We start from the raw sequence: 227,277 nt of genomic DNA on the forward strand, positions 1-227,277 counted from the left end.
CGTCGTCACGGACGGTCGCCCCCCTCCTCGGCGGGAGAGGGAACCGGGGCCGCGCGTCACCGTCCTGAGCCCGTCGCCTCGGCACCGGCCCCGGGAGCGACCGGGAGGAGCGCGGAGGAGACCGTGAAACCGTCCAACGAGGCGCTGCTCAAAGAGATCATGGCCGATTTCGAGAAGACCCGGGACACCTTTCTGGACGTGCAGCGCCGGCTGAGTTCGCTGGAGTCCGCGGTCCAGTCCCCCGACCGGACTCTGACCGTCACGGTCGACGCCCGGGGTGAGCTGAGTTCGCTGGCCTTCCGCGGCACCGGCTACCGCGCGCTGCCGCCCGCTCGGCTGGCCGAGCTGATCGTGACCACCGTCCAGAAGGCCCAGCGGGAGCTGCGGGACAAGGCCCGCGGTGTGGCCGGGCACCTGACCGACGGGCCGGCGGCCACCTTCGACGGGTCGTCCTGGTGGGATCTGCTGCCGGGCGCCGACGATCCGGCGAACAAGGAGTTCTTCACGGCGGTACGCGGTGGCACCGGCGGACCGGGCCCGGGCCCGACCGGCGGCGCGACGGCCACGCGGAGCACCGCCGTGCTCGACGACAACGACGAAGACGAGCACCAGCACCAGCACCAGCACCAGCACCAGCACGAGAACGGGCGTGCAGCCGGGACGAGAGGGAGCCGGGACCCATGGCGGTGATCAAGAACAAGGAGAACGAGGAGATCGTCATCGTCCCCTCGCAGATGAGACCGATCATTCCCCGGCTCGACGACATCGCCCGCCGGGTGCGGGCCATCGGAGCCGATATCGAGTTCGTGGGGTCGACGCCCCTGGAGGGTGACCCGGCCAATGAGACGTACCAGGCGGTGATGGAGGTGCTCGGCAAGGCCCCCGAGGTGGTCGAGGGGTACGCCGCGGTGGCCGAGGGGATCACCAACATCGGCAAGGTGGTCGAGGGGATGGCCAAGGCCGGGGAACTGGCCGAGTCCACTGGTCAGGAGGTCGTGATCGGTCTGAGCAACAGGCTGCCGGAGTCCCCTCCCCCCGCACCCGGAGGGGCGGCGCCCGGCACGGGCACCGGCACCGGCGGCAGAAGGAGCTGACCCCGGACCGACCCGCGCCGCCGCCCCCGCCCCCGTCCCCGCCCGTCCGGAGGATCTCCATGCAGGGTGACATCGACCCGCCCAGGGAACTCGCCGAGATGCTGGCCATGGTGGCCGGTGAGAACTGGCCCTACGTCAGCGAGATGGACCTGCTGCGGCGCGGCCGGGCGCTGCTGGCGGCGGCCGCCGACATCGAACCGCTCGGGCCGGAGTTCGGGACGGAGGCACAGAACGTCCTCGATGTGACGAAGGGGGCGGGGGCGAGGGCTTTCCGGGACATGACCGAGCGGTTCGCCCGGGGCGAGGGGTCGAAGCCGGGGGCCTTTCCGGGGCTGGCCGACTCCTCCGACCTGGTGGGGGACTCGGTGGTCACGGCGTCCAACAATGTCGAGACGGCGAAGATCACCATTATCGGGATGGCCGCCCTGGTCTTCGCGGAGCTGGTGGCCGCCGCGATCTCCATGGTGATCACCTTCGGCGCGGCGGCGGCGGCCGGAGCCGCCCTCATCAAGACCACCATCCTGCTCATCCGCAGACTGATCACTCAGCTCATCAAGTCGATTCTCTCCGGCGCGCTGATGATGGGCGGAATGAACGTCATGGCCCAGCTCATTCAGGTGCTGCGGGGCCACCGGGACGGATTCGACTTCGGGGAGATCGGGAAGAGCGCGCTGATCGGCGCTGGAGCGGGCGCCATCGGTTTCGGGATCGGCAAGGGGCTGGGGAAGGTCTTCGGCAAGGGCTTCGGCGGGCAGATCCTCACCAATACGCTCACCGAGGGGCTGACGGAGCACGTCCTGGCGAAGGTGATGCCGCTCTTCGACCCGAACGCGAAGGAGGACGACCCGGGGCTGATGCCCTTCGTGGGCGGGTTCTTCGAGAGCGGCGCGGAGGGCCTCAACAACAAGGCCAAGGGCAGTAACGTCTTCAACAAGTTCAATGTGCCGGTGCCCGCGGTCAATATCGATGTGCCCAACTTCGATGTGCATGTCTACATGGAGAAGGGGACATCGACAGGGGCGCCGCTGCCGAGCCCGGGGGTGGGGCTGTTCAGCGGCAAGACCGGGATGATCGACCCGTCGACGGGTACGTTCATCGACCCGCCGGCCGACCCGGCTCCCGCTCCCGCTCCCGCTCCCGCTCCCGCTCCCGGGAAGCAGGACCCGTTGGCGGTCCCGGCGCCACCGGCCGACGGCTCAGCCCCGACGAGCGCACCGGCTCCGGATCTCTTCGTGGGGACGGACGGGGGTACGGGGCCCCAGCCGTCGGGCGCTCCGGACCCGGCGGGGCCGGTGAGCGCCGCACCGGCACCCGGACCGGCCCCGGAACCGACGCCGGCCCCCACCCCCGCCCCTGCGGCCACCCGGCCCCCGGGCCCTGACGCCGTACCGGCTCAGTCCCCCGGGCAACAGCCCACCACCGGACAGTCCGGCCGGGACCAGCCGCCTCCCGTGCCGTCGGAACCCGCTCCCGGCGCCCCGGCATCCGTCGGTCCGCCGTCGAACACCCCGCCCCCGCCCCCGCCCCCGAGCACCGCGCCGCCGCCCACGCCCACACCGGCACCAGCGCCCGCGCCCGCGCCGGAGATCTCCGTACCCTCCAGCGTCGCCACGGACGGCCCCGCGCCCCCGAGCGGACCCGCGCCGGACACCTCCGTACCGGACGGCCCCGTACCGGACGCCTCCGTACCCGACGGCCCGGTGCGGGACGACCCGCCGCTGACCGCCCCGGACAGGGCACCGGACGGCGCCCAGGGACCGGCGGCGTCCGAACCGGTACCCGCCGCCGGCGCCGGACAGCAGCCGGAGACCTCCCGTCCCCCGGCCGCTCCCCCCGCGCCGGACAGCCCGGACAGTCTGGACAGCATCCTCAACCCGCCCCAGGCCACGGCTCCCGCCGGGCAGGAGAGCGGTCCCGCTCCCCAGGCCCCTCCGGTTCCGCCGCCCCCGGCGGCCCCCGGCACACCGGGTGCCGCCCCGGGCCCCGGGACCTCTGACGGCGCCCCCGGGCCGGGCGCCGGACCCTCCAGCGCGCCCGGCCCGTCGGGCGCGTCCCTTCCGTCCGGCGCCTCATCGGGCACGGACGCGGAGACATCTCTGTCCGGGGCGGCGCCCCCGCCCGCGCCCGGCAGCGTTCCCGAGGCGGCGGCCCCACCAGCGTCCCCGGCGTCCAGGCCGCCGGAGCAGCAGTCGGCGCAGCCCGGCGCGGTGCCCGTCGGCGGGGCGTCCCCGGGGCCGGGGGGTGCCGGTGGCGCGGTGCCGACGGGCGGCCCCCAGGCACCGGCACCGGCACCAGCACCGGGGCCGGGGCCGGGCCCGGTCTCCCCCGCCCGGCCGGGCGGCATCCCCGCTCCCCCGCCGCCACCCCCCGTGAAGCCGGGAGTCGCGCCCCCGTCCGCCGGGCCGCGTCCGCCCCTGCCCGGTCCCCACAAGAAGGGCAAGAGCACGGGCGGAGCCGGGAGCGCCGGCAAGGCCCCGGCCATGGTCACCCCCGCGCCGAACCCGGTCGGAAAGGAAGCGATCAAGAACCTCGCGTCCCGGGCGACCCCCGTGCCGCTGCGCACCGAGCGGTTCGACCCCCGGGCCCGTCCGCAGGTGTCCACCCGGCCCGGTCTGCTGGACGGCAGAGCCACCCTGATCCGTGCGGACATCAGCCGCTTCCAGGGCCCGAACGGCGTCTGGATCAGGGATCTGACAGTCACACTGCCGGTGCGGACCGACCCGGCCCCCGGAGGGCTCCCCGCCTCGGCGCTGCCCGCCCTGGAGCAACAGATCCAGGACATCCTCGACGCCCAGGTGAACACCGGCTACCACCTGCCGAGGTCGGGGGATCAACTGCACATCGGCGTGGAGCTGACACCGGCGGCCCCCGGGGACGGCGAGGCCGTCACCGTGACGTACTCCCCCGCGCCGGGCCGCTCGGACCAGCTGAACCTCAAGCTCCACCCGCCGGGGGCGTCACCGGCCCAGCAGGCCAAGGACGCGGGCATGCTGCTGCACGAGATCCTGCACTACACGGGGTTGAGCGACACCTACCAGGACGGCAACTCGCTGTTCCGCGACACCCCGGACAAGAGCGCCACCGCCGGGATCATGGCGGCCACGACCGCCCTGCCGAACGGCAGCTTCCCGCTGGAGTATCTGTCCCGGATCGAGGACACCATCGACTCGGGTCCGGTCCTGCGCGACTCCCCGCTCCCCGGCGGAACCCCGCCCGGCCCCCCGGTCCCGTCCGCCGGCGAGACGCCCCTCTTCGACCCGAGCCAGGAGCCTCCGGCGTTCTACGAGTCGTCCCAGCAGCTCACCCAGGATCTGCTGGACTCGGCCAAGCCCGCGAACTCGGTGGATTTCACCCCGTCCCCGCAGACCAGCCTGCTCGGCCCCGACCTCTTCGGGCTCCGCCGGCCGGCCCCGCCCCCGCCGTTCATGGCGGGGCACGACTACTCCGGGCTGCTCGGGTCCCAGACCATCTCCTTCCTCGACGAGATCAACCTGGCGAACGAGGGCACCCCGTCCCACGCGAGCATGGCTCCCGCGTCCCTGGAGGCGGTGGACGACTGGGCGATCCGGCACGAACCGCCGCCGGACAAGCTCGGCGACTGGGCGCCCGGCCAGGTGCCGCCGCTGCCGGCCGTGATGATCACACCGTGGACCATCCACACCATCTGGGTCGGCGGGCCGCTGCGGGACGCCGGCACCATGGCCGCATTCCGGCAGAACCTGGCCCTCGCGGCGGACGGTTACAGCGGTTCGGCGCAGACGGTGCTCTGGACGGACGTGAGCCGCGCGTCCTTCGACCGGGCCAAGCAGGAGCCGTCCCCCGACGACAGCGCGGAGCTGATCGAGATCCGCTCCATGCTGACGTTCGCGCGGGACCACGGCATCGTCCTGGCCAATGTGGACGAGGTCTTCAACTCCGAGTCGCCGATGACGCTCCACGAGTTCTACAAGGCGGAGATGTCCAAGCAGGCCGGACCGGGCTACGCGGCGGCGAGCGACATCCTGCGGCTGGAGCTGATGAAACGATTCGGCGGGATGTACATCGACGGGGACAATCTGCTCAACACCCTGGAGAACTTCGAGGCGACGATCACATCGGAGCAGGCGTACGCGGTCCAGAACAGCGCCAACATCGTGGGGAACTCCTTCCTGGCCATGCCCAAGGGGCACCCCTTCGCCGATGTCTACCTCGCCGAGATCCTCTCCCGGTACGGCAAGACCCAGTTCCAGCTTCTCCCGTCCGCCACCACGGCCCTGCCTCCCGCCTTCTTCATCACCCCCATAGGGAAGGTGCACCGCAACTCGGTCATGGCGCGGACCGGTCCCGAGGTGATGCGCTCGGTGGCGGCGACGCTGGGGCTGCCCTCGGTGTTCGGGTTCCCGGGCATGCCGGGGGTGACCTTCATCAGCAACGCGAGCTGGGTCAAGCCGCCTCCGTCGACCACCGGCACCCCGGCTGTTCCGGACGGCGCCTCCACCCTCCTCTTCACCCAGAACGTGGTGCAGTCGCTGGTGCGGGATCTGTACAACCGTAACGGCGACCTCCATCTGACCCAGGCGGACCTCGCGGTCAAGAAGCACGTGCAGTCACAGCTGGTCCTGGAGAGCGCGGTCTCCTTCATCGCGGCCCGCCCGGAACTGGCCGGGCTGGTCGACCGGCTCACCGACCGCCGGCTGGAGTCGGAGGGCGAGGTGAGGACCGAGCTGTCCGAGCTGATCAGAAATCTGTTCGACTTCGACGGTCCGCGGATGGAGGGCAGCACCGAGAGCTCCTGGCTCGGGGAGTTCGCCACCCCGGTGCGGTTCCAGCCGGCCGGTCAGGGTCAGACAACCCAGGCCGACGACATCACCGGCGCCTTGGGGGAGGTCTCGCTCAACCCGAACAACACCTGAACCACTCATCGCCCGGCCCCTCCGTCGTCGGGGCCGGGCGATGGGTCCCCTCCGTCCAGCAGTTCCGCCTCGCTGAGCCCGGCGAGCAGCATCGGCATCTCCGCCATGACCAGATACTCGTCCCGGCAGCCGTCGCAGCGCTGCACATGACAGGCGACCAGCGCGTTCTCCTCCGGGCTGAGCGCGTCGAGCACATAGGCCCCGAGCAGCAGCCGTACATGGGCGTCCGCCCCGTGCTCTTCGGTCACGCGGGCCCCCGCTTCGTGTTCTCCGGCGCCTCGGAGGAATCCCCGCCCGCTCGGAGGCCATTCTGCGGACAGTTGCCGGGCGGCAACAAGGTTCGGTACGGGGCGGATCGGCTCGGGTCCCCGGTCACGCCCCGTCCGCCGGAGCGCCCTCCCGCGCGGTGAACCGCCAGGCCGCCGGGGTCGCCGGCTCGCCGAGGACGACGGGGACGAAGGGGGCGGCGGGGGCGGCGGGGGCGGCGCGGAGCCGGGCGAGAGCCGTCTCGTCCTCCGGGGTGTCCAGGGCGCAGAACACGACAGTGAGGCGCGGATCGGTGCGGTCGGCCCACCGGGAGACCAGTTCCGGCAGGGACGGGAGGCGTTCGGCCGCCTCCGCCCCCTCCTCGGCGGCGACCCGGCCCACGGCGACCGTGTGGACCGGGGCGGGTCCGGCGGAGAGCTGGAGCACCAGGGTCTCCAGGAGGCGCCGGGCCGCGTCGGGGTCCCCGGTCACGGCGACGGGGCCGGGGGCGCGGGCGAGGTCGAGGAAGAGGCAGCCCGCCGGTTCGGCGGAGCCGACACAGACGAACGCGCCGTCCCCGGCGGGGGTCTCGTACGGGACGGGGAGCCAGACGACCGCCTCGTCCCCCGGGGCCGGGCCGCCGGCGCCGAAGTCGATGTCCACGGTGTCGTCGCCGAAGTGCACCCGCAGGGGCGGGGCGAGACTCCGCCGCACCTCCACGCGCCGTCCCCGGGTACGCCGCCCGGGGGCGGCGGGAGGGGCCGCCGGGGCGCTCGCCTCGGGGTCGGCGGCGCCCGGCGGGAGGGGCTGGGAGGGAGCCGGCGCACCTCCCGCGGGTGGGGCCGCCGGGGTCCCGGAGGGGGGAGTGCCGGCCCCGGGAAGGCCGACGGGCATCACGGATGCAGCGGACACGGCGGTCGGGTGGGTCACGGTGCCGGCCACTCCGGCCAGAGCCCCGATGGGCGCCGAGGACCGGGCCCCGTCGGGGGCGTCAGGCCCGGAGTGGATCGCGCCTCGGGCGGCGGGCGTGGTTTGCGCGGTGGGCACGACCGGAGTGGCGGGCACGGCCTGCGCGGCGGGCACCACCGGACCGGCGGACGCGGCCCGTACCGCAGGCACCAGCCGAGCGGCGGGCACAGCCACCCCGGAGTCCGCCACCCGCCCGACGGGCACCACCGGCGGGGCCGGCGCCGCAGGCGAAGTCACCCCGGAGTCCGCCACCTGTGCGGCGGGCACCACCGGTGGGGCCGGTGCCGCAGGCGAGGCCACCCCGGGGTCCACCACCGGACCGGCGGGCACAGCCCGCGCGGCGGGCACCACCGGACCGGCGGGCACGGCCCGTACCGCAGGCACCACCCGAGCGGCCGGCGCGGCCACCCCGGAGTCCGCCACCGAAACGGCGGGCGCAGCCACCCCGGAGTCCGCCACCGAAACGGCGGGCACGGCCTGCGCGGCGGGCACGAACGCGCCGGCGGACGCGGCCCTTACCGCAGGCACCACCGGACCGGCAGGCGTGGGCGCCCCCGATTCCGCCATCGGATCAGCAGACACCACCGGTGGGGCCGGTGGGGCAATCCGTGCGGAGGGGGCCGAGGCCGCCGGCCCGGAGACGGCGGGTGGGCGGCGGCGGCGCAGCACCAGCGTCGCCCCGGCCGCGCCGGTGGCGAGGGAACCGCCGATGGCCAGGGCCAGGGGCAGCGGCCCCGACCCCTCGGACGGCGGGGCGGCGGCCCGGGCCGCCGGCCCCTCCCCCGGGGCGCCGGGCGTCGGCGTCGCGGGCGCGGTTCCGGGCAGGGCGCCGAACCGCACCCCGGCGCCCCGGGCGTCCGGCGGCAGCCGGAGAACCCAGCCCGCCGGAACGGCGGTGGCGCTCTCCATCACCTTCCCGTCCGGCTGTCTGCGCCCCTTGTTCAGCTCGAAGATCTCCTGGAACCGGTTGCCGTCCCCGAGGGTGCGCTCGGCGATGGCGAAGACGAACTCCGGTTCACCGCCGGGCTGCTCGCTGACGATGTAGTACTTCACCTTCGCTCCGTCGTCCGCGCTCGCTCTCGTACCGACCGCTCCCGGGAGGGACACGGCCAGAGCGAGCGCGGCCACCACCACGGCGCGCCGCGCCCGATCCGGCAGTACATACGGTGCGTACCGTGACATGCGACATCCTCATCGGTCGCCGGGACAGGGCTCTCCCCGGTGCACGGCACGGCTCCCGCGCGGGTTCAGGGCGCTTCCCGGGCGGGTGGCCGGTGGGCGGTGCCCTCGGCGGCGCTGCGGGCGACCTCGGTGCGGGAGCGGACCCCGAGCTTGCCGAGGATGCTCGACACATGGCTCTGGACGGTGCGCGGGGAGAGGAACAGCTCCCCGGCGATCTGCGGGTTGGAGTGCCCGGCGGCGACCAGCCGGGCGACTCTCAGCTCGGCGGGGGTGAGCGCCGCCCAGCCGGTGCGCGGGCGTTTGCGCCGTACGGTCCGGGGGCCGGTGCGCACACCGAGGGTGCGCAGCCGGGCGGTGGCCCGTCTGATGTCCCAGGCGGCGCCGAGTTCGCGGTAGCGCTCCAGGGCCTGTTCCAGCAGTCCCCGGGCGGCGGTGGGATCACCGAGGGCGGCGGTGACGGACGCGGTGTCCTCCAGGGCGCGGCCGAGGTGGAGCGGGCGCTGGGTCTCACGGTAGTGGTCCACGGCGGCGAGGAGGGGGCCGATGTCCTGGTCGACGAGGCCCCGGCAGCGCCGGGCGGCGGCCGTCCGCCCGGCGTGCGGCTCCCGTTCGGCCTCGCTGCGGCAGAGCGCGGTGGCGGCGCGGGCGGTCGGGCGGTCACCGGTCTCCAGGGCGAGCCGCACGATGTCGGGCAGCCACTGGTGGCGCTGGTCCAGGTCGTGGGCGTACGCGGGGTCGAGGGTGGGCCGCAGGATGGCGAGGGCGTCACGGGGGCGGCCGTCGCGCTCGGCGAGGAGCGCCCCGGCCATCAGCCGGTAGCCGCAGGGGTCGCGCCGGGGGCCCGTGGGTCCGGGACCGTCGTGGAGGGCTCCGTAGTGGGCCCGCGCGCCGGGGCCGTGGTCGCGGTGGCCGTGGATGAGCGCGGCGACGCCGTGGCCGAGCGCGGGCAGGGACGGGGCGGCCGGCGAGCCGGTGGGCCGCTCCAGTTCGGCCAGGGCGGTGTCCCAGTGGCCCTGCCAGTAGTTGAGTACGGCGGCGATGGCGGCGATCTGGCCGAGCTGTCCGGTCATCCGCTGCTCGGAGGCGTCCTCGCGGGCCTCGTCCAGGGCGCGCAGGGCGTCCTGGGGCCGGTCGGCGAGGTCGAGCAGTACGGCCTGGTGGGTCAGGATGCCGATGCCGACATCGGTGTGGTTGCGGGCCATCCAGCGGGTGGAGGTCCGCCGGGCGCCGATCCGGCCGAGGGTGTGCAGCGCCCGGGTGTTCTCGGCCAGGGCCGCCCGGGTGTGGCGGGCGCGCAGGAGGACGCAGGCGAGGGTGTGCCGGCCGTACACCTCGCCGAGCGCGGGCGCTGTCCTGCCGGGTCCGGAGAGGAGTTGGCGGGCGAGTGCGGCGGCCCGGTCGTGGTGGCCCGCGCGGTGGTGGGCGAGGGCGCGCAGGCCCCGCAGTGTCTCGGCCCACTCGGGGGCCATGGGGGCCGGGTCCGGGTCCTGGGGCCGGTCGAGTGCGGTGAGTGCCGCGTCCCAGTCGCCCGCCCGCAGGAGTTCCTGCACCAGGTGGACGAGGAGTTGGGCGCGGGTGTCCGGGTCGGTGGTCTCGGTCAGCAGTTCGCGCAGGACTCCGGTGTGGCGGGCGCCGCGCAGCAGGAGGACCGCGTCGGTGAGGTGCCGCCGCAGGGGAGCCCGGCGGGTGTCCTCGGGCGGGAGGGCGGCGAGGCAGCGGCGGAGCAGTTCGACGGCCGCCTCGGGGTCGCTCCCGGCGAGTTCCGCGGCGGCGGCGGTGGTCCAGCCGATGGCCCAGCCGTCGGTGCGGGGCCCGGCGGGGAGCAGTTGTCCGGCGACGCGTGCGACGGGGGCGCCGGCGGCGGCCAGGGCGCGGGCCGCGGCGCCGTGGCGGCGGGCGAGGAGGGGGCCGGGGACACGGGCGTTGAGGCCGAGGCGGACGATCTCCTGCTGGAAGCGGAGCCGTTCGCCGGCGTCGGTGAGGGTGCCGTCGGCGATCGTGTCGTCGACGGTCTCCAGCAGGGCGAACGGGTCGGTGCCGGTGACGGCGGCGAGTTCGGCGCCGGTGCAGCCGGCGGGGAAGAGCGCGACGGCGTGGAGGATGTCCAGGGTGGTCGCGGGGAGGGTGTCGAGGCGGCGGGCGACGGCGCGGGGAATCGGCGGCGGGCCGGGGTCCTGGGCGGTGCCGGTGCTGTCGGGCCGCCAGGAGTCGAGGAGTTCGCGGGCGTAGCCGGGGTGGCCGCCCGCCAGGGCCAGCCGCCGGCGCAGGGCGGGTCCGGGGGCGGCGCCGGTGACCTCGGTGGCGAGGTCGGTGATGTCCCCGGCGGACAGCGGGCCGAGGGCGAGCAGGGTGGTGCCCCGGTCCAGCAGATCGCGCCGGAGCCGGTGGGGCCGGTGGTGACGCGGGGTGTGCCGGACGGTGGCGGTGAGCAGCAGGGGGATGCGGCCGGTCGCCCGGCTGAGCCGCTGCCAGAGCAGCAGTGTCGCGCCGTCGGCGTGGTGCAGGTCGTCGAGGAGGAGGGCGAGCGGGGCGTCGCCGGTGATGCGGTGGATCAGTGCGGTGAGGCGGTCGACGAGCGCCGGGGGCGAGGGGGTGTCGGGGCCGAGGGGGGCGGGGTGGCGCAGGAGTGCGGCGAGTGCGGCGATCCGGGCGCAGTGCGCGGGGTGGGCGGGCCGGTGCCGGGCGAGCCCGTCGAGCACGGGCCCGAGCGGGACGCGCGGTCCGCGCCCCCCGGTGGCGGCGACGGTCAGGGCCCGGCAGCCGGCGCGTTCGGCGTCACGGGCCGCCCGGTGGAGGAGGGCGGTCTTCCCGATGCCCGGTTCGCCCTCGATCAGTATCGAGCCGCCCCTCCCGCCGGCCAGAGCCCTGAGGTGCTCGGTGAGCTGCCGGGTCTCGGATGTCCTGCCGGTCCACGGGCCGCCTGCGCTGTCCGTCTCCACGGTGTCCGGTCTCCTTCCCTGTGTCGTCGTGGTCCGGTGCCGGGCCGCGGGCCGGGCCGCCGCCGAGTGCTCTGCGGCGGCCGGCCTCGCTGCCGATGGCGGTGCGCGAGTGTGCGCCCAGCTTGGTGAGGATGTGTGAGACATGGGTCTGTACGGTGCGGGGGGAGAGCAGCAGTTCGGTGGCGACCTGGGGGTTGGTGCGGCCCTCGGCGACGAGCAGGGCGACCTTCAGCTCTGCGGGGGTGAGGGCGTCCCAGCCGGTCTTGGGGCGGTCGGCGGCTCCGCGCCCTCCGCGCCGGACGCCGAGGGCGCGGAGCCGGGCGTCGGCGCGCGCGGTGTACCAGCGGGCGCCGAGCTGCTGGTGGATGTCGACGGCGCGGGCGAGTGCGGTGCGGGCGCCGTCGGTGTCGCCCCGGAGGGCCAGTACGGCGGCGAGGTCCTCGTGGGTGGCGCCGAGGCCGGTCGGCGCGCCGTGGCGGCGGTAGTGGGCGGCGGCGGTGCGCAGGGGCGCGGGGTCGGTGTGGAGCAGTCCCCGGCAGCGGAGGGCGACCGCGCGCCGGCCGAGGTCGGCGGGGGCTGCGGCGGCTTCGGCGTCGGCGGTCTCGGTGGCGGCGCGGGCCCGCGCGGTGTCCTGGAGGGCGAGGGCGAGGCGTACGGTCTCCGGCAGCCAGGCGCCCCGGTGGGTCCACTCCTCGGCGGAGCCGGGGGCGAGGGTCTCCCCGAGGAGGGCGAGTGCCGCTTCGGGGTCGCCGTCGCGTTCGGCGAGCAGGGCACGGGCCAGGGGCAGGAACGCGGGGGCGCGGCCCGCGGTGTTCTCGTCGGCGGCGAGCCGGGAGCGGGCTTCGTCGCGCTGGTCGCGGCCGGTGAGGATCACGGTGGCGAGGCCGTGCGGGGTGACGGGCAGCCAGGGTTCGGGGTGGTGGTGGGCGAGGTCGAGTCCGGCGAGGGCCTCGTCCCAGCGGCCGGCCCGGTAGTGGAACCAGGCGGAGACGGTGTGCGCCCAGGAGCGGCGGACGCCCGAGCCGGTGCCGTCGGCGAGGGCCTCCGCCTCGGCGAGCCAGGTGCGGGCCTCGGTGGTGTGGCCGAGGGCGTCGAGCAGCCGGGCGCCGTGCAGGGTGCGGGTGAGGACGAGATCCCGGGTGACATCGCGGCGGCGGGCGGCCTCCCGGGCCCGTACCGTCTCGGCGATGGCGCCCTCCCGGTCGCCGGCGCGGTCGAGCAGCCGGGCGCGCACGGAGCGCGCGTACGCCTCGGGGACGGGGGCCCGGAGGCGCAGGGCCTGTTCCAGGACCTGGTCGGCGAGGGTGCCCGCTTCCTCGAAGCGGTGTCCGGAGCTGAGCAGCAGGGCGCGGAGCGCGAGGGAGCGGGTGGTCCACCGGGGGTGGCCCGCGCCGGCGGCGAGGGTTTCGTCGACGGTGGCGTGGGCCTCCTTGAGCCGGCCCTCCTGGAGGAGGGCGAGGGTGGTGAGATGGCTCAGCCGGGCCCGGCGCACGGGGTCGGTGGTCCGGTCGTGCAGGTCCCGGGCCTGGTCGGCGGCGTCGGGGCGGCGCAGCAGATAGGCCCCGGCGGCGGCTGTCTCCAGGAGGCCGGGGCGGTCCGGGGGTATCCGGTCCCGGACGCGCGCGACGAGGTCGGCGGCGGCCCGGGGGTCGTGGCGCAGCACTTCGGCGGCGTGGCTCTCCAGCCAGCGCGCGGTCCAGTCGTCGTCGGCGCGGAGTCCGGTGGCGGGGAGCAGTTGGGCGGCGACGAGGGGCGCCGGGGCGCGGGCGGCGGCGAGGGTGCGCGCGGCGCGGGTGTGGAGGGCGGCGCGCAGGGGTCCGGGGATGCCGGCGCGGAGGGCGGCGTGGGTGGTCCCGTGGCGGAAGCGGAGTGTTCCGCCGGCGGTCTCGGCGAGGACTCCGTCGGCGAGCGCCTCGTCGACGGCGGGGCGCAGGGAGGCCCCGGGGCGTTCCATGACGGCGGCGAGGTCGCGGAGGCGGAAGGCGGGGCCGAGCAGGGCGGCGGTCCGCAGGGCGGTGAGGGTGGGCGGGGCGAGGTGGGCGAGCCGGTCGGTGAGGGCGGCGGCGAGCGCGGGCGGCAGCCATGCCCCGGTGCCGGTTTCGTTGCCGGTTTCGGTGGGGCCGGTGGTGAGTTCGGCGGTGTCGCCGGTGATCCGCAGGGTGTCGCCCGTGGCCGTGGCGGCGAGGAGTTCGCGCAGGTGGCGGGGGTTGCCGCCGGCGTGGCCGAGATGGCGCAGCAGCCGGGGGCCCGGGGGGACGCCGAGAATCCGTTCGGCGAGCCGGGCGGTCTCCCGGAGGCCGAGCGGCAGCAGGGGCAGATGGGTCGCGCCGCTGTCGAGAAGGTCCCGTGCGGATGGGGGCGGGGTGCCGCCCGGGGCGTTCCGGATCGCGGCGGCCAGCAGCAGGGGGCGCTGCCCAGCGGTGTCGGTCAGCCGCCGCCAGGCGCGCAGACTGGGCCCGTCGGCCCACTGGAGGTCGTCCAGGACGAGGACGACGGGGGCGGCGCGGCAGAGCCGGTCGACGAGGGCGAGCAGCGGCGCGGCCGGGTCGGTGCCGCCGTCCGGGGGTTCGGCGCCCGCGGGACCGGGGCCCGAAGGGCCGGGGCGGGCGTCGGCCAGACAGTTCCGCAGGGCGCCCAGCGGGACGGAGCGGCCGAGTTCATCGGCGGCTCCGGTGAACACCCGGAGGCGGAGCCGGCGGGCCTCCTCCGCGATCTGGGAGAGCAGCGAGGTCTTGCCGGAGCCGCGTTCGCCCTCGGCGATCAGGCTGCCGCCCCGGCCGGCGGCGGCGTCCCGGAGCAGTCGGCGGACGCGTCTCATCCGTGTCTCCCGGCCGTCCGTCGCGCTCTCCGGTGTCTGCTGTGCCACGAACACGCTCCTCACCGCGCGGAGCTGATGCTGCGTCGCTGTGGCCGGCCGGTGGCGGCCGGAGGACGAGGGCGCCCGGGCAGCCGCTCCATGTGATCCGGATGATCCGGGTGATCCGGTGGGGTTCTCCCCCGTCTTCCATCGATCACGTGTTCGCCTCTGGTGGCGTTCAGGGTTGTCGTGAAGTGACCGGCCGGTCCGGCCCGGCCGGGTGGGGGGCGGGGGACCCGGGAGAGGTGGCGCGGGGGTGAGGGGGCACGGGCCGGGCGCCCGGGCGGGGGGAGCCGCCGTTCCGTGCTGCGGCCGTGTCTCAAAGACTCCGCCGGCGCGGGCCCGGGAAGCGCGGGCGGGGACGGGGCCGGTTCAGCTCAGGACGCTGTAGCCCTTGAGGGCCCCGCGCAGCGCGCGCAGCGCGTAGTACGTACGGGACTTGACCGTGCCGGCCGGGATGCCGAGGACCTCGGCGGCCTCGCTCACCGACAGCCCGCGGAAGTAGACCTGCTGGAGCACGGCCCGGTGCTCCCTGGTGAGCCCGTCCAGCGCGGCGCGCACATCGAGCGCCTCGACCGCGGGCTCGATCGGGTCCTCGGTCTGCATCAGGGAGCTCTCCAGGCCGTGCGCCGCCTCCTTCGCCCGTGACATCCGGGCGCGGCGGGCGTCGATGGCGAGCCTCCGGGCGACGGTGAAGAGCCAGGGCCGCATGGAGTCGTGGTCGGAGCGCAGGGCCTCGGGGTGGCGCCAGGCCCGGATCATCGTCTCCTGGAGCAGGTCCTCGGCGCGCTGGGTGTCGCCGTAGGTCAGCCCCAGCAGAAAGCCGAACAGGGCGCGGCCGTGTTCGCGCTGGAGCTGTGCCAGCTCGCCCTCGCTGGTGTGCGCGGGGGTGGGTAACGCGGACTGGCAGAGAGCCGATGCGGTCACGGCTGTACTCCTTGTCTGGCGTGCGGACCCGTGGTCCTGCGGGGAGGTGGCACCGCCAGAGTGCTGCCGCCGCGCGGGTGCGGGTATCCGCCGACTGGCGGAGGTGACGGAGCGCGTCGGCCGACGGTCGAGTGGCTCCCGGCGACCGCTCGGCGCAGGGACGAGTGGTCGAGCGGCGGCGGGTGAACTCCGGGAGCCGCGCGGTACGTGTCACAACCGGGCCGGCCCCTCGCTCCGGGGCCGGGAGAGCTTCAGCGGCGGCGACGGGCTCCGGGCCCGGGCGCCGGGACGGCGGACGCGGCGGCCCCGGCGAAGCGCCCGGTGGGCGGGGGTGCGGTGCGCGCCCCCCGAGAGGAGCGGGACCGCCGGAGGCCGTACCCCGCGCTCCAACGGCGCCGAACGGTCGAACGGTCGGGCCCGGCGGCTCCCCCGGGCGGGAAGCCCCGCCCGCACCCGGACCGGCGCGGGGGCGCGGGGTGCGCCCGTGGCAGACGGGGCGATGGGTGTGCCCGCACCGCCGGAACCGCCGTGCGGGGCGGGCCCGTCGACGCACCGGGACGCACCGTTACCACCGGCGCGGACAGAGCCGCGGGGACAGACCGAACCGCCGGGACAGACCGAACCGCCGGATCACCAGTACCACCAGAACCACCGGGACAGACCGAACCGCCGGATCACCAGTACCACCAGAACCACCGGGACAGACCGAACCGCCGGATCACCAGTACCACCGGAACCACCCGAGCCACCGGGACAGACCGAGCCACTGGCCCCCGGGCCAGGCGGAACTGGCCGGGGCTCCAGGGCCGCCGCCCCCCTGAAGGCGGGCAGGGCCCGTCGATACCCTGCGGCGACCCGAACCGCCGGGGCGGAAGGAGCAGAGCCACCCCAGCCACCGTGCCCCCTGTGGCAGGCGCGGCCGTTGGTGTGCCCGCACCGCCGGAACCCCCGGGGCGTACAGGACCATCGGCGCGCCGGGGCCGCGCGAACCCTCCGGGACCACCCGAGCCGCGCGAACCGTCGGGACCACCCGGGCAGGCCGGGCCGCCGGAACCCCCGGGCAGGCCCGCCCCGCAGGGCGGCGGGACCTCCGAGCCCCCGGCCCAGTGAAAAATCCGCTGTACCCGGATCGCGCACCTTGCGATCATCACGGGATGGGTTCACTCAGGATGCACGCGGGCCAGACCGAGACGGACACGGCGCTGGTGCGCCGGCTGCTCGCCGCCCAGTTCCCCCGGTGGGCCGGTCTGCCGGTCGAGCCGGTCGACTCCTACGGCACCGATCACGACATCTACCGGCTCGGCGACCGGCTCTCGGTGCGCCTCCCCTGCATCGGGTGGGCCACCGGTCAGGCGGCGAAGGAGGCCCGCTGGCTCCCGAGGCTCGCGCCGCGTCTGCCGCTCGCCGTGCCGGTGCCCCTGGCACTGGGCCGCCCCGCCGAGGGCTACCCCTATGACTGGTCGGTGTACGAGTGGCTGCCGGGCCACAACGCCAACAGCGGCCTCCACGACCTGGAGCGGGCCGCCGTCGACCTGGCGGCCTTCATCACCGCGCTGCGCGGCGCGGACACCGAGGGAGCGCATCCGAGGGCGGCCGGCGGCCGGGGCGCGCCCCTCCAGGAGCTGGACGAGCAGGTGCGCCGGGCGATCGGGCGGCTGGGCGACCGCGTCGACGGCGCCGCCGCGCTGCGCTCCTGGAACGCCTCGCTGGCCGCGCCCGCCCCGTCCGCCGGGGAGGTCTGGGTGCACGGCGATCTGCTGGCCGGCAATCTGCTGGTCACCGGCGGCCGGCTGTCGGCGGTCATCGACTTCGGCGGCCTCAACGTCGGCGACCCGGCGTGCGATCTCCAGCCCGCCTGGAATGTCTTCGCGGGCCGGAGCCGCGAGCGGTTCCTCGCCGAGCTCCGGGTGGACGACGCCTCCCGGCTGCGCGGGCGCGGCTGGGTGCTCTGTCAGACGGTGACCGCTCTGGCGTACTACTGGGACACCAACCCCTCGATGGTGCGCCAGGCCTCGCACGCCCTGGCGGAGGTCCTCGCGGAGTCCGCCCCCGGGTGACCCGGCCCGTGCGCCTCAGCGGCGGACGCGGGGCATCCCGAGGCCGATCCAGGAGATGATCTCGCGCTGGATCTCGTTGTTCCCGCCGCCGAAGGTGAAGATGACGGCCGACCGGTAGCCGCGCTCCAGTTCGCCGTGGAGGACGGCCGAGGCCGACCCCTCCTTGAGCGGGCCGGCCGCGCCGACGGTCTCCATCAGCCAGGCGTAGGCGTCGCGGCGGGCCTCGGAGCCGTACACCTTGACGGCGGAGGCTTCCTGGGGGGTGAGGGTGCCGTCCTGGACGGCGTTGACCATCTGCCAGTTCATCAGCTTCATCGCGTCGAGGCGGGCGTGGGTGCGGGCGAGCCGGCCGCGCACCCAGCCGAGGTCGATGACCCGGCGCCCGTCGGCGAGCAGGGTCTCGGCGGCCCAGCGCCGGACATCGCTCAGGGCGCGGATGGCGGTGGTCCCGTGGGCGGCGAGGGTGACGCGCTCGTGGTTGAGCTGATTGGTGATCAGCCGCCAGCCCCTGTTCTCGGCGCCGACCCGGCGGGTGGCCGGAACCCTGATGTTGTCGTAGTGGCTGGCGGTGGTGGAGTGCGAGGCGAGGGTGTTGATGAGGGTGCAGGAGTAGCCGGGGTCGGATGTCGGCACCAGCAGCATGGTGATGCCCTGGTGGGGCGGTGCCCCGGGGTCGGTGCGCACCGCGAGCCAGACCCATTCGGCGGTGTCGCCGTTGGTGGTCCAGATCTTCTGTCCGGTGACGGTGTAGTGGCCGCTCTCCTCGTCGCCCTCGCGGACGGCGCGGGTTCTGAGGGCGGCCAGATCGGTGCCGGCGCCGGGCTCGCTGTAGCCGATGGCGAAGTCGATCTCACCGGAGAGGATCTTCGGCAGAAAGTACGTCCGCTGCTCGTCGGTGCCGTAGCGCATGATCGTGGGGCCGACGGTGTTGAGCGCCATCAGCGGCAGCGGTACGCCCGCCTGGGCCGCCTCGTCGAAGAAGATGAACTGCTCCATGGGGCTGAGCCCCCGGCCGCCGTACCGGGTGGGCCAGCCGACGCCGAGCCAGCCGTCGGAGCCGAGCCGGCGGATGGTCCGGCGGTAGAAGCGCTTCTGCTCGGCGAGGTCGCCGTGGCGGGCGCGGACGCTCCCCGGCACCAGTCCGGCGAAGTAGGCGCGCAGTTCCGCGCGCAACCGCTGCTGCTCGGGTGTGTATGCGAGGTGCACGGCCCCTCCAGAGTCCCGTGGGCGTTCCCAGGCGCGGCGCACACAGTAGAACGTGTTGCAGGAATCCGGAAGGGCCATGGCTCCCGCGCCTGTCAGGCCCCGGTGCCCAGCGACGCGTACACGGCCTCGATCAGGGCCCTCTTGCGCGGGTCGTCGGCGAGGTCGGGGCCCATCCGGTTCATGACATAGCCGATGCTGATCCCGGCGTCCGGGTCGGCCAGGCCGAAGGAGCCGCCGAAGCCGTCGTGGCCGTAGGCGCGGGGGTTGGGGCCGAACGATCCGTGCTCGCCGCTCAGCCAGACACCGAGCCCCAGCTCCGTCTCGAAGGGGGTGCCGATGCCGAGGACCAGGTCGTGGCAGCGGCCCTGGCCCTCGCGGACGCGTTCGGCCGCGCCGGGCGAGAGCACTCCGCGGTCGCCCGCCAGGACGCCGTAGAGCGCGGCGACGGCACGGGCGGTGCCGTGGCCGTTGGCCGCGGGGAGGTGGGCCGCGCGCCACTCGGGGGTGTTGGCGTCCGCGCCGTCGATCGGCGGGTTGCCCAGTGCCGCCAGGACGAGCGGGGGCATCCGGGCCCGGAGCGCGCCGTGGTCGCTCGCGGCGGGCGGCGGGGGCTGCACCAGTTCGGCGGCGCGGCCCGCCTGGTCCTCGGGGAGGCCGATGGTGAAGTCGATCCCCAGCGGCCCGGTCACCTCCCGGGCCAGGAACTCCCCCGGGAGCAGGCCGGTGATCCGCCGCACCACCTCGCCGACGAGATGCCCGTAGGTCAGCGTGTGGTAGCCGGAGCGGGTCCCCGGCTCCCACCAGGGCGCGGTGGCGGCGAGCCGGGAGCAGGTCAGCTCCCAGTCATAGGCCTGTTCGAGGGAGTGGGGCTCGCGCAGCCCGGCGAGTCCGGCGCGGTGCGCGAGCAGATGACGTACCAGGACGCCGTCCTTCCCCGCGGCGGCGAACTCCGGCCAGTACGCGGCGACGGGGGCGTCCAGGTCGAGCAGGCCCCGGTCGGCGAGGAGATGGGCGCAGAGGGCGGTGGGCCCCTTCCCGGTCGACCAGACGTTGACGAGCGTCTCCCGCTCCCAGCGGCGGGTACGGGCCGCGTCGGCCCAGCCGCCCCAGAGGTCGACGGCGGTCCGGCCGCCCACGAGCACGGTCACGGCGGCGCCCAGTTCGCCGCGTTCGCGGAAGTTCTCCTCGAACGCGGTCCGCACCGCTCGCATGCGGTCGTCGCATATGCCGTCGACGCCAGGGACAGGGGGTGCGCTCGGGGACACGGTCGGCCCTCCCGGTTGAGGGCGGGCACGAGAGGCCCGCCGGTGTACGAGACGACGCGTAACCGTAGCCACTGGCCCGGCCGGCGAGAAGGGAGCGGCGCGGGCCTGACCCGCTCCGGCGGGAAACGGCCCACCGGCCGCCCCCCTCGCGCGGGCCGGTCCCCCCGAACGGCGAGGATGGGTTCACGAAGATCCTCCAAGCCCCTCCCCCGGAAGGACCCACGATGGCACCGGACCCGGCCGACCCCGTACTTCTGCGCACCGAGGGCCGCGCCGCCCACCTCGTCCTCAACCGCCCCCGCGCCCTCAACGCGCTCACCCGCCCCATGGTCCGCGCCCTGGCCGCCGCGCTCGACGCGTGGGAGGGGGACGCGGATGTCCGGACGGTGGTGATCTCGGGGGCGGGTGAGCGGGGGCTGTGCGCGGGCGGCGACATCCGGGCGATCCACGCGGACGCCGTCGCCGGCGGCCGGGAGTCGGTGGACTTCTGGCGGGACGAGTACCGGCTCAACGCCCGTGTCGCCCGCTTCCCCAAGCCCTACGCGGCGCTGATGGACGGCATTGTCATGGGCGGCGGAGTGGGTGTCTCGGCGCATGGGAGCGTACGGATCGTCACCGAGCGCTCGGTGGTGGCGATGCCGGAGACCGGGATCGGCTTCGTGCCCGATGTCGGCGGTACGCATCTGCTGGCGCGGGCGCCGGGTGAGCTGGGCACCCATCTGGCCCTGACGGGGCTCCCGGTGGGGGCGGCGGACGCGATGCTCTGCGGACTCGCCGACCGCTTCGTGCCGTCGGCGCTGCTGCCGGAGCTGTCGGCGGCCCTCGCCTCGGTGGAGCCCGAGGAGGCTCTGGAGCGGTACGCGCGCACCCCCGGCGCGGGTGAACTGGCCCGGCACCGGGCCTGGATCGACAGCTGCTACCGGGGGGACTCGGTGGAGCGGATCGTGGAGCGGCTGCTCGGGCACGGTGACCCGGCGGCCGGGGAGGCGGCGGCGACGATCCTCACCAGGTCGCCCACCTCGCTGAAGGTCACCCTCGCGGCGCTGCGCCGGGCTCGGGCGCTGGGAGCGCTGGAGCCGGTGCTGGAGCAGGAGTTCAGGGTGTCGTGCGCCGCGTTCGCGGCGCCCGATCTGGTCGAGGGCGTACGGGCCCAGGTCATCGACAAGGACCGCAGGCCGCGCTGGTCGCCCGCGGAGCTGTCGGGGGTGACGGAGGCGGCGGTGGAGCGGTTCTTCGCTCCGCTGCCCGAGGGGGAGCCCGGCCTCTTCGGCGGGCCCGGGGCGGTGAACTGACGGCGGGGGAGGCCCGCTGCGGGCCTCCCCCGCCGTCAGGCGGTGCGGTCAGACGGAGACGACGTGCCCGCCGTCCACCCGGAGGACGGTTCCGTTGATGAAGTCCGCGAAGGAGCCCGCGAGATACGCGATCGCCCCGGCGACCTCCTCGACCGTGCCGAATCGGCCGATGTCATTGGGCGCCCAGCTCTCGCTGGCCTTCGCCTCGATCTCGGACAGCTCACTGCCCCATCCCTGGGCGGGCCCCACTTCGAGCAGCCACTCCCGGACGTGTTCGACGAGAATCGGCCCGGGTGACACCACATTGGAGGTGACACCGGTCCCCTTGAGGTCGCGCGCGAGCGACACCGCGAGGTTGTGCCGGGCCGCGAGGGTGGCGGAGTACTGCGGCTGAATCGGCATGGGCTGCATGGCCACTCCCCCGCCGACCTGGATGACCCGCCCCCACTTCCGTTCGCGCATGCCGGGCACGAACGCGCGGATCATCCGGACCGCCGAGATCACATTGATCTGGTACGCCTTCGCCCACAGCTCCGGAGTGGTCTCGCTCCACGGCACGAGATCCGTGCCACCGGCGTTGTTGACCAGGATGTCGACAGGGCCGCCGGCCGCGGCCGCGCGGATGACCTCCGCCGCGCCCTCGTCGGTCGAGAGGTCGCCGATGGCGACATCGACCCGGTGGTTGTGGCCGCGTATCTTGTCGGCCACGGTCTCGGCCCGGTCGCGGTCGCGGCCGTGGACGACGACATCGGCTCCCTCGGCGGCCAGCAGTTCCGCCGCGGCCGCTCCGATGCCCGAGGTGGAGCCGGTCACTAACGCGCGCTTGCCTGCAAGGTTCAAGTCCACAGTAATCCTCAGTGAATATGACTGGATAAAGGTCGATCGGTGGGCCCCGGCAGGGGCCCCGGGCCGCTCACCGGGTGGCGAAGGCCCGCAGAAAGGTCTCCACGCCGCTGGTCACGGTCTCGTCGACGACGGACTGCGCCAGCGGACGGGTTCCCATGGCCGCCAGCACGGCCAGCCGGTCGGAGACCAGCGCCATGAACTGACTCGCGGCGCGCGTCGGATCGGGGAGATCCAGCAGCCCGCCGTTGGCCACCAGCGCCAGGCGCCCCGCCAGGGTGTCGAGCACCTCGGCGGAGCCGCGCAGCTGCACCTCTTCGTACAGCTCCGGGAAGCGCGCGACCTCGGAGTCGAGCAGCCGGCGCATCATCCAGGCGCGGTCGCTGCGCATGCACTCCACCAGCTGGTAGCCGACGCGCAGCAGTTCGTCCCGGAGGTTTCCGGGCTCCGCCGGCAGGGAGCGGACCGCCGCCAGTGGTCTGGCGTGCCAGTCGCCCGCCGCGTCGAGCATGACGGCGCGGAACAGGTTCTCCTTGCCGCCCAGATGGTTGTAGATCGTCGGTTTGGCGACACCCGCCTCGGCGGCGATCGCGTCGACGGTCGCGCCGGGGTAGCCGACTTCGCCGAAGACGCGGAGTGCCGCGTCCAGGATGGCCCGACGCTTGTCGAGCCTGCCACGCGATGACGTGACCTGAGTCTCCGTGAAGGCCATGTTGCGATGCTACCATCACGATGCTTAAAGTGAACTGGTTGGTTCAATCCAGTTAATGGAATTGGAAGTTAGACATGGCTCGTCAGTCAGAACCTCTTGACCCCGCGTTGCGCAAATTACTTGCCACCATGACCCTCGGCGCGTTCCTCGCGCTGCTGGACACGACCATCACCGGTGTCGGCATCCACACCCTGGTCGACGAGTTCGGCTCGACACTGGCGGCGATCCAGTGGGTCAGTACGGGATATCTCCTCGCCGTTGCCGTCTCCGCGCCGCTCTCCGGCTGGGCCATCGACCGCTTCGGCGCCCGCCGCATGTGGCTGGCCGGCCTGTCGGTCTTCGTCATCGGCTCCGTGGCCTCCAGCCTCGCCTGGGACGTGCCGAGCCTGATCGTCACCCGGATGATCACCGGTCTCGGTGGCGGCATGCTTGAGCCGATCATGCTCGCGACGCTCGCCCGCTCGGCCGGGCAGGAGCGGGTCGGCCGGGTGCTGGGGCTCGCCGCGATCCCGATGACGATGGGCCCGGTGGTGGGCCCGGTCGTCGGCGGACTGCTCCTGGAGACCCTGCCGTGGCAGTGGGTCTTCCTGATCAAGGTGCCGCTCGGTGTGCTGGCGATCGCGCTCGCCGTGCGGCTGATGCCGGCGGACGCACCGGACCCCGGCCAGGAGTCCCCGCGGCTCGATGTCCTCGGCGTCGTTCTGCTGCCGCCCGGCTTCGCCGCCCTGATGTACGCCCTGACCCAGGCTGTCGAGGGATTCACCACCCCGGTGATGCTCTCGGCCGCGCTCGGTCTCGTGCTCTTCGCCGGCTACGCCGTCCACGCGCTCAGGACCCGGCACGAGCCCCTGATCGATCTGCGGCTCTTCCGCAGCGGCGGGTTCTCCGCGAGCGTGGCCGTGCTCTTTCTCGTGGGCGCGGTGATGTTCGGCACGACGGTGCTGCTGCCGCTGTACTTCCAGCGGCTCGACGGACAGGGCGTGATGATGGCGGGGCTGCTGCTCGCCCCGTTCGGTCTCGGCGCCCTGGTCGGACAGCCGCTGTCGGGACGGCTCTCCGACCGGATCGGCGCCCGGCCGCTCGTCGGCGCCGGCGGTCTGCTGGTCGTTCCCGGCTATCTGCCCTACGCGCTCGGCATCGAGGGCGTTCTCGCGGTCGCCGGGCTGGTCGTCGTCGGGTTCGGGCTCGGGATCGCCGCCGCGGCCACCATGGGCGCGGTCTACCGCACCGTCCCGCCCACCGCGACCTCGCGCGCCACCGGGGTGCTCTTCATCGTCCACCAGATCGGCGGCGCGCTCGGAATCGCCCTGCTCACCCTCGTCCTCCAGACGAGGGAGGAATCGGTGCCGCTGGGCTCCGCGTTCCAGGGCGCGTTCTGGTGGCTGGTGGGGGCGGGGCTGGTCATCGCCATCGCCTCCAGGGTGCTGCCCGCGCGGCCCGCGCCGACCGAGCCGGCACCACCCGGAGAGAAGGCCGGGGCCGCACCCGTTCCCGAGCAGGCGTGACCAGGTCGCGCACGGCACATCCGACGGTCTCGCGCCCACGGGCGTCCGAGGCATGACCGAGGAACCGAGGAAGAGGACAACGTGACGAAGACCTTTGTGATCACCGGTGGCACCGACGGCATCGGCGCCGCCCTCGCCCGGGCGCTGTTCGCCCGGGGTGACCACGCCGTGGTGCTGGGAAGGGACCGGGAGAAGGGGGAGGCGCTGCTCAAGGAGGCGGCGGACTCGCCGGGGAGCGCCGACTTCGTCGCCGCGGACCTCGGTCTCGTGTCGGAGACCCGGCGCACCGTCCAGGAGCTGGCCGAGGCCCATCCCAGGATCGACGGCCTCGTCTTCTGCGCCCGCTTCTTCCGGAGCGAGCGGCATGTGACCTCCGAGGGGTTCGAGCACAACTTCGCGCTGTTCTACCTCAGCCGTCTGCTCTTCGGCTCGGGACTGCGCGAGGCGCTGGAGCGGGGCCGGCAGCCGGTCATCGTCAATGTCGCGGGACCGGGTCACGACACCCCCATCGACTGGGACGATCTCCAGACCGCCCGTGACTACGACGGCGTGCGGGCGATGTTCGTGACCGGACGGTTCAACGATCTGCTCGGTGTCCGGTTCGCCCAGCTCCACGGCGAGGGACCGGTGAAGTACGTGCTCTTCCACCCGGGGACGACCTCGACGAGCTTCGCCGGCGCGTTCGACCCCCGGACCGCCGAGTTCATCGAGAGCCAGAAGGCGCGGGCGAAGCCCGCCGTCGACGTGGTCCCGCCGCTCCTCAGGGTCCTCGACGGCCCGCCGCCGGGGCCGCTGAGCGCGTTCAACATGTATCAGAGGCTCCATGTGCAGAACGAGCTGTTCTCGCCCGCGTCGGCGGAGCGGCTCGCGACGATGACCGAGGAGCTGCTCCGTCCCCACCGGTGACGACGGCGGAGGGGACGGGCCCCCGGGCCCGCCCCCTCCGCTCCGGCTCCGCTCCCCGCCGGGCTCAGCCCGGTCGCACCGGCTCGCGATGGCGGCCCTCGCGCGGCCCGGTGCACGCGGTCACGACACCGAGCGCGCCGACGAGCGCGATGACCGCCAGCGCGGGCCGGTAGCCGTCGGTGGTGCTCAGCACGGCGGCGACCAGCGGCAGCATCACCACGCTGCCGAGCTGGACACCCGTCTGATAGAGCGGCACGGCCACCGCGCGCAGGGCGGGTTCGACACTCGACGCCGCCTGCATGTTGAGCGCCGCGAAGGAGAACACGAAAGCGGCCCCGACCAGCGCCAGCACCGGCAGCAGCCCGGTGGCGTACGGGACCGGGTCCGGGCGCAGCAGGGCGAGGAGCTGTCCCGCGAGGGCGACCGCCGCCCCGGCGGTGATCAGCCGTCCCGTGCCGAACCGCTGGACCAGACGGCCGGCGAAGGGGACGGAGACGGCCAGCGGCACACAGGCGGGGAGCAGCGCGAGGGCGATCTGCCAGGGCCGCCAGCCGAGTTCGCCGCTCGCCCGGAAGGTGACCAGCAGCAGCAGGCCGATGTAGGTGCCGTTGAGCGAGGCGGCGCCCAGGGCCGAGCGCATCAGCGGGCCGTTGCGCAGCAGGGACGCGGGGAGCCGGGGCGGCGCCTGCCGCCCGGTGCGCGGGATGACCCGGATTCCCCAGACGAGCAGGATCAGGGCGACCGGTGCGGGGAACAGAAAGGTCCAGCGCCAGCTGTCGGTGACGAACCACCCGGAGAGCAGCAGCCCGAGCGTGAAGCCGGCCGCGCCGAAGAGGGAGTAGACCGACACCGCCCGGCGCTGCCTGGGGCCCTGGGGGAAGGTGGTGCCGATCAGGGCCAGGCCGGCGGGGGCGGTCAGCGCGGCGCACGCCCCCTTGACCACCCGGGACGCGATGAGGAGCGCGGTGTCATCGCTCACCCCGCCGACGACCGAGGCCGCGGCGAACACCAGCATCGCGGTGAGACAGAGGCGGCGCAGGCCCCAGCGGGCGGAGAGGACCGGCCCGAGCATCAGCATGGCGGCGAACCCGAGGGCGAAGCCGCTCATCAGCCACTGGACCGCCCACAGACCGAGCCCCAGATCGGCGCTGATCGCGGGCAGCGCCACCAGCACCACCGAGACCTCGACGGCGTCGAGAAGCATGTTCCCCGAGAGGACGAAGAGCAGGGCCCAGTGGCCGCGCCCGGCCCCGGTGACGGCCCCCCGCACGGCCGGCGCGTCACTCACCGGCCGGCGCCGTCGTCCCCGGCCCGGCTCCGGCGGCCTTCGCCAGGTGCGCCGGCAGCTCCTCGCTGATCAGTTCGATGTTCCTGACCACCAGATCGTCCGGCATTCCGGCGACGCTCGCCCAGAAGATGAGGTGCTCGACCGGAAGTCCCGCCGTCCGCTCGTGGATGCGCGCCGCGGCCTCCTCCGGGGTGAGGATCTCCAGGGTGCCCCACGATCCGTCGGCCGGCCGGTCGGGGAAGTCCCCGGGAGTGAGCAGCGGGGGCCTCGGGCGGTCGGTGCCCTCCACCGAGCCCTGCCGGTAGGTGTTCATCTGGTGCGCGAGATGGGGGGCGACGCGCGGCCAGGCGGCCTCGGGATCGTCCGCGAGGATCACCGGCAGCAGATCCGACACCCGGGCGATCGACGGATCGTGGCCGCCCTCGACCAGTCCGGCGCGGTAGTGCGGGAACATCTCGGGCGATATGTGCAGCAGACCGATGCCGAGCCTCCCCGCGATCCGCGCGCCGCGGGGCCCGTAGAACCCGCCCCACAGGGGCAGCGGGCGCTGCGCGGGCACGGGGCTGATACCGCCCTCCTCCCAGAGCCTGCGGACCTCCCGGATGTTCTCCTCGACCCGGGTGAAGCGGCGGCCGAAGTCGGCGTCGAAGAGCGCGTACTCCGGGACGCGGTACCCGGCGCCGAAGCCGATCTCCAGCCTGCCGCCGCTGATCAGATCGACGATCGCGGCCTCCTCGGCGAGCTGGGCGGGCTTGCGCAGATTGGGCAGCAGTACGGCGGTGCCGATCCGGACGTCACGCGTCCGGGCCGCCGCCGCGGCCGCGAAGGTCAGCGGCTGCGGCAGATAGCCGTCCTCGAAGAGGTGGTGCTCGGTGAACCAGATCCCGCCCGCGCCGCGCCGGTCCGCCTCTTCGCAGTACTCCAGCGAGCGGGCGTAGTGGTCGGTCCACGGCCGGTGCCACGCATCCGGATTGCGCAGGTCGAAGAGAAGTCCGACGTTCATGCTCTGGTCTCCGTCTCGTCTAGGAAGTGGTCAACGGGGTCTGCCGCGCCGGCTCCGCCGGGTCGCCGGCCGGGGCCCGGGGGGTGTCGAGTCCGCTGATGGCGCGCGCCAGACGGCGGCGGACCGCCGGGAACTCCAGGAGGTCGGCGAAGGTCTCCCGGAGCCCCTCCACCTCGGGCCCGCCGAGCAGCAGGAGGGACTGCGCCTGGATATGGGTGAGCGCGCGGGCCCCGACGGGGTGGCGCTCCTCGTGGTATCCGTCGAGCCGGGCGCCGTCCGCCCCGCCGGCGAGCCGTGCGGCGAGGTGCGAGCCGAGCGCGGCGGCGTCCTGGAGACCGAGGTTGAGCGCCTGTCCCCCGACCGGCATCTGGACATGGGCGGCGTCGCCCGCGAGCAGTACCCGGCCGCGGCGGTACCGCGTCACCTGGCGGAGGGTGTTGTCGAAGGCGTTGAGCCACAGCGGCACACCGCCCCCGATGTCCTCGCCCGTCACCCGCGCCCAGGCCGCGCGGACCTCGTCGAACCCGGGCGGTCCGGAGCGGTTCCCGGGAGCGGTGCCGAACACATGCACCATCACGCGGGTGCTGCCGTCCGGCCAGCGGTGCGCGGTGGCGAGCCCTTCGGGCAGGCGCTCGAACCGGCGGTCCGGGATGTCGATGCCGGCGACATCGGCCCGCAGCATCTCCCGGGTGGCCGCCGCTCCGGCGAAGTCGAAGCCGGCGAGCCGCCGCACGGTGGACCGCCAGCCGTCGCAGCCGACGGCGTGGAGGGCGGTCAGCCGCTCCACGGAGCCGTCGGCCGCGACGGTCTCGGCCCGCACATGGTCCCCGCGGTCCTCCAGCGCGACCAGCCGCCGGCCGCGCCGCACGGGGGTGCCGAGCGCGGTGGCCCGCTCGTGGAGGACCGCTTCGAGGCGGGTCTGGGGGCACTTCCACTGTCCGGCGTACGGATGGCCGGGGTCGGCCCCGGTCAGGTCGAGGCGGATGCCGCCGAAGTGTCCGGGACCGCCGTCCGGGAGTTCTCCGAGCCGGTCGAGAACGCCCCGCTCGGCGAGCACCTCCATGGTGCGGGCGTGGAGGGTGGAGGCCCGCGACTCCGTCATCGGCGCCGTGAGCTGTTCCACCACGACGGCGCGCACTCCCCGGGCGCGCAGATCCCCGGCGAGCAGGAGTCCCACCGGCCCGGCGCCGACGACGACCACCTCGGCGTCGACGGCCGGGCCGTCGGCGTCCCGGGCCCGGGACGGCGGTTCGGGCATCGGTCAGCGCCGCCCTTCCGCGTACCGCGTGGCGTGGGCGAGGGTGGCGCGGCTGTTGGTCCCGAGGGCGTTGCGGATGAAGTCCCGGGCCTCGGGGACGCCCGCGCCGGGGCCGAGGATGTCGGTGATCCGCTCGGGATTGATCACCACGGTGTGCTGCGACGAGGCGGTGGTGGAGCCGTCGGAGTCCTCCTCGAACTGCCAGTACCCGGTGTGCAGGGTCATCAGCGGCGGCAGCGTGGTCTGTTTGTAGGCGATCCGCCGGTGGGGGAAGCAGACCCGGACCGACTCCGTGGTGTGCGCGGCGCCGTCCTTGGTGAGCGTCTCCATCCGCAGCACCTGGAGTCCCGGCGCGTCCTCGGTGAGCTTCACCTCCCGGACGTGGGGGAGCCGCTCCGTCCACCGGTCGGCCTCGTTGACGAAGTCGTAGAGGTCCTCGGCGGAGCCGGCGACCCGGACGGAGTCGACGAAGGACAGGGTCAGCTCCTCGGTTCTGGTGGCCTGTTCGAGCCCGGCCTTGAGGGAGGGGAGTTCGGACCGGCTGTTCTCGTCGACGGCCCGGTCGATCCAGGCGAGCTTGTCGGGGTCGTCGTCCACGGCCCGGTAGGTGTGCAGCAGACGCAGCAGGGTCTCGTCCTCGCCGCGCGGCTCGATGACCCAGGTGCCGCTCATCGACGCCACCGGAGGGGCGGAGACCTCCTGCCGGAATTCGATTCTCAGCTCGCCGGGGTGGAGCCGGCGGATCGAGGTCCAGTTCTTGGCCTCGCCGTTGGCGGTGGCCCAGATCCGTATCCGCTCCTGGTCCACGTCGCGCTCCAGGACCTCGACATGGACGGACGGCGGGAACAGCCTGGGCCAGTTCTCCACTTCGGCGAGCAGCCGGTAGACCTCCCGGGCGTTCGCCCGGACGGTGATCTCGTGTTCGACCTCACGGCCGCTTTGGGGCGACACGGACTTCTCCTCACATCGTTGCGGTGGACCGGAACGGAACCGGGTGGGCCGGGGAGGGCCCGGGTGGGCCGGGAAGGGCCCGGGTGGGCCGGGAAGGGCCCGGGTGGGCCGGGAAGGGCCCGGGTGGGCCGGGAAGGGCCCGGGTCAGAAATTGCCGAGCCCTCCGCAGACATTGAGCGCCTGCGCGGTGATCGGGGCCGCGAGATCCGAGGCGAGATAGCCCACCAGCCCGGCGACCTCCTCCGGTGTGGAGTACCGGCCGAGGGGGATCTTGGCCTGGAACTTCTCCAGGATGGCGTCCTCGGTGCTGTCGTACGCCGCCGCGTAGCCCTGGCGGACGCGCTGTGCCATGGGCGTCTCGACATACCCGGGGCAGACGGCGTTGACGGTGACACCGGTCGGGGCCAGTTCATTGCCCAGGGCCTTGGTGAAGCCGACGACTCCGTGCTTGGAGGCCGAGTAGGGGGCGCCCAGCACCACCCCCTGTTTGCCCGCGGTGGAGGCGATGTTGATGATCCGCCCCCGGTCCTTCCGCCGCATGCCGCCGGCGTTGAGCACTTCCCGGGTCACCGTGAAGACACTGGTGAGATTGGTCGCGATGACGTCCTCCCACAGCTCGTCGGAGAGGTCGGCGGTCACCCCTCCCCCGCTGCGCCCCGCGTTGTTGACCAGGACGTCGATCGTCCCGAAACGGGTGACCGCGGCCCGGACCAGCGCGGTGACGTCGGCCGGCGACCGCACATCGGCGGCGGTGCCGTCCACATCGAGCCCCTCGGCCCGGAGCGTCTTGACCGTGGCGGCCACCGCGGCTCCGTCCCGGGCGCAGAGGAAGACGCGGTGCTGCCGCTCGGCGAGCAGCCGGGCGCTGGCGAGTCCGATACCGCTGGTCGCGCCGGTGACCAGGGCGACCCTGCGCGTGTTCTCCGTCATGGTCCTGCTCCTTCTCGGTTCAGACGGCCCGCGCGGCCGGCAGCTGGGTGTTGACGAGGCCGACCAGCTCCCGGGGCGTGCGCGCCCGGCCGAAGGCCTCCTCGTCGAGGCTGATGCCGTACGTCCGCTCGATCCGGCCGGCGGTCTCCAGCAGCGCGAGGGACTCGTATCCGAGGTCGTCGAAGGGGATGTCGTTGATGTCGGCGGAGAGGTCGACGCCCTCGTCCGCGCCGGCGCCCTCCAGAAGGATGGTCCTGAGGTCACCGAGGGTGAATTCCGTGTCCGGCATGGTGTTTCCTTTCCTCACGGCTGAGCGGGACGGGCGGCGCGGACGACCATGGCGGAGTTGAATCCGCCCTGGCCGCGCGCGAGCACCAGGGCACTGCGCAGGGCGGCGGGGCGCGGGGCGCCGGTCACCAGGTCGATGTCGTGGCCGGCGGCGGGCGTGGTGCCCGTCGTCGGCGGGATGACGCCGTCGCGGATCGACAGGAACGCGGCGGCGAGGTCGAGGGGACCGGCTCCGGAGTAGAGGCGTCCGGTCATGGTCTTCGGTGCGGTGACCGGTACCCCGCGCGGTCCGAAGACCTTGGCGATCGCCTCGGACTCGATCCGGTCCAGCTCCGGGACCGCCGCGGCGTCCGCGAAGACGACATCGATGTCGCCGGGCTCGGCCGAGGCGTCCTCCAGGGCCCCTTCGATCGCGGTCTGGAGGGTCGGGCCCCGGCCGCCGCCCGGGCGGGGGTCCACGGTGGAGGCGTGACCGGCGATCTCGCCGTAGACGCGCGGGGCGTCGCGCCCGATGGCGTGTTCGGCGCTCTCCAGCACCAGCAGCGCGCCGCCCTCGCCGGGGACATGGCCCGCGGCCCGGTCGTCGAAGGGGAGATAGGCCCGTTCGGGATCGTCGGCGGTGCTGAGCCGGCCGCCGCTGAGCTGGGCGACCCAGCCCCAGGGGCAGATCGAGGCGTCGACCGCGCCGGAGATCACCATCCCGGTGCCCTTGCGGATCTGCCGGCGGGCCTGGGCGATGGCGTCGATGCCTCCGGCCTGGTCGCTGACGACCACGCTGCTCGGTCCGCGCAGGCCGCTGCGGATCGAGATCTGCCCGCTGTTCACCGCGTAGAACCAGGCGAAGGACTGGTACGCGCTGACGTACTGCCCGCCCTTGCTCCACAGCGCCCGCAGCTCGTTCTGGCCGAATTCGAAGCCGCCGGAGTGGCTCGCGGTGATGACACCGACGTCGTAGTCGGGCTCCCGGGCCGGGTCGACGCCCGCGTCCTCGAACGCCCAGTCCGCGCTGACCAGGGCGAGGCGGGTCATCCGGTCGGTCTGGGGCAGCAGCCGGCCGGGCAGATGGTCCTCCGCGGTGAATCCGGTGATCTCGCCGGCCAGCCGCGACGGGTAGGAGGAGGGGTCGAACCGGGTGATCCGGCCGATGGCACCGCGACCGGCGAGGGTCGCCGACCAGTGGGCCTCGATGCCCAGTCCCGTCGGCGCGGCCACACCGAGTCCGGTGACCCAGGTCCTGGTGGTCATCGCGGGCTCCGATCGGGGTTCGCCAGCACCACGGCGCTCTGGAAGCCGCCGAATCCGCTGCCTACCGAGAGAACCGCGTCGGTCCGGTGGTCGCGGGCGGTCAGCGGGACGTAGTCCAGGTCGCACTCCGGGTCGGGGGTGTGCAGATTCGCGGTCGGCGGGACGACGTCATGGGTCATCGCCAGCACGGAGGCCGCGATCTCGATCGACCCGATGGCGCCGAGCGAGTGTCCGACCATGGACTTGATGGAGCTGACCGGGGTCCGGTGGGCGTGGTCGCCGAGGCTCCTCTTGAACGCGGCGGTCTCGTGCCGGTCGTTCTGCTTGGTGCCGGAGCCATGGGCGTTGATGTAGTCGATGTCCTGCGGGTTGAGCCGGGCCTCGTCGAGCGCGACCCGGATGGCCTCGGCCATCTCCCGGCCGTCGGGGCGCAGACCGGTCATGTGGAAGGCGTTCGACCGGGTGGCGAAGCCGGCGATCTCGGCGTGGACGCGGGCGCCGCGCGCCCGGGCGCTCTCCAGGTCCTCCAGGACGAAGACGGCGGCGCCCTCGCCCATGACGAAGCCGTTGCGGCTGGCGTCGAAGGGCCGCGAGGCGTGCTCGGGATCGTCGTTGCGGGGGGTGGTCGCCCTGATGGCGTCGAAGCACGCCACGGTGATGGGGGAGATGGGCGCGTCGGTGGCGCCCGCGATCATCACATCGGCCGAGCCCTCGCGGATCAGGTCCGCCGCGTAGCCGACGGCGTCCAGCCCGGAGGTGCAGCCGGTGGAGACGACCGTGGCGGGCCCCTCGGCCCCCACCGCCCAGGCGACCTCGGTGGCGAAGGAGCTGGGGACCAGATAGTTGTAGAGATGCGGCACGGCGTAGGTGTGGTCGACCAGTTCCAGCCGTCCGCCGTCGCTGACGGTGCGGTACTCCTGGTCCAGGCCGGTGGTCGCGCCGACCGCGCTGCCGATCGTCACACCGGTGCGGTGCGGGACGAGCGCGTCGAACCCGAGCCCGCTGTCGGCGACCGCTTCCCGCGCGGTGACCACGGCGAACTGGGCGGCCCGGTCCATCCGCCGGATCTCCTGGGGCGTCAGCCCGGACAGTTCGGCGTCGAAGTCGACCTCGGCGGCGATCTGCGAGCGGAAGGGCGCCGGGTCGAAGAAGGAGATGCGCCGCGTGGCGGTGCGTCCGTCGGTGAGCAGCTTCCAGAAGTTCTTGACCCCCTGTCCGCCCGGGGCGGTCACCCCCATGCCGGTGATCACGACCCGGCGGCCCTGCCCGGTGCTCATGACGCCTGCCAGTGGTAGAAGCGCTGTGCCATCGCGTCCGCCGGGGAGCGCCAGGTCGCGGGGTCGTAGGCCTCGATGTACGGCTTGAGGTCCTCGCTGACGCGGAGGAAGCGGGGGTCGGTCTTCGCCCCCTCGATCGCTCCGGCGCCGCTGTCCTCGTCGAAGTCCTGGAGGTGGAAGTAGAGGCCCCGGTAGCTGAAGAGCTCCCGGCGCCGGGTGCCCATCCGGCCGGGCATGTCGCTCCGGTCGAAGGCGTCGAACAGTCCGGCGACCCGGTCGGCGGAGGTGGGGGCCATACGGGCCACTATCAGCGTGCTGTACATCGTTCCCCTTCGTGTTCTCATGGCCGGCCGTCTCGGCGGGCCGGTCCGAACCAGCGGTTCAGGGCCATCGGGAGGTCGGCGTGGGTGCCGGGGGCGGCCCAGGCGACATGTCCGTCGGGGCGGATCAGCAGCGCCGCGGTTCCGGCGGGTACGCCGCTGTCCGGCAGGTGGTGCGGTTGCCCCGTCACCACGTCGATCCGGTCGGTCCATCCGTGCGCGCGCCGGCGCAGGGTGGCGTTGTCGTCGAGATCCAGGAGCACTCCCCGGGCGGGCCGGAGCAGTTCCGCGCTGCTGGTGCGCCTCCCGTCGCGGGTGAGCGCGAGGTCCGGCATGCGCGCGCCCAGCAGGGGGTGCTCGCCGCCGCCCATGTCGTAGCGGATGTCCAGGCCGCTGACGCGGGCGGCGAGATGCCGCTGGACCTCGGTCTGGTCGAGGAGTTCGGCGAGGACCTCGCGCACGGGGGCCGCGTCGGCGCCGCCGAGCATGAGCATGCTCTGGGCCCGGGTGTTCGCCAGCAGCCTGCGCCCGATCTCGTGCCGCTCCCCGTGGTAGCTGTCCAGCAGGTCCCGGGGGCCCGTGCCGCGTACCGCGGCGGCGAGCTTCCAGCCGAGGTTGACCGCGTCCTGGATGCTGGTGTTCATGCCCTGCCCGCCGGCGGGCAGATGGATGTGCGCGGCGTCGCCGGCCAGCAGCACCCGGCCGCGCCGGTACTCGGTTACCTGGCGCGCCGCGTCGCCGAAGGCGCTGACCCACACCGGCTCCGCGTGGGAGATGTCGATGCCGGTCAGACGCTTCCAGACATCGGCCACCTCGCTGAAGTCGGGCGGTCCGGTCCGCTTCTTCGGCGGCGCCCCGCGCTCGCCGACGATGATCCGGTGGATGTCCCCGGGCAGCCGGGCCACCATCACCATGCCGTCGCCGGTCTGTTCACCGGTCATGCGCGGCTGGAGCTCCACTCCCCTGATGTCGGCGAGGAAGAGTTCGGTGGAGGCGGGGGTGCCGGGGAAGTCGAAGCCCGCAGCCTTGCGCGTGGTGCTGCGCCCGCCGTCGCAGCCGACCAGATACCGGGCACGGAGTGCCCGGCCGGTACCGCCGACGAGGACATTGACCCCGTCCGCGTCCTCCGCGAATCCGGTGAACTCCTGTCCGCGCCGGATGTCGGCGCCGAGTTGCCGTGCCCAGCTCTCCAGGACGGCCTCGGTCGTCGACTGGGGTACGGTCCGGGCCGCGCCGTGGCCCGCGCCCAGCAGGCCGAGGTCGAGCGGAAGGCCGCCGAAGTGCCCCGCCGTGCTGGTCCGGATCTCACCGAAGCGGGGGAGCAGACCCCGCTGGTCGAAGACCTCCATCGTACGGATGGTGAACCCGATGCCGCGCGACTCCCCGGTGGGGCGGGGCAGTTGGTCGAGCACGATGACATCGACGCCCGCCAGGCGGAGTTCCCCCGCCAGCATGAGCCCCGCGGGCCCGGCACCGACGACAATGACTGAAGCGTCCATGGTGTTCTCCAGAAGAGGGCGGCGTCGGCGTGAGCGGCTCGCCCGGCCCGGCTGTGCGCCGCGGTCCGGTCGCGGGTGCCCGGTCACGCCTTTTCGATGTTGTGGGCGATCCGGGCGAGCACGTCGTTGGCGGCCAGGAACTCGGTCTCGGATATTCCCGTCAGTGACGCGGCGGCGTGGGCGTTCACCAGTGACTCGGCGCGGTCGTGTGCCGCGACACCGGACTCGGTGAGCGTGATGCCGTCGTCGGTGACCCTGACCCAGCCCCGGACATCGAACTCGTCGATGATCCACTGATAGGAGTCGACATCGTCGACCGCGAGAAAGGGGGCGAACGCGGCGTCGATGGCGGCGATGGTGTCCACATGGATTCTCAGTGCGTGGATCACCTGCCATCTCCGGCGGTCCAGCGCCTCTCCGGAGAGTGCCCGCGCAGTGGACTCGTCGAACAGCTGGTGCAGATGGAGAAGCCAGTAGCCGATGCGCTTCGTCGTGTTCTGCTGGAGCATGGAGAGCACCTGCCTCTGCACTGGGCGGTCACGGAGATCCCGGACTCCGGCGAATCCGGGGTCACGCGGAAGTAAGGGGCACAGGGGATGTCGGCCGATGGCTGGACGTACGGTCCCGGATTCCGGAGAGGGACGCGGTGGATTTCACCGACGAGGGTTACCGGCGGGAGGGAATCGGGTTGATGCATTCACGGGGAATGACCCGACAACATGACTCTGGCACGGGGTGCCGCGGAGATACAAGGGCGGCCGGGAGAACCTACGGTGCGGCCCCAGGGACGGCCCACGGGATTCCCGCTGAACTCGGGGGGCAATCAGCGGGAATCCCGTATCGGTCCGGTCTCTACATCGCGGCGGCGCTCAGGGCGGTGACCAGTTCCCGGCGACCCGATATGGCGAGCTTGCGGTAGACGTTGGAGAGGTGGAACTCGACGGTCCGAACCGTCAGGAAAAGCGTTTCCGCGATGCGCCGGTTGCTGTATCCGGCGCGGGCCAGCTGCGCCACCTTGGTCTCCTGACGGGTGAGCGTCTGAGTACTGCCGGGCAGGTCCAGCCGGTCCAGGGCCGCTTCCGCCCGGTCCGCCCAGAAGCCGTTGCGGCACTCGCGCGCCACCTCGCCGGCCGCCCGGAACCGGCTCCGGCCCCCGGTCGGGTCGTCGCGCTCGACCAGCAGGGCGCCCAGGTCGTGGAGCGCCTGCATCTGCTCGGTGCGGGCGGAGCCCAGATCGAGGAGCTGGACCGCCTCCTCCAGCAGCGCCACCGATGTCTCGTCCCGGCGGGCCAGCGCCACGGCGTGCAGCGCCGTCCCGAGAGCGCGGGGTGAGCACCACTTCCGCGCCGCGGCCAGTTCGTCCTCGGCCAGTACGAGGGCCAGATCGTAGCGGCGCGCGCCCAGCGCGCCGAAGGCCGCCTTCGAACGCCAGGGAATCACGGCGGGATTGCCGACATTCATCGAGGCCAGCATCCGTCCGCAGGCCGTGAAGTCGTCGATGGCACTGGGGAAGCGGCCGGTGGCCAGGTACAGCCCGCCCCGGGCGGCCAGCAGATGGGCCCGGTCGCGCGGACCCTCGTCCAGCTCGCCGGTCAGCTCGTGTTCGAGCAGCAGCTCATCGGCCGACTCGAACTCGCCGAGATGGACGAGTGCCTCGATCTGCCAGGCCACGACGAGGGAGACCGGTGCGGCCGACGCCGCCCGGGCGAGCAGGATTCCCAGGATCTCGGACGCGCGGTGCACATCGCCGGCGAAGAGGGAACTGCGGGCGCGCAGCAGCATGAGCAGATCGTGGTGGCGGGGCGAACGGGTCCAGCGGGGGTCGCGGGCGAGCCGCTCGCACTGCGCGTTCGTGACCGAGAGGTCACCGGTGTAGAGCGAGGCCAGGACCGCCAGCCAGGCGCACCGGGCGTTCATCCGGACCGCGTCGGAGGTGAGGGCCCGTGTCGCATCGTCGGTCACCGATCTGCGGCCCGCCGCCAGATGGGCCGGTTCGGTGGTGTGGGGCGCGGCACAGCTCTCGCGGACGCCGCCGTGCTGGCCGGCGTCGGCGGAACCGGCTCCCGGTAAGGAGCCGGTGGGGTCCTGTCCCGGCTCCGCCGGGTAGCGGTAGGTGGCGCCGGCCGCCGACGCCGAGTCCGTCATGTACCGCACGGATGACGATGCCTGACAGATGCAGCTCTGCCCGGATTCGTGCCTTCTGTAGTTTCCCGTCATTTTCATTTGGTTCTCTCCATGCCTGGTGTGGCGTCCCCCGCGCGCTGTGAACCTACCCTCGGCCTCAGCTGCTCGATCATCGATCAATGCGTTTTCCGATATGTCGCACCGAAGCCTGGATTCTGACCTCCGAGACACTTCGGCGCTGTCCGTCAACCGGTTTTTTTCGGTCCCGTTGAATCAGCGATCGAGCCAGCACCGCTGAAAAGGGAATCCCATCGCCCGTGGCGAATGCGGGGAAACACGGAAGGGCGCCGAACGCCGAGTGGGTGTCTGTTGCATGTTGCACCACTCGGGCGTTCGGCGCCCTTTGAAGGTCATGGCCGGGAATACGCGTGCCCGGCCGGAATCAGTTCTCGCTCGGGCGGCCGGCGTTCACCAGGCGACCGGGAGGCTCCTCACCCCGAACACCAGCGCGTCGGTGCGGTATTCGAGCTGCTCGAACGGGACCGCGAGCCGCAGCGCGGGGAATCTGCGCAACAGCGCCGGCAGCACCGTCCGCAGTTCCAGGCGGGCGAGCTGCTGGCCCAGGCACTGGTGCGGACCGTACCCGAACGCCAGATGCCGGACCGGCCTGCGCCGGACATCGAGGTCGTGCGGCGCGCCCGGGGCGACGTCCGCGCCGTGGTTGGCCATCAGTCCCGAGATGATCACCCGCTCGCCCGCGCGGATCTCCTGGCCGTTCAGCGTCAGATCGCAGCTCGCCTGACGGACCAGCGGCGGCGCCACCGAGAGCAGCCGGAGCAGCTCCTCGACGGCGTTGGCGGCCACGGACTCCTCGTCGCGCACCAGGGCGAGCTGGTCGGGATGGCGCAGCAGGGTCAGCACACTCATCCCGATCGTCGAGGTGAGGGTCTCGTGCCCGGCCACGAGGATGTCGTTCCCCATGCCGACGAGTTCGTCGTCGGTGAGTTCGGCGCCGTGCCGGCGGACCAGGTCGCCGAGGATGTTGTCACCGGGCTCGCGCCGGTGTGCCGCGATCAGCCTCCCCATGTACTCGGTCATCGCGCCGAAGTTCTCCTGCTGCACCGCGAGGGTCGTCCCGACGCTGGTGGCGATGGAGCTGCGTGCCCGGATGCCCTCGTGGTCCTCCTCCGGGGCACCGAGCAGCTCACAGATCACCATCAGGGGCACGGGACCGGCGAACGTCTCGATCAGGTCCGCTCCCGGTCCCTCCCGCTCCACCGCGTCCAGGTGCGTCTCGACGATGCGCTCGATCGCCCCGGCCATGGCCCGGACACGTCGGACGGTGAACGCTCCCGCGTGCATGCGCCGGTAGCGGGTGTGCTCCTCGCCGTCGTAGTTGAGCAGGGTGCCGGGCTGGGTCATCATCGTCCGCGGTCCGGTCAGGTCCCGTTCGAAGGCGAATCCGGCCTCGTAGCGGATGTCGGACAGCACGGTGCGGGAGTCCTCGGCCCGGGCGACCAGGACCGCTTCGAACGCGCCGAGCTGGGCGCTGGGCACCCGTACCCGGTGCAGCTTCTCGTCCTGGTGCTGTCGCACCAGATCGGCGTCGGGGCGGTAGGGGCATCCGGCCGCGCGCCGGTTGTGCGGCATGCTGTTGTCCTGTGTCATGTGGCCTCCCTCTCGGCAGCGGTCCTCGGCTCGTCCCGGGCGCGCCGGGTCAGCGCGCGCCGTTCTCATGGAGCCGGATGGCGGCGGCGGGGCAGAGGTCCGCGGCCTCCCGCACCCCCTCGTGCTCCCCGGCCGGCGGCCGGTGGTCGAGCAGCACCACGACGCCGTCGTCGTCGCTCTGGTCGAACACCTCCGGGGCGACCGTCACACACTGCCCGGAGCCGATGCAGTCGTCCCGCTCCACGCTGACCGCCAGATACGGGCCGCTCATCGCAGCGCCCGCATGACCGGTGCGAACGATTCCATCTCGTGCTCCAGCACGGTGTAGTAGTTGAGACCCAGGCTCGCGCGCCGCCGGCGCAGCCGCTCCGCGCACTCCTCGGGGGTGCCGATGAGGATCGACGGCAGCTCGGCCAGCTCCTCCATGCCGAGGCCCAGATCGTTCTGCCAGACGTCCTTGACACCCCCGGCGGTACCGGGGGGCAGCACCCGGTGGATGGCCATGTTGAGGTCCACCTCGCCGGCCCGGTCTCCGAGCAGCTTCCGCACGAAACCGATCCGGTCCGTGACCTCGGCGAGACCGGCGAGCTTGAGTCCGTCGCCGTCGCGCACCGGGGCCGTCCCGGTGAACGCGACGATGTCGGCGTGGTGCGCGGCCAGCCCCAGCACCCGGTCGCCCCGGCCGGCGATCAGGAGCGGGGGCGCCGAGGGTCCGGCGTACCGGGCGTAGTGCTCCCGTTCGGCGGCGGGTTTCCTGAACTCCCGGACGATCGTCTCCAGATGTGACACCCGCTCGCCCGCGGGCGTCCACGGCAGGCCCGCCGCGTCGAACTGTGCCCGGTCGTACCCCGCGCCGAGACCGAGTTCGACCCGGCCGCCCGAGTACCGGTCCACGGTGGCGATGTCCCGCGCCAGCACCGCGGGGGTGTAGAACGACGTGTTGAGGACGAGGGTGCCGATCCGCACCCGCTCGGTGGCCTCGGCGGCGAGCAGGAGCGTCGGGATCGGTGCGGGCATGCCGAGATGGTCGGAGACGGACACGGCGTCGTAGCCGAGGTCCTCGGCCGCCCGGACCTTGGCGACCCACTCGGCCCGGGTGGTGGGGGTGTGGATGCCGACACCGAACCGGAACGGCCGCTCTGCCACGGAACTCACGGGTGATACCTCCATCGGGGAGACTGCTGGGGCGCCGGCCGGGGGCCGGAGCGGCCGGGCGGTCCATCCGGCCCGGACCGCCGGTTCCGGCGCGGTCAGCCGAGCAGGGTCCCACCGGTGGCGTCGACGAACGCACCCGTGATCCAGCGGGCCTCGTCCGTGGCCAGGAAGGTGATGACATCGGCGACGTCGACCGCCTCGCCGACCCGTTTGAACGCCGACACCTGTGCCATCTGCTCGACCGCCTCGGGGATGTCGAACAGAGCGCTGCCGTTGTTGGTGATACCGGGCGCCACACTGTTGACGGTGATGTTCCGCGCGGCCAGATGGCGGGCGAAGTGCAGGGTGATCTGCTCGATCGCGCCCTTGGTCATCGCGTACGCGATCTGCTCCGGGTTGGCGACCCGGGTCAGCCCGGAGGAGATGTTGACGATCCGGCCGCCGTCGGACATCAGCCCGATCGCCCGCTGGACGATGAAGAACGGGGCCTTCGCGTTCACCGCGAAGAGGTGGTCGAAGTCCTCGGGCGTGACGCTCTCCGGCGGCGCGCCCGCCGGGGTGGTGACACCGGCGTTGTTGACCAGGATGTCCAGCGCCGTCGCCCCGGTCCGCTCCTTGAGGCCCCGCTCCAGCCCGAGGAACAGCTCGTGCACATCGCCCGGCACCCCCAGTTCGGCGCGGACGGTGAACCCCCGGCCACCGTCCTTCTCGATCAGCGCCAGGGTCTCCCGCGCGGCCTCGTCATTGGTCGCGTAGTGCACGGCGACCAGGGCACCCTCCCCGGCGAGCCGCAGCGCGCTCGCGCGCCCTATGCCCCGGCTGGCCCCGGTGACCAGTGCGGTCCTGTTGGTCAACCTGCCCATGTGGTCGCTCTCCTCTGATCGTGTGATTGGCGCGTGTGGCGCACGCGGTGGAGCCGCGTGCCCCGGGTTCAGTTCTTCCAGCCCTGGTCCCAGGGAATGACCCAGAAAAGGTCGAGCTTGATATGGGAGAAGAGCCATCGGCCGTTCTCCCTGACATAGCTGTCGGTGAATTTCCCGGCCACCATGGCGCTCTCGGTGTCGAAGACCACCTTCTCCTCGAAGAAGGAGACACCGGTGGCCTCGTCACCCGATATCCGGACCTCGTGCCCGTGGCCGAACTGGGTGATCATGACCTGGGCCGCCGGGCTGTTCTCCTCGATCATCCGGGTCAGACCCGTGAAGTACCGCTGAATCTCCTCGCGGCCCGACGCCTGCCCGAGATGCGCGTAGTCCAGTCGGGCGTGCTCGCTGAACAGCTCCCCGACCCGGGAGAACGCGCCGTCGTTGACATGGCGGGGAAGGCTGTGGCGCAGGTCGTGGAGTTCACGGACGGCCTCCAGGCGTTCCACGCGTTCGGTGAGTCGCTTCATCTCTTCGAGCGGAACCAGGTCATCCGGCATCGCGGCAGCACCTTTCGTTCTTTCTGCGCGGCAGAGGGTTCGTGGAATTCCGGGGAGGGGCGGGCGGCCGGTGAATGCGGCGCAACCGGTTCTGTTCATCGGACCGTTCGACCTTCGCACGGGCGATCGGACAGGAACAAGGTTCGACGGCAGACCCTGAGGGGGACCCGTAGGTTCCCCCGTCACGGGCCCGCGGGACGGCGCCGCGCGATCGCGGACCCGGCCTGCGAGAATGATGCGTACGCATGCAATGAGGAGGTAGGGATTATGGCGAGGACAGGCTCCGGTGGGGTGTCCCGGCAGTTCAGGATCGGGGTCTGGAGGTCGTTCATGGAGGTGCACAACGAGGTGCTGCGCGAGATCGAGCGGGAGATCGCCGAGCGTCACCGGCTGTCGCTGAGCGAATTCGACGCACTGGTGAACATCCCCCTCGACGGCACCCGGCTGAAGGACCTCAAGGAGCGGATCGTGCTGACGCAGAGCGCGGTCAGCCGGATGTGCGACCGCCTGGCGGCACGCGGGCTGATCACCCGCACCCCCCTGGAGGAGGACCAGCGCGGGGCCACCATCCAGCTCACCGAGGAGGGCCGGAAGGTGCTCCGGGCCGCGGTGCGCACCAATGCCGAGGTGGTGGAGGCGATGTTCGCGGGCCGGCTCTCACCGGGGGAGCTGCTGGCCCTGGACGCCACCCTGGACCGGCTGAAGAGCGCCGGACCCTCGCCGGAGGACACCGCCACGGCGTGACCCGGATCACCCGACCCGGCCCCCCGGGGCCGGGAATGGAGTCCGCACAGCTGCGGTTAGGATGAATGCGCAAGCAACAAAAAGCCTGCGACTGACTCTCCAGCAACGGCCGTCACCGCGGCCCGACCCCAAGGAACCGCAGCAATGAGCAGCAACAGCTACCTCACCAACCGCCTCACCCCGGAGAACACCGGCATCCTGCTGGTCGACCACCAGACCGGCCTCCTCATGGGCGTGCAGGACCACGACCAGAACGAGGTCCGCCGCAACGCGCAGGCCCTGGCCCGTACCGCGAAGGTCTTCGGCCTCCCCCTCGTGGCCACCACCTCCGCCCCGCAGGGCCCCAACGGCCCGCTCCTTCCCGAGCTGGTCGCCGAGCTGCCCGCCGGCTCCCCCCTCATCCACCGCAGCGGCGAGGTGGACGCCTTCGACGACCCGCGCTTCGACGAGGCCGTGCGCGCCATGAACCGCCCCAACCTGGTGATCGCCGGTGTCATCACCGATGTCTGCCTGATGTTCGCCTCCCTCTCGGCCCTCGGCCGCGGCTACGAGGTGCACTCCGTCACCGACGCCTCGGGCACCACGAACAAGCTGGCCCGGGAGACCTCCCTGCTGCGCCTCCAGAACGCGGGCGCCACCCTCAACAGCACCGTCGGTGTCATCTCCGAGCTGCTGCGCGACTGGAAGAACCCCGGTGGCCCCGGCACCGCCGACATCTTCAGCAACCTGGCGATGCCCTTCTACGGAGCCGTGACGGCGAGCCACGCCTCCGCGAGCGGCAACAACGGCTGACCCGCCCCTCCCCCGGTGCCCTCCCGCCCCTCCCGGGCCGGAGGGCACCGGGCTGCGCGGAAAGAAGCGGAAAAAGGCAGAAAGAGGCAGCAAGGGGCGGAGAAAGGGCGGAGAGAGGGCGGGGAGGAGCGGGGGCGGTCAGCCGGTGGGCCGCAGCAGGAGCAGCGCCGTGTCGTCCCCGCCGCCCCCTCCCCCGGCCCCCGGCGGGCCGGTCAGGGCGTCGGCGACGGCCTCCAGGGAGCCGGTGGCGGCGGCGAGCCGGCGGGCCAGGGCCGCGAGGGCGTCGTCGATATCGGTCCCGGGCGCCTCGATCAGACCGTCGGTGTAGAGGGCGAGCACCGCCCCCGGGCGCAGCGGCACCGTGGTGGTGGGGAAGCGGGCCGCCGCGTCGACACCGAGCAGCGGGCCGCCGGCGATGTCCAGCACATGGACGGTGCCGTCCGGGTCGCGCAGCAGCGGCTGCGGATGGCCCGCCCGGGCCATCCGGGCGCGCTGGGCCCGCAGATCCAGGTGGAGATAGGCGCAGGAGGCCAGAAGATCCTGGTCGAGGTCGATCAGGAGCCGGTTGGTGGACTCCATGACCCGGCCGGGCTGCTGGCCGACCGCGGTGTAGGCGCGCACGGCCGTGCGGACCTGGCCCATGAGCCCCGCGGCGGTGACATTGTGGCCCTGGACGTCGCCGATGACGGCGGCGGCGGTACGGCCGGTGGGGATCAGGTCGTAGAAGTCGCCGCCGATGTCCATGCCCTGGGTTCCCGGCCGGTAGCGGGCGGCGACCTCCAGGCCGTCGAGCGCGGGCAGCGAGTGCGGCAGCAGGGCGGACTGGAGACCCTGGGCGAGCCGGTGCTTGGTGTCGTACAGCCGGGCCCGCTCCAGGGCCTGGGCGATCAGCCCGCCGAGGCCGGTGAGCACGGCCCGTTCGTCGGTGGAGAAGCGGTGCTCCTCGGAGAAGCCGAGGACACAGGTGCCGACCGGCCGGCCGGAGGCGATCAGCGGGAGATAGGCCCAGGCCGCCATGCCGTCGGGGGTGGTGAACCGCTCGGGGTAGACCCGCTCCAGCTGCTCCCGGGACTCGAAGAACGACGGCACCCCGGTGACCAGGGACTGGGCGCCCGGGATCGGCGCGGTCAGCGGTGTCCCGTCCCAGCGCTCGACCGTCTCGGGGTCCGGGTAGCCCCGGTGGCCCAGGACCCTGAGCCGGCCGCTCTCGGCGGCCAGGATCACCAGGGCGCTGCCGCCGAGGGAGGGCATGATCTCGTCGGCGACCAGGCCGATCACATCGGAGACGCTCACGGCCTCGGTCAGCGCGATCGCCAGATTGGCGATGTGGGAGATGGTGACGAGCCGGTGCGGGTGCCCGGACGGCGTCTGTCCGGGAGTGTCGCCCACTCCCGCCCGGGCGGGGGTGATGTGGACGCTCACCCCGTCGCGGCCGGGGTGCAGCCGGAAGGTGAGCCAGTCGCGCGGTGGCCGCAGTGCCGTGAAGGCGGTGGTGTGCTGGCTCAGCATCGCGGCGCGGTAGCGGTCCTCGTACACCGGGTCGTTGAGCCACGGCAGCGCGGTCCACAGCTGGCTGCCGGTCAGCCGGGAGACCGTGATGCCGAGGAGTTCGCCGGTGGCGGGGTTGGCGTAGACGACGCGGCCGTTGACATCCAGACCGCACATGCCGTCCGGCATCCGGTTGAGCATCTGGATGGCCTCGATGGCGCCGACACCGGTGGCCATGGCCCGGGAGCCGAGGAAGTGGGTCTCGGGGACGACGGGCCGGCCGCGCTCGGCGGCGCGCCGCAGCCTCAGCGCCAGCCGGTCGCAGGCAGTGGTGATCAGGGCGCACTCGGCGTCGGACAGCTCGGGCGGGTGGGAGGCGGGCCAGGTGACGTACAGGGCGCCGTAGGCGGTGCCGTCGCTGAGGAGGGGGGCGGCGGCGAGACAGTACGGGTACGGCAGGACGACGGCGATCCGGGGGTAGCGGCGGGCCATGTCCTCCTCGCCGGAGATCCAGACCACCCGCTGTTCGCGCACCGCCTCGGCGACCGGGATGGGGGCCGTGAGGGCGATCCGCTCCCAGGGGGCGGAGAAGGAGCGGGGCAGCCCGGCCTTGACGGCCATGTCGAGCGTCCCGCCGCTGTCGCCCCGGCTGAGCAGGTAGAGAGCGCCGGAGTGGGCGTGGACATCCTCCATCAGCCCCGCCAGGGCGAGCGACAGCAGCGGCTGGGAATCCCCGGTCCCCTCGGGGGACCCGCTTCCGCGGCCCGACGCTGCGGCCCCGGAGGCACGCGGCCCGGTCACCCTGACCACCTCCTCCGCACCACTCATCACCAAGGCTGCCGGGTGATGCGGTTTCCCGCACGGCGAGGGCGCGCCGCGCCGGGGGCGGCCGGGAGGGGGCCGCCGTCCCGGCCGGGCCCACCGCGACGGGCCCCCGGGGCGGTGCCCCGGGATCACCCGGGCAGACGGACGAGCACGCCGCACGGACACCGGCGGCCCCGGCGGCGACCGGCGCGCCCGACCCCGGACGCCCCGGCTCCGCCCCTCCGGACCACCCGACGCGGCCCGGCCGCACCGCGCGAGCCGGACCACCGGGCCCGCCGAGCGCCCGACGGGCCCGGCGCGCACCCCCGCGCCCGCGAGCCGGCGTCGCGGTGATCGCCGCGGCGGCCCTGCTCCATCCGCCCGCGTCACCGCGGACCGGAGGACGGATCGACGGCTCATGGCCCACCCCCCTCCCGGCCCGGCGCTCAGGAGACCGGGGCACGGCGACCGGACGGTCCGGGCGCGGGAGGCGCCGGGGCCGGCCCGGGCAGCTCGACGGACCGGACGGCGGCCCCGGCCCCCTTCCCGGACGGGGTGGCGGTCCCCCGCCGCGCGTCCGGCTCGGGCGGTGTGCCGGTGGCGTCCCCTGCCGCCGGCATCACGATCCGGGCACGCTCCGTCACCCCCGAGACCCTGACCGAGAGGGTCACCTCCCCCGCCCGCAGCGCCGTCAGCAGGCCCGTCGCGGGGTCGAAGGCGGCCGTGTGGCGCGGGCGGGCGGTGCCCGCCGGACCGATGTGGAGCCGGGGGGAGCCCGTCCAGTCGACGCTCACGGGGTGGGCGGCCGGTACCTCGCGGGTGCCCTGGCCGACCGTCGCCGCCACCTCCGCGACGCTGCCCGGGGGGAGCCGCCCGGGGGCCCTCAGAGTGAGCCGGTCGGTGTGGGCGCGGGTCTGCGCGGAGATCCAGTCGGGGCGCGCGGTCCACGGCCGGAGACGGGCCGCGAGCCGCTCCGCGTGGCCGACGGGGTCGACCCCGACCAGCGACCAGCCGGTGAACCCGCCCTCGCCGGCCGGCCCCGCGGGCGATTTCCCGGAGTTGCCGTTGATCAGATACGGCACCCCGTCGACGTGCTCCGCGTGGAAGACACCCGCATGGGAGCCGATCAGACCCGCGCCCTTGCCGGTGGCGCGGCGGAACCCGGCCAGCCACCGTTCGAGCAGCGCGGCCTCCTTGCGGTCGCCGAGCCGGCTGCCCTGCTGCGGCGTCGGATCGCGCGGCGGCACATGCTGCACGACCAGCACGGAGCCGATCCCCGGGTCGCGGGCCGCCGCGTCCAGCTGCGCCCGCAGAGCGGTGATCTGCTCGAATCCGCCGCCGCGCAGGGTCAGCCGGGAGGTGTCCAGGGTCAGGAAGCGGGTGCCCCGGTGGTCGAAGACCCGGTGCGCGGGTCCGAACTCGGCGATGAAGTCGTCGATCCGGCCGCCCATGACCTCGTGGTTCCCCGGGACATAGATCCAGGGCAGGCCGGTGCCCAGCTCCTCGGTGAGGACCCGGCGGGCGAACGCCAGATCCGCCGGTGCGCCCTCGTCGACCAGATCGCCGTTGACCAGGAGGAAGTCGGGTCGGGCCGCCCTGATCTCGCGCAGGGTGCGCCGGGCCTGCCGGACGATGGCGCTGTCGGGGTCGCGGGCGACGAACTGCGCGTCCGACATCACCGCGAACCGCCACTCCCGGTCCGCCGTCACGGCGGCGGAGCCGATCAGCGGATCGGGGGCGCGCGGCTGCGGGGGCAGCTCCACCTCCGGCGGCAGCTGCGCGGTGAGTCCGTCGATGACCACCCGGCCGGTGTACTGCCGGGCCGCCGCGGTCTCGGCGAGGTAGAAGCGGCGCACCGACAGCGGGGTGGCGGCCCCCTGGGGCACGGTGAAGGTCACCCGCCGCCAGCCCGTCCAGGTGAGGTACGGGCCGCGCAGCAGCTGATCCGAGCCGGCCGCGTCCCTGAGGTGGAGGGTGGGCCAGGCGCCGTTCCCGTCGCCGTCGATCCACAGGGTGAGGGAGCGGGGCTGTCCGGGCAGGGCGATCGGCCGGGGCGGGGTGGCGTAGGCGGCACGGGTGGCGGTGGAGCGGGTGAAGTCGTAGGCCAGCGCCAGGCCCGTGCCGCTGTGGCCGGCCGGGGTGGCGGCGACCGAGCCGGCCGCGCGCGCGTGGCTGAAGGTCCACTCGGCGGCGTCGTCGAAGCCGGCGGCGGGCCGTTCGGTGAGGCCGGTGGTCACGGCGAGGGAGGTGGTGACGCCCCGGACCGTCGCGATGACCCGGCCGGCGCCGGAGCCCGTGCGGGCGGTGACGGCGAAGGAACCGGCGCCGTCGTCCCGGATGTCGAAGAGCTCCCGGTCGTGGACGAGACGGACATCGGCGGGTTCGACGGGGGCGCTGTTGCCCTGGGCGTCGAACCCGAGGATGCCGAAGCCGCCCGTCGCGCCGGTGTCCGCGAGCCCGAGGCGGCGGGTGGTGGGTTCGATGCGGGTGAGGTCGTCCAGGACCGTCAGCCCGATGGAGCCGTGGGCGCGGGCGCGTTCGGCCCGTACGGTCGCCGAGCCGCTGTGGCGGGCGTGGAAGACCCCCCGGGCGTCGACCCGGCCCACGGCGGGCCGCAGCGAACGCCAGTGGGGCGCACCGGCGGCGGGTCCGTAGGTCTCGTCGTGTCCTGCGGCGGTGAGCGCGCGGGTCAGCCCGGGGAAGACCCGTTCGGGGTGGCCGCCCCGGACCGGGTCGGCGGTCGGTGCGGCGACGGCGGGGGTGCGGGTGGTGACGTGGTAGCCGCGCAGTCGTCCGGAGCCGTCGGGGGCGGTGAGCGCGAGCCCGTTGGGGACGGTGCGCTCGCTGCCGTCGGAGGGGCTGTTCTCCACCTGGAGGGTGTCGCTGCCCGGTGTGCGGGCGAGGAGGGTGGAGGAGCCGCCGCCGTCGAGGTTGAGGGCGCTGTGGGAGCCGGCCCGCCGCATCATGAGCCCCAGTTCGGTGAGGGTGACCCCGCCGCTGTCGGCCTGCCGTCCGTCGACGGTGAGGATCTGCATGGCGCTGCCGTCGCGGGAGAAGCCGACGGCGGTGCGGGGGGCCGCGGTGTTGTTGCCCTGGCCTTCGTGGTTCTGCGGTACGCCGTCCACCACCAGCAGCTCCCGGCCGCCGACGGCGGTGTGCGGTACGGCTCCGCCGTCGGTGCGCGGCCGGTACTCCAGGGCCACCGGGTCCCCGGGGCGCAGCGCGGCGAGCACCGCAGCCCCGGCCTCCCGGCCGATCAGCGCGGTGGTGCCGGCCGCGACCGGGCCGGTGCCGGGGCGCGCGGCGACGGAGACGACGCGTCCGTCCCGTACCAGCGCTTCGGCGACCGGGGCGGCCGTGTCCACGGTCAGGGCGCGGTCGGCGGCGCCCCAGGCGGGGGTGTAGACGCCGATGCCCCCGGCGGGGACGTTGGCCGCGTTGAAGGCGGCCAGGGGGTGGTCGCCGGACGGGAGGGTGAGGGTGCCGTCGAAGTAGAGCTGGAGGACCCGGCCCGCTCCCCGGGGGCCGATGCCGACGGCGCGGTGGGCGCCGGGCGCGGGCGAGTGGGTCGGCTCGCCGTCCCTGATGCCGGGGCCGAGCGGTGCGCCCGTCTGGTTGATGTCGAAGAAGTCGGCGTTGACGGCGGCGACGGTACGGCGGCCGGGGCCGGGGTCGTACCGGGCGGCGAGGGCGGAGACGGTGTCCCGCTCGGCGACCCGTCCGGTGGAGAGATATCCGGCCGCCACGCCCGTGCCGGCGAGGTCGACGGAGAGGGAGTCGACCCGCAGCCACTTGTCGGATGCGAGCCGGTCCCAGGAGGTCAGCTCGATGCCCGGGGCGACCGGGCGCGAGGTGCGGGCCGTCTCGATGCCGTCGCCGTCGGCGACGGCGCGCGCGGCGGAGTCCGCCGGCGCGCTCGCGGGCGGCGGTGCGACGGGCCGCAGCACGTCCGCGGCGTTCCCCGGCCGCGCGTCGGGGCCCGGGTCCGCCGCGGCCGGCGCGACGGCTCCGGCGGCCAGCGCGGCGGCGGTCACGAGGGGGATGAGGGTGCGTCGGATGCTGCCTGGTCCGCTCCGGCCCACAACGTCTCCTGTGTCATGGCTGGTTGAGCACGGGGAAAGCGCTGTCAGCGACAGCATCCCGGGGCTCGCCCGGCCGCGCCAGAGGGGCGGGGGCAGTTCCCGGCCGCCGGGCGGTCAGGGGCCGGGCCGGCTCCCGGCGGCGGTGTCGTCGCGCTCGGGGTGGCGGGCGCGCAGCAGCACCGGGAGCACGTACCAGCAGAGCGCGAACCAGCAGACCATGCCGGCGACCAGCCAGAGCGCGGAGGAGTCGTGGAGCACCACCCGCAGGATGAGGAGGAGCGCGGACGCCATGGTGCAGAGGAGCAACAGCAGTCCGGCGACCGTGAGGCGGGAGGCCCAGACGACGGTCTGGGGTTTGAGCCGCCGGCCGGTGAGGAGCCGGTGGAAGGAGACCGGGCCGATGAGGGCGCCGGTCGCCGCGGCACCGAGCATGACGGTGGCCAGATAGATGTCCCGGTCGGTCTCGGACAGGGTGGTGAAGCGGGGCTGGAACACCACGGTGAGCAGGAATCCGAAGAGGATCTGCACCCCCGTCTGGGCCACCCGCAATTCCTGGAGGAGATCGGTCCAGCGCCGGTCGGCCCGTTCCTCCGGGGTCTCCTCACGGCCGTGCCGGGGAATTCCACCGCTGCTGCTCACCACCGGCGCACCTCGCAGTGTGGGGGACGGGTACGGTCTCCTGTCGCAGCCTAGGCGGCATCCTTCATGATTTCTCGGCGCAACCGGTCGCAGGAATTGCTGATCAGCCGTGACACATGCATCTGGGAGATTCCGAGGTCCTCGGCGATCCGGCTCTGGGTCATATCGCGGAAGAACCTCATGTAGAGGATGCGCCGTTCCCGTTCGGGGAGTTTGCGGAGCCGGGGTTTGACCGCCTCCCGGTCGATGACGACATCAAGGGCGGGGTCGGGGCCGCCCAGGGCGTCGACCATGGTGTGGCCGTGGTCGCCGCCGGCGATCTCGGCGTCCAGGGAGAGGGCGCTGAAGGACCCGATGGCCTCCAGGCCCGCTCTGGTCTCGTCGAGGGTCAGCCCGGCCTTCCGGGCGATCTCGGCCTCGGTCGGCGCGCGCCCGGACAGGGTCTGGGCCAGTTCGCGGCGGGCCAACCGGACCCGGTTGCGCTGGTCCTGGACGCGGCGCGGCACGTGCAGGACCCACATGTGGTCCCGGAAGTGCCGTTTGACCTCGCCGGTGATGGTGGGCACGGCGAAGCTGACGAAGGCGCTGCCGTGTTCGGGGTCGTAGCGGTCGACGGCCTTGACCAGGCCCAGGGCGGCCACCTGGCAGAGGTCCTCCAGGGTCTCGCCGCGGTTCCTGAAGCGGCCGGCGAGCCGCTCCGCCATGGGCAGCCAGGCGTTCACCAGCTCCTGGCGCAGGGCCTCGCGCTCGGGCCCGTCCGGCAGGGCGGCCAGTTCGGCGAAGGCGGCCCGGGTGTCGGGGGCGTCGTCATGGGGATGCCCGGTCCTCGCGCCGCGTGGGTCCCTGGGGACATCCCCGTGGACGTCCCCTGTGGTGTCTGCGGTGCTCGCGGTGTCTGCGGTGCTCGTCTGTGAGCGCATGGTGCGCGCCACTCCCTCAGCCGTGCGGACGGAATCCTTGCGACCGCGGGGGAAAGGGCCGGGTGAATTCACCCGCGCATCCGGTTCAGCCGGTGACCCGGATGCGGTTCCGCTCCGCGGGCGTGCCTCCGGTCCGAAGCACACAGGGCGGCTGCCCCTGAAACGGGGTCACAAACGCGGTGTCGCGGGAGGTTCGGAAAACTTTCCCGGAAGTTCCCGCCAAGGCGTATGAGGGTTCATCCCGGGAAGGCGTGCCCCCGGAGGTACAAAAACTATGGCTCTCATCCTGTTGGTTCTTCTGCTGGCACTGATTCTTTTCGGCGCGGGTTTTGCCGTACAGGCACTGTGGTACATCGCGGTGGCTGTCCTGGTCGTCTGGCTGCTCGGCTTCGTGCTGCGGAGCGCGCAGAGCGGTGGCGGGAGGTCGCGCTGGTATCGCTGGTGATCCGCGCGATTCGGGGCGGCGGCGGTCCTCCGGGGCCGCCGCCGCCCCGTTTCCGTGCCCGGTCCCCCGCGGGCGGCCGGGCGGTCAGCCCACGACGGCCTGTTCCACCAGGAGCCGCACCGCCGCCGTGATGGAGGCGGCGTCGATGCCGGACAGATGGAGCTGCTCCTCGGGGGTGGCCGACGCGGGCATGTTCCGTACCGCGAGGCGGATCAGCCGGGGCAGCGGCCGTCCGTCGGCGAAGGCGGAGGCGACCGCGTCGCCGAGACCGCCCTCGGGGCGGTGGTCCTCCACGGTCATCAGACAGCCCGTGGCCTCGGCCGCCTCCTGGAGGGTGGCGGCATCGACCGGCTTCACCGAGTAGAGGTCGATGACGCGGACCCCGATCCCGGCGCCGCGGAGGGTGTCGGCCGCCCGCAGCGCCTCATGGACCGTCACCCCGGCGGCGACGACGGTGATCCGGTCGTCGGGCCCGGACCTCAGGACCTTGGAGCCGCCGACGGGGAAGCGCTCGCCGGGGCCGTACAGCACCGGGGTGGCGCCCCTGGTGGTGCGCAGATAGCCGATGCCCGACAGGTCCGCCATGGCATGGACCAGCTGGACGGTCTGCTGGGCGTCGCAGGGGTAGAGCACGGTGCTGCCATGGACCGAGCGGAACATCGCCAGGTCCTCCAGGCCCATCTGGGAGGGGCCGTCCTGGCCGATCGCCACACCGGCGTGCGAGCCCGCCAGCTGGACGGCCGCGCCGGTGACCGCGGCCATCCGGACGACGTCGTGGGCGCGGGTCAGAAACGCGGCGAAGGTGGAGGCGAAGGGGGTGTATCCACGGGCCCGCATGCCCACCGCGGCCGCCACCATCTGCTGTTCGGCGATGTAGCACTCGAAGTACCGGTCGGGGTGGGCCTCGGCGAAGGCGGCGCTGCGGGTGGAGTCGCCGACCTCCCCGTCCAGGGCCACGACCTCGGGCCGCTCCGAGCCGAGGGCGGCGAGCGCGGCCCCGAAGGCGTCGCGGGTGGCGACCTCGTCCCCGATCGCGTACCGGGGTGCCGGCGGGTCGCCGCCGACGGCGTCGCGGTGGACGGTCGCTCGGGGCGGGGCCGCCACATCCACGGTGACGGACCGCCGGCCGCCGAGTTCCTCGACGGCCCGCTCCGGGTGGGGCAGCGGTTTGCCGTGGAACCCCTCGCGGTCCTCCACCTCGGCGACGCCCCGGCCCTTGTGGGTGCGGGCGATGATCGCGACGGGCCTGCCGACCGTGCCGACGGCGCCCGTGAGGGCCGAGTCGATGGCGACGACATCGTGGCCGTCGATCTCGATGGTGTGCCAGCCGAAGGCGTGCAGCCGCCGGGCGTAGGCGTCCAGATCCCACTCCAGCCGGGTGGGTCCGCGCTGGCCGAGCCGGTTGACGTCGACGATGAGGGTCAGATTGTCGAGCTTCTCGAACGACGCCTGCTCGACGGCCTCCCAGACCGATCCCTCGGCCATCTCGCTGTCGCCGGAGAGCACCCAGACCCGGTAGGGGACTCGGTCGAGCCGTTGGCCCGCGAGCGCCATGCCGACCCCGGCGGGCAGACCCATCCCGAGTGAGCCGGTGGCGACGTCCACCCAGGGCAGCCGGGGTGTGGGGTGTCCTTCGAGCCGGCTGCCACGGCGGCGGAAGGTGAGCAGTTCCTCGTCGTCGATGACGCCCGCGGCGCGGTAGAGCGCGTACAGCAGGGGCGAGGCATGGCCCTTGGAGAGGACGAGCCGGTCGTTGCCGGGGGCGGCGGGATGGTGGAAGTCGTAGCGCAGATGGTTGGCGAGGAGGACGGCGGCGAGATCGGCGGCCGACATGGAGGAGGTCGGATGGCCCGACCCCGCCGCGTCGGCCGCGCGGACCGCGTCCACGCGCAGTTGCTGTGCCAGTTCGGTCAGTTCTTCGTTTCGCATCTCACTGCTCCTCGGGGAACCGTGGGGGCCGTCGTCGGCGGACCGGGCGGTGCCGCCCGGGCCGGTCGGGGGCCCCGGCCGTGAAGCGGCGGGGCCGGTGCCGTCCGGATACGCGTCGGGGGGACCGGGCCGTCACCGGTGGGGTGGCGGTCCGGTCCCCCCGGACGGGCGGACGGCGCGGGAACGTTTCACTGGCGGCTCCCGCCGGGGCGGCGGATACGGCGGCCCCTCGGTCATCCGTTACAGCCGCCGGTCCCGGCTCTCGTCGATCACCGGGGTCGCCTGCGGCACCACCACCCGGCGGCGCTTGGCGATGCTGGTGAAGGTGACCACTCCGATGAACCCCACGGCCATCAGGATCAGGCCGATCACATCGAGATTGGCCCCCTTCATCTCCCAGTCGGTGGCGAACGTGAGTATCGCGCCGACCGCGATCAGGACGATGCATCCTCCGAGGCCCATGGACTTCCGCCTTCCTGTACAGCCGGTTGATGCCTCCCGGGTACCCGCAGTGTTCGCGGTCATGCGGAGCGCATCGGTGCGCCGGCCCCCGCATGAGGCGGCCGGGCGGGGGTACTGCGGCCCCCAGGGGGTGATGGACGAGCCGGCCCCGGCCGGACGGAAGGAGTGAGCAGGCATGAGGATCGCGTTTCTGATGGCACCCGAGGGCATCGAGCAGATCGAGCTGACCGAGCCCTGGCAGGCGGTCACCGGCAGTGGTGACACCCCGTCGCTGGTCTCCACCGAGCCGGGCCGGGTCCAGGCGTTCCACCATCTGGACCGGGCGGACACCTTCGCCGTGGACGAGGTGGTGGGCGAGGTGTCGCCGGCCGACTACGGCGCGCTGGTCCTGCCCGGTGGCGTGGCCAACCCCGACGCGCTGCGGCTGGACGAGCGGGCCGTGGCCTTCGTACGGGGCTTCTTCGAGGCGGGGAAGCCGGTGGCGGCCATCTGCCACGCCCCCTGGACCCTGGTCGAGGCGGATGTCCTGACCGGGCGCACCCTCACCTCGTGGCCCAGTCTGCGCACCGACATCCGCAACGCGGGCGGGATCTGGGTCGACGAACAGGTACGGATCTGCGACCACGGTCCGAACACACTGGTCACCAGCCGCAAGCCGGACGATCTGAAGGCCTTCACGGCGGCCTTCACCGAGGTGTTCGCGAAGAGCGCCGACCGCTGAGCCGCGCGGGGCACGCGCCGGGACGCGCGCGGCGGTGCCGGGCGGGGGCCGCCCCGGGGCCGGCGGGCGGCGCTCACCCGGCCGGGTCATGCCGTCCGTCCCGCTCGGACCGCGACCGGGCGCGGGCGCCCGCCCGGGTGCGTCCCGCCGAGACGGGACGTTCCGGGTGGCGGCGCAAATACTCCTCCTCCAGCTCCGCCATCCGGGTGGTGTGCGAGGCGAGCGCGGCGGGCGAACCGTGCAGCAGGGTGTCGTGCCGGCTCCGGTGGATGTTCTCCAGCTCCCGGATCAGCTCCTGCTCACCGAGGCGGGCGGCCTCGATCCCCCTGCGCTGGTTCTCGGACTCCGTCATGGCAGCCGTTCTCCTTCCGTCCGGCAAACTGGCGGCGCGGTCCGTCCGGGGCCCGCGTACCGCCCGGTCCGGGTGTCCGGACGTCACTCCTGACTCTGCGGGCACCCCGGGAGTCCGCGCTATCCGGCCCCGGCCCTCTCCCGGCGTCCACCGCCGGTGCGTGACTCGCGGGGACCGGGGGCCGGGGGCAGGATGGGACCCGATCCGGTCCGGCGCCCCGTGGCGTGCCGGAGATCCCGCGCGTGATCCGCCGACACCCCTCCGGGCTGTCACCCCATCGGCACAGATCTCAGGACAATGAGAGCGATGAACGAGACGACGGACCCGGCCTCCGCGCCGGGCATGACATCGAGCACCGAGGTGGTCGGCGCGCCGTGCTGGGTCAGTCTCCTGGCCCGAGACCTCACGGCGTCCCAGGCCTTCTACGGCACTGTCCTGGGGTGGGAGTTCCGCAGGGCGAAACTGGGGGACGGCTTCAGCACCGCCTTCAAGGACGGAGCGCCGGTCGCCGGGATCGGGGCGCTCGCGGGCACGCTCCAGGTGGCGGTCGCCTGGACGCCGTACTTCGCCGTCGCCGATGTGGACGTGGCGGCGGCGCGCGTCCGGGAGCGCAGCGGCACGGTGGCGGTGGGCCCGCTCGCCTTCTCGCTGGGCAGGGCCGCGCTGGCGGCGGACCGCGACGGCGCCGTGTTCGGCATCTGGGAGGGGGCGCTGATCCCCGACTGGCAGTCCGGGCACAAGGACGCGCCCACCTGGCTGCTGCTGCGCTCCCGCAACGCCTTCGACGCGGCGATCTTCTACGGGGAGGTGCTGGACTGGGCCGCGGACCGGCCGGGTGCCTGCGATGTGGGGTACGAGAACGAGGAGGTCGTCCTCGTCAGCAACGGCCATGTGCTGGCCCGGCTCGCCTCGGGCGCCCGGGGCGCCGCCCCCGACCCGATGGCCCGGCCCCGCTGGGATGTCCACTTCCCCGTCTCCGATGTGGACGCCACCGTCCGGGCGGCGCAGGACCAGGGCGGCACCGTGCTCGCCCGGCGCACCACCGACGAGGGGGCCGAGGAGGCCGCGCTCAGCGATCCGGAGGGCGCGCTCTTCACCGTCACCGGGCACTGAGGGCCACCGGGCGCCGACGGCCCGGCCCGTCGGGTGTGTCCCGGCGCGGATCGCGGGCAGGAGCGCCGGGAGAGGCAGAGGAACGCGTCGCGCTCCCACCGGTCCCGTGGGGGCGCGCCCGGACGTTCGGAGGGAGCGCGAGCCATGGCCCCGACCCCGCCACCGGAGCACCGCGCGGAAGCGCCCGACGGCGCTGCGGCCGAGGCGGAAGCCCTGCGCCAGGAGGTGGCCGGGCTGCGCCGGGCCCTCTCCTCGCACCCGGTCATCGACATGGCGCGGGGCGTCGTGATGGCGACCGCGTCCTGCACGCCGGAGCAGGCGTGGCAGGTGCTGGTGACGGTCTCCCAGCACAGCAATCCGAAGTTGCGCGAGGTGGCCCGCCATCTGGTCGAGAGCACCCATGGGCCGCCTCCCCGCCGCCGGTCCGGGCGGCGATGCGCTCCGCCCGCGCCGCGCTGCCCGGCCGTGACCGGTGACGGCGCGCGGCCGGGCGCGTCAGGAGCGCCGGTCAACCGGGCGCGCGCCCGTCCACCCGGTCGAGGGGCGGTTTTTTCCCGCTCTCCCCGCCGGGCGACGCGCGCCGCCGTAGAATCCGGACCCGACGCGATCACCTGCTGTCTGTCGCACCCCCGCCCGGGATGGGAGCCCCAGTGATCAGCCCTGCGCCGGACCCCGCCGCCCCCGTGGACCGGGGGCCGGACCGGGAACCCCCGTCCACCGCGGTGACCGAGCTGTCCGCCACCGTGGCCGGTCTCGCCGCCGAGAACGCCGGGCTCCGGGCCGAACTGGCCCGCCGGCGTCTGCTGGATCTGGCGACCGGCGTCCTGGTCTCGCAGCTGAGGACCTCGCCCGCGGAGGCCGCCGGGCATCTGGCCCGGCTCACGGAGGAGACCCGTACCGGCGCCGAGGACCTCGCCGCCGACATCGTCAACGGGGTCGCGGGCACCATCGCCGTCACCGCGCCGCACCCCGCCCACGCCCCGTACGGCGCGGAGGCGCGCCGCACCCGCCGGGCCGCGACGGCGGCGGAGGCCCAGCACACGGTCAACGACGCGGCGGCGACCCTGCTGGAGGGCGCGCTCGCGCCGCTGGGCGTGAAGAGCCTGTGGCTGTGGCGGCGTACCGGCTCCGGCTGTCTCCAGCTCACCGGGCACGCCGGGGTCAGCGCCATGGAGGCGGCCCAGTGGCAGTGGATTCCGCCGTCGCCGCCCGCGCCCTTCCGGACCCTGCTGACGGAGGGCGTGCCGGTCTGGCTCGCCGCCGGGCCCCCGTCCGGTGAGGTGCTGCCGGGGCCGGGGCCCCGCGCCGCGCGGGCCCTGCTGCCGCTGCGGCTGCGGGGCGCGACCGTGGGGGTGGCGCTCGCGGTGTGGCCCGCCCGGGCCGAGCTGGAGGCCCCGGTGCGGCGGGCGCTGGTGGATCTGATGGAGGTGGCCGCGCGGGTGCTGACCGCCGTGGAGTCCGAGCCGCCCTCCCCCGCCCCGGCGCTCGACGATCTGCTCGACGCGATGGCGCACCCGGCGATGACGCTCCACCACGACCGGTCCGGCGGCCGGACGGCGCCGACCGTGGAGTATCTCAACCGGTCGGCGATCGAGGCGCTCGGCGTCGCGGACGGCACGGCGGGGGATTCGCTGACCCGGCTCTTCCCACTGCTGCACACGGAGATAGCGGAGCTGTCCGAACGGGCCCACGAGTCCACCTCGGTACGGCGGGCGGCCCGGCTGCCCGCGGAGCGCGACCAGCGTCTGCCCGCCCCGCTGCTCGATGTGCGGGCGCTGCCGCTGGGCGCGGAGCGCACGGTCGTGCTCTGGCACACCAGCAGCGACCGGGGCACATCGGCGGTACGGGCGGTGGCCAGGCTCCAGGGGGTCGCCCCGTTCGAGGACAGCCTGCTGACCGGCACCTCGGTCTGGGGCGAGCAGGCGTGGGCGATGTTCGGACTGCCCCGGGAGGCGGCGCCCGCGCCCCTGACCGAGCTGCGGAGGCGTGTCCACCCCGACGACCGGGACGATCTCGCGGGACTGCTGCGGACCCTGACCGGGCGGCGGAAGGGCGCGACCGGCGTGATCCGTTTCATCCGGGACGAGAGCCGTCCCCGGCATGTGCGGATCACCGCGGAGCCGCTGCTCTCCGAGGGGGTGCTGACCGGGATCACCGGCGTCTACCAGGACGTGTCCGCCGAGTACCACACGGAGATCGCCCTGTCGGCCACCTTCGACCAGCTCACCGCCGTGCAGGCGCGGGCGGCCGTGCGCCACCGGCTGGCGCTCCAGCTCCAGCAGGCGATCGTGCCGGAGGTGCCCGCGCTCCAGTTGCTGCCGGGCCTCCAGGCCACCGCGCGCTACCGGCCGGCGATGCAGGAGTACCGCGTGGGCGGCGACTGGTACGACGTACTGCCACTGCCCGGCGGCACGGTGCTGGTCGCGGTGGGCGACATCGCGGGCCACGGCATCGACTCCGCCACCGGGATGGTGGCGCTGCGGAACGCGCTGCGGGGTCTCGCCTTCACCGGGCACACCCCCGGCCGGCTGATGGAGTGGCTGAACGAGGTCACCCTGCACACCCCGGGCCATCCGACGGCGACCGCCGTCTGCGCGCTCTACGACCCGGACCGGCGCACCCTGCGGTGGGCGAGCGCCGGCCATCTGCCGCTGCTGTTGCTGCGCGGGGGCCGGGCGGAGCTGCTGGAACCGCCCCGGGACATCCTGCTGGGGGCCGTGCCCGGCGCGGTGTACCGGGAGACCACGACCCAGCTGGAGGCGGGCGACACCCTGCTGCTCTTCACCGACGGGCTGATCGAGCGGCGCCGGGACGCGCTGGACGAGGGGCTCTCCGCGCTGCTGCGGCGGGCGGAGGAGCTGAGCGGGCGCCCGGTGGACGAGCAGGTCGACGCGCTGCTGGGCGCGGCGACCGGGGACACCGACGACGACACCAGTCTGGTCGCGGTGCGGGTGAGCACGGGCGAGGACGACTGAGTCGCCCGGCGCGGGCCGTTGCGGCGCGCCGGGCGGCCTGATCAGCGGGGCGGCGGCCCCCCGGGGCCGGACGGGCGGCCGGCTCGGCACGACGGCGCGGCGGGCCGTCACGCGGCCGGACCGGGACGGCCCGCTCGGGAACGGCCGCTCGGCGACAGTCGTTCAGGGTCGGCCGCTCAGAGCCGGCCGCTCACCCCTGTCGTGCCCGTTCCGTACGGGGGCGGCTCAGGGCTGTCCGTCCTGCCGGCGGCGGCGGGCGGCCCGCAGTTCGGCCTCCTCGCTGCGTCCGCTCTCCTTCTCGCGCTGCCCCTCCGACCTGAGGCGCTCATTGTGCAGCGCGATGCCGTCGGCCTCCTTCTTCCGGCCCTTCACCTGCTTCAGTTTCGCCTTCATCCAGCTCATGCTTCCGGCCCTTCCAGGACACCGTGGGCGTGTCCGCACTTCCAGTGTGGCCCGTCCCCCTTCCGGGCGCCGCGCGCGCGGTGCCCGGAAGGGGTCAGGTCTCCTGCGGGTGCCCTTGCGGCGCCCCCTCACACCCGCGGAGGCAGTTCCGTCAGCGATCGGCGAGATGCGCCCGGATCTTGGTCAGCAGCTCATCCGTGTCGACCGGTTTGGCGACGTAGTCATGGGCCCCGGCGGCCAGGACCCGGGCCCGGTCGCCGGGCATCGCCTTGGCGGTGACCACGATGATCGGCACGGCGGCGAACCGGGGCAGCTCCCGGATCGCGGCCATGGTGGCGAGGCCGTCCATCCCGGCCATCATCACGTCCAGCACGATGAGGTCGACGCCGCCGTGGGAGTGGAGGAGGTCGATGCCCGCCTGGCCGCTGCCGGCCTGGAGGACCGTCATCCCCTGGTTCTCCAGCACCTCGGTCAGGGCGAACACATTGCGGATGTCGTCGTCGACGACCAGGACGGTACGGCCCCGGGGGGCCCGGTCCCCGGTGGCGGGGTGCCGCTCCGGGACGGTGGCCACGACGGACGGGCGGGGAGCGGTGAGACCGTGCACCGGCAGATGGAGGGTGAAGCTGCTGCCCTCGCCGGGGGCGCTCTCCGCGGTGATGGTGCCGCCGAGGAGATGCGCCACCTCGCGGCTGATGGAGAGCCCGAGGCCGGTTCCGCCGTACCGCCGGGAGGTGGTGCCGTCGCCCTGCTGGAAGGCGCCGAAGACGCTCTGGAGGCGGTCGGCGGGGATACCGATCCCGGTGTCGATGACCCGGAAGGCGAGCACCTGCCCGCTGCCGCGCAGCGCGGCGGGCAGCTCCTCGTCGTCCGCGTTCTCCACGCGCAGCTCGACCCGGCCGCGCTCGGTGAACTTCAGCGCGTTGGAGAGGAGGTTGCGCAGCACCTGCCGCAGCCGGGACTCGTCGGTGGTGACCCGCTCCGGGATGTCCGGGGCGGCGAACACCCCGAGTTCGAGATCGCGTTCGCCGGCCACGGGCCGGAAGGTCGCCTCCACGTAGTCCAGCAGCCCGTGCAGCGCGAAGGGCTCCGGGTGGACGTCCATCTTCCCGGCCTCGACCTTCGACAGATCGAGGATGTCGTTGATCAGCTGGAGCAGATCGGAGCCCGCCGAGTGGATGACCTCGGCGTAGTCGACCTGCTTGGGCGAGAGGTTGCCCTCCAGGTTCTGGGCGAGCAACTGGGCCAGGATGAGGAGGCTGTTGAGCGGGGTGCGCAGCTCATGGCTCATATTGGCGAGGAACTCGGATTTGTACATGGAGGTACGGGAGAGCTGCTGGGCCCGGTCCTCCAGTTGCTGGCGGGCCTGTTCGATCTCCAGGTTCTTGCGCTCGATGTCGCGGTTGCGGTCGGCGAGCAGCGCGGCCTTCTCGCGGAAGGCGGCGTTGGAGCGCTGGAGCTCCTCCTGCCGGGCCTGGAGTTCCTTGGAGCGGGCGCTGAGTTCGGCGGTGAGCCGCTGGGACTGCTCCAGCAGCTCGTCGGTGCGGAGATTGGCGATCAGGGAGCTGACATTGACACCGACCGTCTCGATGAACTGTTCGAGGAAGTCGCGGTGGATGGGGGTGAAGGGACGCAGGGCGGCGAGTTCGATCACGCCGAGGACCTGGTCCTCCACGACGATGGGGAGGATGACGAGCGCGGTGGGGTCCATCCCGCCCGCCCCGGAGGCGATGGTGGCGTAGCCGGGGGGCAGGTCGTCGACGGCGATGGTGCGCCGGCTGCGGGCGGCCTGGCCGACGAGGGACTGGCCGAGGAGAAAACGTCTGGGCCCCTCGTCGGGGTCGTCGGGCGAGCCGTAGGCGGCGGTCATCACCAGCTCCGGGCCGCGCTCGCCGTCCCGGGTGAGGAAGAAGCCGCCGTACAGGGCGCCGACCAGGGGCGGCACCTCGTCCATGATCAGCTCGGCGATGGCGGGCAGGCTGCGGGTGCCCTGCATCCGGCTGGAGACCCGGGCCAGATTGGTCTTGAGCCAGTCCTGTTCCTCATTGGCCCGGATGGTGACCCGCAGCGACTCCACCATGGCGTTGATGTGGTCCTTGAGGTCCCCGACCTCCCCTGGGGCCTCGACGGTGATGGAGCGGGTGAGGTCGCCCTCGGCGACCGCGCTGGTCACCTCGGCGATGGCGCGGACCTGGCGGGTGAGGTTGCCCGCGAGTTCGTTGACGTTCTCCGTGAGCCGCTTCCAGGTGCCGGAGACGCCCTCGACCTCCGCCTGGCCGCCGAGCCGGCCCTCGCTGCCGACCTCCCGGGCGACCCGGGTGACCTCGGCGGCGAAGGAGGAGAGCTGGTCGACCATGGTGTTGATGGTGGTCTTGAGTTCGAGGATCTCGCCGCGCGCGGACACATCGATCTTGCGGGTCAGATCGCCCCGGGCGACGGCGGTGGTGACCTGGGCGATGTTGCGGACCTGGTTGGTGAGGTTGTCCGCCATGAAGTTGACGTTGTCGGTGAGGTCCTTCCAGGTGCCGGAGACGCCCCGGACGGTGGCCTGGCCGCCGAGCTTCCCCTCCGTACCGACCTCGCGGGCGACCCGGGTCACCTCCTCCGCGAAGGAGGAGAGCCGGTCGACCATGGTGTTGATGGTCTCCTTCAGCTCCAGGATCTCGCCCCGGGCGTCCACTCTGATCTTCTGGGTGAGATCGCCGCGCGCGACCGCCGTGGCGACCTGGGCGATACTGCGGACCTGCGAGGTGAGGTTGTCCGCCATGGTGTTGACACCGGTGGTCAGTTCCTGCCAGACGCCCCGGACGCGCGGTTCGCGGGCGTGGCCGCCGAGCAGCCCCTGCCCGCCGACCTCGCGGGCGACCCTGGTCACCTCCGAGGTGACCAGGGAGAGCTGGTCCACCATCCCGTTGTAGACGGCGGCGATCTCGCCGAGGAGGCCCTCCGCCTCGTCGGGGAGGCGGGCGGAGAGATCACCGTCGCGCACGGCGGTGAGTCCGGCGAGCAGTTTGCGCAGGCCCTCCTCGCTGAGCCGGCCGGACGGGGGCGGGGCGGACTGCTGGGGGAACGGCGGTGACTGCGGAAGCGGCGACGCCGGCAGCGGTGCCCCGGGCAGGGGCTCACGCGGTTCCGGCGAGGAGGCAACCCCATCCATCGCTGACCTCACCTCTCATGAACGGGCGGCGCCCCGTCGGCGGCGCCGCTCTGCGAGATACCGGGAAAGGTGGTATGGCTCTGCGGGGGAGGGCGAAACCGACGGCTGCCCTCCACCGAATCCACTCTGTCACGCCGTATCACCGCGGACACCCTGAACAGCACAGGAGCGCCAACTCGCCGTGCTCAGGCGGGCGGTGGGAGCGGTGAGGACCGGCGGCGGGCCGGGCCGCGCGGCGGGCGGGGCGGGGCCGCCGGGCCGGTTCCCGGAGTGCCGTTCCGGCAGTTGGCCACCGGGATCGGCGGTACGGGGAAGGGCCGGCGGCGCGGGGTGTCACCGTCCGGCGGCGGAGGCGGACCGGAGGTGCCGTCGCACCACAGTTCGGAGGGTGTCCCACGGCGCCGGCCGGCGGGGGCGACCGGTTCGGGCCACCTGGGCGGTGGCCGGGGGCGGCCGAGGGCGCGGCCGGTGGGCGCGGCCGGGGCGCGGCCGGTGGGCGCGGCGCTCCGCCGGAGCCCCTCGGCCGCTGGGCCGCCGGGGCGCTGGGCCACCGGGCCGCCTGGTCACCGGGCCGCTGGGCCGCTGGGCCACCGGGCCGCCTGGTCACCGGGCCGCTGGGCCGCTGGGCCACCGGGCCGCCTGGTCACCGGGCCGCCGTCCAGCCGGGGCTCCTGGGCATGAGGCCGCCGGGCCGCCGGACCGTCTGGGCACCGGCACCCCGATTTCGGATATCCCGTTAGTTATCAAAGATGCCAATACGGGCATTTCTCCAGAGGAACGTCCGGACGGCGGGCCCGCCGCCCCCGGGCCGTGGCGTGGACCCGCCCCGCCGAAGGAGCCCTCCTGTGTCCAGCACCCTCCGCACTCCCCCGGCCGGCGCCCCCGTGCTCCCGGAGGCGGCGGGCGGGCGCGGGCGCGTCGGCGCGGCGGAGGCGCGGGCCCTGACCGCGGCGCTCTTCCGCAGGCTCGCGGGACTGGCGGAGGGCACCGCCGAGCACGCCCTGGTCCGCAACACCCTCGTCGAGCTGAATCTCCGTCTGGTGCGCTTCGCCGCCCGGCGCTTCGGGGGCCGGCCGGAGCCGATGGAGGACATCGTCCAGGCCGGCACCGTGGGTCTGATCAAGGCCGTGAACCGGTTCGACCCGGCTCTCGGGGTGGACTTCGCGGGCTTCGCCCTGCCGACGGTCACCGGTGAGATCAAGCGCTTCTTCCGGGACACCGGCTGGGCCGTCCATGTGCCGCGCCGGCTCCAGGAGCTGCGGATCGAGCTGGCCCGGGCCACCGAGGCGCTGGAGCAGGAGCGCGGGCACCGGCCGGGGACGGCGGAGCTGGCGGAGCGGCTCCGGCTTCCCGAGGCGGAGGTGACCGAGGGTGAGCGCGCCGCCAACGCCCATGCCGCGCGCTCCCTGGACGCCCCGCTCCGGGAGGAGGAGATCACCGGGCCGCTCGCCCGGCGTCTCGGCGCGGAGGAGGGCGCCTACGACACGGTGGAGTGCCTGGTCTCCCTGAAACCCCTCATCGCCGCGCTGGGCGAGCGGGACCGGCTGCTGCTGTCCCTGCGCTTCGGCCAGGAGCTGACCCAGTCCGAGATCGGCGCCCGGCTCGGGGTCTCCCAGATGCAGGTGTCCCGGCTGCTGGCACGGGTGCTGACCCGGCTGCGCGAGGGGCTGCTGTACGACCCTCCCGGCGCCGCGCGGCCCCCGGCCGGGAGCCGCGAGGGGTGACGGGCGGGCGCCCGCCGGCCGGGGTCAGTGCGCGGGACGGCGGGCCGGGGAGGTCACCGGGGCGACCTCGACCCAGACGACCTTGCCCTCCCCGGCGGGCTCCGATCCCCAGCCGCGCGCGAGCCGGTCCAGCACGATCAGTCCATGGCCCCCGGGCCGCGCGACATCGCGCGGCCGGGGCCTGGGTGGCTCGGGACTGAGGTCCGCGACCTCGATCCGGAGCGCGTCGGGGGTGTGGCGCAGTACGAGCTGGGTCGGCCCGCCCGCGTGCAGGCAGGCGTTGGTGACCAGCTCGGAGACGAGCAGCAGCACGTCCTCGACGCGCTCGGCCCGCTCGTCGCGCACACCCGGGGCGGGGGTCCAGCCCCAGTCCTCCAGTGCCCGCTCGGTGAAGTCGCGACAGCGCCCCACCACCCCCGCGGCTCCGAACAGCCCGAGCCGCCGTGTCTGTCCCTGCCCCCGGAGGCCCGTGCCCATCCGCTCCTCCGTTACGGCTGCGATTCGTCGGCCAGGGCAGCGCCCAGGCTCTCGTACACCCGGAACACCGTATGCGCCCCGGTTATGTCGAACATGCGTGCCACTGGTGGTCTGAGTGCCGCCAGCTCCAGCCCTATGCCGGACTCCAGTGCGTTGAGACGCGCTCTGAGCAGCACATTCAGCCCGGTGGAATCACAGAACCGCAGCTCCGCGCAGTCCACCAGTATCCGGGCGGGCCGCTCCTGGACGCCCGCGCTGAGCGCCTCGCGCAGCGGTTCGGCGGTGTCGTGGTCGAGTTCGCCCGTGAGGGCGAGGACCAGAGCACCGACGGCGCCTCTGCGCTCGACGCCGAAGCGTCCGCCGCCGGGCGCGCCATCGCCGGCCGGCTGTCCGGAAACTCCCGACACCATGGGGCTCGCCCGCCTTTCTGACCACTTCCGGCTCCCCCGCGCAGGGGGCGCTCCGTCGAGACTGGCAGGGTCCGCCCGGCGTCGCCAGTGGGCCCGTACTGCTCCGGCCTGCGCACCGGATGTCCCGACAGTGCCCGCCCTGACCTCCCTAAAACGCCCCGGCGCGAGCCCCGTCGTAAATCACCGCCTCGCGAGCCCCGCGCACAGGACACGTCCGCGCCCCCCGCGCGGTTCACCGCGCGGGGGTGATCTCGTCGGGATCACCCGGTTCGCGGGTGGCTCCCGGGGCGTCCGGAGTGCCGCCGGGAGCCGGCGGCACCACCGAGAGCGGGGTGGCGATGGACTCCAGGGATCTGCCCTCCGCCGCCACCGCGAAAAAGACCGCGACCAGTCCGGCGACGACCATCAGCGCGGCGCCGACGCAGAAGGCGAGCACGGCGTCGGAGACCTTGCCGCTCTCGGTGAGACCGGCGAAGACCAGTGGCCCGGAGATCCCTCCGGCCGCCGTGCCGATGGCGTAGAAGAACGCGATCGACATGGCCCGGGTCTCCATCGGGAAGATCTCGCTGACGGTGAGATAGGCGGAGCTGACCCCGGCCGACGCGAAGAAGAGCACCACCGCCCAGCAGGCCGTCATGGTGGTGGCGGTGAGCCAGCCCGCGCCGAAGAACCAGGAGGTGACGAAGAGCAGCGCTCCGGAGAGGAGATAGGTGCCGGCGATCATCGGCCGCCGGCCCCAGGTGTCGAAGAGGCGGCCGAGCAGGAGGGGCCCGAGGAAGTTCCCGAAGGCGATGACGGCGAAGTAGTAGCCGGTCGCACCGCTGGGCACGTCGAAGAACCGCACCAGGATGGAGCCGAAGCCGAAGGTGATGGCGTTGTAGAGAAAGGCGCCGCCGATGAAGAGCGCGAAGCCGAGTACCGCCCGCCGGGGATAGACACGGAAGACGGTCCGGCCGATCTCGGCGAAGCCGACGCTGTGCCGCTGCCGGATGGTCATCGCGGTCGTGGCGGCGGGCAGCGGACGGCCCCGTTCCCGTTCGATCCCCTCCTCCACCGTGTCGACCAGCCGCTCCGCTTCCCGGTCCCTGCCGTGGATCAGCATCCAGCGCGGGCTCTCCGGCACGTGGCGGCGCACCAGCAGGATGACCAGGCCGAGGACGACGCCGATGGCGAAGGTGAGCCGCCAGCCGAGGTCCTTGGGGAAGACCGAGGTGTTGAGAGCGACCACCGAGAGCAGGGCTCCGCCCATCGCGCCGAGCCAGTAGCTGCCGTTGATGATCAGATCGACGCGCCCCCGGTACTTGCTGGGGATCAATTCGTCGATGGCCGAGTTGATGGCCGCGTACTCCCCTCCGATGCCGAAGCCGGTGAGGAAACGGAAGAGGAAGAACCACCAGACGGAGAAGGAGACCGCGGTCAGCGCGGTGGCCGCCAGATAGACCGCCAGGGTGATCAGGAAGAGCTTCTTGCGGCCGTAGCGGTCCGTGAGCCGGCCGAAGAAGAGGGCGCCGAGGCAGGCGCCGGCCACATAGAGCGCCGCCGCCGTGCCGGTGACCTGGGCGTCGGTGATGGGCAGTCCGCTGCCGTCCTCCGAGAGACGGCTCGCGATACTGCCGACGACGGTCACCTCCAGGCCGTCGAGAATCCATACGGTCCCCAGCCCGATGACAATCATCCAGTGCCACCGCGACCACGGCAGCCGGTCGAGCCGGGCGGGGATTCTGGTGGTGACGATCCCCGGTTCGGCGGGGACGGATGGGCTCACAGGGTGCCTCCTGACGGACGCGCGGCCGCCCCGGGGGCCAGGGGCCACCCGCGCGGAACCGCTGGCGGGAAGTTCAGGGATCTCCCAGGATCAAACCGGATGGGAGATGACAAACACGGCATCAATGCAGCGCGCCGGGGTGAGGATCGGAGGGGCGGGGTGAGCGGGCCGGGCCGGCGGGTCAGCGGGCCGGGGCGCGGCGGCGTCTTCTGCGCTGGACCCACTGGCGCGCCGCGGCCACTCGGGGGTACTTCTCCCGCTGCTCGCGGGCGCTGCGGTCCAGCTCCTCCATCAGCCGCCGGGAGCGGTGCTCGGGGTCCAGCTCGTCCAGGATGCGATCGGTCTCGGCGAGGAGGGCGCCGTGCAGCTGCCAGTGGCGGGGATGGCCGGCGACCCCCTCCAGCAGCAGCCGGGCCACCTGCTCGCGGCTGTTCGCCGCCGCGGCCAGCTCGGCGGAGAGCCGCTGTTCGGCCGCCTCGGCGCTCGCGCTGACCTGACTGGTGACCAGGACGGCGAAGCTCACGAGCGCGTCGGCCACATGGGCGAGCAGCTCCTCGATCGCGCGCCCCGTCTCACGGGTGAAGAGATCGTCCCTCCCGCGCGCCTTCGCCAGGTCGGTCATGGTCCGGGCCATGACCCGCAGCACGACCGCGCAGATCTCCAGGGTGTCCAGCCCGGTGCGGAGCACGACCCGGTTCAGCAGCCCCTCCCTCACCCTCGGGTTGAGCCTGAGACTGTCCTCGGCCTGCCGCAGGGAGGCGTCCACCTCGGCGATGTCGTTGTCGAGCCGGCGCGCCTCGTGGAGCCGGGCGGCGGCGGTCTCGACGCTGGTGGGGGCGGTGAGTTCCTCGCCCATGACGAGCAGCAGCCGGCGCATCCGGCGCGAGAGATCCGTCAGGGACTCCCCCGCGCTGCCCACCCACACGGGCGGCAGCAGCACATTGAAGAGCAGCCCCACCACCGCGCCGATCAGGGTCTCCAGCACCCGGTCCCAGGCTGTGTCCGCCACCCGGGTGACACCGAGGACGAGCATCGCGCTGATGGCGACCTCGGGGACGAACTCGCCCACCCGGACGATGTATCCGACGATCAGCGAGGCCAGGATGATCAGCCCCAGGCTCCACCAGCTCAGTCCGACCAGCACGCTGAAGGCGCTGGCGATGAGCACCCCGGCGACCACCGAGTTCACCCGCCGGATGCCGGTGGTGAGCGTCGAGTAGAGCGTCACCTGGACCACGAGCAGAGCCGTCAGGGGGGCGGTGAGCGGGGCGGGTTCGCCGCTGAGCCAGAGGGCGGCGGCGTAGGCGATGGTCGCGGCGGCGGTCGAGCGCAGCGTCTGGACGACGGCGGGCTCGCGCCGGTGCCGCCGGATGAATTCGGCTGCCCGCTCCCGGGCCGGCTCTCGCGTCGTGGGCAATGCCGCCACCCGTGTGTGTCGAGGGCCCGTGCGCCGTTGGGTCGGGACCTCGGGCGGAGTGGTCCTGACGGCCCCGGGCAGACAGGGCGCTCGCCCGGCCCCGGCCCGGATTCCTCGCTCGGGACCCCTCTGCGGTCCTCCAGCAGGATCAGGGTAAGGCCCCCGGCCGCGATCCGCCCCCCGTCGGGAGCCCCGGTGCCGGAGCGGCGTGGCGCGGTGGGTCATGGGCGGGGCTCCTCGTCCGTGGTCGGCCGTGCTCCGTGCCCGTCGCCGTCATGGTTCGGTGCCCGGCTCCCGCTCGCCAGGGTCGCGCGGAGGTCACGGGGCCCGCGTCGCGCGGAACCGGGCGTGCGCGCCCGGCGCGCGGGCACGGCCCCGCCGGGGTACGGAGCGGAGGTCCTCGCACGGAGGGCGCGGCGGGCACGGCGGGCCGACCGGGAGCCGGGCCTGCCGGGCGTGTGCGCCCAGGGGCCCGCGCGGGGTCCGGCACGAACCGCCGCGGGGCCGGCGCCGTCGCCGGCCGGGCGGGGTGGGCGCCCGCGGAGGGGGTCGGTCCGCGCCCGTCCCGGTGAGCCCCCGGCGCACTCCGCCGCCGCCGGGTCCGGACGGCGCGCCGGGCGGTACCGGTCGCGCGGGGGCGGGTACGGAGGTGTCCGGCGCGGGCCGGGGGCGTGCGGGGTTCACCGTGCGGCCTCCGGGAGCACCGTGCGGACGGTCCCGTCGGGGGCGCTCCGGGGTGCCGCGCCGCGCGCGGCGGGCGAGAGTGGGAGTCAGGCCCCGGGAGCGCGCCCCGGGGTGCCGCACCCCGGCGCGGAGAGGGCCGGGGAGATGCCACGAGGAGCAGCCATGGACCCTCTGGACGCGCTGGACCGGGTGGCGTTCCTGCTGGAGCGCTCCCGGGCGCGGACCTACCGGGTCCGGGCGTTCCGCACCGCGTCGGCGGCCCTGGCGGAGCTGGGCCCCGGGGAGATCGCCGAGCGGGCCGCCGCGGGCACACTGGAGGCGGTCAGGGGCGTCGGCCCCAGGACGGCGGCCGTGGTGCGGGAGGCGCTGGCCGGAGAGGTGCCGGTCTATCTCCAGGGGCTGGAGGAGGAGGCGTCGGCGCCGCGGACGGAGGGCGGCGACGCGCTGCGGGCGCTGCTGCGCGGTGACTGCCATCTGCACTCGGACTGGTCGGACGGGGGCAGTCCGATCGAGGCGATGGGCCGGACGGCGCGGGCGCTGGGCCACGAGTGGGCGGTGCTCACCGATCACTCGCCCCGGCTGACCGTGGCGAACGGGCTCTCCGCCGAGCGGCTGCGCGAGCAACTGGAGGTGGTGGCCGACCTGAACGCGCGCTGGGCGCCGTTCCGGCTGCTCACGGGCATCGAGTGCGACATCCTGCCGGACGGCTCGCTGGACCAGGAGCCGGAGCTGCTGGAGCGCCTCGACCTGGTGGTCGCCTCGGTCCACTCCGAGCTGCGGATGGAGTCGGCGGGCATGACCCGGCGGCTGGTGCGGGCGGTGAGCGACCCCCGGGTGGATGTGCTGGGCCACTGCACCGGGCGGCTGCTGATCGGCCGTGAGCACATGGGCCGGGGGCGGCCGGGGAGCAGCGGCACCCGGCCCGAGTCGCGCTTCGACGCGGCGGAGGTCTTCGCGGCCTGCGCGGACCGGGGCACGGCGGTGGAGATCAACAGCAGACCGGAGCGGCTCGATCCGCCGATGCGGCTGCTGCGGCTCGCCGTGGAGGCGGATGTGTTCCTCGCCATCGACACGGACGCGCACGCCCCGGGGCAGCTCGACTGGCAGATCCTCGGCTGCGACCGGGCGGAGCGGGCCGGGGTGCGGCCCGACCGGGTGATCAACACCTGGAGCGCGGCGGAGCTTCTGCGGTGGACGGAGACGGGAGCGGGGCCGGGGCCGTGAACGGGAGGCGGGGGCGGGAGGCGGGGGCGGGAGGCGGGCGGTGATGGCCGATTCGGGCCCGTCTGCATCCGGCCCGAGGGGGTAGGCGGGCCGGTATGACGGTCACCAAGACAAGTGTGCTGGTACTGGACAGTGCCGAACCGGTCGAGCTGGCGGAGTTCTACGCCGCCCTCCTCGACGCGGAGATCCATATCGGGGACGACCCGGACCTGGTGGAGATCATCGGCCACAGAGGCGTCCATCTCGCGATCCGCAGAGACCGCGGTTACGCGCCCCCGAGCTGGCCCCGGCCGGAGGACTCGCAGCAGGCGCATCTGCGCATCCTGGTGGGCCGGGGCGACATGGACGAGGCCGAGCGCGAGGCCGTCGGCCTGGGCGCTCGGCCGGTGGACACCAAGGACAACAGCGGCCCGCGCGATGTCCGGGTCTACTCCGACCCGGCCGGGCACTCCTTCTCCCTGGCCGTCCACCCGCAGCGCCGGGAGGACTGACGGGCCGGCACCCCCGGAGGCCGTCACGCCGGGAGGGCCGGGAGGACCGGGAGGACCGGGCCGTCACTCTTCGCCGCACGGACCGCGCACATTCCCGGAGCCGGCCCCCCGCGGCCCCTTCCGCCCGCTCCACTCCTCTTGGACACTCCCCCGGCGTCACGACTCACGCTCGCTCTCCCACCTCCAAGGGGTTCCCGCTCCATGTCTGAACTCGACCGCCGCCGCTTTCTGCGGATCGCCGGGGCCACCGCCGGCCACGCCGCCCTCACCGGAAGCGTCAATCGCGCCGCCGCGATCCCGGCGAGCCGGCGTCACGGCTCCATCAGGGACGTGGAGCACATCGTCGTCCTGATGCAGGAGAACCGCTCCTTCGACCACTACTTCGGTGCGCTCAGGGGAGTACGCGGCTTCGGCGATCCGCGCCCCTACGTGCTGAACTCCGGTAAGCCGGTGTGGCACCAGCCGGACGGGACGAAGGAGGTGCTCCCCTACCACCCGGACGCCAAGGACCTCGGCATGCGGTTCATCGCAGGCCTGCCCCACTACTGGGAAGACGGCCACCGGGCCTGGAACGACGGCCGGTACGACACCTGGATTCCGGCCAAGTCCGCCGGGACGATGGCGTATCTGGAGCGGGAGGACATCCCGTTCCACTACGCGCTCGCCGACGCGTTCACCGTCTGCGACGCGTACCACTGCTCCTTCATCGGCGCGACCGACCCCAACCGCTACTACATGTGGACGGGCCACACCGGCAACGACGGCAGGGGCGGCGGGCCGGTGCTCGGCAATGAGCAGCTGGGGTACGACTGGACCACGTACCCCGAGCGGCTGGAGCGGGCCGGGATCTCCTGGAAGATCTACCAGGACATCGGCGACGGCCTGGACGCGGCCGGGCGGTGGGGGTGGCTCCAGGACGCCTACCGGGGCAACTACGGCGACAATTCGCTGTTGTACTTCAACCAGTACCGCGACGCCCGGCCGGGGAACCCGCTCTTCGACAGGGCCCGCACCGGTACGGACGTGGGGCGCGGGGACGGGTACTTCGATGTGCTGAGGGCCGATGTCGCCGCCGGCCGGCTGCCGCGGATCTCCTGGATCACCGCCCCCGAGGCGTTCTCCGAGCACCCGAACTGGCCGACGAACTACGGCGCCTGGTACATCTCCCGGGTGCTGGACGCCCTCACCTCCAACCCCGGCGTATGGGCGAGGACCGCGCTGTTCATCACCTACGACGAGAACGACGGCTACTTCGACCACGTGCCCCCGCCCTTCCCGCCGGCGTCGGCCGCGCAGGGGCTCTCCGGGGTGGACAGCTCGCTCGACCACTTCCCCGGGGACAGGAAGTACCGCGCCGGGCCCTACGGGCTCGGCCAGCGGGTGCCGATGCTGGTGGTGTCGCCCTGGAGCACCGGCGGGTACGTCTGCTCCGAGACCTTCGACCACACCTCGCTCGTCCGGTTCATGGAGCGGCGCTTCGGGGTGGCCGAGCCGGGTATCTCGCCCTGGCGGCGCGCCGTCTGCGGCGATCTGACCTCGGCGTTCGACTTCGCGCTGCGACAGGACCGGCCCGCGGAGCTGCCGGACACCGACGCCTGGGAACCGCCGGACAGGGAGCGCCACCCCAGCTATGTGCCGGTGCCGCCCGCCGACCCGTCGATGCCCGCGCAGGAGAGGGGCTCCCGGCCCACCCGGCCCCTTCCCTACGCGCCCCTGGTGGACGCGGAGCGGTCGCCGGAGGCCGGGCGGATCACCCTGACCTTCGGCGGGGGCGCACGGGCGGGCGCGTGCTTCCTGGTGACAGCGGCGAACCGGACGGACGGGCCGTGGACCTACACCGCCGCCGCCGGGAACACCGTCTCCGGCACCTGGAGCGCCTCCCGCTCCCAGGGCGCGCACGATCTGACGGTGTACGGTCCGAACGGCTTCCTCCGCGCCTTCCGGGGGCAGGCCGCCACGGCGGGGCCGGAGGTGACGGCCCGTCATATCGCCCGCGAGGGGGTCGAGCTGACCATGGTCAACCACGGCACCTCGGTCTGCCGGCTGACGCTCGCCAACGCCTACGGCGGCAGGAAGCGGACGTTCACGGTCCGTCCGGGCGGGCGGGTGCGGCACACCGTGGAGCTGCGGGGCCGCGAGCGCTGGTACGACCTGGAGGTGACCGCCTCCACGGACAGCGGCTTCCTGCGGCGGTTCGCCGGGCACGTGGAGAACGGGGCTCCGGGGGTGAGCGACCCGGCGATCCGTACGCGCTGATCCGCCGGGCCCCGGTGCGCGCCGGGGCGGGTGTCTCCCCCGGCTACTCCTCCCTGAGCACACCGATCTTGTCGATGCGGTGCTCCGGGTTGCCGTGGGCGTCGCGCCAGAAGTTGCCTGCGGCGTTGTCCTCCGGGGTCGCGCACGTCGAGAGCGTGATCATGGCCTCGGTGGGGCGCTCGCCGGGGTGGCCCGGGACCGGGGCGCGCTGTTCGGCGAGGGAGCGCTCGGAGCGGAAGGAGGTGCGGCGCGTCCCGGTGATCTCGTAGGTGTGGGTACGGCCGGCCGCCGTGACGGTGACCGTGTCGCCCTCGCCCAGGGACGGGAGGTCGCGCAGCGGGCCGCCCGCGGAGAGCCGGTGGGCGGTGACCAGGTAGTTGCCCTTCTCGCCCGGGCCGACGCCGCCGTGCTCGCCGTGGGGGCTGGCGGCGTCCCCCCGGTTCTGGATGCGGGTGCCCTCGGTGTCGTCCGTCGTGCCCTCGTAGGGGATGACGCGGAGGTCGCGCACGCCGATGGCGGGGATGGAGAGGGTCGCGGTCGCGGGGGCCGTCGCGGGGGCCGGTGGAGCGACGGGTTCGGCGGCGGTGGCCGTCGCGGTGGAGAGGGTCAGCAGGGCTGAGGCGAGCGCGAGGGCGAGGGTGCGGAGAGTGCGGGGTACGGCCATGGGCGCATCCGGACGCTGGGGCGGATGTACGGGTCTGGGGGGGCGCGGCGGGGCCTGGAGCATGCGCTCCGGCGCACCCGGTGGGGCCGGTGGGCTGGGCCCCGGCCGCGGGGGGACGGCCGCCCGGCCCGGGGGCCGAGGACGTGTTCCCGTCCTCCGTCCACCATGCCGAAGGCCATGGCATCCGGCAACGCGAAGGAGTTCTGAGTGGCGCGCGGCCCGGGAGACCCGGCGTACCGATCCCGCCGCCCGCGGGCACCCCGCCGACGGGGTCCGTCCTCAAACGCCGGACGGGCTGAGAAAGGGGAGCCCGCCGGGGAGCGGGAACGCAGCCCACCCGCCGACTGCGGGCACCCCGGCCGCGCGGCTTCCGCCCCCGAAGCAACAGGACGGGCTCAGGAAGGGGAGCCCGCAGGGGCCGAGAGGGCAACCACACCCATCAGCTCCGGGCACCCGGGGAACACGGTCCGTCCTCAAACGCCGGACGGGCTGGGGACAGCAACCCCGCCGGGGAGCGGGAACGCAGCCCACCCGCCGGCTGCGGGCACACCCCACCCCCAGGGGCCGCCCCCGAACACCGGACAGGCCGGAGAACACGGTCCGTCCCCGAACGCCGGACGCGACCCCCGCCGGGGAGCGGGAACGCAGCCCACCCGCCGGCTGCGGGCGAGGCGGGGTCAGGCGTCGGGAGGGAGGGGGACTCGCCATTCCAGGTGGGTGCCGGACTCCTCGCCCGGGCCGGCCGTGCTCGTGCCGCCGAGCCTGGCCGCGCGCTCCGCGAGGTTCCGCAGACCGCTGCGGCGGCCCTCCGGAGCCGTACCGATCCCCACGCCGTCGTCCGTGACCGTCACGGTCAGCTCCCCCGCGCGGACCCGGAGCGACACCTCGGTCCGGGTGGCGGCGGCGTGGCGGGCCACATTGCTCAGGGCCTCCGCGAGCACCGCCACCACCTCGTCCGCGACCGGGCGCGGCACATCCGTGTCGATCAGACCCTCCATCCGCAGGCCGGGGGCGAACCCGAGGGTGCGGGCCGCCTCCTCCAGGGCCCGGACGGTACGGACCCGCAGACCGGGCGAGGCGCCCGCCGTCTCGCGCTCGCGGAGGCCGAAGATCGTCGACCGAATGATCTTGATGGTGTCGTCCAGGTCGTCGATCGCCCGCACCAGCCGCTCGGTGGCCTCCGGGTGGTCGACGAATCTGCGGGCGCTCTGGAGCGTCATCCCGGTCGCGAAGAGCCGCTGGATCGCCAGATCGTGCAGATCGCGGGCGATCCGGTCGCGGTCGGCGAGCAGGGCCATCTGCTCGGAGTCGCGGCGCCGGTCCTCCAGTTCGAGGGCGAGCGCGGCCTGCCCCGCGAAACCCGACAGGGGCGCGGTCTCCGCGTCGGTGAACGGCGGTCGCCCCGACGCGCGGGCGAGCATCAGCACGCCCCTGACCCGGCCCGCCTTCCCCACGGGAACGGCGACCGCGGGCCCGAACCCCTCCCAGCGGCCCGCCCCCGCGCTCACCCGCGGATCGCCGGCGAGGTCCGGGGAGGTGGTCAGGGCGCCCTCGGCGAGCGCGGCGGCGGCCAGGGTGCCCCCGGCGGACGGCTGCGCCCCGGCCGGCTCGGCGGCTCCCTCCCCCAGCACCAGCGCCTCGCGCAGCTCCCCGCCCCGCCCGGCGAGATAGACGACGCCCACATCGGAGGTGGTGAGGTGCCTGGCCCGGTCCGTCATCATCTCCAGGACCTGGATCTCGGTGGCCCCGGAGAGCAGCGCGCTGGTGAAGTCGGCGCTGGCGGTCAGCCACCGCTCCCGGAGCCGTACCGTCTCGAAGAGCCGGGCGTTCTCGATCGCGATGCCGGCCGCGACCGCCAGGGTGGCGAGGACCGCCTCGTCCTCGGCGTCGAACTCGCCGCCGCCGCGCTTCTCCGTCAGATACAGATTGCCGAACACCTCGTCCCGCACCCGCACGGGCACCCCGAGGAAGGAGTGCATCGGCGGGTGGTGCGCGGGGAACCCCGATGAGGAGGGGTGGTCGGACAGCTCCGGGAGCCGGAGCGCCTCGGGGTGCCGGATCAGCTCCCCGAGCAGCCCGTGCCCCGACGGCGGGTCGCCGATGCGGGCGCTGGTCTCCTCGGGGACGCCGACCGTCAGGAACTGGTCGAGCCTCCGCTCGTCCCCGATGACGCCGAGCGCGCCGTACTCGGCGTCCACGAGCACCACCGCGGCCTCCACGATGCCGCGCAGCACCTGGGGAAGATCCAGCTCACGGCCCACCGACATCACGGCCTCCAGCAGACCGTTGAGCCGGTCGCGGCTGCCCCGCACCTCGTCGATCCGGGACTGGAGTTCGTCGAGCAGCTCGTCGAGCCGGAGGCGCGGAAGCCTGCCCGCGCCGCCTTCGTCCCCACTCATTGGCCCTCCGAGACCCTCCGTCCGATCCGGCCCACCAGGGCCCCCGCCACCGTATCGCCCGCGCCGGGCGCGCTCCCCGGCAGGGCCGTTCGGCCCGGTGGGTGTCCCCGCCCGGCCCCAGCGGTACGGGCGTCCCCCGGCGGATGCTCGACGGTGTCAGCCGGACGCCGAAGGGCCCGGGAAGCCCGGCCTCCCCGTGGCAGCGGGTGGGCGGGAGTCAGGACGGTGAGCACCTTGAGGACCACGATGAGCGCTCTGTCGACGGAGCACCGCGGACGGTTGATGGAGATCGGCCGGGAGGTCTCCTTCGGCCAGGGGGCCAGAATCTTCGACGAGGGCGACCGGCCGGACCGGTTCTGGATCGTACGGACCGGTCTGGTCACCCTGGACATCGCCGTGCCCGGCCGGCGTCCCGCGGTGATCGAGTCGCTCACCCACGGCGAGCTGGTCGGCTGGTCGTGGATGTTCCCGCCGTCGTCCTGGCAGATGGGCGCGGAGGCCATGACACCGGTACGGGCGCTGGAGTTCGACGCGGCCCGGGCCCGGCGGCTCTGCGACGCCGACCCCTGGTTCGGCTACGAGGTGGGCCGATGGGTGGGCGCGGTGCTGGCCCACCGGCTGCGGGCGGCGCGCACCCGGCTGCTGGATCTGTACGGCCCGCACGGGAGCGGCGTCCCCGGGGGCCGTGGGTGCCGCCCTGAGTGAGCGGGCGGCGACAGGGGCCGTTCGGCCCCTGTCGCCGGGGGTGCGCGAGGCTGCACTCTCGTAGGGAACAGCCAAGAACAGGGAGCCACCGACGTGACCGCGACACCCGCCTTCTCTCCGCAGCGCCCGATCCGGGTCTTCCTCCTCGACGACCACGAGGTCGTCCGGCGGGGTGTGCACGATCTGCTCGGCTCCGAGCCGGACATCGAGGTGGTCGGCGAGGCGGGCTCGGGCGAGGCGGCCCTGGTGCGGGCCCCGGCGCTGCGCCCGGACGTGGCGGTGCTCGACATCCGGCTGCCGGACGGCGACGGCATCTCGGTCTGCCGGGAGCTGCGGTCGCGGCTGCCGGGGACGGCCTGTCTGATGCTGACGTCGTTCGACGACGACGACGCCCTGCTGGACGCGATCATGGCGGGGGCGGCCGGGTATGTGCTGAAGCAGATCAAGGGGTCGGATCTGGTGGCGGCGGTGCGCACCGTGGCGGCCGGTCAGTCGATGCTCGACCCGGCGACCACGGCGCGGCTGATGAACACGCTCAGGGCGCCGGCGGAGCCGAGTGCGGAGGAGTCGCAGCTCGGCGAGTTGACGGACCGGGAGCGGGAGATTCTGGCGCTGATCGGGGAGGGGCTCACCAACCGTCAGATCGGGGCCCGGCTGTACCTCGCCGAGAAGACGGTGAAGAACCACATATCGCGGCTGCTGGCCAAACTGGGTGTCGAACGCCGTATCCAGGCGGCGGTGCTGGCCACCCAGTTCAACCGCCCCGCGTGAGCCGCCGGGCCCGGGTGCGCCGGCACGCGTGAGCCCGGCCCGGGTCACCGTCCCGCGTGAGCCCAGCCCGGGTCACCGACCCACGTGAGCAGCTCCACGTGAGCCCGGCCGAGCGCGGCCCGCGCGGGCGGGAGGCCGCGCGCCGGGCCCCGGCCGTCCGGGTCCGAGCGCCGGGCCCGGACGGCCGTCGAGGCCGCGGGAGACCCAGGGGCTCCCGTCCGGATCGGGCTGGATCAGTGAGCGGGGTCTGGTGCCGCGCGTCGCGAGACGGGGGTTCGAGCCACCGCGATGGGGGCACCTCCCGTGCCCGCCAGGGCACGGGAGGCCATGGGCGAAGGACGACAACGCGGCGAGGTGAGGTGCGGTGCCAGGGCACGCGAGCCGGCGAGATCCCAGCGGAAGACCCGAGGCCCGGTGGTGCGGGTCCCACCGGCCCGCCGCCGGGGCACGTTTCCGGCCATCCACCTCTCCGCTCCCCCCGGCCGGTGAGCCGGCGGGGGGCGCGGTCCGTGACACAGGGCACCCGTGTGCCGTCCCCCGCGCCACGGCTGGACGGCCGCCTCGCCTCCCCCGAGGAGAACCCGCATGTCCGGACCCCCCGTCCTCGAACTCCCCTCCGATGTCACCGGATCTGCCGCCGACCGGGCGCTCGGAACCGCCGTGATCGACGCCTGGCGCACCCATGGGATCTTCGCCGTCGCCCTCGGCGCCGCCCAGCGGCGGGCCGCGGCCGAGGCGATGAAAGCGAGCAGGCACTTCTTCGGCGCTCCGGCGCGGGAGAAGGCGCGGTGTGTCAGCGACACGACCTACAGCGGATACATCGCGCCGGGCGAGGAGCTGACGGCGGGCGTGCCCGACCGCCCGGAGGTCTTCACCGTGTGCAAGGACATCGGCCCCGGGGACCAGCGCGCCCTGTCGCGCTGGCCCTGCCACGGCCCGGTGCCCTGGCCCGACGCCGCCTACCGGCACGCGATGCTGGCCCTCATGGGCGAGCTGGGGTCGCTGGGCGACCGGCTGCTCGCCCTGACGGCACTCGGCCTGGGGCTGGAGCGGCCCTCGGCGCTCAAGGTGCTCACGGACGACGGCTGGCACCATATGCGGGTGCTGCGCTTCCCGTCCGCGCCGGCGCGGAGCGGCCGGGGCATCGGCGCGCACACCGACTACGGCCTGCTGGTGATCGCGGTCCAGGACGAGGTGGGCGGATTGTGGATACGGCCACCGGTACCCGGTGAGCACCGCAACCGCAACTGGCTGGAGCACGAGAGCACCGCGGGCGTGTACGAGGACGACGAGCCCTGGTCGGAGGTGCCGCCGGTGCCCGGCACCGTGACGGTCTTCCCGGGTGACATCCTCCAGTTGCTGACCGGCGGCCATCTGCTGTCGACCCCGCACAAGGTCCGCCTCGCCGACCGCCCGCGGTACGCCATCGCGTACTTCCACGAGCCCAATTTCCAGGCCCGGGTACGGCCTCTGCGCCATGCGCGCAGCGGCGCGGGACCGGACGCCGCGGAGCGGCAGGTGCTGCACTACGGCACCCACTTCACGAACATGTTCATGCGCTGCTACCCCGACCGGACCACCACCACCAGACTCCGCGAGGACGGGGGGCTGCTGCGGCTGGCGCGGCTGCGGGAGGGCTCCGGACTGGAGTGAGGCCGGAGCCCGTTCCCGGCGGCAGGTGCTCAGGGGGCGGCCCGGTGCCGGTCGCGCAGCCGGGCCCGCAGGGGCATGCAGAACCAGAAGCCGAAGAGCCAGCCGAGGATGACGGCGGCCAGCAGGGCGGCGAGGGCGCCGTGCATCACCACGGTGAGCACCAGCAGCACCGCGCAGGTGAGGGCGAGCATCAGCAGCACGAGCCCCCACAGGGCCAGTTGGCCCGACACCTTCACCAGCCGGTGTTTGCGTCGGGGGTCGGAGACCAGCCGGTGGAAGGGGGCGGGGGCGGTGAGCAGACCGAAGGAGCCCAGCGCGAGCACGAGCGCGGCGACATAGATCACCCGGTCGGTGGTGTCGAAGGCGGCGAAGCGGGGGGTGACGGAGACGGCCATCAGAAAGCCGAGCAGGAACTGGAGGGCGGTCTGGGCGACCCGTACCTCCTGGAGGATCTCGGCGTAGGCCTGGGTGCTGGTCTCGGTGGCCGCGGGCGGCGCCGGGGCTCCGGCCGCCCCGCCGGTCCCGGGTTGCGCCACGGTCCCGGGTTGCGCCACGCCCCCGGGTTCCGCCACGGCTCCGGGGGCCCCGGCGGCACCGGACGGCCTCGCGGCTCCGGCACCCCCGGCGACTCCGGACGTCCGCACCGGACGGGGCCCGGGCTGTGCCGGTGCCAGGGACTCCCCCGACACCCTCTGGTGCGGAATCACCGCCCTTCCCCGTGTGTCCCGGACGGTCTCCCAGCGGGCCAGGAGCCGGGGGTCCTTCCCGTCGGCCGAGGTCTTCTCCCACCGGGCCACCAGAGACCCCCGGTGGGTGGGTGGGAGGTTCGGAACCGTGTCCCACATCTCCTGTGACGATGCGAGGGTGTCGTCGCTGCCGGACATGCCAACCTCCGGATGCTGAGGGGCTGAGGCCGCTGTTGCCTCACCATGTCCATCAGCACGGGCGCGAGTTCACCAAAGGTTCATCTGCTGTCCACTCTGACCGAAAGCGCTTTCTACGGTGGTGGCCCGCCCGGACCCCATCCGGCCCCTGACCAGTCGGCGGACCCGCCCGACCGGAAGCGGACGTACCGCGTTTCCGGCCGACGGGCCCGCCGGCACCGGTCGGGCCGTCGGCGCCTACTGATGGGGGATCACCGCGACGGGGGCGGCGGCGTGGTGGAGCACCGCGTGCGCGACCGAGCCGATCCGTCCGCCGAAGGGGGTGGCGCGCCGGATACGGCGGCCGACGACCACCAGGGACGCCCGGCGCGACGCGTCCACCAGTTGGTCCACGGCCTTGCCCGGACGGGCTTCCTCGATCACATCGAGCGCGGGGTACTTCTGCCGCCAGGGGCGCAGCACCTCGGCGAGGGTGCGGGCCTCGCCATCGGCCAACTGGGCGTTCAGCTCGGGGTCCGGGGGGAGTCCGTAGGCGAAGTAGGGCGGCAGGTTCCAGCTGTGCACGACCCTCAGGGCCGTCTCCCGGCGGGCCGCCGCGTCGAAGGCGAAGGCCGTCAGCGCGTCGTCCGGGGCGTTGGCGTCGAGCCCCAGGACCACGGGGCCGTCCGTCTCGGGCAGCGCCCCCTCCTCATCGCCCTCCGGGGCGCGGACGAAGACCACCGGCCGTTCGGCGCGCGCGACCACCGACTGCCCCACCGACCCGAGGAGGAAGCCGCCGAGGCCGCCCAGGCCCCGGGAGCCGAGAACCAGCAGCTCCGACTCCTCGGCCGCCTCGGGCAGGACCTCGGCGGGGCGGCCGGTGAGCTGCCGCCAGGTGATGTCGAGCCCGGGGTGGCGGCGCCGCAGGGCCTGGGCGGTCTCGAAGGGAATCCGCTCGGACGGCTCGTCCCAGCGCTGCCGGGTCTCCCGGCCGAGGAAGGGCGCCTGCATCAGGGGCACGGCCTCCCAGACCTGGACCATCCGCAGCGCCAGACCGCGCAGCCGCGCTTCGCGGGCGGCCCACTCGGCGGCGGCCAGACTCTCTCGGGTGCCGTCGAGGCCGACAGTGACAGTGCGGGACATGGTGCACACCTCCTGGAGCGATGGGGATCGTCGACCGATCCCCTCTCCAGCATGAGCGTGCCCCCGCGTGCGCGCGAGGGGCCACAGGTCCCGGCGGTACGGGCCGCTTCTCCTCCCGCGCCGGTCCGGGCGGCCCCCGGCCCCGGCACGCCACCCGCCGCCGAAGGGCCGCCACCGCTCCGCACACGGCACCGAACAGAAAAACGGCCGCGGTTGCCTCCGGCGCACCTCCACCCGGCCCGGGGCCGCCACCCCGGCCCACGCTCCCCACCCGCCCACGGAGGCGGAACACACCCGCGCGACCGCCGGGTCGGGCCGGCCGAGCGAGGGTGGACCGGCACCGTGTTTCCCCACAACACGGCTGGTTGCCAAGGAAGATGACACACTCTCAGACCTGCCGAACCGGGCCCGCCCGGATGTCCGCTCCCACCCGGGGGCGGAGCCCTCCGGCCACCCCCGCACCCCCGCTCCGGGGCACCGGACCCCACCGTCACCGGCCCCGCCTCATCCGCGCCCCCGCGCGCACCGGTTGTGCGGATCGGGCGGGAGGGTGACGGAGACGGCCTCATGGTGAGTAGCATCCGGCAGCGACACACCAGGTACGAGGAGAGTGAGTTGCCGTGGCCAACGAGCCGGACAACGCCCCCATCCAGAGCAGGTACGCACAGCGGTTTGCCGCCGACCTGGAGGCGAACCGCACCGAACAGGAGAGTGTCTCCGCGCAGATCACGGAGCTTCAGGAGCGGCTGACGCGCCTGCGGGCCGACGAAAGCTGGCTCTCCGGCATCCAGGGGACCCTGCCCTCGGAGGAGGAGCGGAGCACACCCGCCGGCAAGGAGGCCGCACCGGCCGCCGGCGGGGAGAGCCCCGCGCCGGAGGCGCCCGCCGAAAACCCCGCCGAGGCCACCGCCTCCCGCCCGGTCCCGAAGCCGCGGCAGGGGAAGCCGGGTGCGAAGGACACCGCCGCCCCCGCCGCGCGCGCCAGGAAGGCACCGCGCGCCAAGGCTGGAGGCAAGGCGGCCCCGGCCGTGAAGAAGGCCGCCGCCAGGAAGACCGCGGCGGAGGAGAAGCCGGCCGCCACGGAGAAGCCCGCGGAGAAGCCCGCGGCGGAGCCGCCGCTGCACGAGGTCGTCCTCGGCCTTCTCCTCGCCCACGCCGGCGAGCCCCGCATGGCCCGCGAGGTCCACACCGACCTCCTCGCCCGGCACCCCCGGCGCAAGACCTCCATCCAGGTGGTGCGCAACAACCTGGAGACCCTGGTGAAGAAGGGGGTCATCGACAAGGAGCACAAGCAGGGGTCGGCGATGTACACGGCGCAGAAGCCCTCGGGCGACACCCCCGCGGCCGGGACCGCCGCGGACGACGGCGGCGCGAAGGCCCCGGCACAGGTCTGACCCCGGCGGCGCACCGGAGTACGGTCATCGTGCACCGGGCGCGGTGCGCCGCCGCCGGTTCAGACCTCGGTCATCACCTGATCCAGTGATTTGCGGATCAGATCCGGCACCTGGCAGTCGGGCGCCGGGTAGCCGACCGGGATGACGGCGAAGGCCTTCTCGTTCACCGGCCGGCCGAGGACCTCGGAGAGGAAGCGCATCGGGCTCGGGGTGTGGACGAGCGCGGCGAGACCGGACAGATGCAGCGCCGTGAGCAGCATGCCGACAGCGATACCGACGGACTCGTCGACGTAGTAGTGCTTGCGTCTGGTGCCGTCCTCGCCGAGCCAGTAACGCTGCTGGAAGACCACGATCAGGGCCGGGGCGTCCGTGAGATGCGGTTTGACCTCGTCGGTGCCGAGCGGGCGCAGGGCGGCGAGCCACTCGTCACCGAGGCGGCCGTCGTAGGAGACCCGCTCCTCCTCCTCGGCCGCCTCCCGGATGCGCCGCCGCACCCCGCCGTCCTGGACCAGTACGAAGGTCCAGGGCTGCTGGTGGGCGCCGGACGGAGCGGTGGCCGCGCAGGCGATCGCGTCCCTGACGGCCTGGACGGGCACCGGATCGGGGGCGAACTGCCGTACCGTGCGCCGCTCGTCCATGCGGGCGCGCAGCTCCGCGGCCCGGGTGAGGGACTCCGCCGGGGCCACCCGGGCGGGGCGGTAGGGGACGGGGCGGTAGGGATCGCCGTGGGTGGGGCTCCAGCGCTGTGTCGGTGTGGGCATGCAGGCGAGTGTGCCGGGTCCCTGGTCCCTGGTCGAGGGTGCCGGCGGCCCGCCGTGACCCCGGCGCGGCGCGCGCGGATCAGAGGAGTCCTCTGGCCTCGCCGGCCGTGGGGAGGGTTCCCAGGGTGCCCTCGTGGAGGTCGCCGAAGACCTCGATGCGCAGCGACTGGTCGATGCCCCCGACCCTCAGCGGGTCGAAGCCCGCCGCGCGGATGAGACCGGCCACCACGTCCCCGGCCTCGGTGTCGTCGGTGGCGTAGAAGCCGACCGCGCGGTCCGGGGTCCGGTTGGCGGCGGTGCGCAGGGAGTCGGCGACCAGGGTGCCGAAGGCCTTGACGGGGCGGGCGCCCGGGGGCAGCAGGCCCGCGATGACCGCTCCCGACGACTCGTTGTCCGGGAGCGTCCTGGTGAACCCGCCCTTCCCGTCGGGGGCGATCGGGTTGGAGGGGTCGACGACGATCGTGCCGTTGAGGCGGTCGCCGTACCGGGCGACGAGTTCCTTGATGGTGTCGAACCACACCGCGAGGATGAGGACGTCCGCGCGGTCCACCGCTTCGTCGACGCTCACGGCGGTGGCCCGGTCGCCGAGGCTGCCGGCCAGCTCCTCCGTCCTCCCGGGGTCACGTCCCGCGAGCAGGACGGTCTCACCGCCCTCGACCAGGTCCGCGGCCAGCCGCGATCCGATGTTGCCGAGGCCCACAATCGCTGTTGTCACGCTGGCGCTCCTGCCGGGAGGGTTGGGTGCCGTCTGTGGGTCAGTACACCGTCAGCGCGGCCGGCGGGCATACGGAGGGCAGCCGGCCGGGTGAGCGCGCCGTCCGCCGGAGTGCTTTCCCCGACCGGGCCCCGGAGAGACCGGAAGGGCGACGACACCCCGGCGCCCGGTGGACGGTCCGGTGGGAGCGCGGGGCGCGAGCCGGGCGGGGCGGCCCGGTTCAGCCCGGCCGGGGTGTCCTCCGGGGGCTCCGGGCGGGGTCGGGCGGGTCGTGTCCGGGCCGGCCCGCCGGCCGTACCGCTCGACGTCGATCCGTGCGAAGTCCAGGGGTCCGGCGGGGGGTTGCTAGCCTCACCCGATGAGCAGCGACGCATCGATCCGATCACAGTGGCCGCCGAGGTCTTCGGGGCGGGATCGCGGCCCGCCGGACGGGGCGGTCGCCCCGGTACCCCCGGCCGGCCCGTCCCCCGCGCACCCGACCTTCCCCGGAGGAGCCGACGCATGGCCGCACCGCACACCGCCGATTTCTGGTTCGACCCCGTCTGCCCGTACACCTGGATCACCTCACGCTGGCTGATCGAGGTGAGCCGGGTGCGGCCGGTGACCATCCGCTGGCGGGTGATGAGCCTCTCGGTGCTCAACGAACACCGGGACGACCATCCCGAGGGCGAGTGGGAGGAGTACATGTGGGCGCCGGTACGGGTGTGCGCCGCCGTGGAGGAACGGTTCGGCGAGCGGGCCCTCGGCGCCCTCTTCACCGCGATGGGCACCCGTTTCCACCTCAGGGGGGACTGGGGGAACCTCACCGGGGCCCTCTCCGACGCCGGACTGCCCGAGGAGCTGGCCGGGGCCGCCGGGTCCACCGCGTACGACGACGCGATCCGCTCCTCGCACGCGCGGGCCATCGACCTGGCCGGCGGCGATGTGGGGACCCCGGTGCTCTCGGTCGCCGGGGAGGGCGGTGCCCGGACCGGCTTCTTCGGCCCGGTCGTCTCCCCGGCACCCACCGGGGAGGCGGCCGGCCGGCTGTGGGACGGCTTTCTGCTGCTGGCAGGGGTTCCGGGGTTCCACGAACTCAAGCGCCCCCGCACCGGGGAGCCCCGGTTCGACCTGCCCGGGTGATACGCGCGGGGAGGGGCCCCTTCACCCGATACCCCGGGCGGGCGGGGCGGACCCCGGGGCCGCCGGTCGGCGACCGACGGCCCCGGGGCGCTGTCGGGACGACCTGGGGAGTTTCTTTCGGATCGGGCCGGATCGGTGAGCGGGGTCCGGTGCCGTGGATCGCGAGGCGGAGGAGGGAGCCCACGCGGAGCACAGGCGACCGACGACAACGCGGCGAGGCGCGGCACCAGGGCTCGCGAGCCCGGCACGATCCGAAAGAGACGACCTAGAGCGCCAGATGGGCGGCCACGCTCCGCAGGAGTTCCTCGGGAGCGGTGGATTCGGCCACTTCGGGGATGTCCACCTCGTGGAGCCGCTGCCCCTCCCCCGGCGCGATGACCGCGTACCCGCCGGACTTCCGGGCCTCGGAGGCGTGCCCTTCCTGCACGGCGACCACCTCACCGCTCTCCTCGGTGATGACGGTGTACTTCATGAGAGGCCCCCGCCCTGCAGGTTGTGGGTTCCCGCCTCACCGCCGACGTTCCTGATGGTCACGCCGTACTCGGTGTATCCGGCGCCGGTTCTCCGCTTGCTGTGGTTGAACGCGATGTGCGCGGGGCCGTTGCCCGACGGTTTGACGTCCGGCCAGGCCGCCTGGGCGCCCCGGTCCTCGCCGTTGCCGAAGATGAACCACCAGGTGGTCTGGGCACCCGCGGCCAGAGTGGTGACCGATCCGAAGTTATTGAATGCCACGACTTCTTCCTCTCGATATCGGAAGGTGAAGTTCGTCAGCCCGAAGGGCGCACACCTCATGGACGCAGCGGGCCCCAAGGCCCCTGCCAGGCGGCGGAATTCGAGTGGCGCGAATCCATCATGGCGGCTGCGCACAGGACCAGCCATCACCCGAAAGGAGGGATCTCCGCCGGGACCACCACGCGGGGCGGGCGGCTACGCGGCGCAGAACTCGTTGCCCTCGGGGTCCCGCATGAGCCACCAGTGCCCGGCGGGCCCGTGGTCGATCTCCTCGACGCGGACGGCCCCCAGCCCTTCGAGACGGGCCACCAGCGCGTCGAGGCCGCCGGGGTCACTGTGGATGTCGACGTGCAGACGGTTCTTGCCGGACTTGCCCTCGGGCACGTCCTGGAAGAGCAGCCGCCGGCCGTGCCCCACACCGCTGGTCTCGTCGAACGGGTCATCGGGGTGGCGGACCCCGGCATAGCCGCGGAAGATCCGGCGGCCCCGGTGCTCGATGACCGCGTCCTCGTCGATGTGACCGGCGGCCAGCAGTTGCTCGATGAGAGCGCTGGGGTCCTCCACCTCGTACTCCAGGGCCGCGGCCCAGAAGTCCGCGAGCGTCGCGGCGTTCCCGCTGTCGATGACCAACTTCCAACTCAGTGCCATGTAACTCGTTATATTGGTTACATGGCCTCCTCTGCAAGCAAGGGGCTGACGCTCCACTCGGGTGGCGGCGTCGCCCACCGGTTCGACCCCGGCGCGCTGTGCCTGGAGCTGCTGACCACCGGCGGCCCCGGCCCCTACCGCCGTTACGAGGTCCTGCACGAGCCCGCCGACCTGGCCGCCTGGGCGGACCGCTCCCGGCTGACGCCGACGCCCGTGCTCACCGTCTCCCGGCCCGAGGTGACCGAGGTGCGGAGGCTGCGCGACGCCCTGCTCCGGATGGTTGTCGCCCATATGCGCGGCGAGCCGTATCCGCCCGGCGATCTGGAGACCGTCAACGAGGCGGCGGCCCGGCCCGCCCTGGCACCCGCTGTCACACCGGCCGGGAAGCTGCGGTGGGCCGGCACACCCGACGGCACGCAACTGGCCGCCTCCGTCGCCCGGGACGCCATCGCCCTGCTGACCGGCCCCTTCGCACACCGTATCCGCGCCTGCGCCGCCGGGAACTGCGAGCTGGTCTATGTCGACACCTCACGCCCCGGCCGGCGCCGCTGGTGCTCCATGGAGCACTGCGGCAACCGCCACAAGGTGAGGGCGCTGCGCGCCCGCCGCGCCGATGAGGGGTGACCCCGCGCCCGTGCGCGGCGGTGTGCGCGGCACCCGGACCGGGCCGGGCGGGGGCGACCGCCGTCCCCATGGTCACCGCGGGGTGCCCCGGGCACCGAAAAGTGCGTTCTTCCACGTCGGCACGGGCTCTCCTACGGTTTCCCCGTAACCACGAGCGACCGGGAGGACCCCGGTTCGAGGCGAGCCGACGGCTCTCACCGCGAGGAGACGGACACACCATGGCCATTACCCTGATGAACCCCGAAGGGCTGCCGGAGATCGATGTCTACCGGCAGGTGTCCATCGCGACCGGGTCGAAGCTGATCCACACCGCGGGACAGGTGGCGTGGGACGCCGAGGGAACCACGGTCGGTGCGGGCGACCTCGCCGCTCAGGTCGAGCAGTGCTACCTCAACACCGCGACCGCGCTGGCCGCGGCGGGGGCGTCCTTCGACGACGTGGTGAAGCTGACCGTCCATGTCGTCGGCTGGACCCCCGACCAGATGCCCCGGCTCCTGGAGGGGATCTCCCGGGCGGCGGCGGCACTGGGTGTCACCCCGGCGGCGCCCGCCACGCTCATCGGGGTCGCGGCACTGGACGTACCCGACCATCTGGTCGAGGTCGAGGCCACCGCGGTGATCGACTGATCCGCGCTCCCGGGGCACCGGGAGGGCCGTCCGGTGTCCGCTGCCGGGGGCACCCGTTCGGCGGTGGCCGGGGCGCGACATCCCGGGGCGGGCGGCGTGGCTCGATCATGATGGGCGGGGTGTGGGGAGGCTGTGGCCCATGCGATCGAAGGAGGACGACATGCCCATGGACGCCGTCGCGCGGTTTCTGGAGGCGCTGAGCCCGGAGCACCGCGAGGAGGTCGTAAGGCGGCCGGAGGCCGAGCAGGAGCGGCTCGCCGCCGCCTGGGAGGCGGAGTTGGCGAAGGACGACTTCGACACGCTGGACGAGTTGTCGCCCCCCGCCGCCGAGAGCGAGGCGGCGCGGCGGGTCATCGGCGAAGGAGCGCCGGAACCGGAGTAGGCGGGCCGTTCCGCCGGCGCGGGCGCCCCGCCCGGAGCCGTTCCGGGCACGACGGCGGGCGGCGGGGTCCCCGGCGGTGCGACAGCGGCGCGACGGCGGCGCCCGGGCACCGCCGGGGTCAGGAGTCCGACAGGAGCGGGCCCAGCGGGCCGAGGTCCAGATTGAGGTCCCCCGGCTCCAGGCCGAACTCCTCGCGCAGGACCCCCATACGGTCCTCCAGCAGCATGAGCGTGAGGCCGATCCGCTCCTCCTGCGCCTCGCTGAGGTCGCCGGTCTCCACCCGCCGCAGGGCCTGCCGCTCCATCAGCTGGCGCAGCAGCTCCACGACGGTCAGCACGAGCTTGGCGAGGTCGCGCTCCACGGTGTCGGGCCGCATGTCGAGTGTGCGGCGCGGTTCGCTCACGGCGCTCCCCTTCCGGTGTCCCAGGGCGAGGGAACCTGTTCGGTGACCGAGCTGATGAGGGCGTTGAGATCGATCCGCACGAGATCGACGTCGGCGATGCGCAGGGTGAGGTCCCCGGTGATCACCACCCCGCCGGCCAGCAGCCGGTCCAGCAGATCGACCAGGGCGACCTGCCGGGCGGCGAGGGGGCCGGATTCGGGGGCGGTCACCGGAGGGCCTCCCCCGGGGCCGGGGCGGTGTCCGGACCCCGCGCGACACCGCCGGAGCCCGCGCCGCGGCCGTCGGCGGGGCCGTCGCGGTCCGGGCCGTCGGAGCGCGGTTCCTCGCTCTCCTCGCCGGTCGCGAAGGAGTACGGGGCCCAGGGGCCGGTCAGCTCCATCCGGACCCCGGGCTCGCCGGGGGTGAGCCGCCGGACCGTCTCGACGAAGGCCGCGCTCTCCTCGCGCGGGACGAGAAAGGCGGCGTTGAGGATGTTCTCCCCGGCCGCGCCGGACAGCTCGGCCCGCTGCGGCGGGTGCAAGCGCACACCCTCGGCGGACCGGCTCAGCTCCTCGTGGAGCCGGCGCGCGACACCGTCGGCGGACTGCCAGGAACTCTCCCGGGTGCGGCGCTCCCGCAGCCGCCTGCGCAGATAGTCCTGCCCGGTCTCCGGCCCGCCCCGGCCCGCGGGCGCGGGTCCGGCCGCGGCCTTCTCCGCGTACACCTTCACCCCCCACTCGACCCGGCCGTCGAGCCGCTCCAGGGTCCGGACGAAGCGGGAGCGTCCGGCGTCGAGCAGCCGGCGGACGCCGTCGTCGTCGTGGCAGACGGTGGCGAGCCGGAGCGGCAGCGGGCTGCCGACCGAGGCCACCGCGGCAACCACCGCCTCATGGGCGCGGGCGGTCTCGGCGAGCCAGTCGAGATCCTCCAGCCGCTTCCGCAGCGGGGCCTCGCCGAAGTCCTCGGCGGGCACGTCCGACACCACCGCCGTCAGACCGTCGTGGCCGAGCGGATAGGCCGGTGCCCCGGCCACGCCCCGCAGTTCCTCGGGCAGCGCGGCGCCGAAGGGGCGGGTCACGGCGTAGACGTAGCGCAGTCGGTTCATGGTGTGTCCTCGGTCGCGGTTCCCGGTGTCACGTCTTCTCCGTCCTCGTCAGCGCCTCCAGCTCCGCGACGCGCTGCTGGAGGCGTTCGTTCTCCGCGCCGAGTTCGTCGCGCCGCGTGCCGCCGGACGAGAGCTCACGGTCGTGCTCCCACCAGTCGATGCCCATCTCCTTCGCCTTGTCGACGGAGGCGACGATCAGCCGGAGTTTGATGGTGAGGAGTTCGATGTCCAGGAGGTTGATGCGGATGTCGCCGGCGATGACGATCCCCTTGTCGAGCACCCGTTCGAGGATGTCCGCCAGATTCGCGCCGCCGCCGGAGCCATAGGGGTCGGGGAGCCGGCCGGGCGTCGCCATGCTCACCTCCGGTCACGGCTCCCGGACGCGGCGTACTCCCGCTCGGCGGCCTCCTCGTCGAGGTCCTCGTCCGCGAACTCCCCCTCCTCGGCGGGGGCCTCCTCGTGCTCGTCCTCGTACACCTCCTCGTCGTCGTACTCCTCGCCCTCGGCGTCGTCGTGCTCGCCCTCGGGCTCGTGGTCCCCCTCCTCCTCGTACTCCTCGTCGGTCTCCTCGCCCGCCGGCTCGTCGTGGGACGACTCCTCGGCGGCTTCCTCCTCCTCCGCCATGGCGTCGTCATGGCTGAGCACCACTTCTCCGTCCCGGATCTCCCCGCGCCAGCCGTCCTCGGCCTCCCCGCGCAGGGTGATGTGGCGGGCGAAGTTCTTGAGGTCGAGCCGGACCCGGCGCCCCTGGGCGCGCCAGATGTTGCCGGTCTTCTCGAAGAGGCCCTTCGGGTAGTACTCGATGACCAGCAGCACCCGGGTGAGGCTCTCGCCCAGCTCGTGGAAGGTCACCACGCCCTTGGTGGTGCCCTTGCCGCCCTCGGACGTCCACTGGATGCGGCTGTCCGGTATCTGTTCGGTGGTACGGGCCTTCCAGCTCCGGCTGGACCAGAACACCTTCATCTGCCAGTCCGATGTGGTGTCGTCGGCGTGGCTCGCGCTCTTGACGCCGCGGGCGAAGGCGGCGAAGTCCTGGTACCGCGTCCACTGGTCGTACGCCTCGCGGACCGGCACCCCGACATCGACGGACTCGATGATGACCACCGGCTTGCTGCCGCCGCCGCCCTTCGACTTCCCGCCGCCGGCGTTCTTGAGCGCCCGGGTGACGTTCTCCTTGAGATGGGAGGCCCCGACCTCCAGGGCGCCGCGCAGCGGGCCCTTGCCCTCGGCGGCCTTGCGGCCACCCTCCAGCGCCAGTTTGGCCAGCCCGGGGCCGCGGCCCTCCGCGATGTCGTTGAGCCTGCCGGTGGTGCGGCCCAGCATCCGGCCCGCCGACATCAGCGTCTGCTGCGCCTGCGCCGCCAGATAGCCCTGGGCCTCTTCCTTGAGCCGCCGCACGGCGGGGTTGTCCGCGCTCAGCGGACCGTTCTTGTCAGCCACGGCCACGGCCTCCCTCGGCACCGGTGTTCCCGGTGGACTTGGCGGGGTTCCGGGCCGCCGTCTTCTTCGCCGTCCGCCGGGCGGGGCGCGCGGTCTTCTTCGTCTGGCCGGAGGGGGCGCGGCGGGTGGCGGGCTTCTTCGCCTGCCGCGACCCGGACCCGGACCCGGACTCGCGCTCGGACTCGCGCGTTTCCTCCGACCCCTCGGGCTCCTCCTCCGACTCCCCCGACTCCTCCGACTCCTCGGGCTCCTCGGCCTCCTCGTCGGCCCGCTCACCGCCGGGGACCACTCCGTCGATCCGGTCCTGGACGCCAAGGGTCCGCTCGTGCAGCCGGTCGGCGATGCCTTCGAGCTGCCGGTTGACCAGCGCTCCGGTGGCGGCCTTGCCGACTCCGCCGAGGTCCTGGCGCAACTGGTCGCCGAGCTGCTTGAACTGCGGGTTCTCCTTCAGCTGGCGCGTCACCAGCTCGCCGAGGGCCGCCGGGCTCAGATTGAGCCGTTTGCCCGCCACCATGGTCGCCACGGCGAACGCGAGCTTGCCCTTCTTGGTACGCCCGAGTACATACCCCGCGCCCATCGCGAGGCCGATCACCACTCGTGAGTTCATCGTCCCTGCTCCCTGTTGTGCAGTGTGTCCAGCCGGTCGAGGAGCTCGTCCTCCCGGCGGTCGAACTCGGTCTCGTCGATCTCGCCCGCTTCGAACTGCTCCGCGAGCCGGGCGAGTTCGTTCTGGATGACCGAGGGGTCGTAGTACTGCCGTTCCGCCTCGTCCACCACCCGGCGCAGCACCCACAGGGAGCCGCGCACGGGGGCGGCGGGCAGCTTCAGCAGCTCACCGATCAGCCCCATGCCCGCTCACTCCACAAAGCTGTAGGGCGGCAGCGGCCCGGTGAGGGTGAGCACCAGATGGGGTTGCTCGGTACGGAGGGTGTCCACGGCCTCCACCAGCGCGGCGGCGCCGTCCCGGTCCACCAGGTAGGAGATGTTCGTCAGCCAGCCCAGGCTCTGCGGACCGTCGTTGGACTCGCTGCACACCTGCTCCAGGGCACGCCTGAGAAGCTCGGCGTCCTGGACCTCCCTGGCCTGCACGGCCGCCGCGATGCGCTCCCCGAGCTGGACCTTCTGATCGTGGGAGCCGCCCTGGGCGCTCCGCGCGGCGTCGGCCATGCGGCGCAGCTCCGGGTCGTCGGCGATGACGCGGCGCAGCACCGACTCCTCGTCATGGGTGGCCTTGACGTTGTACTCCACCTTGTCGGCGAGGGCGGCGAGCCGCTCGACGTAGTACTCCTCGCGCTCGGCGAGCACGGCCGTCAGGGACTCCTCGTCGGGCGACACACCGCCGAACCGCAGCGGCAGGACCGAGCCGTGCTCGCCCGCCCGGGTCAGGATGTGCTGGTGGGCGACGAGATCGCGCCTCTTGGGCCTGATCCGGTCCGGTGCGTCGCTGACGAGCGCCGCGATCCGGCCGTGGCGGATGACACGGACGCGCTGGGGCGGGTCACCGATGCCGTCCGCCTCCTCCGGGAGCTTCGGATGGGAACTGCTCGCTATGCCGTAGACGTAGACGCTCACTCCGATTCCTCCTTCTGCTTGCGGGCGGCGGGCCGCCGGGTGCGCGGCCGGGACTCGCTCTGCTCCTCGCGCGGGGAGCCTTCGTCACGCCCCTGCTGGAAGGAGTCCGCTATGGTCTGGGCCGCGCCGGAGAGCGCTCCCTTGGTCTTGCCGCGCGCGCCGGACTCGGTCATCTCCCCGACCAGGTCGGGCAGGCCCGGGTCCTTGCGCGGTCCGGACTCCAGGTCGAGCCGGTTGCACGCCTCGGCGAACCGGAGATAGGTGTCGACGCTGGCGACCACCACCCGGATGTCGATCTTGAGGATCTCGATGCCCACCAGGGACACCCGGACGAACGCGTCGATGACGAGTCCCCGGTCGAGAATCAGTTCCAGGACGTCGTAGAGGCCGCTGGAACCGCCTCCTCCGCCACTCTGCTGCTGGGTCGGCACAACAGTCATCGCTGGTGCTCCCTCCTTGCTCGGTGTGGTGCGCGTCCGGCCCCCGTGCGGGGCCGTTCCGCCGGGCTCGGTCCCTAGCGGGGATCGGCCCGGCCGCGCTCGTAACGGCGGACACGCCGGTAGCCGCTCAGTTCGTGGTCGCGGTCGAGGCTCACCTCATAGGTGGCGAGGAGACTCGCGGTGCTGGGCACCCGCTCCAGTTCGACCACTTCCACCTCCAGCGACCAGCCGTCCTCCGTCCGTACGAATGAGGTGACCGATTCGGCCTGCTGACCGGTGAGTTCCGACAGCTGTGCGCACGCCTTGCGCAGCACTGCGGTCGGGCCCGGTGTGGCCTGCGCGCTCCGGTCGTTCTCCTGGTTGTCGCTCTCCGTTGAATCAGCTGAATCAGCCATGACGCCTCCCGAGTGCGTGTTGCACGGTTCGGGCCGTCCAAACCCCGGGACCTGCCGTGAGGGGACGATTCCGGTTCCCGGTGCGCCGGGGCGCGGGCGCCATCGCTCGCCGGGCTCCCGCCAACTCGCCCGGGCCCGGCGCCCGTTGGCCGTCCACCGGCCAACCCCGGCCAGATATGGAGAGGTGGAGACCTTTCTGAGTAAGAACCGTGTATCAAGTGTGGAGAGATGGCCCTTTCAGCTCGATCGTTTCCCGTACAGTGGCGCATCGCGTGGGGTTGCTGACTCCGAACGTCATCACCATGCGGGCTGGGGGGCCGGGACAGGTGTCAGGTTTTTTCGACGGAGTGTGGTCATGGATCGTCATGGCCGCGGGGGAAACATCGTGGCGTGAACTGATGCCGCTGGGCCTCGCCGGAGCGTTCGTCTGGGCGCTGTGGCTCTATCGGGCGGTGCTCTCGCGCTTCGCCCGGCCCGTGGTGAACGAGTTCCGCACCACGGTGTCGGTGGTGGTCCCGGCGTACCGCGAGGACCCGGAGATTCTGCTGGACTGCCTGGAGACCTGGCTGCGGCAGGACCCCACCGAGATCATCATCGTGCCCGACGTGGACGACACGGAGGTGCTGCGGCAGCTGTCCCTGGTGGAGGACCCACGGGTACGGGTGCTGGCCTTCGAGCACCACGGCAAGCGCTCGGCGCTGGGAGTGGGCATCAGGGCGGCGACCAGTGAGCTGATCGTGCTGGTCGACTCCGACACCCGCTGGCAGCCGGGGCTGCTCGCGGCGGTGCAGATGCCGTTCGCCGACCCGGAGGTGGGCGGGGTCGGGACCCAGCAGAACGTCTATCTGAGAAGCACCAGCGTCTGGCGGCGCCTCGCCGACTGGCTGGTCAATCTGCGCTACTACGACTACGTCCCCGCCATGGGCCGCGCCGGCGCCGTGGCGTGTCTCTCCGGCCGTACGGCCGCGTACCGGCGGGCGGCGGTGGCGCCGGTGCTGGAGAACCTGGAGAACGAGTTCTTCCTGGGCCGCCGGTGTGTCGCCGGGGACGACGGCAGGCTGACCTGGCTGGTGCTGGCCTCCGGCTACCGGACCGTGCACCAGTCCTCCGCACGGGCGCTGTCGATGTTCCCGGACTCGCTCTCCGCCTTTGTGAAGCAGCGGGTGCGCTGGAGCAGGAACTCCTACCGCTGCTATCTGACCGCCCTCTACAAGGGCTGGCTCTGGCGGGCACCCCTGGTCACCAAGATCACCGTTCTCCAGATCCTGCTGACACCGGTGACGATGGGCATGGCGCTGGGCTATCTGCTCTTCAGCCGGCTGGAGCTGAACGGCCGCGGGGTGGTGCTGGTGGTGATCTGGCTGGTCGTGGGGCGCGGCATCCGCGGCTACTCCCATCTGCGCCGGCATCCCCAGGACATCCTGCTGCTGCCGCTGCTCGCACTGGTGGTGATCATGATCTCGCTGCCGATCAAGCTGTACGCCTTCCTCACCATGAACAAGCAGGGCTGGCTGACCCGCACCAGCACCAGCGTGGGCGGTGAGGGGCAGAGCGCCGCCTCTCTCACCCACGGGACGCGGTCCGGAGTCTCTCCCGCGGGGGCGGTGCGGCGATGACACATCCATCCGGACAGAGCGCGCGGCGGGTGCTCCGCGCCGCACGGCTCCTGGTCGCCCTGCCCGTCGCGGCGGGTCTGCTCCTCGCGGCACCGGCGCCCGCGACGGGCGCGGCGCCGGCCGGGCGCGGCGACAGGGACCCGGCGCTCACCGCCGAGGACGCGGAGAACCAGACCGCCCTCGTCGCCGCGGAGGACCGCCGGCTGGACCAGGTCCGCGCGGTGGCCGCCGTCGCCCCGCTGAAGGGCCCGCAGTGGTCACGCCCGTACCGGCTGGACACCCAGGGCGGATACACCCTGGTCCTGACCCAGCGCACCAAGCCGTACGGCGTCTCCGACCTGCTCGAACTCGCTCCGCAGACCTTTGTCCGCAAGCGGGACGGCTCCTATCTGCTGACCGAGAACATCTATCTGAACACGGGGGCCAAGCTCAAGCTCTCCAGTCCCGGCGGGCTCCATCTGCGGCTGGCGAGCAGTACCAAGGGCTTTGTCTCCATCGTCTCCTTCGGTGGCCGGCTCACCCTGGAGGGCACCCCGCAGGCGCCGATGCGCATCAGCAGCTCGGACACCCGCACCAACGAGCCGGACACGGATGTACGGGACGGCCGGGCCTATGTGCGGGCCATCGGCGGCCAGTTCTCCATGACCCACACCCGGGTCTCCGATCTGGGGTTCTGGAGCGGGCGCACCGGCGGTCTCGGTCTCACCGGCACGGACCGGCCCGACACCGGCAACATCAAGTACTCCGGCGCCGACGAGAATCTCAACCAGCGGGAGCAGTCGGCCGCCGACGACAAGGCGGAGCGGCAGTCCGAGCAGACACCCCGCAGCAGTGGAGTGATCGCCGAGCCCGCCGGGGAGCTGAGGACACCGGACGGCCGGTTCTCGGTGCCCGATCTCTCCTATCTCTCCGCGGAGATCAGCAACTCCACCGTCTCGGGCAATCTGTACGGGGTGTTCGTCTCGGGCGCCAGCGGGGTCAACATCACCCGGACCACGGTGCGGAACAGTCTGGAGGACGGGGTGGTACTGCACCGCGGTGTCACCAATGTCGTGGTCGACCGCACGGTCTCCGAGGAGAACGGCGGCGACGGCTTCGTGCTCTCCCGCGCCACCCAGCAGGCCCGGGTCACCGGTTCCAAGGCGCTGTCCAACGGCGGAAACGGCTTCACGCTCAGCGGCAGGCCGCTGGCGGACGGCCCCTCCGCCGCCGGGGAGTCCATCGCCAGCTACGGCTCCAACTCGGTCTCCCACAGCACGGCCAGGGACAACGGCCGCTACGGCATCGAGATCTTCGGCGGGGTGAACGTCGGTGTGCAGGACAACCGGGTCGACGGTGGCGACATGGGTATCGTGGCCCGTGAGGACGCCAGCAAGGTCGCCATCACCGGCAACCATCTCAGCGGCCAGACCCGGCAGGGCATCTCGGTCAGGGACGGGGTGTCGGGGGCGAACATCAGCGGCAACCTCATCGAGGGCACGGACACCGGCGTCTATGTACGGGACTCGCGGGCCGAGGTGCGCGGGAACACCGTCCAGGACGCCACCGAGCACGGGATATCCCTGGTGGGCGGTGTCGGCAGATCCAAGGTCACCTACAACGTGGTCGCCGGGGTCGGGCCGAGCGCGCTGGACACCAGCCGGGCGCGCGGTGACATCACGCTCAAGAAGAACCAGACCTTCGCCTGGCACGACACCAGCAGCTTCTGGATCAAGTTCCGTCACTACGCCAGCCCGATGACCCTGCTCTGGGCGTCCATCCTGCTGCTCATCCTGATCTCGGCGGTGCTGGGCGCCCGGCGCACCAGCCGCCGGGGCGATGTGCCGCGCCTGGGCATCCATCCGTACGCCGACAAGAAGTCGCTGCCGAGCGCGCCCGCGAGCGAACTCCTCAAGGAGAACGCCCGGACGGGTACGTCCGGCCGCCATCGGATGCCGGCGATGACCGCCGGTCACGACCAGCGGTAGGCCGCGGTCCCCCGGGCGGTGGGCATCCGTCCCCGGTTCCACCGCACCGGTCCAAGACCCGTCACCACCATCCCGCGAAGCCGGAGTCACCGACGATGTCATCCGTTCCGCCGCAACCAGCGCAACCGCCCGGGCCGCCGGAGCCGCCGGGGCCGCCGCAGCCGCCCGACCGGCCCGGGGCCCGCCGGAGTCCGGCCGTGTGGCTCTCCGGGGCCGCACTCGCGGTCGCGCTGATCGCGCTCGTGGTGGCCGTGTCCGGGCGCGACGGCGGAGCGGGGACGGAGGTGCTGCCGGGAGCCACCGAGGCCGGGCCCGACTCCACCTGGTCCGTACGGCCGGGGGCCGTGCCCAGCGACCCGGACGAGCCGGGCGAGCCGGAACCGGTGGAGACGGACGGGCCGGCGGCCTCCCCCGGTGCCGGTGACCCGGTGCCGCCCGCGCCCTCCGCCGAGGTCGACTGCCCGCCCGCCTCGGTGACGGTGGGCGATGCCCGCTCCCTCAAGGACGCCCTCGCGAAGGCGCGCGCCGGGGACAGCATCCGGCTCGCCGACGGCGTCTACTCCGGGCGCTTCGTCGCCACGGCCGCCGGCACCGCCGAGAAACCCGTCTCGCTGTGCGGCGGCTCCGGCGCGGTCATCGACGGCGGCGGGATCAAGGGCGGATACGCCCTCCATCTCAAGGGCGCCACCCACTGGCGGGTGGTCGGCTTCACCGTGCGCAACGGCCAGAAGGGAGTGATGGCGGACCGGGTACGGGGCACGGTGATCCAGCGCCTGACCGTGGAGTCGATCGGCGACGAGGCCATCCATCTGCGCGACTTCAGCTCAGACAATGTGGTCCGGGACAATGTCGTCCGTGCCACCGGGCTGCGGAAGCCGAAGTTCGGCGAGGGTGTCTACATCGGTACCGCCAAGTCCAACTGGTGCACCGTCACCCAGTGCGCGCCGGACGAGAGCGACCGGAACGCGGTGATCGGCAACCGCATCAGCGACACCACGGGCGAGGCCGTCGACATCAAGGAGGGGACCACCGGCGGCAGGGTCGTCGGCAACACCTTCGACGGCGCGAAACTGGCCGGCTCCCACAACGACTCCTGGGTCGACGTCAAGGGCAACGACTGGCTGATCCAGGGCAACACCGGGCGCAACTCCCCCGAGGACGGCTTCCAGACCCATCAGATCGTCAAGGGCTGGGGCACCGGCAACACCTTCAGCGGCAACACCGCGCGCGTGGACGGACCCGGCTGGGGCTTCCGTCTCACCTCCGACGGCAACAAGGTCACCTGCGACAACAAGGTGACCGACGCCGCCAAGGGGCTCGCCAATGTCGACTGCGCCTCCTGACGGGGGCTGACCGGCCCGCTCCCACCCCACCGACCACCCCTTTCGCCCGATGGGCCCGGCCTCGTCCGGTCGACCGGTTCCCGCCCTCCCGGCCCGGTCCCGCAGGACCGGCGCCCGCTCCCACCGGACCCCGCCACGACGGGCGGTGCGGTGATCCGTCGCGCCCCGCCGAACCCCGCCGGGAGCGGCAGCACGAGTGCACGGGGCGCGTCAGGCGCCCACCCCACCGACAACCATCGCCCGGAGGTCACCATGACCGCTCCCGCTCCCCGTCTCACCGTGATCGGCACCGGATATCTCGGCGCCACCCACGCCGTCTGCATGGCCGCCCTCGGCTTCGAGGTGCTGGGCGTGGATGTGGACCCGGGGAAGATCGAGCGACTGAACGCCGGGGAGGTCCCCTTCTTCGAGCCGGGCCTCCCGGAACTCCTCGGCAAGGCGCTCGACTCCGGGCGGCTGCGTTTCACCACCGGCCCGGAGGAGGCCGGGGAGTTCGGGGATGTGCACTTCGTCTGTGTCGGGACACCGCAGCGGCAGGGCTCGCACGCGGCCGATCTGACCCATGTCGACGCCTCGGTCGAGGCGCTCGCGCGGCATCTGCGCCGGCCGTCGCTGGTGGTCGGCAAGTCCACCGTCCCGGTGGGCACCGCGGCCCGGCTGACCGGGCTGATCCAGCGGGTGGCCCCGGCCGGAGCGGATGTGCGGCTCGCCTGGAACCCGGAGTTCCTGCGCGAGGGTCATGCGGTGGAGGGCTCCCTGCGGCCCGACCGGCTGGTCTTCGGGGTCGCGTCGGAGTGGGCCGAGCAGCGGCTGCGGGCCGCCTTCGCCCCCGTCATCGCCCGGGGCACACCGGTCGTGGTCACCGATCTGCCGACCGCGGAGCTGGTGAAGGTGGCGGCCAACTCGTTCCTCGCCACCAAGATCTCGTACATCAACGCCATGGCGGAGGTCTGCGAGGCCACCGGTGCCGATGTGACCGCGCTCGCGACGGCCCTCTCCCACGACGACCGGATCGGCGGGCGGTTCCTCAAGCCCGGGCTCGGCTTCGGCGGCGGATGCCTGCCGAAGGACATCCGGGCCTTCACCCACCGCGCGGAGGAGCTGGGGGCGGGCCGGGCGGTCGCCTTCCTCCACGAGATGGACGGCATCAATCAGCGGTGCCGCACCCGCACCGTCGACCTGGTGCGCGAACTGACCGGAGGTGAGCCGGCGGGTGTGCGGGTGACCGTGCTCGGGGCCGCCTTCAAACCCGACTCCGACGACATACGCGACGCCCCGGCGCTGGATGTGGCGCGCACCCTCCACCGCGCGGGTGCCCGGGTGACGGTCGTCGACCCGGCCGCCACCGGGAACGCCCGGCGCGCCTTCCCCGAGCTGGAGTACGGCACCGACGCCATCAGCGGCGCCACCGGCGCGGAGGTGGTGCTGCTGCTCACCGAGTGGTCGCAGTTCCGTGAGATCGATCCGCACGCCATGGGCGCGGTGGTGGCCCGGCGGCGCGTTCTCGACGCCCGCCACGCCCTCGACCCGGCCCGGTGGCGCGCGGCGGGATGGGAGTACCGGGCACTGGGCCGCCCCTGAGGGGGCATGGGCGGCGGCCACGCCGTACCGCCGGCCGGTGACGGGTGCTCGGGGCCGGGGTTCGCCCTCCGGGCCCGCCGCCGGACGCCCGAACGCGCCGGTGCCGCCGGCCGGGGCGCCCCGCGTGCCGGGTGCGGGGCGGTCGCGGCACCGCCTGGAGGGCGAGGGGGCCGCGCGGCGCGCGCCGTCCGGCGGGCACGGTGGGCTCCCCGCGGGACACGGCCCACGGCCCGCGCCATGGACGGGAACGCCACGGCCCCGGGAACCCCCGCCGCGATCAACGATCTTGATGGCTGCCATCACCGCTCTGTATTGGACGCCCCGCCGCCCGTGGCCGGAAGCTGATGGCAGGGGCCCGGCCCCAGGGCTTCGGTGAGAGGCAGGGACAGATCGATGAGAGTGACCGTCGTGGGCGGGGGCATCGCCGGCTTGACCTGTGCCCTGAGTCTGCACGCCGCCGGCTTCGCACCCCGGGTGCACGAGGCCGCGCGGACCGTCGAGGCGGTCGGCGTGGGCATCAATCTGCTGCCGCACGCCGTCCGCGAATTAGCCGAACTCGGCCTGGCCGGTGAGCTGGCCGCCATCGCGCTCTCCCCGCGCAGGCTGAGCTACCGCGACCGGTCGGGCGAGCCGGTGTGGGAGGAACCGCTGGGGCTCGTGGCCGGTTACCACTGGCCGCAGCACTCCGTACACCGCGGAAGTCTCCAGATGCTGCTGCTGGCGGCGGTGCGCGAGCGCCTGGGGCCGGAGGCGGTCCGCACCGGTCTGCTGTTCCGGCGTTTCGAGCAGACCGGGGACGGTGTCCGGGCCCACTTCCTGGACCGGGCGAGCGGCCGGCCCGTGGTCGATGACGCCGATGTGCTGGTCGGCTGCGACGGCATCGACTCCGCGGTCCGCGCGCAACTCCACCCGGACGAGGGCCCCGTGAAGGGGAACGGCGTCCACATGTGGCGCGGGGTCGCCCGCCATCCGCACATTTTCGACGGCCGCACGATCGTGGTCGCGGGCGGCACGCCCGGCGCCAAGTTCGTCGCCTACCCGATCGAGGACCCGGTGACCGAGGGCGGCCGGGCCCTGATGAACTGGGTGCTGGAGGTACGGTACGGTCCGTCCGCCGCGCCTCCGGACGGCGCGGGCCGCCGCCTCACGGCGGCGGAGGCCCGCGCCGGGCTGGCGCTCTGGGATCTGCCGTGGATCGACCTCGGCTCACTGGCCGAGCACTCCTCGGCGATCTTCGAGTACCCCATGGCCGACCGCGATCCGCTGCCGTACTGGAGCGCCGGGCGGGTCACCCTGCTCGGTGACGCCGCGCACCCGATGTTCCCCATGGGCATGAACGGCGGGTCGCAGTCCATCGTCGACACCCGGGTACTGGCCTGGTGCCTGGCCCGGGAGAACGACCCCGGGGCCGCGCTCCGCCGCTACGACCGGATGCGCAGGCCGACGGTCAACGCGGTGGTGCTGGCCAACCGGCGCCTGGGGCCGGAGGAGATCATCTCGCGGGCGGCGGAACACGGCGGGGCGCTCCCCGCCGACCGGGCCCGGAAGATCGCGACCGGGTACCGGGAGGTGGCCCGGGCCACCGTGGACCAGGTGAACACCCACGCGTCATGGACCGTCCCGCGCCGGGCAGCGGGCCCGGCCGGCTGAACACTCCACCGGCCGGGAACGGGACCGGGACCGAGTGCGAGTGCGGGTGCGGTGAGCACCGGCCCGACGGACACCGGTCCGGCTCCCCCGGCCCGCCAGACACCCACCCGGTCCGGTGAGCACCCGTCCGGCCCGGCCCGCCCAGCACGACAGACACCCACCCGGCCCGGCTCCCCCGGCCCGGCGGACACCCGGCCACCGAGCACCCGGTCCGGTGAGCACCCACCACCATCACCCCTCTCCCCCGCGTGCCCCGGAGCACCGGGTCGCCGGCCCGCGGGCGAGGAACACCCCAAGGAGCTGACCCATCGTGAGCACCCCTGCGCACATCCGGAACATCGTCCTGGTCCACGGCGGATTCGTCGACGGGTCCGGCTGGAAGGGGGTCCACCGGCTGCTCAGCGCGGACGGCTACCGCGTGAGCGTCGTCCAGAACCCCACGCTCTCCCTCGCCGGCGATGTCGCCGCGACCCACCTCGTCCTCGACGCCCAGGACGGCCCGGCCGTCCTGGTCGGGCACTCCTACGGCGGCGCGGTGATCTCGGAGGCGGGCAACCACGGGAACGTCGCCGCGCTCGTCTACATCGCGGCGTTCGTACCCGACAGGGGCGAGTCCGTGAGCACCCTGATCGCCGATCCCCCGGCCGGTGCGCCGGTCCCGCCGATCCTGCCTCCGGTCGGCGGACACCTCCTCCTCGACCGGGAGAGGTTCGCCGCGTCCTTCGCGGGGGATCTGCCCGCCGACGAGGCCCGGTTCCTGGCCGACTCCCAGGTGCCCTGGGGTGTGGACGCCCTCGGCGGGGCGGTCGCCCGGCCCGCCTGGCAGAAGAGGCCGAGCTTCTATCTGGTCGCCACCGGCGACCGCATGATCCCTCCGCCGGCCCAGCGCGCCATGGCCGAGCGGGCCGGTTCGGCGATGGTGGAGACCGGCGGCAGCCACGCCGTGTACATGTCCAAGCCCGCCGCGGTCGCCGGGCTCATCATCACCGCCGCCTCCGGTTCCTATGTCGCGGGGGCGGGGACCACCGCCTGACCCCCGTACGGCGGCCCGCCGGCCGGCGAGGGGCCGCGCCGGCCGCCGGCGAGGACCGGTCGTCCGCGGCACGCGCCCCACCCCCGCGGCCCCTCCCCCGAGGTATCGACTCAGCGAGAGAGGACTCCTTCATGACGAGCGCACTCCCCCCGGAGGGCACGGTGGCCCACCCCTATGTCTTCGCCGGCTCGGGTTCGGCCGAACGCGACCGTCTGCTGCTGCTGGCGCGCCTGCTCGACCCCCTGCACCAACGGGCCCTGCGAGCGGCCGGGTTGCGCCCGGGACAGCGCTGCCTGGAACTCGGATCGGGCACCGGCACCATCGCCGGGTGGATGGCCGATCAGGTCGGCCCGGACGGGCATGTCCTGGCCACCGACATCAATCTGTCGTTCCTGAGGGACCTGCGGCGCCCCAACCTGTCCGTGCGCGAACTCGACGTCCTCACGGACGAACTGCCCCGCAACGCCTTCGATGTGATCACCTGCCGGGCCCTGCTGCACCATCTGCCGCGCTGGGAGTCGGTGGTGGAGCGCCTGGCGCGCGCCCTGAGGCCGGACGGTGCGCTGGTCCTGATCGAACCCGACGCCAGCGCCGCCGTGTTCGCCGGTCCCGAGCATCAGCGCTTCTGGTCGGCCTGGTGCCGCTGGGGACAGACCGAGGGAATCGACTTCCGGCTCGGCCGCAGGCTGCCCCGGGCCGTGGAGCGCAGCGGACTCGACCTCCGTGACGTGACGATGGAGGTGCCCTTCTACACCGGTGACTCCGCCTGGGGCCGGCTCTACCGCTCCACCGTCGAGGCGGCCCGGCCCTCGCGGACCTCGTGGTCCGGCCCCGGCCTCCTCGCCGACTTCGAGCGCCTCAGCGGGCGGACCACCCACCCGACGTGCTCCTTCGGCTGGGTGGCCGTCCGCGCCCGGGCCGGGCGCGAGGCGACGTCGGTGCGATCGCGGTGAAACCCGCCAAGGTCACGATCGTCGGTGCGGCGGGCGGGGTGGGGGCGTCCCTCGCCCATCTGCTCCTCACGGCCCGCGACCCCTACGAGATCGCGCTCATCGGCCGCAGCCCGGAGTCCATCGGCTGTCTGCTGATGGACGCCGAGTCGCTCGCGCCGCTGGGCCGCGCACCACGGGTCGGACACGGAACCACGGGGGATTTCCACGACTCGGACATCGTCGTCATCGCCGCGTCGGTCCCGCTGACCGCCTGGGCGCCGCGCGCGGAGTCGACGGCCGGCAACGCGGAGATCGTGCATCCCTACTTCCGCGAGATCGCCAAGATCTCCTCTGAGTGGCGTGGCCACGTCATTGTCGTGACGAACCCGATCGATGTGTTCAGCCAGTGGCTGCGGCGCCATGCGCAGATCGACCGCACCAGGATTCTCGGCTACTCCTGGAACGACAGCCTGCGCCTGCGGGTGGCCACGGCCCGGGTGCTCGGCGCGACGGCGGCGTCCACCACGGCCTGGGTCGTCGGCGAGCACGGGGACGCGTTCGTTCCGCTCTTCGGCCGCATCCGGGTGAACGGCCGGCGCGTACACCTCTCCGCCCCGCAGCGGCAGTCCGTCCTCACCAGCCTGCGCGGCTTCTACGCCGAGTGGAGCCGGCTCGACGTGCCCCGCACCACGGCGTGGACCACGGCCGAGGGAGTGGCCCGGATGATCCGGGACCTCACGCGCGGGCCGTCCCGGGAGGCTCACCGGGTCTCCGGAGGGCCGGTGGGGTGGACGGCCTCCATGGCCCTGGAGGGCGAGTACGGTCTGCGCGACGTCAGTGTGGGGGTTCCCGTCGCCATGGACGCGGAGGGAGCGCTGAGCGCGGTCGAGTGGGAGCTGGAGGAGACGGAGGCCGCCGCCCTCCGGCAGGCGGCGGCACTGGTCCGGGAGCGGGTGGCGGGCCTGGGCGGGCTGTGAGCGGTGCCGCCGCCGGCCGGGCCGCGCGGATGCGGCCCGGTGGGTCGTGTGCTGTGGTCGTCCTAGGGTTTCTTTCGGATCGGGCCGGATCGGTGAGCGGGGTCCGGTGCCGTGGATCGCGAGGCGGAGGAGGGAGCCCACGCGGAGCGTCGGCGACCGGCGACAACGCGGCGAGGCGCGGTGCCGGGGCTCGCGAGCCCGGCACGATCCGAAAGAGACGACCCAGGGGCCGGGGCGAAGGAGGAGAGTCATGGCCGACGACCAGGAGCCCGAAGGGGCCAGGGGCGACGATGTCTATCAGCCCGAGTCCCCGGACGACAACGAGGTCCCCGACGACGAGGGAGTCCTCGACCCGGAGGACACCCTCATCGACCGGGGCGCCGACCCCTACGACGAGGGCTGGTCCCCGCCGGAACGGCCGCTGGGCGTCGAGCACTGGGGCACCACCGCCCGGGAGCAGCGCGAGGGCGAGTCACTGGATCGACGGCTCGCGGAGGAGCAGCCGGAGGAGTGGGACGGCCCGCAGGACGGGGACGGCATCGGTGACACCTCCGACACGGACGGGGAACGCCGCGACGACGAGGTGGGCGACCGCCGCGCCGGGCGGCTGGTGGCCCCCGACGAAGGAGCCCACGAGGACGAGGAGAAGGATCTCGTGGCACGCGACGAGGGCATCTCCGGAGCGGCCGCGTCCGCCGAGGAGGCCGCCGTCCATGTGGTGCCGGACGACCCGGGCGACTGACTCCGGCGGGCCGGGTCGTCAGGGTCGTCCGGGTCGTTAGGGTCGTTAGGGTCATGGCCGGGGCGGGGCCAGGGCGTCCAGGGACTCCGGCAGCGTCTGGCCGCCGTCCACGGTGAGGGTCTGGCCGGTGATGAAGGCGGCCTCGTCGGAGGCGAGGAAGAGGACCGCGTGCGCGATGTCCGAGGTCTCGCCCAACCGGCCCAGCGGAATCGAGGCGGTCATGCCGCGGAGGTACTCCTCGCCCAGCTCGACGAGGCCCTCGGTGCGCACATTGCCCGGCAGGACGGCGTTGACGGTGATGCCGTGCGGCGCCAGTTCGAGGGCGGCGCCGCGCAGGAACCCCACCTGGCCCGCCTTGCTCGCCCCGTAGTGGGACCAGCCCGCGTAGCCGGTGGCGGGGCCGGTGATCGACGAGGTGAGGACGATCCGGCCCCGGCCGGCGCGCTCCATCGCCGGGAGACAGGCGCGGACGGCCAGGATGCCGCCCCGGAGGTTGACGTCCAGGACCTCGTCCACATCGTCGGCGGTCATGTCGCGCAGTGGTTTCTCCGGGAAGATCCCGGCGTTGGCGCAGAGCACATCGATGCCCCCGTGCAGACGCGCGGCCTCGGCGGCCATCCCCTCGATGGCCTCCGGGTCCCGCAGGTCCACGCCCATCCCCGCGACCCGTCCACCGGTGGCGCGGGACAGCTCACCGGCGACCGTCCGGGCGTTCGCACCGTCGCGGCCGGTGAGCAGCACGGCCGCCCCCTGCCGTGCGAACAGCTCGGCGATACCGTGCCCGATGCCGCGCGTCCCCCCGGTCACGATGACGGACCGGTCCTCCCAGCGTGTGAACGTCATGCGCCATGCTCCTCGTCCTCGTCCGCCGTGTGTACGGGCCCCTCAACCGTGCTCCCTCCCCCGCGCGGGCGGGAACGACACCACCGTCCCGACGGCAATCCGGTGCGGCCGGGGTCCGCGCCGGGGCGGACCTCCGGCGCCGGTCCCCGGGGCGGGCGATCGGGTCGTACGGGGAGCGGACTGGCCGCGCCCGGTCAGTCAGCTCCCCCGATGTCCCAGGCGCCACGGGCCCGTATCTGGTAGTAGCCCGGCCCCGGCCACTCGAAGGCGGCGGCGGTGTCCCCCTTGCCCCGGACGATCACCTCTCCCTCCCGCAGCCCGGCGTCGAGCGCCTGGAGGAGAACGGAGCCGCGTCCCCGGTGGCGCAGAATCGCGATCCGCCCCGCCGGGCCGGTGTAGCGCAGCAGGGCGTAGCCGCGCCCCTCGGCGGACACGTCGACATCGGCCACGGCGTCGAGCCCCTCGGAGCGGGCCCACCAGTCGGTGCGCTCGTGGTCGGGGAAGGTGACGGAGAACCGGATCACGCTCCTGTCGCCGGCCCGGACCAGCGGCAGCAGGGCGGTGGCCGGTTCGGAGCCGTCCCCCACGGTGTAGGTGCGGAGCGCGTCGGACGAGCGCGGCGGCTTGAAGACCACGGTGACCCGGACCGGGCGCTCGGTGCGGAAGAGGAGCACGGCGGGCTCGCCGACGACCGGGAGGACGACGCCGGGCGTTCCCGCGCGGCCCCGGCCGCCGCTGGTCTCGCGGCCGTGCGGCCGGTCCTCCCGGTCCGGTGCCACCGGCCCGGGCCGCCCGCTGCCGGACATCCGCAGGCGCGGACGCCGGCGCACGGCGTCCCACGGCGACGCCGGTACGGCTCCCCGCTCGCGCGTCCCCGGCGCGGCGGGCGGCGGGGTCGGCGGTGCGCCCATCGGGGCCAGGCCGTCCGCCAGCCGTGCGGCGTCGGCGGCGCAGACGGCTGTGGGCCGGGCGGCCCCGCCCTCCGGCGTCCAGAGCACCCGGGTCGTGGAGACGCCGTGCCGGGGGTCGAAGAAGCAGAGCGGCAGCCGCTCGGGGGGTTCCCGTCCGGCGAGGCGCGCGTCGAGGCAGGCGAGCGCGTGCCGCCCGGTGTCCAGGGCGCGCAGCGCGCCGAGTACGGCGTCCCGGCCGTGCTCGCCGGCCCCGGCGAACTCCCGCTTGGCCTCGTCGTACGCGTCGAGCGCCCGCCGCAGGTCGTCCCGCATCCCGTCCGTGGCGCCGGGCTGCCCCGGCGCGAACGTGTGCTCGTCCAGCTCGATCCCGAACGCCGTGATCGCGGCTTCGGTCCCGGCGTGCTCCGCGCGCCCGGGACTCCCGGAGCGCGTGATCCGTTCCCGTCGCCCGAAGAGCCGGCCGACTGTCCCCTCCCACATGGGTCCATCCTGCACCACGACCCTCCGCCGCGCCCCGCTCCACCCCGGCGGGACGGCCCGGACAGACCGTCAGCCGGCGCTCCGGCTGCCCCTCTTCCGTACCGTCCCGGGGCTGTGGGCCTCAGCCCCGTCCGGGCCGGTGTGCCCGGAGGAAGGTCCGCACCCCCGCCACGACCAGGGGCCGTACGCGGGTGTCCGCCGCGGCGTTCGCGGAGCCGAGCCGGTTGAGCGCGACGCCGAAGGTCAGCGCGATGAACTGGTCGGCCGCGAGCCGGGGATCGGGGATGTCGAGCAGCCCGGCCGCCGCGAAGGCGGCGAACCGCTCGGCGAGCGCCTCGTCGGGGGTGTCGGCCATGGAGTTGTAGCCCCGGTGGGGCAGATGGCCGGATTCCGCCCGGACCAGCCGTTGCAGCGCCGCGTACTCCGCCGAGCCGAGCATGTCGGTCGCGATCCGCATCGAGAACGCGACGAGGGCGTCTTCGAGGCCGGCGTCCTCGACGGGGTCGGCGAGGGTGTCGTCGAGAGTGCGCCGGATCGTGGTGATCAGTGACTGGCCGGCCGCGTCGACGACCGCCTTCAGCAGGGTCTGCTTGTCGCCGAAGTAGTCGTACACCGTCCGCTTGGACACCTCCGCCCGGGCGGCGACCGCGTCGACGCTGGAGCGGTCGAAGCCGTCGGAGAGGAACAGTTCCCGGGCCGCCGCGAGGATGGCGGCCCGCTTCGGCGTGGACCCCTCGCGCAGTGTCTTCGTGGTCGGCATGGGGTCATCCTAACCGAATTACACTGCACGGTGTAGTGTAATTCCGGTGGATGCGCACCCCATGGCTCCGCCCGCTCCACCGGGCGGAGCTGTGCGCGCCACCCCGGTCACGGCTGACCGGGTCCGCCCCGCCGGGCGGCCCGCGGCCGTGCCCGCCGAGGACCACGCACAGCCGTACGCACACCCGCACCGCGCGCTCCACACAGACCCGTACACCGCACCGCGTCCATCGCACCGCGCGGACCGCGCGGACCGCGCGGCACGGCCACCGCGCCGGCGCCGGGCGCGCGATGCCGACGGAAAGGACGTCCATGACCACCACCGCCCTCCCACCCCCACCGGTCCACATCGGCAGGCCGGCCGTCCGGGCCCTCGGCCTGCTGGCGGTCGCCACCGGCGCCCTGGAATCGGTGGTGACGCCGACGCTCCCGCTGCTCCAGCGCGAGCTGGACATGAGCCCCGCCGAAGGGGCGTTACTCAGCATCACGCTCCTCGTCACCGGCGCGCTCGTCACCCCGGTCGCGGGCAGGTTCGGCGACCGCTACGGCGGGAAACGGGTACTGATCCGGCTGATGGCGGTGGTCTGCGCCGGCGGTCTGGTGTCCTCGCTCGCGCCGAACCTGCCGGTGCTGCTGCTCGGCCAGGTCCTCCAGGGGGCGATGGTGGGCGCGCTCCCCCTGTCGTTCATCCTGGTGCGCCGGCACCTCCCCGCGCGCGAGGCGAAGGTGGCCATCGGGGTGGTCAGCGGGCTGTTCGTCGGGGGCGCGATGGCGGGAACGCTGTCGGCCGGGCCGGTGGCGGAGGAGCTGTCCCGGCACTGGATGTTCGCGCTGCCGACGATCGCGGTCGCCGGGGGCACCCTGCTGGTGAACAGGCTGATGCCACGGGACCCGCAGGACCGGCCGGACGATACGGGGTTCGACTGGCCCGGCCTGGTCCTGCTGAGCGGGACCCTGGTCACGCTGATGCTCGGACTCGCGCTGGCGGCCGGCATCGTCGCCCGGCCCCTGGTGCTCGGCGCCTTCCTGGTGGTTCTGGCCGCCTTCGCGACCGGATGGGTGGCCGTCGAGCGCCGCGCCGCCTCACCGATGGTGGATCTGCGGCTGCTGGCGCGGCCGGCGGTGTGGAGGTCGTGCCTGCTGACGTTCGTGCTGTGCGCCGGCACCGGGGTGGCCGTCCATCTCGTCCCGCAGCTCCTCGCGGTGTCCGGGGACGGGTACGGATTCGGGGCGGACGCCACCCGGATCGGCCTCGTCCTGCTGCCCGGCGCCGTGGCCGCTTCGCTCGCCGGGCCACTGAGCGGGATCGGGGCGCGGCGCCTCGGCTCGCGCGCCGTGGTGACCGCCGGGATCGTCGTCATGGTCACCGCGCTGACCGGTCTGGCGGCCGTGCACAGCGAACTCTGGCACCTCGCCGTCGGCAAGGCGCTGATCTCGCTGGCCAACGGCCTGTGCGTGACGGCGATGGTGGCCGGGACCGCCCTGTCCGTGGACCGGGGCGACACCGGCATCGCCACCAGTCTGGTCCTGGTGACGCGTGTGGTGGGTTACGCCGTGGGGGTGCAGCTCAGCGGCGCGATCCTCACCGCCGGGACCCCTCCCGGGTCGGAGGTGCCGGCCGAATCGGCCTTCACCGCCGGCCTCGTCACCGCCGCCGCCGTCACGGCGCTCTCCCTTCCGGTCGCCCGTGCCATGAGCCGAGGAGTCAGGGAATGAACCGCGCCGATCCGCCGGGGAACCGCCGCACCGCGCCGGGGCGCGAGGTCCTGATCTCCGGGGCGGGTATCGCGGGGCCCGCCCTCGCGTTCTGGCTGAACCGCCGCGGCTTCGCGGTCACGGTGGTCGAGAAGGCGGGCGCGCCGCGCCACGGCGGCTACCCCGTCGATGTGCGCGGCACCGCGCTGGAGGTCGTCCGGAGGATGGGCATCCTGCCGCGGCTGCGGGACGCGCACATCGACCTGCGCCGGATGACCTTCCTGGACCGGGACGGCGGCGAGGTGGCCTCGGTCGATCCGCACGCCCTCACCGGCGGTGTCGCGGGACACGACCTGGAGGTGCGGCGCGGGGATCTGACCGCAGCGCTCCACGCGGCGGTCCGCGACGATGTGGAGTTCCTGTTCGACGACTCCCTCGAAACCGTCGAGCACTCCGGCGACGGGGTCGATGTCACCTTCCGAGGGGGCGGTACGCGTACCTTCGGAATGGTGGTCGGCGCGGACGGAGCGCACTCGCGCACCCGCGCGTCCGTCTTCGGCCCGAAGGAGCGGTTCCACCGGTATCTCGGCTACCGCTTCGCCGGATTCACCCTGCCCAACACCTTCGGGCTCTCCCACGAGACGCTGATGTGGAACACCCCGGGCAGGGCGGCGGCGCTCTACGCCGTGGGGGGCGGCGACCCGGTGCACGCCCTCCTGGTCTTCGCCCACCCGGAGCCGCCGTCCGAGGCGCTCCGGAGCACGGCGGCCCAGCGGGAGCTGGTCGCCGGCGTCTTCGCCGGCGCGGGGTGGGAGGTCCCGGGGATGCTCGCCGCCCTGCGGGAGGCGGATGACCTGTTCTTCGACGGGGTCACCCAGATCCGTATGCCCCGCTGGTCCAGCGGCAGGGTCGCGCTGGTGGGCGACGCGGCGTACGCGCCCTCGTTCCTCACCGGCCAGGGCTCCAGCCTCGCGCTCGTCGGCGCGTACATGCTCGCCGCCTCCCTGGCCGGCCGGAACCACGACGCGGGCTTCGCCGCCTACGAGCGCGAGACCCGTGCGTTCGTGACCGCCCATCAGGACCGGGTGGGCGTGGGCGACTCCGTGCTCTTCCCGGCCACCGCCCGGGCTCTGGAGCGGCGCGACGACCTGCTGCGCCGTCTCTCCGCCGGGCCCTCCGCGCAGGAGCGGCCGGTCCATCCGTCCCTCACCCTGCCCGCACACGTCCCCCCGGGATGAGCAGGGCGCCCGCGAGCGGCGGCGTGCGCGCGTGGGCAGGGGCCGGGACCACCGCCCGATTGGCCTGATTCCACCGTTTGTCATCGCTTCGGCGGGCAACAGGCAGGGCCAGTCGGTACCCCGTCCGGCGGAGCGACGGCCCGCCGGACGGGGTCACAGCGCGGCAGCCGGCGCCACAGCGCCACGGCCGGGGTCGCAGCGCGGCAGCCGGGGTCGCAGCGCGGCAGCCGGGGCACGGGCGCCCGCCGCGATATCCCCGGAGCGCGTCGAAAGGACCGCAATCCATACGGGGCCGCATTTCCCGGCGGACGACACCGGCGATTCGCTCCCGGCGCGATCGGAGAAATCCAGGGGCCCGCATCAGTGCGCGTGATGGGTGCCATCAGCACGATCTATTGGCCTCGTCGCCGGTGGACGGGAAAACTTATGGCCAGCCGCTGAGAGAACGGGCGGACGGGGGCTCGGCGTTGACGCCGCACCAGGCCGGCTCACGAGCCCCGGCATCACGAAAGGGAGAAATGCCATGGCCATCAACCGCAAGCGCATCGCTCTGATGATCGCCAGTTCGGTCACCGCGGCGGGCGTCCTGCTGCCCGCCACCGCCTCCTACGCCGCCACGGCGCCCGCTCCGCAGCCCAAGCCGGTCGCGGCCCAGAAAGTGACGCCGGGCGAGGTGGGCGTGCGTGCCCCGCAGGTCGAGGTCATCAAGTCGATCGTCGACTCCACCGCGAAGATCATTACCATCGTCCGCAATGCCATCGAGAAGAACCAGAACCGTCCGGGATATGTGAAGTCCCTGATGGAGGGCCTCTTCTACGAGAACGGCCAGCACTACAACGTCATGGTCATCAACAACTCCAATGGATTCAGCTTTAATCTGCACGGTCTGGTCTATGACGCCAGGGTCAGCGGAATTCACGGCACCTACCGGGTGTTCGTCTTCGAATCCGGTGAATTCACGAACCACGGCGACGGCGGCTGGATCAACTGGGGCTTCCGTGGCTGGTTCACGCAGAACGGCAACCATGTGAACTTCCGCCGTCCCTGATGACCCCCGGTCCCGCGCACACCGATCCCCGGCGAACGCACATCCCTCACCCTCCGGCCCCGGCCCGGGCCCCGGCAGAACAGGAATCTCCCTCATGCGCCGCGATACCGCCCTCGCCTCGACCTTCCTGGCCGTCCTCGCGCTGACGGGGGCCGCCGCGCTCCCGGCGCAGGCGGCGGAGCGTCCCGCCGCCCCGGCCACGGCCACGACCGCACTCACCCCCTCAGCGACCACGGCGGCCCAGCCCCCCTCCACCCGGGCCGTGGCCGTGACGGTCTCCGTCTCCATGGACCATCTGGGCCGGGGCCAGGCGATCGCCGACGCCCTGCGCAACATCCAGACCAACAACCGCCAGACCTTCGTGCAGGAGGCGGTCAGCAAGGCGTTCCACAACGCCGGTGGCCGGCACAACGTCGTGCTGCACAACCTGAGCCAGAACTACACCGACCGCTTCCAGGGCACCGCCGTCTACGCCAATGTGCGCTGGGGCCATGTCTACTTCGGACTGTGGATCTTCGAGTCCGGGGAGTTCACGAACCACGGTGACGCGGGCTGGATCAACTGGGGCTTCCACGGCTGGTTCGAGCGCAATGGCAACCACCTGAGGTTCCACCGCTCCTGGTAGTGGCCCCGGGGGGACCCGGTCCCCGGCGGGCCTCCGCCGCCACCGGAACGCGGCTCCCCGTCCGCCCGACCGGCTCCCCGCCCCGGCCCCCCGCCGGGGCGGGGAGCCGGACCGCTGGGCGCCGGGCGGGACCCGGCTACTCTCGACGCCGACAGTCCACTTCGGGAGCGGGCGGGGCGATGGACCACGAGATTCAGCTGATCAGTGACGGTGATGGCCTGGCGGTCATCGGGAGTGCGGCGGATGTCGACCGCTTCCTCGTCTCGGAGGGGCTGCCGTCGAAGGACCTCGGACCGCGACGGTTCACGTCCGGCGTCGGTGCGGGGGCGGCCATCGCGGAGGCGGGTTCGGAGATGGCCGCCGAATCCGCCCGGTGGGTGAAGCTGACTCCGGATTCGGCCCGGCTCGTCAAGAAGTACGGGCTGCGGGAGAGTGCCGGGACGGGGCTCGGCACGGGGGTGGTGAAGGGGCCCAAGGGCCAGGTCAGGGGATTCGTCGAGTTCGTGAGGGGGAGCCGCGCGCTTCCGGCCGATCCGGCGATGCTCGCCGGCGCCGCGAGGATCATGGCGCAGGTCGCGATGCAGCAGGCCATGGACGAGATCACCGACTATCTCGCCACGATCGACGAGAAGGTCGACGATGTGCTGCGCGCCCAGAAGGACTCCGTGGTGGCCCGCGTGGTCGGAGTGGGCTTCGTCATCGAGGAGGCCATGACCATCCGGGAGAAGAGGGGTGGCAGGGTCGACGAGGTCACCTGGTCGAAGGTGCAGGCCGCGCCGGCGGCGGTCGCGGAGACCCAGGCGTACGCCCTGCGCCGGCTCGACGCGACGGCGGAGAAGCTGGAGCGGAAGACCAGGATCGGTGATCTCGCCGCGGCGGCCGGGGACGCCGAGTCCGCGGTCCGGGAGTGGCTCGCCGTTCTGGCCCGCTGCTTCCAGCTCCAGGACGCGATCGCCGTGCTCGAACTCGACCGGGTACGGGACGCGTCACCGGAGGAGCTGAACGGGCATCGCCTCGGGCTGAGGGCGGCCCGGCAGGACCGGCTGGATCACATCGCGCGGATCACCGGGCATCTGGTGGCCAGGATGGACGCGGCGGCCGGCACGGCCAACGCGAAGGTGCTGCTGCACCCGGCCAAGTCCCCGGCCGTGGTGCGGTCGAGCAACCATGTGGCGGCCGGCGTCCAGGAGTTCCGCGGACGGCTGGGGATCGAGTCCGGTCACCGGTCCCCGGAGGCGAGACGGTGGGTGGAGGCGGCCACGGAGGCCAGGGACAGGGCGCTGGAGACCGGGGCGAAGGGGGTCGGCGCCGCCAGGAACCTCGGCAGCGAGACGCTGGACCGGGCGGGCTCGGTGAAGGACAGGCTCGCCGGCGGGATCGCCGAGCGAGCCCGCCGGCGGCGCGGGAACGCACAGGGACGCGGCGGGGAAGCCTGAGAGGCCCACGGGCGGAGGTCGCCCCCGAGGGAGACACCGGGCGCGGAAGGTCCACCGGGGCGGGAGAGGCACCGGGAGCCGGAGGTCCACCGGGGGCGGCAGGAGGACCGGCCGGGTGGCGGGCCGGTCCTCGGGGGTGGCGGTCCACGGCCGGGCGCGGCCGTGTCACCGGCCCTGGGCGCGGCGAGGCCGGGCGGATCGATGCGACCGGAGGTCTTCCCCGATGCCTCTGTCGCACTCGGCATGGACACGCCGGTACGGACGACCGCCCGCACACCCCCGTCCGGAGCCGTGCACGGGCTCGCGGGCTCGCGCCGGAACACCTCGATGATCCGGTCGGCGGCCCCGGGAGCAGTCGACCGGGCGAGGCTCGGCGGCGTCCGCTCCCCCGGCGCCCCGGGGTCGTGGCGCACCGAGCGCCCCATCCCATTCCGGCCACTTCCCGCCGGGGTGTTCGGGAACCGTTTCGCGTCACCGCCAGACCGGCCGGCGGCTCCGCGCCACCGTGCCGAGCGGCTCCCGCGCGCCATCGGCGGACGGGGGCGACCACTCTGCCCACCCGGGCCCGGCGCCGCCGAGCCCCACCGGGGTCAGATGTCCCCGCTCGCCGCAGAAGGGAGAAGGGGCCGGTAAATCGGTTGCCACCGCTCCGGGAGGGGTGGTTAATCTGGCGGAGTTCCGTCGATCTGCTCTGGGCCCGCCGCGCCCTGGAAGAGGGATTTTTATGTTTCGGCCCGCGCCGAGCGCGCCTCGCCACACCGCGTAGCCGTCCGTCTTCCTGACGCCGTCCCTGCCGGACGGCGGACCGGACGTGAACCTCCGGTGCCCTGAACCAGCCCACACCTCTCAGCCCGCGCGCCTGTCGCGCCGAGCGGATGGGCCTCTCTGTCGAGCCGCTCGGCCTGCTCTTGCTGTCATGACGGATTCCTCAGCAAGGAGCACCGGGTGTCCAGTACCGCAAGGACCCTCCCACCCCTTCCGCCCACCTCCCCCACCGGCATGTCCATCCGCGCGCGGGCAACTCGCCGGGAGCTGCCATGCGCCCGATGACCAGGGAGGAGATACGCGGCTCGATCGTGAACCCGGACGGGACCGGCAGCAAGGTCCGGCTGCCCGCCTGGTTCGACGACGTCCGGTGGGACCGGATCGACTATCTCGGATGGCGGGACATGCGCTCCCCCCAACGCGCCTACCTCGTCACCGAGGCCGACGACCAGGCGCGGGGAGTGCTGCTGCGGCAGGCCCCGAACAACGCGGCGCACAGCTCGCGCGCGATGATGTGCGACCTGTGCCGGTTCACCCGCCGGTTCAACGAGGTCTCCCTCTTCACCGCTCGACGCCCGTCCCGGGACAAGCGCAAACGCCTCAACACGGTGGGCCTTCTCCTCTGCACCGATCTCGACTGCGCGGTGAAGCTGCACAGCAAACCGATCCGCGGGCCTTTCGACCCCCCGGTGGAGGAAATGATCGAGCGACGCCGTGTGGGTATGCGTTCCCGCACGATCAGCTTCATCCATTCGGTGCCCGAAAGGGAATGAACCACTCGGCGGAGAACGTGACGGGTCACCCGGCGAGAGACCCTGAGACCTCCGCCGCCGTCACGGTCGAGGACAGCCGTCCATCCGGACAGGGGCCGGGCTCAGCAGCGAGCCCGGCCCCTGTCCGGATATCGAGGTCACCTGGGGCCGGGGGTGGGTCGGTCCGGCGCCGTCACGGGGGTGGCGGGGTGAGTGACGGTCAGGCCCGTCCATCCGGTGCGCAGCCCCGCAGGATGAACGCGATCGCCTCGTCCAGCCCGCGCTCCGCGGCCTCCGGGGGGATCATGCCGGTCGCGGCCAGGTCGGCGAAGCCGTGCAGGGCCGCGAAGACCGGGACTCCGATCCACTCCAGGGGCCCCTCGCGCACCTCACCCTGGCGCTGCCCCTCCCGCATCAGACCCTCGATCAGCTCGGCCCAGCGCCGGCCGGCCTCCAGCAGGGCCGCCGAGGCTCGCGCGTCCTTCCTGACCGAGCACATCAGGTCGAGGAGCGCGGCGTTCTCCCTGCTGAAGCCCACATAGGCGCGGGCGACGGCCTCCAGCTTCTCGCGGCACGACTCCCCCGCGCCCCTCCGCGCCGCCAGCATGGTCTCGGTCATCCGCTCGTAACCGCCCAGCGCGAGCGCGTCGAGCAACGCCTCCTTGTCCTTGAAGTGGCGGCTGGGCGCGTTGTGGCTGACGCCGAGGTCGCGGGCGAGTTCGCGCAGCGACAAGGCGGCCGGCCCCCGGTCCCCGAGGGTCTCCTCGGCGCGGGCCAGCAGGGCCGCGCGCAGGTCTCCGTGGTGGTAGGGGCGGGTGCGGGACTGCATGGCGGCGAGTCTAACGGCCGTGTGCGCACCGACCACATGGTTGACCGAATCCACATTGTTGTCGTTGACAACAATGTGGACGCTGCCCACACTCGGGGGCATGACCACCACACCCCACGCCGCACCCGGCCCGTGGAACATCACCGACATCCCCGACCAGCGCGGTCGCACCGCCGTCGTCACCGGGGGCAACAGCGGGATCGGCCTCGCCACCGTCCGGGCGCTGGCCGGCGCGGGCGCCCATGTGGTGCTCGCGGTACGGAACCCCGAGAGCGGCGAGGCCGCGGCCGCGGACGTCGACGGCAGCGTGGAAGTACGCCGCGTCGACCTGGCCGACCTCGCCTCCGTGCGCGCGTTCGCCGCCGCCTGGCGGGGCACCCTGCACATACTCGTCAACAACGCGGGCGTGATGGGCACCCCGGAGTCCCGGACCAGGGACGGCTTCGAGACGCAGTTCGGAACCAACCACCTGGGCCACTTCGCCCTGACGAACCTGCTGTTGCCGCACATCACCGACCGGGTGGTGACCGTCTCCTCCGAGGCGCACAGGAAACCGGGCACACCGCGCATCCGCTTCGACAACCTCGGACTGACCGGGGAGTACCGGCCGAGGGCGGCGTACAGCCAGTCCAAACTGGCCAACCTGCTGTTCACCCTGGAACTCCAGCGGCGCCTCGCCGCCGCGCACTCACCCGTGCGGGCCCTGGCCGCGCACCCCGGCTGGGCCGCCACGAACCTGCAGCGCCGCCGCGGCAGCGCCCTGAGCCGCGCCGCGATGCGGATCGTCGCCCAGGACAGCCGGGCCGGCGCGCTGCCGACCCTGTACGCCGCCACCCAGGACCTCCCCGGCGCGAGCTACGCCGGCCCGGACGGCCGGGGCGAGATCCGGGGCCGTCCGACCCTCGTCGGCCGCTCCGCCGCGGCCAGCGACCCGGTGGCGGCCCGGCGCCTGTGGGCGGTCTCGGAGGAACTGACCGGCGTCACCTTCCCGGAACCCGCCCCGCCCGCCCCGCCCGCCGGAGCCTGACGCGCCTCGCGCGAGGCCCGGCGCCCCGGCGTTCCGCGCCCACGGGACGGGAGTACCCGAGTGGAGCGGAGCCGTTCGTCGCGGCGTCAGGACCGGTTGGCAGCCGCGATCTGGCCGACCAGGACGGCGAACGGCATGTCGAGCGCGGCGTAGACAGCACCCGCCTCGGGCGCGGCGTTGTCCCCGAGAGCCTCGACGATGAGGGTGGCGTAGTCGCTGGGGATGACGCCCGCCTGCTGCATGCGCGCCAGCCCGGCCTCCCTCTTGGCCGGGCTGAAGGTGCCGGAGGCGTCCACCGCCACGTAGGCGTCGTAGCCCGCGGCGGTGGCGGCGTACGCGGGCAGGGCCGCGCACACCTCCAGGGACACCCCGGCGAAGATCAGCTTCCGGCGGCCGGTGGCCTCGACGGCCTCGCGGACCCGGTCGTCGTGCCAGGCGTTGACGGAGCCGCGGTCGATGATCTCCTGCCCGGAGGGAAGGGCCTCGACCAGTTCGGGGGCGGTGGGCCCCCACATGCTGTCGGCCGCGGTGGTGGTCACCACCAGCGGGATGCCCAGCGCGGTCGCGGCCCGCGCCAGCGCCGCCACATTGTGCTTCAGCTCGGCCACCGGGATGTCCCGGACGCCCGAGAGCAGACCGACCTGATGGTCCACCAGAACGACAGCGGCGTTCTCGCGGGTGACCGGCTCCAGGTACCTGCCGCGCTCACTCATGATCTTCCCCTCACGTTTTAGTCACTAATCGTGATAGTCAATTTCAGTGACGACTTTGAATCTAGGCGACCATCACCCTTCTGGCAAGCGGGAGTTGGAGCGGCGCGGGGCGCGGGGCGGTCCGGCGGCTAAACTCGCCGGTCGGACCGCCGTGAAGGGGACGGCGGAGACAGGACGGAAGAGGGAGGGCGTGGGGCATGACCGGCGACCGGCAGACAGAACCGGGACCGGGACCGGATCTGGGGGTGCTCGCCGCCCGGGTGCTGTTCTCCGTCCAGCGTGAACTGTTCGCCACGCTCGCCGAGCGGGGCTTCGACGACATCCTGCCGCGCTCGGGGGCCGTTCTGGCCCATCTGCGCCCCGAGGGCATCCGCGCCAGTGAACTGGCCCGTCTGTCCGGCCGGCACAAGCAGGTGGTCGGAACACTCGTCGACGATCTGGAACGCCTCGGCTACGTCGAACGCGTCCCGGACCCCGCCGACCGCCGCGCCAAACTGGTCCGCCCCACCGAACGCGGTCTGCTCCAGATGGAGACGGCCGGCGCCATCATGCGCGCGATCGAGGAACGGCACGCGCAGTCGCTGGGCGAGGAAACCTACGCCGCCTTCAAGAGAGCACTCGGACAGGTGGCGCGGGCCCAGAGCGCGGCAGCCGAGAGGCCGGGCTGAGCGGGCACGCGAGCCGGGAGCACGACCGCGCGAACACGCGGGGCGAGGTCGAAGGACGGCGAGCTTCCCACTCCGTAGAAGCCGAGATCGTCCAGGTAGTCGATGCGGTCGCCGTCGATCCAGTGGCGGCCCCGGTAGGCGTGGGGGCGTCCGCCCCCGGTCTCGTCGTAGCGGCCGTCCGGCGTGAGTTCCTGGCGCGGGAAGCCGGCGCGGTCGGTCCAGACGCCGACGCGCGGATCGCCGGTGAGTTCCCGGGCGGCCGGGATGTCCGTCTCCGGTGCGGTGGCCCGTCCGGGGACCTCGGCACCGGACCACAGGACCGGACGCCCGGCAGCGACGAGCGCGCGGATCTGCTCGGGCCTCGTCAGGAGCGCGGTCAGCGCGCTCGGTGCGTCGGCGGCGAGTTCGTCGGACAGCACCAGGAGGTCGGCGGTGTTCCCCGGTGCCGGAGTCGCGGAGTACTCGGAACGCCGGCCACGGCCCGCGGTCAGTGCCACGGCGTCCACGACGGCGGGGGCGATCGTCAGTCCGGTGCAGTCGACGACGATGGCGTTGTCGTCGGCTGCGGCGGTGATGCCGGGGCCGACCCCCGCCAGCAGCCGGCCGACGAGCAGCAGATCGGCGCCGGTCACGGTCCCGATCAGCGGGTCCGTGGTCAGGACGCGGGCCTGGGCGAACAGAACGGGAAGCCCCTCGCCGTTCGAGAGGATCTGGTCAAGGGCCCCGGCGTTCCAGGTCGTGGTATCGGTGCGGCTGCTCATGGAGACTCCTCGGTGCGTCGTCGGCACGTCGGCACGTCACCCCGGCCGCAGCGCGCGGCGGGCGAGGCGGTGTGGCGGTGGAGCGGTGGAGCGGTGCGGGATCTGGGTACGCGGGGCCGGCCGCCCTCCGGCCACCAGGTTCGCCGCGACGGGGAACCGCAGCCAGGCCGCGCTGTCCCCAGGAGTCCGGCACACACCATCCGTCCGGCTCCGTACCCCGTACGGGGAATCGACGACGACGTCCGTGGCCGCTTGCGCGCGGAGCCATGCCCGCCACCGTGCTTGATCATGATCTGGCACCGCGCCGACCACCGGTTCTCCGCCGCCCAGCGTTCGCTGTGGACGCGCCGGCGGGCCGCTGTCCCCGCCCGCGCGATCCTCGCCACCCGGCGGCCGCGGCGGCATCCGCGTGATTCCCCCTCCCGGAGGGACCCCATCCACGTCGCCGCGCCCGCGCCGCCGAGCCCGAGGTTCCGCGGAACTGCCCGGAGAGAGTCCCTCCGTTGATGACGGGGAAGGCTTGGCTCCGACAGCCGTGCGGTCATGGCGCAGCCGTGGCGGGCCGCTCTCTCCTCCCGTCGGACGGGGGACCGCCTGCGCCCGTGCGGATCGACCAGCACGTCGTCGGCCGTGAACCGGCCCGCCCACCGCGTACGACGGAAGGACGCGACCATGTCCCGGACCAGCTCCGCTCCGGCTCCACCCCTCCCGCTGCCCACGGCCGCGTACTCCAACGGTCACATCGCCGCGCGGGACCGCTTCGGCCACTGGCGTGAGCTGCTGAGCAGTACCCACGCGCCCCTGGAGCTGCGCAGCGACCACTCCGACGACTTCCTGGTGCGGCAGCGCGTGATCAGGCTCGGGGAGGTGACGGTGTGGCCGGCCGCCTTCCCGCCCGTGGTCTTCCGCCGGCCCCAGAAGCTCATACGGCAGTCCGATCCCGAGAGCTGCCATCTGACCCTGATGCTCCGGGGTGTGGGAGTGGCCGAGTGGCGCGACAAGTCGTTACGGGCGGGCCCCGGACTCTTCCACACCTGCGACTCCTCACGGCCGGTCGAGATCCGCTCCTTCGCGGAGCGGGGCCGGATACTGATGATCGGGGTCGAGGTGCCCAAGGCCGTGCTGCCCCTGCCCCGGCGGCTCGCGGACCGCTCGGTGGGGCTGCCCATCCCGGACGACCAGGGTGTGGGCGGGCTGCTGGCGAGTCTGCTGCGGCGGCTCGTGCGCAACCTTCCCGAGTACGGGCTCGCGGACGGACCGGGGCTCGGGGCGGTGATCGCCCACCTCGCGGCGACCGCGCTGGCCCAGGCGGTGGAGAACGACAGCGCGCTGCCGCAGCACACCCGCCGGGTCACGACCGCGCTGCGGATCAGGGCTTTCATCCAGCGGAACCTGGGTGATCCCCGCCTCTCCCCCGCCACGATCGCCCGGGCACACCACATCTCCACCAGTTACATGCACCGCGTCTTCCGGCACGAGGGCGTCACCGTGGGGACCCTGATCCGGCGGCAGCGGCTGGAACGCGCCCGTGCCGACCTCGGCGACCCGCGCCGGGCCGGCGAACCCATCCAGGCGATCGCGGCTCGCTGGTGCCTCACGGCATCCGAGTTCAGCCGGAGCTTTCGAACCGCCCAGGGAATGACACCCGGCGAGTACCGCCGGCTGGCCCTGCGCGCCGAGTCCGGCGACCGACCGCGCCGGCATCTCGGGGCCGGTCACTGATGTGCGCGCGTGGTGGGGGGCGCCGGTCGTTCCTTCCCCTGGTGGAGCCGGGTTGTGTCCACAGCGCGGGGGCGGGGTGCCGGCCCCGTACCTCCCGCCGGAGGCCCCGGGGAAGGAGAGCCTGGCGTTCCGTCGACATCCGGAGCACCGACGGACTCATCCGCCACCGCCGCCGCCTCCCGCGCCGAACTCCCCCAGCCGGTGTCGCCCGGTTCCTCGCCGACTCCCGCGCCGTGGCCGACGCCGTGGTCGAATAGCCGGAGTCCGGGCCCGCACCCCGCTCCGGCAGGTGCGGGCCCGGCACCGCCACCGCCCGCGTGAGCCGACACAGCGGAGAGCACGGACATGAGCAGCACTCCAGGGGCGTCCGCCATCGGTGACATCGTCATCACGGCCCGTCCCGCCACCGACTGCGTCGCGCAGTTCGCCCTGAGCACCGATGACCTGCTCGCCGGTCCGGTTCTGGACTGCCCCGGCGGCGCGAGCGACTTCGCCGCCACGGTCCGTACCCTCGGCGGGACAGCCGTCAGCGCCGACCCCGTCTACAGCCACAGCCCCTCGGACCTCGCACGCGCGGTCGAGCGCGACCTCGCCCGGGTCCGCGCGTGGACGGCCTCACAGCCGGACCGGTTCCCCCTGGACGGGGCCGGCCAGTGGACCCACGCCCACCGCTGGAACACGGCCGCCACCACCTTCCTCGACGACTTCCGGCGCGACCGGGCCGCAACCAGCGGGGACTACCGCGCCCTGTCCCTGCCCCGCCTGCCCTTCCCGGACGACTCCTTCACCCTCGCGGTATCGGGCTTTCTCCTCTTCACCTATCCCCGGCACTTCGACGTCGCCTTCCACCTCACCGCGATCCGGGAACTCGTCCGCGTCGCCGCGGACGTGCGCGTCCACCCGCTCAACGACTCCGCGCGAAACCCCTACCCCGCCCTGCCCCGGCTCCTGCGCCACCTCGCCGAAGCCGGTATCACCAGCGAACTGCTCACCGTCCAGGGGCAGTCCGACAGCCGGGACAACCTCACACTCAAGCTCACCCGCCGGTGAGCACCCCGCCCGTGCCCCGCCCGTGCCCCGCCCGGAACGGCCGGAGCGCGGGATCGTACCCCGCGGGGCGCCCGGTGGCGGACGAGAATGCTGACCGGCGGGGGGCGTCCCGCCCCGAAGCCGCTACGCCACACGGCTGAGCCGAGGAGGGCCGAGCAGGAGGCTGCGGCTACGGTTCACGCATCGGCGTGGTGACGCGGAGAGACTGCCGGCGAGAGTCGGGACGGCACTCGCGCCACGGCGGCCTCAGCGCCGGCGCCACAGCACACTCAGCGCCCGAAAGGTATGGAGGACGACGCATGCGGTCGGTCATTCCCGATTATCTGGCCGAGGCCATCGGAGATGTCGAGGCGGACACCTCCGGACAGCCGGCGGACTACATCCCCGAACTCGCGACAGCGGACCCCGAGCGCCTCGGCGCGGTCTTCGCCACCGTGGACGGCGAGGTCTACGGTGCCGGCGACATCGATACCGAGTTCACGATCCAGTCGATCTCCAAGCCGTTCGCGTACGCGCTGGCACTGGCGGATCGCGGCTTCGGCCCCGTGCTCGCCAAAGTCGGTGTCGAGCCGTCGGGAGAAGCGTTCAACCAGATCTCCCTCGAAAGTGATACCGGGCGCCCTTTCAATCCCATGATCAACGCCGGTGCGATCACCGCCCACTCGCTGGCCGGTTCGGAGGGCATGAACCCGGCGGAGCGTGTGGAGCGCGTGGTCCGGGGCCTTTCGGCGTTCGCCGGTCGTGAGCTGAGGACTGATGAGGCGGTGTGCGTGTCGGAGATGGAGCACGCGCACCGCAACCTCGCCATCGCGTACATGCTGCGCGGCTACGGCATCCTCACCGAGGACCCCAGGGCCGTCGTCGAGGGCTACATCCGCCAGTGCTCTGTGCTCGTCACCGTGCGGGATCTGGGCATGATGGCCGCGACGCTGGCCAATCGCGGCGTCAATCCTCTCTCCGGTGAGCGAGTGATCCGCGAACCGGTCGTGCGTCAGGTGCTGAGCGTCATGTCCACCTGCGGAATGTACGACGCGGCCGGTGACTGGGCGACCCAGGTCGGCATTCCGGCGAAGAGCGGTGTGGCCGGGGGTCTGATCGGGGCGCTCCCCGGCCAGATCGGCATCGCCACGTTCTCACCACGGCTGGACGCCCACGGGAACAGCGTTCGCGGAGTGTCGCTGTTCGAGCGGTTCTCCTCCGACATGGGTCTGCATGTGATGGAGGTCCCGGCCGCCGCGCGTGCCATCGTGCGGTCGAACCACGTCGTCGGCGACGGACCGGCCGCGGTCCGGGTCCTCCAGCTGCAGGGCGGGATCGGGTTCGCCGGAGCCGAGCGAGTTGTCCGGGAAGCCGTGAACACCGCCCCCGCGGAAGCCCGGGTGGTGCTGGACCTCACCATGGTCCATTCGATCGACGACGTGGCACGGCGCATGCTGCTGGAGGTCGTGCGCCGGCTCACGCTGGACGGTCACGAGATCTATCTCGTCGACCCGGAATCGATCATGCCCGATCCCGACCCCGGCGATGGCGGCCGGGTCACCGTCGTGGGCGATGTGGAACAAGCCTTGATCTCGCCGCACGAGGTGGCCCGGCCGAGGAGCCGCCCGACGAGGAGAGAAACATGACGACCGGACAGGGGGCCGGTCGCCGGCGGTCGTAGCGCGGCGCGGGAAGGGAACAGGCCGTCCGGAACCGGCGGGTGGTGTCGGTGCGCCGGTCCGTGGATGTCGTTCAGGTGCACCCGGTCGTCGCCGAAGCTGCGGCCGCGCCACATCGCCGCCCCGTCCGGGGACCCGCCGAGGCACGCCCGCAGGGCCGGTACTCCGCGCGCTGTTCGCGTCCAGTAGGCGTCGGTGAGCTTCTGTGCCACCGTGAGGATCTGGCCGTCGCGCCGGCTAGAGCTCGGGCAGTCGGTCGGCCGGGGTGGGAGAGCGGCGGTCCTGCAGCCAGTAGAGATAGATCCGCAGGTCCGTCTCCAGGCATCCGGAGTCGGTGCCGCCGGCGATACAGGCCGCGAAATCCAGGGCACCCTCCCTTGCTCGTTGGTTCGGGAGCCACCGGTCGTACCGCTCCCACTCGTGCGCCTGGTCTCTCAGGTACTCCAGGATCCGCTCCCGGTCCCGCCACCACTCCCGGACCAACTCCGGTGTCCACCGCTGGTCCCCGTCCCAGGCATAGCCGTCCATGGGTTCCGCCTCGATGGCACCGAGTACGTCCCTCACCTCGTCCGGTGTGCGCGGCTGGCGGTACACGTACTCAGTGAAGTACTGACCGCCGTAGTGGATGTGCCGCGGGGCTTCGAGCCGACCTGTCGCGCAGTTGTCCGTCTCGGCGCCGTACACCGGACCCGGGACATTGAGCCACAGGCGGTCCTCCCAGCGACCGTTGCCGCTCGGGTACACCTGGAACAGCGCCGCCGCCGCGTCGAAGTAGAGCGTCATCAGGGCAGCGTACTTTTACCCGAAAAGCTGGGACCGGAACGCGCTCGGACGCACCACCATGAGCCGCCCAAGCCGCGGACGTGCCGCGGCATCCGCCCGCGTACCGGACGGCGGACTGTCCCCGTGTCCCCGCGTCACCCTCACCAGCCTTCGCGACTGGCGGGCTCCAGCACCCCCTCGCCCGCACCGAACCGCGGAACGAACCGGCGGTGATCTGCCCGTCCTCGGTGACGGTCTCCAGCGGGACTTCCAGATCCACCCCGTCCGGCCGGCCCCGCAGCCGCACGACCCCTTTCGCGGTCCGGGAACCGCGGCGTCCACGGATGCCACGCTTGCACCTGGACCGCACCGGCGTGTTCCAGCCGGTCCAGGCGCGGACCCCAGGGGCAGCCCGGGCCGCTGGAAAGCAATGTGCCTGGACGTCTGCTCCCTCTCCCGCACAGAGCCCGATAAGCAGCGCGGCGGTCGCCTCCAGCAGGCCCGCGCGTCACGATCGTCATCCTGCCGGGTCCGCCCCGGGCGGCTCCGGATCGGCAGGCTGTCAGGACGGCACGGCGGGGCAGCTGGTGCCCCGGGGTGGGACTGCCAGGTCGGTGAGGTAGCTGTCCACGGCCTCCTCCATGCACGGGCCGCTGGTGACGCTGCCGTGACCGTGGCCCTCGTAGGTGAGCAGTACGCCGCTGCGGCCGAGCTGCCGGGCCACCGAGACCGCCCACGGGTAGCCGGTGGCGGGGTCGTGCAGCGCGTTGGAGACCAGGATCGGCGGGGCACCATGTACGTCCAGGGGGTGCTGCGGGTTGGCGGTCGGCGCGCCCAGACACGCCGCTACCATGTGGATCGGCAGCAGGTAGGGCAGGTCGGGCGCGGTCGTGTTCATCATGGCGACGAGCGAGGTGTACTCCTGGTAGTCGCGCACCGGCAGGTGCCAGTCCGAGCAGAAGACCGGGGTGGCCGAAGGCAGCGGCGCGATCGAGGCGGGCGACGCGGGCAGCGGCTTGCTCGCGTCCATCCCCGCGATCGCCGTGGCCAGGCCCGCGTAGTCGGCCTGGTAGAACTTGCGGAACGCGATCTTGTTGACCAGGTCCGAGGAAGACAGCGAGGTGCCCGGCTTCGCCGGGTCCTCCAGCTCGCCGCGCCCGGCCCGGGCCAACAGGCCCCGCCAGACGGCGCGGACGTCGAGCGCACAGTCCGCGGCACGGTCGCACCACTTCACGAACTCCCGGAATGAATCCTCCGCGCCGGCCGCCTCGGACTGCAGGAAGTCACGGGTGGTCGCGACGCTGTGGTCCATGACGCTCTCCAGCACCAGCGCGCGCACGCGGCGCGGGTAGGTCTCGGCGTACTGCGCCCCGAGCAGCGTGCCGTACGAGCTGCCATGGAAGGTCAGCTTCCGCTCGCCGAGTGCGGCCCGGAGGGCGTCGAGGTCCCGGACCGTCTGGGCGGTGTCAAGGTGGTCGAACACCGGGCCGGTACGTGCCCGGCAGTCGGCACGGAGCCGCCTGTTGTACGCCAGGGTGGCGTCGAAGTCCGCCTGGCTCTTCAGCTCCGGTGACGGCCGCTCGGCAAGCAGGCCGCCGGAGCAGGTCACCGGGTTGCTGCCGCCCACGCCGCGCGGGTCGAAACTGACGATGTCGAAGCCGCGGCGGACCTCGGGGCTGAACCGGCTGATACGGCGCACCACCATCTCCACACCCGAGTCGCCCGGCCCGCCGGGACCGAACACCATCGAGCCGACGCGTGCGCCGGGGTCGGTGGCCTTGCGGCGGGCCACGGCCAGGTCGACTCTCGGCCCGTGCGGATGGGCCCAGTCGACCGGCACCGAGAGAGTGGCACACTCCGCTCCCGGCTTTGCCGGGTCGTCACACGGTAACCACCGCAGGGCCCCGGTGGCGGACGGCGACGCGTGGACTGCGGGAGCGGCGGCGATGCCCGTGATGACGGCCATGGCGAATCCCACCGCCATGGCCGTCCCCCGCACGGCGATGCGCCGCAGTGCGGATCTGCCCCTTAACGGCATGGAGCCTCCTCGTGAAAGAGCGGTTGCGTCAGACGTGCGGGCCCCGGCCGGGACAGGGTCGTCATGGTAGGTGCGCTGCCGCCCATATGGTGCCCCTGTCAGGGATTTTCCGGGTCAGGTCGGGGAGAACTCAGGGGCGATCGGGACGCAGCGCGGAAAAGGTCAGGGTCGGGTCAGGGGAAGAGATCAGTCGCGGTCTCCAACGGTCCGGCAGCCACGAGGCCGGCCTCCGCGAGGAGGGAGAAACCGTGGGACCGCTGACCAACAAACTCAAGGCCGCGGGATCGCCACCCGATACGACAAGACCCCCAGACAGCTACTTCGTCGCCAGGGGTCGGCGGGCAGCGGCCCGGTGACGGCGGGCGCCAGGCTGTGGAGGAGCTTGATCACAACGTCTCGCCGGGACGCCGATCCTCGTGACGGCGAGCCGGGATTTCCCGGAAGGCCGCCCGCGTGCTTCTCGCCACAGACCGCCGAAGGCCCGGCCCAGTCCACATACGGGCGCACACCGACGGGAGACTGCGCCGGAACAGCGGAGCGGCGATCCGCGCGGTGGGGTGGCGGTCAGCGGTCGTCGCCGATTTCCTCGTGCATCTGGGGCTGGTCGTCGCCCTGGCGGCTCAGCGCGTAATTCTCGACCCTGTTGAACTGCTTCGACGCGACCCCGATGATCTCGTCGTACGGGTTGACCCCCGTGGCCTTGCCCGCGGTGCCGCCCAGCAGCCCGCCGCCGATCCCGCTCATCATGCCGTGGCCGGCGGAGGCGAGTTTCGCGCCGGTGTCCAGGACCGCGTTACGCGGAATGCCCGCCATGTCGGCGTACTTGTCGGACAGTGCCGTGCGGATCATCGCGGCGAACGGGGAATACGCAGGCTCCGGCAGGTACTCCTCCCTGTAGAACTTCAGCGCCTGCGCGGTCATGAACCGGCCGTCTTCCGTCGGCTTCCACTCGTCGTCCCGTGCGGTGAGCCACAGGGCCGTCGCCTGGCCGACGTCCTTGGGTGCCAGCCACCGCTCCGGCGTGCCGAGGTAGTGGTTGATGTAGTGCCAGGCTCCCATGAACCCCTGCGCGTCGTTCCTGGAGACGGTGAGCCCGAGGTTCCGCATCGCTTCGAGGATCTGCACGCTGAAGACATAGGTGGCGCCGCAGGTGCACTTCTGGGAGACCGGCTCGCCCCACTTCGCGTAGTCCCACGCGCCGCTCTTCTTGTGGAGCTGGCGGACCGAGGCGTGCACCAGGCGCACCTTGGTCACGGTGGCGGCGAGCGTGCCGTCGCTCAGCGCGCCCCGGTCGCCCATGCCGATGAACAGCCGAGAGGACTGCGACAGGCGCCGGCCCGGTCCCTTGACCCCGCCCAGGCGGCCCGTGGTGCGCAGGGTGTACGCCCCCGTCGGCGCCAGGTAGGTGCCGATCAGGCCGACAGTGCCCTGGAGCATCGACGCCACGCCGTGATGGTGGTCGAAGAAGCTCTCGGCGGCCCGGACGTCGGCCCCGCTCCAGCCCGGCGGGTCGACGGTGGCCCCCTTGAGGAACGTGGCCAGCCGCGGTGGCAGGCCGGACAGATCCTGGCCGGGCCTCAGCGTGCCGATCGTCCTGAACAGGGCGTTGACCCCGTCGATCTCCCGGTTGTCGATCAGATCGGACACCAGATGATCGGCCTCCGGGTCACCCGCCTGGTTCGCCACTTCGAGTTCACTCGCGATATTGGCGGTCGTCAGTGCCACAAGTGGTTCCGTTCCTCGGAGACATCGGGATGGTGGTCGGGTCACGGAAGGCTGCCGCGACCGCGAACCCGATGCTGGCAACACCCAGACCACGCCGGGGCCTCCTTGACCCAGCGGAACGTTTCGTCCTCACCCGATCGAGGCCGAGCGTCCCCCTGCCCTGCGGACGAGTTGACGACGGCGCACACGAATGCGCGTCGGGGTTCTCACCCTCCGACCGCCACCAACGCCCAGCGCCTCCCCGGCACAGCTCCTCAACGCACCGCCCGGTGTTGCCGCAACGACAGCCCACGGGTGTTCACCACAGGCGGCGGGACCACCTTCGGTCCGGGGCCGCGGCGGGGCATTGGCGCGGGAGCCGATCGGGCCGTCGCCGGAGGCCGTCGCCGGGACGGGGGCCGGCTCCGGTGTGGGGGCATGCCCCGGTGTGGGGCCCGGAAGATCTTGGTGATGGAGAACAAGCGGAGTCCTGCTCAGGATGACGGACCGTAGCGGGCAGCGATCTCGGCGGCGCGGTCGCGCAGGGACGCGCGCAGCCACTGCGGGGCCAGAACCTCCGCGTGGGTGGCGAGCTGCCACAGGGCCCATTCGGCGTGTCGCGAATCCTGGAAGATGACGTTCAGCCGCAGCCAGCCGTCCGCGTCGGCTTCCTCGGAGCAGACGGCCAGGACAGTGCCCGCCAGAGGCTCCCGCCGCGCCGGGTCCACCCGTACGAGCACGGTGACCTGGTCACCGCCGGTCCGAAAGCTCGCGTTACGTTCCTGCCAGGCCCGGTCCAGGTCGACGGATTCCGGTCGTTGCGCGGGTTCGTCGAGTTCCACGGCGACCAGCACCCGGGACAGCCGGTAGGTGCGGTCCTCGCCTGCTCTCTTGGCCAGGAGGTAGCCCTGTCCGCGGACGGCGGCCAGGCCGATGGGGTCCACCGTGCGCCACTTCGGGGCTTGGTCCACCGCCGCGTAGTGGATGCGCAACTTGTGGCCGGCGAACACCGCGCGCCGGATCTCGGCCCCGATGGCGTCGGGCACTTCCTCGTCGGCCACACGGCGCGAGAGGAGGTCGGTTTCCGGGTCGATGAGTAAGCGCTGCGCCGCACCGGCCGCGGTGTACCGAAGGCTCTCGGGCAACGAGTCGACCACCTTGAGCATGGCTGAGGCAAGCGCCGAACCGAGGCCGAACAGCTGGGCGCCGCGCCGCGATCCGGCCACGAGCAAGGCGAGCGCCTCATCGTGATTCAGTCCGGTGAGAGCCATCTGGAAGTCGGGCAGAAGCGAGAAACCGCCGCGCCGGCCGCGCTCGGCATAGACCGGGACACCGGCCGCGGACAGCGCCTCTACGTCCCGCAGCACCGTACGGGTGGAAACCTCCAGCTCACGGGCCAGTGCCTCCGCGGTCATCCGACCGCGCTGACGGAGCAGGAGCACCAAGGCAACCAATCGGTCTGCGCGCATCCGGAAACTCTAACCAAATACATGACTGAAGATGTCATGTATTACTGGAAGGCTCTGTTGCACGACGTCAAAGTCCGGCAGCTGCCGAGTCGCTGAACGTCCGCAGTGTCAGCAAACCGAATGGAGCGAGTCGGTAATGGAACGTAACGCCGTCAACCCGGTCACGTGGTCGGCCGAGTTGGGCTTCAACCAGGGTGAGGTCGTCTCCGGGCACGCTCGGACCCTGTACATCTCGGGGCAGACCGCGATGAGCGAGGAAGGCGAACCCCAGCACGACGGTGACATGGCGGCGCAGCTCGCGCTGAGCATCGACAACATCGAGGCGGTGCTCACCGAGGCCGGCATGACCCTCGCGAACCTCGTCCGGCTCAACGTCTACACGACCGACGTCGACACGCTCTTCCAGCACTACGGTGTGCTGGCGGGTCGGCTGGGTGCCGCCCGGGTCTCGCCGACCACCACCATGCTCGGTGTGACGCGTCTGGCCGTCCCCGGCCAGCTGGTCGAGCTCGAGGGCACCGCCGTCGCGTGAGGCAGCCCCGTCTTCGTCTCCGCTGTTCGTGCCGGTTCACCGGCACGAGCAGCGGGCACGTGAACCGCGGCCTGCCGCTTGACGCAGGCCGGTGCCGCCGGCCCGCCCCGGGGATCGCGGGGGCGGGAGAGTCGCCCCCGACTCCGCGGGTGGTTGTCGACCATGCTGCTGCGCCATCGCTGCCGCTCCTTGTCTCCCCGGGAAAGGCTCCCAGCCTGCGCTTGACCAGCCCGGAGCCGCGCACGCGGACGCGGCGAGGGTGCTTCGACGGCCGGCCGGGGTTTCGCGGAGCCGGGCCGCCGCCCGGTCGCGGCACTCGGCGGAATCGCGGGCGGAACTCGCACCGGTGCAGGCGGATTTCCATGCCCGAAATCCCGGAGTGGGCCCTTTGATCGCATGCGAAATGTTCCGACGCATCCTCCCCTGGAATCAGATGTTCGTCCATGAGGCTCTGTCACATTGGAGTCGCAGGTCAAAGGGCTGGTGCGATCGATTCTCCGGTGGCCGTGCCGGTCGCGGGCGGAAGTTGTCCGGCGTACCGGAATCCGACGCAGAGCATGCGTTCCGGTGTGCCTGATGATGTTCACCGCTCCTGACGGTGCAGACCCGACTGGCGCGTTCCGCGGGTTCTCGATTCCCTGAGGCGATGGGTTCCGCGGAGGCTGTTCGTGTCCGGGGTACCGCGGGCCGGCGTGTCTGTTCGCCGGTACCTCGATTCGGTGAAAGGCGCCCGCTCTCTTTCCTGTACGGGGATCGGTCCTGTGATGATCCGGCCAGAGGCAGCGGAGCTTCATCGGATGGCATACGCCGGGCGGGCGGGATTGTTCTGTGTCCCGCAGGGCGTGGGTTGGTAAGGGAGTGGGTTATGGCGGGTAGGGCACGCAGGTTCGGAATGATGGTGCTCGGGCTGGTGACGGTGGTGGGAACAGCGCTTGCGGCAGGCCCGTCCGCGACAGCCGCGGCGGCTCCGGAGGAGTGCGGGAAGGGAGAGTTCTGTCTCTACGAGACGTCCGAGGGCGGACAGGTCCAGCGGCTCACCGGCCAGGTGGAGGGTGACTGCATCCCGACCAGCATGACCCTGGCGGACGGAACGGTCCAGCGAGCCAGGATGGTCACCAACCGCGGGGATCTGCGGGTGGTCCGCTTCAACAGCGACGACTGCTCGGGGAAGAGCGCCGGATCGCTGCCACTCTTCGGGACGTCCGTCGAGGACGGCGGGCCGAAGTCGTTCCGGCCCATCGCCTGCGCGATCGACAAGATCTGTTTCTGGGAGAACGAGAACTTCTCCGGAACGAAGGTGAAGCTGGACTACGCGGACTCCTGCTCGCCCATCGGGATCGAGGGCAGGGCCGTGTGGAACCTCGACCTCAGGACGGTCAGCACCTACGAAGGCTGGGTATGCGTGGGAGCCGGCTTCCGAGGAAATGTCGCCCTCGGCGGACTGGGATCACTGACGTATCCCGTCAACCGGATCAGCCGCGCCGCCTGACAGCCCCGAACCCCGCAGTGGCCTGCCCGGGACACGAACACCGGGCAGGCCATATCTCACCCCCACCACTCCCCCTCCCCGCATCCCCGTCCGCCGGCGCGCCCCCGATGAGAGAGGACCATCACGCCGGGACCGAACTGCCGGGCCCCGCCGTTCCCGGCAGTACCCCGGTGGCGGACCGACGTTGATCGTTTCGAGGGTGCCCCTCTCGGTCAGCACCTCGGGGGCGACGAAGTCCTGCATTCCTTCCCGAGTGAAGACCTGGCCGGCGGCGACGGGCGAGAGTCCGACGGGAATCACGCCGTCGGACAGCAGGCCGGGGTGGCCGCTCCGTCCGGTGTGCATGAGCTGGGCGAAGATCACACCGCCTTCGCGGTACTCACAAATGCACAAACATGCAACGCGTGCACACATTTTCCGGGATGTGACCGAGTCCCGTGGCGGGACGAGCCATCAGGATGGAAGAGCCGTAAACAACTCTGCGGGAGGCGCCCTGTGCGTGCCCAGAACCCTGCCGGCCAAGCCCATTGCCTTGGACACCGGAGAGCCCCGGGAACCCAACCTCCCTCGACCGGCGTGTTGCCGGAAGCGCCGGCGTGGCCGCTGTCCGGGGCGCTGGTATTGACCCTTCGGCCCAAGGGTCACCGGTGGGTGCTCGCCGTCTGGGCCGCTGCCTTTCGACGACACCGCTGAGGGCTCCTTCGCTCCTGCCCCGAGCGTCGCCCGAGCGGCTCCCGCACAGTGCAGTCTCGACCCGAGGACGCGTCATGACGCATGAGTTAACGACCTCATCGGCCATCCAGGTGATCGACAGCCCGCGGTCCGGTCCTTACCGCGGCAAGGCCGTCCGGACCTACGACGATCCTCCGTGGATGTGGCACAACGCGCTCGGCACGGAGCACCTGCTGTTCCAGTTCGGCCTGCTCGACGCCGGGGAACTCGCCGGCCCTCCCCGGGGATCGGTGGGCCCCTCCGAGATACGCCACTTCGACCGTCAGCTTCGGATCGCGGGCCTGACCGGACCCGGCCGGCCACGGGTCGACCACATCCTGGACCTGGGCCGGGGCTGGGGATTCCTCTCTCCCGCTACTTCGTCGAGCGTTTCCCCGAGGCCCGGCACGTGGACGTCGTCAGCATCAGTGTGCGGCAGCTGGAGTACTGCGCCGAGCAGCTCACCGGACACCGCGCGGCCGCCCGCATCCGGCTGTTCCTGTGCGACGGGCAGGACGTCGACCTGCTGCCCGAACCGGAGATTCCCTACGGCCCGGTGGTCGTGCGCGGGATGTACACACGCTTCCTCAACGACGTCCTCGAGACGTCCGTCAAAACCGTCCCCCAGATCCGGGAAGGCGGCCCCCTGGTCATCCCCGACACCCTCTACAAGCGCGACCTGATCCGGTACGAAACCGCCGTCCCCGACACCGTGGACCGCCTGGCCCGGGGCACCCGCAAGAGCCCCGCCTGCCTCGCCCGGGTCCTCGAAGAGCATGGCCTGATCCTCCAGGACATGCGGATCACGCCGTCCAACGCGGAGGTCATCCACTGGTTCCTGCCCGGACAACGGCCGACGACGTGGCCGCACACGGGCCGGCCGGCCACTCGGCCGAGTGGGTCCGGGCAGCACACCGGCCTCCTTCAAGTCCCGCCCCGGTGTGACGCTCGCCGGCTGTCCGACGACGGCCGGGGGCTACCGGGCTCGTTCGGCGCACCGGACCGCCGGCCGGGGCCGGGCGGCAGGGCCCGGCGCGATGGACGCTCCCGGGGGCGACCTTCCAGCCCGTCGATGATCTGCCGGACATCTGGGGAACCCCTGAGCGCACCACCCAACCCGCCGGCCCCGACCCTGCCGCCCACGGCGGCCCTCCCCACCCGAGTCGCCCGGCCCCGTCACCGCCCGGCCGGCGGGGAGAAACGCACCGTCTCACGGAAGGAGTACCCCCATGGATCACACCACCCCCTTGGACTCCCCCGCCATGTACTGCTCCTCCGTGTCCATGCACCCGCTGACCGATAAGGCCGACGCACGGAGATCGGCGCCGAGCAGCACCCAGCGCACCCCACCTCCCACAGCCGTGACCGCCTACGACAACAGGAAGCAGACACCGCGATGACCCACCGCTCCGCGCCTACCGGCGTCGGCACGATGTACGACCAGTTCAGCGACGTGTTCGCCCAGGCGATGGGCGGCAACATCCACGTCGGCTACTGGGACGGCGCCGACGACCCCTCCACCGTGGAACAGGCCACCGACCGGATGACCGACATGGTCGTCGACCGGCTCGCCGCCCAGCCCGGCCAGCACCTCCTGGACATCGGCTGCGGAACCGGGCGCCCCGCGACCCGCATCGCGACCCGGACCCAGGCACGCGTCACCGGCATCACCATCAGCGCCCACCAACTGGAACGCGCCCAACAGACGGCGCGGCCGGCCGGGAGCGGCACGCACGTCGACTACCGCTTCGCCGACGTCATGAAGCTCCCCTTCGGCGATACGACCTTCGACGCGGCTTACGCGATCGAGTCCCTCATGCACGTACCCGACCGGACCATCGCGCTCACCGAAGCCGCCCGCACCGTCCGTCCGGGCGGACACCTGGTGGTGACCGATTTCCTTCTGCGCCGCCCGGTCACCGGCGCGGCCCAAGTCGCGGTGGACACCGCCGCCGGAATCTTCCAGGTCGCCAATTTCGCGTCGCCTGACGAGTACCGCACTCACCTCGCATCCGCTCACTGGCAGTTGGAGGCGTTCGAGGACATCGGGGAGCAGGTCCGCCGCACGTACACCCATCTGACCGCCACGATGCACGCCCTGCGCGACAGCGTGCCGGCCGAACTCACCGACCTGATCGACCAGGGCATGGACGCCATCGGCGCGTTCGCCACCTTCCCTGAAGTGGGCTACGTGCTCATCACCGCCCGCCGCGTCTGATCGCCGCGCCCGAGCAGCACACGCTTCGCGGCCCGCACCGTACCGACAGCAAGGAGAGGAAAGGGCAATCGTGAGCACACACCTTGAGACAGTTCCCCTGGCTCCCGGCGCACTGCCCGGGATCGGGCACCTGGGCCGGCTGGCCAGGGATCCGCTGGGGTTCTTCGAACAGCTCCGCCCCCATGGCCCGCTGGTGCGCATCCGCCTGACCCACCGCACGGTCTACGTCGTGACCTCCGCCGAACTCGTCCACCAGGTCCTGGTGACCGACAGAGCGGACTACGACACGGGCGGCCTGGTCATGGACACCGCCCGGGAACATCTGGGAGCGAACCTGGCCGTGGCGCCCGGCGACCTCCACCACACCCACCGCCGCCTGATCCAGCCCGTGTTCCGTCGCGACCGGATGCCCGACTACGTGCGCCGCATCACCGCGCACGCCGAGAAGCGCATCGCGGGCTGGGAAGCCGGAAAGGTCCTGGACGTGTCCCCGGAGATGACCCGTCTCACCACCGGCGGCTTCACCCTGTCCCTGTTCACCGACCCCGTGTCCCCCCGGGTCCTGGCCCGTTTCAAGGACGACCTCCCCCTCGTCCTGTCCGGACTCGCGCTCAAAGCCTCCGTCCCGGCAGCCGCACGGCTACCGCTGCCCCGTAACCTCCGCTTCAACCGCGCCACACACCGCACTCACACGGCGATCGACACGATGCTCCGCCACCGGCGCGACGACCCCGGGCACCACGATGACCTGCTCACCGTACTGCTCGCAGCCCACAACGGCCTCGACGCCAGGGCCGCCGACGAACAGATACGGGGACACATCCTGAGCTTCATGATCGCCGGGATCGAGACCACCGCGTCCCTCCTGGCCTGGACACTGCACGAACTGACCACACGACCGGACCTCTACCGAAGCGTCCAGAACGAGATCGACACCGTCCTCGACGGCTCCACGCCCGCGTACCAGGACCTGCCCCGGCTGCCGCAAGTGACGCAGGTGCTCATGGAGGCACTGCGCCTTCACCCACCGGTATGGATGCTGAGCCGCACCACCCGACGCCCCACCGAACTCGGCGGCCACACCCTGCCCCCCAACGCGGGCATCGCCTTCAGCGTCCCCGCGCTCCACCACGACCCCGCGGTCTTCCCCGGCGCCGACCGCTTCGACCCCGACCGGTGGCAGCCGGGCCGCATCACGCCTGCCCAGAAGGCCGGCTTCCTGGCCTTCGGTACCGGTCCACACAAGTGCATCGGCGACGTGTTCGGGCTGGCCGAGGCCGCAGCCACCCTCACTGTCATCCTCCAGCACCACCGGATACACGCGGCACCGGGCAGCAAGGTCACCCCGCAGGCCCGCGCGACGCTGCGCCCCGCCGGACTGCGGCTGCTGGTCGAGCCGCGCACCGTGGGCACACGCGTGTGAGCAGCCGAGGTACAGGAATCCCTGTGGGCCAGCGGCATCGGGGGGCCCAGGGGGCGGCCTCGCCAGTGGCGCCGTTCAGCCCCTCGTAGTGGTACGGGTAGTTCATCCAGGACAGGTCGCCGTATCGCCGGCGCGGGCCGAGCGGTGCGGGCGGCCAGGGCGGCGGCGACCGCGTCGAGACCGCCTCTGCTGTGCCTGCTCAGAGGGCGTCAGGTCCGTTTCTGGCAGCGGCCCTTCAGATTGGGCGCGGAAGGCTTGGCGGGCGAGGCGTCCGAGCAGTGGGCCAGGTCGGTGACCTGCGGGGGTCTTGCGTGCGGTCGGTGACCTGGTCCACGGGTGACCAGTGGCCATCGGGTCCGACGGTCGTGAGCGGGTGTCCTGCGGGCTGTGTGCGGCCTGATGAGGCAAGCGGTGGCCGACTTCTGGGCGTGTGGTCAGCGATGCCAGCCTTCCATGGTGTAGCGCATGCTGTAGTACTCCCATGCCACGTTGCCCGCGACGGCGTCCTGGAGGACTTCGACCCAGCCAGGTCCATGGCGGGGATCCGCGACGCAGAGCGCCTCGGCACGGCGCACGAACTCTTCGACGTCCCGGTGGAACTCGTCCACCATTTGGTAGACGGCTTCCTGGAAGGTGCAGTGCTGGTGGTGGGCCAGGATGCTGGGGTAGATCATGGTGTCGTCACGGCTGAGGTCGCGTCGTAGTCCGATGACGTCGTTACTGATTCCTGACAGGATGCCGGCCAGGGCCGTCAGTTGCATGGTCTCGGGCCGCATCAGGGTTTCGAGAGGTGTGTGCAGGCCGCGAGCGATTTCGGAGAGCGTAAAGAAGGGCGCCATGCAGGCGGTCAGTTCTCTGATCCGCTTGTAGGCGGCGATCTCCGGGGTCAGGCCCTGGTTCGTATGGGCGGCCTCTGTGCTGGATGCCAGGAAGAACTGCATGAAGTGGTACTGGATGCGCAGAACCTGGTCGGGAGTGGCGATGTCGCGCAATTGTTGGTTGAGGTCGTGAACAATGGTTGGCAGAATTGCCTCGGAGGAGGAGTCGCGCTGCAACGTCCGGCCGATGCGCTCGCACGCCATGTACTCGGCCATCGCCGCAGCCAGGTTGCCCTGAGAAATGCCGTGCTGTTCGGCGATCCAGTCCTCAGAGATCGTGGCCAACGCCAGGAAACGTGAGCCGAGCAGCACCGTTGAATAGTCGCCGTAGGGCACCACGGCGGGGAACCAGCGGCTGATTTGGGTCTCGATGAGGTGTCGCTCCCGTTCGGGAGTGGGCACGAGACCGATATCGCGCATCCACTGATCGGTCTTGTCGCAGATCTCCTGAGCCTGTGGGTACTCCCTGGCCGGGAACGGCAGGATGAGCTGAGGAACGTCCAGTTCGGACAGATCCAGATATGGCATGGCTGGAGGGCTCCTTCGGATGGCTTTTGCGTCGATACCACAGGACAGTCGCCTGACAGTCCGGCAGGGAGCCGTCAGGCCGCGCTCACGCCTTGCTCCGGGGGGAGATCCAGGGCGTTTGCGCCAGCGCCTGCTGTGCCCGTGGCGGTAAGGGCTCACAGAGTGCGCGGGCCGGGCTGCAAATCGTGTACGCAGGGGTCGGCCAGAGCGAGTTCGGTACGTGCGTAGCGGGACATCTCCTGGATATCCCGGGCCAGGAGTCCACACCACGTCCAGCGTGCCGCCGTCGGGACTCTGGCTGGGAGTGACCGCTGCCCCTGGACGACCGCGGGTTCCCCCCGCGGCCCGACGACGACCCCTGCCACACCACGCCTGGCGCGACATCTCGCTGCGCATGGGCCGGCGGGTGGTCGGGCACGGGGGCCTTTCAGTTCTGGGCCAGGGCGTACCGGTAGCGGGTGAAGGGCTCGGCGCAGAAGGTGCGGGCGGGGCCGGGTGGCAGTGCGTCCACGTAGGCGGCTGCCGGGGTGAGCTCGGTGCGGACGTAGTTCAGCATGTCGTCGGCCTGCCAGCCGTCGGGCCAGAAGTCGATGCCGCGGGAGGCGTCGGTGGCCTGGTCGATGAGGATGTTGGCGGACTGCAGGGCCCGGCCGTAGGCGATACCGTGGGTGCGGTTGGTGCGGGTGTTGTCGTGCCAGGCCCACAGATCGGACAGCATCAGCACCAGGGTGCCGGACACGGCATAGGTGTAGCGGCTCAGATCGTTCTCGGTGTGGATGGCGAAGTCGGCGCGGGCCCAGTCGGCCATGCGCTCGGCCATCGCCGCGAAGGTCTCCAGCACTCTGGGGCCGATTTCGGGCGCCGCGAGCACGGACCACTCGCCCAGACGCAGGCTGACCTCCGGCAGAACGGCCGCGTGCTCACGGAAGACGGAGCTGAAGTCGGCCTGGGTATAGCGGGTCTGCCAGATCTGGGCGACGCCTTCCAGCAGCCGCGCCTTGGTGGTTCCGTCGAGGTCTGGGTGGTCCTCGATCTCGTCGATGCCGCGCATACACAGATACGCGCAGGTGGTGGCCTCGTTCAGGCCAGGAGGCATGGAGACAACCGGCTCGTACCAGGTGGTGCTGTAGGCGCGGACCATGGCGTGGGCATCACAGAGAAGGGACAACGCAATCTCCTTGACAGGTCGGTGGTGGGATTCGGAAGGGAATCTCTGGCAGGCGGCGGGCGCGCCGGTGTGACATGGTCACGGAATGCGAAAGGTGTGATCCGCCTCGGGCTCCAGGTCCTGGTGAAGCTCCCTGGGCAGGGCGAAACGCTGATTCTCGGTGGCGGCCGTGATGGTCTCCACGTCGCCGTACCCGCGCTGGGCCAGCCACTCCAGCACGCCGTCGACCAGGATCTCCGGCACCGACGCACCCGAGGTGAGGCCGACTGTGGAGACACCCTCCAGCCATGCCTCGTCGATCTCCGCCGCGCAGTCCACCAGGTACGAGACGCCCGCGCCGGCGCCGAGGGCCACCTCGACCAGGCGCCGGGAATTCGAGGAGTTGCGGGAGCCGACGACAATCACCAGGTCGGACTGGGCGCCGATCTGCTTGACCGCGATCTGGCGGTTCTGTGTCGCGTAGCAGATGTCGTCGCCCGGCGGGCCGACGAGCTGGGGGATTTTCTCCCGCAACGTGGCGACGGTCTCCATGGTCTCGTCGACCGAGAGCGTGGTCTGGGAGAGCCAGGCGACCCTGGACGGGTCGCGGACCTCGATACGGTCGATGTCGCCCGGGCCGTCGACGAGCGTGATGCGGTCGGGGGCCTCGCCCAGGGTGCCGATGACTTCTTCGTGACCTTCGTGGCCGATCAGAAGGATGTCGTATCCGTCACGGGCGTAGCGGGCGGCCTCCTTGTGGACCTTGGTGACCAGGGGGCAGGTGGCGTCGATGGCGGCGAGGTGGCGGCGAGCGGCTTCCGCGTGGACGGTGGGGGCGACGCCGTGCGCGGAGAAGATGACCACGCTGCCCTCGGGCACTTCGTCGGTCTCCTCGACGAACACGGCACCCTTGGCTTTGAGGGTGTCGATCACGTGGGTGTTGTGGACGATCTCGTGGCGTACGTAGACCGGGGCCCCGTGCAGTTCCAGGGCTTTCTCGACGGTGGCGATGGCGCGGTCGACCCCGGCGCAGCTCCCGCGGGGGGCGGCGAGCAGTACCCGCTTGCGGGGGTTCATGAGGTGCGCCCCACGGCTCGGGTGGCGATGTGCCACAGGGCGCCGGCGGCCGACACCGGATACGGGACGCTGTCGAGGGCGGTGAGGGCATGTGCGTGCCGGGTGGTGAGCATGTCTTCGGCGGTGGCGCGGGCGCCGGTGGTGTCCAGGACGGTGAGGAACCCCCCGATTCGCGCGGCCGGCTCGGGGAGTTCCCGGGCGAGTACGGGCCGCACCACCTCGGGACCGTCCGGACCGGCGAGGTCCGTGACGCCAGGGCCTTCACGCGGGGGAGCAGTCATCGGACACTTTCCTCTCATCGCGGACTCGAGGGGGTGCGGTCAACACCAACCCAGCTGTGTGCGCGGGCAGTTGTAGGGGCCCGGGAGCCGGGTACAACCAGTGCACCGCTCCGTCCCCTGGCAGCACAGAGGGACAAGGCGGCGAATGCGGTGCGAGCGATGCATCCTTGCGTGTTTGTGAAATGACCAGCGGATGAGGGCGGCCCGGCAACCGGACCGAGGAGGGACACCGTGCCCACATCGGCCAACACCCGCTTGCGAGCCTTGCCGGCGGAGGCAGCCGGCGGTTTCGTGGTCATCAGCGCGTCGAACCGCGTGAGTATGTCATCCACCGAGACCCGCTCCGGATGCCGCGTCGTTGACAGCATCGTCGCCGTCCGCCGCTACTCCGCCGGCCTGTGCGACGTCGGCGCGTGCGTACTCATCCCGACGCCCTCATACGGCGGCAGGGTGGTCTGCGTCGGCCGGCGGACTGGGCGATCCGGGGGCAGCCCACGAACTAGCACCGCCGCCCAAGCGGTGTTCCCCCGGGCGGCGCCTTCGAGGTCTGGCATGCCGAGATCGGTCAGTGGCGCCATGCTGGTGATCAGTCGACACAGTGCGGGTGCGCGCGGCGGGCCAGCGCCAGGGAGAGTCTCGGCTCAGCCGCGGTGCTGTGCGGCCCTGATGCCGGGCGCCGGGCCCCGTATCCGCCCCTGGAGGAGGCGGAGGTGAGCGGCGCCGTAAATCGGCCTCCAGCCGGATGGCCTTTTCATGGTCCGTTTTTCCGATCAGCTCCGCCGGCTCCGCACGGGGCCTGCGCCGGTGCAGACGATCACTCCGTCGTTACACGCCGCCTCGGCGTCGAAGGCGCGGCGAAAATGCTCGTGTGCCGTCACGGCTCACTGCCGCCGCCTCACGGAACGATCGGCCAGGCACCGCAGGGCATCGATGGCGGCAGGCTCCACGGGAGCCGACTTCAGGCTCTCCAAGGCCAGCCCGTACCGCTCAGTGATCATCTCTTCGACCATCCGGTCGGCGCCAGTGGCGGCGATGATGTCCCGGGCAGCGCCGGCCTGGTCCTCGGTGAGCGTGGGAGACCCCAGCAACTCGCGGAGCCGATCCGTCTGGGACGGGGAGGCATGGAGCAGGGCGAGGCAGACCAGCACGGTGTGTTTACCGTCGCGGAGGTCGTCCAGCGCTGGTTTGCCCATGGTCGCGGGATTCCCGAAGACACCCAGGAGGTCGTCGCGGAGCTGGAATGCCTCCCCCACCGGGATCGCGAACGCGGACAGGGCTTCCAGAAGAGCCGGTTCGGCGCCGGCGAGGGCGGCTCCTATGTGCAGGGGACGCTCAATGGTGTACTTGGCGGTCTTGTAGCGGCAGACAGCCAGCGCCCGTCCCACATCCGCGTCGGGTGTTCCGGTGGTGGTGACATCGAGGTACTGGCCGTAAATGACCTCGCTCCGCATGGCGTCGATGAGTGGCAGGACGTCTGACAGTTGCCGTTCACTCAGGCCGGCGGTGTGCAGGAGTTCGTCGGACCAGAACAGTGCGAGGTCGCCGACGAGAACGGCGGCACTGTTGCCCAGGTGATCGGCCGCCGGTCCGGTGCGGCCGTGAGTGTGCTGTGCGGCCAGGGTCCGGTGGACGGTGGGCTTACCGCGGCGGGTGTCGGACCGGTCCATGAGGTCATCGTGGATGAGGCAGAACGCGTGGAACATCTCCAGCGCCGCCGCGGTCTGGAGGACGGGCCGGGGGCGGTGCTGTCCTCCGGCGACATGCCAGCCGGTGAGACAGAGCAGGGGCCGGAGCCTTTTGCCGCCGGCGGCCAGGAAGTCCCGCAGGGCCGCGTTCACCTCGACGGGCATGCTCTGTGCCGCCGCGGCTCGGGCCTTCGCGGTGAGGAAGCCATCGAGCAGGCGGTCGACTTCCGCACGGACTCGATCCGGACGGAGGGCCTGAGCATCGGCCGGGGTGGTGGTGGCGGTCATGAGGTGTTCCCGGCTGTCGTGGTCACAGATGGGCCGTGGTCGCCGGGTCCCTGGCCGGGCGCGTCGGTGAGGCGGAGGGCTTCGTCCAGGAGTGCTTCCACGATCCTGTGTTCGGGGACCGTGCGGAGGACTTGCCCCTGGCGGAAGATCTGGCCCTTGCCGTTGCCGCAGGAGACGCCGAGGTCGGCCTCGCGTGCTTCGCCGGGGCCGTTGACGACGCACCCCATGACGGCGATCCGCAGGGGGTGGGGGAAACCGTCGAAGGCGGCCTCCACCTTGTTGGCCAGGGTGTGGATGTCGACCTGGAGGCGTCCGCAGCCGGGGCAGGAGACGATCTCCAGCTTGCGCGGGCGCAGACCCAGTGAGGACAGGATGTGGCAGCCCGCCTTGACCTGTTCGACGGGTGGCGCGGAGAGGGAGACGCGGATGGTGTCGCCGACGCCTTCGGAGAGGAGGACACCGAGGGCGACGGCGGATTTGATGGACCCCTGGAAGGCGGGTCCGGCTTCGGTGACGCCGAGGTGGAGGGGGTAGTCGCAAGCGTCGGCGAGGAGCCGGTTGGCGGCGATCATCGTGGCGGGATCGTGGTGCTTGACCGCGATCTTCAGGTCCTGGAAGCCGTGTTCCTCGAAGAGGGAGCACTCCCAGAGAGCGGACTCCACAAGAGCTTGAGGTGTGGCTCTGCCGTGCTTGGCCAGGAGCCGGGGGTCCAGGGAGCCGGCGTTGACTCCGATCCGGATGGGCACGCCCGCCGCCGAGGCCGCCTTCGCGATCTCGCCCACCCGGTCGTCGAACTTGCGGATGTTGCCGGGGTTGACCCGTACGGCGGCGCAGCCGGCGTCGATGGCGGCGAAGACGTAGCGGGGCTGGAAGTGGATGTCGGCGATCACCGGCAGCTTGGAGCGGGCGACGATCCTGGGGAGGGCGTCGGCGTCGTCCTGGGAGGGGACGGCGACCCGGACGATGTCGCAGCCCGCCGCGGTGATCTCGGCGATCTGCTGGAGGGTGGCGTCGACGTCGGCGGTGAGCGTGGTGGTCATGGTCTGCACGGAGACCGGTGCGCCGCCGCCGACGACCACGCTCCCCACCTGGATGGGGCGGGTACGGCGGCGCACCGGAGTCGTCGGGACTGCGGGCAGCCCCAGGTCAGTGGTGGTCATCACGCCCCCTGGACGTCATCGCGAGAGCGGTGGCCGACCGCGCGGACCGTGGCCGGCGGTCGGGGTGGGCGGCGAGAACTGCCGCGACGATGCCGGGCCCGTCGAGACCGGCCTCGGTGAGCAGCGCGGCGCGCGGCCCCTGGGGGACGAAGGAGGTGGGCAGGCCGAGGGTGATCACCGGGGTGGGGATGTCCATGTCCTGGCACGCCTGGGCCAGGGCAGTGCCCATTCCGCCGGTGCGGAGCGCGTCCTCGACGGTCACCACCAGCCGGTGGCGGGCGGCGTGTGCGGGCAGGGCCGCGTTCACGGGCAGGACCCAGCGGGGGTCGGCGACGGTGACCCCCAGGCCCTGGTCCTCCAGGAGGGCGGCTGCCTCCAGCGCCGCCGAGGCCAGTGGACCCGCCGGGACGAGCAGCACGTCGAGTGGGCCGGAGCGGGTGCGGTGCAGGATGTCCAGGCCGTCCATCCGGGCCAGTGACGGGATCGGAGGACCGGCGGTGGCCTTCGGCAGCCGCAGCGCCGTCGGCCCGTCGTTCATGGCGACCGCCTCGCGGAGCTGCTCGGCCAACTGCACGGTGTCACGTGGTGCGGCGATCCGCAGGCCCGGCACCGCGGAGAGCATGCTCAGATCCCATATACCGTGGTGGGAGGGCCCGTCCGGGCCGGTGATCCCGGCCCGGTCCAGAACGAAGGTCACCGGCAGCCGGTGCAGCGCCACATCCATCAGCACCTGGTCGAACGCCCGGTTCAGAAACGTCGCGTAGATCGCCACCACGGGGTGCAGACCGCCCATCGCCAGACCGGCGGCGGAGGTGACCGCCTGCTGCTCGGCTATCCCGACATCGAAGACCCGGTCCGGGAACTTGTCCCGCATGGGGTGCAGACCGGTCGGCCGCAGCATCGAGGCGGTAATGGCGACCACATCGTCACGCTCGGCGGCCAGCGTCGCCAGCTCGCCTCCGAACACACTCGTCCACGATGCCCCGCCCGGAGTGCCGGGCCGACCGGTGACCGGGTCCACCACACCGACCGCGTGCAGACAGTCCGCCTCGTCCTGCTCGGCCGGCTCGTATCCCTTGCCCTTGACCGTCACTGTGTGCACCACCACCGGACGGCCCAGGTCGCGGGCCTGCCGAAGGGCCTCCTCGACGGCGGTGACGTCGTGGCCGTCCACCGGACCGAGGTAGGCGAACCCCAGTCCGGTGAAGACGTTCCCGTGCGGTCGCGCGCCGTCGGCCTCCCCCCGGAGGTTGGCCAGGTGGACGGCGAGAGCCCCCGTGGTGGGCTCGTAGGAGCGGCCGTTGTCGTTGACGACCACGACCACCGGCCGTTCGGGGGCGGCGCCGAGGTTGTTCAGCGCCTCCCAGGCCAGGCCGCCGGTCAGGGCGCCGTCCCCGATGACCGCCACCACGGCCCGGTCGGCACCGGACGAGAGTGCGCGAGCCTTCGCCAGCCCGTCGGCGTAGGCGAGGGCGGTGGAGGCGTGTGAGTTCTCCACCAGGTCGTGCGGCGATTCGGTACGGGACGGATAGCCGGACAGACCGGCCCGCTGACGCAGTCCGTCGAAGTCCCGCAAGCGACCGGTCAGCAGCTTGTGCACATACGCCTGATGGCCGATGTCGAAGATGATCGCGTCCCTGGGCGAGTCGAACACCCGGTGCAGCGCGATGGTCAGCTCGACCATCCCCAGATTCGGCCCCAGATGACCGCCGGTGGCGCACACCTTCTCCACCAGGAATGCCCTTATCTCCACGGCCAGCTCGCCCATATGTTCGCCGGGTACGGCCCGCAGGGCCGCCGGGGTGCCGGACTTCGCCAGCAGCGGGAAACGGGTGGTGTACGTGCTGGTGTCACTCATCGGTTCTTCCTCACTGCGGCAGGCGGTTCGAAGCAGGTGTACTCGGTCATGGTGATCCGTTCCCGCACGGTGAGCGGCCCCGGCCCGGCCAGTGCCGAGAGGGTGTCCTGAACCAGTGCGGGCGGGGCGGACGCGCCGTCGCTGAGCCCGACCGTGGCGCGTCGCGCAGCCAGTCCGGCCGGGTGCGGGAGCAGTCCCCGATCAGGTGGGCCGGGGTGCCCGGCTTGCGGGTCAGTTCCACGAGCGGCACCGAGCTGGAGGAATGCTCCGAGCCCAGGACCGGAACGAGGTCCGCCTGCGCGGTGACGGCCCGCAGGGCGTGCCGGCGGTTGGTGGTGACGCAGCAGATGGCCTCGGAGAGCAGGCCGCGCGCCTGGGGAGGGAAACGTTCCTTCAGCGCGGCGAGCGAGGCCTGCGTCAGGTACGTGATCTTCGACGGGTCCGGCGGGTCCAGACCGACGATGTCCCGCGCACTGCCGACGACCGCGGTGGCGTCGGGGGCCTCGCACGCGAGTGCCCTCGACCTCCTCGTCGCCCGCGTGCCCGATGAGCACGAAGCTGTTGCCGCGCTCGGCGTAACGGCGCGCCTCCGCGTGGACCTTTGTCAGCAGCGGGCACGTCGCATCGACCACCGTCAGGCTCCTGCGGGCCGCCTCCGCACGGACCCGCGGGGAGACACCGTGGCCGGAGAACACCACCAGGGACCCCTCGGGAACCTCGTCCGGTTCCTCCACGAAGGCCGTCCCGCGCTCCGTCAGACCGGCGATGACATGGGTGTTGTGGACGATCTGCTTCCGCACGAACACCGGTCGGTCACCGGGTCCGTGCCGCTGTTCGAGGAGAGCCTCGACGACGTCGATCGCGCGCTCCACCCCGGCGCAGAACGATCGGGGGGAGGCCAGCAGCACTGTCCTGGGACCCATGACATCGGCCCATGAGGCCACGGCCGTCCCCGCGGCTGCCCGCGAGCCCGTGTCGGAAGCCATCACGGCAACGCCAGTGGAGCCTTCCGAACCGAGGACTCCCGCTGCCGGGTGATCGCCCGGGGCGGGGCGGGCGACAGCAGCCGGGAAGGCGCTGTCCGCTCCCTCCCCCAACAGGCGGACCGGACCGGTGACGACCGAGTGGGCGGCGGAGACGAGTGTCCCCGCGATCATCGGAGCGGCAGGGCAGGCCATGACGCGCCCGTCAGGCCAGAGCAGTTCTTCGGCCACCAGCACATGACCGGCGGGCAGTGGCACCGCCGGGGCGGCTGCGTACCAGCGTACGGACGACCATGGCACGCGTCTCCACCTCGCTTTCCTACGTGAGACCGGCATCGGAGGACCGCATCCGGAGGTGAGCGTTACGGGAACAGGGGCCGATCCAGCGGTGTACCGGGATTGGGCGACCTGTCCGGGCGGGTACCTCCCTTGCTAGTACATCCGTCGATAATCAGACCGCGTAGGGGTTTTGGGGTGCGGCTGTGTTGCGTGTGCCGCATCTCTGCGCCTTTGTGAACGTGGTGTGCAGCCGGATCATTTCTGTCCAGAGGGAACGGAGGAGTGATGCCCTCTCAGCAACCGAACGCACGGCTCGCGCGACTTCTCGAGGAGGCGGAGTGGAACGCGGCCCTGCTCGCCCACGCCGTCTCCTCGGTCGCCTCCGAACGTGGTCACGTCCTGACGGTGAACCGCTCGACAGCGACACGCTGGCTCATGGGGACCCGTCCCCGTCCGCCCGCGTCCACCTACATCCTGGAGGCACTCTCCCGGCGCCTGGGCAGACCGCTGGCCGCCGCCGACGCCGGTCTGACCCGAGCCCCTGGCCGTATACCGGACTGGTCCTGGACGTCAGATCCCGTGGACTATCTGACCAGGCTCGCCCACAGCCAACTCGACCCCGACCGCGGACTGCTCCTCGGCGCCGACGTCTACAGCCTCGGGGCACTGTCGATCCCGGACTGGGAAGATCTGCGCGCGCAGACCATAACCCGCCGTGCCCGAGTCCTGGCCGGACGCCGTGTGGGCCACGCCGAAGTCGACGCGCTGACGCGCATGACCATCTTCTTCGCGGCTTCGACCGGCACCTTCGGCGGCGGTCACGCCCGCACCGCGCTCACCACCTACCTTGCCAACGACGTTGCCCCCTGGCTCCTCTCCAGTGCCAGCGAACCCGTGCACCGCCAACTCCTCACCCACACCGCCCAGCTCACCATCCTCCTGGGCAACATGTGCGCCGACGACAACGACACCGTCCTGGCCCAGCACTACCACCGCACAGCCACCCATCTGGCCGCCCGGGCCGAAGACCCCCACACCTACACCATCGCCATCCGCGCCCTCGCCTCCCAAGCACTGGAAATCGGCCACCGGCGGCCTTCCCTCGCTCTGACCGAACAGGCGGCTGCCACCGCGAAGCGCCACGCCTCGCCCCTGACTCAGTCCTTCACTCAGTCCCAGCTGGCCCTCGCCCACGCACGGGCCAACGACCGCCCCCGAGCCCTCCTCGCGCTGCACGACGCGGAAGTCCTCCACAGCCACGCGGACCAGAATCTCACCGACCCCTTCGACAACTACCCGACCGCGGCCCTGCACTACCAGCGCGCCCGGACACTGACCGCACTCAAGGACCATCAGGCAGCCGCCCGCGCCTACAGCGCCTCCCTGCGCGCCCGCGCCCCACAGGCACGCCGCGCCAGGGCACTGACCACCGCGCTCCTGGCCGAATCACAACTGTTCCAAGGAAACCTCGAAGAATCCCTCACCACCTGGAAACGCTTCCTCATCGACTACCCCGGTCTGCGCTCAACCCGCGCCAAGGCCTCCCTCACCACCATGCGCCAGGTACTGCGCCCCTACAGCGCGCACCCCGACGTGGCACTACTGACAGAGGAAGCCGCAGCCCTGTGAGCCACACCTCGCACGGCCACCGACGCGTCGGCAGCACGGCACGACAACGAGCGCAGGACACCGGGCCGGGGTGCATGGTCGCGAAGCGCGCGGTGCCGCGTGCGCCTGCGCCTGCGCCTGCGCCTGCGCCTGCGCCTGCGGGCAGGGTGCCGCACTGGCGCAGCAGCACTTCCATCTGGTCGCGGTCGGCCGGGTGCTCGTCCGCGCAGGCGCGGCGCCGCTGACGGCCGGTGGTGTGGACCAGGGCCCGCAGGACCTCGCGCTCGCGGGACCAGGCCGCCATCCACGGCACCGTCGTGGGACGGGCCGGACCGGACGGACAGAGCCCGGCAGGGGCATTCATGGGGATGTCGCCTTTCGCATGAAGGTGTGAGGGATGGGGCGGGGCCGGCCGCCGTGGCACGGGGGCGGCGGCCGGGCTCCCGGCCCCCGGCACAGGGGTGGGAGCGCCTTCCCGCCCGTTCACGGGCGGCTCCGGACTGGGCCGTGGCCGATCGGGGAAGGGAAGGCCCCGGGGTGGCCGTCTCCGCGGTCCCGGACGGGGGATTCACGGGACACGGAGACGGCCGGTCTCAGGGGTTCGTCACAGATGGGGTCCGAGGGTGAACGCGAGCCAGAGCACGATGCCCAGGACCACCAGGACCACGGGGAGGAGCCCGCAGCCTCCGGCGTCGGCGAACGCGCGAAGCCGCCGGCGCGCGGTCACGTCCCGTACCGTCCCGTGGCGGCCGGGGCGCCGCGCCGCACGAGGACCATGTCGGGGAACGGTGCCCGTTCCTCCGGGGGCCGCGGAACGGGCACCGGCCGGACCGGGGGCGCCGGGCGTTCCCGCGCGGCCGGCTGCTCCCGGCCGTGCGGGACGGTGCGGAGGGTCTGCGAGGCGGTGAAGCGTCTCATGAGCGTGCTCCCGCGACGGCCGTGGTCTGCTGCGGCCGGCGTGCGTGGTGGTCCCAGCACGGGTCGAGCGTCACCGTCCGGTGCGGTGCGGTGCTGGGCATCGGCTGCTGGTCCATCCTGTGGTCCCTGCGTGAGTGCGAATGGGTCGGTTGAGGCCCTTCACCGGGGAGGGGAGGAACCGTCCCCGGTGGCGCGGGGTTTCAGACCCCGTGCCGCCCGGCACGGGGCGGGGGGAAGGGCCAGGCGGTGTGTTCGGGCTGGTCGCGCCAGAGGGTGTGGCCGCCGCCGGGGGTCACCGTGAGGCCGTAGGCGCCGTGATCGGGGCGCCCGGCCCGGACCCATCGGGCGGTCAGATCCGCCCGGGTGTCCCACAGTGCGTGCGGCCCGCCCTCGGTGACCCGTACCCGGTTGTCGTCGTCGGGCAGTATCCGGGCCCAGGAACCGCTGTGCGGGTCGGCCAGACCGTGCATCTCCAGGCCGCCGTCGCGGCCGTCGGCGAAGGTCCGGGCACAGATGCCGGGCCGGCACAGGGTGACTTCGAGCGGGGCGGCGAGCACGAGGTCGGTGAAGAACCGCTGCCGCCCGGCAGCGGGGACCGGGAGTTCGACCGTACGGGTGCGGCCGGGGCCGTTCACCACGTAGGCCGTCAGCTCCCACAGCCGGGAGGTGAGGGAGTCCGGCGCGGGGAGGGACCGGGCCGCTCCCGGCGCGGGAGGCCGCAGGCGCCCCGTCACCGACTGACCGTCACCGGCGGGGATCAGGGGCAGAGCGCGGGCGTTGGGGACGATCCACACGGACCGCAGCCCTCCGGAGCCGGTGACGAGGCCGGGGGCGAGTAAATCGGAGGCGTGCACGGTGTCCTTCGGAGGGTGACGGGGTGACGGAACCCGGGCGGAGCGGGGTGTGGGCTCAGGTGGTCCAGCGGCCGGGTGCGGGGCCTTCGCGATACAGGGTGTGGGTGCCGTCGTCGGTGACGGTGAGGCGGTAGTGGTCCGGGCCGGGGCTTCCCGAGCGGAGCCACCGGACTGTCAGGGGCGCCCGCTCGGCGTACAGGTCCCTCGGGCCGGCGATGGTGACCTGGGCGCGGCCCGGCCGCAGGGGCACGATGCGCGCCCAGGAGCCGGTGTCCGGGTGCCGCATGCAGTACGCGACGAGCCGGTCGGCATCCGGTTCGGCGAACTCCACCGTCTGCACGTCGTCCTGGTAGAGGGCGACCTCGGGCACCGGGCCGGTCATGAGCGCGTCGTAGAAGGCGTCCATCTGATGGGCGGCAACCGGCAGATCCACCTCCGCACTGTGCTGGCCTGCGCCGTTGAGGAGATGGCCGGAGTGGTCGGCGACGCGGGGCGTGCGGCTCCGTGCGCTGGACCTGGCGATCATGAAGGCGGCGGGCTCGGGCAGGAACCGGCCGGTCGCCGTACCCTCCGGGGTCACGGTCAGGTGCGCGATGCCGCCCAGGACGTTCGTGACGATCACCCCGCCGGGCCGGACCTGCCGTACCCACTCGGCGGGGACGCGGTGCACGCCGCAGGTCGCCAGAATGCCTCCGTAGGGAGCCCGGAGGCCGCACGCGTCCCTGCCGTCACCGGTGACGATGGTCGGCTTGTAGTCCAGGGTCCACAGCCGTTCGCGCGCCGTCCGGGTCAGGATGGGGTCGATGTCCATGCTCACCACGGCCTGTGCGCCGAAGCGGTGGCACAGCAGCGCGGTGTTGTATCCGGTGCCGGTCCCGATCTCCAGGACCGGGCCGGCCCCGGCGGTGAACGCCTCCAGCATCCGGGCCATCAGCGATGGCTGGCTGGAGCTGCTGATGGCGCTCCCGCCGGTGTCCCAGCGGGTGATCAGCGAGGTGTCGCTGTAGACCCTCTCGTAGAAGTCGGGCGATGTCTCGTCGACCGAGGCGAGCCCCTGGTCGGTGCGGATCTGGAAGGCGGGGACGAAGACTTCGCGGGGCACGCTGGCGAACGCCTCGACCCACGGGGGTGTGGACAGGGCCTCGGCGTGCCGGAGGTCACCGGTCAGGCGGGCGCGTGCCTGCTCGGATGTCAAGGTCACGGTGCTTTTCCTTCGAGGAGATCGGCCAGGGCGTGGGTGATGGGGGACAGCAGGTCCGGGACGAACGCGTACTGCCCGTTGGGGTTGACATCGACGAGGAACCAGGAGCCCCCGGCGTCGACGAGGAAGTCGAGCGCCACGTAGTTCAGGGCGAAGGTGTTCATCAGCGCGCGGACACCGGCCGCGACCGGCGCCGGCACCGGGCAGATGCGGTAGGTGAGGGAGCCGTAGTCGCGGCGGAAGTCGATCCGGGATTCCGGTGAGCCGGCGTGGATCTCGCTCGCGAAGACGCGGGACCCCACCGCGGTCAGCCGCACCTCGAAGGCTTTGTCGATCCACTCCTGGAACAGGTGCGCGGTCCGCGCCACAGCGTCGGTGATGTCATCGGGGGCCACCCGGCTGGTCCACACCGCGACCGTCTCGCCGTCCGCGCCGACGGGCCCGGCGTTTCCCAGGGGCTTGTACGCGGCCGTCCCCGTCGGCAGGGACCGCACGAACTCCCGCGCCGTCTCCGGCTCGTTGGTGACGACCGTCCGGGGGACGGCGAGCCCGCAGCGCCGCGCGGCGGCCAGCGCGAGCGGCTGGCAGTCGGCCGCCGCGTTGCGGAAGGGGTGGTTGACCCAGACACAGCGCAGCGAGGCGAGAATGCCCCCGAACCCGGCGCGCGCCTCGGCATCGGCCCACCGGGCGTCCGGCCCGGCGAGTCGGGGGTGCAGGCGGAACGGGCCGGGGCGGCGGTAGTAGACCGCCCTGACATCCTCCAGCCGCAGGTCCCGGTACTGGCCGCGGACGTCGCCCTGCCAGTCGTCCGCGCCGGCGCCGATGGCTGCGCTGAATCCCAGACTCTCCGGGAACGCGCCCGGATCGAGCCGGTGCACCGGTATCCGGCGACCGTTGAGTTCGTCGATCACCAGGTCGGCGGTCGCTTCCAGCTCCGGCCGGGTCAGCACCAGGACCGTCACAGCATCACAGCCTCTCCGCCCCGAAGGGCCCCTGCTAGTCCGTGTCCTTCGCGGTGTCCGTGGTCAGCTGCATGTCCTCGCGCGTCTGGGACCGGGACCAGATCTCGGACCCCATGGACGGGGCATGGATGAACGGCTCCCCGGTGCCATCCACCGTGATCTGCCGCACAGGGCACAACGACAGCCCGCCCTTCCCGGGCACCTTCTCCAGGGAGACCGGCACACGAAGGGCGGTCGTGAGGCCGAAAGGCCGCACCCGGCCGGCCGTGGCGGGCCCGGTGTGCTGCGCGGAGCCGGAAAGTACGGGTGGTGCGAGCGTGCTCATCTGCGATCTCCTGTCAGTCGATGGTGCTGCTCACCGCCCCGGTTCTGGGGCGGGGTCTTCACCGGGTGGTTCTGGCCCACGCGCGCGGGCGCGGGGGTTTGGGTGCTTCCCGGCGGAAGTCGGTGGGGCCGTGCCCGCCTGCGGGCGGGCACGGAGTCTCAGGCGGCCTCCCGGCTCAGCAGCGCGGGCATCGCGGTGCGCGGGGAGGGCACGGGCCGGTGGTGATGGAGGACGTGGCGGAGGTTCAGGGGCCCGACCCGCACGTCCGGAGTGAAGGGCCGCAGCCAGTACCGGCCCGGCCACCGAGGAGGCAGACGGTGACTCTGCGGCGGGACCGCGAGTCGGCCCGGAGCCCCCAGACACAGCGCGTAGGGGTGCGGCTCCCACCGCGCCCGCGTCCCCGGCGGGACGAGCCAGTACAGCCACGGCTCGGCCGTGTCCGCGATGACCGGCCCACAGGTGTGCGGAGCCAGCGCCTCGATCGCGCCCACCGCCGCGTGCCCCGCAGCCCCCGCCGCGGTGATCACCACATCGAACAGGCCACCGAGCCGGATCGCCCGGGGACGGACGACACGGTGGGAGGGCCGCCGGCGCGCGGTCAGCAGTGAGCGCAGACGCTCCACCGCCTCATCGCCGGTGGCCACACGGAGGAGCGCGGTGGAGGAGATCACTGGTCGTTCCCGGGCTTGGCCAGGACACACCAGACACCGGTCCGGTCAGCGGTCAGACCCCAGTGGGCCGCGATCGCCTCGACGATGCACAGGCCTCGGCCGCTCTCCGCGAGAACGTCGTCAGCCTCCGGCCTGTCCGCGGGGAGTGTCACCGCGGAGCCGTCTCCCACCTCGATCCGAAGACAGGGATCGCACCACCACATCCGCACCCCGACCGTATGTCCCCGGCCGTACCGGAAGGAGTTCGTGACCAGTTCGGTCACCGCCAATTGCGCCAAGGAGGTGAACGAGCCGAGGCCGCTGTGGACAAGACGTGCCCGCACGATCCTCCGTACCTGCCCGGCACGCCGTCCGTCCTTGTCGGAAAGAGGCTGGCCGGGCCCTGTGGTACGGACCATGCGGAGGGAACAGAGACGTTCACCCGGAAGGTCCGGCGGTTCGGCACTGTTGAACTGCACGCTGCTCGTCATCAGAAGGCCGGCCGTGACAGGTGGCATGGCGTCGTCTCCGCGAGTCCGTCGAGAAGTGGTTGGGTGTGCGCTGACGTGTACCGAGGCTCAGCCGTCGTGGCACGAGGCGCTCCGCCTAGTGGCATGGAAGAGCAAACCGCTGATGGACTCCCGGATGGAAGGTAAAAGTCCGCGCCGCCCGGTTCCGTGGGACCGGCAATTTTTACCCTCCCGCGAGCACACAGAGCTCAACGCGCGCTACCGTGAGTTCATGACGGACAACGTCCACCTGGCTGCTCACCTGAAGGCGGCCGGGATGAAGCAAGACGAGTTGGCCCGGCGTCTCAACGACAAGATCAAGGGGTTGACCGGCACGCCCGGCAACCTGACTGACCGGCACATTCGCAACTGGTTGACCGGAAAGACACGATGGCCGCAGGAGCGGCAGAGGCGTGCTCTTGAAGCAGAATTTCAGGTCCCTGCCCAGGAGCTGGGGTTTGTGCCACGGTCAGGGGCATCAGAAGGGGGTGGTGGTCCCAGCAGCCGCACACCCTCAGCGCCACCGTCATCGGAGGAATCCGTGAAACGCCGCACCTTCGCCGCCGCGTCTGTCACTCTCACCACTGCGACGCTGATCCCCGGCTCGGGAACGTCCGCCCGGCCCCGCGCAGGCATGCGGGACGTGGATGAGTTGGAAACCGCCTTCGCCGACCTGGTCACAGCCGACAATGCCCATGGTGGCACGGTGAAACTGGAGGTCAGGGCTCTCGCCTTCGCCCGACACTCCCTGGAACGCCAGGCCGTCGGCAGCACTACCGAACGAGTGAGATCCCGCCTTTACCAGCTTGCCGCAGCCTTCACTGGCACAGCCCTGTGGGCGGCAGTTGACGACCGCCGACCGGACCGCGCACAGCGTCACCTGGAGCGTGCCCTCACCCTCGCCGGACTCTCCGGAAGCGCCGAGATCCAGCTACGCCTGTGGAGTCACGCCTCCCTCCTGGCATCTCAGCGGCCCGGCGGAATCAACGAAGCGATCGCAGCAGCCCAGGCCGCACGGAGCTCCTACGCCTGCCGCCGAGACCCCCTGTACGCCTCCCTGGCCACCGCCCGCCTCGCCGGTGTGCACGCCCAAGCCGGGGACGCCGCGACGGCCCTGCGATCCCTGGATCAAGCACGGGCTGCCTTCGACCGTGCTGATCCCGCAATTCCCCGTCCGGCATGGATCACGTTCTATGACAGAGCCGAGCTGATGGGACTTTCGGCACTCGTTATGGCGCTCGTCGGCCGCCACGACGAAGCCGAGGCCTATTTTCACCAAACGCTCTCCCGGTTGAAACCCCAGTACCAGCGCAACCGTGGCTACTACACCTCTCACATGGCGCTCACGCAACTCCGGCAGGGAGATGCGGAGCAAGCGTGCGCCACAGCTCTCACCGTTCTGCCAAGTCACGCCGACGACGGACCGACTGGACGGACGGGGCGACTCCTCGCTCGCTTCAACCGCGAACTGACAACCACGGCTCGCCGTGCCACTTGCGCTGCGGAATGGACCGCGCGCTACACCGAGCGAGAGGGACGACGACCGTGACCGTTGAGATCCACCAGGCCACCGCCGAGCGTCTGCCGGATATCCGCCCCACCATCCTGGACATCCACGCCGAAGTACGCCACGGTGACTTCGGGCTGACCGGGCCGTTCTATGAAACCCGCCGCTACGACGAGCGACTGACCGCGTACGCCTCCCGCCCCGGCTGGACTGCGGTCATCGGGTACCAGGACGGTGAGCCGGTGGGTTTCTGCTTCGGCTTCCCTCTCGCAGCGGACACCAAGTGGTGGGCCCCCATGACCTCACCACAGACGCGGGAGTTCACCCGGGAGGACGGGAAGCGGACCGTCGCCCTCAACGAGATCGTGGTCCGCAAGCCCTGGCGCGGCACTGGAACAGCCTGGCAACTGCACGAGGCATGGCTCTCGCAGAGGTGCGAGGAACGCGTGACCCTGCTCGTCAACCCCACTGCCGGCGAAGGGGCTGTGCAGTCCGTCTACGAGGCGTGGGGTTACCGGAAGATCGGAGAGCAGCAGCCCTTCCCCGACTCTCCGGTCTTCGCCTCACTGATGCGCCCCGTCCGCGCGGTCAGGTCCTGATGAATCCTTGCTCTCAGCCATCCCCTTGGCCAGCCGGGAGACCTCTCGACCAGTCCACCACTGGTGGCTCGGTGCGGCTGTACATCGGGGAGCGCGAAACTCTCGGGAACGGGCCCCTCAGGGTGCTGGGATCAGCCGCACCGCAGTCACCTTCAGGACAGACCGGGACACGTAGTAGACGATCAACGCGCCGGCGATGACCACCTGGCGCCGATCCTTCTCGCCCTGGAGCTCCCTCGATCCGTGTCCGTACGGGTCCCGGCCCAGTGTCTGGTCCATCTGTGCCCGGAATCTGGCCGGGGAGCTCATATGTGCCAGTGCCGCTTCGGCCGCCGGGGCGTACGCGATCGTGTAGCGGCTCACGCGGCACCCTCCTCGGCCCGCAACTGCTCGAGGATCTCCTCGTCCTCCGACTCCGAGGCGATCTTCACGATCCACTCCCGCACCACCTGCTCGACGGTCGTCATGTTCGCGGCGAACACCTCGTTCACGAACCGCTCCCGGTCCCCCGGGGGAAGAGCGTCCCGGATGCCCGCGAGCGTGGCCGGCACGTCCACCTTCTCTCCGCCGCGGATCGTCCAGAGCACGTCGCCCTCAGCCACAGCCGGACCCCTTTCACCGCCGATGATTCACGTGCTACCGCCCAGTGTCCCCGGATACTCAGGCCTGGTCCTCGGAACTGCTGACCCTTGGACGGACATTCACCCGTCAGAGCGAACAGTGTTCGGGCACGAGGAAAGGGAGAGCCACAGCCCGGGAATGGCTTCACGCCTTCTTCTCTCGTTCGCGATCGGCCTTGACGGCTTGAGACGACCGATCCCAGTTCAGCCCATCCGCGTTGGCGCTGCGCGAATCGCCGGCACTTCGCACACTCCGTCAGTCGGCTCCGGAGACCACCTGACCGCACTCCGGCATCACACCGCGACGACTTCTTTACGGCGGCACGGTGACGGAGAAGCACCGAAACATTTGACCTAGTACCGCTCCTCAAAAGCGTCGGGCACGCGAGAAAGCGGCCTCGCTTGATCCCGGCGGCGGAGCGGGCTTCGACGGCGGACTACCGCTGTGCCGGTCCCGTCGCGCCGCCCACGATTACGCCGTGTCACCTGTCCAACCACTCGCCCGATGGTCCGTGCGCAGGGCCAGGGGCGACGGTACCCGGCCGCAGCCCAGCCGATCACCCGTTCGAGGCTGTCGCGTCCACAGCGGCCGTGGCGTCGTGCGCGACGAAAAGCGGTCCCCGTGGAGGGGCTGACCAAGTCCCGCCGGCGGCGCGGCGACACGCGGGCAACGGCAGGACTCGGCCGGGTGGCGACCGTCCGCGTGGCCGGACTCGCCGGACGAGCAGGGCAGCCACATGATCACCGGCAACGCGAGGACATCACCCATCCGGGCTACCTCATTCTCGCCGCAGCCCGAGAGAGGACCCCACGGCCCACACCCCTTGCCCAACAGCCCGTCGCACGGGCGGGAGACACCGCCGGATACGGCAGGACGGGCCGCCGGAGACCGTTGCGTCCCCCTCACAAAGGGGGACTCTCGCCTGATACTGGTCCGAGTGTTCACGTTCGAACACCCCAGTCCGACCGACACGACCTGACGCACCATCAGAAAGTCAGCATCAGGTCAGTGAGAGCTCCGCCGAAACCCGCCTCCGACCGCCGTGGAACGCCAGGATCACCAATGAGCCATGCACGCTCTGATCTGCGGAAACACAGCTCAGAGCCCGTCCGCTGATCTGCCGAGGAGATACCGATGAGGATGCTGATCAACGTCCCCGAGACCGTTGTCGCCGATGCCCTGCGGGGGATGGCCGCCGCGCACCCCGAGCTGACCGTCGATGTGGAGAACCGGGTCATCGTGCGGCGGGACGCGCCGGTGGCCGGGAGGGTGGGGCTGGTGTCCGGGGGCGGGTCCGGGCATGAGCCGATGCACGGGGGGTTCGTCGGGCCGGGGATGCTCTCCGCCGCCTGTCCGGGGGAGGTCTTCACCAGCCCCGTACCCGATCAGATGGTGCGGGCCGCCGCCGCCGTGGACAGCGGGGAAGGCGTGCTGTTCATCGTCAAGAACTACACCGGCGATGTCCTCAACTTCGACATGGCCGCGGAACTCGCCGAGGACGAGGGCATCCGTCTGGCCAAGGTGCTGGTGAACGACGATGTCGCGGTCGTGGACAGCCTCTTCACGGCGGGCCGGCGCGGCACCGGGGCGACGCTCTTCGTCGAGAAGCTCGCCGGGGCCGCGGCCGAGGAGGGCGCGCCGCTGGAGCGGGTGGAGGCGATCGCCCGGCAGGTCAACGAGGTCTCCCGCAGCTTCGGGGTGGCGCTCGGCGCGGTCACCACCCCGGCCAAGGGTACTCCCACCTTCGATCTTCCGCCCGGTGAACTGGAGTTGGGCATCGGCATCCACGGCGAGCCGGGGCGGGAGCGGCGGCCGATGATGACCTCCCGTGAGATCGCGGATGTCGCCGTGCACGCGGTACTGGAGGACCGGCGGCCCACCGGTCCGGTGCTGGTGCTGGTCAACGGCATGGGAGCCACCCCGCTGCTGGAGCTGTACGGCTTCTGCGCCGAGGTGCGGCGGGTCCTCGCCGAGCGCGGTGTCGCGGTCGCCCGTACCCTCGTCGGGAACTATGTGACCTCGCTCGACATGGCCGGCTGCTCGGTGACGCTCTGCCAGGCCGACGAGGAGCTGCTTCGGCTCTGGGACGCTCCGGTGCAGACCGCCGCGCTCCGCTGGGGCCGCTGAACCGACCGGGATTCACCGATCACAGGGAGTTCATGTGCTCGACGCCGACTTTTTCCGCCGGTGGCTGACCGTCGCCGCCGCCCTGGTCGACCGTGAGGCGGAGCGCCTGACGGAGCTGGATTCGGCGATCGGCGACGCCGACCACGGCAGCAATCTCCAGCGTGGCTTCGCCTCGGTCGTCGCGGCCCTGGAGCAGGAGCCGCCCGGGAGTGCCGGAGGCCCCGGCGCCGTGCTGGTGCTGGCCGGCCGCCGGCTCATCTCGACGGTCGGCGGGGCCTCGGGACCGCTGTACGGGACCCTGCTGCGGCGCACCGGAAAGGCGCTCGGCGATGTCGCCGAGGTGACACCCGCGCAGCTGGCCGAGGCCCTGCGGATGGGAGTGGCGGCCGTGGCCGAGCTGGGTGGGGCGAAGGCCGGGGACAAGACGATGCTGGACGCCCTCGAACCGGCGGTGGACGCCCTCGGCGACACCACCGACTCGTTCGCCGCCGCGCGGGACGCCGCCGAGCGGGGCGCGCTGGCGACCGTGCCGATGCAGGCCCGCAAGGGACGGGCCAGCTACCTGGGCGAACGCAGCATCGGGCACCAGGACCCGGGGGCGACCTCATCGGCGCTGATCATCGCGGCGCTCGTGGAGGCAGCGGGATGAGCGATGACGGAGGCAGGGGCGGGGGCATGGGCGGGGGAACGGGAGGACCGGTCGGGATCGTTCTGGTCTCGCACAGCGCGGCGGTGGCCACCGCCGTCGCCGAGCTGGCCCAGGGCCTGGCGGGCGGTGGCACGACCGCGCCGATCGCCGCCGCGGGCGGGACCCCGGACGGAGGGCTCGGCACCAGCTCCGAGCTGATCGTCCGGGCCGCGGAGGCCGTCGACACGGGTGCGGGAGTCGCGGTGCTCGTCGATCTCGGCAGCGCCGTGCTGACCGTGAAGGCCCTGGTGGCCGAGGGCGATGAACTGCCCGGCGGCACCCGGCTGGTGGACGCGCCCTTCGTGGAGGGCGCGGTCGCGGCGCTGGTGACGGCCTCGGCGGGCGGGGATCTCGACGCCGTGGAAGCGGCGGCGGCGGAGGCGTACGGCTACCGGAAGGTGTGACCCGGGGCGCGAGGGGCGGGCGGAGGGGGCCGTTCGGCCCCCTCCGGGTGGCAGCGGCCCCGGCCCGCTCCTAGCGTCGGTCTCCTATGGTGCATTTCCTACCATCGGAGTTCTGACCATGCGTGCCATGCGTGCCATACGTGTCGTGGGCATCGCCCTCGCCGGAGCCGCCGCGACGCTGGCCCTCGGAGGCCCGGCCGCACTCGCGGACGAGGAGCCGGCGGCCACCGGTGACAGCACACCTTCCGTCGAGCGGAGCGACCCCGGGGTGCCGGACAGCCCGGATGCCCTGGATGCCCCGGATGCCCTGGATACTCCGGACCTTCCCGATATCCCGGATTCTCCCGGCCTTCCGGCCGAGGACTCCGGGGACTCCGGGGACGAGTCCCCGGGTAAGGGCGGGGGCGGTGGCGGGACCACCTCCTTCGACTTCACCGTCACTCCCGCCGCCGTCGCCCCGGGGGGCACCGTGACGCTGAACACCGTCGCGTGCCAGTCCCCCACCGTGACCGTGTCGTCCGAGGCCTTCGAGACCGTCACCCTCCAGGAGGGCCGGCCCGGCACCGCGCGGATCTCCGAGGACGCGGAGCCCGGCGCGGAGTACGAGATCACCTTCGACTGCGCGGGCGAGAAGGGCCTGGCCCGTTTCACCGTCGGCGGAGGCCCGGCGCACAACGGTGAGGACGGCGGTACCGACGCCGGCATCGGAGCACTCCCGCCGGGCGAAGCGGAGACACCCGGCGGTGGGGTGCGCGCCGGTACCGGCGGCAGCACGGACGCGCTGAGCCCCGCGCGGACCGCCACCGGCTCGGTCCTGGTCGCGGGGGCACTCGGCGGCGGTGCCGTACTGGCGTACCGCCGGCGCGCCGGGAACCGTGGCTGACGAGGGACGGGCCCAGCGGTCTTCCGCGCACCCGGCCCGCCCCGCATGCCGTCCGGACGCCCGTCACAGCGCCTGGTTCACCCTGCTCTCCGTGCTGCTGCTCGGGATCTTCCTGCTGCGCACCGGGACGGCGGGGAGCGCTTCGGGGCCGCCCGCTCCCCCTCGGGACGTGGCCGCGCCGCAGTCCCGGCCGCCGGTCGCGGGGCTGCTGCCGCCCGCCCCCGGGCCGCTCCCGCACTCCCCGCCCCGGCGGATCACGATCGCCTCCGTCGGGGTGGACGCCGCGCTGACGGGGGTTGGTCTGGACCCGGACCGGCGGGTCCAGGCACCGCCGGCGGCCGACGGCGAGCTGGCCGGGTGGTACGCGGGGGCGGCGGCTCCCGGGGAGCGCGGGACGGCGGTGGTCGTCGGCCATGTCGACAACGCGGCGGGCCCGGCCGTGTTCTATCCCCTCGGCTCACTGAAGCGCGACAGCAGGATCGAGATCCTCCGGGAGGACGGCAGAACGGTGGTCTTCAGTGTCTACGGCGTGGAGACGCACACGCTGAGGGACTTCCCGGCGGACCGGGTGTACCGGGATGGGCCGCGGGCGGAGCTGCGGGTGATCACCTGCGGTGGGCGGTACACGGGGAGGTCCGGCTACGACAGCAATGTCGTTGTCTTCGCCCGGCTGGTCGAGGTGCGCTGACCGGTCCGCGTCCGAGGACGGCCCTGTGCCCCGGGCCCGCCCGACGCCCGAGGACGGCTCCCGCCCCACAGGCAACCCGGGCAAACCCGGGCCCGCCCGACGCCTGAGGACCACCCCTGCGGCACAGGACCCCGCACCTGGCACCCCCAGCCCGTCCGGGGGCACCTCCCAGAGGCAGCTCTGGGGGAGTTCGAGGACGGACCCCGCACCACAGGCAGCCCGCACAAACCCAGCCCGTCCGGCGTTTGAGGACGGACCCTGTGCGACAGGTGCCCGCATGCCGCGGGCCACGGTCGGGGGCCGGCCCCCGAACCCCCGCGCCTCAAACGCCGGCGGGGCTGAAATGGTGCGGCCCACCCGCCGGAGGGCTGAGGGGTGCTGCCCACCCGCCGGAGGGCTGAGGGGTGCTGCCCGAAGGCCGGAGGGGGAGGGCGGCGGCTCGACGCCGGGGGCTGGAGTGGTGTGGATCGACACGCGGGGGCTGAAAGGGCGCGGCCCACACGCCGGAGCAGCCCACCAGGGCTGGCAGACTGAGGGAATGTCCGCTCCTCGTCGTCTGTGCACCGTCTGCCGCCGTGAGATCGCCGTTGTCGCGGGGCGGTTCGCCCGGCACGACCCGGCGGGTTCCCGGGTCGCGGCCGAGATGGTCTCCTGCCCGGGGTCGCGGCGGCAGGCTCCGTACGACTCCGCTCTGCGGCCCACCCTGGACGGTGCCGTCGTGCCGCTCTTCCCCGGGCAGCTCCCCCTGTTCTGAGACCCCGGCCCGGGCGCGCCGGAGGGTACGCGACAGATGGCCCGCTCACCCGGTAGATTGGTCTACACCATTGCGCATACCGAGACGCACACAGAGACAGGGATCTTCGTGGAAGTTGTCATCGTTCCGGACGCCGCCGCCGGCGGCGAGCTCATCGCCGACGCCATGGCCGGCCTGCTGCGCCGCAAGCCCGACGCCCTGCTGGGGGTCGCCACCGGCTCGACGCCGCTCCCGATCTACGAAGCCCTCGCCGCCAAGGTGCGCTCCGCCGAGGCCGACGCGTCCCGGGCCCGGATATGCCAGCTCGACGAGTACGTGGGGCTGCCCCCCGGGCACCCCGAGTCGTACCGCTCGGTGGTGCTGCGCGAAGTGGTCGAGCCGCTGGGGCTGACCGAGGCGTCCTTCATCGGGCCCGACGGCAGCGCCGAGGACGTCGCGGCGGCCTGTGCCGCCTACGACCGCGCCCTCTCCGAGGCGGGCGGCGTCGACCTCCAGCTGCTGGGCATCGGCACCGACGGGCACATCGGCTTCAACGAGCCCTGCTCCTCGCTCGCCTCCCGCACCCGGATCAAGACGCTGACCGAGCAGACCCGCAGGGACAACGCGCGGTTCTTCGACAGCCTCGACGAGGTCCCGCACCATGTGATCACCCAGGGCATCGGCACCATCCTGGAGGCCCGCCACCTGGTGCTGCTGGCCACCGGCGAGGCCAAGGCCGACGCCGTGGCGCTCGCCGTGGAGGGCCCGCTCGCGGCCCTGGTGCCCGCCTCGGCGCTCCAGCTCCACCCGCACGCCACGGTCGTCGTCGACGAGGCCGCCGCCTCCCAGCTCAAGCTCGCCGACTACTTCCGCGCCACCTACGCCTCCAAGCCCGACTGGCAGGGCATCTGATTCCCCCGGTACGGGGCCCCCGCCACCCGGCGGGGGCCCCGTACCGATTCCGCTCCCGCTGGAACATATTCCGCGCCCAACGGCTCTTTTCCGCCGTCGAGTTGATACGGTGCGCTCCCTCAGGCACTAGTCGCGCGTCGCACTGAAGCGCAACCGTGCAGCCCCGGGGGATCTTCATGGATGACGGCACCGCCCACGACCGTCTGGTGGTCAGGGACAGTCTGGAACGCGCCGGACGGCGGGCCAGTCATGTGGTCCGCTACTTCTACGCCTATTTGTTCACCCACCATCCCCATCTGCGGACGCTCTTCCCCGCCGTGATGGCCGACCAGTACGAGCGGCTGTACGCGGCGCTGGTCCACGCGGTGGACCATCTCGGGCACCCCGGGCTCCCCGGTCATCTGGAGCGGCTCGGCCGGGACCACCGCAGGTTCGGGGTGGTGGACGAGGACTACGCGGCGGTCGGCGAGAGCCTGATCGCCGCGGTCCGGCACCACACCCCCTACACCTGGGACACGGCGACGGAGGAGGCCTGGCGGCGGGTGTACGGCTCCATCGCCGCCGCCATGGCGGCGGGCGCGCGCCGCTCCGAGGCCGCCCACGAGCCGGCGTTCTGGTCGGCCACCGTCGTCTCGCACCGGCTGCACGGCGACCACACCGCCGTGGTGCGCGCCGCCGTCCGCACCCCCTACCCGTGGCTGCCGGGGCAGTACGCCACCGTCGAGCACAGCGCGCTGCCGGGGGTGTGGCGGCCCTACTCGCTGGCGGGCGGCGCGGAGGCGCCCGACCGGGAGCGGATTCTGGAGTTCCATGTCGGCCGGGTGCCGGGCGGGCAGCTCAGCACGGTGCTCTGCGACCACACCCGGGCCGGTCAGCAGCTGCGCCTGGGGGCCGCGTCGGGGTCGGCGCTCGCCCCGCCGCCCGGGACCGCGGCCGTCACCCTGATCGCCGCGGGCACCGGCTGGGCCCCGGTCAAACCGGTCCTGGCAGAACTGCTCGCCCGCAGACCCGCGCCCCGCATCCGGATCGACGCCGTGGCACGGGGCGAGGCCCACTTCTACGACGGCGCCTTCCTCGACGGCCTGCTGCGCGACCACCCCTGTCTCAGCGCCTACTGGTGGTACCAGGAGCGCGGCGAGGGCCCGACGCGGGCCGCGGAACGGCTCCACACCCATCTGCGGGCGCGCCGGGACTGGGCCGGGGAGAGCGTCTACCTCTGCGGGCCGGTGCGGTTCGTCGAGGAGACGGCGGAGCTGCTCTTCGGCAACGGGCTGCCCGAGGAGGCGCTGATCCGCGATCCCCAGCCGTCGGCGCTCGGCCCCCGCGGGCATGTCTCGCACGCGGAGGCGTTCCTCGACCCGGTGCCGGTGAAGTGGATCGACCCGCAGGCACGCACCCGGGCGCTGGAGGTGCCGGTGGCGGCGGACCAGCGGGCGGTGGGACGGGTCTGAGCGTGCGGCGGCCGGGCCGGGCCCGGGTCAGCTGCCGGGGCCGTACCAGAGCGTGGTCACATTGCAGAACTCGCGGATGCCGTGGCCGGACAGCTCCCTGCCGTAGCCGGAGCGCTTGACTCCGCCGAAGGGCAGCGCGGGATGGGAGGCCGTCATGCCGTTGAAGAAGACACCGCCGGCCTCGATGTCCCGGGCGAACAGGGCCATCTCGTCCTCGTCGCGCGTCCAGGCGCTGGAACTCAGCCCGAAGGGTGTGTCGTTGGCCAGCTCGACGGCCTCCGCGGCGTTCGCGACCCGGTGGACGGTGGCGACCGGGCCGAAGGTCTCCTCCCGGTGGATGCGCATGGTGGCGTCGATACCGGTGAGGACGGTGGGCTCGTAGAACCAGCCCTCGGTCCTCTCCGGTGGTCTGCGGCCGCCGGTGAGCACCCGCGCGCCGCGGCCGACGGCGTCGTCCACCAGCTCCTCCAGGTCGGCGCGGCCCTGCTCCAGGGCGAGCGGCCCGATGTCGGTGGACTCCTCCAGCGGATCGCCGACGGTCAGGCTCCGCATGGCCTCGGTGAAGCGGTCGCAGAAGGCGTCGTGGACGTCGGTGTGGACCAGGAACCGTTTGGCGGCGATGCAGGACTGCCCGTTGTTCTGGGTCCGCGCGGTGACGGCGGTGGCCGCCGCCCGGTCGATGTCGGCCGACGGCATCACCAGATAGGGGTCGCTGCCGCCCAGTTCGAGGACGGTCCGCTTGACCTCGTCGCCCGCGATGGCGGCGACGGAGCGCCCGGCGGGCTCACTGCCGGTGAGGGTGGCCGCGACGACCCTGCGGTCGCGGAGAATGCCCTCCACCGCGCCGGAGCCGACCAGCAGGGTCTGGAAGCAGCCCTCCGGATAGCCCGCGCGCCGGAAGAGGTCCTCCAGGCGGAGGGCGGTCTGCGGGACGTTGGAGGCGTGCTTGAGGAGGACCGTGTTGCCCGCCATCAGGGCGGGGGCGGCGAACCGGACGACCTGCCAGAGGGGGAAGTTCCACGGCATGACGGCCAGGACGGGGCCGAGCGGCCGGTAGCGCACGACGACCCGGGCGGCCCCCGAGTCCTCGGTGTCGGCGGGGGCGGGGTGCTCGTCGGCGAGGAGTTCCGCGGCCCGGGACGCGTACCAGCGCATCGTCTTCGCGCACTTGGCGGCCTCGGCGCGGGCCGCCGCGACGGGCTTGCCCATTTCGAGGGTCATGGTGCGGGCGCAGGCGGCCCGCTCCTCGTCCAGCAGGTCGGCGGCGCGCTCCAGCAGCCGGGCGCGGTGGGCGAGGCCGGTGGCGCGGTAGGCGGTGAAGGCGTCGTGCGCGCGGGTGATCCGCCGCTCGACCTCGTCGGCCCCGAGCGCGTCGAAGGTCCTCAGGGTCTCCCCGGTGGCGGGGTTGACCGTGGCGATGGGCATGACGCGCTCCTCTTCTGCCGTACTCCCCTTATTTGTGCCCGGGTTCTCCCGTACTTCCCCGTACGGTCGGCCGGGTCCGGTGCGTCCCCGCTCCCGCGGACGGCTCACCCGGACCCGTCACGGCCTCTCATGGCCCCTCGCGGACGGTTCGCGAACGGCTCACGGACGGCTCGCGGACGGCTTCGCGGCGCCGGCGGCTATCCGGGCCGCCCGTCGCCGCCGCTCTCCAGCCGCAGTTGGACGTCCTTCTCCTGGTCGCCGGCGGCCATGCCCTCGTCGTGGACGGCGAAGGAGGCGGCGAGGGTCTCCCGCATCCGGTCCACCGCCCAGTAGCCGCCCTGGACCCCCGCCTCGACGGGCGCTCCCAGCCGCACCGGCCGGGCCTCCGGGCGGACGTCGGTGACCTCGAAGGTCGCGGACCACACCGTTGTGTGCCCCTCGGAGACGTACTCGGGCGTGTCGTCGGCCGCGCGGTCGGACGCGTACGCCTCACCGAGCACATGGAAGACGGTGTCGGCGTCCTCCCTGCTGCATCCGGTGATGGTCACCTCGACCGGCGCGCCGGGGTTCTCCCTGCTGTTCACCGTGGTTCCTCGCTCTCCGTGCGCTGATCCTCGTGGGCCTGCCCGGCCGCGCCGGTGTGCCGTCCGCGCGGGCCCGCCCGGCGGTACGGGGCCGGATCTCCCCTCCAGGCTCACCCGGCCCCGCGCCGGGTGCACGTCGGGGCCGCCGGGCGGCTCAACCGGACGGCTCGTCCGGGACGGGGCGCTCGGGGTGAACGGAACCGCTGCGCGCCGTGTCGCCGCGGCCCGCGCCCGGCGCGTCGGCGTCCGGGAGACTCCGGTCGGCCTCGTCGTCCGGTGTGGCGGACCGGGGCAGGTCGAGCCGGTCGTCCTCCTGGGGCGCCTGCTGGTCGGGCGGGTCCCGGGGGACGGTCCGGTCCCGGGGAGCGGGCTGGTCGGGCGGGTGGGAGTTCATGGTCGGTCTCCTCGGTAGGGGGGACGGGGAAGGCGGACGGGGGACGCGCGGGCCGCGACCGGCACGGTCATCCGCCGGGCGGGGCGGGATGGACACCCACCGGGCAGGGGTCGGTCCGTACCGGCCAGGGGGGCGCGCCCCCGTGGGCGCTCAGCGCGCACCCGCCGTCCTGGCGCGGTCCGCGCCGTGGCGTACGGACCGGCGCTGGGTCGCGGGAACCCCGCCCCACACCCCGGTGCGCTGCCCGGTGCGCACCGCCCAGTCGAGACAGGCCTGTGCGACCGGGCACCGTTCGCACACCCGGCGGGCGCGGGCCACCTGGTCGGCGCCGGGGCCGAGGTTGCTGACGGGGAAGAACAGCTCCGGGTCCTCGTCGGTGCAGGCGGCCTCGCGCTGCCACTCCATGGTGTCCCGGCCGCCCGGCACGGTGGTCCGGTGTCGCGGTGGCTGGCGCATCCGATCAGTCCTCCTCCCCGGTTCGCCGGCCTCGGCCGGCGGACCGTTCCCGTGGTGCCGGTTCCGGTGCGCGGCCCGGGACGGCGCGGATTCCGCCGCCGTTTTCTCCGCCACTTCTTCTGTGGCCTCCTCCGGCGCACGCTCCGGACGGCCCGTGCGCGGTGCCGCCGCCGATGGTCATGGTGGCGTCCTCCTCGGTGTTCGGCGTCCGATGTGGCTGTCGGGTACCCGCGATTTCCCGGAATAACGGTGAACGGACAATCCGTTGGCCGCGCCGGCATCCGGTGACGGCCGGGCCGGCCACCCGGACCGCGCGCCCGCCCACGGCCCCGGGCGGAGGACGCCCCGCGCCGCCGGTGGGTACGCGGGCGGGCAAACGCCGGGACGGCGCCGCTCCGGCGCACGCCGGGAGGGCGCCGCTCACCCGTCCGGCGGCGGTGCTGCCGGGGTGGCGCCCCGCGCGGTGCCGACCCCGGCCCTCCCCCGGTGACGCCTGCCGCCCGGCCGCACGCGCGGGCTTCGGACCCCGCGCTCGCCCCTGCCGCCGCCCCGCCGCACGCGCGGGCACCGTCATGACGACCCCTGCCCGGCCGAGGGCCGTCAGGGAAGGCCGCCGGCCGCTCATCCGCTCCCCGCGCGGACGGCGGGCACGCGCGGTCCCCGGCGCACCCAGACGAGGACGACGACCGACGCGACGGCCGCGAGCGCGCACCAGGTGGAGACGAACTCGGCGCGCCACAGCAGCGCGCAGACCCCGGCCCCGATCCCCGCCACGGCGCCCAGCAGCCGCAGCACCGGGTCGCCGGAGAGCAGCAGCGCGCCGACGGTGGCCAGCAGATAGCCGGTGACGATCAGCGGCGGGTGGGGCAGGTCCAGCAGATAGCCGACCGTACGGCCGCGGATCTCGGCCGTCACCGTCCGGGTGGCCAGGCTGTGGGCGAGGACGGCCGTGGTGACGAGCCCGGCCGCGAGCGGGACGGCCAGTCGGGCCCGGCCGGCGGGGCGCACGGCGAGCAGTACGCCGATGGGGAGCCACAGCGGCAGCACGGTCAGGGCGATCACGGCCCAGGCGACCGTCGCGGGCCCGGTGCCGCCCCCGGCCCGCCAGAGGACGGACTCGACGATCTGGTGCGCGCCGAGCAGCAGCGGCAGGGCGGCGAGCGGCAGATCGCGCGCCCGCCGCGCCCGCGCCACACAGACCACACCGATCGCGCCGATGGCGGTGCCCGCCACCAGGTCGGCCGTCGCGCTCCAGCACATACCGGGAGCTATAGCCCGGACCGGGCGGGGATACGCCTGCCGGGGGCGCCGGGGTCAGAGACGGCGGTTCGCGAGCACCGGCACGGTCCTGCGCACGGCGGCGACCTCCTCGGGGTCGACATCGGCGATCAGCAGCCCCGGGGCGGCCTCCAGCCGGGCCCGGATCGTGCCGTCCGGGCCGACGACGGCGCTGTGGCCGATACCTCCCGGGGCCTTCCCGGACGGGGCCCGACCGCCGGAGGCCGTCGGATCGGCCTGGTCGACGGCGGCGACCCAGAGGGTGGCGTCGAGTGCCCGGGCGCGGATGAGCAGCTCCCACTGCTCGCGCTTGCCGGGGCCGTCCCCCCAGGAGGCGGGGAGCAGGGTGAGGACGGCTCCGGCGTCGGCGTGCGCCCGGAACAGCTCGGGGAAGCGGACGTCGTAGCAGGTGGCGACGCCGACCTGGACACCGTCCACCTCGAAGGTGACGACCTTGGAGCCGGCGGCGACGGTGGCGGACTCGGCGAAGCCGAAGGCGTCGTACAGATGGATCTTGTCGTAGGAGGTCTCCACGCCGGGTCCGGTGACCAGCAGGGTGTTGGTCACCTTGCCGTCGTCCGCCGGGGTGAACATCCCGGCGACGACGACGATCCCGGCCTCGGCGGCGATCCGCCGCACCTCGGTGGCCCAGGGGCCGTCCAGGGGTTCGGCGAGGCCGGCGAGCGGGGTGCCGAAGCAGGCCATGGTGGCCTCGGGGAAGACGACGACGGCCGCGCCGGACTCGGCCGCGCGGTGCGCCTGTTCGCGTACGGCGACGAGGTTGCGCGCCGGGTCGGGGGCGGACGTGAGCTGGCTCAGTGCGATACGCATGGCGGGTCCCAGGGGTGTGAGAAGGAGGCCGGTGCGGGCCGGGCGCCGGTGCCGGAGTCTGCCATGGTCGTGCCCTACCCACTGAGGCGGCGGGGATTCCCCGCGCGGGGGCCGGGAGGACGGCGCCCCGGTGCCCCGGTGCCCCGGCGGTGTCCGCCCGGCCGGCGGAGGGCACGGGCCACCGGTGAACGGCGGGCGCGCCGACACGGGCGGCGGTGCGCACCGGCGGCCACGCGACGCGCCCGGGTCCGGGACACGTCGACGCGGGAGGCGGCACGGAGCCGGCCGGGAGGACGACGCGGCACCCCACCGGCGGCACCGCGCGGGCCCGGGGGCGGGCGCCGGAACGGGCGTACCGGGGGTAGTGCACCTCCAGGAGAGGATCAAGAGCGGCGGGTGGTCGGCAAGGTCACAGCCCTCTCCTCTGCTGCCGCTCGATGCGCGTGTCCTAGCATCCGAGCATGACGGTCCTCCCCGATGACGGGTTCCCTCTGGCCGCCGAATTCCCCGATGCCTCCCACGAGCAGTGGCAGCGGCTGGTCGCCGGTGTACTGCGCAAGTCGGGCAAGGACGTTCCGGACGCGGCGGCCGAGGACATGCTCTCCACCCCCCTGGAGGACGGGCTCCGCACCCGTCCCCTCTACACGGCGGAGACGGCGGGCGGCGGCTCCGGCGCCGGACCAGCCGGCTTCCCGGGCTTCCCGGGCTTCGCCCCCTTCGTCCGCGGCGGCACCCCGCAGGGCGGCGCCGTCTCCGGCTGGGATGTGCGCCAGCGGCACGAGCGGCCGGACCCGGTGCGCACCAACGCGGCCGTCCTCGCCGATCTGGAGAACGGCGTCTCCTCGCTCTGGCTCTCCGTCGGACCGCGGGCGATCCCGGTCACCGGTCTCGCCACCGCGCTGGAGGGCGTCCTCCTCGATCTCGCGCCCGTCGTCCTCGACGCGGGCGCCGGCTTCGAGCCCGCCGCCCGGGAGCTGCTGCGCCTCCTCGACGAGCGGGAGGTGACGGCGGCGGCCGGCGGCAATCTGGGCGCCGACCCTCTGGGGACGGCCGCGCGGACCGGCGCGTACGAGGAGGTCGCGGGGCACACCGAGGCCGCCGTGGACCTCGCCCGGCTCTGCCACGGCACCCGGCCCGGGCTGCGGGCGCTGACCGTCGACGCGCTGCCCCACCACGAGGCGGGCGGCAGCGCGGCCCAGGAGCTGGGGTGCTCGCTGGCGACCGGAGTCGCCCTGCTGCGGGCGCTCACCGGTGCCGGGCTGCCCGTGGCGGCGGCCCTCGGCCAGCTGGAGTTCCGCTACGCGGCCAGCGCCGACCAGTTCCTGACGATCGCCAAGCTCCGCGCGGCCCGGCGGGTCTGGGCCAGGGTCGCCGAGGTCTGCGGGGCACCGGCCGCCGGGGCGCAGCGCCAGCACGCGGTGACCTCGTCCGTGATGATGACGCGGCGCGACCCCTGGGTGAACATGCTCCGCACCACGGTCGCTTCGCTGGCCGCCGGGGTCGGCGGGGCGGATGCCGTGACCGTGCTCCCCTTCGACCACGCCATCGGTCTGCCGGACGACTTCGCCCGCCGGATCGCCCGCAACACCTCCACGATCCTGCTGGAGGAGTCGCATGTGGGGCGGGTCATCGACCCGGCCGGCGGCTCCTGGTACGTCGAGCGGCTCACCGACGAGCTGGCGCACGCCGCCTGGGAGTGGTTCCAGGAGATCGAGCGCGCGGGCGGTCAGCTCGCCGCGCTCCGCGGCGGGCTGGTCGCCGAGCGGATCGGCGCGGCCTGGGAGCGGCGCCGGGAGGCCATCGCGCGGCGCCGCGAACCGGTCACCGGGGTGAGCGAGTACCCGCTGCTCGACCAGGCGGCGGTGGAGCGCGACCCGGCGCCCGAAGCGCCCGGCGGCGGGCTGCCGCGGGTCCGCCGCGATGAGGCGTTCGAGGCGCTGCGGGCCCGTTCGGACGCGCATCTGGCCGCCACCGGGTCCCGCCCGCGCGTCTTTCTCGCGGCCCTCGGCCCCGCCGCCGCGCACAGCGCCCGCGCGGGCTTCGCCTCCCAGCTCTTCCGGGCCGGCGGGATCGACCCGGTCCACGACCCGGTCTCCGTCGACGCCGCCTCCGTGGCGGACGCCTTCCGCGCCTCCGGCGCCGCGGTGGCCTGCCTCTGCTCCAGCGACGCGCTCTACGCCGACCAGGCGGCGCCGGTCGCCGGGGCGCTGAGGGCGGCCGGCGCCGGATGGGTCGTCCTCGCGGGGCGGCCCGGTGAGCTTCGGGACACATATACACGGGCCGGGGTGGACGCGTTCGTCGCCGCGGGCGGTGACGCGGTCGCCGTCCTGACCTCGGCTCTCGACCGGATGGGAGTGGCGTGATGAGCGTTCCGGACTTCACGGGCATCGCGCTCGGCGAGGGCGCCGGGTCCGGCTCCGACGACCAGTGGCGCGCGGCGGTCGAGGAGTCCACCGGCCGCGGGGCCGGCGATCTGGTGTGGGAGACGCCCGAGGGCATCCCCGTCAAACCGCTCTACACGGACCGGGATCTCGCCGGTCTCGACTTCCTCTCCGGCTACCCGGGGATCGCGCCGTATCTGCGCGGCCCGTACCCGACGATGTACGTCAACCAGCCGTGGACGATCCGCCAGTACGCCGGGTTCTCCACGGCCGAGGAGTCCAACGCCTTCTACCGGCGCAATCTGGCCGCCGGGCAGAAGGGCCTGTCGGTCGCCTTCGACCTGCCCACCCACCGGGGGTACGACAGCGACCACCCCCGGGTGACGGGCGATGTCGGGATGGCCGGGGTCGCCATCGACTCGATCCTCGACATGCGGCAGCTCTTCGACGGCATCCCGCTCGACCGGATGAGTGTGTCGATGACCATGAACGGGGCCGTGCTGCCCGTTCTGGCGCTCTACATCGTGGCCGCCGAGGAGCAGGGCGTACCGCCGGAGAAGCTGGCCGGGACCATTCAGAACGACATCCTCAAGGAGTTCATGGTCCGCAACACCTACATCTATCCGCCCGGCCCCTCGATGCGGATCATCTCCGACATCTTCGCCTTCACCTCGCGGCGGATGCCCCGCTACAACTCCATCTCGATCTCCGGATACCACATCCAGGAGGCCGGGGCCACGGCCGATCTGGAGCTGGCGTACACCCTCGCGGACGGCATGGAGTATCTGCGCGCCGGGCTCGGCGCCGGGCTCGACGTGGACGCGTTCGCGCCCCGGCTGTCGTTCTTCTGGGCGATCGGGATGAACTTCTTCATGGAGGTCGCGAAGTTGCGGGCGGCCCGGCTGCTGTGGGCGCGGCTGGTGAAGGGCTTCGACCCGAAGAACCCCAAGTCGCTCTCGCTGCGGACGCACTGCCAGACCTCGGGCTGGTCGCTGACCGCGCAGGACGTCTTCAACAATGTCACCCGCACCTGTGTGGAGGCGATGGCGGCCACCCAGGGCCACACCCAGTCCCTGCACACCAACGCCCTGGACGAGGCGCTGGCGCTGCCCACCGACTTCTCCGCGCGGATCGCCCGCAACACCCAGCTCCTGCTCCAGCAGGAGTCGGGGACGTGCCGGGTGATCGACCCCTGGGGCGGCAGCGCCTATGTGGAGCGGCTCACCCACGATCTGGCGCGCCGGGCCTGGCGGCACATCGAGGAGGTGGAGGCCGCCGGGGGCATGGCGCGCGCCATCGACGCGGGCATCCCGAAGCTCCGGGTGGAGGAGGCGGCGGCGCGCACCCAGGCGCGGATCGACTCCGGGCGGCAGCCGGTGATCGGGGTGAACAAGTACCGGGTGGAGACGGATGAGCGGATCGATGTGCTGAAGGTCGACAACTCATCGGTGCGCGCCCAGCAGCTCGCCAAGCTGCGCCGGCTGCGCGCGGAGCGGGACGAGGGGGCGTGCCGGCGGGCGCTGGAGGCGCTGACCGGGGCCGCCGGGCGGGAACCGGGGCCCGGCCTGGAGGGGAATCTGCTGGCGCTCGCGGTGGACGCGGCCCGGGCGATGGCGACCGTGGGCGAGATCTCCGACGCCCTGGAGGCGGTGTACGGGCGGCACTCCGGCCAGATCCGTACCATCTCCGGTGTGTACCGGAACGAGGCGGGCGAGTCCCCGTCGGTGGAGCGCACCCGTGCGCTGGTGGGGCGGTTCGAGGAGGCGGAGGGCCGCCGGCCGCGCATCCTGGTCGCCAAGATGGGCCAGGACGGGCACGACCGCGGCCAGAAGGTGATCGCCACGGCCTTCGCCGACCTCGGCTTCGACGTGGATGTCGGCCCGCTCTTCCAGACCCCCGGGGAGGTGGCCCGGCAGGCGGTGGAGGCGGATGTCCATGTCGTCGGGGTCTCCTCGCTGGCGGCGGGGCATCTGACGCTGGTGCCCGCGCTGCGGGAGGAGCTGGCGGCGGAGGGCCGGGAGGACATCATGATCGTGGTGGGCGGGGTGATCCCGCCGCAGGATGTGGAGACGCTCCACGCGGCGGGGGCCGCCGCCGTCTTCCCGCCGGGCACGGTCATCCCGGACGCGGCGCACGACCTGGTGCGGACCCTGGCGGCCTCGCTCGGCCATGAGCTCTCATGAGCCCCGAGGCCGGGCCCGCCGGGCCTCCGACGCGCCGGTCCCCCGAGGTCGGGAGCTATGTCAAGGGGGTGCGGGAGGGGTCGCGCGCCTGGGTCGCCCGGGCGATCACCCTGGTGGAGTCCACCCGGGCCGATCACCGGGTGCTGGCACAGCGGCTGCTGACCGAGCTGCTGCCGTACACGGGCACCGCCCGGCGGGTGGGGATCAGCGGGGTGCCCGGCGTCGGCAAGTCCACGTTCATCGACGCGCTGGGCACCATGCTCACCTCGCTCGGCCACCGGGTGGCGGTGCTGGCCGTCGATCCGTCGTCGAGCAGGACCGGCGGTTCCATCCTCGGTGACAAGACGCGGATGGAGCGGCTGGCGACCGATCCCTCGGCCTTCGTCCGCCCCTCCCCGACGTCGGGCACGCTCGGCGGGGTGGCCAAGGCGACCCGGGAGACGATCGCCGTGGTGGAGGCGGCGGGGTACGACGTGGTGCTGGTGGAGACGGTCGGGGTCGGTCAGTCGGAGACCGCCGTGGCCCATATGGTCGACTCGTTTCTGCTGCTCACCCTGGCGCGGACCGGGGACCAGCTCCAGGGCATCAAGAAGGGCGTCCTGGAGCTGGCCGACGTGGTGGCGGTGAACAAGGCCGACGGGCCCCATGAGCGGGACGCCCGCTCGGCGGCGCGGGAACTGGCGGGCGCGCTGCGGCTGATGCACCCGGCGGACGCGGCGTGGACACCCCCGGTGCTGTCGTGCAGCGCCCGGGAGTCCACGGGGCTCGACACGGTCTGGGACCGTCTCGAACAGCACCGGACCCTGCTGGAATCCACCGGCCGGCTCGCCGCCAAGCGCCGCGATCAGCAGATCGACTGGATCTGGTCGATGGTCCACGACACACTCCGGGACCGGCTGCGCGCCCACCCCGGGGTGCGGGCCCTGGCCCCCGGTCTGGAGGAGCGGGTACGGGACGGTGAGCTGACGGCGACCCTGGCGGCGGAGCGCATTCTGGACGCCTTCCAGGGGCCCGGGTCCGGCGGGTGAGGTCCCGCCGTCCGGCCCCGTGGTTCAGACGCCCCGGTGCCCGCGGATCGCGGCCACGGCGAGGACTCCGGCCGTCAGCCCGGCGATACTCCAGGGGATGCTGGGGCTGCCCCCGTTGAGCTCGTGGCCGGCCGAGGCGAGGAGCAGGACGGTGGCGAGGACGAGTGGGCCGCCGAACTGACGTGTCCTCATGTCTGTCTCCTCCACTGTGCCACTCCCCCGGGGAAGCGCTCTTGCCGCGGTCCTGAATTGCCCGCGGACACCTTGAATGATCATGCCCGACGCCACCGGCGGGGAAGCCGCCCAGCGGGTCTCGACCGGACCCGGTCCCCGGCGCCGGTGGATTCGTGATCGACTGTCCGGATCGGGCGGGCCTGCGGCCGGCGGACCGGCGCGCGGCCGGCGGTGCGCGCGGCCGGCGCACGGGACCGGCGCACGGGACCGGCGCACGGGACCGGTTCCGGCGATCCGCCCGGCCCGGGCCCGCGCGGCGGTGGCACGGGAGAAGAGGCGGAGGAAGGGTGATGGAGGCATGAGGCTCACGGTGCTCGGCGGCGGAGGTTTCCGGCTGCCCCTGGTCTACGGCGCCCTGCTGGGCGATCACGCGGAGGGCCGGATCACCCGGGTCGTGCTGTACGACACCGACGCCGGACGGCTCGCCGCCATCGCCCGGGTGCTGGCCGACCAGGCCGCCGGGGTGCCGGACGCGCCGGAGGTCACCGCGACCACGGATCTCGACGAGGCGCTGCGCGGGGCGGACTTCGTCTTCTCCGCGATCCGGGTGGGCGGCCTGGCGGGCCGGGCGGCCGACGAGCGCATCGCGCTGGCCGAGGGCGTGCTCGGCCAGGAGACCGTCGGCGCGGGCGGTGTCGCGTACGGACTGCGGACCGTGCCGGTGGCCGAGGAGATCGCCCGCCGGGTGGCCCGTGTCGCGCCCGGCGCGTGGGTCATCAACTTCACCAACCCGGCGGGCCTGGTGACCGAGGCCATGGCCCGTCATCTGGGCGGACGGGTGATCGGCATCTGCGACTCCCCGGTGGGCCTCGGGCGGCGGGTCGCCCGGGCGCTGGGCGCCGACCCGGACACGGCCTTCTACGACTACGCGGGCCTGAACCACCTCGGCTGGCTGCGCGGGGTGCGGGTGGCGGGCCGCGACGAACTCCCCCGGCTGCTGGCCGACCCCGGACTGCTCGGCTCCTTCGAGGAGGGCCGGCTCTTCGGCGCCGACTGGCTCCGCGCGCTGGGCGCGATCCCCAACGAGTATCTGCACTACTACTACTTCAACCGGGAGACGGTCCGCGCCTACCGGGAGGCCGAGCGGACCCGGGGGGCTTTTCTGCGGGAGCAGCAGGACCGCTTCTACGCGGAGATGGAGCGCCCCGGCACCCCGGCGCTGGCCGCCTGGGACCGGACCCGTGCCGAGCGCGAGGCGACCTATATGGCGCACAACCGGGAGGCGGCGGGGGCGGGCGAACGGGAGGCCGCCGATCTGGAGTCGGGCGGCTACGAGCAGGTCGCGCTGGCGCTGATGCGGGCCATCGCGCACGACCGGCGCACCACCCTCGTCCTCAATGTGCGCAACGGGGGCACCCTGTCGGTGCTGGACGCGGACGCGGTGGTGGAGGTCCCGTGTCTGGTGGACGCCAACGGCGCGCACCCCGTCTCCGTGAGCCCTCTGCCGGACCACGCGGCGGGGCTGGTGTGCGCGGTGAAGGCGGTGGAGCGCGAGGTGCTGGCGGCGGCGGAGAGCGGGTCGCGGGACCGGGCGGTGGCGGCGTTCGCGCTGCATCCGCTGGTGGACTCGGTGACCGTCGCCCGCCGGCTGGTGGAGGCGTACACGGCCGCCCACCCCGGGCTCGCGTATCTCCGCCGGTAGCCCCGGAGGGCGGGCCGGCGGAGCGCGGACGGCGGGGGGCGGCCGGGCGGCGGGAGGGCTCCGGGGCGCACAACCGGCCGGGCGGTAGGAGGCCGGCCGGCGGGGTAGACAGCAGGGTATGCACGATGAACGACGCCGGATCGAGGACCGTGTCGAGCGTCTCCTCGTCCAGCGCATCCAGCCCGCCGTCCACTCCCTCTCCCTGCCCTGCGAGGTGTCCTCCTGGCAGGCGCCGGGCGAGCCGGTGCCCTTCGCCGAGGCCGCGGCCCAGCGGTACGAGCCGTTCCCGATGGGCACCGCCTGGGGTCCGCCCTGGGGCACCACCTGGTTCCGGGTGCGGGGCGAGGTGCCGGCCGGGTGGGCGGGCCGCCGGGTGGAGGCCGTCTTCGATCTCGGCTTCACCGGTGCGGGCCCCGGCTTCCAGGCCGAGGCGCTCGTGCACACCGCCGACGGCACCCCGCTCAAGGCGGTCAATCCGCGGAACCGCTATGTTCCGGTGGCCCGGCGGGCCGCCGGCGGCGAGCGGATCGACTTCCTGATGGAGGCCGCGTCCAACCCGGACATCCTCGGCCGGGGCTTTGTGCCGACCCCGCTCGGCGACCCGGCCACGGCCGGTGACACCCCGCTGTACACCTTCACCGCCGCCGGGCTGTGCGTCCTGGACGAGGAGGTCTGGCAGCTCTCGCTCGACCTCGGGGTGCTGCGGGAGCTGGCGCTGGAGCTGGGCGACGGCGAGCCGCGCCGCCATGAGCTGCTGCACACGCTGGACCGGGCGATGGACGCGCTGGACCTGGACGACATCCCCGGTTCGGCGGCGGAGGTGCGGGGGGTGCTGCGGCCCGCCCTGAGCCGCCCGGCGCACGCCAGCGCGCACCGGGTGTCGGCGGTCGGCCACGCCCATATCGACAGCGCCTGGCTGTGGCCGGTCCGCGAGACCCGGCGGAAGGCGGCGCGCACCTTCGCCAACGCGACGGCGCTGGCCGAGGAGTACGGCGAGTTCGTCTTCGCCTGCTCCCAGGCCCAGCAGTACGCCTGGGTCCGCGACCACCACCCCGGGGTGTGGGCGCGGGTGGAGCGGGCCGTGGCCGCCGGGCAGTTCGTGCCGGTGGGCGGGATGTGGGTGGAGTCGGACGGCAATCTGCCCGGCGGGGAGGCGGTCGCCCGGCAGTTCGTGCACGGCAAGCGGTTCTTCCTGGAACACTTCGGCATCGAGACCAAGGGGGTGTGGCTGCCCGACTCCTTCGGCTACAACGCCGCCTATCCGCAGCTGGCGAAGCTGGCGGGGAACGAGTGGTTCCTCACCCAGAAGATGTCGTGGAACCAGACCAATCAGCTGCCGCACCACACCTTCTGGTGGGAGGGGATCGACGGCACCCGGATCTTCACCCACTTCCCTCCCGTGGACACCTACAACGCCGAACTGACCGGCCGGGAGATGGCGCACGCCGTGCGCAACTTCCGCGACAAGGGCGCGGGCACCCGCTCCCTGGTCCCCTTCGGCCATGGCGACGGCGGGGGCGGTCCGACCCGGGAGATGGTGGAGCGGGCCCGGCGGCTGGCCGACCTCGAAGGTTCGGCACGGGCCTCGATCGAGCACCCGGACGCCTTCTTCGCCGCCGCGCGGGCGGAGTACCCGGACGCCCCGGTCTGGTCGGGCGAGCTGTACATGGAGGGCCACCGCGCGACGTACACCTCCCAGGCGCGCACCAAACAGGGCAACCGGCGCAGCGAGCATCTGCTGCGGGAGGCGGAGCTGTGGGCGACGGCCGCCGCGCTCGCGGCGCCCGGCTACTCCTATCCGTACGAGGAACTCGACCGGCTCTGGAAGACGGTGCTGCTCCAGCAGTTCCACGACATCCTGCCGGGCTCCTCGATCGCCTGGGTGCACCGGGAGGCCGAGGCGGAGTACGCCCGGGTGGCGCGCGAGCTGGAGACGCTGATCGCCGGGGCGCTGTCGGCGGCGGGGCCCGCGCCGGGCGCGCCCCGGGTGTTCAACGCCGGGCCCCGGGACCGGGCCGAGGTCGTGGTGACGGCCGGCGGGCCGGTGTTCACGCGGGTGCCGGCGGGCGGCAGCGCGCCGCTGGGCGCGGGGGCGGCCCCCGGGCCCGGGGAGGCTCCCGCGTCCGGGACGGCCCCCGCGCCGGTGACGGTGACGGGCCGGGTGGTGGAGAACGGGCTGGTGCGGGTCGTGTTCGCCGAGGACGGCACCCTCGCCTCCGTGCGCGATCTCGGCGCCGGGCGCGAGGTGCTGGCCGGGCCCGGGAATCTGCTGCGGCTCCACACCGATCTCCCCAACCACTGGGACGCCTGGGACATCGACAAGCACTACCGGGGCCGCTGGAGCGATCTGACGGGCGCGGAGTCCGTCACGGTCACGGCGCCGGGGCCGCTGCTCGCGGCGGTCCGGGTGGAGCGGGCCTTCGGCAGCGGGTCGCTGATCGTCCAGACCGTGACCGTGCGGGCGGGCAGCCGCCGGATCGACATCGAGACGGAGATCGACTGGCACGAGACGGAGAAGATCCTCAAGGCCGGTTTCCCGCTGGACATCCATGCCGAACGGGCGACATCGGAGATCCAGTTCGGGCATGTGCACCGGCCCACCCACACCAACACCAGCTGGGACGCGGCCCGCTTCGAGGCGTACCACCACCGGTGGGTGCACATCGGCGAGCCGGGGTACGGGGTCGCGGTCATCAACGACGCGACCTACGGCCACGATGTCTCGCGCACCACCCGCGAGGACGGCGGTACGACGACCACGCTCCGGCTCAGTCTGGTCCGGGCGCCCCGGGTCCCGGACCCGGAGGCCGACCAGGGCCCGCACCGGTTCACCTACGCGCTGCTGCCCGGGGCGACGGTGGAGGACGCGGTCGCGGAGGGGTACGCGCTCAATCTGCCGCTGCGGACGGCGGACGCGCGGGGAGCGGAGCCGGTGGTGCGCGCCGACGGCCCGGGGGTGACGGTGGAGGCGGTGAAGCTCGCCGACGACCGCTCCGGGGATGTGATCGTACGGCTGTACGAGAGCACGGGCGGCAGGTCGGAGGCCACTCTTCGCACCGGGTTCCCGGTGGCCGGGGCACGGGTCACCGATCTGCTGGAGCGGCCGGTGGAGGCAGCGCCCGTGGCGCTGTCGGCGGCGGGGGACTCGGTGGCGGTCTCCCTGCGGCCGTTCCAGATCCTGACCCTGCGGCTCAGCCGGGCGTGAACCGGGCCGGGGCGGAGCGTCGGGGCCGCCCAGGCGAACATCAGGATAAATCGCTAGAATTCGAGCATGGCAGAGCGGCCTGTCGCTCCGACCGCGCCCGAACTCGTCCTCATGACGGACGACGGCTCCACCGTGATGAGCCCGGGCCACGAGTACCGCGTCGGGCGCGACCCCGAGAGCGATATCGTCCTGGACGACGTCCGGGTGTCCTGGCACCACGCGATCGTGCGGTCCCGGGAGGGCCACTGGACGATCCAGGACGAGGACAGCACCAACGGGACCTTCGCCGACGGCCGACGCGTCCACGAGTGGGGCATCGCCCCCGGCAGTGTCATCCGGTTCGGCAGCGCGGCGGACGGACCACGCGCGGTGATCGCCGCCCCGGCCCCCGCCCCGGTCCCGGTCCCCGCCGCCACCTCCGTCGCCGACTCCCCTCCCGTCCCCGGCTCCCCCGCCGATCCGGACGCGGACTCCGATTCCGTGTCGTGCGCGCCGGTGACACCGGCCGCCGCCACCGGCGCCTTCCGCCGGCCGACCTCCGTGCGCCCGCTGCCCGCCCGCACCGTCCGCATCGGACGCAGCGGCGACAACGACCTCGTCATCGACGATCTGACCGTCTCGCGCCACCACGCCGAACTGCTCGCCCACCCGGACGGCACCCACGAGATCCTCGACGCCGGCTCCCACAACGGCACCTTCCTCAACGGCGGCCCGGTCCTCCGCGCCCCGGTGACCCCCGGCGATGTCATCGGCATCGGTCACTCCCTCTTCTGTCTGATCGACGACGAGCTGGTGGAGTACGTGGACACCGGCGAGGTCTCGCTCGATGTCCAGGACCTGACCGTGACCGTGGACCGGGGCCGCAAGACGCTGCTCGACCATGTGTCGTTCCCCGTCGGCCGGAAGTGCCTGCTCGGCGTCGTCGGCCCGAGCGGAGCGGGCAAGTCCACCCTGCTGGGCGCGCTCACCGGGCTGCGCCCCGCCGACAGTGGCACCGTCCTCTACGACGGCCGCGACCTCTACCACGACTACGCCGAACTGCGGCAGCGCATCGGTCTGGTGCCGCAGGACGACATCCTGCACACCCAGCTCACCGTGGGAGCCGCCCTGGGGTACGCGGCCGAACTGCGCTTCCCGCAGGACACGGCGGCCCAGGAGCGCCGCGACCGGGTGGCCGAGGTGATGCGGGAACTGGGCCTGGAGGAGCGGGCGGGCCAGCCGATCCACAAGCTCTCCGGCGGCCAGCGCAAACGGGTGAGTGTCGCCCTGGAGCTGCTGACCAAGCCGTCGCTGCTCTTCCTCGACGAGCCGACCTCCGGGCTCGACCCGGGGATGGACCGCTCGGTGATGCACATGCTGCGCGGGCTCGCCGACGACGGACGGACCGTCATCGTCGTCACCCACAGTGTGCTGAGCCTCGATGTCTGCGACCGGCTGCTGGTGCTGGCGCCCGGCGGGCGGATCGCCTACTACGGGCCGCCCGGGGACGCGCTGCCGTTCTTCGGCTTCACCCAGTGGCCGGAGGCGTTCGAGGCGTTCGAGAACGACCGCGGACGGGACTGGGCGGGCACCTACGCCACCTCCCCGCTGCGCGACCGCTACGACGCGCCGGACCGGCCGGTCCCCGCGCCGGTGGCGGCGCCGGACGACGCGGCGGCCGTCCTCGCCGCGGCGCCGAAGCCCCAGAGCTGGGGCGCCCAGCTCTGGACCCTGGTCCGCCGCTACACCGCCGCCCTCGCCGCCGACCGCACCTTCCTCGCCATCATGATCGCGCTGCCGTTCGTGATGGGCGCGATGGCCCGGGCGCTGGCCGGTGGCCGGCTCACCGCCGAGACGGCCATGAACGCGCTGCTCATCCTCTGCATCGGCGGGGTGCTGACCGGCGCGGCCAACGCGGTGCGGGAGCTGGTCAAGGAACGGGTGATCTACCAGCGGGAGCGCGCCGTCGGGCTGTCCAGATCCGCGTATCTGATGTCCAAGGTGGTGGTGCTCGGCACCATCACCGTGCTCCAGGCCGTCGTCCTGACCCTGGTGGCCCTCGCGGGGGTGCGGCTCGGCGCGCCGGGCGGCGGGGTGCTGATGCCCCCGCTGCTGGAGATCACCCTCGCGGTGGCGCTGCTGTCGTTCACCGCGATGATGCTCGGGCTGCTGATCTCCGCGCTGGTGCGCAAGGAGGAGGTCACCATGCCACTGCTGGTGCTCCTCGCCATCGTCCAGGTGGTGTTCTGCGGGGCGCTGCTGAAGGTGAGCGGGCTGCCGGTGGCCGAGCAGCTGGCCTGGCTGGTGCCCTCCCGGTGGGCGCTGGGCGCGATGGCGGGCACCATCTCACTCGCCGCGATCGTGCCCGGTGAGCAGGCCCGCGACCCGTTGTTCGAGCACTCCGCCGCGGCCTGGCTGACGAACATGGGCATGCTGGTGGCGCTGTCGGTGGTCTTCGGACTGCTCGTCCTGTGGCTGCTGCGGCGCCATGAGCCCGCCGTGATGCGGAAGTAGCGCGGGCGCGCCATGACGACCGAGGACTTCCAGCCGACGCATGTCGTCCCGGGCGACGGGCTCCCCGCCTGGGAGGCCCCCGATGTCTCCCGGCCGACCGAGCCGCTCGACCCGCTGCTGCCGGTGCGGCTGATCGACCGGCGCGGCGACTGGTCGCACATCCTGTGTGCCAACGGCTGGCGGGCGTGGGTGGACGGCCGGCTGCTGCTCGCCGTGCCCCGCGACCCCCCGGCCGCCGGTCTCCCCCCGGCCCGCACCGCCGACCCCCGCCCCCTGCTGACCAGGACCGGGGATTCCCTGGCCCGGTACCGGCAGGCGGCCGAGGAACTGGCGGCGGGCCGGATCGACGGGGAGACGTTCCGGCGGCGGACGCGAGGGCTGCGGGTGGGGGTGGTGGTGGAGGGCGAGTCGGTGTGGCTGTACGACGCGGACCACGGACGCTGGGTGTACGGGGACGGGCGGAGCCTGAGCACCTTCGCGGTCTCGGCCGGCCCCGCCGGGGCCGTTCCGGGGGCTCCGGAGGCGGCGGACGGCCCGGAGGGCAGCCCGGACACCGCGAACGCCCCGGACACCCCGGACACCCCGGAACCGGCGGCGCACGGGCGCCCCGGCCCGTCCCCGGACGCCGGGTCCGGTGCCGCCGCCCGGCCGCCCGTGCGGGAGCGCACCGCGCCGACCCGGGGCCCGGGGCCGGACGGGGCGCGCCGCGAGCCGACCCGGGTGGTCGACCCCGCGCGTCCGGAGGGGCGGCCGGAGCGCCGCGCCGGTGAGCGGTCCGGTGCCGGGGACGGCGGGGAGCCGGACCGGCCCGGGACCGGGCGGGGCGGCCTCTGATGGCGGGGCCGGCGCGGGAGACCGGCCTGCCCGCCGGGCGGGCGTCCGATCTGATCGGCGGCCGGATCGCGGGGTACCTCGTGGAGGCGGAGATCGGGCGCGGCGGGATGGCCGTGGTCTACCGGGCCCGGGATCTGCGGCTGGACCGCACGGTCGCCCTCAAACTGCTCGCCCCCGAGCTGGCCCGCAACGACACCTTCCGCAAACGGTTCACCCATGAGTCGAGGGTGGCGGCGGCCATCGACCACCCGCACATCGTGCCGGTCTTCGAGGCGGGCGAGACGGAGGGCCTGCTCTACATCGCCATGCGCTACGTGGCGGGCCAGGACCTGCGGGCACTGCTCAACCGCGAGGGGCGGCTGCCCGTGGCCACCGCCGGCCGGATCGCCGCGCAGGTCGCGTCCGCGCTGGACGCGGCGCACAGCCACCATCTGGTGCACCGGGATGTCAAACCGGGCAACATCCTGGTCGCCGAGGGCACCGACAGCGACCATCCCGAGCATGTCTACCTCACCGACTTCGGGCTGACGAAGAAGTCGCTCTCGCTGACCGGGTTCACCACGGTCGGCCAGTTCGTCGGCACCCTCGACTATGTGGCGCCGGAGCAGATCTCCGGGCGCCCGGTCGACGCCCGCTGCGATGTCTACGGCTTCGCCTGTGTGGTCCACGAGACCCTGGCCGGGTCACCGCCCTTCGAGCGCGAGGACGACATGGCGCTGCTGTGGGCGCACCAGTTCGACGCGCCCCCGCCGCTGACGGAGCTGCGCCCGGATCTCCCGGCGGCGGTCGACGCCGTCCTGGCGAAGGCGCTCGCCAAGCAGCCGGACGACCGGTACGACTCCTGCGGGGAGTTCGTCACGGCCCTGCGGGCGGCGACGGCGGCCCGGCTGCCGCGCTCGGACCACCGGGCGCCCCGGGGGGACACCGAGGCCCTCACGGGGGCGCCGGCGCACACCACCGGCCCGCCGCCGGCGCCGCCGGAGTGGGCCCGCCCGGTCACCGGCGGTCCGCTCTAGGGTCCGTCCTCCGGCCCCTGCCGGGCTCCCGCGCCCCGGCTCGGGTCCCCCTCCCGACCGGCCCCGGTGTCGCCGCGCCGGTGGAACGGGCGGGCGACGAGGGCACCGAGGCAGCCGGTGGCCAGGCCCCAGAGCGCGGCGAGGCCCAGCGCGGACCAGAGCCTCGGAGTGAGGGAGAGTTCCGCCGAGAGCCCGCCGCCGAGGTCGCCGAGGCCGAGCAGCGACAGCCCGGAGTGAGCCCGGACCCGTACGGTCAGACAGATCAGGAGGACGGTGAGGACCAGCGCCACCGCCATCCGCAGGGCGTGCCGCCACAGCCGGGTCCGCGCGGGTGAGCGCGCGGCCGCGCCGACGGCGGCCCCCAGCAGCAGGAGCGCCGCTCCCGCGAGCAGCCACCAGACACGGCCGTCGTGGGCGGAGAGGGTGCGCAGATCGAGGGTGCCCCCCTCGGGGATGCGCAGCACCTGCTCCAGGAGCCGGGGCACGGGCAGCCCGAAGGGGCCTTCGGCGCGGCCGTCCCAGGACGCGCCGAGGCCGAGGGTGAGGGCGAGCCAGACCAGGTTGGGCAGTCCGAGCAGGACGACGGCGAGAGTCTCGGTGGGGTGGCCCCGGGTGACAGCGACGACGAGCGCGGCGACCACCCCGAGGGCGACACAGACCAGCAGCAGCACGACCATCGCGTGCGCGGCGGGCCGCACCGGCTCCTGGAAGCGCACCAGCCGGGCCGGCAGCGGCGCGCCCCGGGAGACGGCCAGGGTCAGCAGGAGAAGGCCCGCGAGCCAGAGCAGTCCGAGCACGACGGTGAGCGGCACATCGGCGCGGAAGCCGACGCGCGGTGTGGTGCCGAGCAGTTCGCCGAGGTCGGAGAGGGTGCCGCCGGGCCGGACGGCGAAGCTCCGGCGGGCGTGGGCCGCCAGCGCGATCAGGCCGACGGCCCAGAGCACGGCGATCCTGCCCGCCCAGCCGGCCAGTTCCCCGGTGCCGGTGACGGCCCGGTGGCGCAGGGGCCGCAGAAAGCCGCCCGCGAGGGCGAGGGCTCCGGCGAGCGTCACCGACAGCGGTACGGCGGTGAGCCGCGCCTCGGCGCCGGCGGCGGCCCCGGCCGACCCGGTCAGCTCGACGGTCCCGCCGGCGGCCAGGACGGCCACGGCGGAGACCACATGAGGGTAGGCACCCGCGGGCAGGCCCGGGGCGCCGGCCGCCCACACCCCGAGCGCGGCGGTGCCGATCAGCGCCGTCAGTCCGGCGGCGACCGCCGCGAGGGCCTGGGCCCAGCCGTGCGGGGCGGGCGCGGCCCGGGCGCCGTCCGGCGTTCCCCGCCGGCTTCCCTGCTGGCTCACGCTGCCACGCTAAGCAGCCCGGCGCCGCACCGCCCGCCGGGGAGGGCCGGATGCGGCGCCCGCTTGCGGACTCCCGGATTCCGGGGCACACAATGACCGGAGAGTGTGCCCGTTCCGCGCGCCGCCGGAGCCCCGTCGCTTCTGTTCTCACCGTGGGAAGAAGACCCCATGAGCACCGAACCCCCGCCGTCCGACCGCCCCACCGGTCCCCCGTCCGGCCCTCTGTCGGGGCGGCCGGACCGGGAGTCCGTCCCGCCGCCCCCGGAGCGGCCGAGCGGGGGCGGCCGGCCGAGCGGGCCGGAGGGGACCGGTGGCCCCGGCGGGCCGGGCGGGCCCCGGGGGCCGGGCGAACCGCCGGGGCCCGGCCGGGCGGAGGGGCCGCGCGGGGGCGGCGCGCCGTGGTGGCGCTCGGTGCCCAAGGTGGCGGCGCTCGCCGCCGCCGTGGTCGTGGCGGTCGTGCTCGCGGTCGTGCTGAGCGGCCGGGGCGGAGGCGGGTCGAGCGCGCGGAGCGAGGTGTTCCTCCAGGCGGCGGGGTCGGCGGGACCGGACCCGTACACCCCGTCGACCGTGGCCCAGACCGCCCCCGCGACGCCGTCCCCCCAGCCGGCGGGCACCGCGTCGGCGCAGCCCCCGACCACCCGCGAGGTGTCGGGTTCCACGCCGGGGCTCTACGGCGGCAGCCGGAATGTCGCGAGCTGCGATGTGGAGAAGCAGATCAGCTTTCTGACGGCCGATCCGGACAAGAACCGGGCGTTCGCGTCCGTTCTGGGCATCGGCCCGGACGCGGTGCCGGACCATCTGCGCTCGCTGACCCCGGTTCTGCTGCGGCTGGACACCCGGGTGACCAACCACGGCTACCGCGACGGCGGGGCCACCGGCTACCAGGCCGTGCTCCAGGCCGGTACGGCGGTGCTGATCGACGACCGGGGTGTGCCCGAGGTCCGCTGTGCCTGCGGCAATCCGCTGCTGCCGCCGACGGCGCTCAAGGGCGACGCGAAGCGGGTGGGTGAGCCGTGGCCCGGCTACAGCCCCGCCCGGCTGGTGACCGTGGAGCCCGCGAGGGAACCGGTGAAGGAGTTCGTGCTCTTCGACGAGAGGAGCGACGGCTGGATCGCGCGGCCCGCCGGGCACACCGGGAAGACGGACAAGGAGACGGCCCCGCCCGCGCGGGACCCGCTGGCTCCCTGCACCTCGCCGTCCGGCGGCGGGGTCACCTGCCCGCCGGACTCCCCCTCGGCGCCCGGGGACTCGCCGCCGCCGGGTGATTCGCCGGAGCCGGACCGGTCCCCGGCGCCGGGCTCGCCGGAGCCCGCGTCGCCGCCGGCCGAGGAGCCCCCGTCCCCCGGCGCGTCCGCACCGGAGTCGCCCGCCGCGCCGGACTCGCCGGAGCCCCCGCCGGCGGAGGAGACACCGCCGCCGCCGGCGGAACCGGCTTCCCCGGGGTACGGCACCGGGGGCACCCCGGCACCGCCGCCCGGGATGCCGCCCGCGAACCCGTCCTGACCGCCCTCGGGTTCAGCCGAGTTCGAGCGAGGTGACTCCGAAGATCCGCTCGGTGCGCAGCTCCGGAGCGGGTCCGGTGTACATGCGCACGGTGGGGAACTGCGGTGCCAGACCGCGCGCGGCGGCGATCTCCTCGGCCTCCGGCTGAGTCTCGGGCATGTCGACGGCGATCTCGTCGTCCGGGCCCAGATGGGCGGTGAGGCCGTCGAGCAGGGCCTCGGCGTCCTGCCTGGTGTCGGCGAAGAGCGGGCCGACCCGGTGCGCGTCGTGGCCGGGGCGGATCGCGCCGTAGCCGGTGACCCGCCCGTCGCGCAGCCGTACCAGGGCGAGATGGCCGGGGGCGGTGAGCCAGCGGGAGAGAAAGGCGCGCCGCCCGGCCGGGAAGCAGTCGCGGTCGTACGCGGCGATGGCGTCCAGATGCTCCGGGGCGACGGGGACCGTGCCCGCGCCTCCGGTGCCCGAGGCCACGGGACGGCCCGCGTGGCGGACGGTCCCGTACGCGGGGATGAAGCCGGAGCGCCGGTAGTTGGCCTGCTGGGCGGGGACCGCGTCCAGTCCCACCAGCCGGTCTCCCGCGTGCCCGAAGCCCGCCTTCCAGGTGGCGATGCCGAGGCCCCGGCCGCGCAGGTCGGAGCGGACCACGTAGTAGCCGAGGAAGGCGTACCGGTCCGAGTAGGCGACGACGGAGACGGACGAGACGATCTCGGCTCCGATACGGCCGACGAAGAAGCCGGCCGGGTCGGTGGGGTGGAAGCAGGCGACATCGCCGCGGCCGGGGTTCCAGCCTTCGGCGACCGCCCACGCGGCCACCTCGTGCCAGTCCTCCGGCGAGGCGGCGGTGACGGTGAGTCCGGCCGCCTCCTGGGCGAGAGGGTTGTTCATGGGAAGGAATCCGTTCTGTCGGTTGCGTCGTTCCGCGTCGTTCCCGTGCGGGTGCGCCCGAGTGCCGGGCGGTCAGATCAGGTCCATGGCGGCGACCTCGTCGGGGCTGCCGTAGCTGACGGGCCCCTGGAAGCGCCGGCGCGCGGTGGTGAACCACCAGGCGGTGGCGATGAGCAGGACCGCGCCGAGGGCGATCGGGGCGTAGTTGAAGGTGGTGGGGGTGATCGGGGAGGCGTGCGGCAGCATGAAGAGCACACTGCTGAAGACGATCCAGACGACGGCCGTGAGCGCGATGGGCTTGCCCCAGCGGCCGAGGTGCCAGGGGCCGGGCTCGAACGCGTCGCCGAGGCGCAGCCGCAGGTAGATGGGGACGCCGTAGGCGAGATAGAGGCCCACCACATTGACGCTCACAATGGCGGTGAACGCGGTGTGCGACCACCAGGCGGGGGCGATCAGCACCAGGGAACACGCGGCGGCCAGCCATACCGCCTTGACGGGGGTGCGGGTGCGCAGTGACACCGAATGCCACAGCCGGGAACCGGGCATCGCGCCGTCCCGCGCGAAGGCGAAGATCTGCCGGGTATTGCTGGTCATGTTGGCGAGTCCGCAGAACAGCATCGCGCCGATCACGATCAGCAGGAGGAGCTTGGCCGTGCTCGCGCCGAGGGCGTCAATGAGAATCTGCACGGGCGGCGCCGAAGCACTCGCTGTAGCCGAGTAATCGCGGATCGCATACACCAGGGCGAGCATAAGGATCAGTCCGGCGACCGCCGAGCCGCCGATGGCCCGCATGATGCCCTTGGGAGTGTTGACGGTTGCCTTCACCGTCTCTTCCGACATGTGAAAGCTTCCGTCGAAGCCGGTGAACGTCCAGCTCGTCACGAGCAGTCCGAGCATCGCCGCGTACACGCCGTGGCTGAACCCGGTGGTGTTCACGAAATGCGTGGCGAAGGAGGCCGGTTGATGGTGCGTGGGGACCAGTACGAGACTGAGGACGATCACCGTCATTCCGATCAGCAGCCACCACACGGAGATCCGGTTGAGGGTCGCGACGAGCTGGACGGTGTAGGTGTTGGCGAGTGCCTGTAAGAGCACGATCAGCGCGGTGATGAGCACGGTGCTCTGCCCGGTCACGGTGTAGCCGGGCCACTGCATGACGATGAACGCCTGGATGAAGGTGGCGGCGGCGTAGCCGGTGGCGGCGGTGCCGCCGATCTGGCCGACGAAGTTGAGCCAGCCCGTGTACCAGGACCAGGCGCCCCGGTGGCGCTTGGCGAGTTTCCCGGCGGAGAAGTAGAGGGCACCGCTCGTCGGATAGGCGGAGGCTATTTCCCCCATCGCCGCGCCGACGAACAGCACCATGATGGAGACGCTGATCCAGCCGAAGACGAGAATCAGCGGGCCACCGGCCCCCATCCCGAAGCCGAAGGCGGAGAAGATACCGGAGATGATATTGATGATGGTGAAGGAGATGGCAAAGTTGTCGAATCCCCTGAATCTCCGCGTGAGTTTTCTGGGATAACCCATCGCATGGAGTGTCGCATCGTCGTCGATAGGCACCGAATCACCCTCGTGGCGACGTTTCCGCTGGGCGGGGAGAGTGGTTCTCTCGGACACGGCAGCGTCCTTTCCATTCCTTGTCGGCCGGACCTCCGGCGGGGCTCAGTGGGAACTGGGTACGGGGAGCCCGCAAGCGCGTCTCGCCTTGGTCAGTTGTTCGTCGGGGGCTCCGAAAACGCTCCAGGGCATTCGTGCGGCATAGGGACCCATGGCCATCAGGACTTCCCTCGCCTCCAATTCGCGCCGGCCCATGTAGAGCGCGTGTGCCAGATAGGAGAGGTCGAGGACCGGGGTGAACCGGTAGCTCGCGAGCAGGGGGAACCAGTGGGTGTAGCTGCCGGTGGCGGTCGCCACCCACTGGGGGCGGCGCCAGGCGCGGTAGCCGAGCAGGGAGGCGGGGTCGTACTCCTCGGCGAGGGCGACCAGCGGCAGCAGCCGCAGCGCCGAGGTGACCGGCGCCCGGTGGCTGAGAAAGGTGGCGACGTCCCAGCGCGCGCTGGCGGTGCCGCCGTACCGGGTGAAGAAGAAGGCGAGGAAGCGGTGGTGGGCCTCCCGGTTCCAGGGATCGAGGCCGATGATGCGGGAGAAGACCCGCCAGGGCCCCGGGGGCGCGGTCAGCATGCCGCGCGGGGCGGGGTCGAGGGGGCGGCGGATGCGGGCGAGGGCGAGGTGGGCCACCCAGGGCGTCGGGTCCTCGGGGAACATCCGGGCCGCCCGCTCGCAGGCGGCCCTGGCGATGTCCACCAGGGCGTCGGTGTGCGGGTCGCGGGCGTCGGCGGAGCGCAGCGCGCGCAGCATCGCCACCCGCGCCCACAGCAGCGCCGACTCGGGCCCCGGCTCCTCGCCGAGCCAGCGCTCGGCGAGATCGGAGTCCGCGGCCTCGGAGGCCAGCACCAGGGACCGGTGGGCGCGGACGTCGAAATCGCCACGGGCGTCACGCAGCACTTCCTGCGCACTGAAGTACCGGCCGGCTTTGACGTCGATACACGCACGCGCCAGTCGGTGGTCGTCAGCCGCCGGATGCCAGACGTACTGCCCGTCGAACGAACCAGCAGGCACGATCCCCTCCCCCGTTCCCCCGGATGACACGACACCATCCGCGGGCATTCACGCCAGGCCGAATCAGGCCGGATCTCCCCGTCGGTCACCGGCAGCGGGACCACACCCTACTCACGATCAAGTGAGAGCGAAAACACTCGTCCGAGTAACCTCCGCGGGGTTTTTCGGGCATCCTGCGGGGAAGTCACCGGGAGCTGGCATATGCCACCATCGTGTGCGCCTCGGGGATTCCGGGGCTTCTTCAGTAACGAATGAATTACCTGGTTGAAACCTGCACTATCCTATCGGCCAGTTGACCGACAATCAGAATAGAAGCCGTGTCACCCGTTCGCATGGACATGCGAAACCTCTGCCCCATGCGCTCGTTGGGGGAGCATGATCAACGCACGACGCACCACGCTCCTTTCCACCGTCTGCATCGCGGCCGCCCTCATCACCGGCCTCACCCCCGGGTCCGCCGGCGCGCAATTCGCCCCGGACACCATCACGATCACCCCCCAGGGGCGGATCGCCCAGGACGGCACCCTCACCCTCAGCGGCACCTACCGGTGCTCATCGCTGCGCTCGGGCCCGGTCCTCATCGGCTCCAACGCCGTCCAGGGCAGCGCCCGCGCGGAGATCGACGGCGCGCTGGCGACCTGCGACGACCGGACCCACACCTGGCGGGAGACCACCGACCCGAGCGGTGCCTTCACCCCCGGCAGCGCGCGGGGCGAGGCCGTCCTCATCGAACTGGACTCCTCCAACGGCTTCGTCCCGCTTCCCGTGATCCTCAACACCGCCCGCTCGGAGATCACCCTGAGCAGGGGCTGAGCGGGCTCGCACCGCTGCCGGCCGCCCGGCTCACTCCCAGCGGGCGGCAAGCAGCAGCGCGATGTCGTCCGGCCGGTCCGTCGCCTGGACGGCCTCGCGGATCAGCCGGTCGGCCGTCTCCGCGAGCGGCGAGGCGCCGCACCGCGCGAGGGTGGACCGCAGCCGCTCGACCCCGATGTCGATATCGGTGCCCGGCTCCTCCACCAGCCCGTCGGTGTAGAGGGCGAGCACCGCTCCGGGGTCCAGGGTCAGTTCGGTGACGGGGTACGAGGCCGAGGCGTCCACCCCCAGCACCACACCGCCCGCCAGCTCCAGCACCTCGGTACGGCCCTCCGGACGGTGCAGCAGGGGCTGGGGATGCCCGGCCCGCACCGCCTGGGTGCGGCCCGTGGCCGGGTCGACGACCACATAGCAGCAGCTGGCGAACTGGCCGGGGTCCAGGTCGATCAGCAGCCGGTTGGTGCCGCTCATCACCTCCTGCGGATCGTGGCCGCTGAGCGCGAAGGCGCGCACCGCGCTGCGCAACTGGCCCATGGTGGCGGCGGCCGGCACACCGTGGCCCTGGACGTCGCCGATGACCAGGGCCAGGCTGCCGCCGGTCTCGACGACGTCGTACCAGTCGCCGCCGACGTCCATGCCCTGGGTGCCGGGGAGATAGCGGCCGACGGTGGTGGCGTTGCGCAGCACCGGCAGCCGGTGCGGCAGCAGGGCGTCCTGGAGACCTCGGGCGAGCGCCGCCTCGCTGTCGTAGCGCCGGGCCCGCTCCAGGGCCTGGGCGATCAGTCCGGCGAGCGCGGTGAGGACCGTGCGCTCCTCGTGGCTGAAGCCGCGCGGCTGGTCGAAGCCGAGGATGCAGGAGCCGACCGGCCGGCCGGAGGCGATCAGCGGCAGAAAGGCGCGGGCCCCCACATGGGCGTCCAGCGGGATGCCCGGGTAGGCGGCGGCCAGATGCTCCATGGACTCGAAGAACAGCGGACGGCCGGAGGTCAGGGTCTCGACCCCGGGCAGCCGGGCCTCCAGCCCCACGCCCTCGAAGCGGCGCAGGAAGCCCTGCGGGAATCCGGTCTCCCAGGCGAGGAAGAGATGCCTCTCGTGCAGCAGGTAGATCGCCAGCTGTCCGCCGCCGAAGGCGGGCAGCAGCTCATCGGTGACCACGGCGGACACCTGACGGGCGGTCACGGCCTCGGTGAGCGCGATGGCGAGGGCGACCGGGCGGTAGAGCACCGAGGTGCGGTCCGCCGGGGTGCCGAGACCGGCGGCGAGCCCGGGGCCCTCGGCGCTCCCGGTCCCCGTCCCCGTCCCCGTCCCCGGCAGCCGTGTCCCGGCACCGCTCCCGGAGCCGGCTCCGGCGCCGCCCGGGGGCTCGTCCGAGGGGACGAGGAGGACGGTCACCCCGTCGTGGCCGGGGTACAGCTCGAAGGAGAGCCAGTCGTCCGGCCGGCGGCGGGCGGCGAAGCGGACCGGGGCGTGCGAGATCAGGGCGGCCCGGAAGTGCTCCTCGTAGAAGGGCCGGCCGAGCCAGGGCAGCGCCTCCCAGAGCACCCGGCCCGCCAGCTCCGGCCGGCCCAGGCCGAGCACCGTCTCGGCGCCCCGGTTGAGATGGACGATCCGGCCGAGCCGGTCGAGGGAGAGAAAGCCGCGCGGGACGCGGTCGGTGGCGTCGGAGACCACCGGTCCCGCCCCGAGGTCCAGCACGAACCCGGCGAGCCGGCCGCGCGCCGCCGCGCCCGGCGGGCCGGGGTCCCCGCCGCTCCCGGGGCCCGCGCCGAGGCCCCTGGTGCCACCGGCGGCCCCCGTCGCGCCTCCGCCGCTGTCGCCGTCGCACGTCAGCTCGACCAGGTAGGGGCGGCCGTCGGGGCCGCGCAGCCGAATCCGGCGGGAGGCCGGGGGCCCCGCGGCGGCGGTCTGCTGGGCCAGTGACCACAGTCCGAGGACGTCCTCCCGGGCCAGCCCCTCGGTCAGCGCCCCGACCGTCCCGGGAAACTCCGCCGGGGCGGTGCCGAGGATGGCGCACATCCCGTCGTCGGCGCTGACCTCGCCGCTGCCGAGGTCCCAGGTGAACCGGCCCCTGGCCACCGGGGGCGTGATGACGGCCGGGAGTTGCACGGAGAGCGGCTCGCCGTCCCACTCCACGGGTGTCCCCGACGCGCCGAGCGCGCCGAGCGCGGCCCCGAGCCGGTGGGCCGCGCTGTCCAGCCGCCGGCGGTCGGCGCTCTCGACCGGCCGCCCCGGGGTGGCCCGGCGCAGCACCACGAGCACCCCCAGCCTCTCCCGCCCGCCGCTGACCGGCGCGTACAGCGAACCGAACGGGAAGGGCAGCCCGGCCATGAGCTGCGGGAAGCGGCGCATGGCCTCCTCGGCGTCCGCGAGATGGATGGCGCGGCCCAGCCGGAAGGCCTCGGCGATCGGGAAGGGGCGGTTCGCGTGCATCCGCCACCAGGGCCGGAACAGGGTGGGCGGCAGCCCGGCGAGCACGGCCAGCCGGAGCAGGCCCCCGGTCCGCGAACGCAGATAGACCCCGCCCGCGTAACCGCCGACCGCCTCGATCGCGCTCACGGTCGCGTGCGCCAGTACGCGTTCCCGCTCGCCCGGTGCCCGGCCGCCGCTCCTCGGTGTCCCGCTGGTCACACAGACAGCATGCTCCCCGGCCGCCGGTGCCCGCATCTCCGTGGCGGCGGCCCGGACGGGACCGTACGGGACCGGGGACCGGGTGGGCCCCGGGCGGGACCGGGCGGTCAGAAACCGAGGCCGGCCAGACCCGGGTGGTCGTCGGGGCGGCGGCCGAGCGGCCAGCGGCAGCGGCGGTCGGACTCCTCGATGGGGGTGTCGTTGATGCTGGCGTGGCGGGTGCGCATCAGCCCGTCGCCGTCGAACTCCCAGTTCTCGTTGCCGTACGAGCGGTACCAGACGCCCGAGCCGTCGTGCCACTCGTAGGCGAAGCGCACGGCGATGCGGTCGCCGCCGTGCGCCCAGACCTCCTTGATCAGCCGGTACTCCAGCTCGCGCGCCCACTTGCGGGTGAGGAAGGCGACGATCTGGTCCCGTCCGTTGATCCACTCGGCGCGATTGCGCCAGCGCGCGTCCTCCGTGTACGCGAGGGCGACCCGCTCGGGGTCGCGGCTGTTCCAGCCGTCCTCGGCGAGCCGGACCTTCTCGGCGGCCGAGGCGCGGGTGAACGGCGGGACGGGGGGCCTCACGGGCATGGTGTCTCCCTGGAGCAACCAGGACATAACAACTGGTCTCGGTGGCGGCAGCGTAGGGAGGACGGTGATCGTCCCGCAAGTCCGGCCCGCCGGGTCCGGGCGCCGTCCGGCACCGCGAGGCGCTGTCCGGCGCTGTCCGGCATGCGGGACGGCCGGCGGATACGGGTGCGACCGGGCGCTCTCCACGGGGGCCGCTGGGCTATGTTGAGCGGCAGCGGGACGAGAAGGAGTGACACCGGTGCCATCAGATCAGCAGGCACGCGCCCAGGCGTCTGCGATCACGCCGGGCGGACCGTCGCCCGACGCGGAGGCCGCCCCCACCGACAGGGTCCTCGCCCTCTTCGGGGACCACCGGCTCTCGCCGGCGCAGCGGCGGATCGCGCAGTACATCACCGATCACCTCACCGAGGCCGCCTTTCTGTCGATCACCGATCTCGCCGAGCGGGTGGGTGTCAGCCAGCCGTCGGTGACCCGCTTCGCCGCCTCCGTGGGCTTCAGCGGCTATCCGGCGCTCCGCGAGGCGCTCCAGCCGATCGCGCTCTCCGCCCTGGCCCCCACGCCGGGCGCGGGTGACGCGGCCCGCCGCAATGAACTCCAGGCGGCGATCGACACCGAGATCGAGAATCTGGAGAGCCTGCGCCGGGTGCTCGCCGACACCGGGCGGGTGCTCGACATCGGCGGCGAACTGGCCCGATCGGTACCGCTGACCGTGCTGGGGCTGCGGATCTCCGGCTCGCTCGCGGAGTACTTCGCCTACGCGGCGCGCCGGATTCACCCCGATGTGCGGACGGTGACCCGGGGCGGCAGCGTCGCCTATGACGCGCTGGTCCAGTCGCGGGAGGCCGGGGGGAGCTGGGTGCTGGCCTTCGCGATGCCCCGGCACGCCAAGGAGACCCTGGCGGCGCTGCGGGCCGCCCGCGCCACCGGGCTGAAGGTCGCCCTGATCACCGATCAGATGCTCGGCCCGCTGCTGGGCGAGGCGGACGCGGTGCTGACCGCCGCCACCGGGTCGCGGCTGGTCTTCGACTCCTACGCGGCGCCCGGGGTGCTGTCGGCGGCGCTGCTCCAGGCCATGGCGGACGCCGATCCGCAGCGGACGCAGACGCGGCTGGAAGGGTATGAACACGCCGCCGAGCAGCACGACTTCTTCCTCGACGACTGAGTCCGCCCCACCCCGTCAGGGGCGGGGCGGCGGTGCCCGTGGCCGTGACCGGCCGCCGCGCCACGGTGCATGAAATTTTTCATACCCTTGCTTACTCAACGGTATATATATTTACTGCTCTGGTACCGGCGGGGTTCATCGGACCCGGGCCGGGCCATGCCTCCGAGGAAAGCCGGCAGCGCGCGACCATGCACCTCTTCTTCCGCCCCGCCTTACACGGCAGCCGCCGCGCCGAGCGGCCGGGGCCCGTACCGCCGCCGAGCGGTACCGGGACCGGCGCGGCCACCGCGCCCGGCACGCCCGCACGGGCCCGATAGACCGGAGCCCGGGGAAGGACGCTTCTCCTCCTCGCGTCCCCCTCCGCGGTGCTCCGCCCCGGGCAGTTCCGACCCCTGACGGGCTGCCCACTCGGCGGCCTCGGCCAACCCCTGGGCCGAGGCCGCCATGATCCTCCTCCCGGGCCGTCAGCCCAGGTCCGCGACCTCGCCCCGCGCATGGGCCGCGGCGATCGCGGCCAGCGCCTCCGCGACGTACGACTCGACGGCCGCCCGGTCCACACCGGCTCCGGAGAGCACCCCCGCACCGCCCTCCTGCTCCAGCAGGGCGAGCAGGATGTGCTCGGTGCCGATGTAGTTGTGCCCGAGCCGCAGGGCATGACGGTAGGTCAGCTCCAGCGCCTTGCGGGCCCCGGCGTCGTACGGGGTCAGATCCGGCACCTCGTCGACGGCGGGCGGGAGCGCGCCGGTCGCGGCCTGCCGGACGGAGTCCAGCGGGATGCCCTGCGCGAGGATCGCCCGGGAGCCCATCGCGGCGGGATCGGCGAGCAGTCCGAGCGTGAGGTGGACGGGGGTGATCCGGTCGTTGCGCGCGGCGTGGGCCTCGTTCTGCGCGGCGGCGATCACGTTCTTGGCGCGGGGGGTGAAGCGGCTGAAGCCCTGGCTGGGGTCGAGATCCTGGGCCTCCGCGCCGTCCTTGGAGACAAAGCGCTTCTGGGCGGCCTGCCGGGTCACTCCCATGCTGGCGCCGATCTCGGTCCAGGAGGCGCCCGAGCGCCGCGCCTGGTCCACGAAGTGGCCGATCAGATGGTCGGCGACCTCGCCGAGGTGGTCGGCGGCGACCACCGCTTCGGAGAGTTGGTCGAGGGCGCCGGTGTGGTGCTTTCTGATGGCGTCGATCAGATCGTCGAGACGGACGGTTCGGTTCATCTGCACGGGCTTCTCCATGCGTCAACCTTAGGTTGACACCTGGGTCTCGTCAACCTTGGGTTGACGGGCCATGGGTGTGCGGCCTCTCCGCACGGTGCGGGCCCGCGTCGGGGGCCGGCCCCCGAGCCCCCGCGCCTCAAACGCCGGCGGGGCTGGGGGTGCTGTCTCCCTGCCGGGGGGCTGGGGTTGTGTTGCCTTCCCGGCAGGGGGGTGCGCTGCCCACCCGACAAGGGAGGCTGAGGTGTGCTGCCCATCCGCCAGGGGGTGCGCCACCCACCCGGCAAAGGGGGCTGAGGTGCACCGCCCCCTGCTGAGGGGCTGAGGTGTGCCGCCCAACCGACAGGGGGTACGCCACCCACCCGACAAAGGAGGTGTGCCGCCCAACCGACAGCGGGTACACCACCCACCCGGCAAAGGAGGCTGAGATGCACCGCCCCCTGCTGAGGGGCTGGGGTGTGCTGCCTCCCTCCGAAGAAGTCGTCCCGTCCTCCGCACCCTCGGCCGACACCGGCGGAGGCTAGGAGTGTGCTGCCACCTGCCCGGCACCCGGCACCCGGCACGCTGCGGCGTTGCCTTCGGGAGGCGGGGGCAGGTGTGGCGGCCACCCCGGGCGGGGGTGGGGTGGCCGCCTCCGGTGAGGATCGCCCGTCTTGGGCGTCTCCGCAGACATCGGCAGGGACGGGGCGAGGGGGCCCGCGGCGGCGGGGATCGCCGGGCCCGGCACGGGATCACCCCGCCCGTTGCGGCGCGCCCGTCGCGTACAGGGTGAAGGTGTCGGCGCCCCAGCGGACCGTGCGGCGGCAGACCAGGCCGTGTTGGGCCAGATGCGGTCCGAGCCGCTGAATCCGGGCCCGCAGCGCGGGCAGGGTCATCGGCCGGGTCGCCTCGCCCAGCAGATAGCGCACGTCATGGCAGCAGAGCGGACCCTGCGCGCCCAGCAGGATCTCCAGCAGCAGGGACTGGCTCCGGTGCGAGGGCTTCAGCGGCTCCGGCGCGGTCGTCGTCGGGTCCGGCTCCGTGCCGGTGGCGCGGCCGAGCCAGCGGAGGTCGGCGGTGATCCGGGCGGTGAGCGCCGAGGCCGTCGTCTCCCGGTTCAGTACGTTGAGAGCGCCCGCGGCGAGCAGCGGCTCCGGGTCGACGCGATGGCCCAGCGCGACGGCCACGGGCCCGAGCAGCCGTAAGGACCGCACGCGCTGGACGAGTTCGGCGAGGGGTTCGGGAGTGGGGCTGTCGAGCACGGCCAGGACTCCCCCGGCCCGCCGCAGGTACTCGTAACCGAGCTGATCGCCCCAGGGGCGCACCACGAGCCGGAGCGGGCAGGCCCGGCGCAGCCTGACCGCCCACTCCAGGCTGGCGGGCACCGCGAGCGAGACGACGACCACCCGGGGGGCTCCGTCCCGCGAGCGGGCGGAGCGGCGCCGGGCCGGGGCCGCCGCACTCCGGGCGGAGGAGGGAGAGACGGCCGGAGCGAGGTCCGGGGACGCTCTCATGACGCTGGTCCGCATGGTCCGTTTCCCGGGAGTGGCTCCGGCCCGGCGGGCGGGAGACCGCGGTGGGCCGGTCCGGCGGCGGCCTCCGGGGGCCGGGGCGGCCCGGGGACGAAGGGCTCGGCCGGGAGGGCGCCCGGCCCGGGGCCGCCGGCGGCCCACCAGGCCGCCGTGTTGCCGGCGAGCCGGCCGGGCGGGCAGGGGCCGCTGGTGAGCAGCGGGGTGTCCGTGACCGGTGCCGGTACGGACCGGTCGCCGAAGTTGACCGCGCAGACCAGGCCGTCCGCGCGGGCGAAGGCGAGGACCTGGGGCGGCGTTTCGAGCCAGCGCGGGCCGCCACCGGCCGCACCGCGCCCCGGGACCGCTCGCCCGTCGGCCGCCGGGCCCTCGAACCGCGCCGGCGGGTCCGGCCGGCGGAAACGGCGGCGCAGTTCGAGGGCCCGGCGGTAGAGGTGCCAGAAGGACCCCGGGTCGCCCAGGGCGCGGTCGGTGGTGTGCTCGGCGAACCAGCCGGGCTGCGGCAGCCAGGGCGGCGCGGTGCTGTCGGGGCCGGTGAAGCCGAACGGCGAGGCGTGTCCCGACCAGGGCAGCGGGACCCGGCAGCCGTCCCGGACATAGCGGCGGCTGCCGGTCCTGCGGAAGATGGGGTCGGTCAGGGCCTCGTCCGGCAGTTCGACCTCGGGCAGGCCGAGTTCCTCGCCCTGGTAGACATAGGCGGCTCCGGGCAGGGCCAGCATCAGCAGCGCGGCGGCGCGGGCCCGGGCCGCGCCCGTGGCGCCGTCGCCACCGGCGTACCGGGTGACGGTCCGCACCTGGTCGTGGTTGTTGAGGACCCAGGTCACGGTGGAGCCGGTGCCGGCGATGTCCCGCAGCGCCTCGGCGATCACCCGGCGGAAGGCGCCCGCGTCCCAGCGGGCGCCGAGCAGATGCAGGAAGAACGCCTGGTGCAGTTCGTCGGGGCGGACATACGCGGCCTGGTCGGCGGCGGTCGGTACGGAGACCTCACCGACGAGCAGCCGGTCCCGGCCGTCGCAGGCGGTGTACGACTCGCAGACGGCGCGCCAGTGCCGCCAGACCCCGTGCACCTCGGGCTGGTTCCAGGCCAGCGGGTTGACGGAGTCGCGGGAGCGCTCGTCGGCGGCCGGGTCCTCGGAGTCGGGCAGGTCGGGGTGGTGGAAGAGGCCCGTCGCCACATCGACGCGGAAGCCGTCGACGCCCCGGTCCAGCCAGAAGCGGAGCACGCCGTCGAAGTAGGCGCCGACGCGCGGGTCGCGCCAGTTGAGGTCCGGCTGCTCCGGGCTGAAGAGGTGCATGTACCACTGCCCGGGGCTGCCGTCCGCCTCCCGGACCCGGGTCCAGGCGGGCCCGCCGAACATGGAGTGCCAGTTGTTCGGCGGCAGGGCGCCGTCCGGTCCCCGGCCGTCGGCGAAGTGGAAGAGGGAGCGGGCGGCGCTGCCCGGCGCGGCGGCGAGGGCGGCGCGGAACCAGTCGTGCTCGCTGGAGCAGTGGTTGGGGACGATGTCGATGAGGACCTTCAGGCCCAGCCGGCGGGCGTCGGCGATCAGGCGTCCGAACTCGGCCAGATCGCCGTAGACCGGGTCGACCGCGCGGTGGTCCGCCACGTCGTAGCCGTGGTCGTGCTGGGGCGAGGGGTAGAAGGGCGTCAGCCAGATGCCGTCGACGCCGAGCTTGCGGACATAGGGCAGTCCGGCCCGTACACCGGCGAGGTCGCCGATGCCGTCGCCCGTGCTGTCGAGGAAGCTGCGGACATAGATCTGGTAGATCACCGCGTCACGCCACCAGGCGCGGGCGCCGGTGCCCGGGGCGGGCGGGGGTCCGGCGGTCCGGAGGCCGCCGCGCGGGCCGGTGTGATCAGCCCTCCGGGTCAGGAACATCCGTCACCCTCCTTCACGAGCGGCCGTAGTTTCATGTTATGTAGTGGCGAGCGAGCAGCGTCAAGCCATTCGTCCGAAATCGCGCCGAAAAACAGGGAGTTGACGCGCCAGTGAGCACAGAGGGACTCCGGGGAAAGCCATGGCGACCGGGTACCCGGAGACCCGGCCCCTACTCAACACGCGAGTAGGTCCGCCGAAATGAGCCGGATCAGCCGCCCGCCACGATCTCGCGCAGTTCGCGCTCCAGCCGGGCCAGCGCCTCGGCGGGGGTGATCCGTCCGGCGAGCGCGCTGTGGGTGATGGCCGCGACCGCCAGATTCAGCTGCTCGTACTCCATGTGCTTGGTCCTCACCCGCGCGGTCCGCACGCTCTGCGCCAGGGCCGGCAGATAGGGGAAGCGGCGGACCAGCGCGGGGTCCGCGTAGAGCGAGGCCCAGACGGGCGGCAGCGCGCCCTCGGTGAGGACGGTGCGCTGCACGGGTTCACCGAGGAGGTAGGCCATGAGTTCGGCCGCGGACACGGGGTGTTCGGTACGGGAGTTCACCGCGAGATTGGAACCGCCGAGGACCCCGGTGCCGGGCCCTTCCGGGCCCGGCAGGGGCACGGCGGCGACCCTGCCCGCGATCGCCGAGCCCGGTTCCGAGGCCATGACATGCACATAGGGCCAGTTGCGCAGGAAGAGGAGCCTGCCCTCCTGGAAGGCCCGGCGGGAGTTCTCCTCCTTGTAGGTCAGGGCCTCGCGGGGTATCCACCCCTCCTTGACACCCCGGGTGAGGAAGGTGAGCCCGGCCAGCGCCTCGGGCGAGTTGACCGTCACGCGCCGGCCGTCCGCGTCGAGGAGGGAGCCCCCGGCGGACTGGATCGCCTCCGTCACATTGACGGTGAGCCCCTCGTAGGGCAGGAGCTGCCCCGCGTATCCGTCCATCCGGTACTCGCGGGAGAGCCGGGAGGCGGCGCGGGCCAGCTCGTCCCAGGTGCGGGGAGGCTCGATGCCCTCGCGGGCCAGGATGTCCTTGCGGTAGAAGAGCAGTCCGGCGTTGGTCACATAGGGGACGGCGTAGAGCCTGCCGTCGTAGGTGGCGGTCTCGATGACGGAGGGGAGCAGTTCGCCCAGGGGCAGCCCCCGGGGGTCGACGGGCGCGATCCAGCCGCGCCCGGCGAACTCGGCGGTCCAGGCCACATCGATGTTGAGGACGTCGAAGCGGCTGCTGCCGGCCCGCAGGCTCTCCTGCATCTGGGCGTGCACCTCGTCGGCGGCCTCCGGCAGTTCGACCAGGGTCACCCGCTCCCCGGGGTGGGTGCGGTTCCAGCCGTCGAGCACCTTGCGGAGGTAGCCGGTGAGATCCCGGCCGGTCGCCAGGGTCAGCGGGCCGCGTCCGTCGCCCGAGGTCCCGGAGGTGCCCGGGCGGGGCACCGGGCCCGAGCCGGCCGCCAGCAGCACGGCGGACGCGAGCAGGATGCGGCCCGCGGTCAGGGCCGCCGTGCGTGTCCCGCGCATCACTCGCCGCCCTCTCCCGGCCGGCGGGGGCGGACGGGCCACCTGTCCCCCTTCCGGCACATCATATGTACTCCGTACCAGGCATCATGGATGCCCGCGGGCCGGTCCTGCTCCCGGAACCCGGGATTCCCCGCCCCGAAGTGCCGAGTCGCCGGAGACTCGGCAGCCCACTCGTCCCAGGAGGGAACCCGGCACCGTGCGTCTTCATCTGCTGGCGCTGCTCGCCGGTGGTCCCGCCCACGGCTACGAGCTGAGACAGGCTCTGGAGAAACTCCTGGGCGCCGCGTACCCTCAGCCGAACATCGGCCAGATATACGTCACCCTCGGCCGTCTCGAACAGGCGGGGCTCATCGAGGGCAGACACGTCAGCCAGTCGGACCGGCCGGACAAGCGCATCTACGAGATCACGGACGCGGGACGGGAAGCGGTGGACGCCTGGTACGAGACTCCGTCCGAGGCTCCCCGGGTACGGGACGACTTCTTCATGAAGCTCGCGCTGGCGCACCGCACGGGCCGGCCGGACCAGATCACCCTGATCAACAAGCAGCGGCGGCACTACCTCAATCTGATGCGGGCGCTCTCCCGGCTGGAGGACGCGGGGAGCGGGGGCGAGGACCGGGCCAACCGGATAGCGAGCCTGCTGATAGAGGGAGCGACGCTGCACCTCCAGGCCGATCTCGACTGGCTGGAGCGGTGCCAGGAGGAGCTGGAATGAGCACGGCCGCCCCGGCTCCGCTGCTGAGCGTCTCGGGTCTCACCAAGAGCCATACGACCGACGCCGGCCGGGTGCGCGCGGTGCGCGGTGTGGATCTGGAGGTGCGGCGCGGGGAGTTCGTCGCGGTCACCGGCACATCGGGCGCCGGGAAGTCCACCCTGCTGCATCTGCTCGCCGGTCTGGAGCGCCCCGACAGCGGGACCATCGCCCTGGACGGAGTGCGGGTCGACCGGCTCGGGGAGGCCCGCTGGGCGATTCTGCGGCGGCGCAGGATCGGGGTGGTGTTCCAGTTCTTCAATCTCGTCTCGACCCTGACGGTCGCCGACAACATCGAGATGCCCGCCCTGCTCGCGGGGCGCGGGGCCCGGGAGAGCCGGGCCGCGGTCCGGGAACTGCTCGCCGAACTCGGTCTGGAGGACCGGGCGGACCGGCTGCCCGGCGATCTGTCCGGCGGTGAGCAGCAGCGGGTGGCGCTCGCCCGCGCGCTGGTCAACGAGCCGGATCTGCTGCTCGCCGACGAGCCCACCGGCAGCCTGGACAGCCGGGGGACCCGCGAGGTGGTGCGGCTGCTCTCCTCGCTGCACCGGCGGGGCCGGACGATCGTGCTGGTCACCCATGACGCCCGGGTCGCCAGCTCGGCGGAGCGGGTGATCAGCTTCAGCGACGGGCGGATCATCGACGACACCCGGATGTCCGACGACTTCGGCGACGGCGCCCACGGGGTCGTGGCGGGTCTCGTCGAGCCGGCGGAGTAGCCGTGCGCGCCATCCTGCGCTGGGCCGCCGCCGATCTGCGCACCCACCGGGGGCAGGCGGCGACCCTGACCCTGGCGACCGCCGGGATCACCGCCGCGCTGCTGCTGTCGGCGGCGCTGCTCCAGTTCGCCGCGAGCCCCTGGCAGCAGCTGTTCACCCAGACGCGGGGGCATCACATCACGCTCCGGCTGAGCACCGGCGCCGACCCGGAGGGGCTGCGCCGGCTCGACGGCGTACGGAGTGTCTCCGGGCCGCACCCCACGGCCGCGCTCACGGTCGCCGGGGGGACCGGCACCGCCGCGCTGGATCTGCGGGCCGCCGGTGCCCGGGGGCCCGGGGAGGCGCGGCTGCTGGACGGTGCCCGGCTCGGCGGTGCCGACGGGGAGGTGGTGCTCGACCGCGCGACCGCCCGGGCGCTGTGGGTCGGGCCGGGCGACCGGCTGACCCCGCGCGGCCGTCCGGCCGGGAGCGCTCTGCGGGTGGTGGGCATCGTGGCCACGGCGGAGGCGGGGTACGCGGCGGGGCGGCGCCCGGGGATCGCCTGGACCTCGGCCGGCACGGTGGCGCGGTACACGGACCCGGACCGGCCCCGGTGGATCGCCGGGCTGCGGCTGGACGATCCGGCGGACACCGACTTCGTCATGCAGCAGGCGGTCGCGGCCGTCGGCCCCGAGCATGTCGTGCGGAACACCAACTGGCGCGAGTCGCGGGCCGCCTTCGCCGACGACCACGAGCTGCTGGGGCAGCTGCTGCGGGTCTTCGGGCTCGGCGCGCTGCTGGCGGCGGCCGTCGCCGTCACCGGGGGCGTGGGCTCGCGGGTGTTCGGCCAGACCCGGGACATCTCCGCGCTCAAGGCGGTCGGTATGACCCCGGTCCAGATCGCTGTGATGTTCTTCGGCCAGCACACGGTGCTGGCGCTGGTGGGTGTGGGGGCCGGGGCGCTGCTGGTGCGGACGGTGGGGGCGCTGCTGCCGGAGCCGATCGGCGAGGCGGTGGCGTACAGCGGGGCGCTGCCGGGGGCCGGTCCGGCGGGCGCGGGCATCGGCGCGGCGACGGTCCTGGTCATCGCGGCGGCCACGGTGTACGCCGCCGCCCGGGCGGCCCGGGTCTCGCCGAGCCCCGCCGCGCGCGCGGCCCGGCCGGTGCCGCGCCGGATGTCACGGCTGGCCCGGGCGGCCCTGCGCCGGGGCACGCCGCCGCAGTTGGTGCTGGGATGGCGCGGGGCGGTGCACCGGCGGGCCCGGTTCGCGGCGGGGGTGCTGCGGCTCTCGGTGCCGGTGGTGCTGATCACGGTGGCGCTCTCGGCCCTGGCGACGCTGGACGGACTGGACAGCGGTTCCGGAGGCCGGGCGAGTCCGGCGGCACCGCTGACCGTGCGTCAGGAGGGTGGTCTCGGGGCCGCCGATGTGGCCCGGCTGCGAGAGGGTCCCGGGGTGCGGGCGGTGTATCCGGCGGCGGAGGTGACAGCGCTGATACCGGGCCAGACCCGGTCGGTGACGCTGCGCGGCCTGGGCACGGCGGAGGGCCCATACCCCTTCGCGACGGTGGAGGGCAGAGCGCCGTCCGCCTCGCACGAGGCGGTGGCCGGTCAGGGCATGCTGGACGCGACCCGCGCCGAGGTGGGGCAGTGGGTGCGGCTCACCGTCGGCGGGACCCCGCACATCCTGCACATCGTGGGCCGCTCGATCGAGCCGGAGCACGGCGGGCTGGTGGTGACCACGACCCTGGACACCCTGCGGGAGAACGGCACGGCGCTGGGGCCGCAGGCCTACGCGGTGCTGCCGCGGCCCGGCGCCGATCCGGACTCCGTCGCCGGCGCCCTCGCCGGGGCGCTGCCCGGCGCCGATGTCCGGCGCGCCCCTCCCCCGGGGCCCACACCCGTGAGCGGGGTGCTCGCCGGGCTGATCGGGGTGCTGGCACTGATCGCGGTGGCGGAGCTGGCGTCCTCGGCGGGCTCCGCCGTGTGGCACCACTCGCGGGAGCTGCCCGCGCTGCGCGCCATCGGTCTGACCCCCCGCCAGCTGGCGGGGACGGTGGTGGCCAACTGCGCGGTCACCGCTTGCGCGGCGGCGGTGGCGGGGATCGCGGCCGGGCTGCTGGTGGCGGGGCCGGTCATCGATCTGGAGGGCGCGGCGAGCGGGGTGGGCGCGGGGATCGCGCTGCTGCCGTCGTGGGGGTCGCTGCTGCTGACGGGGGCGGGGCTGGTGGCGGCCTCGGTCGCGCTGGCGGTGGTGCCGGCGCTGCGGGCGGAGCGCCGGCGGGTCCTCGATCCGGTCGCCGCGGTGGGCTGACCGGGGGCGGGCCGGGCCACCGGTGTCCGCCTTCCGGGGCCGCCGGGTTCGTGTTCCCCGGCCCCGGGGTCCGGTGCGTCCGGCCCCGCTCACCGGTCCGGTCCGGTCCGGTGCGGGAGGCGGACCCTAGGCCGTGACCGCGGGCGCCGCGGGGGCGAACCAGGCGGGGCCGTCGGTGAGCGCCTGCTCGATCCGGAACCGGGCGCCCTCGCTCAGCTCCGGCATGGCGTCCAGGTCGAACCAGCCCACCTCCAGCGACTCGTCGTCGTTGACCCGGGCCTCGCCGCCGGTCGCCCGGCAGCGGAAGGTGATGTCCATGTACTGGCACTGGTCGCCGTTGGGGTAGGTCACGGCCCGGGGCTGCCCCTGGACGAGTACGACCCGCTCGGCGACACAGTGCACCGCGGTCTCCTCGTACACCTCGCGCACCGCGGTCTCGGCGGGCTCCTCGCCCGGTTCGGCGATACCGCCGATGATCGACCACCGTCCGTCGTCGGCGCGGCGGTCCAGCAGGACCTGGCCCCGCTCGTTGAAGACGACCACGCTGACTCCCGGGAGGAAGAGCAGTTGATGGCCGGCGGTGGCACGGATCGTTCGGATGAAGTCGGGAGTCGCCATGGTTGCGACCATAACCGATCATCAACGGGCCCCGGTTGCGGGCCGCCGGCCGCCCGCCCGGGGTCGCGTTGCGGGCCGCCGGCCGCGCTATCCGGCTTCCGGGCCCCCGGGGGCGGGCCGGGCGCGGCGCGCGCGTACGGCTCCGGTCACCGCTCCGGCCAGACCTCCCGCGGCGACGAGCAGCAGGGCGATCTCGGGCCGGACGCCGAGCCGGGTGGCCGGGGTGAGCGAGGAGCGCAGCGGCACCTCCGCGACCAGCGCGTCCGGGGTGAACATCCGGGTCTTCTGGACCACCTCCCCGTCCGGCATGATGACCGCGCTCACCCCGCTGGTGACGGGGACGACGACGGACCGCCCGTGCTCGACCGCCCGCACGCGGGACATGGCGAGCTGCTGGTAGGTCATCTCGCTGAGGCCGAAGGTGGCGTTGTTGCTGGGGACGGAGATGAGCTGGGCGCCGTCGGTGACCGTGTCGCGGGCCATGTCGTCGAAGGCGGCCTCGTAGCAGGTGACCAGACCGACCTTGGTACCGGCGAGGTCGAAGACACCGACCTTGTCGCCGGGGCCGAAGTCGCGGCGCACCCGGTCGACGTCGGAGCTGAAGAGCCGGACGAACGACCGCATCGGGATGTACTCGCCGAACGGCTGGACATGGCGCTTGTCGTAGGTGTCGACGGGGCCCCGCTCGGGGTCCCACTCGATGAGGGTGTTGCGGAGCTTCCCGGTGTCGGGGGTGAGGACCGCGCCGACCACGGTGGGGACACCGATCGCCTTCACCGCCCGGTCGATGACCGCGCGGGCGTCGGGGTTGCGGTAGGGGTCCAGGTCGGAGGAGTTCTCCGGCCAGAGCACGAAGTCGGGCGCGGCGGCCCGGCCCGCCTGGACGTCGTCGGCGAGCTGCTCGGTGCGGCGGGCGTGGTTGTCGAGGACCGCGCGCCGCTGGGCGTTGAAGTCGAGCCCGAGGCGGGGCACATTGCCCTGGATCGCGGCGACGGTCGCCGTGCCGTCCTCGGCGGAGTCGTCGACGAGCGGCAGGGCGGCGAACGCGGCGGTGACCGGCACGAGGACGGCGAGGAGCGCGGCGGCCAGCGGACCCCGGGGCAGTGCGCCGGTGCGCCGGTACGCGAGGCCGCGCCGGACCGTCTCGTACAGGCCGAAGCCGCAGAGCACCACGGCGAAACCGAGTACGGGTGTGCCGCCGAGCGCCGCGAGGGGGAGGAAGAGGCCATCGGCCTGGCCGAAGGCGACCTTGCCCCAGGGGAAGCCGCCGAAGGGCACACGGGCGCGGGCGGCCTCGCCGGCGATCCAGACGGCCGCGGCGAAGAGGGGCCAGAGCGGGAGCCGGGCGACCGCCGCGATGCCCAGCGCGGTGAACGCGATGAACAGGGCCTCCACGGCGGCCAGCGCGATCCAGGGCACGGGGCCGACGTCCTCGCCGGTCCAGCTCAGCAGCGGCAGCAGAAAGCCGAGGCCGCTGAGGTAGCCGAGACCGAGGGCGGAGCGCATCCGGCGGCCGTGCAGACACCAGCCGAGCAGGGCGAACGCGGGCACCGCCAGCCACCACAGGGGCCTGGGCGGGAAGCTGAGGAACAGCAGCACTCCGGAGAGTGCGGCGGCCCCGGGCCGCACCAGCCTCCGCACCAGCGCGGGTCGCGCGGCGGGGGCGGGCTGGGGGCTGTCGACGGCGGTGATGGTGGCGCTCACCTGCCGGAGTCTACGGTGACCGGCTGCGCGACCCCCCGCCGCGGGCACCACCCGAGGCCCTCCCCCACCAAGGACAGGACCCGAGCACGCCCCCTTGCGGCCGCGACAGCGAAACCCGGCCCCGGCACGGAGACCACCCCACCACGGCCGCGGCAGCGAAACCCGCCCCACCCGGCAACCGAACACCCGAAGCCGAAACCCAGCCCCCGCACGGACACCACCCCACCACGGCCGCGACAGCGAAACCCGCCCCACCCGGCAACCGAACACCCGAAGCCGAAACCCAGCCCCCGCACGGACACCACCCCACCACGGCCGCGACAGCGAAACCCGCCCCACCCGGCAACCAAGCACACAGAACCGCAGCCCAGACCCGGCAGGGACACCCCCCCGCCACGGACAAGACCCGAGCACACCCCACCACGGCCGCGGCAGCGAATACCCAGCCCGTCCGGCGATTGAGGACGGACCCCGGCCCCGGGAATCCCGCACCGCACCTGACAGGCGCGACAACCGTCCCCGGGCACACCCACGAACCAGAACACCCGCCGGAGGGCACCTCCGGCGGGCCGAGCCGGGGGCTCAGACCCCGGCGGGGGTGCCCGCGCCGGTGCCCGGGCGGAGCAGATCGCGGATGGCGCGGACGGCCGCCTCGGCGTCGTCCACCGTCACCGTGAACACCATGCCGTCACCCAGGGTGACAATCAGACCCTCGCCCCGGCGGACGACGACCGCCGTCCCCTTCTCCGGGAGCCAGCGGTAGCCCCATCCGCCCCACTGGCGCGGGGTGACGCTCGGGAGGAATTCCGCGCCCACCACATGGGAGAGCGGAATCCTCCGGCGGGGCAGCCCCATATGGCCGCAGCGGACCTCGACGGCGTCGCTGTCGACCCGGACCGCCACATGGACGAAGGCCAGGGTGCCGTAGAGCATCAGCAGCCCCACCGCGACACAGCCGATCACCGACATCAGCAGTGCGGCGATGCCGGAGGTCCAGGACGCGTTGAGCGCGATCTCGATGCCGAGTGTGATGAAGGCGACGCCCGCGATGGCGAGCAGCCACTGCATCCGGTTGGTCGCGCGCCCGGTCCACACCGCGGGCGCGGGCGCCACGGGCTCCACCGGGTCGTGGGTGTTGTCCCTCATGTCTAGGAGAGTAACCGGCTTCCGGCCCGTCGGCATGGAGTAGCCGGAGCGTCACCGCCGGTCAGCGGGGGTGCGGGGAGCCCGGGGAGCACTCAGTGGGCGGTGGGCACCCGCTGGAGGAGCCGGCCCTCGGCGTAGCGCGCCGCCTGCTCCGGGAGGGTGGCCGCCCGGCCGCTGAGGAGCACGGTGAGGCCGCCGACGGCGGCGGCGTCCGGGGCGGGCGCCGAGCCGACGCGGCGCAGTGCCTGAGCGGCGACCGCCCCGGCCGAGCCGAAGAGCTCCACGGGTGCCCCGACTGCGGCCCTGATGCGCTCGGCGACCAGTTCGTAGTGGGTGCACCCGAGGACGACGGCCCGGACATCACCGGGGGTGCGGGCGGCGGCCGCGGCCACCGCCCGGTCGATGGCGTCCTCGTCGGCCTGCTGCACGGCGTCGGCGAGGCCGGGGCAGGGCACCTCGGTGACGGCGGCCGTACCGGCGAACGCGCCGATGAGACCGCGCTGGTAGGCGCTGCCGGTGGTCGCCGGGGTGGCCCAGATGGCGACCGTGCCGCCGCCGGCCGCCGCGGGCTTGATCGCGGGCACCGTACCGATCACCGGAATGGCGGGCTCCAGCGCGGTGCGGAGCGCGGGCAGGGCGTGGACGGAGGCGGTGTTGCAGGCGACGATCAGCGCGTCCGGCGCGTACGCGGCGGCGGCCCGGGCGGTGGCGAGCGCGCGCTCGGTCACATCCTCGGGGGTGCGCGGCCCCCAGGGCAGTCCCTCGGGGTCGGAGGAGAGCACAAGATCCGCGTCGGGCCGCAGCCCGCGCACCGCGGCGGCCGCCGCGAGCAGGCCGATTCCGGAGTCAATGAGCGCGATCTTCACCCGGTCACCATAGTCCACGGGCGTTGCCGGGGCGGATCGGTGGGGCAGACTGCGGCGCATGAGCGCCCTCGCGTGGATCGCCGTCGCTTCGCTGGCCGCATGGGGGTGGCTGCTGTTCGGACAGGGGTTCTTCTGGCGCACCGATCAGCGGTTGCCGCCCGGCCGGGAGCCGGACTCCTGGCCGGATGTCGCGGTGGTCGTGCCCGCGCGCGACGAGGCCGGGGTGCTGTCCGTGACGCTGCCGTCGCTGCTCGCCCAGGACTATCCGGGGCGGGCGGAGATCGTCCTGGTGGACGACGGCAGCACGGACGGTACGGGGGAGCTGGCCCGGTCCCTCGCGGCGCGCCACGGCGGGCTGCCGCTGGCCGTGGTCTCCCCCGGGGAGCCGGAGCCGGGGTGGACCGGGAAGCTGTGGGCGCTGCGGCACGGCATCGCGCTGGCGCGGGCCCGTGACCGCGAGCCCGGGTATCTGCTGCTGACGGACGCCGACATCCGGCATGCCCCGGACAGCCTGCGGACCCTGGTGGCAGCGGCGGGGGCGAACGGTCTGGATCTGGTGTCGCAGATGGCGCGGCTGCGGATCGCGACCGGGTGGGAGCGGCTGGTGGTGCCCGCCTTCGTCTATCTCTTCTGCCAGCTCTACCCCTTCCGCAGGGTCAACCGCCCGCGCTCGTGGACGGCCGCCGCGGCGGGCGGCTGCGCGCTGCTGCGGACCGGGGCCGCCGAGCGGGCGGGCGTACCGGACTCGATCCGGCAGTCGGTCATCGACGACGTGGCCCTGGCCCGTGCCGTGCAGCGCTCCGGCGGGCGGATCTGGCTGGGGCTCGCGGAGCGGGTGGAGAGCGTGCGGCCGTATCCGCGGCTCGCCGATCTGTGGCACATGGTGTCCCGTTGTGCCTATGCCCAGCTGCTGCACAGCCCGCTGCTGCTGGCGGGTACGGTCGCCGGGCTCGCCCTGGTCTATCTGGTGCCGCCGGTCGCGGTGGTCTGCGCGGCGGCCGGGCTGTCCGGCGCGGACGCCGTCGCCGGCTGGGCGGGCGCGGCGGCGTGGGCGGTGATGGCGGGGACGTATCTGCCGATGCTCCGGTACTGCCGGCAGTCGCCGCTGCTGGCGCCGGTGCTGCCGTTCACCGCGCTGCTCTATCTGCTGATGACGGTGGACTCGGCCCGCCGGCACCACCGGGGTCGCGGCGCGGCCTGGAAGGGGCGCACCTACGCCCGTCCCTCGGCCGCGCCGGGGCCCTGACCGGGCGGCGGGAGGGCCGGCCGGTCAGGACGGGGTGTCACTTGCGGCCCGGTGTCCAGTCCATGCCCCAGCCGTAGGCGCGGTCCATGGTGCGCTGGGGGCTCACCCCGCGCTCGGGCACGAGGAAGTCGGCCTCGCGCTGCACGACCAGGTCGGAGCCGGTGTTGGTGATCAGGGCGAGGGCGCAGACGGTGGAGGGCACGGTGCACTCGCCGAGGGAGAACTCGATGGGGGCGCCGTGCTCGGGCCGCAGGGTCACGGTGGCGTCGAGATCGGCGAAGCTGCTCGCGCCCGCGTAGATGGTGACGAAGATGACGATGCGGCGGATGCTGTCCCGGTGGTCGAGGTTGACGGTGAGGTTCTCGCCGGAGGTGCCTCCGGTGCGGTCGTCGCCGTCGAGGTGGATGTACGGGGGCTGGTGCAGCGCGCCGAAGGCGTTGCCCAGGGACTGGACGACCCCCTTGCGTCCGTCGGTGAGTTCGAAGAGGGCGCAGAGGTCGAGGTCGAGCCCGCCCTGCCCGGCGAGGGCGCGGCCGAGCTTCGCGCCCCAGCCGCCGCCCTTGGGCTGCTTGCGCATCTGCCAGCTGAGGTTGACGCGCATGGCGCCGGAGGTGCCGCCCTGCTTGGCGAGCGAGACGCGGGGGGACTCCTTGGTGAGAGTGACCTTGCTCAGACTGACGGGCGCGGAGGCGGGCGGGGAGGCCGTGGCGCGCGCCGGGGCGGCGGCGGGGGCGGGCGCGGCGGGTGTCGCGGCGGGGGCGGGGGCCGCCGGTGCGGAGGGCGCGGGCGCCGGGGGCGCGGGACGGACGGCGGCGGCCGAGAGGCCGAAGTCCTTCGCCAGCCCCTCCGGGCCCGCGCTGTACCCCTGCCCCACCGCCCGGAACTTCCAGGCCCCCTGACGCCGGTACAGCTCGCCGAGGACCAGGGCCGTCTCGACGGTCGCGTCCGCGCTGTCGTACCGGGCGAGCTCCGCGCCCGACGCGGCGTCGACAAGCCGGACGTGCAGGCCGGAGACCTCACCGAAGCCGGCGCCGCCGGCCGAGGCGGCGACCACGACCTTCTCCACCCCGGCCTCCACCGCGTCGAGGTCGACCGCGAGGACCTGGACGGCGCCGCCCGCTCCGTCCGGCGCGCCCTCGTGGCGCACGGCGCCCGAGGCGTGGGCGGGCCGGTCGCGGCGGACGAGGTCCGCGTCGGAGCGGACCCCGCCGGTTCCCGCGGCGAGCAGGAGCGCGGAGACGTCGACCGGGGGCACGGAGGCGCCGGAGGCCCACCCCACTTCCACCCGGACCTGCCGCGCCGGCACCGGGGTGTTGGCTCCCTTGAGCATGGACATGCTGGCTCCTGTCACGCGTCGGTCCGCCCGGCGGAATTCACCGGACGTCAACCCCATCTTCACCCGCCCCGGCCCCGGGTGCCGACCCGCGGGTAACCCGCTCTCAGCTCGCTCTTTACAGGATTCTTGCTCTGCTTCGCGACCGTTTTTCCCGAGTTCGCTCGCTTTGGCGATCCGTGGGTACCCACGTCCACGCAAAGAACCCACATACCGGGCTCCCCAACCGGGACTCGTGGGCTTACCTTAGGTCCCATGACCTCCCCCCGCTCCACCTACGGCGGCGGCTACTACTCCGCACCGTCCTTCGCCGACACCCCGATCTACGACTCCCTTGTCGCGGAGCGGGGCACGCCCCAGATCGCCCCGATCCGGGTGCCCTCCGCGTACGACCCCGGCAACCATCTGCCGGCGCTCCCCGCGGCGCTGCCCGCCCTCCCGGCGGGCCCCTCGATGTCCCAGCAGCCCCAGGGGTACGGCTACCCGCAGCAGGCGCCCGCGCCGATGCCGCTCCAGCAGGCCGCGGCGCCGTACATCCCGCAGCCGCAGCCGCCGCGCGGATACCCGGCGCCCCAGAGCCAGCACCAGCAGCAGCGCCCCGCGGCCACCGGCTACGAGGCGATGCGCCCGGCCACCGCCCGGCCCGCGCCCGCGCCGTCGCCCGCCGCGTACAACGATCCTTACAACCGCCCGTATCCGGGACAGGGTTACTGAAACCCCCGGGGCACCGAGAACTTCCCGGAAGCGGCCTCCGGCGCCCGCTTCCCTCCCGCCGTCCGGCCATCGCGCCACGGGGCCCACACTCGACGAGGTCTGTGGGAACTCCGGCGCGCTCGCGGCACGTTGGGCTGTCGAGGGCGCGGCGGGAGAGGGGTGACGTTCCTCTCTCCTCCGCCGTCCCGGGCCCGTGCCGTTCCGCACGGGGCGGTCACGGACGCGGAAGGGGGTGCGGGAGATGCGGGCGGCCTCCGGGGTCTGGCGCTGGCGTCGCAACCCCCTGCGCCGGGCGACCGATCTCGTCGAGGCGTGGACCGCGCTCCTCGCCGCGCTGCTCCTGGTCACCGCCGCACCGGCCGTCGGCTGGTTCGCCGGGAGCGCCACCGAGGATTCCCTGCGCCAGTCGGCGCGTCAGCAGCGGCTCCAGCGCCATCCCGTCACCGCGACCGTGCTGGGCCCCCTCTCCCCCGCCGGCGCGCCGGTGTACACCCCCGACTCCCCGGCCGCCCGCGAGAAACCCCGGCTGGTGCGCGCCCGCTGGACCGCTGTCGACGGCGGCAGCCGCACCGGCAGCGTGCCCACGACCCTGCGCGACCCCCGGCCGGGCGACCGGCTGACCGTCTGGACCGACGCCCGGGGCCGGACAGCCCCGCTCCCGCTGGAGCCGTCGGCCGTGCGGGTCCACGCCGTGCTGGGCGGGCTGGGCGCGGCGTTCGTCTGCGCGGGTCTGGTGGAGGCCCTCCGCCGGCTGATCGTCCGGTGGCTCTCGCGCCGCAGATTCGCCCGGCTCGACCGGGCCTGGGCCGCCACCGGACCGGACTGGGGACGCACCGGCACGGGGGGCTGACCTCGTGAGTCGTCAACTGCCGCCCCTCGCGCGCGCTACGGTGGTGCGAGCCCCCTCAGGGGGCAGGGCAGGTCGTGCGGGCACGGCGGAGCCGGCGGGTCCCCGCGGACCCGGCGGGCGGCCGGGCACCCGTGCGGACAGAGCGGATGGAGCAGGTCCCAGGGGGCGTCCCCCTTCTCCGAGGCGCGCCGGAACAGATCCCGAGGTGGGGGCAGAGCAGCACGATGGCACAGGGCACGGTCCAGGTGACCCACACGGGCACATCGCGGTGGCGGCGCCGCACGGGCGAGTACGCCTCCCTCGCGGCGGCCCTGGAGGCGGCGGGTGACGGCGATGTCCTCACCGTCGCGCCGGGGACGTACCGCGAGAATCTGGTCATCCAGCGGGCGGTCACGCTCCGCGGCCCCGAGGGGTCGCTCGGCTCGGTGCGGATAGCCCCCGCCGACGGGGTGCCGCTGACGGTGCGGGCTTCGGCCACCGTCCAGGACCTCCATGTGGAGGGGCAGGACGCGACCTCGCCCGCGCTGCTGGTCGAGGACGGCACCCCGGAGCTGTCCGATCTGCGGATCTCCACCCGGTCCGCCGCCGGTCTGGAGGTCCGGGGCTCGGCGCGGCCCACCGTGCGCCGGTGCACCGTGGACAATCCGGCCGGTGTCGGCATCGCCGTACTGGACGGCGCGGGCGGTGTGTTCGAGGAGTGCGAGGTGGTCGCGGCGGGCCAGGCCGGTGTCTCGGTGCGCGGCGGCGGTCACCCCCGGCTGGAGCGGTGCCGGGTCCACCACGCCTCCGGGGCGGGTCTGGCGGTCACCGGCGAGGGCAGCGGGCTGGAGGCCATCGGCTGTGAGATATACGAGGTCAAGGGCGCGGGTGTGCAGATCGCCGCGCGCGCGTCGGCCCATCTGACCGACTCCACCGTGCACCGCACATCGGCCGACGGGGTCACCCTGGACACGGATGCCGTCCTCACGCTCTCCGACTGCGACATCCACGACATCCCGGAGAACGCGATCGATCTCCGCTCCCGTTCCGTGCTGACGCTCACCCGGTCCACCGTGCGCCGCTTCGGCCGCAACGGCCTGTCGGTGTGGGACCCGGGCACCCGGGTGGACGCCAACCAGTGCGAGATATACGACAGCACGGGCGACTATCCGGCGGTCTGGATCAGCGACGGGGCGACCGTGGTGCTGGACGCCTGCCGGGTGCACGACGTGCCGGACGCGCTGTTCGTGCTGGACCGGGGCTCGCGGGTCGATGTGGTCGACAGCGATCTCTCCCAGATCCGCAACACGGCGGTGTCGGTGAGCGACGGCGCCACCGCCCAGCTGGACGACTGCCGGATCAGGGAGGCGTCCACCGGCGCCTGGTTCCGGGACCACGGCAGCGGCGGCACCCTGGCGGGCTGCACCATCGACGCGGCGCAGACCGGGGTGATCGTCACCAAGGGCGCCGACCCGGTGATCGAGCGCTGCACGGTCACCTCGCCGGCCGAGGCGGGGTTCTATGTGTCGGCGGAGGGCCGGGGCACCTTCCGGAACTGCCGGGTGACCGGCAGCGGGGGCTATGGCTTCCACGTGATGGACGGCTGCCGCACCACCCTCAGCCGGTGCCGCACCGAGCGGTGCGCGCGCGGGGGGTACGAGTTCGCCGATCCGTCCCTGCTGCTGGTGGAGGACTCCACCAGCGACGAGAGCGGGGTGCGCGCCGCGGCCGAGCCGGTCTCCCCGCTGTCCGCTCCGCTGTCCTCCACCAGTGTGCTGGGCCCGGTGCTCCCCCAGCCCGTCCCTCTTCCCGCGCCCGCCCCCGGGCCGGCCGCCCCGGCGCCGCCGCCCGACCCCGGGCCCCGGCGCTCCCCGGAGGCGGTTCTGGGCGAACTGGACGCGCTGGTCGGCCTGGAGAGCGTCAAGCGCGAGGTGCGCTCGCTGACCAACATGATCGAGGTGGGCAGGCGCCGCCAGGAGGCGGGGCTCAAGGCCGCCTCGGTCCGCCGCCATCTGGTCTTCACCGGCTCCCCCGGCACCGGCAAGACGACCGTGGCCCGGCTGTACGGGGAGATCCTGGCCGCGCTCGGGGTGCTGGAGCGGGGCCATCTGGTCGAGGTCTCCCGGGTGGACCTGGTCGGTGAGCACATCGGCTCCACCGCGATCCGCACCCAGGAGGCGTTCGACCGGGCGCGCGGCGGGGTGCTCTTCATCGACGAGGCGTACGCCCTCTCCCCCGAGGACTCCGGCCGGGACTTCGGCAAGGAGGCCATCGACACCCTGGTGAAGCTGATGGAGGACCACCGGGACGCGGTCGTGGTGATCGTCGCCGGGTACACCGCGGAGATGGAGCGGTTCCTGTCGGTGAACCCGGGGGTGGCGTCCCGGTTCTCGCGGACCATCACCTTCCAGGACTACCAGGCCGATGAGCTGCTCAGGATCGTCGGCCAGCAGGCCGACGAACACGAGTACCGGCTCGCGGACGGCACGGGCGAGGCGCTGCTGAAGTACTTCACCGCCCTGCCCAAGGGGCCCGCGTTCGGCAACGGCCGCACGGCGCGCCAGACCTTCGAGTCGATGGTCGAGCGGCACGCGGGCCGGGTCGCGGAGCTGAGTGACGCGGACACCGACGATCTGACCCTGCTCTACCCGGACGACCTCCCCGAGCTGTCCTGATCCCGCCGGGACCGCTGAGCCGGCGGGGACCCGGGGGCCTGCGGAGGCTGCGGGTCCTGCGGGGACGGCGGGGCCTGCGGGGGGATGCCCGGGTGGAGCCGGTCCAGCAGTCCCCGGCGCTCCAGGGCGAAGGCCGGGTCCGCCTGGTAGTCGCCGTGGCCGAGGATCGGTTCGGGCAGAGGGTGGCTCCGGGACCGGCCGTAGACCACCGGGTCCTTGAGCACCGCGCGGTCCACCGCCCGGTGCCGGCCCTCGGGTCCGACGAGCACCGGACCGCCGATCGGGTCGGTGTGCCGCCAGAGATTGCGCCAGCAGTCGACCTCCCCGCGCAGCTGGTGCAGGGCGGTCGGCCCGAAGTAGGCGGGGAACCAGCGGCCGTAGAGGCGCTCCAGGGGTGAGCCGTAGGTGAGCAGCGCGACCCGGCTGCGGGTGGCGGGGGGCAGCTGCCAGACGGCGGACGCGGCCAGCACGCTCCCCTGTGAGTGCCCGGAGATGACGAGCCGTCCGCCGGTCCGCTCCGTCCAGGTGCACATGCGCCAGGTGAGGTCCGGGACGGCGCGCTCGGCGTAGCACGGGGGCGCGAAGGGATGTGCGGCACGCGGCCAGAACGTGCCGACGTCCCAGAGGATGCCGATGGTCCGGCGGGCGGACGGGTCGCGGTAGGCCCGGCGGCCCCAGGTGACGAACAGTATGAAACCGAAGCCGATCAGCCAGGAGCCGATGGCCTGCGCGGCCTCCGCCGCCGACTCGGCGAAGCCGCTGTCCCCGAAGGCCTCGCCGGGGACCTTGCCGCTCGCCCACGCCCCCGCGACCGCTCCGGCACCGAGCAGGAGGGTGGCGCCGGAGAGGATGCCCACAACCCTGGGGGCGGTGTCGGTGAGTCCGGCCCGGGCCCGGGTGCCGGCGATTCTGCGGGTGCGGATGGGGTCGGGCCGCCAGATGCCGGAGTCCGAGACGGCGACCTCGCGCAGGGCGTACTCGTCCTCGACGACCCGGGCGAGGCGCCGGCCCCGGCGCCAGGTCCGGGCGCACAGATAGCCGAGGGGCAGAAGCAGGACGATCAGCAGCACCGGGATGACCGACGCCAGCCAGCTGAGGAGCACGGGGGGCCCGGGGATGGTGCCGTCGCCGTCCATGCCGGGGGTGCCCGGTCCGTCCAGCCAGTCCGCGACCCGCTGGGCGATGCCACCGCTTATCACCCCGCCGAGGGCGCAGGCGAGCATGGCGACGGCCGGGCCGCCCAGCCCCCGCAGCGCGGAGCGCGGGTGCCGGGCGCGGCGCTGGAGGAGCAGCGCGGTACCCGCCAGCGCGACGGCCAGGACACCCTGGGAGAGGACGATCAGCCGGAAGGCCCACTCGTCACCCGGGAGCATGCCCCGGGAGGCCCAGCCGGGCCGGTCCCACAGGGCGTGGAGGAGGGAGAGGACGAGGATCGCCAGCGCGCCCGCGGGCATGGCGGTGACGGCGGCCCGCTCGAAGCGGGCATCGAACCGCCGCTCGCTGCGGCCCCTGCGGATCACGATCCACACCACGAAGACGAAGGCGAGGACGAGCGCGATCTCCAGGGCCCGGCCGGCGAGGTCGAGGAGGGTGCTGTCGCCGTCCCGGTCGTGGCGGGCGGCGGGCGCGGCGACGGCGGCGGCGATGGTGAGCAGGCCGGCCGCGGTGTGCGCCGCCCTCAGCCGGGCGACGAGCCGGCGCCCGTACCAGAATCCGGGCCGGCCCAGCGCGGGTCTGATGACGGGCGGACCCGCCCCGGCCGGCTCCCCGGCGCTCTCTTCCTCCTCGTCCTCCCGCTCGTCCTCTTCCTCTTCCTCTTCGTCGTCCTCGTCGTCCTCCTCGTCCGGGTCGTGGTCGTCGTCGTCACGCGGGCCCGTGTCGCCCTCGGCCACATCCATCCCGGTGGGCGGGCGCTGGGACTCGTAGGCGTTCCAGGTGCGGTGGGAGAGGTACCAGAGCAGGGTCACCAGCCCGGTGGGCAGGAGCGAGGCGAGCGCGAGCCGCCGGCCGGGCTGTGACCACCAGCCGCCCTCCGCGCTGGAGAGAAAGCCGAGCCAGTCCCGCTCGCGCGCGCACTCCGGGGTGCCCGCGCACTGCCAGGCCAGCAGATCGAGCGTCACCTCGCAGGCGGCGGCCGTGATCAGCACGGTGAGGCTCAGCGCGATCAGCCGCACCAGCACCCCGTACAGCCGGGTCGTGCGGATGAGCCCCTTGGCGCGCGGGCGCATCCAGTGCGCGAGGTTGACGACCATGAAGGGGAGCAGCAGCAGCCACAGGGCGCGGGCGCTGTTGCCCGAGGTGAGGTTGGACCAGCAGTACGCCTCGGGGATGGGCTCGTCCCGGTGCTCGCCGGGGCGGCTCTCGGCCTTCTCGTCGTCGGCGCGCCGGAAGACGGCCGCCTGGGCGTCGCCGGTGATCCGGACCGTGCGGGGGTCGCCGAGCATCTCCTGCGGGGTGGTTCCGCCGACACCGTGGACCAGGAGTTCCAGCGCCGGGCCTTCGCCTCGCGGAGCCGGAGTTGCTGAGGACACTTCTGTCACTCGCCCTCTCGATGATAGGGATCGACCGGTGCGCGACCGCACGGCACCGCATGCCTCAGGGTCCCGGACCGGGACAGTTCACCGCATGGCCCTCACCGAATCTCCGCGAGTCTCGGGGGAGGGGGCCGTGAGAGGATGTGACGCTTTGAGCCGCTGGCGGAGCGTACGACGGAAGACGACGACGTGGAAGGACCGGTCCCGGTAGTGACCGACCATCAGAACCTGCTCGCCGAGCAGCGGCGTGCCCTGATCCTCGACGAGGTGCGCAGGCGCGGCGGGGTCCGGGTCAATGAGCTGACCCGGAAGCTCAATGTCTCCGACATGACCGTGCGCCGGGATCTGGACGCGCTGGCCCGCCAGGGGGTTGTCGAGAAGGTCCACGGCGGCGCGGTGCCGGTGGCGGAGGCGAGCACCCACGAGCCGGGGTTCGAGGCCAAGTCCGCGCTGGAGCTGAGCGCGAAGGAGGACATCGCCCGGGCCGCCGCGCGGATGGCGGCGCCCGGCAGCGCCATCGCGCTCTCCGGCGGTACGACCACCTTCGCCCTGGCCCACCATCTGCTGGAGGTCCCGGATCTGACGGTGGTCACCAACTCGGTCCGGGTGGCGGATGTGTTCCACACGGCCCAGCGGCCGGGCCCGACGGGCGCGCCCCGGCCGGGTGCGGCGACGGTGGTGCTCACCGGAGGGGTGCGCACGCCGTCGGACTCGCTGGTGGGGCCGGTGGCCGATCAGGCGATCCGTTCGCTCCACTTCGATGTGCTCTTCCTGGGCGTGCACGGGATCTCGGTGGAGGCCGGGCTCTCCACGCCGAATCTGGCGGAGGCCGAGACCAACCGCCGCTTCGTGCAGGCCGCGCGGCGGGTGGTGGTGGTCGCCGACCACACGAAGTGGGGCACGGTCGGGCTGAGTTCCTTCGCGGAGCTGACCGAGGTGGACACGCTGGTGACGGACGCGGGTCTGTCGCCGCGCGCGCGGGAGGAGATCGCCGAGCATCTGCCGGGGCTGCTGCTCGCGGGCGGGTCCGGGGACGAGGAACCGGAGGGTGACGGATGAACGGACGGGTACGGGGAGCGGCGCGCCGGACGGCGGTGTTCCGGCTGACGCGCGCGGTGCCGCTGCCCGCCGGGGAGGTGTGGCGGCGGGTCACCGACTGGCGGGCCCACGCGGCGCAGGTGCCCCTCACCTCGCTCGCGTCGGTGACCGCCGGACCCGCCCGGGTGGGCACGGTGTTCGTGGTGCGCTCGGCGCTGGGCCGGGTCCGCTTCGACGATCCGATGGAGGTCGTCCGCTGGGAGCCGCCGGGCGGGGGGTCCGGGATCTGCCGGCTGGAGAAGCGCGGCCGGATGGTCCTGGGCTGGGCGGAGATCGAGGTCGCCCCGCGCGGTCCGGGCTCGGTGGTGGTCTGGACGGAGGAACTGCGCCTCCGCGGGGTGCCCGCGCTGCTGGACCCGGTGGTCACCCGGGTGGGCCGGAGGGTGTTCGGGCGCGCGCTGGACGGGCTGCTGCGGGGCCCCGGCGAGCCCTAGGCCGTCTCTTTCGGATCGTGCCGGGGCTCGCGAGCCCCGGCACCGCGCCTCGCCGATCCGGCCTGCTCCGAGAGAAACTCCCCAGGGCCTTGCGTCTCGGCCCGATCCGGACCGAAGGACCCTAGCGCCACTCCCCCGTCGCCAGAAAGTGCCTGATCCGCTCGGCGTGCGCAGTGATGTCCAGGCCCTGATCCTCCAGCCAGCCGTCGGAGTAGTACTTGTCGAGGTAGCGGTCCCCCGGGTCGCAGAGCAGGGTGACCACGCTCCCCCGGCGCCCGGCCCGCACCATCTCCGCGACGATCTTCAGCGCGCTCCACAGCCCCGTGCCGGTGGAGCCACCCGCCTTCCGGCCGATCGCGGTGTCGAGGGCGCGCACGGCGGCGACGCTCGCCGCGTCCGGGACCTTCATCATCCGGTCGATGGCGCCGGGGAGGAAGCTGGGCTCCATGCGGGGGCGGCCGATGCCCTCGATCCGGGAGCCGGCGTCGCTGGTGGCGCCGGGGTCGTTCCTGGTCCAGCCGTCGAAGAAACAGGAGTTCTCGGGGTCGGGGACGCAGATCCGGGTGTCGTACTGCATGTAGTGCACATAGCGGGCGATGGTGGCCGAGGTGCCCCCGGTGCCGGCGGTGGCGACGATCCACGCCGGTTCGGGGTAGCGCTCCAGTCGGAGCTGCTGGTAGATGGACTCGGCGATGTTGTTGTTGCCGCGCCAGTCGGTCGCCCGTTCGGCGTAGGTGAACTGGTCCATGTAGTGGCCGCCGGTCCGTTCGGCGAGCGCCGCGGACTCCTCGTACATCCGCCGGGGGTCGTCCACGAAGTGGCACTTCCCGCCGTGGAATTCGATCAGGCGGATCTTCTCGGCGCTGGTGGTGCGCGGCATCACGGCGACGAAGGGGACGCCGATGAGGCCCGCGAAGTACGCCTCGGAGACGGCGGTGGAGCCGCTGGACGCCTCGATGACCGGTTTGCCTGGCCGAATCCAGCCGTTGCAGAGGCCGTAGAGGAAGAGCGAGCGGGCCAGCCGGTGTTTGAGGCTGCCCGTGGGGTGGGTGGACTCGTCCTTGAGGTAGAGGTCGATCCCCCACTGCTCGGGGAGCGGGAAACGGAGCAGATGGGTGTCGGCGGAGCGGTTGGCGTCGGCCTGCACCTTGCGGACGGCCTCCTTCAGCCAGTCCCGGTACTCCGGATCGGTGCGGTCCACATCCGCGGTCGCCGCCGCCCCGTCCGTCACTCGCTGCTCATCGGTGTCCATGGCCGCCGTTCCTCACCGTGCTGGTTCTCCGCTCCGCACCGCCACAGTAAGCCCCCCACCAGGACAAACGATGACTTGGGGAATCCATAGGGGCGGCTTGTGGTTCAGTTGGGTGTGGCATGGGCCCTTCCCACTGGTATACGGAGCGGGAGTTGGGCAGACTGCCAGCAGGCAAATGTCATGAAGGGGGCGGAGAACCTATGACGATGGCCGAGCCCGAGTTCCGGGCGACCGGGGTGCGGATCGAGCGGTGGCCTCGTTCGCTCACCAAGGCGGGGCAGGTGCTGATCAAGGACGGCCGGCTGGAGCTGCTGACCAGCTACGGCAAGGTGATCGACAGCGCGCCGGTCCGTGCGGTCAGGGCGGGGAGGGCCTGGTTCACCGACGAGGGCAGTGCCGCGCTGACGGTCAACGGCAAGCGGTACCGGCTCACCCTCGGACAGCGCAACCACCGGGCGGACCCGGAGACCCTGACGGGGCGCTTTCTGAAGGCCGTGCGCGGGGCGGGTGCCTCCGAGGGCTGAGCGGCCAGGGCGTTCACCTGAGTGCCGCGGAGCCGGAGGGCTCTCCGGAGTGCCGAGTTGCGGGACGGTCATGTGTGGTTCACGCTGATGTCACATCACTCAGGGTGCATCAGCGGTGACACTGTGATTGTGCGGTGGATCGCGGGCACCGCCGGGCACGACTCAGCAGGCAGCCTCTGCTGGATCATCCGACCTCCGTCTTCTTCCGGACCTCTTTCGGGGAGTCGCAGCCGTGATCAGCCAGTCAAGCAGGCACTGCACGGTGGAGCTCCAGGCCCTGCCGTCGCGGATCGGCCAGGTCCGCAGAATCGTATCGGCGCAACTGCGCTACTGGCATCTCGATCCTCTGATCGACCAGGCAGCGCTGGGCGTCACCGAGTTGCTGACCAATGTCCATCGGCACGCCGAACCGGACAAGATGTGTGTCGTGGACATCGAGCTGCTGCTCGACCGGCTCACGGTCTCGGTCCATGACCACGACCCGCGCATTCCGTCCGTGCCCGCCGCCGCCCCGGACGGCGATCTCTTCGCCACCTCCGGCCGGGGGCTCTCGTTGATAGCGGCGGTGAGCGAGCAGTGGGGCGTACAGCCTCAGGGCGATACGGGGAAGACCGTCTGGTTCACGCTCGCCGCGCCGCCGCCCCCGGCGGACCCGGCACCTCCCGCTCCCGAGGCGGCCGTCACCGCCCGGGCGCCGGAGGAGGCTCCGTTCATCGGGCTGGCCGAGGACGGCGAGCAGGGCGCGGGCACCGGTGAGAGCACCGGCTCCGAGGCGGAGGACTTCAGTCCCGAGCGCGATCCCGAGCGCGAGCCGGAGCCGGATGCGGACGCGGTACGCGCGCCTGCCGCCGCCCGGACCGCCGTGGCGGGCTGATGGGCTGACCGGGGCTCCGGGCCGCTCTCCGGGTGCTCCCGGCGCTCCCGCCGCCGGGTGACCCCGCGGTCAGGACGGGCCGCCGTCGCGGCGGCCGAACTGCTCGTCCAGGACCGAGAGCCGGCGCCAGTACTCCTCCTCGTCGATCTCCCCCGCCGCGAACCGCCGTCCGAGCAGCGCGACCGGCGAACGGGGTCCCGGCGCGACGGCGGCGGGCCGGGAGGCGTACCCGCGCAGATGCCCCCGGGGCCCGCGCCAGACTCCGGTGCGGCGCAGCAGGACCACGAAGCCGGCCGCGACCGACGCCCAGACCAGGGGGAGAAGAAGAATCCACGGGCCGGTCACGGGTCCGTGTGCCAGCGTGTCCATATCTGTTCAGCTCCTCGGTGACGATGACGGTGAGGTGCGGCGCCCGGGCGCCCTGTCCCTTCCGAGGCTCCCGCCGGGGGCGGCCCGTGTCGTCGTACGGCCGGCGGCCCTCCGGATACCGCCCGGGGAGTACGGGACGGGTGCGGGCACGGGCCGCCGGCGGCGGGGCGGGGTGACACGGCCGGCCGCACCTCAGCCGGGCGGCGGGAAGGACCGCTCCAGCCTCCGCCGCAGCCGCTCCTCGTGGATGAGCCGGCCCACCAGGGCGCCCCCGTAGACCACCACGCCGACGCCCACCAGCCAGGACTGGAGCACCAGCACGGTCCCGAAGGGCCCGTAGGTGACCGCGTTGGAGGCGATCAGCGGGGAGAAGACGAACTGGGAGAAGATCCGCAGCCCCAGCATGAACAGCGCGGTCACCACCGCCCCGGGCAGCAGCGCCCGCCAGCGGACCCGGCCGCCGAGCAGCAGCCGCTGGGCGATCCAGAAGAAGAGGAAGGTGCCCGTCAGATCGACCAGCGCGGCAGCGGTGACGGCCACCGCGGACTCCGAGGCGGCCGGGGTGTTGACGAAGGCCAGCACGCCGAGGACGAGCAGGGCGAGAAAGACGACATGGCGCCACATGGTGTGCCAGCGGGCGGTGGGCAGGTCCCAGACCTTCTCGTAGCCGGTCTGCACCGCCGAGCCGAAGGTCAGGCCGAAGACCGCGAGGGCCGCGAGACCGAAGGCGGTGGTGCGCTGAAGGGCGGTGCCGGGCATGCCGAAGAGCCGTTCGACCTCGTCCTGCGAGGCCTGGGAGACCCCGAGCGCCTGCCCCAGCCAGCGGGCGAAGCCCTGGCTGCTCGCGGGGTCGGCCGCCGCGACGACGACCAGCAGCGGCACGAGGGTGAGAAAGCCGAGCGCGGCGAAGCCCATCGCGCGGTGCAGCAGCTCCATCGCGCGGGCCCGGTTCCAGGCGAGGGCGACGGGCGAGGCGAGAATCCGGGCGTGCAGTCGCCGGACCCGGTGCGGATGGGGCTGCGCACCGGAGGGCAGATGGGTCATAGCCCGCTCCCTACCCGTTCAGGGGCGGTGGGCCGCCCCGGGTGCCCCCGGACGGGTGGTGGGCGCCCCGGGCGGGCGTACGGGCGGGAGCCGGCGGACCGGAGGGCGCGCCCCGGCGCGGCTCGCCCCGGCCACCGGTGGTGACGCGACCGGCTCCCCGGCGGACGGCAGGGGTACGGAAGGTCAGGCCAGCGCGCCCAGCGGATCGTCGAGGACCGGCTGCCAGGCCAGCTCAGCGGCCCCCACCAGGCTGTTGTGGTCGAGGGTGCAGGCGAGGATCGGCACACCGCCGCCGCTGCGGCCCCAGAGACTGCGGCCGGCGACGACCGAGCGCAGCCGCTCCGGGTCGGCGGCGAGGAGTTCGCGGTGGAGCCCGCCGAGGATGATCCGGTCCGGGTCGAGCAGATTGACCAGTCCGGCGAGCCCCCGGCCCAGCCGGTCGACGAGCCTCTCGCCGGCCGCGCGGACGGCGGGGTCGTCGTACTCCGTGCGGAGCAGTTCCCTGGACTGCTGGAGCAGGGAGACCTCGGGGCCCGGGTCGCGGCCCGCCGCGACGAGGAAGGCCAGCGGGTCGGTCTCCACATCGAGACAGCCCCGGCCGCCGCAGTGGCAGGGGCGGCCCTCGGGGCTGACGGTGAGATGGCCGACCTCCAGCGCGAGGCCGGAACCGCCGGTGTGCAGCCGTCCGTCGACGACCAGGGCGCCGCCGACTCCCCGGTGCCCGGTGGCGACACAGAGGAGGTGGCGGGCACCGCGCCCGGCGCCGTGGCGGTGCTCGGCGAGGGCGGCGAGGTTGACGTCGTTGCCGGCGAAGGCGGGGCCGGTGATCCCGGCCGCCCGGACCCGCGCGGCGAAGATCTCCCGCACCGGGGAGCCCGCCGGCCAGGCGAGGTGCAGCGGGTTGAGGGCCGTACCGCCCGGTTCGGCGACGGCGGACGGCACCGCGAGACCGGCGCCCACACAGCGGCGCCCGCTCGCGCGCAGCAGTTGGGCTCCGGCGTCGACGACCGCGCCGAGGACCTGAGCCGGGTCGGCGGCGACGGTGAGACAGCCGGGGGCGGTGGCGACGGTCCGGCCGCCGAGTCCGATGAGGGCCGCCCGGAATCCGTCGGCGTGGACCTGCGCGGCCAGCACCACCGGGCCGGACTCGTCGACGGAGAGCCGGTGCGAGGGGCGGCCCTGGGCGCCGGCCGGGGCGGCGGGCCGGGAGTCGACCCGGATCAGCCCGAGGGCCTCCAGTTCGGCGGCGACCGCGCCGGCGGTGGCGCGGGTGACACCCAGCGCGGAGGTGAGCACGGCACGGGTGGGCGCGCGGCCCGTGTGCACCAGTTCCAGAGCGGGGCCGAGTGCGCTCCGGCCCCTTTCCAGCTTTGTTCTGACGCTCGTCGCCTTGCCGTTCATACGGGCGAGTCTCCCATGATCCGAAGATGGCGCGGACGGGTTCCCCGGATCGCGCCCCCGCCGCCATTCTCCCTTTGTGCCGGACCCAAACAAAATTGGGAGGGCACCGCTCCGGGGGGATCTCGCGGCACCGCCGCCGCGTGGCCCCGACGGTGTTCCCCGCCCGGGACGGCTCCCTCCGCGCGGCGGGCGGGGCGTGCGCATCGCCGCGATCGAGGAACAGCCCGGGAGAGTGAGCGCCCGGGCTTCCTTTCCGGTGCCGGCGGCCGGGGCGGGCGCGCTCGCCGGGCCCCCGGGGATGGCCGTGACGGCGGCCATGGGGTGCGGCGGGATGCCGCCGGGGCCGCCTCTCGCCGGCCGGCTCCCGCCGCCGGTGACGGTCTCCGCGAGCGTGCGGGCGCGGTGCCGGCCGGCCGCGTGACCCGCGACAGCGGGGGGGCGGGGAGGGTGCGGCGCACGCCGAACGGCCCCTGGGTGCGGGCGGGGCCGGGCACCCGGGGCGGGGGGCGGCGCAGGCCGAAGGGCTTCCGGGCACGCCGGGTGCGGGCGGGGCCGGGCACCCGGGGCGGGGAGCGGCACACACCGAAAGGCTTCCGGGCACCCCGGGTGCGGACGGGGCCGGGCACCCGGGGCGGGGCCGCGCCTTGCCCGTCGGCCGCCGCCCTGTGAGACTCCCGTACATGACACCAGGTCCACGACGTACTCAGTCGGAGCGGGACGCGATCACCGTCGAGATCGGTTACGCCCTGCTGAGCGGGGTGTTCGTGGCGGCCGTGGCCTTCGGCGCGATCGCCGGCCCCAAGCTCGCCTTCACCTTCCCGTACGCCATCGAGCGCGGGCTGCTGCTGGCCGGCTGCGGCGCGGCGGCGCTCGTCTTCCTGGTGCGGGTGGTGACCGTGCTCCGCAGGCTCCCCGCCGCGGCCGCGGCCGCGAGGAGGCGGCCGGCTCAGCCCAGCCAGCCGG

199 protein-coding genes and 2 pseudogenes (2 of these 201 cut by a window edge) are annotated in these 227,277 nt (G+C 73.3%); 84 read left to right on the forward strand and 117 right to left on the reverse strand.

The features are described 5' to 3' along the window. Positions 1-123: 123 nt before the first annotated feature. From ACWCRA_RS18435 to ACWCRA_RS18445, 3 genes are read left to right on the forward strand one after another with little or no spacing between them, the layout of a single operon-like run. Entirely contained in the window at positions 124-690 is a 567-nt protein-coding gene (locus tag ACWCRA_RS18435) for a YbaB/EbfC family nucleoid-associated protein (protein WP_451068066.1), read from the forward strand. Further along, positions 681-1,094, forward strand: coding sequence for a hypothetical protein (locus ACWCRA_RS18440; RefSeq protein ID WP_351547496.1), 414 nt, complete (start codon positions 681-683; stop codon positions 1,092-1,094). Before ACWCRA_RS18435 ends, ACWCRA_RS18440 begins: the two co-directional genes overlap by 10 nt. 59 nt (positions 1,095-1,153) lie before the next feature. After that, positions 1,154-5,986 carry a WXG100-like domain-containing protein gene (locus tag ACWCRA_RS18445; RefSeq protein WP_451068067.1) on the forward strand — a complete coding sequence of 1,611 codons (4,833 nt, stop codon included), beginning with the start codon at positions 1,154-1,156 and terminating at the stop codon, positions 5,984-5,986. A gap of 5 nt (positions 5,987-5,991) precedes the next feature. Here the strand turns inward: ACWCRA_RS18445 and ACWCRA_RS18450 are convergent, their stop codons facing one another. From ACWCRA_RS18450 to ACWCRA_RS18470, 5 genes are all read right to left on the reverse strand, one after another. Then, a complete protein-coding gene (locus tag ACWCRA_RS18450; protein ID WP_351547502.1) occupies positions 5,992-6,234 on the reverse strand; it encodes a zf-HC2 domain-containing protein in 243 nt (80 codons plus the stop codon). Positions 6,235-6,358: 124 nt separating this feature from the next. After that, positions 6,359-8,383 (reverse strand): hypothetical protein, encoded by a 2,025-nt coding sequence (locus ACWCRA_RS18455; protein ID WP_451068068.1) that lies wholly within the window; start codon positions 8,381-8,383, stop codon positions 6,359-6,361. Positions 8,384-8,448: 65 nt separating this feature from the next. Next, a complete protein-coding gene (locus ACWCRA_RS18460) occupies positions 8,449-11,244 on the reverse strand; it encodes a helix-turn-helix transcriptional regulator (RefSeq protein WP_351547645.1) in 2,796 nt (931 codons plus the stop codon). Continuing rightward, entirely contained in the window at positions 11,159-14,188 is a 3,030-nt protein-coding gene (locus ACWCRA_RS18465) for an ATP-binding protein (protein ID WP_451068069.1), read from the reverse strand. The genes ACWCRA_RS18460 and ACWCRA_RS18465 overlap by 86 nt, the downstream gene beginning before the upstream one ends. Positions 14,189-14,551: 363 nt before the next feature. Continuing rightward, a complete protein-coding gene (locus ACWCRA_RS18470; RefSeq protein WP_351547510.1) occupies positions 14,552-15,106 on the reverse strand; it encodes a sigma-70 family RNA polymerase sigma factor in 555 nt (184 codons plus the stop codon). A 1,154-nt stretch (positions 15,107-16,260) separates the two neighbouring features. On the opposite strand from ACWCRA_RS18470, the gene ACWCRA_RS18475 reads away from it, so the two are divergent. After that, positions 16,261-17,163, forward strand: coding sequence for an aminoglycoside phosphotransferase family protein (locus ACWCRA_RS18475; RefSeq protein ID WP_451068070.1), 903 nt, complete (start codon positions 16,261-16,263; stop codon positions 17,161-17,163). 15 nt (positions 17,164-17,178) lie between these two features. Here the strand turns inward: ACWCRA_RS18475 and ACWCRA_RS18480 are convergent, their stop codons facing one another. Then, a complete protein-coding gene (locus ACWCRA_RS18480; protein WP_351547516.1) occupies positions 17,179-18,369 on the reverse strand; it encodes an acyl-CoA dehydrogenase family protein in 1,191 nt (396 codons plus the stop codon). A gap of 92 nt (positions 18,370-18,461) precedes the next feature. After that, the gene (locus ACWCRA_RS18485) at positions 18,462-19,580 is read right to left on the reverse strand and encodes a serine hydrolase domain-containing protein (RefSeq protein WP_451068071.1); all 1,119 of its coding nucleotides are present in this window, start codon (positions 19,578-19,580) and stop codon (positions 18,462-18,464) included. Between the two features lie 278 nt (positions 19,581-19,858). Between ACWCRA_RS18485 and ACWCRA_RS18490 the strand changes: the two genes are divergently transcribed. Beyond that, complete coding sequence (locus tag ACWCRA_RS18490) at positions 19,859-20,926, forward strand: enoyl-CoA hydratase/isomerase family protein (protein WP_351547522.1); 1,068 nt, start codon at positions 19,859-19,861, stop codon at positions 20,924-20,926. A gap of 48 nt (positions 20,927-20,974) precedes the next feature. On the opposite strand, the gene ACWCRA_RS18495 is transcribed toward ACWCRA_RS18490, so the two are convergent. Together ACWCRA_RS18495 and ACWCRA_RS18500 are read right to left on the reverse strand one after the other, a co-directional pair. Next, positions 20,975-21,772, reverse strand: a complete 798-nt coding sequence (locus ACWCRA_RS18495; protein WP_351547525.1) for an SDR family NAD(P)-dependent oxidoreductase — start codon at positions 21,770-21,772, stop codon at positions 20,975-20,977. A gap of 67 nt (positions 21,773-21,839) precedes the next feature. Continuing rightward, the gene (locus ACWCRA_RS18500; protein WP_351547528.1) at positions 21,840-22,481 is read right to left on the reverse strand and encodes a TetR/AcrR family transcriptional regulator; all 642 of its coding nucleotides are present in this window, start codon (positions 22,479-22,481) and stop codon (positions 21,840-21,842) included. Positions 22,482-22,609: 128 nt separating this feature from the next. Between ACWCRA_RS18500 and ACWCRA_RS18505 the strand changes: the two genes are divergently transcribed. Beyond that, on the forward strand, positions 22,610-23,986 hold the full coding sequence (locus tag ACWCRA_RS18505) for a DHA2 family efflux MFS transporter permease subunit (protein ID WP_351547531.1): 1,377 nt from the start codon (positions 22,610-22,612) through the stop codon (positions 23,984-23,986). Between the two features lie 81 nt (positions 23,987-24,067). Next, entirely contained in the window at positions 24,068-24,892 is an 825-nt protein-coding gene (locus ACWCRA_RS18510; protein ID WP_351547533.1) for an SDR family NAD(P)-dependent oxidoreductase, read from the forward strand. A 64-nt stretch (positions 24,893-24,956) separates the two neighbouring features. On the opposite strand, the gene ACWCRA_RS18515 is transcribed toward ACWCRA_RS18510, so the two are convergent. From ACWCRA_RS18515 to ACWCRA_RS18595, 17 genes are all read right to left on the reverse strand, one after another. Beyond that, positions 24,957-26,180: an MFS transporter gene (locus ACWCRA_RS18515; RefSeq protein ID WP_451068072.1), complete on the reverse strand. Its 1,224-nt coding sequence runs from the start codon at positions 26,178-26,180 to the stop codon at positions 24,957-24,959. Beyond that, positions 26,173-27,183 carry an LLM class flavin-dependent oxidoreductase gene (locus ACWCRA_RS18520; protein ID WP_351547537.1) on the reverse strand — a complete coding sequence of 337 codons (1,011 nt, stop codon included), beginning with the start codon at positions 27,181-27,183 and terminating at the stop codon, positions 26,173-26,175. The genes ACWCRA_RS18515 and ACWCRA_RS18520 overlap by 8 nt, the downstream gene beginning before the upstream one ends. Positions 27,184-27,202: 19 nt before the next feature. Next, the gene (locus ACWCRA_RS18525; RefSeq protein WP_451068073.1) at positions 27,203-28,441 is read right to left on the reverse strand and encodes an FAD-dependent monooxygenase; all 1,239 of its coding nucleotides are present in this window, start codon (positions 28,439-28,441) and stop codon (positions 27,203-27,205) included. Positions 28,442-28,444: 3 nt separating this feature from the next. After that, positions 28,445-29,392 (reverse strand): aromatase/cyclase, encoded by a 948-nt coding sequence (locus ACWCRA_RS18530; protein ID WP_351547542.1) that lies wholly within the window; start codon positions 29,390-29,392, stop codon positions 28,445-28,447. 144 nt (positions 29,393-29,536) lie between these two features. Beyond that, a complete protein-coding gene (fabG, locus tag ACWCRA_RS18535) occupies positions 29,537-30,322 on the reverse strand; it encodes a 3-oxoacyl-ACP reductase FabG (protein WP_351547545.1) in 786 nt (261 codons plus the stop codon). Between the two features lie 19 nt (positions 30,323-30,341). Then, the gene (locus ACWCRA_RS18540; RefSeq protein WP_351547548.1) at positions 30,342-30,611 is read right to left on the reverse strand and encodes an acyl carrier protein; all 270 of its coding nucleotides are present in this window, start codon (positions 30,609-30,611) and stop codon (positions 30,342-30,344) included. Between the two features lie 14 nt (positions 30,612-30,625). Continuing rightward, the gene (locus ACWCRA_RS18545) at positions 30,626-31,855 is read right to left on the reverse strand and encodes a ketosynthase chain-length factor (protein ID WP_351547551.1); all 1,230 of its coding nucleotides are present in this window, start codon (positions 31,853-31,855) and stop codon (positions 30,626-30,628) included. Further along, positions 31,852-33,132, reverse strand: a complete 1,281-nt coding sequence (locus ACWCRA_RS18550; protein WP_351547553.1) for a beta-ketoacyl-[acyl-carrier-protein] synthase family protein — start codon at positions 33,130-33,132, stop codon at positions 31,852-31,854. The genes ACWCRA_RS18545 and ACWCRA_RS18550 overlap by 4 nt, the downstream gene beginning before the upstream one ends. Then, entirely contained in the window at positions 33,129-33,455 is a 327-nt protein-coding gene (locus ACWCRA_RS18555; RefSeq protein WP_351547556.1) for a TcmI family type II polyketide cyclase, read from the reverse strand. The genes ACWCRA_RS18550 and ACWCRA_RS18555 overlap by 4 nt, the downstream gene beginning before the upstream one ends. Positions 33,456-33,472: 17 nt before the next feature. After that, positions 33,473-34,951: an FAD-dependent monooxygenase gene (locus tag ACWCRA_RS18560; protein ID WP_351547559.1), complete on the reverse strand. Its 1,479-nt coding sequence runs from the start codon at positions 34,949-34,951 to the stop codon at positions 33,473-33,475. Between the two features lie 83 nt (positions 34,952-35,034). Continuing rightward, positions 35,035-35,460, reverse strand: coding sequence for a hypothetical protein (locus ACWCRA_RS18565; RefSeq protein WP_351547562.1), 426 nt, complete (start codon positions 35,458-35,460; stop codon positions 35,035-35,037). Between the two features lie 343 nt (positions 35,461-35,803). Then, positions 35,804-37,096 carry a helix-turn-helix transcriptional regulator gene (locus ACWCRA_RS18570; RefSeq protein ID WP_351547565.1) on the reverse strand — a complete coding sequence of 431 codons (1,293 nt, stop codon included), beginning with the start codon at positions 37,094-37,096 and terminating at the stop codon, positions 35,804-35,806. Positions 37,097-37,543: 447 nt separating this feature from the next. Further along, complete coding sequence (locus ACWCRA_RS18575) at positions 37,544-38,743, reverse strand: cytochrome P450 (RefSeq protein ID WP_351547568.1); 1,200 nt, start codon at positions 38,741-38,743, stop codon at positions 37,544-37,546. 49 nt (positions 38,744-38,792) lie between these two features. Next, positions 38,793-39,014 (reverse strand): ferredoxin, encoded by a 222-nt coding sequence (locus tag ACWCRA_RS18580; RefSeq protein ID WP_451068074.1) that lies wholly within the window; start codon positions 39,012-39,014, stop codon positions 38,793-38,795. After that, entirely contained in the window at positions 39,011-39,898 is an 888-nt protein-coding gene (locus ACWCRA_RS18585; RefSeq protein WP_351547570.1) for a TIGR03621 family F420-dependent LLM class oxidoreductase, read from the reverse strand. Before ACWCRA_RS18585 ends, ACWCRA_RS18580 begins: the two co-directional genes overlap by 4 nt. Before the next feature lie 95 nt (positions 39,899-39,993). Further along, complete coding sequence (locus ACWCRA_RS18590; RefSeq protein ID WP_451068075.1) at positions 39,994-40,761, reverse strand: SDR family oxidoreductase; 768 nt, start codon at positions 40,759-40,761, stop codon at positions 39,994-39,996. A gap of 68 nt (positions 40,762-40,829) precedes the next feature. Then, positions 40,830-41,321, reverse strand: coding sequence for a nuclear transport factor 2 family protein (locus ACWCRA_RS18595; RefSeq protein WP_351547573.1), 492 nt, complete (start codon positions 41,319-41,321; stop codon positions 40,830-40,832). 267 nt (positions 41,322-41,588) lie between these two features. Here ACWCRA_RS18595 and ACWCRA_RS18600 point away from each other — a divergent pair, with 267 nt between their 5' ends. Together ACWCRA_RS18600 and ACWCRA_RS18605 are read left to right on the forward strand one after the other, a co-directional pair. Further along, complete coding sequence (locus ACWCRA_RS18600) at positions 41,589-42,065, forward strand: MarR family winged helix-turn-helix transcriptional regulator (RefSeq protein WP_451068076.1); 477 nt, start codon at positions 41,589-41,591, stop codon at positions 42,063-42,065. A 144-nt stretch (positions 42,066-42,209) separates the two neighbouring features. Then, positions 42,210-42,857, forward strand: a complete 648-nt coding sequence (locus ACWCRA_RS18605; RefSeq protein WP_351547578.1) for an isochorismatase family protein — start codon at positions 42,210-42,212, stop codon at positions 42,855-42,857. A 138-nt stretch (positions 42,858-42,995) separates the two neighbouring features. On the opposite strand, the gene ACWCRA_RS18610 is transcribed toward ACWCRA_RS18605, so the two are convergent. The 4 genes from ACWCRA_RS18610 to ACWCRA_RS18625 form a co-directional block, all read right to left on the reverse strand. Then, positions 42,996-45,173: a SpoIIE family protein phosphatase gene (locus ACWCRA_RS18610; RefSeq protein ID WP_451068077.1), complete on the reverse strand. Its 2,178-nt coding sequence runs from the start codon at positions 45,171-45,173 to the stop codon at positions 42,996-42,998. A 422-nt stretch (positions 45,174-45,595) separates the two neighbouring features. Then, a complete protein-coding gene (locus ACWCRA_RS18615; protein ID WP_451068078.1) occupies positions 45,596-49,183 on the reverse strand; it encodes a phosphodiester glycosidase family protein in 3,588 nt (1,195 codons plus the stop codon). Between the two features lie 162 nt (positions 49,184-49,345). Then, on the reverse strand, positions 49,346-49,870 hold the full coding sequence (locus ACWCRA_RS18620) for a DUF6328 family protein (protein ID WP_351547584.1): 525 nt from the start codon (positions 49,868-49,870) through the stop codon (positions 49,346-49,348). Between the two features lie 50 nt (positions 49,871-49,920). Continuing rightward, entirely contained in the window at positions 49,921-50,790 is an 870-nt protein-coding gene (locus ACWCRA_RS18625; RefSeq protein WP_351547587.1) for a SigB/SigF/SigG family RNA polymerase sigma factor, read from the reverse strand. Positions 50,791-51,064: 274 nt separating this feature from the next. Between ACWCRA_RS18625 and ACWCRA_RS18630 the strand changes: the two genes are divergently transcribed. Then, positions 51,065-51,235, forward strand: a complete 171-nt coding sequence (locus ACWCRA_RS18630) for a hydrophobic protein (protein WP_351547590.1) — start codon at positions 51,065-51,067, stop codon at positions 51,233-51,235. An 84-nt stretch (positions 51,236-51,319) separates the two neighbouring features. On the opposite strand, the gene ACWCRA_RS18635 is transcribed toward ACWCRA_RS18630, so the two are convergent. Continuing rightward, positions 51,320-53,164, reverse strand: coding sequence for a transketolase (locus ACWCRA_RS18635; RefSeq protein ID WP_351547593.1), 1,845 nt, complete (start codon positions 53,162-53,164; stop codon positions 51,320-51,322). A gap of 240 nt (positions 53,165-53,404) precedes the next feature. Further along, on the reverse strand, positions 53,405-53,626 hold the full coding sequence (locus ACWCRA_RS18640; protein ID WP_351547596.1) for a DUF6458 family protein: 222 nt from the start codon (positions 53,624-53,626) through the stop codon (positions 53,405-53,407). A 175-nt stretch (positions 53,627-53,801) separates the two neighbouring features. On the opposite strand from ACWCRA_RS18640, the gene ACWCRA_RS18645 reads away from it, so the two are divergent. Then, complete coding sequence (locus ACWCRA_RS18645) at positions 53,802-54,347, forward strand: type 1 glutamine amidotransferase domain-containing protein (protein WP_351547599.1); 546 nt, start codon at positions 53,802-53,804, stop codon at positions 54,345-54,347. Positions 54,348-54,420: 73 nt separating this feature from the next. Here the strand turns inward: ACWCRA_RS18645 and ACWCRA_RS18650 are convergent, their stop codons facing one another. Further along, positions 54,421-54,699, reverse strand: coding sequence for a DUF6158 family protein (locus ACWCRA_RS18650; protein WP_351547601.1), 279 nt, complete (start codon positions 54,697-54,699; stop codon positions 54,421-54,423). A 306-nt stretch (positions 54,700-55,005) separates the two neighbouring features. Here ACWCRA_RS18650 and ACWCRA_RS18655 point away from each other — a divergent pair, with 306 nt between their 5' ends. The 3 genes from ACWCRA_RS18655 (at position 55,006) to ACWCRA_RS18665 (ending at position 58,787) form a co-directional block, all read left to right on the forward strand. After that, positions 55,006-55,812 carry a VOC family protein gene (locus tag ACWCRA_RS18655; protein WP_351547604.1) on the forward strand — a complete coding sequence of 269 codons (807 nt, stop codon included), beginning with the start codon at positions 55,006-55,008 and terminating at the stop codon, positions 55,810-55,812. A gap of 144 nt (positions 55,813-55,956) precedes the next feature. After that, a complete protein-coding gene (locus tag ACWCRA_RS18660) occupies positions 55,957-56,466 on the forward strand; it encodes an ANTAR domain-containing protein (protein ID WP_451068079.1) in 510 nt (169 codons plus the stop codon). Continuing rightward, entirely contained in the window at positions 56,463-58,787 is a 2,325-nt protein-coding gene (locus tag ACWCRA_RS18665; RefSeq protein WP_351547610.1) for a SpoIIE family protein phosphatase, read from the forward strand. Before ACWCRA_RS18660 ends, ACWCRA_RS18665 begins: the two co-directional genes overlap by 4 nt. 225 nt (positions 58,788-59,012) lie before the next feature. Here ACWCRA_RS18665 and ACWCRA_RS18670 read toward each other — a convergent pair whose 3' ends face one another. Next, entirely contained in the window at positions 59,013-59,189 is a 177-nt protein-coding gene (locus ACWCRA_RS18670; protein WP_451068080.1) for a hypothetical protein, read from the reverse strand. A gap of 151 nt (positions 59,190-59,340) precedes the next feature. Continuing rightward, positions 59,341-62,346 carry a HAMP domain-containing protein gene (locus tag ACWCRA_RS18675; protein ID WP_351547615.1) on the reverse strand — a complete coding sequence of 1,002 codons (3,006 nt, stop codon included), beginning with the start codon at positions 62,344-62,346 and terminating at the stop codon, positions 59,341-59,343. 749 nt (positions 62,347-63,095) lie between these two features. Between ACWCRA_RS18675 and ACWCRA_RS18680 the strand changes: the two genes are divergently transcribed. Then, positions 63,096-64,070, forward strand: coding sequence for a SigB/SigF/SigG family RNA polymerase sigma factor (locus tag ACWCRA_RS18680; protein WP_451068081.1), 975 nt, complete (start codon positions 63,096-63,098; stop codon positions 64,068-64,070). Positions 64,071-64,094: 24 nt separating this feature from the next. Here the strand turns inward: ACWCRA_RS18680 and ACWCRA_RS18685 are convergent, their stop codons facing one another. From ACWCRA_RS18685 to ACWCRA_RS18700, 4 genes are all read right to left on the reverse strand, one after another. Continuing rightward, positions 64,095-64,547, reverse strand: coding sequence for an ATP-binding protein (locus tag ACWCRA_RS18685; protein WP_351547618.1), 453 nt, complete (start codon positions 64,545-64,547; stop codon positions 64,095-64,097). Between the two features lie 11 nt (positions 64,548-64,558). Further along, complete coding sequence (locus ACWCRA_RS18690; protein WP_351547621.1) at positions 64,559-64,957, reverse strand: STAS domain-containing protein; 399 nt, start codon at positions 64,955-64,957, stop codon at positions 64,559-64,561. A 232-nt stretch (positions 64,958-65,189) separates the two neighbouring features. Next, on the reverse strand, positions 65,190-66,722 hold the full coding sequence (locus ACWCRA_RS18695; RefSeq protein ID WP_351547624.1) for an MFS transporter: 1,533 nt from the start codon (positions 66,720-66,722) through the stop codon (positions 65,190-65,192). Between the two features lie 181 nt (positions 66,723-66,903). Then, the gene (locus ACWCRA_RS18700) at positions 66,904-68,139 is read right to left on the reverse strand and encodes an FUSC family protein (protein ID WP_351547627.1); all 1,236 of its coding nucleotides are present in this window, start codon (positions 68,137-68,139) and stop codon (positions 66,904-66,906) included. A gap of 846 nt (positions 68,140-68,985) precedes the next feature. Here ACWCRA_RS18700 and ACWCRA_RS18705 point away from each other — a divergent pair. The 3 genes from ACWCRA_RS18705 (at position 68,986) to ACWCRA_RS18715 (ending at position 72,794) form a co-directional block, all read left to right on the forward strand. Next, positions 68,986-70,047 carry a PHP domain-containing protein gene (locus tag ACWCRA_RS18705; RefSeq protein ID WP_351547630.1) on the forward strand — a complete coding sequence of 354 codons (1,062 nt, stop codon included), beginning with the start codon at positions 68,986-68,988 and terminating at the stop codon, positions 70,045-70,047. A 95-nt stretch (positions 70,048-70,142) separates the two neighbouring features. Then, positions 70,143-70,538: a VOC family protein gene (locus tag ACWCRA_RS18710; RefSeq protein WP_451068082.1), complete on the forward strand. Its 396-nt coding sequence runs from the start codon at positions 70,143-70,145 to the stop codon at positions 70,536-70,538. A 201-nt stretch (positions 70,539-70,739) separates the two neighbouring features. Continuing rightward, positions 70,740-72,794, forward strand: a complete 2,055-nt coding sequence (locus tag ACWCRA_RS18715) for a phosphocholine-specific phospholipase C (RefSeq protein WP_451068083.1) — start codon at positions 70,740-70,742, stop codon at positions 72,792-72,794. 43 nt (positions 72,795-72,837) lie between these two features. Here the strand turns inward: ACWCRA_RS18715 and ACWCRA_RS18720 are convergent, their stop codons facing one another. Both ACWCRA_RS18720 and ACWCRA_RS18725 read right to left on the reverse strand, forming a co-directional pair. Continuing rightward, on the reverse strand, positions 72,838-73,458 hold the full coding sequence (locus tag ACWCRA_RS18720; RefSeq protein ID WP_451068084.1) for a class E sortase: 621 nt from the start codon (positions 73,456-73,458) through the stop codon (positions 72,838-72,840). Between the two features lie 677 nt (positions 73,459-74,135). Beyond that, a complete protein-coding gene (locus tag ACWCRA_RS18725) occupies positions 74,136-75,857 on the reverse strand; it encodes a GAF domain-containing sensor histidine kinase (RefSeq protein WP_451068085.1) in 1,722 nt (573 codons plus the stop codon). A 246-nt stretch (positions 75,858-76,103) separates the two neighbouring features. Between ACWCRA_RS18725 and ACWCRA_RS18730 the strand changes: the two genes are divergently transcribed. The 3 genes from ACWCRA_RS18730 (at position 76,104) to ACWCRA_RS18740 (ending at position 78,986) form a co-directional block, all read left to right on the forward strand. Beyond that, positions 76,104-76,562 carry a Crp/Fnr family transcriptional regulator gene (locus ACWCRA_RS18730; protein WP_451068156.1) on the forward strand — a complete coding sequence of 153 codons (459 nt, stop codon included), beginning with the start codon at positions 76,104-76,106 and terminating at the stop codon, positions 76,560-76,562. Between the two features lie 93 nt (positions 76,563-76,655). After that, positions 76,656-77,333, forward strand: a complete 678-nt coding sequence (locus tag ACWCRA_RS18735) for a response regulator transcription factor (RefSeq protein ID WP_351546240.1) — start codon at positions 76,656-76,658, stop codon at positions 77,331-77,333. 585 nt (positions 77,334-77,918) lie between these two features. Beyond that, positions 77,919-78,986 carry a 2OG-Fe(II) oxygenase family protein gene (locus ACWCRA_RS18740; RefSeq protein ID WP_351546237.1) on the forward strand — a complete coding sequence of 356 codons (1,068 nt, stop codon included), beginning with the start codon at positions 77,919-77,921 and terminating at the stop codon, positions 78,984-78,986. A 29-nt stretch (positions 78,987-79,015) separates the two neighbouring features. Here the strand turns inward: ACWCRA_RS18740 and ACWCRA_RS18745 are convergent, their stop codons facing one another. Both ACWCRA_RS18745 and ACWCRA_RS18750 read right to left on the reverse strand, forming a co-directional pair. Next, positions 79,016-79,522: a DUF6328 family protein gene (locus tag ACWCRA_RS18745; RefSeq protein WP_351546234.1), complete on the reverse strand. Its 507-nt coding sequence runs from the start codon at positions 79,520-79,522 to the stop codon at positions 79,016-79,018. 585 nt (positions 79,523-80,107) lie between these two features. Beyond that, complete coding sequence (locus tag ACWCRA_RS18750; RefSeq protein ID WP_451068086.1) at positions 80,108-80,992, reverse strand: universal stress protein; 885 nt, start codon at positions 80,990-80,992, stop codon at positions 80,108-80,110. Between the two features lie 620 nt (positions 80,993-81,612). Here ACWCRA_RS18750 and ACWCRA_RS18755 point away from each other — a divergent pair. Further along, positions 81,613-82,386, forward strand: coding sequence for a hypothetical protein (locus tag ACWCRA_RS18755; RefSeq protein WP_351546228.1), 774 nt, complete (start codon positions 81,613-81,615; stop codon positions 82,384-82,386). 59 nt (positions 82,387-82,445) lie between these two features. On the opposite strand, the gene ACWCRA_RS18760 is transcribed toward ACWCRA_RS18755, so the two are convergent. Together ACWCRA_RS18760 and ACWCRA_RS18765 are read right to left on the reverse strand one after the other, a co-directional pair. Beyond that, positions 82,446-83,147: a nitroreductase family protein gene (locus ACWCRA_RS18760; RefSeq protein WP_351546225.1), complete on the reverse strand. Its 702-nt coding sequence runs from the start codon at positions 83,145-83,147 to the stop codon at positions 82,446-82,448. 79 nt (positions 83,148-83,226) lie between these two features. Next, complete coding sequence (locus tag ACWCRA_RS18765) at positions 83,227-83,862, reverse strand: NADPH-dependent F420 reductase (RefSeq protein WP_351546222.1); 636 nt, start codon at positions 83,860-83,862, stop codon at positions 83,227-83,229. A gap of 501 nt (positions 83,863-84,363) precedes the next feature. Here ACWCRA_RS18765 and ACWCRA_RS18770 point away from each other — a divergent pair. Next, positions 84,364-84,984 carry a mycothiol-dependent nitroreductase Rv2466c family protein gene (locus ACWCRA_RS18770; protein ID WP_351546219.1) on the forward strand — a complete coding sequence of 207 codons (621 nt, stop codon included), beginning with the start codon at positions 84,364-84,366 and terminating at the stop codon, positions 84,982-84,984. A 265-nt stretch (positions 84,985-85,249) separates the two neighbouring features. On the opposite strand, the gene ACWCRA_RS18775 is transcribed toward ACWCRA_RS18770, so the two are convergent. From ACWCRA_RS18775 to ACWCRA_RS18785, 3 genes are all read right to left on the reverse strand, one after another. After that, a complete protein-coding gene (locus ACWCRA_RS18775; protein WP_351546216.1) occupies positions 85,250-85,456 on the reverse strand; it encodes a hypothetical protein in 207 nt (68 codons plus the stop codon). Further along, positions 85,453-85,716, reverse strand: a complete 264-nt coding sequence (locus ACWCRA_RS18780; protein WP_351546213.1) for a hypothetical protein — start codon at positions 85,714-85,716, stop codon at positions 85,453-85,455. Before ACWCRA_RS18780 ends, ACWCRA_RS18775 begins: the two co-directional genes overlap by 4 nt. A gap of 195 nt (positions 85,717-85,911) precedes the next feature. Next, positions 85,912-86,364 (reverse strand): VOC family protein, encoded by a 453-nt coding sequence (locus ACWCRA_RS18785; protein ID WP_351546210.1) that lies wholly within the window; start codon positions 86,362-86,364, stop codon positions 85,912-85,914. Positions 86,365-86,385: 21 nt separating this feature from the next. On the opposite strand from ACWCRA_RS18785, the gene ACWCRA_RS18790 reads away from it, so the two are divergent. The 3 genes from ACWCRA_RS18790 (at position 86,386) to ACWCRA_RS18800 (ending at position 87,996) form a co-directional block, all read left to right on the forward strand. Then, positions 86,386-86,988: a CGNR zinc finger domain-containing protein gene (locus tag ACWCRA_RS18790; protein WP_351546207.1), complete on the forward strand. Its 603-nt coding sequence runs from the start codon at positions 86,386-86,388 to the stop codon at positions 86,986-86,988. A gap of 218 nt (positions 86,989-87,206) precedes the next feature. Further along, complete coding sequence (locus ACWCRA_RS18795) at positions 87,207-87,614, forward strand: RidA family protein (protein ID WP_351546204.1); 408 nt, start codon at positions 87,207-87,209, stop codon at positions 87,612-87,614. A 160-nt stretch (positions 87,615-87,774) separates the two neighbouring features. Beyond that, entirely contained in the window at positions 87,775-87,996 is a 222-nt protein-coding gene (locus ACWCRA_RS18800; protein WP_351546201.1) for a hypothetical protein, read from the forward strand. Positions 87,997-88,114: 118 nt separating this feature from the next. Here the strand turns inward: ACWCRA_RS18800 and ACWCRA_RS18805 are convergent, their stop codons facing one another. From ACWCRA_RS18805 to gvpO, 10 genes are all read right to left on the reverse strand, one after another. Beyond that, positions 88,115-88,372 carry a gas vesicle protein K gene (locus ACWCRA_RS18805; protein ID WP_351546249.1) on the reverse strand — a complete coding sequence of 86 codons (258 nt, stop codon included), beginning with the start codon at positions 88,370-88,372 and terminating at the stop codon, positions 88,115-88,117. Positions 88,373-88,395: 23 nt separating this feature from the next. Beyond that, positions 88,396-88,608: a gas vesicle protein gene (locus tag ACWCRA_RS18810; RefSeq protein ID WP_351546198.1), complete on the reverse strand. Its 213-nt coding sequence runs from the start codon at positions 88,606-88,608 to the stop codon at positions 88,396-88,398. Continuing rightward, positions 88,605-89,483: a GvpL/GvpF family gas vesicle protein gene (locus tag ACWCRA_RS18815; RefSeq protein WP_351546197.1), complete on the reverse strand. Its 879-nt coding sequence runs from the start codon at positions 89,481-89,483 to the stop codon at positions 88,605-88,607. Before ACWCRA_RS18815 ends, ACWCRA_RS18810 begins: the two co-directional genes overlap by 4 nt. A gap of 28 nt (positions 89,484-89,511) precedes the next feature. Next, a complete protein-coding gene (locus tag ACWCRA_RS18820) occupies positions 89,512-89,838 on the reverse strand; it encodes a gas vesicle protein (RefSeq protein WP_351546194.1) in 327 nt (108 codons plus the stop codon). Positions 89,839-89,840: 2 nt separating this feature from the next. Next, a complete protein-coding gene (locus tag ACWCRA_RS18825; RefSeq protein WP_451068087.1) occupies positions 89,841-90,929 on the reverse strand; it encodes an SRPBCC family protein in 1,089 nt (362 codons plus the stop codon). Continuing rightward, positions 90,916-91,530, reverse strand: a complete 615-nt coding sequence (locus ACWCRA_RS18830; protein WP_451068088.1) for a DNA primase — start codon at positions 91,528-91,530, stop codon at positions 90,916-90,918. Before ACWCRA_RS18830 ends, ACWCRA_RS18825 begins: the two co-directional genes overlap by 14 nt. Further along, positions 91,527-91,772 carry a gas vesicle protein GvpG gene (locus ACWCRA_RS18835; protein WP_451068089.1) on the reverse strand — a complete coding sequence of 82 codons (246 nt, stop codon included), beginning with the start codon at positions 91,770-91,772 and terminating at the stop codon, positions 91,527-91,529. Before ACWCRA_RS18835 ends, ACWCRA_RS18830 begins: the two co-directional genes overlap by 4 nt. Before the next feature lie 6 nt (positions 91,773-91,778). Next, positions 91,779-92,495 (reverse strand): GvpL/GvpF family gas vesicle protein, encoded by a 717-nt coding sequence (locus ACWCRA_RS18840; protein ID WP_451068090.1) that lies wholly within the window; start codon positions 92,493-92,495, stop codon positions 91,779-91,781. Further along, the gene (locus tag ACWCRA_RS18845; protein WP_351546180.1) at positions 92,492-92,935 is read right to left on the reverse strand and encodes a gas vesicle structural protein GvpA; all 444 of its coding nucleotides are present in this window, start codon (positions 92,933-92,935) and stop codon (positions 92,492-92,494) included. The genes ACWCRA_RS18840 and ACWCRA_RS18845 overlap by 4 nt, the downstream gene beginning before the upstream one ends. Before the next feature lie 74 nt (positions 92,936-93,009). Then, positions 93,010-93,330 carry a gas vesicle protein GvpO gene (gene gvpO, locus ACWCRA_RS18850; RefSeq protein WP_451068091.1) on the reverse strand — a complete coding sequence of 107 codons (321 nt, stop codon included), beginning with the start codon at positions 93,328-93,330 and terminating at the stop codon, positions 93,010-93,012. Positions 93,331-93,695: 365 nt separating this feature from the next. Here gvpO and ACWCRA_RS18855 point away from each other — a divergent pair, with 365 nt between their 5' ends. The 9 genes from ACWCRA_RS18855 to ACWCRA_RS18895 all read left to right on the forward strand — a co-directional run bounded on the left by ACWCRA_RS18855 (position 93,696) and on the right by ACWCRA_RS18895 (position 105,171). Continuing rightward, positions 93,696-94,946 carry a glycosyltransferase family 2 protein gene (locus tag ACWCRA_RS18855; RefSeq protein ID WP_351546174.1) on the forward strand — a complete coding sequence of 417 codons (1,251 nt, stop codon included), beginning with the start codon at positions 93,696-93,698 and terminating at the stop codon, positions 94,944-94,946. Then, a complete protein-coding gene (locus tag ACWCRA_RS18860) occupies positions 94,943-96,913 on the forward strand; it encodes a right-handed parallel beta-helix repeat-containing protein (protein ID WP_351546171.1) in 1,971 nt (656 codons plus the stop codon). Before ACWCRA_RS18855 ends, ACWCRA_RS18860 begins: the two co-directional genes overlap by 4 nt. A gap of 197 nt (positions 96,914-97,110) precedes the next feature. After that, positions 97,111-98,256: a right-handed parallel beta-helix repeat-containing protein gene (locus tag ACWCRA_RS18865; protein ID WP_451068092.1), complete on the forward strand. Its 1,146-nt coding sequence runs from the start codon at positions 97,111-97,113 to the stop codon at positions 98,254-98,256. Positions 98,257-98,508: 252 nt separating this feature from the next. After that, positions 98,509-99,837 carry a UDP-glucose dehydrogenase family protein gene (locus ACWCRA_RS18870; protein ID WP_351546165.1) on the forward strand — a complete coding sequence of 443 codons (1,329 nt, stop codon included), beginning with the start codon at positions 98,509-98,511 and terminating at the stop codon, positions 99,835-99,837. Between the two features lie 393 nt (positions 99,838-100,230). Further along, positions 100,231-101,487: an FAD-dependent monooxygenase gene (locus tag ACWCRA_RS18875; protein WP_351546162.1), complete on the forward strand. Its 1,257-nt coding sequence runs from the start codon at positions 100,231-100,233 to the stop codon at positions 101,485-101,487. A gap of 310 nt (positions 101,488-101,797) precedes the next feature. Continuing rightward, positions 101,798-102,520, forward strand: coding sequence for an alpha/beta fold hydrolase (locus ACWCRA_RS18880; RefSeq protein ID WP_351546159.1), 723 nt, complete (start codon positions 101,798-101,800; stop codon positions 102,518-102,520). Positions 102,521-102,651: 131 nt separating this feature from the next. Continuing rightward, entirely contained in the window at positions 102,652-103,473 is an 822-nt protein-coding gene (locus ACWCRA_RS18885) for a class I SAM-dependent methyltransferase (protein ID WP_451068093.1), read from the forward strand. Next, positions 103,470-104,429 (forward strand): lactate/malate family dehydrogenase, encoded by a 960-nt coding sequence (locus tag ACWCRA_RS18890; protein WP_351546154.1) that lies wholly within the window; start codon positions 103,470-103,472, stop codon positions 104,427-104,429. The genes ACWCRA_RS18885 and ACWCRA_RS18890 overlap by 4 nt, the downstream gene beginning before the upstream one ends. Before the next feature lie 250 nt (positions 104,430-104,679). Next, positions 104,680-105,171, forward strand: coding sequence for a DUF5709 domain-containing protein (locus ACWCRA_RS18895; protein WP_351546151.1), 492 nt, complete (start codon positions 104,680-104,682; stop codon positions 105,169-105,171). Positions 105,172-105,222: 51 nt separating this feature from the next. On the opposite strand, the gene fabG (ACWCRA_RS18900) is transcribed toward ACWCRA_RS18895, so the two are convergent. The 3 genes from fabG (ACWCRA_RS18900) to ACWCRA_RS18910 all read right to left on the reverse strand — a co-directional run bounded on the left by fabG (ACWCRA_RS18900) (position 105,223) and on the right by ACWCRA_RS18910 (position 108,165). Continuing rightward, the gene (fabG, locus tag ACWCRA_RS18900) at positions 105,223-106,014 is read right to left on the reverse strand and encodes a 3-oxoacyl-ACP reductase FabG (protein WP_451068094.1); all 792 of its coding nucleotides are present in this window, start codon (positions 106,012-106,014) and stop codon (positions 105,223-105,225) included. A gap of 194 nt (positions 106,015-106,208) precedes the next feature. Then, positions 106,209-107,405: a hypothetical protein gene (locus ACWCRA_RS18905; RefSeq protein ID WP_351546146.1), complete on the reverse strand. Its 1,197-nt coding sequence runs from the start codon at positions 107,403-107,405 to the stop codon at positions 106,209-106,211. Between the two features lie 121 nt (positions 107,406-107,526). After that, the gene (locus ACWCRA_RS18910; RefSeq protein WP_351546144.1) at positions 107,527-108,165 is read right to left on the reverse strand and encodes a TetR/AcrR family transcriptional regulator; all 639 of its coding nucleotides are present in this window, start codon (positions 108,163-108,165) and stop codon (positions 107,527-107,529) included. Positions 108,166-108,476: 311 nt separating this feature from the next. On the opposite strand from ACWCRA_RS18910, the gene ACWCRA_RS18915 reads away from it, so the two are divergent. The 6 genes from ACWCRA_RS18915 (at position 108,477) to ACWCRA_RS18940 (ending at position 115,744) form a co-directional block, all read left to right on the forward strand. Next, positions 108,477-109,880, forward strand: coding sequence for an MFS transporter (locus ACWCRA_RS18915; protein ID WP_451068095.1), 1,404 nt, complete (start codon positions 108,477-108,479; stop codon positions 109,878-109,880). Then, positions 109,877-111,097 (forward strand): FAD-dependent monooxygenase, encoded by a 1,221-nt coding sequence (locus ACWCRA_RS18920; RefSeq protein WP_451068096.1) that lies wholly within the window; start codon positions 109,877-109,879, stop codon positions 111,095-111,097. The genes ACWCRA_RS18915 and ACWCRA_RS18920 overlap by 4 nt, the downstream gene beginning before the upstream one ends. 523 nt (positions 111,098-111,620) lie before the next feature. Further along, positions 111,621-112,145 carry a stress protein gene (locus ACWCRA_RS18925; RefSeq protein WP_451068097.1) on the forward strand — a complete coding sequence of 175 codons (525 nt, stop codon included), beginning with the start codon at positions 111,621-111,623 and terminating at the stop codon, positions 112,143-112,145. A gap of 94 nt (positions 112,146-112,239) precedes the next feature. After that, complete coding sequence (locus tag ACWCRA_RS18930; RefSeq protein WP_351546132.1) at positions 112,240-112,770, forward strand: hypothetical protein; 531 nt, start codon at positions 112,240-112,242, stop codon at positions 112,768-112,770. Positions 112,771-112,949: 179 nt separating this feature from the next. Next, positions 112,950-114,206, forward strand: a complete 1,257-nt coding sequence (locus ACWCRA_RS18935) for a hypothetical protein (RefSeq protein ID WP_451068098.1) — start codon at positions 112,950-112,952, stop codon at positions 114,204-114,206. A gap of 1,046 nt (positions 114,207-115,252) precedes the next feature. Further along, positions 115,253-115,744 (forward strand): FBP domain-containing protein, encoded by a 492-nt coding sequence (locus tag ACWCRA_RS18940; RefSeq protein WP_451068099.1) that lies wholly within the window; start codon positions 115,253-115,255, stop codon positions 115,742-115,744. 199 nt (positions 115,745-115,943) lie between these two features. Here the strand turns inward: ACWCRA_RS18940 and ACWCRA_RS18945 are convergent, their stop codons facing one another. Then, positions 115,944-116,654 (reverse strand): TetR/AcrR family transcriptional regulator, encoded by a 711-nt coding sequence (locus tag ACWCRA_RS18945; protein WP_451068100.1) that lies wholly within the window; start codon positions 116,652-116,654, stop codon positions 115,944-115,946. Between ACWCRA_RS18945 and ACWCRA_RS18950 the strand changes: the two genes are divergently transcribed. Then, positions 116,653-117,579 (forward strand): oxidoreductase, encoded by a 927-nt coding sequence (locus ACWCRA_RS18950; protein ID WP_451068101.1) that lies wholly within the window; start codon positions 116,653-116,655, stop codon positions 117,577-117,579. The genes ACWCRA_RS18945 and ACWCRA_RS18950 overlap by 2 nt on opposite strands. Before the next feature lie 86 nt (positions 117,580-117,665). Here ACWCRA_RS18950 and ACWCRA_RS18955 read toward each other — a convergent pair whose 3' ends face one another. Beyond that, the gene (locus tag ACWCRA_RS18955; RefSeq protein ID WP_451068102.1) at positions 117,666-118,292 is read right to left on the reverse strand and encodes an isochorismatase family protein; all 627 of its coding nucleotides are present in this window, start codon (positions 118,290-118,292) and stop codon (positions 117,666-117,668) included. A 197-nt stretch (positions 118,293-118,489) separates the two neighbouring features. Between ACWCRA_RS18955 and ACWCRA_RS18960 the strand changes: the two genes are divergently transcribed. Next, positions 118,490-118,960 carry a MarR family winged helix-turn-helix transcriptional regulator gene (locus ACWCRA_RS18960; protein WP_451068103.1) on the forward strand — a complete coding sequence of 157 codons (471 nt, stop codon included), beginning with the start codon at positions 118,490-118,492 and terminating at the stop codon, positions 118,958-118,960. On the opposite strand, the gene ACWCRA_RS18965 is transcribed toward ACWCRA_RS18960, so the two are convergent. Then, positions 118,888-119,721 (reverse strand): Atu4866 domain-containing protein, encoded by an 834-nt coding sequence (locus tag ACWCRA_RS18965; protein WP_451068104.1) that lies wholly within the window; start codon positions 119,719-119,721, stop codon positions 118,888-118,890. The two genes, ACWCRA_RS18960 and ACWCRA_RS18965, sit on opposite strands and share 73 nt — an antisense overlap. A gap of 672 nt (positions 119,722-120,393) precedes the next feature. On the opposite strand from ACWCRA_RS18965, the gene ACWCRA_RS18970 reads away from it, so the two are divergent. The 3 genes from ACWCRA_RS18970 (at position 120,394) to ACWCRA_RS18980 (ending at position 124,118) form a co-directional block, all read left to right on the forward strand. Beyond that, positions 120,394-121,443 carry an AraC-like ligand-binding domain-containing protein gene (locus ACWCRA_RS18970; RefSeq protein WP_451068105.1) on the forward strand — a complete coding sequence of 350 codons (1,050 nt, stop codon included), beginning with the start codon at positions 120,394-120,396 and terminating at the stop codon, positions 121,441-121,443. Between the two features lie 345 nt (positions 121,444-121,788). Then, the gene (locus ACWCRA_RS18975; RefSeq protein ID WP_451068106.1) at positions 121,789-122,493 is read left to right on the forward strand and encodes a hypothetical protein; all 705 of its coding nucleotides are present in this window, start codon (positions 121,789-121,791) and stop codon (positions 122,491-122,493) included. Between the two features lie 299 nt (positions 122,494-122,792). Next, the gene (locus ACWCRA_RS18980; protein WP_451068107.1) at positions 122,793-124,118 is read left to right on the forward strand and encodes a glutaminase; all 1,326 of its coding nucleotides are present in this window, start codon (positions 122,793-122,795) and stop codon (positions 124,116-124,118) included. Positions 124,119-124,388: 270 nt separating this feature from the next. Here the strand turns inward: ACWCRA_RS18980 and ACWCRA_RS18985 are convergent, their stop codons facing one another. The 5 genes and pseudogenes from ACWCRA_RS18985 to ACWCRA_RS19005 all read right to left on the reverse strand — a co-directional run bounded on the left by ACWCRA_RS18985 (position 124,389) and on the right by ACWCRA_RS19005 (position 130,124). Continuing rightward, complete coding sequence (locus ACWCRA_RS18985; RefSeq protein WP_451068108.1) at positions 124,389-124,934, reverse strand: ferredoxin; 546 nt, start codon at positions 124,932-124,934, stop codon at positions 124,389-124,391. A 385-nt stretch (positions 124,935-125,319) separates the two neighbouring features. Then, positions 125,320-125,421, reverse strand: a pseudogene (locus ACWCRA_RS18990) (NADP oxidoreductase); the annotation flags it as partial. A gap of 54 nt (positions 125,422-125,475) precedes the next feature. Next, the gene (locus ACWCRA_RS18995) at positions 125,476-126,951 is read right to left on the reverse strand and encodes an alpha/beta hydrolase (RefSeq protein ID WP_451068109.1); all 1,476 of its coding nucleotides are present in this window, start codon (positions 126,949-126,951) and stop codon (positions 125,476-125,478) included. Positions 126,952-127,515: 564 nt separating this feature from the next. Further along, entirely contained in the window at positions 127,516-128,676 is a 1,161-nt protein-coding gene (locus ACWCRA_RS19000) for an oxygenase MpaB family protein (RefSeq protein ID WP_451068110.1), read from the reverse strand. A 473-nt stretch (positions 128,677-129,149) separates the two neighbouring features. After that, positions 129,150-130,124: a helix-turn-helix transcriptional regulator gene (locus ACWCRA_RS19005; RefSeq protein ID WP_451068111.1), complete on the reverse strand. Its 975-nt coding sequence runs from the start codon at positions 130,122-130,124 to the stop codon at positions 129,150-129,152. Positions 130,125-130,260: 136 nt separating this feature from the next. Here ACWCRA_RS19005 and ACWCRA_RS19010 point away from each other — a divergent pair, with 136 nt between their 5' ends. Together ACWCRA_RS19010 and ACWCRA_RS19015 are read left to right on the forward strand one after the other, a co-directional pair. Beyond that, entirely contained in the window at positions 130,261-130,656 is a 396-nt protein-coding gene (locus ACWCRA_RS19010) for a RidA family protein (RefSeq protein ID WP_451068112.1), read from the forward strand. A gap of 865 nt (positions 130,657-131,521) precedes the next feature. Further along, positions 131,522-132,145 carry a peptidase inhibitor family I36 protein gene (locus ACWCRA_RS19015; protein WP_351546084.1) on the forward strand — a complete coding sequence of 208 codons (624 nt, stop codon included), beginning with the start codon at positions 131,522-131,524 and terminating at the stop codon, positions 132,143-132,145. Positions 132,146-133,139: 994 nt separating this feature from the next. On the opposite strand, the gene ACWCRA_RS19020 is transcribed toward ACWCRA_RS19015, so the two are convergent. Further along, positions 133,140-133,634, reverse strand: a complete 495-nt coding sequence (locus tag ACWCRA_RS19020) for a hypothetical protein (protein ID WP_351546081.1) — start codon at positions 133,632-133,634, stop codon at positions 133,140-133,142. A 618-nt stretch (positions 133,635-134,252) separates the two neighbouring features. On the opposite strand from ACWCRA_RS19020, the gene ACWCRA_RS19025 reads away from it, so the two are divergent. Then, on the forward strand, positions 134,253-135,074 hold the full coding sequence (locus tag ACWCRA_RS19025; protein ID WP_351546075.1) for an SAM-dependent methyltransferase: 822 nt from the start codon (positions 134,253-134,255) through the stop codon (positions 135,072-135,074). A 70-nt stretch (positions 135,075-135,144) separates the two neighbouring features. Beyond that, the gene (locus ACWCRA_RS19030) at positions 135,145-136,497 is read left to right on the forward strand and encodes a cytochrome P450 (RefSeq protein ID WP_351546072.1); all 1,353 of its coding nucleotides are present in this window, start codon (positions 135,145-135,147) and stop codon (positions 136,495-136,497) included. Positions 136,498-136,931: 434 nt separating this feature from the next. Here the strand turns inward: ACWCRA_RS19030 and ACWCRA_RS19035 are convergent, their stop codons facing one another. The 9 genes and pseudogenes from ACWCRA_RS19035 to ACWCRA_RS19075 all read right to left on the reverse strand — a co-directional run. Beyond that, on the reverse strand, positions 136,932-137,903 hold the full coding sequence (locus ACWCRA_RS19035; protein ID WP_351546069.1) for a terpene synthase family protein: 972 nt from the start codon (positions 137,901-137,903) through the stop codon (positions 136,932-136,934). 427 nt (positions 137,904-138,330) lie between these two features. After that, complete coding sequence (locus ACWCRA_RS19040) at positions 138,331-139,071, reverse strand: squalene/phytoene synthase family protein (RefSeq protein ID WP_351546066.1); 741 nt, start codon at positions 139,069-139,071, stop codon at positions 138,331-138,333. A 78-nt stretch (positions 139,072-139,149) separates the two neighbouring features. Continuing rightward, positions 139,150-140,127 (reverse strand): 4-hydroxy-3-methylbut-2-enyl diphosphate reductase, encoded by a 978-nt coding sequence (locus ACWCRA_RS19045; protein WP_351546063.1) that lies wholly within the window; start codon positions 140,125-140,127, stop codon positions 139,150-139,152. Then, positions 140,124-140,408, reverse strand: a complete 285-nt coding sequence (locus ACWCRA_RS19050; RefSeq protein ID WP_351546060.1) for a hypothetical protein — start codon at positions 140,406-140,408, stop codon at positions 140,124-140,126. The genes ACWCRA_RS19045 and ACWCRA_RS19050 overlap by 4 nt, the downstream gene beginning before the upstream one ends. A gap of 881 nt (positions 140,409-141,289) precedes the next feature. Then, on the reverse strand, positions 141,290-142,381 hold the full coding sequence (locus ACWCRA_RS19055; RefSeq protein WP_351546057.1) for a polyprenyl synthetase family protein: 1,092 nt from the start codon (positions 142,379-142,381) through the stop codon (positions 141,290-141,292). After that, positions 142,378-143,541 carry a flavodoxin-dependent (E)-4-hydroxy-3-methylbut-2-enyl-diphosphate synthase gene (gene ispG, locus ACWCRA_RS19060; protein ID WP_351546054.1) on the reverse strand — a complete coding sequence of 388 codons (1,164 nt, stop codon included), beginning with the start codon at positions 143,539-143,541 and terminating at the stop codon, positions 142,378-142,380. The genes ACWCRA_RS19055 and ispG overlap by 4 nt, the downstream gene beginning before the upstream one ends. Further along, positions 143,528-145,399, reverse strand: a complete 1,872-nt coding sequence (locus ACWCRA_RS19065) for a 1-deoxy-D-xylulose-5-phosphate synthase (protein WP_451068113.1) — start codon at positions 145,397-145,399, stop codon at positions 143,528-143,530. Before ACWCRA_RS19065 ends, ispG begins: the two co-directional genes overlap by 14 nt. A gap of 46 nt (positions 145,400-145,445) precedes the next feature. Further along, positions 145,446-145,862 (reverse strand): hypothetical protein, encoded by a 417-nt coding sequence (locus tag ACWCRA_RS19070; RefSeq protein WP_451068157.1) that lies wholly within the window; start codon positions 145,860-145,862, stop codon positions 145,446-145,448. 58 nt (positions 145,863-145,920) lie between these two features. Next, a pseudogene (locus tag ACWCRA_RS19075) lies at positions 145,921-146,718 on the reverse strand (4-hydroxy-3-methylbut-2-enyl diphosphate reductase); the annotation flags it as partial. A 228-nt stretch (positions 146,719-146,946) separates the two neighbouring features. Here ACWCRA_RS19075 and ACWCRA_RS19080 point away from each other — a divergent pair. Beyond that, the gene (locus ACWCRA_RS19080) at positions 146,947-148,290 is read left to right on the forward strand and encodes a hypothetical protein (protein ID WP_351546048.1); all 1,344 of its coding nucleotides are present in this window, start codon (positions 146,947-146,949) and stop codon (positions 148,288-148,290) included. A 583-nt stretch (positions 148,291-148,873) separates the two neighbouring features. Here ACWCRA_RS19080 and ACWCRA_RS19085 read toward each other — a convergent pair. The 8 genes from ACWCRA_RS19085 to ACWCRA_RS19120 all read right to left on the reverse strand — a co-directional run bounded on the left by ACWCRA_RS19085 (position 148,874) and on the right by ACWCRA_RS19120 (position 153,598). Then, positions 148,874-148,996: a hypothetical protein gene (locus ACWCRA_RS19085; protein WP_351546045.1), complete on the reverse strand. Its 123-nt coding sequence runs from the start codon at positions 148,994-148,996 to the stop codon at positions 148,874-148,876. After that, a complete protein-coding gene (locus tag ACWCRA_RS19090) occupies positions 148,993-149,187 on the reverse strand; it encodes a hypothetical protein (RefSeq protein ID WP_451068114.1) in 195 nt (64 codons plus the stop codon). The genes ACWCRA_RS19085 and ACWCRA_RS19090 overlap by 4 nt, the downstream gene beginning before the upstream one ends. A gap of 200 nt (positions 149,188-149,387) precedes the next feature. After that, on the reverse strand, positions 149,388-150,041 hold the full coding sequence (locus tag ACWCRA_RS19095) for a hypothetical protein (protein ID WP_451068115.1): 654 nt from the start codon (positions 150,039-150,041) through the stop codon (positions 149,388-149,390). Positions 150,042-150,096: 55 nt separating this feature from the next. Then, complete coding sequence (locus ACWCRA_RS19100) at positions 150,097-151,242, reverse strand: methyltransferase domain-containing protein (RefSeq protein WP_451068116.1); 1,146 nt, start codon at positions 151,240-151,242, stop codon at positions 150,097-150,099. After that, entirely contained in the window at positions 151,239-152,204 is a 966-nt protein-coding gene (gene tgmB, locus ACWCRA_RS19105) for an ATP-grasp ribosomal peptide maturase (protein WP_451068117.1), read from the reverse strand. The genes ACWCRA_RS19100 and tgmB overlap by 4 nt, the downstream gene beginning before the upstream one ends. A gap of 34 nt (positions 152,205-152,238) precedes the next feature. Continuing rightward, positions 152,239-152,529, reverse strand: a complete 291-nt coding sequence (gene tgmA, locus ACWCRA_RS19110; protein WP_351546033.1) for a putative ATP-grasp-modified RiPP — start codon at positions 152,527-152,529, stop codon at positions 152,239-152,241. A 158-nt stretch (positions 152,530-152,687) separates the two neighbouring features. Then, positions 152,688-153,200, reverse strand: coding sequence for a hypothetical protein (locus tag ACWCRA_RS19115; RefSeq protein WP_451068118.1), 513 nt, complete (start codon positions 153,198-153,200; stop codon positions 152,688-152,690). Continuing rightward, positions 153,197-153,598 carry an ATP-binding protein gene (locus ACWCRA_RS19120; protein WP_351546028.1) on the reverse strand — a complete coding sequence of 134 codons (402 nt, stop codon included), beginning with the start codon at positions 153,596-153,598 and terminating at the stop codon, positions 153,197-153,199. Before ACWCRA_RS19120 ends, ACWCRA_RS19115 begins: the two co-directional genes overlap by 4 nt. A gap of 322 nt (positions 153,599-153,920) precedes the next feature. Between ACWCRA_RS19120 and ACWCRA_RS19125 the strand changes: the two genes are divergently transcribed. Further along, complete coding sequence (locus ACWCRA_RS19125; RefSeq protein ID WP_451068119.1) at positions 153,921-155,237, forward strand: hypothetical protein; 1,317 nt, start codon at positions 153,921-153,923, stop codon at positions 155,235-155,237. Beyond that, positions 155,234-155,794, forward strand: a complete 561-nt coding sequence (locus ACWCRA_RS19130; protein ID WP_451068120.1) for an N-acetyltransferase family protein — start codon at positions 155,234-155,236, stop codon at positions 155,792-155,794. Before ACWCRA_RS19125 ends, ACWCRA_RS19130 begins: the two co-directional genes overlap by 4 nt. A gap of 117 nt (positions 155,795-155,911) precedes the next feature. Here ACWCRA_RS19130 and ACWCRA_RS19135 read toward each other — a convergent pair whose 3' ends face one another. Beyond that, the gene (locus tag ACWCRA_RS19135; protein WP_351546019.1) at positions 155,912-156,157 is read right to left on the reverse strand and encodes a hypothetical protein; all 246 of its coding nucleotides are present in this window, start codon (positions 156,155-156,157) and stop codon (positions 155,912-155,914) included. Continuing rightward, positions 156,154-156,396 carry a hypothetical protein gene (locus ACWCRA_RS19140; protein ID WP_351546016.1) on the reverse strand — a complete coding sequence of 81 codons (243 nt, stop codon included), beginning with the start codon at positions 156,394-156,396 and terminating at the stop codon, positions 156,154-156,156. Before ACWCRA_RS19140 ends, ACWCRA_RS19135 begins: the two co-directional genes overlap by 4 nt. A 1,153-nt stretch (positions 156,397-157,549) precedes the next feature. Here ACWCRA_RS19140 and dhaK point away from each other — a divergent pair. The 8 genes from dhaK to ACWCRA_RS19180 all read left to right on the forward strand — a co-directional run bounded on the left by dhaK (position 157,550) and on the right by ACWCRA_RS19180 (position 164,301). Further along, a complete protein-coding gene (dhaK, locus tag ACWCRA_RS19145; protein ID WP_351546013.1) occupies positions 157,550-158,542 on the forward strand; it encodes a dihydroxyacetone kinase subunit DhaK in 993 nt (330 codons plus the stop codon). Positions 158,543-158,576: 34 nt separating this feature from the next. Continuing rightward, positions 158,577-159,191 carry a dihydroxyacetone kinase subunit DhaL gene (dhaL, locus tag ACWCRA_RS19150; protein WP_451068121.1) on the forward strand — a complete coding sequence of 205 codons (615 nt, stop codon included), beginning with the start codon at positions 158,577-158,579 and terminating at the stop codon, positions 159,189-159,191. After that, positions 159,188-159,634 carry a PTS-dependent dihydroxyacetone kinase phosphotransferase subunit DhaM gene (locus tag ACWCRA_RS19155; RefSeq protein ID WP_451068122.1) on the forward strand — a complete coding sequence of 149 codons (447 nt, stop codon included), beginning with the start codon at positions 159,188-159,190 and terminating at the stop codon, positions 159,632-159,634. The genes dhaL and ACWCRA_RS19155 overlap by 4 nt, the downstream gene beginning before the upstream one ends. A 127-nt stretch (positions 159,635-159,761) precedes the next feature. Continuing rightward, a complete protein-coding gene (locus ACWCRA_RS19160) occupies positions 159,762-160,517 on the forward strand; it encodes a hypothetical protein (RefSeq protein ID WP_451068123.1) in 756 nt (251 codons plus the stop codon). After that, entirely contained in the window at positions 160,510-161,205 is a 696-nt protein-coding gene (locus ACWCRA_RS19165) for a class F sortase (RefSeq protein ID WP_451068124.1), read from the forward strand. Before ACWCRA_RS19160 ends, ACWCRA_RS19165 begins: the two co-directional genes overlap by 8 nt. Before the next feature lie 538 nt (positions 161,206-161,743). Further along, positions 161,744-161,959, forward strand: a complete 216-nt coding sequence (locus ACWCRA_RS19170) for a hypothetical protein (protein ID WP_351545999.1) — start codon at positions 161,744-161,746, stop codon at positions 161,957-161,959. Positions 161,960-162,067: 108 nt separating this feature from the next. Further along, positions 162,068-162,850, forward strand: coding sequence for a glucosamine-6-phosphate deaminase (locus ACWCRA_RS19175; protein ID WP_451068125.1), 783 nt, complete (start codon positions 162,068-162,070; stop codon positions 162,848-162,850). Between the two features lie 176 nt (positions 162,851-163,026). Then, positions 163,027-164,301 carry a globin domain-containing protein gene (locus ACWCRA_RS19180; protein ID WP_351545995.1) on the forward strand — a complete coding sequence of 425 codons (1,275 nt, stop codon included), beginning with the start codon at positions 163,027-163,029 and terminating at the stop codon, positions 164,299-164,301. Between the two features lie 27 nt (positions 164,302-164,328). Here ACWCRA_RS19180 and ACWCRA_RS19185 read toward each other — a convergent pair whose 3' ends face one another. The 6 genes from ACWCRA_RS19185 to ACWCRA_RS19210 all read right to left on the reverse strand — a co-directional run bounded on the left by ACWCRA_RS19185 (position 164,329) and on the right by ACWCRA_RS19210 (position 169,269). Beyond that, positions 164,329-165,726: an NADP-dependent succinic semialdehyde dehydrogenase gene (locus ACWCRA_RS19185; protein ID WP_451068126.1), complete on the reverse strand. Its 1,398-nt coding sequence runs from the start codon at positions 165,724-165,726 to the stop codon at positions 164,329-164,331. Positions 165,727-165,923: 197 nt separating this feature from the next. Beyond that, positions 165,924-166,310, reverse strand: a complete 387-nt coding sequence (locus tag ACWCRA_RS19190) for a hypothetical protein (protein WP_351545990.1) — start codon at positions 166,308-166,310, stop codon at positions 165,924-165,926. A 154-nt stretch (positions 166,311-166,464) separates the two neighbouring features. After that, positions 166,465-166,704: a hypothetical protein gene (locus tag ACWCRA_RS19195; protein WP_351545988.1), complete on the reverse strand. Its 240-nt coding sequence runs from the start codon at positions 166,702-166,704 to the stop codon at positions 166,465-166,467. Positions 166,705-166,854: 150 nt separating this feature from the next. Continuing rightward, positions 166,855-167,109, reverse strand: a complete 255-nt coding sequence (locus tag ACWCRA_RS19200; protein ID WP_351546243.1) for a WhiB family transcriptional regulator — start codon at positions 167,107-167,109, stop codon at positions 166,855-166,857. 672 nt (positions 167,110-167,781) lie between these two features. Further along, the gene (locus ACWCRA_RS19205; RefSeq protein WP_351545985.1) at positions 167,782-168,420 is read right to left on the reverse strand and encodes a DUF6629 family protein; all 639 of its coding nucleotides are present in this window, start codon (positions 168,418-168,420) and stop codon (positions 167,782-167,784) included. 54 nt (positions 168,421-168,474) lie between these two features. Further along, on the reverse strand, positions 168,475-169,269 hold the full coding sequence (locus ACWCRA_RS19210) for a carbon-nitrogen hydrolase family protein (protein ID WP_351545982.1): 795 nt from the start codon (positions 169,267-169,269) through the stop codon (positions 168,475-168,477). 461 nt (positions 169,270-169,730) lie between these two features. On the opposite strand from ACWCRA_RS19210, the gene ACWCRA_RS19215 reads away from it, so the two are divergent. The 3 genes from ACWCRA_RS19215 to meaB are packed head-to-tail and all read left to right on the forward strand — an operon-like array spanning position 169,731 to position 174,861. Beyond that, on the forward strand, positions 169,731-171,632 hold the full coding sequence (locus tag ACWCRA_RS19215) for a methylmalonyl-CoA mutase family protein (RefSeq protein ID WP_451068127.1): 1,902 nt from the start codon (positions 169,731-169,733) through the stop codon (positions 171,630-171,632). Continuing rightward, positions 171,632-173,833: a methylmalonyl-CoA mutase gene (gene scpA / locus ACWCRA_RS19220; protein ID WP_351545977.1), complete on the forward strand. Its 2,202-nt coding sequence runs from the start codon at positions 171,632-171,634 to the stop codon at positions 173,831-173,833. Before ACWCRA_RS19215 ends, scpA begins: the two co-directional genes overlap by 1 nt. After that, complete coding sequence (gene meaB, locus ACWCRA_RS19225; protein ID WP_351545974.1) at positions 173,830-174,861, forward strand: methylmalonyl Co-A mutase-associated GTPase MeaB; 1,032 nt, start codon at positions 173,830-173,832, stop codon at positions 174,859-174,861. The genes scpA and meaB overlap by 4 nt, the downstream gene beginning before the upstream one ends. 24 nt (positions 174,862-174,885) lie before the next feature. Here meaB and ACWCRA_RS19230 read toward each other — a convergent pair whose 3' ends face one another. Beyond that, a complete protein-coding gene (locus tag ACWCRA_RS19230) occupies positions 174,886-175,053 on the reverse strand; it encodes a hypothetical protein (RefSeq protein ID WP_451068128.1) in 168 nt (55 codons plus the stop codon). 340 nt (positions 175,054-175,393) lie between these two features. Here ACWCRA_RS19230 and ACWCRA_RS19235 point away from each other — a divergent pair, with 340 nt between their 5' ends. From ACWCRA_RS19235 to ACWCRA_RS19255, 5 genes are all read left to right on the forward strand, one after another. Next, entirely contained in the window at positions 175,394-176,737 is a 1,344-nt protein-coding gene (locus ACWCRA_RS19235) for a 6-phospho-beta-glucosidase (RefSeq protein WP_451068129.1), read from the forward strand. 118 nt (positions 176,738-176,855) lie between these two features. Next, the gene (locus ACWCRA_RS19240) at positions 176,856-179,942 is read left to right on the forward strand and encodes an alpha-mannosidase (RefSeq protein WP_451068130.1); all 3,087 of its coding nucleotides are present in this window, start codon (positions 176,856-176,858) and stop codon (positions 179,940-179,942) included. 66 nt (positions 179,943-180,008) lie between these two features. Next, on the forward strand, positions 180,009-182,435 hold the full coding sequence (locus tag ACWCRA_RS19245) for an FHA domain-containing protein (protein WP_451068131.1): 2,427 nt from the start codon (positions 180,009-180,011) through the stop codon (positions 182,433-182,435). Between the two features lie 12 nt (positions 182,436-182,447). Continuing rightward, positions 182,448-183,269, forward strand: a complete 822-nt coding sequence (locus ACWCRA_RS19250) for a hypothetical protein (RefSeq protein ID WP_451068132.1) — start codon at positions 182,448-182,450, stop codon at positions 183,267-183,269. Next, the gene (locus ACWCRA_RS19255; protein WP_351545956.1) at positions 183,269-184,285 is read left to right on the forward strand and encodes a serine/threonine-protein kinase; all 1,017 of its coding nucleotides are present in this window, start codon (positions 183,269-183,271) and stop codon (positions 184,283-184,285) included. The genes ACWCRA_RS19250 and ACWCRA_RS19255 overlap by 1 nt, the downstream gene beginning before the upstream one ends. Here the strand turns inward: ACWCRA_RS19255 and ACWCRA_RS19260 are convergent. After that, on the reverse strand, positions 184,282-185,625 hold the full coding sequence (locus ACWCRA_RS19260) for a streptophobe family protein (protein WP_351545953.1): 1,344 nt from the start codon (positions 185,623-185,625) through the stop codon (positions 184,282-184,284). The two genes, ACWCRA_RS19255 and ACWCRA_RS19260, sit on opposite strands and share 4 nt — an antisense overlap. A 168-nt stretch (positions 185,626-185,793) precedes the next feature. Here ACWCRA_RS19260 and ACWCRA_RS19265 point away from each other — a divergent pair, with 168 nt between their 5' ends. Then, the gene (locus tag ACWCRA_RS19265) at positions 185,794-187,128 is read left to right on the forward strand and encodes a DUF6777 domain-containing protein (RefSeq protein WP_351545951.1); all 1,335 of its coding nucleotides are present in this window, start codon (positions 185,794-185,796) and stop codon (positions 187,126-187,128) included. 12 nt (positions 187,129-187,140) lie between these two features. Here ACWCRA_RS19265 and ACWCRA_RS19270 read toward each other — a convergent pair whose 3' ends face one another. The 3 genes from ACWCRA_RS19270 to ACWCRA_RS19280 form a co-directional block, all read right to left on the reverse strand. Further along, positions 187,141-188,010, reverse strand: coding sequence for a GNAT family N-acetyltransferase (locus tag ACWCRA_RS19270; protein WP_351545949.1), 870 nt, complete (start codon positions 188,008-188,010; stop codon positions 187,141-187,143). Between the two features lie 72 nt (positions 188,011-188,082). After that, positions 188,083-189,537 carry an amino acid permease gene (locus ACWCRA_RS19275; RefSeq protein ID WP_351545946.1) on the reverse strand — a complete coding sequence of 485 codons (1,455 nt, stop codon included), beginning with the start codon at positions 189,535-189,537 and terminating at the stop codon, positions 188,083-188,085. Positions 189,538-189,672: 135 nt separating this feature from the next. After that, positions 189,673-190,629, reverse strand: coding sequence for a hypothetical protein (locus tag ACWCRA_RS19280; RefSeq protein ID WP_351545943.1), 957 nt, complete (start codon positions 190,627-190,629; stop codon positions 189,673-189,675). A 375-nt stretch (positions 190,630-191,004) separates the two neighbouring features. Between ACWCRA_RS19280 and ACWCRA_RS19285 the strand changes: the two genes are divergently transcribed. Further along, complete coding sequence (locus ACWCRA_RS19285) at positions 191,005-191,442, forward strand: DUF6299 family protein (protein WP_351545940.1); 438 nt, start codon at positions 191,005-191,007, stop codon at positions 191,440-191,442. A 30-nt stretch (positions 191,443-191,472) separates the two neighbouring features. Here ACWCRA_RS19285 and ACWCRA_RS19290 read toward each other — a convergent pair whose 3' ends face one another. Together ACWCRA_RS19290 and ACWCRA_RS19295 are read right to left on the reverse strand one after the other, a co-directional pair. Next, a complete protein-coding gene (locus ACWCRA_RS19290; protein WP_451068133.1) occupies positions 191,473-194,106 on the reverse strand; it encodes a SpoIIE family protein phosphatase in 2,634 nt (877 codons plus the stop codon). 71 nt (positions 194,107-194,177) lie between these two features. Further along, positions 194,178-194,645 carry a nuclear transport factor 2 family protein gene (locus ACWCRA_RS19295; RefSeq protein ID WP_451068134.1) on the reverse strand — a complete coding sequence of 156 codons (468 nt, stop codon included), beginning with the start codon at positions 194,643-194,645 and terminating at the stop codon, positions 194,178-194,180. Positions 194,646-194,883: 238 nt separating this feature from the next. On the opposite strand from ACWCRA_RS19295, the gene ACWCRA_RS19300 reads away from it, so the two are divergent. Further along, positions 194,884-195,807 carry a MurR/RpiR family transcriptional regulator gene (locus ACWCRA_RS19300; protein WP_451068135.1) on the forward strand — a complete coding sequence of 308 codons (924 nt, stop codon included), beginning with the start codon at positions 194,884-194,886 and terminating at the stop codon, positions 195,805-195,807. A 464-nt stretch (positions 195,808-196,271) separates the two neighbouring features. On the opposite strand, the gene ACWCRA_RS19305 is transcribed toward ACWCRA_RS19300, so the two are convergent. The 4 genes from ACWCRA_RS19305 to ACWCRA_RS19320 all read right to left on the reverse strand — a co-directional run bounded on the left by ACWCRA_RS19305 (position 196,272) and on the right by ACWCRA_RS19320 (position 201,892). Beyond that, a complete protein-coding gene (locus tag ACWCRA_RS19305; RefSeq protein WP_351545928.1) occupies positions 196,272-197,030 on the reverse strand; it encodes a Clp protease N-terminal domain-containing protein in 759 nt (252 codons plus the stop codon). Positions 197,031-197,740: 710 nt separating this feature from the next. Then, complete coding sequence (locus ACWCRA_RS19310; RefSeq protein WP_351545926.1) at positions 197,741-198,502, reverse strand: hypothetical protein; 762 nt, start codon at positions 198,500-198,502, stop codon at positions 197,741-197,743. Further along, complete coding sequence (locus ACWCRA_RS19315; protein WP_351545923.1) at positions 198,499-200,394, reverse strand: alpha-amylase family glycosyl hydrolase; 1,896 nt, start codon at positions 200,392-200,394, stop codon at positions 198,499-198,501. The genes ACWCRA_RS19310 and ACWCRA_RS19315 overlap by 4 nt, the downstream gene beginning before the upstream one ends. A gap of 208 nt (positions 200,395-200,602) precedes the next feature. Beyond that, the gene (locus ACWCRA_RS19320; RefSeq protein WP_351545920.1) at positions 200,603-201,892 is read right to left on the reverse strand and encodes an ABC transporter substrate-binding protein; all 1,290 of its coding nucleotides are present in this window, start codon (positions 201,890-201,892) and stop codon (positions 200,603-200,605) included. A gap of 196 nt (positions 201,893-202,088) precedes the next feature. On the opposite strand from ACWCRA_RS19320, the gene ACWCRA_RS19325 reads away from it, so the two are divergent. From ACWCRA_RS19325 to ACWCRA_RS19335, 3 genes are read left to right on the forward strand one after another with little or no spacing between them, the layout of a single operon-like run. Continuing rightward, positions 202,089-202,607 (forward strand): PadR family transcriptional regulator, encoded by a 519-nt coding sequence (locus tag ACWCRA_RS19325; protein WP_351545917.1) that lies wholly within the window; start codon positions 202,089-202,091, stop codon positions 202,605-202,607. Further along, entirely contained in the window at positions 202,604-203,362 is a 759-nt protein-coding gene (locus ACWCRA_RS19330; RefSeq protein ID WP_451068136.1) for an ABC transporter ATP-binding protein, read from the forward strand. The genes ACWCRA_RS19325 and ACWCRA_RS19330 overlap by 4 nt, the downstream gene beginning before the upstream one ends. A gap of 2 nt (positions 203,363-203,364) precedes the next feature. Then, positions 203,365-205,653 (forward strand): FtsX-like permease family protein, encoded by a 2,289-nt coding sequence (locus ACWCRA_RS19335; protein ID WP_451068137.1) that lies wholly within the window; start codon positions 203,365-203,367, stop codon positions 205,651-205,653. A gap of 126 nt (positions 205,654-205,779) precedes the next feature. Here ACWCRA_RS19335 and ACWCRA_RS19340 read toward each other — a convergent pair whose 3' ends face one another. The 4 genes from ACWCRA_RS19340 to ACWCRA_RS19355 form a co-directional block, all read right to left on the reverse strand. Then, complete coding sequence (locus ACWCRA_RS19340; protein WP_351545908.1) at positions 205,780-206,271, reverse strand: NUDIX hydrolase; 492 nt, start codon at positions 206,269-206,271, stop codon at positions 205,780-205,782. A gap of 87 nt (positions 206,272-206,358) precedes the next feature. Next, complete coding sequence (gene lnt / locus ACWCRA_RS19345; protein ID WP_351545905.1) at positions 206,359-207,975, reverse strand: apolipoprotein N-acyltransferase; 1,617 nt, start codon at positions 207,973-207,975, stop codon at positions 206,359-206,361. A 582-nt stretch (positions 207,976-208,557) separates the two neighbouring features. After that, the gene (locus tag ACWCRA_RS19350) at positions 208,558-209,121 is read right to left on the reverse strand and encodes a hypothetical protein (RefSeq protein WP_351545902.1); all 564 of its coding nucleotides are present in this window, start codon (positions 209,119-209,121) and stop codon (positions 208,558-208,560) included. A gap of 92 nt (positions 209,122-209,213) precedes the next feature. Continuing rightward, on the reverse strand, positions 209,214-210,047 hold the full coding sequence (locus ACWCRA_RS19355) for a glutamate racemase (RefSeq protein ID WP_351545899.1): 834 nt from the start codon (positions 210,045-210,047) through the stop codon (positions 209,214-209,216). On the opposite strand from ACWCRA_RS19355, the gene ACWCRA_RS19360 reads away from it, so the two are divergent. Further along, a complete protein-coding gene (locus tag ACWCRA_RS19360; RefSeq protein WP_451068138.1) occupies positions 210,046-211,233 on the forward strand; it encodes a glycosyltransferase in 1,188 nt (395 codons plus the stop codon). The two genes, ACWCRA_RS19355 and ACWCRA_RS19360, sit on opposite strands and share 2 nt — an antisense overlap. Before the next feature lie 37 nt (positions 211,234-211,270). Here ACWCRA_RS19360 and ACWCRA_RS19365 read toward each other — a convergent pair whose 3' ends face one another. Further along, on the reverse strand, positions 211,271-212,569 hold the full coding sequence (locus ACWCRA_RS19365; RefSeq protein ID WP_451068139.1) for a TerD family protein: 1,299 nt from the start codon (positions 212,567-212,569) through the stop codon (positions 211,271-211,273). Between the two features lie 252 nt (positions 212,570-212,821). On the opposite strand from ACWCRA_RS19365, the gene ACWCRA_RS19370 reads away from it, so the two are divergent. The 3 genes from ACWCRA_RS19370 to ACWCRA_RS19380 all read left to right on the forward strand — a co-directional run bounded on the left by ACWCRA_RS19370 (position 212,822) and on the right by ACWCRA_RS19380 (position 216,784). Next, a complete protein-coding gene (locus tag ACWCRA_RS19370) occupies positions 212,822-213,280 on the forward strand; it encodes a DUF6643 family protein (protein WP_451068140.1) in 459 nt (152 codons plus the stop codon). Between the two features lie 241 nt (positions 213,281-213,521). Then, complete coding sequence (locus tag ACWCRA_RS19375; RefSeq protein WP_451068141.1) at positions 213,522-214,130, forward strand: Rv1733c family protein; 609 nt, start codon at positions 213,522-213,524, stop codon at positions 214,128-214,130. A gap of 224 nt (positions 214,131-214,354) precedes the next feature. Further along, complete coding sequence (locus ACWCRA_RS19380; protein WP_451068142.1) at positions 214,355-216,784, forward strand: right-handed parallel beta-helix repeat-containing protein; 2,430 nt, start codon at positions 214,355-214,357, stop codon at positions 216,782-216,784. Here the strand turns inward: ACWCRA_RS19380 and ACWCRA_RS19385 are convergent. Next, the gene (locus ACWCRA_RS19385) at positions 216,754-219,315 is read right to left on the reverse strand and encodes a hypothetical protein (protein WP_451068143.1); all 2,562 of its coding nucleotides are present in this window, start codon (positions 219,313-219,315) and stop codon (positions 216,754-216,756) included. The two genes, ACWCRA_RS19380 and ACWCRA_RS19385, sit on opposite strands and share 31 nt — an antisense overlap. A 213-nt stretch (positions 219,316-219,528) precedes the next feature. On the opposite strand from ACWCRA_RS19385, the gene ACWCRA_RS19390 reads away from it, so the two are divergent. Together ACWCRA_RS19390 and ACWCRA_RS19395 are read left to right on the forward strand one after the other, a co-directional pair. Continuing rightward, a complete protein-coding gene (locus tag ACWCRA_RS19390) occupies positions 219,529-220,377 on the forward strand; it encodes a DeoR/GlpR family DNA-binding transcription regulator (RefSeq protein ID WP_451068144.1) in 849 nt (282 codons plus the stop codon). After that, a complete protein-coding gene (locus ACWCRA_RS19395; RefSeq protein ID WP_451068145.1) occupies positions 220,374-220,850 on the forward strand; it encodes an SRPBCC family protein in 477 nt (158 codons plus the stop codon). The genes ACWCRA_RS19390 and ACWCRA_RS19395 overlap by 4 nt, the downstream gene beginning before the upstream one ends. Positions 220,851-220,971: 121 nt before the next feature. Here the strand turns inward: ACWCRA_RS19395 and ACWCRA_RS19400 are convergent, their stop codons facing one another. Beyond that, positions 220,972-222,102, reverse strand: a complete 1,131-nt coding sequence (locus tag ACWCRA_RS19400) for a PLP-dependent cysteine synthase family protein (protein ID WP_451068146.1) — start codon at positions 222,100-222,102, stop codon at positions 220,972-220,974. 200 nt (positions 222,103-222,302) lie between these two features. Between ACWCRA_RS19400 and ACWCRA_RS19405 the strand changes: the two genes are divergently transcribed. Together ACWCRA_RS19405 and ACWCRA_RS19410 are read left to right on the forward strand one after the other, a co-directional pair. Continuing rightward, positions 222,303-222,626: a hypothetical protein gene (locus ACWCRA_RS19405; RefSeq protein WP_351559295.1), complete on the forward strand. Its 324-nt coding sequence runs from the start codon at positions 222,303-222,305 to the stop codon at positions 222,624-222,626. A gap of 232 nt (positions 222,627-222,858) precedes the next feature. Then, the gene (locus ACWCRA_RS19410; RefSeq protein WP_451068147.1) at positions 222,859-223,500 is read left to right on the forward strand and encodes an ATP-binding protein; all 642 of its coding nucleotides are present in this window, start codon (positions 222,859-222,861) and stop codon (positions 223,498-223,500) included. Positions 223,501-223,569: 69 nt separating this feature from the next. On the opposite strand, the gene ACWCRA_RS19415 is transcribed toward ACWCRA_RS19410, so the two are convergent. The 3 genes from ACWCRA_RS19415 to ACWCRA_RS19425 form a co-directional block, all read right to left on the reverse strand. Continuing rightward, positions 223,570-223,869: an SHOCT domain-containing protein gene (locus ACWCRA_RS19415; protein WP_351559292.1), complete on the reverse strand. Its 300-nt coding sequence runs from the start codon at positions 223,867-223,869 to the stop codon at positions 223,570-223,572. A 192-nt stretch (positions 223,870-224,061) separates the two neighbouring features. Further along, positions 224,062-224,913, reverse strand: a complete 852-nt coding sequence (locus ACWCRA_RS19420; RefSeq protein WP_351559290.1) for a YhjD/YihY/BrkB family envelope integrity protein — start codon at positions 224,911-224,913, stop codon at positions 224,062-224,064. 183 nt (positions 224,914-225,096) lie between these two features. Next, entirely contained in the window at positions 225,097-226,314 is a 1,218-nt protein-coding gene (locus ACWCRA_RS19425; RefSeq protein ID WP_351559288.1) for an ROK family protein, read from the reverse strand. Between the two features lie 680 nt (positions 226,315-226,994). Between ACWCRA_RS19425 and ACWCRA_RS19430 the strand changes: the two genes are divergently transcribed. Beyond that, positions 226,995-227,277, forward strand: partial view of a DUF6332 family protein gene (locus ACWCRA_RS19430; RefSeq protein WP_351559286.1) — the 5' portion only. It continues 23 nt past the right edge of the window; 283 of the gene's 306 nt are visible here — the first part of the coding sequence; it begins with the start codon at positions 226,995-226,997; its stop codon lies off the right edge, out of view. After that, positions 227,261-227,277, reverse strand: partial view of a response regulator transcription factor gene (locus ACWCRA_RS19435; protein WP_351559284.1) — the end only. It continues 649 nt past the right edge of the window; the window shows 17 of its 666 coding nt (coding positions 650-666); the start codon falls outside the window, past its right edge; its stop codon occupies positions 227,261-227,263. The two genes, ACWCRA_RS19430 and ACWCRA_RS19435, sit on opposite strands and share 40 nt — an antisense overlap.

This window comes from Streptomyces sp. NPDC001889, assembly GCF_053594535.1.

Bases quoted from the DNA above. Each gene is read 5' to 3' on its own strand.
- ACWCRA_RS18785 (WP_351546210.1), bottom strand. From the start codon at position 86,364: ATGGCACTGAGTTGGAAGTTGGTCATCGACAGCGGGAACGCCGCGACG.
- ACWCRA_RS18995 (WP_451068109.1), bottom strand. From the start codon at position 126,951: ATGCCGTTAAGGGGCAGATCCGCACTGCGGCGCATCGCCGTGCGGGGG.
- ACWCRA_RS18630 (WP_351547590.1), top strand. From the start codon at position 51,065: ATGGCTCTCATCCTGTTGGTTCTTCTGCTGGCACTGATTCTTTTCGGC.
- ispG (WP_351546054.1), bottom strand. From the start codon at position 143,541: ATGACCACCACTGACCTGGGGCTGCCCGCAGTCCCGACGACTCCGGTG.
- ACWCRA_RS19320 (WP_351545920.1), bottom strand. From the start codon at position 201,892: ATGCGCGGGACACGCACGGCGGCCCTGACCGCGGGCCGCATCCTGCTC.
- gvpO (WP_451068091.1), bottom strand. From the start codon at position 93,330: ATGGCTGATTCAGCTGATTCAACGGAGAGCGACAACCAGGAGAACGAC.
- ACWCRA_RS18455 (WP_451068068.1), bottom strand. From the start codon at position 8,383: ATGTCACGGTACGCACCGTATGTACTGCCGGATCGGGCGCGGCGCGCC.
- ACWCRA_RS18490 (WP_351547522.1), top strand. From the start codon at position 19,859: ATGGCACCGGACCCGGCCGACCCCGTACTTCTGCGCACCGAGGGCCGC.
- ACWCRA_RS18960 (WP_451068103.1), top strand. From the start codon at position 118,490: ATGACCGGCGACCGGCAGACAGAACCGGGACCGGGACCGGATCTGGGG.
- dhaK (WP_351546013.1), top strand. From the start codon at position 157,550: ATGAGGATGCTGATCAACGTCCCCGAGACCGTTGTCGCCGATGCCCTG.
- ACWCRA_RS19245 (WP_451068131.1), top strand. From the start codon at position 180,009: ATGGCAGAGCGGCCTGTCGCTCCGACCGCGCCCGAACTCGTCCTCATG.
- ACWCRA_RS19255 (WP_351545956.1), top strand. From the start codon at position 183,269: ATGGCGGGGCCGGCGCGGGAGACCGGCCTGCCCGCCGGGCGGGCGTCC.
- ACWCRA_RS18595 (WP_351547573.1), bottom strand. From the start codon at position 41,321: ATGCCGGATGACCTGGTTCCGCTCGAAGAGATGAAGCGACTCACCGAA.
- ACWCRA_RS18505 (WP_351547531.1), top strand. From the start codon at position 22,610: ATGACCCTCGGCGCGTTCCTCGCGCTGCTGGACACGACCATCACCGGT.
- ACWCRA_RS19315 (WP_351545923.1), bottom strand. From the start codon at position 200,394: ATGTTCCTGACCCGGAGGGCTGATCACACCGGCCCGCGCGGCGGCCTC.
- ACWCRA_RS19310 (WP_351545926.1), bottom strand. From the start codon at position 198,502: ATGAGAGCGTCCCCGGACCTCGCTCCGGCCGTCTCTCCCTCCTCCGCC.
- ACWCRA_RS18945 (WP_451068100.1), bottom strand. From the start codon at position 116,654: ATGCCCCCGAGTGTGGGCAGCGTCCACATTGTTGTCAACGACAACAAT.
- ACWCRA_RS18635 (WP_351547593.1), bottom strand. From the start codon at position 53,164: ATGCGAAACGAAGAACTGACCGAACTGGCACAGCAACTGCGCGTGGAC.
- ACWCRA_RS18800 (WP_351546201.1), top strand. From the start codon at position 87,775: ATGCCCATGGACGCCGTCGCGCGGTTTCTGGAGGCGCTGAGCCCGGAG.
- ACWCRA_RS19380 (WP_451068142.1), top strand. From the start codon at position 214,355: ATGGCACAGGGCACGGTCCAGGTGACCCACACGGGCACATCGCGGTGG.
- ACWCRA_RS19340 (WP_351545908.1), bottom strand. From the start codon at position 206,271: ATGGCGACTCCCGACTTCATCCGAACGATCCGTGCCACCGCCGGCCAT.
- ACWCRA_RS19205 (WP_351545985.1), bottom strand. From the start codon at position 168,420: ATGTGCTGGAGCGCGACGGCCGACCTGGTGGCGGGCACCGCCATCGGC.
- ACWCRA_RS18980 (WP_451068107.1), top strand. From the start codon at position 122,793: ATGCGGTCGGTCATTCCCGATTATCTGGCCGAGGCCATCGGAGATGTC.
- ACWCRA_RS19120 (WP_351546028.1), bottom strand. From the start codon at position 153,598: ATGGTCCGTACCACAGGGCCCGGCCAGCCTCTTTCCGACAAGGACGGA.
- ACWCRA_RS19370 (WP_451068140.1), top strand. From the start codon at position 212,822: ATGACCTCCCCCCGCTCCACCTACGGCGGCGGCTACTACTCCGCACCG.
- ACWCRA_RS18955 (WP_451068102.1), bottom strand. From the start codon at position 118,292: ATGAGTGAGCGCGGCAGGTACCTGGAGCCGGTCACCCGCGAGAACGCC.
- ACWCRA_RS19295 (WP_451068134.1), bottom strand. From the start codon at position 194,645: ATGCCCGTGAGGCCCCCCGTCCCGCCGTTCACCCGCGCCTCGGCCGCC.
- ACWCRA_RS18550 (WP_351547553.1), bottom strand. From the start codon at position 33,132: ATGAGCACCGGGCAGGGCCGCCGGGTCGTGATCACCGGCATGGGGGTG.
- ACWCRA_RS18485 (WP_451068071.1), bottom strand. From the start codon at position 19,580: ATGCGAGCGGTGCGGACCGCGTTCGAGGAGAACTTCCGCGAACGCGGC.
- ACWCRA_RS19045 (WP_351546063.1), bottom strand. From the start codon at position 140,127: ATGAACCCCCGCAAGCGGGTACTGCTCGCCGCCCCCCGCGGGAGCTGC.
- ACWCRA_RS19195 (WP_351545988.1), bottom strand. From the start codon at position 166,704: ATGAACTCCCACCCGCCCGACCAGCCCGCTCCCCGGGACCGGACCGTC.
- ACWCRA_RS18540 (WP_351547548.1), bottom strand. From the start codon at position 30,611: ATGCCGGACACGGAATTCACCCTCGGTGACCTCAGGACCATCCTTCTG.
- ACWCRA_RS18930 (WP_351546132.1), top strand. From the start codon at position 112,240: ATGCGCCGCGATACCGCCCTCGCCTCGACCTTCCTGGCCGTCCTCGCG.
- ACWCRA_RS18625 (WP_351547587.1), bottom strand. From the start codon at position 50,790: ATGCGCTCACAGACGAGCACCGCAGACACCGCGAGCACCGCAGACACC.
- ACWCRA_RS19405 (WP_351559295.1), top strand. From the start codon at position 222,303: ATGACGATGGCCGAGCCCGAGTTCCGGGCGACCGGGGTGCGGATCGAG.
- ACWCRA_RS19200 (WP_351546243.1), bottom strand. From the start codon at position 167,109: ATGGAGTGGCAGCGCGAGGCCGCCTGCACCGACGAGGACCCGGAGCTG.
- ACWCRA_RS18860 (WP_351546171.1), top strand. From the start codon at position 94,943: ATGACACATCCATCCGGACAGAGCGCGCGGCGGGTGCTCCGCGCCGCA.
- ACWCRA_RS18575 (WP_351547568.1), bottom strand. From the start codon at position 38,743: ATGACACAGGACAACAGCATGCCGCACAACCGGCGCGCGGCCGGATGC.
- ACWCRA_RS18475 (WP_451068070.1), top strand. From the start codon at position 16,261: ATGGGTTCACTCAGGATGCACGCGGGCCAGACCGAGACGGACACGGCG.
- ACWCRA_RS18440 (WP_351547496.1), top strand. From the start codon at position 681: ATGGCGGTGATCAAGAACAAGGAGAACGAGGAGATCGTCATCGTCCCC.
- ACWCRA_RS18560 (WP_351547559.1), bottom strand. From the start codon at position 34,951: ATGGACGCTTCAGTCATTGTCGTCGGTGCCGGGCCCGCGGGGCTCATG.
- ACWCRA_RS18770 (WP_351546219.1), top strand. From the start codon at position 84,364: ATGGCCGCACCGCACACCGCCGATTTCTGGTTCGACCCCGTCTGCCCG.
- ACWCRA_RS19180 (WP_351545995.1), top strand. From the start codon at position 163,027: ATGGATGACGGCACCGCCCACGACCGTCTGGTGGTCAGGGACAGTCTG.
- ACWCRA_RS18885 (WP_451068093.1), top strand. From the start codon at position 102,652: ATGACGAGCGCACTCCCCCCGGAGGGCACGGTGGCCCACCCCTATGTC.
- ACWCRA_RS19425 (WP_351559288.1), bottom strand. From the start codon at position 226,314: ATGAACGGCAAGGCGACGAGCGTCAGAACAAAGCTGGAAAGGGGCCGG.
- ACWCRA_RS18690 (WP_351547621.1), bottom strand. From the start codon at position 64,957: ATGGTGTCGGGAGTTTCCGGACAGCCGGCCGGCGATGGCGCGCCCGGC.
- ACWCRA_RS19155 (WP_451068122.1), top strand. From the start codon at position 159,188: ATGAGCGATGACGGAGGCAGGGGCGGGGGCATGGGCGGGGGAACGGGA.
- ACWCRA_RS19270 (WP_351545949.1), bottom strand. From the start codon at position 188,010: ATGAACAACCCTCTCGCCCAGGAGGCGGCCGGACTCACCGTCACCGCC.
- ACWCRA_RS18675 (WP_351547615.1), bottom strand. From the start codon at position 62,346: ATGGATGGGGTTGCCTCCTCGCCGGAACCGCGTGAGCCCCTGCCCGGG.
- ACWCRA_RS18610 (WP_451068077.1), bottom strand. From the start codon at position 45,173: ATGAGTGGTGCGGAGGAGGTGGTCAGGGTGACCGGGCCGCGTGCCTCC.
- ACWCRA_RS18835 (WP_451068089.1), bottom strand. From the start codon at position 91,772: ATGGGGCTGATCGGTGAGCTGCTGAAGCTGCCCGCCGCCCCCGTGCGC.
- ACWCRA_RS19065 (WP_451068113.1), bottom strand. From the start codon at position 145,399: ATGAGTGACACCAGCACGTACACCACCCGTTTCCCGCTGCTGGCGAAG.
- ACWCRA_RS18640 (WP_351547596.1), bottom strand. From the start codon at position 53,626: ATGGGCCTCGGAGGATGCATCGTCCTGATCGCGGTCGGCGCGATACTC.
- ACWCRA_RS19400 (WP_451068146.1), bottom strand. From the start codon at position 222,102: ATGGACACCGATGAGCAGCGAGTGACGGACGGGGCGGCGGCGACCGCG.
- ACWCRA_RS19005 (WP_451068111.1), bottom strand. From the start codon at position 130,124: ATGCGCGCAGACCGATTGGTTGCCTTGGTGCTCCTGCTCCGTCAGCGC.
- ACWCRA_RS18910 (WP_351546144.1), bottom strand. From the start codon at position 108,165: ATGCCGACCACGAAGACACTGCGCGAGGGGTCCACGCCGAAGCGGGCC.
- ACWCRA_RS18740 (WP_351546237.1), top strand. From the start codon at position 77,919: ATGTCCGGACCCCCCGTCCTCGAACTCCCCTCCGATGTCACCGGATCT.
- ACWCRA_RS18525 (WP_451068073.1), bottom strand. From the start codon at position 28,441: ATGCCCGAACCGCCGTCCCGGGCCCGGGACGCCGACGGCCCGGCCGTC.
- ACWCRA_RS18895 (WP_351546151.1), top strand. From the start codon at position 104,680: ATGGCCGACGACCAGGAGCCCGAAGGGGCCAGGGGCGACGATGTCTAT.
- ACWCRA_RS19375 (WP_451068141.1), top strand. From the start codon at position 213,522: ATGCGGGCGGCCTCCGGGGTCTGGCGCTGGCGTCGCAACCCCCTGCGC.
- ACWCRA_RS19330 (WP_451068136.1), top strand. From the start codon at position 202,604: ATGAGCACGGCCGCCCCGGCTCCGCTGCTGAGCGTCTCGGGTCTCACC.
- ACWCRA_RS18790 (WP_351546207.1), top strand. From the start codon at position 86,386: ATGGCCTCCTCTGCAAGCAAGGGGCTGACGCTCCACTCGGGTGGCGGC.
- ACWCRA_RS18920 (WP_451068096.1), top strand. From the start codon at position 109,877: ATGAACCGCGCCGATCCGCCGGGGAACCGCCGCACCGCGCCGGGGCGC.
- ACWCRA_RS18670 (WP_451068080.1), bottom strand. From the start codon at position 59,189: ATGAGCTGGATGAAGGCGAAACTGAAGCAGGTGAAGGGCCGGAAGAAG.
- ACWCRA_RS18935 (WP_451068098.1), top strand. From the start codon at position 112,950: ATGGACCACGAGATTCAGCTGATCAGTGACGGTGATGGCCTGGCGGTC.
- ACWCRA_RS19275 (WP_351545946.1), bottom strand. From the start codon at position 189,537: ATGGGTTATCCCAGAAAACTCACGCGGAGATTCAGGGGATTCGACAAC.
- ACWCRA_RS19015 (WP_351546084.1), top strand. From the start codon at position 131,522: ATGGCGGGTAGGGCACGCAGGTTCGGAATGATGGTGCTCGGGCTGGTG.
- ACWCRA_RS18855 (WP_351546174.1), top strand. From the start codon at position 93,696: ATGGCCGCGGGGGAAACATCGTGGCGTGAACTGATGCCGCTGGGCCTC.
- ACWCRA_RS18500 (WP_351547528.1), bottom strand. From the start codon at position 22,481: ATGGCCTTCACGGAGACTCAGGTCACGTCATCGCGTGGCAGGCTCGAC.
- ACWCRA_RS18965 (WP_451068104.1), bottom strand. From the start codon at position 119,721: ATGAGCAGCCGCACCGATACCACGACCTGGAACGCCGGGGCCCTTGAC.
- ACWCRA_RS18520 (WP_351547537.1), bottom strand. From the start codon at position 27,183: ATGAACGTCGGACTTCTCTTCGACCTGCGCAATCCGGATGCGTGGCAC.
- ACWCRA_RS19160 (WP_451068123.1), top strand. From the start codon at position 159,762: ATGCGTGCCATACGTGTCGTGGGCATCGCCCTCGCCGGAGCCGCCGCG.
- ACWCRA_RS18660 (WP_451068079.1), top strand. From the start codon at position 55,957: ATGGCCCCGACCCCGCCACCGGAGCACCGCGCGGAAGCGCCCGACGGC.
- ACWCRA_RS18925 (WP_451068097.1), top strand. From the start codon at position 111,621: ATGGCCATCAACCGCAAGCGCATCGCTCTGATGATCGCCAGTTCGGTC.
- ACWCRA_RS18650 (WP_351547601.1), bottom strand. From the start codon at position 54,699: ATGACGGAGTCCGAGAACCAGCGCAGGGGGATCGAGGCCGCCCGCCTC.
- ACWCRA_RS18970 (WP_451068105.1), top strand. From the start codon at position 120,394: ATGTCCCGGACCAGCTCCGCTCCGGCTCCACCCCTCCCGCTGCCCACG.
- ACWCRA_RS18795 (WP_351546204.1), top strand. From the start codon at position 87,207: ATGGCCATTACCCTGATGAACCCCGAAGGGCTGCCGGAGATCGATGTC.
- ACWCRA_RS19360 (WP_451068138.1), top strand. From the start codon at position 210,046: ATGAGCGCCCTCGCGTGGATCGCCGTCGCTTCGCTGGCCGCATGGGGG.
- ACWCRA_RS18605 (WP_351547578.1), top strand. From the start codon at position 42,210: ATGAGCAGCAACAGCTACCTCACCAACCGCCTCACCCCGGAGAACACC.
- ACWCRA_RS18710 (WP_451068082.1), top strand. From the start codon at position 70,143: ATGACGGTCACCAAGACAAGTGTGCTGGTACTGGACAGTGCCGAACCG.
- ACWCRA_RS19290 (WP_451068133.1), bottom strand. From the start codon at position 194,106: ATGCGGGCACCGGCGGCCGGGGAGCATGCTGTCTGTGTGACCAGCGGG.
- ACWCRA_RS18570 (WP_351547565.1), bottom strand. From the start codon at position 37,096: ATGACGGACTCGGCGTCGGCGGCCGGCGCCACCTACCGCTACCCGGCG.
- tgmA (WP_351546033.1), bottom strand. From the start codon at position 152,529: ATGAGCACGCTCGCACCACCCGTACTTTCCGGCTCCGCGCAGCACACC.
- ACWCRA_RS18805 (WP_351546249.1), bottom strand. From the start codon at position 88,372: ATGCGGCCCGACACCGTGGAGCGCGACCTCGCCAAGCTCGTGCTGACC.
- ACWCRA_RS18820 (WP_351546194.1), bottom strand. From the start codon at position 89,838: ATGGCGACGCCCGGCCGGCTCCCCGACCCCTATGGCTCCGGCGGCGGC.
- ACWCRA_RS18775 (WP_351546216.1), bottom strand. From the start codon at position 85,456: ATGAAGTACACCGTCATCACCGAGGAGAGCGGTGAGGTGGTCGCCGTG.
- ACWCRA_RS18975 (WP_451068106.1), top strand. From the start codon at position 121,789: ATGAGCAGCACTCCAGGGGCGTCCGCCATCGGTGACATCGTCATCACG.
- ACWCRA_RS18715 (WP_451068083.1), top strand. From the start codon at position 70,740: ATGTCTGAACTCGACCGCCGCCGCTTTCTGCGGATCGCCGGGGCCACC.
- ACWCRA_RS18655 (WP_351547604.1), top strand. From the start codon at position 55,006: ATGAACGAGACGACGGACCCGGCCTCCGCGCCGGGCATGACATCGAGC.
- ACWCRA_RS19125 (WP_451068119.1), top strand. From the start codon at position 153,921: ATGACGGACAACGTCCACCTGGCTGCTCACCTGAAGGCGGCCGGGATG.
- ACWCRA_RS18730 (WP_451068156.1), top strand. From the start codon at position 76,104: ATGAGCGCTCTGTCGACGGAGCACCGCGGACGGTTGATGGAGATCGGC.
- ACWCRA_RS18940 (WP_451068099.1), top strand. From the start codon at position 115,253: ATGACCAGGGAGGAGATACGCGGCTCGATCGTGAACCCGGACGGGACC.
- ACWCRA_RS18645 (WP_351547599.1), top strand. From the start codon at position 53,802: ATGAGGATCGCGTTTCTGATGGCACCCGAGGGCATCGAGCAGATCGAG.
- ACWCRA_RS19215 (WP_451068127.1), top strand. From the start codon at position 169,731: ATGACGGTCCTCCCCGATGACGGGTTCCCTCTGGCCGCCGAATTCCCC.
- ACWCRA_RS18590 (WP_451068075.1), bottom strand. From the start codon at position 40,761: ATGGGCAGGTTGACCAACAGGACCGCACTGGTCACCGGGGCCAGCCGG.
- ACWCRA_RS18750 (WP_451068086.1), bottom strand. From the start codon at position 80,992: ATGTCCCGCACTGTCACTGTCGGCCTCGACGGCACCCGAGAGAGTCTG.
- ACWCRA_RS19420 (WP_351559290.1), bottom strand. From the start codon at position 224,913: ATGACCCATCTGCCCTCCGGTGCGCAGCCCCATCCGCACCGGGTCCGG.
- ACWCRA_RS18545 (WP_351547551.1), bottom strand. From the start codon at position 31,855: ATGACCACCAGGACCTGGGTCACCGGACTCGGTGTGGCCGCGCCGACG.
- ACWCRA_RS18830 (WP_451068088.1), bottom strand. From the start codon at position 91,530: ATGAACTCACGAGTGGTGATCGGCCTCGCGATGGGCGCGGGGTATGTA.
- ACWCRA_RS19305 (WP_351545928.1), bottom strand. From the start codon at position 197,030: ATGGAGAAGCCCGTGCAGATGAACCGAACCGTCCGTCTCGACGATCTG.
- ACWCRA_RS18600 (WP_451068076.1), top strand. From the start codon at position 41,589: ATGGCGAGGACAGGCTCCGGTGGGGTGTCCCGGCAGTTCAGGATCGGG.
- ACWCRA_RS19235 (WP_451068129.1), top strand. From the start codon at position 175,394: ATGAGGCTCACGGTGCTCGGCGGCGGAGGTTTCCGGCTGCCCCTGGTC.
- meaB (WP_351545974.1), top strand. From the start codon at position 173,830: ATGAGCCCCGAGGCCGGGCCCGCCGGGCCTCCGACGCGCCGGTCCCCC.
- ACWCRA_RS18720 (WP_451068084.1), bottom strand. From the start codon at position 73,458: ATGGCCGTACCCCGCACTCTCCGCACCCTCGCCCTCGCGCTCGCCTCA.
- ACWCRA_RS19185 (WP_451068126.1), bottom strand. From the start codon at position 165,726: ATGCCCATCGCCACGGTCAACCCCGCCACCGGGGAGACCCTGAGGACC.
- ACWCRA_RS18705 (WP_351547630.1), top strand. From the start codon at position 68,986: ATGGACCCTCTGGACGCGCTGGACCGGGTGGCGTTCCTGCTGGAGCGC.
- ACWCRA_RS19035 (WP_351546069.1), bottom strand. From the start codon at position 137,903: ATGCCATATCTGGATCTGTCCGAACTGGACGTTCCTCAGCTCATCCTG.
- ACWCRA_RS19055 (WP_351546057.1), bottom strand. From the start codon at position 142,381: ATGACCGCCACCACCACCCCGGCCGATGCTCAGGCCCTCCGTCCGGAT.
- ACWCRA_RS18915 (WP_451068095.1), top strand. From the start codon at position 108,477: ATGACCACCACCGCCCTCCCACCCCCACCGGTCCACATCGGCAGGCCG.
- ACWCRA_RS19415 (WP_351559292.1), bottom strand. From the start codon at position 223,869: ATGGACACGCTGGCACACGGACCCGTGACCGGCCCGTGGATTCTTCTT.
- ACWCRA_RS19090 (WP_451068114.1), bottom strand. From the start codon at position 149,187: ATGAGACGCTTCACCGCCTCGCAGACCCTCCGCACCGTCCCGCACGGC.
- ACWCRA_RS18815 (WP_351546197.1), bottom strand. From the start codon at position 89,483: ATGAACCGACTGCGCTACGTCTACGCCGTGACCCGCCCCTTCGGCGCC.
- fabG (WP_451068094.1), bottom strand. From the start codon at position 106,014: ATGACGTTCACACGCTGGGAGGACCGGTCCGTCATCGTGACCGGGGGG.
- ACWCRA_RS19020 (WP_351546081.1), bottom strand. From the start codon at position 133,634: ATGCTCTTCGAGGACCCGGGCGAGGCAGGCGGGGCTCTTGCGGGTGCC.
- fabG (WP_351547545.1), bottom strand. From the start codon at position 30,322: ATGACGGAGAACACGCGCAGGGTCGCCCTGGTCACCGGCGCGACCAGC.
- ACWCRA_RS19395 (WP_451068145.1), top strand. From the start codon at position 220,374: ATGAACGGACGGGTACGGGGAGCGGCGCGCCGGACGGCGGTGTTCCGG.
- ACWCRA_RS19080 (WP_351546048.1), top strand. From the start codon at position 146,947: ATGCCCTCTCAGCAACCGAACGCACGGCTCGCGCGACTTCTCGAGGAG.
- ACWCRA_RS19365 (WP_451068139.1), bottom strand. From the start codon at position 212,569: ATGTCCATGCTCAAGGGAGCCAACACCCCGGTGCCGGCGCGGCAGGTC.
- ACWCRA_RS18580 (WP_451068074.1), bottom strand. From the start codon at position 39,014: ATGAGCGGCCCGTATCTGGCGGTCAGCGTGGAGCGGGACGACTGCATC.
- ACWCRA_RS18565 (WP_351547562.1), bottom strand. From the start codon at position 35,460: ATGCTCCAGCAGAACACGACGAAGCGCATCGGCTACTGGCTTCTCCAT.
- ACWCRA_RS18760 (WP_351546225.1), bottom strand. From the start codon at position 83,147: ATGCCCACACCGACACAGCGCTGGAGCCCCACCCACGGCGATCCCTAC.
- ACWCRA_RS18725 (WP_451068085.1), bottom strand. From the start codon at position 75,857: ATGAGTGGGGACGAAGGCGGCGCGGGCAGGCTTCCGCGCCTCCGGCTC.
- ACWCRA_RS18950 (WP_451068101.1), top strand. From the start codon at position 116,653: ATGACCACCACACCCCACGCCGCACCCGGCCCGTGGAACATCACCGAC.
- scpA (WP_351545977.1), top strand. From the start codon at position 171,632: ATGAGCGTTCCGGACTTCACGGGCATCGCGCTCGGCGAGGGCGCCGGG.
- ACWCRA_RS19265 (WP_351545951.1), top strand. From the start codon at position 185,794: ATGAGCACCGAACCCCCGCCGTCCGACCGCCCCACCGGTCCCCCGTCC.
- ACWCRA_RS18680 (WP_451068081.1), top strand. From the start codon at position 63,096: ATGCCAATACGGGCATTTCTCCAGAGGAACGTCCGGACGGCGGGCCCG.
- ACWCRA_RS18905 (WP_351546146.1), bottom strand. From the start codon at position 107,405: ATGTGGGAGGGGACAGTCGGCCGGCTCTTCGGGCGACGGGAACGGATC.
- ACWCRA_RS19010 (WP_451068112.1), top strand. From the start codon at position 130,261: ATGGAACGTAACGCCGTCAACCCGGTCACGTGGTCGGCCGAGTTGGGC.
- ACWCRA_RS18985 (WP_451068108.1), bottom strand. From the start codon at position 124,934: ATGACGCTCTACTTCGACGCGGCGGCGGCGCTGTTCCAGGTGTACCCG.
- ACWCRA_RS18870 (WP_351546165.1), top strand. From the start codon at position 98,509: ATGACCGCTCCCGCTCCCCGTCTCACCGTGATCGGCACCGGATATCTC.
- ACWCRA_RS18685 (WP_351547618.1), bottom strand. From the start codon at position 64,547: ATGGGCACGGGCCTCCGGGGGCAGGGACAGACACGGCGGCTCGGGCTG.
- ACWCRA_RS19350 (WP_351545902.1), bottom strand. From the start codon at position 209,121: ATGAGGGACAACACCCACGACCCGGTGGAGCCCGTGGCGCCCGCGCCC.
- ACWCRA_RS19240 (WP_451068130.1), top strand. From the start codon at position 176,856: ATGCACGATGAACGACGCCGGATCGAGGACCGTGTCGAGCGTCTCCTC.
- ACWCRA_RS18445 (WP_451068067.1), top strand. From the start codon at position 1,154: ATGCAGGGTGACATCGACCCGCCCAGGGAACTCGCCGAGATGCTGGCC.
- ACWCRA_RS19355 (WP_351545899.1), bottom strand. From the start codon at position 210,047: ATGCGCCGCAGTCTGCCCCACCGATCCGCCCCGGCAACGCCCGTGGAC.
- ACWCRA_RS19025 (WP_351546075.1), top strand. From the start codon at position 134,253: ATGACCCACCGCTCCGCGCCTACCGGCGTCGGCACGATGTACGACCAG.
- ACWCRA_RS19230 (WP_451068128.1), bottom strand. From the start codon at position 175,053: ATGAGGACACGTCAGTTCGGCGGCCCACTCGTCCTCGCCACCGTCCTG.
- ACWCRA_RS18555 (WP_351547556.1), bottom strand. From the start codon at position 33,455: ATGTACAGCACGCTGATAGTGGCCCGTATGGCCCCCACCTCCGCCGAC.
- ACWCRA_RS18845 (WP_351546180.1), bottom strand. From the start codon at position 92,935: ATGACTGTTGTGCCGACCCAGCAGCAGAGTGGCGGAGGAGGCGGTTCC.
- ACWCRA_RS18875 (WP_351546162.1), top strand. From the start codon at position 100,231: ATGAGAGTGACCGTCGTGGGCGGGGGCATCGCCGGCTTGACCTGTGCC.
- ACWCRA_RS19250 (WP_451068132.1), top strand. From the start codon at position 182,448: ATGACGACCGAGGACTTCCAGCCGACGCATGTCGTCCCGGGCGACGGG.
- ACWCRA_RS19210 (WP_351545982.1), bottom strand. From the start codon at position 169,269: ATGCGTATCGCACTGAGCCAGCTCACGTCCGCCCCCGACCCGGCGCGC.
- ACWCRA_RS19285 (WP_351545940.1), top strand. From the start codon at position 191,005: ATGATCAACGCACGACGCACCACGCTCCTTTCCACCGTCTGCATCGCG.
- ACWCRA_RS19170 (WP_351545999.1), top strand. From the start codon at position 161,744: ATGTCCGCTCCTCGTCGTCTGTGCACCGTCTGCCGCCGTGAGATCGCC.
- ACWCRA_RS19050 (WP_351546060.1), bottom strand. From the start codon at position 140,408: ATGACTGCTCCCCCGCGTGAAGGCCCTGGCGTCACGGACCTCGCCGGT.